This window comes from Acidobacteriota bacterium (genome assembly GCA_026707545.1).
Lineage (GTDB): Bacteria > Acidobacteriota > Thermoanaerobaculia > Multivoradales > Multivoraceae > Multivorans.
Genome location: JAPOWR010000001.1, coordinates 1,325,348 through 1,556,033 on the forward strand (window position 1 = coordinate 1,325,348; position 230,686 = coordinate 1,556,033).

201 protein-coding genes and 2 pseudogenes (1 of these 203 only partly in view) are annotated in these 230,686 nt (G+C 68.1%); 82 read left to right on the forward strand and 121 right to left on the reverse strand.

Annotated features, from left to right (window positions below; translation table 11 throughout):
• Positions 1-29 precede the first annotated feature (29 nt).
• Positions 30-470: a single-stranded DNA-binding protein gene (locus tag OXG83_05210; GenBank protein ID MCY3964411.1), complete on the forward strand. Its 441-nt coding sequence runs from the start codon at positions 30-32 to the stop codon at positions 468-470.
• A gap of 3 nt (positions 471-473) precedes the next feature.
• Here the strand turns inward: OXG83_05210 and mutS are convergent, their stop codons facing one another.
• A complete protein-coding gene (mutS, locus tag OXG83_05215) occupies positions 474-3,152 on the reverse strand; it encodes a DNA mismatch repair protein MutS (GenBank protein MCY3964412.1) in 2,679 nt (892 codons plus the stop codon).
• 110 nt (positions 3,153-3,262) lie between these two features.
• Here mutS and tsaB point away from each other — a divergent pair, with 110 nt between their 5' ends.
• The 6 genes from tsaB to OXG83_05245 all read left to right on the forward strand — a co-directional run bounded on the left by tsaB (position 3,263) and on the right by OXG83_05245 (position 7,924).
• Positions 3,263-3,952, forward strand: coding sequence for a tRNA (adenosine(37)-N6)-threonylcarbamoyltransferase complex dimerization subunit type 1 TsaB (gene tsaB, locus OXG83_05220; protein ID MCY3964413.1), 690 nt, complete (start codon positions 3,263-3,265; stop codon positions 3,950-3,952).
• Positions 3,953-4,085: 133 nt separating this feature from the next.
• Positions 4,086-4,313: a YdcH family protein gene (locus OXG83_05225; GenBank protein ID MCY3964414.1), complete on the forward strand. Its 228-nt coding sequence runs from the start codon at positions 4,086-4,088 to the stop codon at positions 4,311-4,313.
• A gap of 51 nt (positions 4,314-4,364) precedes the next feature.
• Positions 4,365-5,063, forward strand: coding sequence for a phosphatidylserine decarboxylase (locus tag OXG83_05230; GenBank protein MCY3964415.1), 699 nt, complete (start codon positions 4,365-4,367; stop codon positions 5,061-5,063).
• Positions 5,060-5,827: a CDP-diacylglycerol--serine O-phosphatidyltransferase gene (gene pssA / locus OXG83_05235; GenBank protein MCY3964416.1), complete on the forward strand. Its 768-nt coding sequence runs from the start codon at positions 5,060-5,062 to the stop codon at positions 5,825-5,827. Before OXG83_05230 ends, pssA begins: the two co-directional genes overlap by 4 nt.
• Entirely contained in the window at positions 5,824-6,771 is a 948-nt protein-coding gene (trxB, locus tag OXG83_05240; GenBank protein ID MCY3964417.1) for a thioredoxin-disulfide reductase, read from the forward strand. The genes pssA and trxB overlap by 4 nt, the downstream gene beginning before the upstream one ends.
• 34 nt (positions 6,772-6,805) lie before the next feature.
• A complete protein-coding gene (locus OXG83_05245) occupies positions 6,806-7,924 on the forward strand; it encodes a TRAP transporter substrate-binding protein (protein ID MCY3964418.1) in 1,119 nt (372 codons plus the stop codon).
• Between the two features lie 6 nt (positions 7,925-7,930).
• Here OXG83_05245 and OXG83_05250 read toward each other — a convergent pair whose 3' ends face one another.
• A complete protein-coding gene (locus OXG83_05250; protein ID MCY3964419.1) occupies positions 7,931-9,235 on the reverse strand; it encodes an aminomethyl transferase family protein in 1,305 nt (434 codons plus the stop codon).
• Between the two features lie 50 nt (positions 9,236-9,285).
• Here OXG83_05250 and OXG83_05255 point away from each other — a divergent pair, with 50 nt between their 5' ends.
• Positions 9,286-11,841, forward strand: coding sequence for an FAD-dependent oxidoreductase (locus tag OXG83_05255; GenBank protein MCY3964420.1), 2,556 nt, complete (start codon positions 9,286-9,288; stop codon positions 11,839-11,841).
• 11 nt (positions 11,842-11,852) lie between these two features.
• Here the strand turns inward: OXG83_05255 and OXG83_05260 are convergent, their stop codons facing one another.
• Complete coding sequence (locus tag OXG83_05260; GenBank protein MCY3964421.1) at positions 11,853-13,172, reverse strand: TRAP transporter large permease subunit; 1,320 nt, start codon at positions 13,170-13,172, stop codon at positions 11,853-11,855.
• Complete coding sequence (locus OXG83_05265) at positions 13,169-13,753, reverse strand: TRAP transporter small permease subunit (protein ID MCY3964422.1); 585 nt, start codon at positions 13,751-13,753, stop codon at positions 13,169-13,171. Before OXG83_05265 ends, OXG83_05260 begins: the two co-directional genes overlap by 4 nt.
• Before the next feature lie 111 nt (positions 13,754-13,864).
• Here OXG83_05265 and OXG83_05270 point away from each other — a divergent pair, with 111 nt between their 5' ends.
• The 3 genes from OXG83_05270 to OXG83_05280 all read left to right on the forward strand — a co-directional run bounded on the left by OXG83_05270 (position 13,865) and on the right by OXG83_05280 (position 16,486).
• Positions 13,865-15,109, forward strand: coding sequence for an MATE family efflux transporter (locus OXG83_05270; protein MCY3964423.1), 1,245 nt, complete (start codon positions 13,865-13,867; stop codon positions 15,107-15,109).
• 81 nt (positions 15,110-15,190) lie between these two features.
• Positions 15,191-15,976: an SDR family NAD(P)-dependent oxidoreductase gene (locus tag OXG83_05275; protein MCY3964424.1), complete on the forward strand. Its 786-nt coding sequence runs from the start codon at positions 15,191-15,193 to the stop codon at positions 15,974-15,976.
• A gap of 6 nt (positions 15,977-15,982) precedes the next feature.
• On the forward strand, positions 15,983-16,486 hold the full coding sequence (locus tag OXG83_05280) for a pyridoxamine 5'-phosphate oxidase family protein (protein ID MCY3964425.1): 504 nt from the start codon (positions 15,983-15,985) through the stop codon (positions 16,484-16,486).
• Positions 16,487-16,502: 16 nt separating this feature from the next.
• Here the strand turns inward: OXG83_05280 and OXG83_05285 are convergent, their stop codons facing one another.
• From OXG83_05285 to OXG83_05295, 3 genes are read right to left on the reverse strand one after another with little or no spacing between them, the layout of a single operon-like run.
• Entirely contained in the window at positions 16,503-16,961 is a 459-nt protein-coding gene (locus OXG83_05285) for a hypothetical protein (GenBank protein ID MCY3964426.1), read from the reverse strand.
• A gap of 11 nt (positions 16,962-16,972) precedes the next feature.
• Positions 16,973-17,461 carry a hypothetical protein gene (locus tag OXG83_05290; protein ID MCY3964427.1) on the reverse strand — a complete coding sequence of 163 codons (489 nt, stop codon included), beginning with the start codon at positions 17,459-17,461 and terminating at the stop codon, positions 16,973-16,975.
• 48 nt (positions 17,462-17,509) lie between these two features.
• Complete coding sequence (locus OXG83_05295) at positions 17,510-17,983, reverse strand: DUF2085 domain-containing protein (GenBank protein ID MCY3964428.1); 474 nt, start codon at positions 17,981-17,983, stop codon at positions 17,510-17,512.
• 179 nt (positions 17,984-18,162) lie between these two features.
• Here OXG83_05295 and asnS point away from each other — a divergent pair, with 179 nt between their 5' ends.
• Together asnS and rnc are read left to right on the forward strand one after the other, a co-directional pair.
• Positions 18,163-19,461 carry an asparagine--tRNA ligase gene (gene asnS, locus OXG83_05300; GenBank protein MCY3964429.1) on the forward strand — a complete coding sequence of 433 codons (1,299 nt, stop codon included), beginning with the start codon at positions 18,163-18,165 and terminating at the stop codon, positions 19,459-19,461.
• Between the two features lie 71 nt (positions 19,462-19,532).
• A complete protein-coding gene (gene rnc, locus OXG83_05305) occupies positions 19,533-20,147 on the forward strand; it encodes a ribonuclease III (protein ID MCY3964430.1) in 615 nt (204 codons plus the stop codon).
• On the opposite strand, the gene mutL is transcribed toward rnc, so the two are convergent.
• From mutL to OXG83_05340, 7 genes and pseudogenes are all read right to left on the reverse strand, one after another.
• Positions 20,134-22,029, reverse strand: coding sequence for a DNA mismatch repair endonuclease MutL (mutL, locus tag OXG83_05310; protein ID MCY3964431.1), 1,896 nt, complete (start codon positions 22,027-22,029; stop codon positions 20,134-20,136). The genes rnc and mutL overlap by 14 nt on opposite strands.
• A complete protein-coding gene (gene recO / locus OXG83_05315; protein ID MCY3964432.1) occupies positions 22,029-22,793 on the reverse strand; it encodes a DNA repair protein RecO in 765 nt (254 codons plus the stop codon). Before recO ends, mutL begins: the two co-directional genes overlap by 1 nt.
• 15 nt (positions 22,794-22,808) lie before the next feature.
• A complete protein-coding gene (gene mgtE, locus OXG83_05320; GenBank protein ID MCY3964433.1) occupies positions 22,809-24,179 on the reverse strand; it encodes a magnesium transporter in 1,371 nt (456 codons plus the stop codon).
• A 123-nt stretch (positions 24,180-24,302) separates the two neighbouring features.
• Entirely contained in the window at positions 24,303-24,767 is a 465-nt protein-coding gene (locus OXG83_05325) for a RidA family protein (protein MCY3964434.1), read from the reverse strand.
• A gap of 11 nt (positions 24,768-24,778) precedes the next feature.
• Positions 24,779-25,702 carry an LLM class flavin-dependent oxidoreductase gene (locus OXG83_05330; protein MCY3964435.1) on the reverse strand — a complete coding sequence of 308 codons (924 nt, stop codon included), beginning with the start codon at positions 25,700-25,702 and terminating at the stop codon, positions 24,779-24,781.
• Positions 25,703-25,807: 105 nt separating this feature from the next.
• Positions 25,808-26,020, reverse strand: coding sequence for a type II toxin-antitoxin system HicB family antitoxin (locus OXG83_05335; protein ID MCY3964436.1), 213 nt, complete (start codon positions 26,018-26,020; stop codon positions 25,808-25,810).
• 4 nt (positions 26,021-26,024) lie between these two features.
• Positions 26,025-26,213, reverse strand: a pseudogene (locus OXG83_05340) (type II toxin-antitoxin system HicA family toxin).
• Positions 26,214-26,307: 94 nt separating this feature from the next.
• Between OXG83_05340 and OXG83_05345 the strand changes: the two are divergent.
• Entirely contained in the window at positions 26,308-27,567 is a 1,260-nt protein-coding gene (locus tag OXG83_05345; GenBank protein MCY3964437.1) for a 4-hydroxybutyrate CoA-transferase, read from the forward strand.
• 100 nt (positions 27,568-27,667) lie between these two features.
• Here OXG83_05345 and OXG83_05350 read toward each other — a convergent pair whose 3' ends face one another.
• Positions 27,668-28,279, reverse strand: a complete 612-nt coding sequence (locus OXG83_05350; protein MCY3964438.1) for a glutathione S-transferase family protein — start codon at positions 28,277-28,279, stop codon at positions 27,668-27,670.
• Between the two features lie 77 nt (positions 28,280-28,356).
• On the opposite strand from OXG83_05350, the gene OXG83_05355 reads away from it, so the two are divergent.
• The 6 genes from OXG83_05355 (at position 28,357) to cofH (ending at position 35,113) form a co-directional block, all read left to right on the forward strand.
• Positions 28,357-29,154, forward strand: coding sequence for a TerC family protein (locus tag OXG83_05355; GenBank protein ID MCY3964439.1), 798 nt, complete (start codon positions 28,357-28,359; stop codon positions 29,152-29,154).
• A 98-nt stretch (positions 29,155-29,252) separates the two neighbouring features.
• Positions 29,253-29,957, forward strand: coding sequence for an NADPH-dependent F420 reductase (npdG, locus tag OXG83_05360; protein ID MCY3964440.1), 705 nt, complete (start codon positions 29,253-29,255; stop codon positions 29,955-29,957).
• A 91-nt stretch (positions 29,958-30,048) separates the two neighbouring features.
• Positions 30,049-30,810, forward strand: coding sequence for a coenzyme F420-0:L-glutamate ligase (gene cofE / locus OXG83_05365; protein MCY3964441.1), 762 nt, complete (start codon positions 30,049-30,051; stop codon positions 30,808-30,810).
• 13 nt (positions 30,811-30,823) lie between these two features.
• Positions 30,824-31,837, forward strand: coding sequence for a 2-phospho-L-lactate transferase (cofD, locus tag OXG83_05370; protein ID MCY3964442.1), 1,014 nt, complete (start codon positions 30,824-30,826; stop codon positions 31,835-31,837).
• A complete protein-coding gene (gene cofC, locus OXG83_05375; GenBank protein ID MCY3964443.1) occupies positions 31,834-32,532 on the forward strand; it encodes a 2-phospho-L-lactate guanylyltransferase in 699 nt (232 codons plus the stop codon). The genes cofD and cofC overlap by 4 nt, the downstream gene beginning before the upstream one ends.
• 61 nt (positions 32,533-32,593) lie before the next feature.
• Entirely contained in the window at positions 32,594-35,113 is a 2,520-nt protein-coding gene (gene cofH, locus OXG83_05380) for a 5-amino-6-(D-ribitylamino)uracil--L-tyrosine 4-hydroxyphenyl transferase CofH (protein MCY3964444.1), read from the forward strand.
• Here the strand turns inward: cofH and OXG83_05385 are convergent.
• A complete protein-coding gene (locus OXG83_05385) occupies positions 35,110-36,150 on the reverse strand; it encodes an LLM class F420-dependent oxidoreductase (protein ID MCY3964445.1) in 1,041 nt (346 codons plus the stop codon). The two genes, cofH and OXG83_05385, sit on opposite strands and share 4 nt — an antisense overlap.
• A gap of 93 nt (positions 36,151-36,243) precedes the next feature.
• Between OXG83_05385 and OXG83_05390 the strand changes: the two genes are divergently transcribed.
• Positions 36,244-37,059, forward strand: coding sequence for a hypothetical protein (locus OXG83_05390; protein ID MCY3964446.1), 816 nt, complete (start codon positions 36,244-36,246; stop codon positions 37,057-37,059).
• The gene (locus OXG83_05395) at positions 37,056-38,363 is read left to right on the forward strand and encodes a phenylacetate--CoA ligase family protein (protein ID MCY3964447.1); all 1,308 of its coding nucleotides are present in this window, start codon (positions 37,056-37,058) and stop codon (positions 38,361-38,363) included. Before OXG83_05390 ends, OXG83_05395 begins: the two co-directional genes overlap by 4 nt.
• On the opposite strand, the gene OXG83_05400 is transcribed toward OXG83_05395, so the two are convergent.
• From OXG83_05400 to OXG83_05425, 6 genes are all read right to left on the reverse strand, one after another.
• Positions 38,350-40,548, reverse strand: coding sequence for a TRAP transporter fused permease subunit (locus OXG83_05400; protein ID MCY3964448.1), 2,199 nt, complete (start codon positions 40,546-40,548; stop codon positions 38,350-38,352). The two genes, OXG83_05395 and OXG83_05400, sit on opposite strands and share 14 nt — an antisense overlap.
• On the reverse strand, positions 40,545-41,525 hold the full coding sequence (locus OXG83_05405; protein MCY3964449.1) for a TAXI family TRAP transporter solute-binding subunit: 981 nt from the start codon (positions 41,523-41,525) through the stop codon (positions 40,545-40,547). The genes OXG83_05400 and OXG83_05405 overlap by 4 nt, the downstream gene beginning before the upstream one ends.
• Before the next feature lie 79 nt (positions 41,526-41,604).
• Positions 41,605-42,906, reverse strand: coding sequence for a PQQ-binding-like beta-propeller repeat protein (locus OXG83_05410; GenBank protein ID MCY3964450.1), 1,302 nt, complete (start codon positions 42,904-42,906; stop codon positions 41,605-41,607).
• Entirely contained in the window at positions 42,903-45,848 is a 2,946-nt protein-coding gene (locus OXG83_05415; protein ID MCY3964451.1) for an insulinase family protein, read from the reverse strand. The genes OXG83_05410 and OXG83_05415 overlap by 4 nt, the downstream gene beginning before the upstream one ends.
• Before the next feature lie 19 nt (positions 45,849-45,867).
• On the reverse strand, positions 45,868-46,620 hold the full coding sequence (locus OXG83_05420) for a molybdopterin-binding protein (GenBank protein MCY3964452.1): 753 nt from the start codon (positions 46,618-46,620) through the stop codon (positions 45,868-45,870).
• Between the two features lie 12 nt (positions 46,621-46,632).
• Positions 46,633-47,424, reverse strand: coding sequence for an enoyl-CoA hydratase/isomerase family protein (locus OXG83_05425; protein MCY3964453.1), 792 nt, complete (start codon positions 47,422-47,424; stop codon positions 46,633-46,635).
• 32 nt (positions 47,425-47,456) lie between these two features.
• Here OXG83_05425 and OXG83_05430 point away from each other — a divergent pair, with 32 nt between their 5' ends.
• From OXG83_05430 to OXG83_05475, 10 genes are all read left to right on the forward strand, one after another.
• Entirely contained in the window at positions 47,457-48,023 is a 567-nt protein-coding gene (locus OXG83_05430; GenBank protein ID MCY3964454.1) for an iron-sulfur cluster assembly accessory protein, read from the forward strand.
• A 129-nt stretch (positions 48,024-48,152) separates the two neighbouring features.
• Positions 48,153-49,559 carry a Na(+)-translocating NADH-quinone reductase subunit A gene (locus tag OXG83_05435; GenBank protein MCY3964455.1) on the forward strand — a complete coding sequence of 469 codons (1,407 nt, stop codon included), beginning with the start codon at positions 48,153-48,155 and terminating at the stop codon, positions 49,557-49,559.
• Between the two features lie 6 nt (positions 49,560-49,565).
• Complete coding sequence (locus OXG83_05440) at positions 49,566-50,825, forward strand: NADH:ubiquinone reductase (Na(+)-transporting) subunit B (protein ID MCY3964456.1); 1,260 nt, start codon at positions 49,566-49,568, stop codon at positions 50,823-50,825.
• Between the two features lie 26 nt (positions 50,826-50,851).
• Positions 50,852-51,631, forward strand: coding sequence for a Na(+)-translocating NADH-quinone reductase subunit C (locus OXG83_05445; GenBank protein ID MCY3964457.1), 780 nt, complete (start codon positions 50,852-50,854; stop codon positions 51,629-51,631).
• Positions 51,631-52,257, forward strand: a complete 627-nt coding sequence (locus OXG83_05450) for an NADH:ubiquinone reductase (Na(+)-transporting) subunit D (protein ID MCY3964458.1) — start codon at positions 51,631-51,633, stop codon at positions 52,255-52,257. The genes OXG83_05445 and OXG83_05450 overlap by 1 nt, the downstream gene beginning before the upstream one ends.
• 101 nt (positions 52,258-52,358) lie before the next feature.
• The gene (nqrE, locus tag OXG83_05455) at positions 52,359-52,976 is read left to right on the forward strand and encodes an NADH:ubiquinone reductase (Na(+)-transporting) subunit E (protein MCY3964459.1); all 618 of its coding nucleotides are present in this window, start codon (positions 52,359-52,361) and stop codon (positions 52,974-52,976) included.
• Complete coding sequence (nqrF, locus tag OXG83_05460) at positions 52,976-54,190, forward strand: NADH:ubiquinone reductase (Na(+)-transporting) subunit F (protein MCY3964460.1); 1,215 nt, start codon at positions 52,976-52,978, stop codon at positions 54,188-54,190. The genes nqrE and nqrF overlap by 1 nt, the downstream gene beginning before the upstream one ends.
• Before the next feature lie 302 nt (positions 54,191-54,492).
• The gene (locus OXG83_05465; protein MCY3964461.1) at positions 54,493-55,539 is read left to right on the forward strand and encodes an FAD:protein FMN transferase; all 1,047 of its coding nucleotides are present in this window, start codon (positions 54,493-54,495) and stop codon (positions 55,537-55,539) included.
• 388 nt (positions 55,540-55,927) lie between these two features.
• Positions 55,928-58,159 (forward strand): 2,3-bisphosphoglycerate-independent phosphoglycerate mutase, encoded by a 2,232-nt coding sequence (apgM, locus tag OXG83_05470; GenBank protein ID MCY3964462.1) that lies wholly within the window; start codon positions 55,928-55,930, stop codon positions 58,157-58,159.
• Positions 58,160-58,678 (forward strand): TrmH family RNA methyltransferase, encoded by a 519-nt coding sequence (locus OXG83_05475; GenBank protein ID MCY3964463.1) that lies wholly within the window; start codon positions 58,160-58,162, stop codon positions 58,676-58,678. It begins immediately after the preceding gene.
• Between the two features lies 1 nt (position 58,679).
• On the opposite strand, the gene OXG83_05480 is transcribed toward OXG83_05475, so the two are convergent.
• From OXG83_05480 to OXG83_05505, 6 genes are read right to left on the reverse strand one after another with little or no spacing between them, the layout of a single operon-like run.
• Entirely contained in the window at positions 58,680-59,372 is a 693-nt protein-coding gene (locus OXG83_05480) for a hypothetical protein (protein MCY3964464.1), read from the reverse strand.
• On the reverse strand, positions 59,369-60,187 hold the full coding sequence (locus OXG83_05485) for a biotin--[acetyl-CoA-carboxylase] ligase (protein MCY3964465.1): 819 nt from the start codon (positions 60,185-60,187) through the stop codon (positions 59,369-59,371). The genes OXG83_05480 and OXG83_05485 overlap by 4 nt, the downstream gene beginning before the upstream one ends.
• Positions 60,188-60,215: 28 nt before the next feature.
• Positions 60,216-62,885 (reverse strand): valine--tRNA ligase, encoded by a 2,670-nt coding sequence (locus tag OXG83_05490; protein MCY3964466.1) that lies wholly within the window; start codon positions 62,883-62,885, stop codon positions 60,216-60,218.
• Complete coding sequence (locus tag OXG83_05495; GenBank protein ID MCY3964467.1) at positions 62,882-63,277, reverse strand: cobalamin B12-binding domain-containing protein; 396 nt, start codon at positions 63,275-63,277, stop codon at positions 62,882-62,884. The genes OXG83_05490 and OXG83_05495 overlap by 4 nt, the downstream gene beginning before the upstream one ends.
• A 20-nt stretch (positions 63,278-63,297) precedes the next feature.
• On the reverse strand, positions 63,298-64,653 hold the full coding sequence (locus tag OXG83_05500) for a sigma-54 dependent transcriptional regulator (GenBank protein MCY3964468.1): 1,356 nt from the start codon (positions 64,651-64,653) through the stop codon (positions 63,298-63,300).
• Between the two features lie 5 nt (positions 64,654-64,658).
• Positions 64,659-66,179, reverse strand: coding sequence for a trypsin-like peptidase domain-containing protein (locus OXG83_05505; protein MCY3964469.1), 1,521 nt, complete (start codon positions 66,177-66,179; stop codon positions 64,659-64,661).
• 254 nt (positions 66,180-66,433) lie between these two features.
• On the opposite strand from OXG83_05505, the gene OXG83_05510 reads away from it, so the two are divergent.
• From OXG83_05510 to pnp, 8 genes are all read left to right on the forward strand, one after another.
• Positions 66,434-66,901, forward strand: coding sequence for a ribosome maturation factor RimP (locus tag OXG83_05510; protein MCY3964470.1), 468 nt, complete (start codon positions 66,434-66,436; stop codon positions 66,899-66,901).
• A gap of 17 nt (positions 66,902-66,918) precedes the next feature.
• Positions 66,919-68,358 carry a transcription termination factor NusA gene (gene nusA, locus OXG83_05515; GenBank protein ID MCY3964471.1) on the forward strand — a complete coding sequence of 480 codons (1,440 nt, stop codon included), beginning with the start codon at positions 66,919-66,921 and terminating at the stop codon, positions 68,356-68,358.
• Between the two features lie 41 nt (positions 68,359-68,399).
• Positions 68,400-70,814: a translation initiation factor IF-2 gene (gene infB, locus OXG83_05520; GenBank protein ID MCY3964472.1), complete on the forward strand. Its 2,415-nt coding sequence runs from the start codon at positions 68,400-68,402 to the stop codon at positions 70,812-70,814.
• 4 nt (positions 70,815-70,818) lie between these two features.
• Positions 70,819-71,154: a 30S ribosome-binding factor RbfA gene (gene rbfA / locus OXG83_05525; GenBank protein MCY3964473.1), complete on the forward strand. Its 336-nt coding sequence runs from the start codon at positions 70,819-70,821 to the stop codon at positions 71,152-71,154.
• A complete protein-coding gene (locus tag OXG83_05530; protein ID MCY3964474.1) occupies positions 71,151-72,185 on the forward strand; it encodes a bifunctional oligoribonuclease/PAP phosphatase NrnA in 1,035 nt (344 codons plus the stop codon). The genes rbfA and OXG83_05530 overlap by 4 nt, the downstream gene beginning before the upstream one ends.
• Positions 72,182-73,129, forward strand: coding sequence for a tRNA pseudouridine(55) synthase TruB (gene truB / locus OXG83_05535; GenBank protein MCY3964475.1), 948 nt, complete (start codon positions 72,182-72,184; stop codon positions 73,127-73,129). The genes OXG83_05530 and truB overlap by 4 nt, the downstream gene beginning before the upstream one ends.
• Positions 73,130-73,310: 181 nt before the next feature.
• A complete protein-coding gene (gene rpsO / locus OXG83_05540) occupies positions 73,311-73,580 on the forward strand; it encodes a 30S ribosomal protein S15 (protein MCY3964476.1) in 270 nt (89 codons plus the stop codon).
• A gap of 170 nt (positions 73,581-73,750) precedes the next feature.
• Positions 73,751-76,048, forward strand: a complete 2,298-nt coding sequence (gene pnp / locus OXG83_05545) for a polyribonucleotide nucleotidyltransferase (protein MCY3964477.1) — start codon at positions 73,751-73,753, stop codon at positions 76,046-76,048.
• A gap of 43 nt (positions 76,049-76,091) precedes the next feature.
• Here the strand turns inward: pnp and larC are convergent, their stop codons facing one another.
• Together larC and radC are read right to left on the reverse strand one after the other, a co-directional pair.
• On the reverse strand, positions 76,092-77,306 hold the full coding sequence (gene larC / locus OXG83_05550) for a nickel pincer cofactor biosynthesis protein LarC (GenBank protein MCY3964478.1): 1,215 nt from the start codon (positions 77,304-77,306) through the stop codon (positions 76,092-76,094).
• A 42-nt stretch (positions 77,307-77,348) separates the two neighbouring features.
• Positions 77,349-78,029: a DNA repair protein RadC gene (gene radC / locus OXG83_05555; GenBank protein ID MCY3964479.1), complete on the reverse strand. Its 681-nt coding sequence runs from the start codon at positions 78,027-78,029 to the stop codon at positions 77,349-77,351.
• A 143-nt stretch (positions 78,030-78,172) separates the two neighbouring features.
• On the opposite strand from radC, the gene speB reads away from it, so the two are divergent.
• Complete coding sequence (speB, locus tag OXG83_05560) at positions 78,173-79,111, forward strand: agmatinase (protein MCY3964480.1); 939 nt, start codon at positions 78,173-78,175, stop codon at positions 79,109-79,111.
• On the opposite strand, the gene OXG83_05565 is transcribed toward speB, so the two are convergent.
• From OXG83_05565 to OXG83_05575, 3 genes are read right to left on the reverse strand one after another with little or no spacing between them, the layout of a single operon-like run.
• Positions 79,081-80,607, reverse strand: a complete 1,527-nt coding sequence (locus OXG83_05565; GenBank protein ID MCY3964481.1) for an SLC13 family permease — start codon at positions 80,605-80,607, stop codon at positions 79,081-79,083. The genes speB and OXG83_05565 overlap by 31 nt on opposite strands.
• The gene (locus OXG83_05570) at positions 80,600-82,309 is read right to left on the reverse strand and encodes a sodium:alanine symporter family protein (protein ID MCY3964482.1); all 1,710 of its coding nucleotides are present in this window, start codon (positions 82,307-82,309) and stop codon (positions 80,600-80,602) included. The genes OXG83_05565 and OXG83_05570 overlap by 8 nt, the downstream gene beginning before the upstream one ends.
• An 18-nt stretch (positions 82,310-82,327) precedes the next feature.
• Positions 82,328-83,482: a threonine synthase gene (locus OXG83_05575; GenBank protein ID MCY3964483.1), complete on the reverse strand. Its 1,155-nt coding sequence runs from the start codon at positions 83,480-83,482 to the stop codon at positions 82,328-82,330.
• A gap of 141 nt (positions 83,483-83,623) precedes the next feature.
• Here OXG83_05575 and OXG83_05580 point away from each other — a divergent pair, with 141 nt between their 5' ends.
• The 4 genes from OXG83_05580 to OXG83_05595 all read left to right on the forward strand — a co-directional run bounded on the left by OXG83_05580 (position 83,624) and on the right by OXG83_05595 (position 88,265).
• The gene (locus OXG83_05580) at positions 83,624-85,300 is read left to right on the forward strand and encodes a serine/threonine-protein kinase (protein ID MCY3964484.1); all 1,677 of its coding nucleotides are present in this window, start codon (positions 83,624-83,626) and stop codon (positions 85,298-85,300) included.
• The gene (locus OXG83_05585; protein ID MCY3964485.1) at positions 85,281-86,258 is read left to right on the forward strand and encodes a glycosyltransferase family 2 protein; all 978 of its coding nucleotides are present in this window, start codon (positions 85,281-85,283) and stop codon (positions 86,256-86,258) included. The genes OXG83_05580 and OXG83_05585 overlap by 20 nt, the downstream gene beginning before the upstream one ends.
• A gap of 7 nt (positions 86,259-86,265) precedes the next feature.
• Positions 86,266-87,528: a glycosyltransferase gene (locus tag OXG83_05590; GenBank protein MCY3964486.1), complete on the forward strand. Its 1,263-nt coding sequence runs from the start codon at positions 86,266-86,268 to the stop codon at positions 87,526-87,528.
• A gap of 71 nt (positions 87,529-87,599) precedes the next feature.
• Complete coding sequence (locus OXG83_05595) at positions 87,600-88,265, forward strand: CPBP family intramembrane metalloprotease (GenBank protein MCY3964487.1); 666 nt, start codon at positions 87,600-87,602, stop codon at positions 88,263-88,265.
• Between the two features lie 15 nt (positions 88,266-88,280).
• On the opposite strand, the gene OXG83_05600 is transcribed toward OXG83_05595, so the two are convergent.
• The 22 genes from OXG83_05600 to OXG83_05705 form a co-directional block, all read right to left on the reverse strand.
• Positions 88,281-89,288 carry a cysteine synthase family protein gene (locus OXG83_05600; protein ID MCY3964488.1) on the reverse strand — a complete coding sequence of 336 codons (1,008 nt, stop codon included), beginning with the start codon at positions 89,286-89,288 and terminating at the stop codon, positions 88,281-88,283.
• Positions 89,281-89,961 carry a uracil-DNA glycosylase gene (locus tag OXG83_05605; protein ID MCY3964489.1) on the reverse strand — a complete coding sequence of 227 codons (681 nt, stop codon included), beginning with the start codon at positions 89,959-89,961 and terminating at the stop codon, positions 89,281-89,283. Before OXG83_05605 ends, OXG83_05600 begins: the two co-directional genes overlap by 8 nt.
• On the reverse strand, positions 89,958-91,259 hold the full coding sequence (coaBC, locus tag OXG83_05610) for a bifunctional phosphopantothenoylcysteine decarboxylase/phosphopantothenate--cysteine ligase CoaBC (GenBank protein MCY3964490.1): 1,302 nt from the start codon (positions 91,257-91,259) through the stop codon (positions 89,958-89,960). Before coaBC ends, OXG83_05605 begins: the two co-directional genes overlap by 4 nt.
• The gene (gene rpoZ / locus OXG83_05615; GenBank protein ID MCY3964491.1) at positions 91,228-91,494 is read right to left on the reverse strand and encodes a DNA-directed RNA polymerase subunit omega; all 267 of its coding nucleotides are present in this window, start codon (positions 91,492-91,494) and stop codon (positions 91,228-91,230) included. Before rpoZ ends, coaBC begins: the two co-directional genes overlap by 32 nt.
• Positions 91,478-92,140 carry a guanylate kinase gene (gmk, locus tag OXG83_05620; protein ID MCY3964492.1) on the reverse strand — a complete coding sequence of 221 codons (663 nt, stop codon included), beginning with the start codon at positions 92,138-92,140 and terminating at the stop codon, positions 91,478-91,480. The genes rpoZ and gmk overlap by 17 nt, the downstream gene beginning before the upstream one ends.
• Positions 92,137-93,027: a YicC family protein gene (locus OXG83_05625; protein MCY3964493.1), complete on the reverse strand. Its 891-nt coding sequence runs from the start codon at positions 93,025-93,027 to the stop codon at positions 92,137-92,139. The genes gmk and OXG83_05625 overlap by 4 nt, the downstream gene beginning before the upstream one ends.
• 5 nt (positions 93,028-93,032) lie before the next feature.
• Positions 93,033-94,283 (reverse strand): lipid-A-disaccharide synthase, encoded by a 1,251-nt coding sequence (gene lpxB / locus OXG83_05630; protein MCY3964494.1) that lies wholly within the window; start codon positions 94,281-94,283, stop codon positions 93,033-93,035.
• Positions 94,256-94,453 carry a hypothetical protein gene (locus tag OXG83_05635; protein ID MCY3964495.1) on the reverse strand — a complete coding sequence of 66 codons (198 nt, stop codon included), beginning with the start codon at positions 94,451-94,453 and terminating at the stop codon, positions 94,256-94,258. Before OXG83_05635 ends, lpxB begins: the two co-directional genes overlap by 28 nt.
• 5 nt (positions 94,454-94,458) lie before the next feature.
• Positions 94,459-94,812, reverse strand: coding sequence for a hypothetical protein (locus OXG83_05640; protein MCY3964496.1), 354 nt, complete (start codon positions 94,810-94,812; stop codon positions 94,459-94,461).
• Between the two features lie 104 nt (positions 94,813-94,916).
• Positions 94,917-95,198, reverse strand: coding sequence for an integration host factor subunit beta (locus OXG83_05645; protein MCY3964497.1), 282 nt, complete (start codon positions 95,196-95,198; stop codon positions 94,917-94,919).
• Between the two features lie 68 nt (positions 95,199-95,266).
• Positions 95,267-97,318 (reverse strand): 30S ribosomal protein S1, encoded by a 2,052-nt coding sequence (locus OXG83_05650; GenBank protein MCY3964498.1) that lies wholly within the window; start codon positions 97,316-97,318, stop codon positions 95,267-95,269.
• Positions 97,319-97,544: 226 nt separating this feature from the next.
• On the reverse strand, positions 97,545-98,627 hold the full coding sequence (gene queG, locus OXG83_05655) for a tRNA epoxyqueuosine(34) reductase QueG (protein ID MCY3964499.1): 1,083 nt from the start codon (positions 98,625-98,627) through the stop codon (positions 97,545-97,547).
• The gene (locus OXG83_05660; protein ID MCY3964500.1) at positions 98,624-99,130 is read right to left on the reverse strand and encodes a dihydrofolate reductase; all 507 of its coding nucleotides are present in this window, start codon (positions 99,128-99,130) and stop codon (positions 98,624-98,626) included. The genes queG and OXG83_05660 overlap by 4 nt, the downstream gene beginning before the upstream one ends.
• A 3-nt stretch (positions 99,131-99,133) precedes the next feature.
• The gene (locus OXG83_05665) at positions 99,134-99,928 is read right to left on the reverse strand and encodes a thymidylate synthase (protein ID MCY3964501.1); all 795 of its coding nucleotides are present in this window, start codon (positions 99,926-99,928) and stop codon (positions 99,134-99,136) included.
• Between the two features lie 64 nt (positions 99,929-99,992).
• Positions 99,993-100,772 carry a DUF1080 domain-containing protein gene (locus tag OXG83_05670; protein ID MCY3964502.1) on the reverse strand — a complete coding sequence of 260 codons (780 nt, stop codon included), beginning with the start codon at positions 100,770-100,772 and terminating at the stop codon, positions 99,993-99,995.
• Between the two features lie 38 nt (positions 100,773-100,810).
• Positions 100,811-101,764 carry a glycosyltransferase family 2 protein gene (locus tag OXG83_05675; protein ID MCY3964503.1) on the reverse strand — a complete coding sequence of 318 codons (954 nt, stop codon included), beginning with the start codon at positions 101,762-101,764 and terminating at the stop codon, positions 100,811-100,813.
• Positions 101,761-103,002: a glycosyltransferase family 1 protein gene (locus OXG83_05680; GenBank protein ID MCY3964504.1), complete on the reverse strand. Its 1,242-nt coding sequence runs from the start codon at positions 103,000-103,002 to the stop codon at positions 101,761-101,763. Before OXG83_05680 ends, OXG83_05675 begins: the two co-directional genes overlap by 4 nt.
• A complete protein-coding gene (locus tag OXG83_05685) occupies positions 103,002-104,105 on the reverse strand; it encodes a glycosyltransferase family 1 protein (protein MCY3964505.1) in 1,104 nt (367 codons plus the stop codon). The genes OXG83_05680 and OXG83_05685 overlap by 1 nt, the downstream gene beginning before the upstream one ends.
• A gap of 5 nt (positions 104,106-104,110) precedes the next feature.
• Positions 104,111-104,440 carry a hypothetical protein gene (locus OXG83_05690; GenBank protein MCY3964506.1) on the reverse strand — a complete coding sequence of 110 codons (330 nt, stop codon included), beginning with the start codon at positions 104,438-104,440 and terminating at the stop codon, positions 104,111-104,113.
• A gap of 16 nt (positions 104,441-104,456) precedes the next feature.
• The gene (locus OXG83_05695; protein ID MCY3964507.1) at positions 104,457-105,578 is read right to left on the reverse strand and encodes a glycosyltransferase family 1 protein; all 1,122 of its coding nucleotides are present in this window, start codon (positions 105,576-105,578) and stop codon (positions 104,457-104,459) included.
• Between the two features lie 4 nt (positions 105,579-105,582).
• A complete protein-coding gene (locus OXG83_05700; protein MCY3964508.1) occupies positions 105,583-105,927 on the reverse strand; it encodes a hypothetical protein in 345 nt (114 codons plus the stop codon).
• 36 nt (positions 105,928-105,963) lie between these two features.
• Positions 105,964-107,427 (reverse strand): 1-acyl-sn-glycerol-3-phosphate acyltransferase, encoded by a 1,464-nt coding sequence (locus tag OXG83_05705; GenBank protein ID MCY3964509.1) that lies wholly within the window; start codon positions 107,425-107,427, stop codon positions 105,964-105,966.
• A 524-nt stretch (positions 107,428-107,951) separates the two neighbouring features.
• On the opposite strand from OXG83_05705, the gene OXG83_05710 reads away from it, so the two are divergent.
• The 5 genes and pseudogenes from OXG83_05710 (at position 107,952) to guaB (ending at position 115,069) form a co-directional block, all read left to right on the forward strand.
• Complete coding sequence (locus tag OXG83_05710) at positions 107,952-109,469, forward strand: YifB family Mg chelatase-like AAA ATPase (protein ID MCY3964510.1); 1,518 nt, start codon at positions 107,952-107,954, stop codon at positions 109,467-109,469.
• Positions 109,470-109,708: 239 nt separating this feature from the next.
• Positions 109,709-110,596 carry a M23 family metallopeptidase gene (locus tag OXG83_05715; protein MCY3964511.1) on the forward strand — a complete coding sequence of 296 codons (888 nt, stop codon included), beginning with the start codon at positions 109,709-109,711 and terminating at the stop codon, positions 110,594-110,596.
• Between the two features lie 102 nt (positions 110,597-110,698).
• Positions 110,699-113,173 (forward strand): annotated as a pseudogene (gene secA / locus OXG83_05720) (preprotein translocase subunit SecA).
• Positions 113,174-113,410: 237 nt separating this feature from the next.
• Positions 113,411-113,533 carry an SEC-C metal-binding domain-containing protein gene (locus tag OXG83_05725; protein MCY3964512.1) on the forward strand — a complete coding sequence of 41 codons (123 nt, stop codon included), beginning with the start codon at positions 113,411-113,413 and terminating at the stop codon, positions 113,531-113,533.
• A gap of 54 nt (positions 113,534-113,587) precedes the next feature.
• Complete coding sequence (gene guaB / locus OXG83_05730; GenBank protein ID MCY3964513.1) at positions 113,588-115,069, forward strand: IMP dehydrogenase; 1,482 nt, start codon at positions 113,588-113,590, stop codon at positions 115,067-115,069.
• Here guaB and OXG83_05735 read toward each other — a convergent pair.
• From OXG83_05735 to OXG83_05760, 6 genes are all read right to left on the reverse strand, one after another.
• Positions 115,066-116,298, reverse strand: coding sequence for a M24 family metallopeptidase (locus OXG83_05735; GenBank protein ID MCY3964514.1), 1,233 nt, complete (start codon positions 116,296-116,298; stop codon positions 115,066-115,068). The two genes, guaB and OXG83_05735, sit on opposite strands and share 4 nt — an antisense overlap.
• A gap of 22 nt (positions 116,299-116,320) precedes the next feature.
• Complete coding sequence (trxA, locus tag OXG83_05740; GenBank protein MCY3964515.1) at positions 116,321-116,650, reverse strand: thioredoxin; 330 nt, start codon at positions 116,648-116,650, stop codon at positions 116,321-116,323.
• A 17-nt stretch (positions 116,651-116,667) separates the two neighbouring features.
• Positions 116,668-117,606: a bifunctional riboflavin kinase/FAD synthetase gene (locus tag OXG83_05745; protein ID MCY3964516.1), complete on the reverse strand. Its 939-nt coding sequence runs from the start codon at positions 117,604-117,606 to the stop codon at positions 116,668-116,670.
• A gap of 20 nt (positions 117,607-117,626) precedes the next feature.
• The gene (gene rimO / locus OXG83_05750) at positions 117,627-119,090 is read right to left on the reverse strand and encodes a 30S ribosomal protein S12 methylthiotransferase RimO (protein MCY3964517.1); all 1,464 of its coding nucleotides are present in this window, start codon (positions 119,088-119,090) and stop codon (positions 117,627-117,629) included.
• Positions 119,091-119,108: 18 nt separating this feature from the next.
• On the reverse strand, positions 119,109-120,980 hold the full coding sequence (locus tag OXG83_05755; GenBank protein MCY3964518.1) for an acyl-CoA dehydrogenase family protein: 1,872 nt from the start codon (positions 120,978-120,980) through the stop codon (positions 119,109-119,111).
• A gap of 93 nt (positions 120,981-121,073) precedes the next feature.
• Positions 121,074-122,624, reverse strand: a complete 1,551-nt coding sequence (locus OXG83_05760) for a hydantoinase B/oxoprolinase family protein (GenBank protein ID MCY3964519.1) — start codon at positions 122,622-122,624, stop codon at positions 121,074-121,076.
• Positions 122,625-122,700: 76 nt separating this feature from the next.
• Between OXG83_05760 and OXG83_05765 the strand changes: the two genes are divergently transcribed.
• Complete coding sequence (locus OXG83_05765; GenBank protein ID MCY3964520.1) at positions 122,701-124,323, forward strand: long-chain fatty acid--CoA ligase; 1,623 nt, start codon at positions 122,701-122,703, stop codon at positions 124,321-124,323.
• A 45-nt stretch (positions 124,324-124,368) separates the two neighbouring features.
• Here OXG83_05765 and OXG83_05770 read toward each other — a convergent pair whose 3' ends face one another.
• The 5 genes from OXG83_05770 to OXG83_05790 all read right to left on the reverse strand — a co-directional run bounded on the left by OXG83_05770 (position 124,369) and on the right by OXG83_05790 (position 133,848).
• Positions 124,369-130,068 carry an Ig-like domain-containing protein gene (locus OXG83_05770; protein ID MCY3964521.1) on the reverse strand — a complete coding sequence of 1,900 codons (5,700 nt, stop codon included), beginning with the start codon at positions 130,066-130,068 and terminating at the stop codon, positions 124,369-124,371.
• 96 nt (positions 130,069-130,164) lie between these two features.
• The gene (locus OXG83_05775) at positions 130,165-131,028 is read right to left on the reverse strand and encodes an alpha/beta hydrolase (protein ID MCY3964522.1); all 864 of its coding nucleotides are present in this window, start codon (positions 131,026-131,028) and stop codon (positions 130,165-130,167) included.
• An 11-nt stretch (positions 131,029-131,039) separates the two neighbouring features.
• On the reverse strand, positions 131,040-132,734 hold the full coding sequence (locus OXG83_05780) for an amidohydrolase family protein (protein MCY3964523.1): 1,695 nt from the start codon (positions 132,732-132,734) through the stop codon (positions 131,040-131,042).
• Positions 132,735-132,818: 84 nt separating this feature from the next.
• A complete protein-coding gene (locus OXG83_05785) occupies positions 132,819-133,067 on the reverse strand; it encodes a CBS domain-containing protein (GenBank protein MCY3964524.1) in 249 nt (82 codons plus the stop codon).
• Between the two features lie 85 nt (positions 133,068-133,152).
• Complete coding sequence (locus tag OXG83_05790; protein ID MCY3964525.1) at positions 133,153-133,848, reverse strand: CBS domain-containing protein; 696 nt, start codon at positions 133,846-133,848, stop codon at positions 133,153-133,155.
• A 111-nt stretch (positions 133,849-133,959) separates the two neighbouring features.
• Here OXG83_05790 and OXG83_05795 point away from each other — a divergent pair, with 111 nt between their 5' ends.
• Entirely contained in the window at positions 133,960-135,276 is a 1,317-nt protein-coding gene (locus OXG83_05795; protein ID MCY3964526.1) for a serine hydrolase, read from the forward strand.
• 9 nt (positions 135,277-135,285) lie between these two features.
• On the opposite strand, the gene OXG83_05800 is transcribed toward OXG83_05795, so the two are convergent.
• Positions 135,286-136,533, reverse strand: a complete 1,248-nt coding sequence (locus tag OXG83_05800; protein MCY3964527.1) for an acyl-CoA dehydrogenase family protein — start codon at positions 136,531-136,533, stop codon at positions 135,286-135,288.
• A 10-nt stretch (positions 136,534-136,543) separates the two neighbouring features.
• Entirely contained in the window at positions 136,544-137,458 is a 915-nt protein-coding gene (locus OXG83_05805; GenBank protein ID MCY3964528.1) for an alpha/beta hydrolase, read from the reverse strand.
• 98 nt (positions 137,459-137,556) lie between these two features.
• Here OXG83_05805 and OXG83_05810 point away from each other — a divergent pair, with 98 nt between their 5' ends.
• The 4 genes from OXG83_05810 to OXG83_05825 are packed head-to-tail and all read left to right on the forward strand — an operon-like array spanning position 137,557 to position 142,571.
• Positions 137,557-138,093 (forward strand): hypothetical protein, encoded by a 537-nt coding sequence (locus OXG83_05810; protein ID MCY3964529.1) that lies wholly within the window; start codon positions 137,557-137,559, stop codon positions 138,091-138,093.
• A 25-nt stretch (positions 138,094-138,118) separates the two neighbouring features.
• Positions 138,119-140,170, forward strand: a complete 2,052-nt coding sequence (locus OXG83_05815; GenBank protein MCY3964530.1) for a hypothetical protein — start codon at positions 138,119-138,121, stop codon at positions 140,168-140,170.
• Positions 140,171-140,192: 22 nt separating this feature from the next.
• Positions 140,193-141,941 (forward strand): phosphotransferase, encoded by a 1,749-nt coding sequence (locus tag OXG83_05820; GenBank protein MCY3964531.1) that lies wholly within the window; start codon positions 140,193-140,195, stop codon positions 141,939-141,941.
• Positions 141,942-141,968: 27 nt separating this feature from the next.
• Complete coding sequence (locus OXG83_05825; protein MCY3964532.1) at positions 141,969-142,571, forward strand: carboxymuconolactone decarboxylase family protein; 603 nt, start codon at positions 141,969-141,971, stop codon at positions 142,569-142,571.
• A gap of 23 nt (positions 142,572-142,594) precedes the next feature.
• Here OXG83_05825 and OXG83_05830 read toward each other — a convergent pair whose 3' ends face one another.
• Complete coding sequence (locus tag OXG83_05830; GenBank protein ID MCY3964533.1) at positions 142,595-143,512, reverse strand: LLM class flavin-dependent oxidoreductase; 918 nt, start codon at positions 143,510-143,512, stop codon at positions 142,595-142,597.
• 69 nt (positions 143,513-143,581) lie between these two features.
• On the opposite strand from OXG83_05830, the gene OXG83_05835 reads away from it, so the two are divergent.
• A complete protein-coding gene (locus OXG83_05835; GenBank protein MCY3964534.1) occupies positions 143,582-143,863 on the forward strand; it encodes a hypothetical protein in 282 nt (93 codons plus the stop codon).
• Entirely contained in the window at positions 143,853-144,659 is an 807-nt protein-coding gene (locus OXG83_05840; protein ID MCY3964535.1) for an alpha/beta hydrolase, read from the forward strand. Before OXG83_05835 ends, OXG83_05840 begins: the two co-directional genes overlap by 11 nt.
• An 18-nt stretch (positions 144,660-144,677) precedes the next feature.
• On the opposite strand, the gene OXG83_05845 is transcribed toward OXG83_05840, so the two are convergent.
• Complete coding sequence (locus OXG83_05845; GenBank protein ID MCY3964536.1) at positions 144,678-145,682, reverse strand: alpha/beta fold hydrolase; 1,005 nt, start codon at positions 145,680-145,682, stop codon at positions 144,678-144,680.
• A 120-nt stretch (positions 145,683-145,802) separates the two neighbouring features.
• Between OXG83_05845 and OXG83_05850 the strand changes: the two genes are divergently transcribed.
• From OXG83_05850 to OXG83_05875, 6 genes are read left to right on the forward strand one after another with little or no spacing between them, the layout of a single operon-like run.
• Positions 145,803-148,043 carry a DUF5916 domain-containing protein gene (locus OXG83_05850; protein ID MCY3964537.1) on the forward strand — a complete coding sequence of 747 codons (2,241 nt, stop codon included), beginning with the start codon at positions 145,803-145,805 and terminating at the stop codon, positions 148,041-148,043.
• Between the two features lie 34 nt (positions 148,044-148,077).
• Entirely contained in the window at positions 148,078-148,716 is a 639-nt protein-coding gene (locus OXG83_05855; protein ID MCY3964538.1) for a DsbA family protein, read from the forward strand.
• A 37-nt stretch (positions 148,717-148,753) separates the two neighbouring features.
• Positions 148,754-149,293 carry a TRAP transporter small permease subunit gene (locus tag OXG83_05860; protein ID MCY3964539.1) on the forward strand — a complete coding sequence of 180 codons (540 nt, stop codon included), beginning with the start codon at positions 148,754-148,756 and terminating at the stop codon, positions 149,291-149,293.
• Positions 149,290-150,597: a TRAP transporter large permease gene (locus OXG83_05865; GenBank protein ID MCY3964540.1), complete on the forward strand. Its 1,308-nt coding sequence runs from the start codon at positions 149,290-149,292 to the stop codon at positions 150,595-150,597. The genes OXG83_05860 and OXG83_05865 overlap by 4 nt, the downstream gene beginning before the upstream one ends.
• On the forward strand, positions 150,594-152,381 hold the full coding sequence (locus OXG83_05870; GenBank protein MCY3964541.1) for a hypothetical protein: 1,788 nt from the start codon (positions 150,594-150,596) through the stop codon (positions 152,379-152,381). Before OXG83_05865 ends, OXG83_05870 begins: the two co-directional genes overlap by 4 nt.
• Position 152,382: 1 nt before the next feature.
• Entirely contained in the window at positions 152,383-153,402 is a 1,020-nt protein-coding gene (locus OXG83_05875) for a TRAP transporter substrate-binding protein (GenBank protein MCY3964542.1), read from the forward strand.
• Here the strand turns inward: OXG83_05875 and cobA are convergent.
• Genes cobA through OXG83_05925 form a run of 10 tightly spaced genes read right to left on the reverse strand, consistent with a single transcriptional unit; the run spans position 153,347 to position 162,517 of the window.
• Positions 153,347-154,090 carry a uroporphyrinogen-III C-methyltransferase gene (cobA, locus tag OXG83_05880; protein MCY3964543.1) on the reverse strand — a complete coding sequence of 248 codons (744 nt, stop codon included), beginning with the start codon at positions 154,088-154,090 and terminating at the stop codon, positions 153,347-153,349. The two genes, OXG83_05875 and cobA, sit on opposite strands and share 56 nt — an antisense overlap.
• Positions 154,087-154,782 carry a bifunctional precorrin-2 dehydrogenase/sirohydrochlorin ferrochelatase gene (locus OXG83_05885; protein ID MCY3964544.1) on the reverse strand — a complete coding sequence of 232 codons (696 nt, stop codon included), beginning with the start codon at positions 154,780-154,782 and terminating at the stop codon, positions 154,087-154,089. Before OXG83_05885 ends, cobA begins: the two co-directional genes overlap by 4 nt.
• A complete protein-coding gene (locus OXG83_05890; GenBank protein ID MCY3964545.1) occupies positions 154,752-155,543 on the reverse strand; it encodes a phosphoadenylyl-sulfate reductase in 792 nt (263 codons plus the stop codon). The genes OXG83_05885 and OXG83_05890 overlap by 31 nt, the downstream gene beginning before the upstream one ends.
• 59 nt (positions 155,544-155,602) lie before the next feature.
• Positions 155,603-156,760, reverse strand: coding sequence for an aminotransferase class V-fold PLP-dependent enzyme (locus OXG83_05895; GenBank protein ID MCY3964546.1), 1,158 nt, complete (start codon positions 156,758-156,760; stop codon positions 155,603-155,605).
• Positions 156,761-156,812: 52 nt separating this feature from the next.
• Positions 156,813-158,063, reverse strand: a complete 1,251-nt coding sequence (locus tag OXG83_05900; GenBank protein MCY3964547.1) for an aminotransferase class I/II-fold pyridoxal phosphate-dependent enzyme — start codon at positions 158,061-158,063, stop codon at positions 156,813-156,815.
• A gap of 44 nt (positions 158,064-158,107) precedes the next feature.
• Complete coding sequence (locus tag OXG83_05905; GenBank protein MCY3964548.1) at positions 158,108-158,638, reverse strand: CoA-binding protein; 531 nt, start codon at positions 158,636-158,638, stop codon at positions 158,108-158,110.
• 34 nt (positions 158,639-158,672) lie between these two features.
• Positions 158,673-159,839, reverse strand: a complete 1,167-nt coding sequence (locus tag OXG83_05910; protein ID MCY3964549.1) for a mandelate racemase/muconate lactonizing enzyme family protein — start codon at positions 159,837-159,839, stop codon at positions 158,673-158,675.
• Positions 159,836-161,011, reverse strand: a complete 1,176-nt coding sequence (locus tag OXG83_05915) for a CoA transferase (protein ID MCY3964550.1) — start codon at positions 161,009-161,011, stop codon at positions 159,836-159,838. The genes OXG83_05910 and OXG83_05915 overlap by 4 nt, the downstream gene beginning before the upstream one ends.
• Positions 161,008-162,174 carry an acyl-CoA dehydrogenase family protein gene (locus OXG83_05920; GenBank protein MCY3964551.1) on the reverse strand — a complete coding sequence of 389 codons (1,167 nt, stop codon included), beginning with the start codon at positions 162,172-162,174 and terminating at the stop codon, positions 161,008-161,010. Before OXG83_05920 ends, OXG83_05915 begins: the two co-directional genes overlap by 4 nt.
• A 4-nt stretch (positions 162,175-162,178) precedes the next feature.
• The gene (locus OXG83_05925; protein ID MCY3964552.1) at positions 162,179-162,517 is read right to left on the reverse strand and encodes a hypothetical protein; all 339 of its coding nucleotides are present in this window, start codon (positions 162,515-162,517) and stop codon (positions 162,179-162,181) included.
• Here OXG83_05925 and OXG83_05930 point away from each other — a divergent pair.
• Complete coding sequence (locus tag OXG83_05930; protein ID MCY3964553.1) at positions 162,507-163,868, forward strand: CaiB/BaiF CoA-transferase family protein; 1,362 nt, start codon at positions 162,507-162,509, stop codon at positions 163,866-163,868. The two genes, OXG83_05925 and OXG83_05930, sit on opposite strands and share 11 nt — an antisense overlap.
• 75 nt (positions 163,869-163,943) lie before the next feature.
• On the forward strand, positions 163,944-165,173 hold the full coding sequence (locus OXG83_05935; protein ID MCY3964554.1) for an acyl-CoA dehydrogenase family protein: 1,230 nt from the start codon (positions 163,944-163,946) through the stop codon (positions 165,171-165,173).
• A 37-nt stretch (positions 165,174-165,210) separates the two neighbouring features.
• On the opposite strand, the gene OXG83_05940 is transcribed toward OXG83_05935, so the two are convergent.
• From OXG83_05940 to trkA, 3 genes are all read right to left on the reverse strand, one after another.
• Positions 165,211-165,525, reverse strand: coding sequence for a hypothetical protein (locus OXG83_05940; protein MCY3964555.1), 315 nt, complete (start codon positions 165,523-165,525; stop codon positions 165,211-165,213).
• Positions 165,522-165,764, reverse strand: a complete 243-nt coding sequence (locus OXG83_05945; protein MCY3964556.1) for a hypothetical protein — start codon at positions 165,762-165,764, stop codon at positions 165,522-165,524. The genes OXG83_05940 and OXG83_05945 overlap by 4 nt, the downstream gene beginning before the upstream one ends.
• Before the next feature lie 454 nt (positions 165,765-166,218).
• Complete coding sequence (trkA, locus tag OXG83_05950) at positions 166,219-167,601, reverse strand: Trk system potassium transporter TrkA (GenBank protein ID MCY3964557.1); 1,383 nt, start codon at positions 167,599-167,601, stop codon at positions 166,219-166,221.
• Positions 167,602-167,731: 130 nt separating this feature from the next.
• Here trkA and OXG83_05955 point away from each other — a divergent pair, with 130 nt between their 5' ends.
• Genes OXG83_05955 through OXG83_05965 form a run of 3 tightly spaced genes read left to right on the forward strand, consistent with a single transcriptional unit; the run spans position 167,732 to position 170,921 of the window.
• Positions 167,732-168,151 (forward strand): DUF1801 domain-containing protein, encoded by a 420-nt coding sequence (locus OXG83_05955; protein ID MCY3964558.1) that lies wholly within the window; start codon positions 167,732-167,734, stop codon positions 168,149-168,151.
• Positions 168,152-168,162: 11 nt separating this feature from the next.
• Positions 168,163-168,960: an enoyl-CoA hydratase/isomerase gene (locus OXG83_05960; GenBank protein MCY3964559.1), complete on the forward strand. Its 798-nt coding sequence runs from the start codon at positions 168,163-168,165 to the stop codon at positions 168,958-168,960.
• A complete protein-coding gene (locus OXG83_05965) occupies positions 168,957-170,921 on the forward strand; it encodes a PQQ-binding-like beta-propeller repeat protein (GenBank protein ID MCY3964560.1) in 1,965 nt (654 codons plus the stop codon). The genes OXG83_05960 and OXG83_05965 overlap by 4 nt, the downstream gene beginning before the upstream one ends.
• Positions 170,922-170,924: 3 nt before the next feature.
• Here the strand turns inward: OXG83_05965 and OXG83_05970 are convergent, their stop codons facing one another.
• The gene (locus OXG83_05970) at positions 170,925-171,605 is read right to left on the reverse strand and encodes a nitroreductase family protein (GenBank protein MCY3964561.1); all 681 of its coding nucleotides are present in this window, start codon (positions 171,603-171,605) and stop codon (positions 170,925-170,927) included.
• Between the two features lie 120 nt (positions 171,606-171,725).
• On the opposite strand from OXG83_05970, the gene OXG83_05975 reads away from it, so the two are divergent.
• Positions 171,726-173,048: a tetratricopeptide repeat protein gene (locus tag OXG83_05975; protein MCY3964562.1), complete on the forward strand. Its 1,323-nt coding sequence runs from the start codon at positions 171,726-171,728 to the stop codon at positions 173,046-173,048.
• A gap of 6 nt (positions 173,049-173,054) precedes the next feature.
• On the opposite strand, the gene OXG83_05980 is transcribed toward OXG83_05975, so the two are convergent.
• From OXG83_05980 to OXG83_05990, 3 genes are read right to left on the reverse strand one after another with little or no spacing between them, the layout of a single operon-like run.
• Positions 173,055-173,813 (reverse strand): succinate dehydrogenase/fumarate reductase iron-sulfur subunit, encoded by a 759-nt coding sequence (locus OXG83_05980; GenBank protein ID MCY3964563.1) that lies wholly within the window; start codon positions 173,811-173,813, stop codon positions 173,055-173,057.
• Between the two features lies 1 nt (position 173,814).
• Entirely contained in the window at positions 173,815-175,623 is a 1,809-nt protein-coding gene (locus tag OXG83_05985) for a fumarate reductase/succinate dehydrogenase flavoprotein subunit (protein ID MCY3964564.1), read from the reverse strand.
• Positions 175,623-176,423 carry a succinate dehydrogenase gene (locus OXG83_05990; GenBank protein ID MCY3964565.1) on the reverse strand — a complete coding sequence of 267 codons (801 nt, stop codon included), beginning with the start codon at positions 176,421-176,423 and terminating at the stop codon, positions 175,623-175,625. The genes OXG83_05985 and OXG83_05990 overlap by 1 nt, the downstream gene beginning before the upstream one ends.
• 154 nt (positions 176,424-176,577) lie before the next feature.
• On the opposite strand from OXG83_05990, the gene OXG83_05995 reads away from it, so the two are divergent.
• Positions 176,578-178,605, forward strand: coding sequence for a M14 family zinc carboxypeptidase (locus OXG83_05995; protein ID MCY3964566.1), 2,028 nt, complete (start codon positions 176,578-176,580; stop codon positions 178,603-178,605).
• Between the two features lie 37 nt (positions 178,606-178,642).
• Here the strand turns inward: OXG83_05995 and OXG83_06000 are convergent, their stop codons facing one another.
• The 5 genes from OXG83_06000 to OXG83_06020 form a co-directional block, all read right to left on the reverse strand.
• Positions 178,643-180,064: an MATE family efflux transporter gene (locus tag OXG83_06000; GenBank protein ID MCY3964567.1), complete on the reverse strand. Its 1,422-nt coding sequence runs from the start codon at positions 180,062-180,064 to the stop codon at positions 178,643-178,645.
• A 23-nt stretch (positions 180,065-180,087) separates the two neighbouring features.
• Entirely contained in the window at positions 180,088-180,792 is a 705-nt protein-coding gene (locus OXG83_06005; protein ID MCY3964568.1) for a DUF72 domain-containing protein, read from the reverse strand.
• Between the two features lie 36 nt (positions 180,793-180,828).
• A complete protein-coding gene (rpoD, locus tag OXG83_06010; GenBank protein ID MCY3964569.1) occupies positions 180,829-182,553 on the reverse strand; it encodes an RNA polymerase sigma factor RpoD in 1,725 nt (574 codons plus the stop codon).
• Between the two features lie 158 nt (positions 182,554-182,711).
• Complete coding sequence (locus OXG83_06015) at positions 182,712-182,936, reverse strand: Arc family DNA-binding protein (protein ID MCY3964570.1); 225 nt, start codon at positions 182,934-182,936, stop codon at positions 182,712-182,714.
• Between the two features lie 18 nt (positions 182,937-182,954).
• A complete protein-coding gene (locus tag OXG83_06020) occupies positions 182,955-183,842 on the reverse strand; it encodes an SPFH domain-containing protein (GenBank protein ID MCY3964571.1) in 888 nt (295 codons plus the stop codon).
• Positions 183,843-183,955: 113 nt separating this feature from the next.
• Here OXG83_06020 and OXG83_06025 point away from each other — a divergent pair, with 113 nt between their 5' ends.
• Positions 183,956-185,107, forward strand: a complete 1,152-nt coding sequence (locus OXG83_06025; GenBank protein MCY3964572.1) for a phosphotransferase — start codon at positions 183,956-183,958, stop codon at positions 185,105-185,107.
• Between the two features lie 18 nt (positions 185,108-185,125).
• On the opposite strand, the gene OXG83_06030 is transcribed toward OXG83_06025, so the two are convergent.
• Positions 185,126-186,901, reverse strand: a complete 1,776-nt coding sequence (locus OXG83_06030; protein ID MCY3964573.1) for a spondin domain-containing protein — start codon at positions 186,899-186,901, stop codon at positions 185,126-185,128.
• Between the two features lie 55 nt (positions 186,902-186,956).
• Positions 186,957-187,679, reverse strand: coding sequence for a hypothetical protein (locus OXG83_06035; GenBank protein ID MCY3964574.1), 723 nt, complete (start codon positions 187,677-187,679; stop codon positions 186,957-186,959).
• A gap of 142 nt (positions 187,680-187,821) precedes the next feature.
• Between OXG83_06035 and OXG83_06040 the strand changes: the two genes are divergently transcribed.
• Entirely contained in the window at positions 187,822-188,133 is a 312-nt protein-coding gene (locus OXG83_06040; protein ID MCY3964575.1) for a BolA family transcriptional regulator, read from the forward strand.
• Here the strand turns inward: OXG83_06040 and OXG83_06045 are convergent, their stop codons facing one another.
• A complete protein-coding gene (locus OXG83_06045) occupies positions 188,134-188,790 on the reverse strand; it encodes a peroxiredoxin (GenBank protein ID MCY3964576.1) in 657 nt (218 codons plus the stop codon).
• 105 nt (positions 188,791-188,895) lie between these two features.
• Between OXG83_06045 and OXG83_06050 the strand changes: the two genes are divergently transcribed.
• Entirely contained in the window at positions 188,896-190,671 is a 1,776-nt protein-coding gene (locus tag OXG83_06050; protein ID MCY3964577.1) for an arylsulfatase, read from the forward strand.
• On the opposite strand, the gene aroH is transcribed toward OXG83_06050, so the two are convergent.
• Entirely contained in the window at positions 190,636-191,082 is a 447-nt protein-coding gene (gene aroH / locus OXG83_06055; protein ID MCY3964578.1) for a chorismate mutase, read from the reverse strand. The genes OXG83_06050 and aroH overlap by 36 nt on opposite strands.
• A gap of 119 nt (positions 191,083-191,201) precedes the next feature.
• On the opposite strand from aroH, the gene OXG83_06060 reads away from it, so the two are divergent.
• The gene (locus OXG83_06060) at positions 191,202-192,713 is read left to right on the forward strand and encodes an arylsulfatase (GenBank protein ID MCY3964579.1); all 1,512 of its coding nucleotides are present in this window, start codon (positions 191,202-191,204) and stop codon (positions 192,711-192,713) included.
• Here OXG83_06060 and OXG83_06065 read toward each other — a convergent pair.
• Entirely contained in the window at positions 192,710-195,640 is a 2,931-nt protein-coding gene (locus OXG83_06065; GenBank protein MCY3964580.1) for a HEAT repeat domain-containing protein, read from the reverse strand. The genes OXG83_06060 and OXG83_06065 overlap by 4 nt on opposite strands.
• 86 nt (positions 195,641-195,726) lie before the next feature.
• On the opposite strand from OXG83_06065, the gene OXG83_06070 reads away from it, so the two are divergent.
• Entirely contained in the window at positions 195,727-196,965 is a 1,239-nt protein-coding gene (locus OXG83_06070) for a Tm-1-like ATP-binding domain-containing protein (protein ID MCY3964581.1), read from the forward strand.
• A gap of 13 nt (positions 196,966-196,978) precedes the next feature.
• On the opposite strand, the gene OXG83_06075 is transcribed toward OXG83_06070, so the two are convergent.
• The gene (locus OXG83_06075; GenBank protein ID MCY3964582.1) at positions 196,979-197,668 is read right to left on the reverse strand and encodes a carbonic anhydrase family protein; all 690 of its coding nucleotides are present in this window, start codon (positions 197,666-197,668) and stop codon (positions 196,979-196,981) included.
• 38 nt (positions 197,669-197,706) lie between these two features.
• Here OXG83_06075 and OXG83_06080 point away from each other — a divergent pair, with 38 nt between their 5' ends.
• Positions 197,707-199,119 (forward strand): alkaline phosphatase D family protein, encoded by a 1,413-nt coding sequence (locus OXG83_06080; protein MCY3964583.1) that lies wholly within the window; start codon positions 197,707-197,709, stop codon positions 199,117-199,119.
• Between the two features lie 18 nt (positions 199,120-199,137).
• Here OXG83_06080 and OXG83_06085 read toward each other — a convergent pair whose 3' ends face one another.
• From OXG83_06085 to OXG83_06110, 6 genes are all read right to left on the reverse strand, one after another.
• On the reverse strand, positions 199,138-200,400 hold the full coding sequence (locus OXG83_06085) for a CmcJ/NvfI family oxidoreductase (GenBank protein MCY3964584.1): 1,263 nt from the start codon (positions 200,398-200,400) through the stop codon (positions 199,138-199,140).
• A gap of 33 nt (positions 200,401-200,433) precedes the next feature.
• Entirely contained in the window at positions 200,434-201,504 is a 1,071-nt protein-coding gene (locus tag OXG83_06090) for an amidohydrolase family protein (GenBank protein ID MCY3964585.1), read from the reverse strand.
• A 35-nt stretch (positions 201,505-201,539) separates the two neighbouring features.
• Entirely contained in the window at positions 201,540-202,946 is a 1,407-nt protein-coding gene (locus OXG83_06095) for an ammonium transporter (GenBank protein ID MCY3964586.1), read from the reverse strand.
• Between the two features lie 157 nt (positions 202,947-203,103).
• A complete protein-coding gene (locus OXG83_06100) occupies positions 203,104-203,520 on the reverse strand; it encodes a hypothetical protein (protein MCY3964587.1) in 417 nt (138 codons plus the stop codon).
• Between the two features lie 61 nt (positions 203,521-203,581).
• A complete protein-coding gene (locus OXG83_06105) occupies positions 203,582-205,099 on the reverse strand; it encodes a DUF1501 domain-containing protein (GenBank protein MCY3964588.1) in 1,518 nt (505 codons plus the stop codon).
• The gene (locus OXG83_06110; protein MCY3964589.1) at positions 205,096-208,644 is read right to left on the reverse strand and encodes a PSD1 and planctomycete cytochrome C domain-containing protein; all 3,549 of its coding nucleotides are present in this window, start codon (positions 208,642-208,644) and stop codon (positions 205,096-205,098) included. Before OXG83_06110 ends, OXG83_06105 begins: the two co-directional genes overlap by 4 nt.
• 137 nt (positions 208,645-208,781) lie before the next feature.
• Between OXG83_06110 and OXG83_06115 the strand changes: the two genes are divergently transcribed.
• Positions 208,782-209,852, forward strand: coding sequence for an LLM class flavin-dependent oxidoreductase (locus OXG83_06115; protein ID MCY3964590.1), 1,071 nt, complete (start codon positions 208,782-208,784; stop codon positions 209,850-209,852).
• Between the two features lie 23 nt (positions 209,853-209,875).
• Positions 209,876-210,985, forward strand: a complete 1,110-nt coding sequence (locus OXG83_06120) for a class I SAM-dependent methyltransferase (GenBank protein ID MCY3964591.1) — start codon at positions 209,876-209,878, stop codon at positions 210,983-210,985.
• Here OXG83_06120 and OXG83_06125 read toward each other — a convergent pair.
• The 11 genes from OXG83_06125 to nrfD all read right to left on the reverse strand — a co-directional run bounded on the left by OXG83_06125 (position 210,982) and on the right by nrfD (position 221,786).
• Complete coding sequence (locus OXG83_06125; GenBank protein ID MCY3964592.1) at positions 210,982-211,968, reverse strand: glycosyltransferase family 4 protein; 987 nt, start codon at positions 211,966-211,968, stop codon at positions 210,982-210,984. The genes OXG83_06120 and OXG83_06125 overlap by 4 nt on opposite strands.
• Before the next feature lie 14 nt (positions 211,969-211,982).
• Positions 211,983-213,365, reverse strand: a complete 1,383-nt coding sequence (locus OXG83_06130; GenBank protein ID MCY3964593.1) for a Gfo/Idh/MocA family oxidoreductase — start codon at positions 213,363-213,365, stop codon at positions 211,983-211,985.
• Positions 213,366-213,475: 110 nt separating this feature from the next.
• Complete coding sequence (locus OXG83_06135; GenBank protein ID MCY3964594.1) at positions 213,476-214,282, reverse strand: cytochrome c oxidase subunit II; 807 nt, start codon at positions 214,280-214,282, stop codon at positions 213,476-213,478.
• Complete coding sequence (locus tag OXG83_06140) at positions 214,279-214,806, reverse strand: hypothetical protein (protein ID MCY3964595.1); 528 nt, start codon at positions 214,804-214,806, stop codon at positions 214,279-214,281. Before OXG83_06140 ends, OXG83_06135 begins: the two co-directional genes overlap by 4 nt.
• A gap of 7 nt (positions 214,807-214,813) precedes the next feature.
• Complete coding sequence (locus tag OXG83_06145) at positions 214,814-215,143, reverse strand: cytochrome C oxidase subunit IV family protein (protein MCY3964596.1); 330 nt, start codon at positions 215,141-215,143, stop codon at positions 214,814-214,816.
• Between the two features lie 52 nt (positions 215,144-215,195).
• Entirely contained in the window at positions 215,196-215,795 is a 600-nt protein-coding gene (locus OXG83_06150) for a cytochrome c oxidase subunit 3 (GenBank protein ID MCY3964597.1), read from the reverse strand.
• Between the two features lie 21 nt (positions 215,796-215,816).
• Positions 215,817-217,574 (reverse strand): cbb3-type cytochrome c oxidase subunit I, encoded by a 1,758-nt coding sequence (locus OXG83_06155; GenBank protein ID MCY3964598.1) that lies wholly within the window; start codon positions 217,572-217,574, stop codon positions 215,817-215,819.
• A 57-nt stretch (positions 217,575-217,631) separates the two neighbouring features.
• The gene (locus OXG83_06160; GenBank protein ID MCY3964599.1) at positions 217,632-218,360 is read right to left on the reverse strand and encodes a carboxypeptidase regulatory-like domain-containing protein; all 729 of its coding nucleotides are present in this window, start codon (positions 218,358-218,360) and stop codon (positions 217,632-217,634) included.
• Between the two features lie 120 nt (positions 218,361-218,480).
• Complete coding sequence (locus tag OXG83_06165) at positions 218,481-219,716, reverse strand: quinol:cytochrome C oxidoreductase (protein ID MCY3964600.1); 1,236 nt, start codon at positions 219,714-219,716, stop codon at positions 218,481-218,483.
• Positions 219,716-220,324 carry a DUF3341 domain-containing protein gene (locus OXG83_06170; GenBank protein ID MCY3964601.1) on the reverse strand — a complete coding sequence of 203 codons (609 nt, stop codon included), beginning with the start codon at positions 220,322-220,324 and terminating at the stop codon, positions 219,716-219,718. The genes OXG83_06165 and OXG83_06170 overlap by 1 nt, the downstream gene beginning before the upstream one ends.
• Before the next feature lies 1 nt (position 220,325).
• On the reverse strand, positions 220,326-221,786 hold the full coding sequence (gene nrfD / locus OXG83_06175; protein ID MCY3964602.1) for a polysulfide reductase NrfD: 1,461 nt from the start codon (positions 221,784-221,786) through the stop codon (positions 220,326-220,328).
• Positions 221,787-221,941: 155 nt separating this feature from the next.
• Here nrfD and OXG83_06180 point away from each other — a divergent pair, with 155 nt between their 5' ends.
• Entirely contained in the window at positions 221,942-222,742 is an 801-nt protein-coding gene (locus OXG83_06180) for a carboxypeptidase regulatory-like domain-containing protein (GenBank protein ID MCY3964603.1), read from the forward strand.
• 21 nt (positions 222,743-222,763) lie between these two features.
• Here the strand turns inward: OXG83_06180 and OXG83_06185 are convergent, their stop codons facing one another.
• The 3 genes from OXG83_06185 to tcuA form a co-directional block, all read right to left on the reverse strand.
• On the reverse strand, positions 222,764-223,420 hold the full coding sequence (locus tag OXG83_06185; GenBank protein ID MCY3964604.1) for an HAD family phosphatase: 657 nt from the start codon (positions 223,418-223,420) through the stop codon (positions 222,764-222,766).
• 121 nt (positions 223,421-223,541) lie between these two features.
• Complete coding sequence (locus tag OXG83_06190; protein ID MCY3964605.1) at positions 223,542-224,588, reverse strand: M23 family metallopeptidase; 1,047 nt, start codon at positions 224,586-224,588, stop codon at positions 223,542-223,544.
• Positions 224,581-226,074 (reverse strand): FAD-dependent tricarballylate dehydrogenase TcuA, encoded by a 1,494-nt coding sequence (tcuA, locus tag OXG83_06195; protein ID MCY3964606.1) that lies wholly within the window; start codon positions 226,072-226,074, stop codon positions 224,581-224,583. The genes OXG83_06190 and tcuA overlap by 8 nt, the downstream gene beginning before the upstream one ends.
• A 61-nt stretch (positions 226,075-226,135) precedes the next feature.
• Here tcuA and OXG83_06200 point away from each other — a divergent pair, with 61 nt between their 5' ends.
• Positions 226,136-226,942: an SDR family oxidoreductase gene (locus OXG83_06200; protein MCY3964607.1), complete on the forward strand. Its 807-nt coding sequence runs from the start codon at positions 226,136-226,138 to the stop codon at positions 226,940-226,942.
• 23 nt (positions 226,943-226,965) lie between these two features.
• Here OXG83_06200 and OXG83_06205 read toward each other — a convergent pair whose 3' ends face one another.
• From OXG83_06205 to pyrR, 3 genes are read right to left on the reverse strand one after another with little or no spacing between them, the layout of a single operon-like run.
• Positions 226,966-228,255 carry a dihydroorotase gene (locus tag OXG83_06205; protein MCY3964608.1) on the reverse strand — a complete coding sequence of 430 codons (1,290 nt, stop codon included), beginning with the start codon at positions 228,253-228,255 and terminating at the stop codon, positions 226,966-226,968.
• Complete coding sequence (locus tag OXG83_06210) at positions 228,252-229,205, reverse strand: aspartate carbamoyltransferase catalytic subunit (protein ID MCY3964609.1); 954 nt, start codon at positions 229,203-229,205, stop codon at positions 228,252-228,254. Before OXG83_06210 ends, OXG83_06205 begins: the two co-directional genes overlap by 4 nt.
• Positions 229,202-229,747 (reverse strand): bifunctional pyr operon transcriptional regulator/uracil phosphoribosyltransferase PyrR, encoded by a 546-nt coding sequence (gene pyrR / locus OXG83_06215; GenBank protein MCY3964610.1) that lies wholly within the window; start codon positions 229,745-229,747, stop codon positions 229,202-229,204. The genes OXG83_06210 and pyrR overlap by 4 nt, the downstream gene beginning before the upstream one ends.
• 152 nt (positions 229,748-229,899) lie before the next feature.
• Here pyrR and smc point away from each other — a divergent pair, with 152 nt between their 5' ends.
• Positions 229,900-230,686, forward strand: the start of a protein-coding gene (gene smc / locus OXG83_06220; GenBank protein ID MCY3964611.1) for a chromosome segregation protein SMC. 2,756 nt of this gene lie beyond the right edge of the window; the window shows 787 of its 3,543 coding nt (coding positions 1-787); the start codon lies at positions 229,900-229,902; the stop codon falls past the right edge of the window.

Sequence of the window (230,686 nt, forward strand, 5' to 3'; positions counted from 1 at the left end):
GATCCATCAGAAAGGACGACTCACCCCAAATGTTGAACCATGTGATCCTGATCGGCCATCTCGGCCGCGACCCGGAACTCCGCACGACCCAATCCGGCCAGACGGTCGCCAACTTCAGCGTCGCCACGAATCGGCGCTGGACGGACCGTGACGGCAACCGGCAAGAGGAGACGGAGTGGCACTACATCGTCTGCTGGGGCCGCCAGGCCGAGGTCGCCGGTCAGTACCTGACGAGGGGCAAGCTGGTATCGGTCGAGGGCCGGCTCCAGACCCGCTCCTGGGACGATCAGCAGAGCGGCCAGAAACGCTACCGCACCGAGATCGTGTGCCGGAACTTCCAAATGCTCGGCGGCCGCGGCGACAGCGGCGGCCAACCCGGCTACGGCCGCAGCCAGGGGGCTCCGGCCCAGCCCGCTCCCAACGATCCCGGCTTCGACCCCGCCGGTGCCGACGACGACATCCCCTTCTAGGAGCTAGGAGTCTTCGCGCCGGCCGGACTCCGAGGTCTCCGGCGCTTTCGGTCCCGATCTGAGCCTGTCCTGGAGGGTTTGCACCAGATTCAGCGCGGCCAAGGGCGTCAACTGTTCGACGTCGACGCCGCGAAGCGCTTCGACCACCGCCTCGTCCTCGCCGGCCCACAGGGAGAGCTGATCGGGTGCCTGGTCCGGCGGGCCGCCGGCCGCTCCCTCGGCGACCCTCGGCTTGCCTGAGAAGCTGTACTGCTGGGACTCGATGTTCTCCAGCACCGCAGCCGCACGTTCGATCACCTCTGGCGGTACCCCGGCCAGCCGGGCGACATGCAAGCCATAGGACTTGTCCGCGCGGCCCGCGGCGACCCGGTGCAGGAACAGGATCTGTTCCTGCCACTCCTTGACCGCCATGCGCCGGTTCGCCACGCGGGAAAGCGTCGCAGGCAGACCGGTCAGTTCGTGGTAGTGGGTCGCAAAGAGCGCCAGACAGCCGTTCCGCTCGTGCAGGCGTTCGACGATCGCCCAGGCCAGCGACAGGCCGTCGTATGTCGCAGTACCGCGGCCAACCTCGTCGAGTACGACCAGGCTGTCGGGCGTCGCGTGACGGAGGATGTTCGCGGTCTCGACCATCTCCACCATGAAGGTGGACTCACCCCGGGCCAGGTCGTCGCTGGCGCCGACACGGGTGAAGATGCGATCGACCAGCCCGATCTCGGCGCTCTGAGCGGGCACGAAGCTCCCGGCGTGGGCCATCAGCACGATCAGCGCCACCTGCCGCAGATAGGTCGACTTGCCGCCCATGTTGGGACCCGTGAGCAGGACGATCTGATCCGTCTCGCGGTCCAGCGCAACGTCGTTCGGTACGAAGCCCGAGGCGCCTCGCACCGCCGCCGCCGACCGCTCGACGACTGGATGCCGCCCGTCGCGGATCTCGATTCGGCCCGCTGACGGCAGCATGCTCGGTCGCACGTAGTCGTAGCGGCCGGCAGCCTCCGCCAGAGCGGCCAGACAATCGATCTCCGCCAACGCACCGGCAAGTTCCAGGAGCCGCGAGGCCTGGTCCGCGATCTCGAGGCGCAGTCCCTCGAACAGCTCCTGTTCCAGCGCGAGCTGACCGCTCTCGGCTCCCAGAATCTGCTGCTCCAGCGTCTTCAGCTCGTCCGTCACATAGCGCTCGGCATGGGTCAGCGTCTGCCGCCGCACGTAGTGGTCGGGAACCCGGTCCTGCTGGGTCTTCCGCACCTCGAAGTAGTAGCCGAAGACCCGGTTGTAGCCGACCTTCAGGGTCGCGATACCGGTCGCTTCGCGCTCGCGGGCCTCGAGGGCGGCCACATGCCCCTTGCCGTCCCAAGCCAGTGAACGGAGCCGGTCGAGTTCGGCGTCGACCCCCCCGGCGATCACGCCGCCTTCAGTCAGGGATCCGGGCGTCTCCGCCAGCACGGAGTCCAGTCTCGACCGGAGACCGGTCAGCGGCTCCACCACAACCAGACGGGCAAGAAGCTCCCCCCGCAGGCCCTCGAGAACCCCCTGCACGGACGGCGCCTCGCGCAGGGTGTCCCGTAGCGCCCCGACCTCCCGCGGCGTGATCCGTCCGAGCACGGCCCGGGAAGTCAACCGCTCCAGATCGGCAATGCGCATCAACCGCGACCGAAGTGTCTCGCGCCGGACGATCTCGGAGAGCAGCACCGCCACCCCGTCGTGGCGGTCACCGAGCGCCGTCAGGTCGCGCAGGGGGCGGCTCAACCAGCGTCGCAGCATGCGCTTCCCGGGTCCGGTGAGCGTCAGGTCGAGTACCTCCACCAGGGTTTTTCCCGCCTCGTGCTGGAGGTGGCGAAAGACCTCCAGGTTGCGCAGCGTCGTCTCGTCCAGCACGACGCAGCGATCGTCGTGCTGAACCTCCAGCGCGGCGACGTGGTCGATGTCGGAGCGCGCCGCCCCACGTGCATAGTCCAGCACCAGGGCGGCCGCGGTAACCGCCGCCTCCCCGTCGGCGAGACCGAATCCGCGCAGGTTCTCGACTCCGAACTGCCGCCGCAGGACCCGGCCGGCCGGCGACGGTCGCGGAGCCTGGGCCTCGTCGATCTCCGTGTGCGGTGTGCCAGCGCGGCCAATCCAGGCCGCCAGAAGTCCATCGGGGTCAACGCCGGCGGCCGCGAGATCGGCCGTACAGGTGAGGACTTCCCGCGGCGCCAGTCGCTCCAGGTCCTCGACCGCCTCCTCCACACTCGGCCACCGCCTCACGAAGAACTCGCCGGTCGAGAGATCGAGAAACGCCCCAGCCCCGGACGCCCTGTCGAAACGAATCCCGGCCAGGTAGTTCGGACGGGCCTGGTCCAGCATTTCGAGGTCGCTGATCGTTCCCGGCGTCACGACCCGCGTGACCTCCCGGCGCACAAGACCCCTGGCCTGTGCCGGATCCTCCACCTGGTCGCACACCGCGACCTTGAAGCCGGCGTCCAGCAGCCTGCCGATGTAGGCGTCGACCGCGTGGTGGGGCACGCCGCACATCGGCGCTTCGCTGGCCGTGCCCTTCTGGCGGGCTGTCAGCGCGACATCGAGTACCGGCGCCGCGGTCACGGCGTCCTCGAAGAACATCTCGAAGAAGTCGCCCATCCGGTACAGAAGGATGGCGTCGGGATGCTCCGACTTCACCGTCAGGTAGTGCCGGAGCATCGGCGTCATCGCCGAGAGCTTCCGGGCCGTCCCGCTCGATGCGGCGGTTGCCCGCGAATCCTCCGCGTCTTCGGCGGTGCTCGATCTAACCACGGGCAGCCGCCAGTATATTGAGCCGAATGGGACCCCTGCTCGCGCTAGACACCGGTTCGGCCATCGTCAGCTTGGCGGTCGGCGACCAGGACGGGTGTAGCGTGCTCTCCGCGCCCCAGGGCCGTTCGTCGAGGGAACTGATCGCGATGATCGATGAACTGCTGAGCCGCGCCGACATGGGGCCGGGGGATCTGGCAGGCATCGGCGCTGCGAGCGGGCCGGGCAGCTTCACCGGCCTGCGCGTGGGGCTGGCGACCGCGCTCGGGCTTCATCAGGCCTCCGGAATCAGGGCCGGCGCCGTTTCCACGTTCGAGATCCTGGCAGCCCACTACTTCGAGCGAACCGGCGACGGCGACACCGAAGTGCTGGCCGTCATCGACGGCCTTCGTGAACGCTGGTACACGCAACCGATGCGACTGCAAGAAGACGGCCGCGTCGGCGCCGCCGGTCCGCCGGACACCAGGACGCGCGACGACCTCTCGCGCGGTCGGTTGCCGCTCGTCGGCCACGGAGTCTCCCGGATTACCGCACCGGCTGGCGCGATCGAGGCCACCGAACTCGCTCCGACCCTGCTCTGTCTCATGGCAAACGGAACCTTCACGTGGGATGGCGAAGCGCTGACCGAACCGCTCTACATCCGCCCGCCGGCGACGTCCGCGGCCACTCGCCTGCCCGGCAGTCCGAGACCGGGTCGCCGGGGCCGACGTGCGACCTGATCGAAGGCTCCAAGCTTGCATGGAACCGTCGTTCCTGTGCGTCAGCGCGGCGCGGACGCCGCGACTCTACTGCTAGGCTGTCGACAAGAATCGCCACACCCGGGAACAACGGAGGAAGGGAGGCGCGTACCGAATGAGCGATGACGCAGTCAAGGAAGAACTACTGGCGCAGGAGGGCGAATTCCGCAAGCTCTACGACGAGCACCAGGCATGTGAGAGCCAGCTCGAGGAGCTGGTCGGCCGGCCGGTCCTGTCGCCGATCGACCACTCCGAGGCCAAGCGCATCAAGCTCCACAAACTCGCCCTCAAGGACCGCATGGAGTCGATCATCCGGTCCCACACTCTTCAAGCCGCCAAGTAGCCCGGCAGGGCTGCGTCCCTCCGACCGATAGGTCGGGTCGGAGCTGAACCGATGAAGTTCGCGCGGGAAGCCTGGCCCTTCGTTCTGCCGTTCCTTGTCGCGGCCGGCGTCTTCTGGCTGGTCGGGATTCTCCTGGCTGCGGTTTCGATGACCGTGCTCGGCCTGCTCGTGCTTCTCTTCTTCCGCGATCCGACGCGGGAGTACGACGGACCGCCCGACGTCGTTCTCGCGCCCGCCGAAGGCACGGTCACGGCGGTCGAAGTCATCACGGACAGCGCTCTCGGAGACCAGACCTGGCGCCGCATCTCGATCTTCCTGTCGGTGTTCAACGTGCACACTCAGAAGACGCCGGTCGAGGGCGTGGTGATCGGCAGCATCGCGACACCGGGCAGGAAACTGCCGGCGTACCGCAAGGAGGCGGGCGATCTGAACGAGAACCACCTGACCCTGCTCCGGCGCACTGACGGCGATCTGATCGCTGTGCGGCAGATCGCCGGTTTGGTCGCGCGGCGGGTCGTTTCGCGACTGCAGGCCGGTCAACGGGTGATCCAGGGCGAGCCCCTGGGCCTGATCAAGTTCGGCTCCAGGGTGGATGTATTCGTGCCGATGTCTTACGACCCGCTGGTCGAGAAGGGACAGCGGGTGATCTCCGGTGAGACACCACTCGCCATGCCCACCGATCCGTCGACACCGCCGCCCGGCGACTTCCCGGTGAAGAGACCGCCGGCCCGTTCCTCCGACGCGCGATGACCTGGAAACGCCCCCGAAAGACAGCCAGGCCCCTGCGTGCCGGGGCCTATCTCATCCCCAGCCTGTTCACGACGGCGAATATGCTGCTCGGCTTCTACGCCCTCCTCGCCGGGCTGGAGGGGCAGTTCCGGACCGCCATCCTGATGATCTTCGCCGCCGCCGTTCTCGACACGCTGGACGGACGGATCGCCCGGCTGACCCGTACCGCGAGTCCGTTCGGCCGGGAGTACGACTCCCTCGCCGATCTGGTTTCCTTCGGCCTCGCACCCGCACTGCTCTGCTACCTGTGGGGTCTGCACGAACTCGGTCGCGTCGGCTTCGCGGCCCCGGCCGTCTACCTGCTCTGCAGCGCTGCCCGGCTCGCGCGCTTCAACGTCAGCCGCCGGACCAGCGATCCCGCGTACTTCGTGGGTCTCCCGGCGCCGGCGGCGGCGGGCGCGATTGGTTCGATTCTGTTCTTCGTCGACACGAGGGGCGACTCCTTCGTGCTTCAGCTCGCGGTCCTCGGAGCCCTGATCGTGGTCGGCCTGCTCTCCGTCTCCACGTTCCGCTACCTCAGCTTCAAGGAACTCGATTTCCGGCGTCGGAGAGGCTTCCGGGTCGTTGTGGTAATCGCCGCCATCGCGATTCTCGCCCTGATCCATATCGGCCTGTTCTTCCTGGTCGTCGCCTTGAGCTACGCGCTCTCGGGACCGACCGCCTGGCTCGGAAGGAGGCTACGGCGGCGTCCGTGGCGCGGCGCTGCTACGCTCCGCCGCCCATGACGACTGCCTCGCCCGGCAAGCACCATCGCCTCACCATCCTCGGCTCGGGGCCGGCCGGCCTGACCGCGGCGCTCTACGCCGCCCGAGCCGATCTCGCCCCCCTGGTCCTCGAAGGCAGCCAGCCCGGAGGCCAGTTGACGATCACCACCGACGTGGAGAACTACCCGGGTTTCCCCAAGGGCATCCTGGGGCCGGAGTTGATCGACCAGATGCGGGCCCAGGCCCGGCGTTTCGGCGCCGACACCCGGTTCGAGACCGGTACGCGCGTGGATCTGGACGCGCGGCCCTTCCGGATCGAGACGGACGGCGGCGAGTACCTCAGCGATGCCCTGATCATCGCCACCGGCGCCTCGGCCCGCCAGCTGGGCCTGCCTTCCGAGGCCGAACTGATGGGCTACGGCGTCTCGGCCTGTGCCACCTGCGACGGCTTCTTCTTCCGCGACAAGGAACTCGTCGTGGTGGGCGGCGGCGATACGGCGATGGAAGAGGCCACGTTCCTGACCAAGTTCGCCAGCAAGGTGACCATCGTTCACCGTCGGGGCGAGTTGCGCGCTTCGGTGATCATGCAGGAGCGCGCCGCCGCCAACGAGAAGATCGAGTGGCGCTTCCACGCCACCGTGGAGGAGATCTACGGCACCCAGGCCGAGGGCGTTCGCGGCGTCCGACTGCGCGATCCCCGCTCCGGCGAGGAATCGGACTTCCCCTGTCAGGGCGTCTTCATGGCGATTGGGCACAATCCGAACACCGAGCTGTTCCAAGGCCAACTGGCGATGGACGACGTGGGCTATCTGGAGGTCCGTCATCCCGGCACCGTGACCCAGATCGAGGGAGTGTTCGCCTGCGGCGACGTGATGGACCCGATTTACCGGCAGGCAGTCACCGCAGCCGGCACGGGCTGCCAGGCCGCGATCGACGCCGAGCGCTGGCTGAGCGAACTAGACTGACCCACCACCGGATTCGACAAGGACGGGAGCGCGCATGGCCAAACTGAGACGTAGGGACTTCCTGGGCAAGGCCGCGATCGCCACCGCCGGAGCGGGCGCCGTCGCCGCCTGCGGCGGGCCGGCGGCGGGACCGGAGGGAGGACCCGCGGTGGTCACGAAGCCGCGGCTCAACTGGCGCCTGGCGTCGAGCTTCCCGCGCGGCCTCGACACGATCTTCGGCGGTGCGGAAGTGTTCGCGGAGCGGGTCGAAAGCCTGTCAGAGGGCCGGTTCCGGATCCGCGCCTACCCGGCCGGCGAACTGGTGCCCGGCCTCGGCGTCCTGGACGCCGTCCAGCAGGGCACGGTCGAGCTCGGCCACACCGCGAGCTACTACTACACGGGCAAGAACCCGGCCGTGGCCTTCGACACCGCCATGCCGTTCGGCCTGAACACGCGCCAGCAGAACGCCTGGCTCTACCACGGCGGCGGCCTGGAACTGATGCGCGAAGTGTTCGCGGACTTCAACATCGTGAACTTCCCGGCAGGCAACACGGGCGGCCAGATGGGCGGCTGGTTCCGGCGCGAGGTCAACACGGTGGACGAACTGCGGGGCCTGAAGATGCGCATCCCCGGGCTCGGCGCCGAGGTTCTTAGCCGCCTCGGCGTCACGGTCCAGACCATTCCGGGGGGCGAGATCTACCCGGCACTGGAGCGCGGCGTGGTGGACGCCGCGGAGTGGGTCGGCCCCTACGACGACGAGAAGCTCGGCTTCCAGCGGGTGGCGAAGAACTACTACTACCCCGGCTGGTGGGAGCCGGGTCCGACGCTCTCCGTGTACGTCAACCGGACCGCATGGGACTCCCTGCCGGCCGAGTACCAGTCCATCGTCCAGTCCGCCGCCGCGGAGGCGAACATCGACATGATCTCCCGCTACGACGCCGTGAACCCGGGTGCGCTCATGCGCCTGGTCGACGACGGCGTCGCGCTGCGTCCGTTCTCCGAGGAGATCCTGGAGGCGGCCCGGAACGCCGCCTTCGAGCTGATGAACGAGAACGCGGCCGCGGATGCCGGCTACCGGAAGATCTTCGATTCCTGGGATGAAGTCCGGCGTTCGTCCTTCCGCTGGTTCAGCACTGCCGAGCAGGCGTACGCGCGCTTCTCCTTCGGCGGCTAGGCGGCCCTAGTCGATCGCGTCGTCGCCGCGGGCGTGCGCCAGCTCCCGCGCACTCGGATGCGCGGACGGACGGAAGGGCACCTCGCACACGCGCGCCTCGTCGGGTCGGCCCGGTACGGTGGCGTACTCGTCGGGCAGATGGACTTGCAGGCGCGTCCCCACCGCCGATCGATTCACCGGCACGTAGCCCAGGGCGATGTTGCCACCCAGCTCCGGAGCGTGCCAGGGAGAGGTCAGGTAGCCGATCGGCTCGCCGCCGTTCGCGTCCGACACGAGCCAGAAGTCCGGCGCGTAGTCGTCGATCGGCCGGCCGCCCAGCGTCATGCCGACGAGAACCATGGAGAACGGGGGCCGGCCTGCAGCGATCTCGTCACGCATCCATTCGAGCGCCTTCCGGCCGACGTAGTCGCCCCTCTTCTTGCGCGGCACCTGGTAGGCCAGGTTGCACTGGAAGGGGGTCGTCTCGTGGTCCATGTCCTGTCCCCAGGAGAGGATGCCGGCCTGAATGCGACGCTGATGGCCTGGCGCGGTCACCATGAGCCCGTGCCGCTCGCCCGCGCTCAGCACCGCGCTCCAGAGCTTCTCGGCGTGAAGCGTCGCATCCCGGAGGTAGATCTCGTAGCCCTTCTCGCCCGAGAAGCCAGTCTGGGAGATGACGACCGGGCAGTCCCCGATCCGTGCTTCGAGAAGACCGTAGTAGGGGATCCTCCGAATCCGCTCACCGACCAGGTCGACCATCAGCGCGCGAGACTTCGGTCCCTGAATCTGCAGCGGACAGACATCGATCTCGTCGATCTCCACGTCCATCCGCATCCCGACGTTGACGCCCTGCAGCCAGAACAGGATGTCGGAATCCGCCAGCGAGAGCCAGAACTCGTCCTCAGACAGGCGCAGCAGGACCGGGTCGTTCAGGATCCCGCCTTTCTCGTTGCAGAGAATGACGTACTTGCCCCGCATTGGCTGGATGCGGGTGGCATCCCGCGTGATCACGTAGTCGATGAACCGCTCCGCCTCCGGTCCCTTGACCCGGATCTGCCGCTCGACCGCGACGTTCCACATCGTGACGTGCTTCGTCAGGGCCTCGTGCTCTACCGCTGCGCCGCCATCCTCCATCCGCACGTAGCCGCGCGGATGATAGATGCGGTTGTAGATCGTGGCCCGCCAGCAGCCTGCCTGGTGCGACAGGTGCCAGTAGGGCGACTTTCGCACCCGGGTGGAAATCAGCAGCTCCACGGGCGTCGGGCCGCTCTGGCGCAGGTTGATCGGGACGATGCGGTCCGACTGGTCGACGCTGCGCGGCTGACCGCTCATGGCTCCTCCTCTTCCGCCGAGCGTCTCGGCTACCATGACCTGCGGGATCGATGACGGAAGTTACCACCGGAGAGGCCCCGCACAGCACGATTCCGGAACAGCCCGCACGCGCCAGGATCGCCGTCATCGGCGCCGGAATCGTCGGCAACAGCGTCGTCGGTCATCTGGCGAAACTCGGCTGGACGGACCTGGTGCTGATCGACAAGGGTCCACTGCCGAATCCGGGCGGATCGACCGGCCACGCGTCGAACTTCATCTTCCCCACGGATCACAACCGCGAGATCGCGCTGTTGACCCTGGAGAGCCAGCGCCAGTACGCGGCCCTCGGCGTGAACATCTCCTGCGGCGGGATCGAGGTTGCCCGCAGCCGCGAGCGCATGGAAGAGCTGCGCCGCCGGATGACCTCGGCGCGAACCTGGGGCATCGAGGCCGAACTGCTGACTCCGGCCCAGGTCGTCGCCAAGGCGCCGTTCGTTAACGGCGAGGCCATTCTGGGCGGCTTCTACACTCCGGGGGCGTCGGTCGTGGATCCGGTCCGGGCCGCGACCCTCCTGCGCGAGCGGGCGAAGGCGCAAGGCGCCCTGACCGTGCTGGAGAACACGGAAGTGCTCGGCCTGGAGGTGGAGCCGCGGCCATTCCGCCGCCCCGCCATCGGCGCCGTCGTCACGTCGCGTGGCACGATCGAGGTCGAGCACGTGGTCATCGCCTGCGGCGTCTGGAGTCCGCGCCTCGCCGCGATGGCCGGAGCGACGATTCCCCTGACGCCGGCCGTACACCAGATGGTCGACCTGGGACCGATCGACCTCCTCCGAGAGACGGGCAAAGAGATCGCCTTCCCGATCGTGCGCGACATGGACACCTTCATGTACGAGAGGCAGAGACACGACGCGATGGAGATCGGCTCCTACGCCCACGAGCCGATTCTGGTGCCGCCCGACGACATTCCCTCGATCGCCGAAGCGGAGCGCACGCCAACCGAAATGCCCTTCACCGCGAAGCACTTCGCCCCACAACTCGGGCACGCCCGAGACCTGATGGGCGAACTGCTCGCCGGCGCCCGGATGCGGTACGCGGTGAACGGCCTACTGTCCCTGACTCCCGACGCACAGCAGGTGCTGGGCGAGACCGCCGAAGTGGAGCGCCTCTGGTCGGCCGCATCGGTGTGGATCAAGGAGGGACCCGGCAGCGGACGCCTGATCGCCGAGTGGATCACCTACGGATACCCGCGCCTGTGCGACCCGCACGGATCGGATGTCACCCGCTTCCAGCCGCACGAACGGACACAGCGGCATATCCGGGAACGCTGCCGGGAGCACTTCAACAAGACCTACGGCATCGTCCACCCACGCGAGCAGTGGGAGTCGGCGCGCGGGGTCCACCGGGCGCCGTTCCACGATCGGACGGCCGCCCTCGGCGCCGAGTTCCACGAGGCTCGCGGATGGGAGCGTCCCCAGTGGTACGCGTCGAACGAGGACCTCGTCGCGCGCTACGGCGTGTCGGACCGACCTTGTGAGTGGGATCGTCGCTGGTGGTCGCCGATCATCGACGCGGAGCACCTTCACCTGCGCGAGAAGGCGGGCATCGTCGACCTGAGCGCCTTTCAGATCTTCGACGTGTCGGGACCCGGCGTCGTTCCCTACCTGGAACGCCTGACGGTAAACCGCTGCGACCGTCCCGTGGGCCGATCGATCTACACACCTCTCCTGACGCCCGAGGGCGGAATACGCGCCGACCTGACGATCCTGCGACTGGCCCACGATCGGTTTCGCATCGTCACCGGCGCACTGGACGGCGCCCGCGACAGGGTCTGGTTCCAGCGCCACCTTCCCGAGGACGGCTCCGTCCGGTTCGAGGACCGTTCCACCACCATGTGCACGATCGGCGTCTGGGGGCCGCGCGCCGAATCGCTTGTCGCCAGGATTGCCGATGTCCCCTGCTCGCAGGAGGCGTTCCCATACGGTACCGGACGGGAGGTGGTGATCGGCGGGAACCGGGCGACGATGCTCCGCATCTCCTACGTCGGCGAGAACGGCTGGGAGATCTACGCACCGATGTCCGACGGTGCCCACTTATGGGATGCGATCCGGGAGGCCGGCGACGACCTGGACGCCCGGCCGGTCGGAATCGGCGTCTACGGCACGACCGGCCGCCTGGAGAAGGGGTACGCCATGATGGGCGCCGACCTGACCTCGGAGTACTCCCCGGTGGAGGCCGGTCTGGCCCGGCCAGGCGTCAAGAAAGCGGACTTCATCGGCAAGGCGGCATACCTGGAAGCGCGCGCCGAGGGGCCAGCGGCCAAGCTGTGCACGCTGACGATCGACGATCCGGCCGACGGCTCCGGCAAACCTCGCTTCCCCACCGGCGGCAGCGAACCGATCCTCACGACAGGCGGAGACCGCATCGTCGACGCCCGGGGGCGGGAGTCCCGCGTCACCTCCGCCGGCATGGGACCGTCCGTTGGCAGATACCTGCTGATGGCCTACCTGCCCATCGAGCATGCAACGCCCGGTGACCGGCTGCAGTTGCTCTACATGAACGAACGCTTCCCCGTGACGGTGGCCAGACGAACCATGTTCGATCCCGGGAACGCCCGGATGAAGGCATAGCCGGCGGGCTGCTACAGCAGCGCAGTTACCAGCTCCGGATACAGGCAGATCAGCGCCAGCCCGATGAGCTGGATGACGATGAACGGGATCACCCCGCGGTACATCTCGACCGTCGTGATCCGCCGCGGAGCCACCCCGCGCAGGTAGAAGATCGCGAAGCCGAAGGGCGGGGTCAGGAAGGACGTCTGCAGGTTCATGCCGATCATCACCCCGAACCACACCATGTCGACGTCGAGGATCCGCGCCGCAGGGGCGATCAGCGGAATGACGATGAAGGCGATCTCGAAGAAGTCGATGAAGAACCCGAGGATAAAGATCGCCAGGTTGGCGACGATCAGCAGGCCGATCTTCCCGCCCGGCAGGCCGGTCAGCAGATCCTCGATCCAGATGTCGCCGTAGACGCCCCGGAACACGAGCGCGAAGGCGGTCGAACCGATGAGCAGGAAGATGACCATCGTGGTCAGCTTCGCCGTCGCGTCCATCGTCTCCTTGATTGCCTTCATCGTCAGTCGCCCGCGCGACAGGGCCAGCCCGATGGCTCCGACCGCCCCGAGGGCTCCCGCCTCGGTGGGGGTCGCGATGCCTGCGAAGATGCTGCCGAGAACGACCAGGATCAGGACCAGGGGCGGCAGCATGACCACAGCCACCTGCCGGGCCAGCGCCGCGCCGCCGAGCGTCCGCTCCTCGGCGGGCAGCGCGGGCGCAGCCGCCGGTTTAGCGATCGCGACACCGGTGACGTACACGGCATAGAAGCCCGCCAGCATCAGGCCGGGAATCAGCGAACCGATGAACAGGTCGCCGACCGAGATGCCGAGCTGATCGGCGAGCACGACGAGCACGACGCTGGGCGGGATGATCTGGCCGAGCGTGCCGGCGGCGCTGATCACGCCCGTGGCGAGCATTGGCGAGTAGTCGTAGCGGAGCATGACGGGCAGCGAGATCAGGCCCATCGCGACCACCGAGGCGCCGACCACGCCGGTGGCGGCGGCAAGCATGGCGCCGACCACGACGACCGCCAGCGCCAGCCCGCCGCGCAGGCGGCCGAACAGCATGCCGATCGTGCGCAGCAGGTCCTCAGCCAGTTGCGACTTCTCCAGCATCGTGCCCATGAAGATGAAGAAGGGCACCGCCAGGAGGACGCCGTTCGACATGACGCCGAAGACCCGTTCGGGGAACGCGTAGAGGAGGTTCCAGGAGAAGAGCCCGAGCTCGATGCCGATGAAGGCGAAGATCAACGCCGTCCCACCGAGCGAGAACGCGACCGGGTAGCCCGCGAAGATGAACAGGAACACGACCACGAACATCAGCGGGCCCAGGAAGTCGCCGCTCACAACAGCCCCTCCTGCTGCAGATCCTCCTCTTCGGCCCCGGCCTTGAGCGCGCGCAGGCGCTGCCAGTTGCGCGCCGCCTCGGCCAGCCCCTGCAGGGCCAGGAGCGTGAATGCCACCAGCAGGACGCTCTTGATCGGATACCGCGGCAGACCGCCCGGATCCGAGGACACCTCCAGCACCGCCCACGAGTTCCGTACCGCCGGCCAGGACATGATGAGCCCGAAGACCGCGAACGGGATCAGGAACAGCAACGAACCCCACAGGTCGATCCGCCGGCGCCAACGCTCCGGCAGCCGGCTGAAGATCACGTCGACGCGCACGTGGGCGTTGGTCTGGAGGGCGTACGCCGCGCCGAGCAGGAAGACCAGGCTGAACATGTACCACTGCAGCTCGAGATACGCGTTCGAGCTCAGGTTCCAGCCGGTGAAGCGCCCCAGGTAGCGTACGACTGCGTTGTACGCTCCGACCGCGACCATGGCCAGTGTCAGCCAGGAGACCGCGACCCCGAGCCGCGAGTTGAAGCGGTCGACCCGGGCCACGAAGCGGGCCAGGAAGCCGCCCGGGGTTGGTGCTGACGCCATGAGCGCGGGCAGGCTACCACCAGCGCTCCGGCCGTGATGGGCACTCCGGGGACTGACCTTCCCCGCCGGTTCGCGCGTCTGACGGCGCTCAATACAGCGTCCAATCTCACCGTGCCGCTGGCCGGTCTCGCCGACACCGTGATGCTCGGCCGGCTCGACGATGTCCGCTTCCTGGCCGGCGTCGTCCTCGCGGCCCTCATCTTCGACTACCTCTACTTCGGCTGCGCCTTCCTGCGCATGAGCACGACCGGCCTCACGGCCCAGGCCTGGGGGCGCGAAGACGCCGGGGAAGTCTCGGCGCATCTGTACCGCGCCCTGCTGCTGGCGGCGGCGCTCGGCCTCGCGGCCATAGCGCTCCGGGACCCGCTTGGCGACGCCGGCTTCGGACTCCTGTCCGGCACGGCCGGCGTGGAGGAGGCCGGCCGTCGCTACTACGACGCGCGCATCTGGGGCGCGCCGGCGGCCTTCGCCAACCTGGCGCTGGTGGGCTGGTTCCTGGGCCGCGGCGAGGCCGCGAGAGCGCTGCTCCTGGTCGTTCTGGCCAACCTCGGCAACATCGTGCTCAACTGGTGGTTCATCGTTCACCTCGGCTGGGCCGCGTTCGGAGCCGGGGTCGCCACCGCCGGGGCTCAGTGGCTGAGTGCCGCCGCCGGCTTGGTCCTGGCGCTGGCGGCCGCAGGGTCGCTTCCAGCCTGGCCCACCCTCTTCGACCGCGCCGCGCTGCGTCAGATCCTCGCGCTGAGTGGACACCTGGTGATCCGCACGCTGCTCCTGGTCACCGCCTTCGCCGTGTTCACCAACGCGAGCGCACTCTTCGGCGCCACCCGGCTGGCCGCCAACGGCGTCATTCTTCGCGTATTGAGCCTCGCCTCCTACTTCGTCGACGGGGCGGCCTTCGCCGGCGAAACGCTCGCCGGCATGGCCTTCGGCGCCGGCGACCGCCGCGAGTTACGGCGTGTCCTGCTCCTGACGCTGGCGGCGGCCGTGGGCTGTGCGGTCGTGTTCCTCGTCCCGGCGCTGGCGTTCCCCGATACCGTCTACGGCCTGCTCGTCGATCACGAAGACGTCGCGGCGCTGGCGGCGGAAAGCAACGTCTGGCTGCTGCCGGTGCTCCTCTTCGCCGCCCTCGCCTACGCCTTCGACGGCTTCTTCCTCGGGCTGACGCGGGGCAGGCTGCTCAGCCGCGCGATGGCGGTCAGCCTCGGGGTCGGCTTCGCTCCTCTCGCCTGGGCGGCGGTCCACTTCCGGGATCCGGACCTTCTCTGGCTCAGCATGGCCGGCCTGATGGCCGCGAGGGCGGGAACGCTCGGCTACGCAGCGCGCCCGTACCTGGTACCGGATCGCGGCGGCGCCTGAGACTTCGCCGGCAGCGAGGGCGGGGGCTACACTCCGGGCCGCCAGCACAACGTCCACCAGCCTCGGGGAGGCCGAAAGCAGATGGGAAAGCTCGAAGGAAAGACCGCCCTGGTTACCGGCGGCGGCACCGGCATCGGCCGGGCCACCGCGCTGCTCTTTGCCCGCGAGGGCGCGTCGATCATCGTTTCGGGACGACGGCTCGAGCCGCTCGAGGCGGCCGTTTCCGAGATCGAGGCCGGCGGCGGCAACGCCTGGGCACACTCGGCCGACATGGAGAATCCGGAGGCCGTCCGGGGCCTCGCGGCCGCCGTCCTGGAGCGTCACGCCACGGTCGACGTCCTGGTCCACAACGCGGGGCACAGCTCGAAGGTGCGAAGCACCCGCTACATCTCGCAGGAGGAATGGGACAGCGTGATGGCGGTCAACGCGACCGGTCCGGCGATGCTGACGAAGGCCCTGCTGCCAGCCATGCTCGACCACGGCGGCGCCACGGTGATCATGGTGTCGTCGATGGCGGCGATCCGGCCGGGCGTCATGGCCGGCACCGCCTACGGCGCCGCCAAGGCGGCTTCCCGCAACTACATCATGGGGCTCGGCGCCGAACTCCGGCAGCTCGGCATCCGCGCCACCAGCGTACTCCCCGGAGAAGTCGACACGCCGATCCTCGACAACCGGCCCCGGCCGCCGTCGGAGGAAGAACGGGCCGGGATGATGATGGCCGAGGACATCGCCGAGGCGATCCTGACCGCGGCGGCGCTGCCTGAACGGACCGTGATCGAGGAGATGACCCTGATGCCGACGAAGCTCCGCGACTACTCCGCCGACATCGCCGCGGCCCGGACCCTGGGCGCGCCGGAGGAGGACTAGCGAAACATGCCGACGATGACCGAGACCGAACGCGACGCCTTCCTCGTCGAGCCCGGCTTCCTGATGCGGATCGGCACCGTCTGCGACGACGGCAGACCTCTCGTGACCCCGATCTGGTTCATCTTCGAGGAGGGAGCGATCTGGTTCACCCCACGCGAGAACTCCGTCTGGTTCGCCAACCTCCGCCGGGATCCCCGCACCTGCCTCGCGATCGACGAGCAGAACCTCCCCTACCGCAAGGTCCTCGTCGAAGGCGAGGCGGAACTCGTCCACGACACCGGCGTCGACGACGTCTGGCGCGACCGCTACCGCCGGATCGCCTGCCGCTACGTCCCGGAGGACGCTGCCGAGGACTACATCCAGGCCACGATCGACCAGCCGCGCGGGCTCTACCGGCTTCCGCTCGCCCAGGCCACCGTCCGCACGTGGCGCATGCCGGTCGACGACGAGGACCAGGCCGGCATCTGGCACCAGCGGTACTACCGCCCGGGCACCATTCTCAGCCGCTGACGCGGGCCGGTGACGGCTACTCGGCGGGCGCCTTCCGGTGCACGATCGCCGCCCCGATCACGCCGCCGATCGTCGAGAACGCGACGTTGATGATCAGGGAGAACACGACGATCGCGATGACGCCCAAGCCGGCGATCGCACTGAACAGGCTGAAGACCTCGATGTCCTCGACCGATTCGGCCGTGAGGGCCCCGATTCCCATCGCGCCCGTGATGCCTCCGAGGATCAGCAATCCGATCAGGATGCCCAGAACGGATCCGAAGACGCCGGCCAGTGCGCCGATCTTCGCTCCCTCGCCGTAGGGCGCGGCCGCGGAGGGAGGACCGTCCTTGAGCGCCAGGTAGACCGCCAGGATGCCGCCGCCCACCACGAGCGCGCAGCACGCCAGGTTGAGTAGTTGAAGGCCGGGGATCTGCGAGGCAACGGCTCCCGCGCACCCGCCGATCGCCGCCGCGCCGACTTTCTTTCCCGTCACGATGACACCTCCTAGGCTTCGGTCTGGAGCATGGGCTTCTTGTGGAACACCGCGGCGCCGATCACACCGCCGATGGCGGAGAAGACGACGTCGACGACCAGGCTGATCAGGAATCCGACCAATCCGACTGCCGCCATGGCGCCGGCGGCCTCTTCGCCCCCGAAGGCCTCGAGCACCTCGGGCGGTACTCCCTCGATCCCCTCCATGATCGACCGGGCCATCTCCATCGGATCACCGACGATCGCCGCCATCGGGATCGCCACGATGGCGCCGACCACGGCGGCCGCGACGCCGGCCAGGACGCCGATCATCGCGCCATCCCCGAGAGGCGCCTTCTCGGTGGCCGGCTCGCCCCGCATCGCCAGGTAGACCGCCAGCATGCCGCCGCCAACGACGAGCGCGCAGCAGATGCAGTTGGCCAGGTTGACGATCGGAATACTGGAGGCGATCCCTGCCGCCCCGCCGCCGATGGCGGCCGCTTTCAGTTTCTTCGGTGTCATGAAGTCTCCTCGGACTGTCGAACTCGAGAGCACGCCGATCAAGACGCTCTACGGGTTCTCGGGTGGCAAGTTTCGGGGCATCTGTTGCACGATCTGGCCGACCGCCGCCCAGACCAGGATGGCGATCGGCGCTGCCGCCAGTACGGCGGTCACAAACCGGCTCGCCGGTGTGTTTATCGGCAGTAGCCAGTCGATCGCCGTCGGCGTGAGGAACAGGAGAATGCGCCTGGGCTTCTCGAGTAGCCAGTCGCGCGTGGGACGAAACAGCGGCAGCACGATCAGCCCCAGAGTGAAGCCGGCGTAGAAACCGAAGCAGCGGTGGCACACGGCCAGGGGGTGGCCTGCCAGATGGAAGCTGCGTTCGGCGATCTGGTGGCAGACCGGCGCGAACGCTTCGTAGAGCAGCGCCGCCGCCTGTCCTCCCGAAGCGGCCAGGAACGGCGTGGCGACCACCAATCCGATCACCAGGCAGCACAGCACGGCCAGCGTTGCGGTCACCGCCAACGTAGCGGGGCTCGCCACGAACGGTGCGGTCCCCCCGATGTCAGAAGCCGCCGCCCCGAGCCGTCCCACAGGCCCGGCGGCAGATTGGGGTGAAACCCCGAGCCGACGGCGTAGCATCGCGGGCTAGTGTAGCGACTGGACTCCGGCGACGGAGGCCGTCCCACCCGCCGGTATGATCGCGCCGTGAGGAGCGATCGTTGAGCGGCTGGAACACGATTCCCGAACTCGGCGACCTGATCGGCCAGGAAGTAAGGCTGCGCGGCTGGGTTGACGCCCGGCGGTCCAGCGGCAGGATCGGCTTCATTCGCCTGCGGGAATCGGGCGCCACGGTGCAGCTCGTGATCAGCCGAAAGGAGGTGGACGACGCCTCCTGGGAGGTGCTCCAGCACGCCGCCCAGGAGTCGACCGTCGCCGCCACCGGCACCGCCGCCGCCGACCCGCGCTCCCCCGGCGGAGTCGAGGTTCACGTCTCCTCCCTGGCGCTGGTCCACGGCGCCGATGGCTACCCGATCACGCCGAAGGAACACGGCACCGCGTTCCTGATGGATCATCGCCATCTCTGGCTGCGCTCCAGCCGCCAGCGGGCGGTGCTGCGGATCCGCAGCGAGGTATGCCAGGCGATCCACGACTTCCACCGTGAACGCGGCTACTACCTCGTCGATTCGCCGATCCTGACGCCAGCCGCCTGCGAGGGCACGTCGACGCTGTTCGAGACGCCGTACTTCGACCACGGCAATGCCTACCTGAGCCAGTCGGGGCAGCTCTATCTCGAACCGGCGGCGGCCGCCCTGGGCAAGGTCTACTGCTTCGGCCCCACCTTCCGGGCCGAGAAGTCGAAGACCCGGCGCCACCTGATGGAGTTCTGGATGGTCGAGCCGGAAGCCGCCTTTCTCGACTTCGACGGCCTGTGCGAGCTGGCCGAGGACTTCCTCGTCTACCTGGCCGGCCGCGTGCTCGAGAACTGCGGCGACCCGTTGGCCCTCCTGGAGCGCGACGTTTCGAAGCTCGAAGCCATCCAGAAGCCCTTTCCGCGTCTCCGTTACACGGAAGCGATCGATCTTCTGCGCCGCCAGGGCTCGGAGATCGAGTTCGGGGAAGACTTCGGCGCTCCCGAGGAAACGTCGATCACCCGGGAGTTCGATCGGCCAGTGATGATCACCCACTACCCGACGTCGCTCAAGGCCTTCTACATGGAACCCGATCCGGACGATCCGTCGCTGGCCCTCGCCCTCGACGTGATCGCTCCCGAGGGCTACGGCGAGATCATCGGCGGCAGTCAGCGAATCCACGACCACGACCTGCTCCTCGCCCGGCTCAAGGAACACGACCTGCCGCTCGAGGCCTTCCAGTGGTATCTCGACATCCGCCGCTACGGGACGTTCGAACACAGCGGCTTCGGCATGGGCGTCGAGCGCTTCGTCGCCTGGATGGCGGGCGTCCCCCACCTGCGCGAGACGATTCCCTACCCGCGCACGATGGACCGGATCTACCCCTGACGACGCTTCGCGATCGACTCGAAGAGCGCCTCGGCTACCGGTTCGAGAACCGCGGCCTGCTCGACCAGGCCCTGACCCACACCTCCTTCGCCAACGAGCACGGTCTCGGGGAACACAACGAGCGGCTCGAGTTCCTGGGTGACTCTGTGCTCGGCCTGATCGCGGCCGACTGCCTCTTCAGGAACCTCCCGGTCGCCCCCGAAGGCGACCTGTCGCGGGTGAAGTCCCACGTCGTGAGCGCCGAAGCCCTGGCGCAGCGGGCGCGGCTCCTGGAGCTCGGTTCGGCGCTGCGCCTCGGCCGCGGCGAGGAGCGCTCCGGCGGCCGGGACAAGCAATCGCTCCTAGCGTGCGCGCTAGAGGCCGTGATCGGGGCCGTCTTCCTCGATGGGGGTCTTGAAGCGGTCCGGGACGTGGTCGAGCCGTGGATCGAGGCCGAGGCCATCGAGTCCGCCGACGCCTCCGATGCAAAGTCCATGCTGCAGGAGCTGCTCCAGGGCCAGGGCCTCGATCCCCCCGTGTACCGGCACGTGGGCCGGGAGGGGCCGGATCACGACCCGGTCTTTCACGTCGAGTGCTGGATCGACGGCCGGACCGCCGCCAGCGCCCGCGGCCACTCGAAGAAGGCGGCCGAGCGCAACGCCGCCCGAGAGGCGCTGGCCGCGCTCCACGACGTCAGCGGCGCTTGAACCGTCGCTCCAGGTCACGGTCCGTCAGCTCCAGCACCACCGGCCTGCCATGCGGGCAGGTGTACGGGTGGTCGCAGGCGAAGAGTTCCGCGATCAGGCCCTCCATCTTCTCCGCGGACAGCGCCTGGTGCATCTTGACCGCTGCCCGGCAGGCGCGGCTGGCCGCCAACTGGGTCAGGAGGTACTCGGCCAGGGCCTCCTCCTCGCTCGGAAGCTCGTCCCCGGCGGCGACCCGGGTGGCGATCCGCAGCACCAGACTCTCCGCTTCGACGTCGGGCAGCACTGCCGGAATCGCCGTGATCGCGGCGCTGCCGCCGGAGAGGCTGCTGACCGAGAAGCCACACCGCTCCAGCCCCGCGGAGCACTCCGCGAGCGCCGCGTGTTCGGCCGCCGAGAGTTCCAGAACCCGTGGCACGAGGAGGGTCTGGCTGGCGGACTGCTGCTCGCCAAGACTGCGGCGAAACCGCTCGTACAGGATGCGCTCGTGGGCCACGTGCTGGTCCACGACCAGCAGCGATTCCGGCCCCTCGAGCAGGACCATCGTGCCCTTGTACTGCCCGATCAGCCGGAGCGAGTCCCGGCCGCGGCCCGACAGCGGCACCGGAGTGGAGGGCTGAGGGCTGTAGGCGACCTCGGCCAGCTTCCCCGCCGGGGCGGCCTGCGCACCGCCATACCGGCTGGCGAGTTTCTCGGCCCAGTCGGGAGCTTCCGGTGCCGGATCGCTCTCCTCCCGATCACCTCCGCGGTCCCAGGCCATCGCGACTTCCGTTTCCCGGACCTCGCCGGCGCCGGTCCAGCCCGGAGGCGCCATCGGGCCATCGGGCTCGCGCAGTGGCGCCGGCTCTACGCCCTTCGCCGCCTCGAGTCCGGCCCGTAGCGCGTTGCCGACACGTCCGAGCACCGCCGCGTCGCGGAAGCGGACTTCCGCCTTCTGGGGATGGACGTTGACGTCGACCGACTCGGGCGGTAAATCGAGGAACAGGAACATCGCCGGCGCCGGGCCGCCCTTCAGCAAGTCCTTCACGGCCTTGTAGTAGATCCCGAGCACCGCCCGATCGCGCAGCAGGCGCCCGTTGACGAAGACGAACTGGCGCCTACCTCTTGCGGTTTCGCTGTCGCCGATGAAGCCATCGATTCCCTGCCGCCTCCTCGGCTCCGGCAGCGGTGTGAGGTGGTGCACAAGGTCCGCACCGAAGAGTTGACCGATCCGCTCCAGGCGACCGGCCGAGTCGGTCTCGGTGGCCTGGACCCGCAGCACTTCCCGTCGCGGAGCACCGCTGATCAGGCTGTGCCCCATGACGAACGTCACATCTGGCCGAGCCAGGGCATAACCCTGCACTACCATCGTCGCCTGCCTCAACTCGGTCGGCGCCCGCTTCAGGAACTGTTTGCGCGCCGGCACGTTATAGAAGAGCGACTCCACCGTCACCGTCGTGCCGCGGGGATGAGCCACCGGTTCGTTGATCGTGACCTCGCCCCCCTCGATGCGGATCCGATGGCCGTCGCCGGCGTTGCGGGCAGTCTGCAGTTCGCATCTCGAAACAGCGGCGATCGAAGACAGCGCCTCGCCCCGGAAACCCAGAGTCCCGACGTGGAGAAGATCCTCGAAGGAGGCGATCTTGCTCGTCGCATGGCGTTCGAGTGCCAGAAGCACGTCCCCTGCGGCGATTCCGGCGCCGTCGTCCCCGACCGCGATCCGGTCGTTGCCGCCATTCACCAGGTCGATCTCGATCCGGGTCGCTCCGGCGTCGAGCGCGTTCTCGACCAGTTCCTTGACCACCGACGACGGACGCTCGACGACCTCGCCGGCCGCGATCTTGGAGATCAGGGTGTCGGCAAGCCGCCGCAGCGGACGGTCCGCCGGCGTGCGGTCCGGCCCCATCAGGAGGCCACGTCCCGCAGGGTCCGCTGCATCACGCCGTAGCTTCGCAGCTCCCGGCCCAGGAAGGCGCGCCGGACCTCGCGCGCCACGGCCTCGACCGCCTTGAGCGTCGACTCCTCGAACCCCCCGTTCTCCTGCAGCCGCACGAGGTCGGCGCCGCCGATGCGGCGCAGGAAGGACAGCGCCGGCTCACCGATCCGGCGGTTCGCGCCCGCACCGGCGCCGCAGGAGGCGCACAGCAGACCGGCGGCGTCGACGGCCAGAACCGCCTCGTCACCGAGCGCGTCGCCGCAGGAGGGGCAGTGCCGGGGCGTCGGGAACACACCGGAGAGCCGGAGCGTCCAGCATTCCAGGTAGCGGGCCGCCAGCGAGCGATCGCAGCCGGTGGTCAGTGCCTGCACGGTCGTATCCAGCAGCCGATAGAGATGATTGTCCGGCTCGTTCTCCTGCGCGAACACCTGCATGTGCTCGGCGAGGTACGAGGAAACGAGGATCCCCTCCAGGTCGGCGTGGAGCGCGCCGGGGCTCCGGATCATCTCCGCGTCGCCCAGCCGCACCAGATCCCTGTCGGGCTTCTCGAACCACGACAGATGCACCTTCGCGAGCTGCTGCAGCTCGCCGCCGAAGCGGCTGAAGCGGGCTCGGGCGCTGCGCGCGGCTCCTCGTTTCAACCCCCAGTCGCGGCTGAGAAAGACGACGATCCGGTCCCGCTCGTGAAGATCGATCGTCTGAAGCAGCAGTGCCTCCCCGCTTCGCCGCTTCATGCTTCCACCCGCCGTTCAGCGAACCAGCCAGTCGATCATCAGGGTGGCGAGGCCGAAGTACACCAGGATGCCCGTGATGTCGCTGGACGTCGTGACCATGGGGCCGCTGGCCACAGCCGGGTCGATCCCCATCCGCTCGAAGGCCATCGGTAGGAGCGAGCCGATCAGCGACGCGAGCATGATGGCGAGGAACAGAGAACTCGCGACCACGGCGCTGTAGGCCGGGTTCTGTTCGAGGAACGCCGCGACTCCGGCGGCGACTCCCGAACACACCAGCCCGACGACGAGGCCGATCCGGATCTGCTGCATCAGGAAGCGGCGCATGCGGCCGCCGCCCTCGCCGATCCTGCCGGTGGCCAGACCGCGCACGGTAAGGGTCATCGTCTGACTGCCGATGTTGCCGCCCATGCCCATGACAACGGGCGCGAAGGCCAGCAGGAACGCTTCGTTCAGGCGCAACTGGAACTGCTTCATCAGGACGCCGGTCAAGGTCAGCCCGATCAGGTTGACGAGCAACCACGGCAGGCGGATGCCGGCCACGCGCCAGGACCGCTCGCGGTACAGCAGTTCGTCGTCCGACGTGCCCACCATCTTGTAGAAATCTTCCTCCGCCTCCTCCTGCACGATGTCGATCACGTCGTCGACGGTCACGAGACCCAGCAGGCGGCGGCGGTCGTCCACCACGGGAACCGCGAGGAAGTCGTAGCGCGAAGCGAGCCGCGCGACTTCTTCCTGGTCCGTATCCGTGTGCGCCGTGACCAGACCGCGGTTCATGATCTCGCCCAGGGTGCGGCTCGGAACGGAGAGCAGGAGCTCCCGCAGCGACAGGACACCGGCCAGACGGCCCTCCGGATCGACGACGTACAGGTAGAAGATCATCTCGACCTCGCCGTGCTCGCGGATCTTGGCGATCGCGTCACCGACCGCGGTGTCCTCCGGAAGGGAGAAGAACTCCGTGTTCATGATCCGGCCGGCGGTGTCCTCCTCGTACGCGAACTGCGTCTGCAGTTCGTCCCGGTCGGGCCGGTCGAGCAGCGCCATCACGGCCTCGCGCAGCTCGTCCTCCAGGCCGTCGACGATCTCGACGCTGTCGTCGACCGCGAGCGGAGCGAGCAACCCGGCGATCTCGGACGGAGTCAGTTCCTCCAGCAACGGGCGCCGTTCCCCGGGCTCCAGCTCGAGCAGCACCTCGCCGGCCGAATCCGGGTAGTCCTCGAGCGCGAGGCGGACCACGAACAACTGCTCCGTGGGCACCAGTTTCCTGAGCGCGGCGGAGACGTCTCCGGGCCGCACCTTGCTCAGCACGCGGGAAAGGTTCCGCCTGGCTCCGCGGCGCGCGAGCCGGCGCATCGTATCGCCGAGAATCTCGACCCTCTGGGTGGACATGGCGGGCCGCATCGTACCAGCCGGACACCCGCGCCAGCCCCCGCTGCGGCGAGTCCGGCGCCTCCTCGCCGAAGCTCCTGAGGGCTTCGGACGGACCTCTGGAGAGGCCCGCCGATCAGTCGTTCAGTCGGTCTCGAAGACGGCGTCGATCTCGACCGGAACGTTGAACGGCAGCTTGTTCGTTCCGACCGCGAAGCGGGCGTGCCGTCCCTTGTCGCCGAAGACTTCGACCATCAGGTCCGAGGCGCCGTTGATCACTGCCGGGTGGTTCTCGAAGTCGTCGCTGCAGTTCACGAAACCGCCCAGCTTCACGCAGCGGCGCACACGCTCCAGGTCGCCGTCGCACGCGGCCGCGACCACGGCGACGATGTTCACGCCGACCAGACGGGCCGCCTCCTGTGCCTCCTCGAGCGAGTAGTCCACTCCGACCCTGCCGCGGTACGCCAGCCGGCCGTCGCGCACCGGCACCTGGCCGGAGACGAAGACGAGCGATCCCGTGCGCACGTAGGGAACGTAGTTCGCCGCCGGCGGGGCGGGGGCGGGAAGCTCCAGGCCAAGCGCCTCGAGACGCTCCTTCACGGTCGTCATACGGAGCACTCCTAAGAGTAGGCGGCGAAGAGCTCTTCGAACGCCTTGATCTGGTTGCCCGCCGCCGACGACGGCACCAGGATCGGGGTACGGATGCCGGCATCCAACCACCGTTCGACGCCGTCTCGGACCTCCGCCGCGCTGCCGAACAGCGTGCAGTCGGCAAGCCAGCGATCGGTAAGCAGGCCCGGGATGCGGTCCATCTCGCCCCGCTCCACGGCGCGCTCCACGGCTTCCATCTCCTCGACGTAGCCGGCCGCCTTCCAGTAGTTGCGGTAGTTCGGCAGCAGGGCGTAGCGGGACAGCGTCTTCCGGTTGCGCGCCGCCGCCAGTCCCCGGTCGTCCGAGATCACGGTCGGGATCATGTTGCCTACGAAGAAGTCCGGATCGGTCGCCTTCTCCCCCGCCGCCGCCAGGGAATGGCTCATGCGGGAACGGGCGCCGTTCGCGAACACCATGCCGTCACCGATCTCGGCTGCGGTGGCGATCATCCGGTCGCGCAGCGTGGCGAGGACGATCGGCGGAAGCTCGCCGGCGCCCCGCACGGCTTTGAGCTCGTCGACGAAGGCCCGGATGTCGCCCAGCGGCTTGCCAACGGTGACGCCCAGCCGCTTGTGAGCCGGCGCGTGGCTGACGCCCACGCCGAACCAGAAGCGGCCCCGGGACACCTCGTGGATGAACGACGCCGTGTACGCGAACTCCGTCACGTGACGGGTGTAGATGTTGACGATCGACGTGCCGAACGGAATCCGTTCCGTACGGAGCGCGAGCGCCTCGCACAACGCCAGCCCGTCCCCCATGCTCGGGCAGTAGATGCCGCTGAACCCGCGGCGCTCGATCTCCGCCGCCAGGTCGAGGGTCAGCCGGCGACGCCCGGGAACAGCGGCGAGCGAGATCGCCGGGAGGCCGTTCCGCGCTTCGGAGGTCGTCGTCATGGCGGGGGCAGGGTATCAGCGCCCGGTCTGCACCGAATCCGATCTGCGTTACTCCGCCGGCCGGTCGCCGCAGTGATGGACCGCCGAGCAGCGGCGTGGCGGTTCCTACGCCGCCACGTCGATCTGGGCCGCCGTCGTCTGGGGCGGGGGCACCGGGTCGCCGTCGCGCCGCAGGCCTTCGAGATGGAACTCGATGGCTTCGCGCATCAGCTCGATGACTTCGTCTCGCGTGTCCGCCGCCGCAACGCAGCCCGGGAGATCGGGAGCGTAGGCCGCATAGTTGTTGGGCGCCTTCTCGATGACGATCGTGTACTTCACAGGGTTCCTTGAGGCCCGCCTGTTTGAGGATGCTGTTCCAGGTACCCGGCGGCAAGTCCTTGCTCAGTTTACCAGCGATGGTCACCTTGCCAGGCTTCGTCGGATGTCGGTACTGCCGGTGGCTGCCCTTCGTTGCGACGAGACGCCAGCCATCGCGCTGAACGGTCCGAATCGCTTCGCGCACGTCGGGCATCGGACGGGGAGCCTAGCCGGCAAAGGCCATGACTGAAGGGCGTGCAACGGGGCCTCCGAAGGTACTTGACGTTCGGGCTACGCTACGGGCCGCAATGGAGAAACTCGCTCCGGAGCAAGTCGGCGCACTGCTCCGCCCCGGCATGAGGGTCGCCGTCCTGGGCGGCTGCAACGAACCCCGCGGCATCGCGTCGGCGCTACATGCTCAACCCGAGGCGACCGCGGGCGTGGAGTTCACGGTCACCCGCATCCCCGGCATTGCCTCGCCGACGCTCGCACCCTGGGCCGGATCGACGGTGCGGAGCTTCTTCGTCACCCCGGAGATGCGGGCCGGCTTCGAGGCCGGCTCCGTTCGCTTCGTGCCGATGCAGTACCGGCATGTCTGGGACGATCTGATGGCCGCGCCCTTCGACCTGGCGATCGCCCAGTTCACGCCGCCGGACGGGAACGGCGACTGCTCGCTCGGGATCGGCGCCGGCTTCCTGCCGGCGCTGCTGCAACGCCCGGAGATTCCATTCGTCGCGGAGTGGAACCGCTCCCTGCCCCGGCTGTCGGGCGCCCCGACTGTGCCGGCAAACCGCTTCGACTACGTCGTCGACACCGACGTCGAACCGCCCACGCTTGCCAGCCGGAGCGGCCCCGCCGCCGAGCGCATCGGCGCCTTGGTCGCGGAACTGATCCGCGACGGCGACTGCATCGAGACCGGCGTGGGCGCGATCCCGGGCGCGGTCCTGGCCGCCTTGCACGGGCACCGCGATCTCGGCTTTCACTCCGGCCTGCTGTCCGATGGCGTGATGGATCTCGTGGAAGCGGGGGCCGTCACGGGCGCCCGCAAGACGATCGACCGCGGGCGCCTGGTCGCGGCCATGGTCCTGGGCTCACCGCGCCTCTACGACTGGGCGACCCGTTGCGACCTGATCGACCTGCGCACCGTCGACTACACCCACGACGTGCGGGTGATCGCCAGGCTGGACAACTTCGTCGCGCTGAACTCCGCGGTCGAGGTGGACCTCTTCGGCCAGGTCAACTCGGAGATGGTCCGCGGCCGTCAGATCAGCGGCACGGGCGGCGCCGTCGACTTCATGCGCGGCGCCCGGATGTCGGCCGGCGGACGCTCGATCGTCGCCCTCGAGGCGACCGCCGGCGGAGGCCGCTTCTCCAGGATCGTCCCGGAACTGCCGCCGGCGCACGCCGCCACCGCGCTGCGGACCGACGCTGACATCTTCGTCACCGAGTACGGCGTCGCCGAGGTCCGCGGACTGAACCTCGTCGAACGGGCCCGCCGGCTTGCGCGGATTGCGGCGCCCGAGTTCCGGGAGGAGTTGGACACCCAGGCTGCGCAGCTCTGTCGCTAGCCGTCGACGCGCGCCTGGCACAGCCGACCGAGGCTGACGCCTCGCCCGCCTCTCTCAAGGCCGGCGGGGACGCCGGCGCACCCGGTGACGACCTGACGCCCTAGGCTTTCGCGCTCGGCCGCGCCGAGACCGCCTGATGCCAGCGTAGGAGGTTCGGCGTCTCCTCCGTCACTCGGAACTTCGTCACGCGACCGAAGTCGATCCCGATCTGGGCCGTGATGTCGGCGATCGAGTACTGGTCGCCGGCGACGAACTCGCGGTCGGCGAGTTCCTGATCGAGCCAGGCCAGGCGCTTCGTCGCGTGGCGGCGCTGACTCTCGCCGTAGTCCGGGTACTGGTCGATGCGATCGGCGAAGTACGGGTGGGTGTTGCGGAAGACCTGCATGATCGGCACGGTGATCTCGAGCTCCATCCGGCGCTGCCACATCTCGATGCGGGCGACTTGCTCGGGGTCGCCACCGCCCATCAGCGCCGGCTCGGGCTGCAACTGCTCGAAGTAGCGGCAGATGGCGACCGACTCGGCGATGAACGTGCCGTCGTCGAGCTCGAGCACCGGGACGCGGCCCATCGGGTTCTTCTTCCGGAAGGCGTCCTGGCGGTTCTCGGCCTTGCCCACGTCGACCGGCACGACGGGAATCTCGATGCCCTTCTCGGCCAGAAAGATGCGTACGCGGCGGCAGTTGGGGGTGGTGGCGGCTTCGTGTAGCTTCATGGCGTGAGAGGTCTCCTGACGGTGGTGGGCGCGCAGTCTAACCGGATCCAAACCCTGAAAGGCGAGGCGCATCACCAATGATCGAACTCCTGTCCCAGCCGGCCTTTTGGGCGGCCCTGTTCTCGGTGACGCTGATCCAGATCGCGCTCGGCGCGGACAACCTGATCATCATCACGATCATCGCCAACAAGCTGCCGGAAGAGCGGCGCCAGCAGGCGATCCGGTTGGGACTGCTGCTGGCGATGGCGCTGCGCATCGTGCTGCTGCTGATCCTGAGCCTGGTGCTAGGAGCGGCGACCACAGAGCTCTGGCACTTCGATGGCGGGCTGCTCGGCGTCCAGATGGCCGGGACCGTGGACGGCAAGTCCCTGGTGCTCGTGATCGGCGGGCTCTTCCTGATCTGGAAGGGTGTCAAGGAGCTCCGCGTCAAGCTGAAGGCGGTCGAGCACGAAGTCGCGAAGGCGAACAGGTTCGCCGAGGTCGTCGCGTTGATCGTCGGCATGAACCTCATCTTCTCGGTCGATTCGATCCTCACCGTCGTCGGCATGACGGACATCTTCGCGGTCATGGTCGGCTCCGTGCTGATCTCGGTGGCGTTGATGCTGGTCTTCGCCGGCCCGATCTCGCGCTTCCTCAGTTCGAACCCCGAGTTCGAGATCCTCGGCCTGTTCGTGCTCCTGCTGATCGGCTTCGTCCTGATCCTCGAGGCGGGCCACAGCGCGCACATGGTGGTCAACGGATCCCCCACGCCCTACATCCCGCAGTGGATCGTCATCTTCATCCTGCTCCTGATGTTCGCGCTCGACCTCTACCAGAACTGGTGGGAGCGCAAGCGTGACGTCGACACGGTGACGCTGCACCGGCGGCGGAAGTAGGGGGAAGCCGACCGGCGCTTGCCCGGTGTACGATCGCCGGCCTCACGCCAGGTCCTGGCCGGCGAGGCCGACGCGCTCTTCTACCCTCTGGAACCACAATGCCAGACAACGAGTCGACCAGCTCCTCCCTTCCCACGCTCGCCATGCTCGGCGCCACCGGCGACCTCGGCGGCGGTCTGGCCCGACGATGGGCGGCCGCCGGCTACACGATCGTCATCGGCTCCCGGTCGCGCGAAAAGGGCGCCGGTTCGGCTGAGGACGTGAACGAACAGCTTCGCGGGCTGGGCCTTCCAGCGACGGTCCGCGGCACGGACAACCTGACTGCGGCCCGAGAGGGTGACATCGTCGTGCTGACCGTGCCCTACGCCTTCCAGCGGGCGACGCTGGAGGGAGTGCGCGAAACGATCCAGGGGAAGATCCTCGTCGACTGCACGGTGCCGCTCGTACCGCCGAAGGTTGCCCGCGTGCAGCTCCCCGACGAAGGCTGCGCCGCGAACATCGCGCAACAGGCCGTCGGCCCCGGCGTGCGCGTGGTCTCCGCGTTGCAGAACGTCGGCGCTGCCCATCTGCGCGAGGAGGGCGCGGTCCATTGTGACGTGCTCGTTGCGGGCGACGATCCCTCGGCCCGCGCCGAGGTCATCGAACTGATCGAGGCGCTCGGCATGCGAGGCTGGCATGCCGGACCGCTCGACAACGCGGCCGCCGCCGAGGCGCTGACCTCCGTCCTGATCCAGTTGAACCGCAAGTACGGCATCGCCGGCGCGGGCATCCGGATCACGGGCGAACCGACCCGGACGCCCTGAAGACGCTCGGCAAGCGCTCGGCGAAGGCGCGACACTCGCCTGACGGAGGCGGATAGCCTTCGACCTTAGAGCGCCGGCGCCTTCACACACCATGCTGAACATCAAGTCCGTCCCGGGCCTGCCCGAAGTCCAACCAGGGGACGACCTGGCGGTACTGATCGCCGAGGCCATGCGGCAGGCCCGGATGAAGCTGCGAGCCGGCGACGTCCTCGTCCTCGCGCAGAAGATCGTGTCCAAGGCGGAGGGACGGACCGTCGACCTCGCGAGGGTGGAACCACGTCCCGAGGCCGTCCGGCTGGCGGCGAAGTGCGACAAGGACCCACGCCTGGTCGAACTGGTGCTCCGGGATTCGACGGCGGTGCTGCGCACCGCGCCCGGAGTCATCATCGTCGAGCACCGGCTCGGTCTCGTGCTGGCGAACGCCGGAATCGACCAGTCGAACCTGCGTCCCGGCGACGACCACGGGCACGCCCTGCTCCTGCCGGAAGATCCGGACGCCTCGGCGGCGGCCCTGCGCGAAACCCTGGCGGCGCACTTCGGAGTCGAGCGCCTCGGCGTGATCGTCAACGACAGCGTCGGTCGCGCCTGGCGGCTGGGCACCGTCGGGCTCGCCATCGGTGTCGCCGGAATGACCGCGCTCTGGGACCTGCGGGGTGATCGCGACCTGTTCGGCCGTGAACTCCTGGTCTCGGAAACCGGGATCGCCGACCAGGTCGCGAGCGCCGCCCAGATCGTCCAGGGCGAGGGTGACGAGGGCACTCCGGTCGTGCGCGTTCGCGGCCTCGGGCGGCTTGGACCTGCTCAGACCGCCCGCGACCTGCTGAGACCGCGCGAGCAGGACCTGTTCCGGTGAAGGCGGGTCTCTGATGACGGAAGGCTCCCCAAGGCACTGCGTGGCGCTTTCCGGCGGTGTCGGCGGCGCCAAGCTGGCGCTCGGGCTGTCGCGTGTCCTGCCCGGGGACGCGCTGACCGTCGTCTGCAACACCGCGGACGACTTCGACCACCTGGGGCTCCGGATCTGCCCGGATCTGGACACGGTGATCTACACGCTGGCCGGCATCTCGAACCGCGTCACCGGCTGGGGTCAGGCCCACGAGACCTGGTCCTTCCTGGAGGCGCTCTCCCACCTCGGCGGCGAGACCTGGTTCCGGCTCGGCGACCGCGATCTAGCGACCCATGTGGAGCGAACCCGACGCCTCCGCGCCGGCGAGACCCTGACCGGGGTGACGGCAGCCCTCTGCCGGGCGCTCGGTATCGCCGCCCGCGTGCTGCCCATGAGCGACGACCCGGTGCGCACGGTCGTGCTGACGGAGACCGGCGAACTCAGCTTCCAGCACTACTTCGTTCGCGATGCCTGCACCCCGACCGTCTCCGGCTTTCGCTTCGACGGGATCGACGCGGCCCGGCCGTCCCCCGCCTTTCTGGCGGCGCTGGAGGACGACGCGACCGCGACGATCCTCGTCTGTCCCTCGAACCCCTTCGTCAGCGTCGATCCCGTGCTGGCGCTAGACGGGGTCGAGGCGGCCCTGCGGCGGACGGGAGTTCCTGTCGTTGCGGTCTCCCCCATTGTCGGCGGCACGGCGATCAAGGGGCCCGCAGCCAAGATGATGGCGGAACTCGGGATGCCGGTCACCGCGGTCGGGGTCGCCCGGCACTACCGGGAACGCGACCTGCTCGACGGCTTCGTGATCGACGACGCCGATGCCGGCCAGACCACCGAGATCGAGGATCTCGGCCTTCCCACCCTGGTGACCGGCACGGTGATGGAGACGCTGGCCGACCGGGAACGCCTGGCCCGGGAGACGATCGACTTCGCCCGCGGCCTCGACCACGGGCGGGGCGACGTCGCGGAAGCCGTGTCGCCGGAACGGTCCGCGTGACTGCCGGCGGCCTCTGGGCGGTCCTGCCGGTCAAGGCCTGGTCCGAGGCCAAGCGGCGGCTGTCGCCGGTCCTGAGCGCGCCGGAGCGGGAGGAGTTGGCGAGATCGATGCTCGACGACGTGCTCGACGCCATCGAGGGCGCGCCCGCCGTCACCGGCGCGCTCGGGGTAACCGCGGACGACGTCGCCGCAACGTACCTGGAAGAGGCGGGCTGCGAGGTTCTGGCAGAGCCCAGGCGCGGCCTGAACCGGGCGCTCGGCACGGCCGCGGACGAGCTCGCGCGCCGTGGCGCGTCGACGATGCTCGTATTGCCGATCGACCTGCCCCTGGTCGTTTCGGCCGACCTGGAACAGCTCTGCGCCCGACACCTCGGGGCACGAGCGGGCACCGGCGGCGAGCCGGCGCCGCCTGCCGCGGTGACCGTCGCGCCGGACCGGTTCCGCTCCGGCACGAACGCGCTCGTCTGTTCGCCGCCGGGATGTATCCCGTTTCGCTTCGGCGACGGCAGCTTCCATGCCCATCTGCGCGAAGCGGAACGGGTGAAGGCCGCTCGTTCGAGCGTCGCGCTGCCGAATCTCGGCCTGGATGTCGACCATCCGGACGACCTGGCGGAGCTGTTGCGACTCGACCGCTCCAGTCGAAGCGTCCGTTTCCTGCGTCGTACCGGCGTGCCGGAGCGGCTGGGTGCCCTCTGAACCGGGACTGATACCGTTCGCTATCCGCCGCGAGCTGGTTCCCTCCCCCGCCGTCTCCGCCATGTCCCCTGCGCTCAGCACGTTTCTCGAACGCCGCCCGACACCGGTGGAAGCCCGCGCGCTCGCCGCTGTGGACGCGGGCAGCGGCCTCGATGAACTGATCGAGGTCGCCGGGGAACTTCGCGACCGCGGTCACGGCGACCTCGTCTCGTACTCACGCAAGGTCTTCCTGCCGCTCACCCACCTCTGCCGCGACATCTGCCACTACTGTGTCTTCGCCCGACCACCGAAGAAGGGCGAGGCGGCGTACATGCCGCTGGACAACGTCCTGAGCCAGGCGCGCCTGGCCGCGGCGGCGGGCTGCAAGGAGGCGCTGTTCACCCTTGGCGACAAGCCGGAGTTGCGGTACAAGGCCGCCCGCGAGGGTCTCGCCGAACTCGGACACGACACGACGCTTTCCTACTTGCGCGAGGCGGCGGAACGGGTGCTGATCGAGACCGGACTCCTGCCCCACCTGAACCCGGGCCTGATGACCGCCGCGGACATCGAGCACCTTCGACCCGTGGCGCCCTCCATGGGCATCATGCTGGAGAGCGTCTCGACGCGGCTGCACGAGAAGGGTCAGGCCCACTACGGCTGTCCGGACAAGGTACCCGAACGGCGGCTCGAAACGCTGCGCCTCGCCGGCGAAGCGCGGGTGCCCTTCACCTCCGGCATCCTGATCGGAATCGGCGAGACCCGGGAAGAGCGAATCGACGCCCTGCTCGCGCTGCGCGAGCTGCACGGGGAGTATGGGCACATCCAGGAAGTCATCATCCAGAACTTCCGCGCCAAGCCCGAGACGCGGATGGCGGACGCGCCCGAACCCACGCTAGAGGATCTACTGTGGACGATCGCCTCGGCGCGCCTCGTGCTCGGCCCGCGGATGCACATTCAGGCGCCGCCCAACCTGAGTCCTGGCGTCCTGCCGCGGCTCGTCGCCGCCGGCATCGACGACTGGGGCGGCGTGTCGCCCGTCACGCCCGACTTCGTCAATCCGGAAGCCCCCTGGCCGCACCTGGAGCGGCTCGCCGAAGAGACGGCCGCCGCCGGCAAGACGCTGATCGAGCGGCTCACCGTCTACCCCGAGTGGGCGCTCGACGGGGGAACCTGGCTCGACGACGGTCGCGGCCGGAGCCGCGAGATCCGCCGCCTGGGCGGCGTACGCACCGCGGTGCTCCAGCGGATCGACGCCACCGGGTTGCCGCGCACCGACGACTGGTCGCCGGGTGAGCAGACGCCGCCGCCCCAGGACGTCCTCGACACCGTCACCGCGGCGCCTTCCCGCAACGGCAACGGCCACGCCCTCGCCTCGCCGCTGGTCCGGACGATTCTCGACCGGGCCCAGGCCGGCGAGGAGCTCAACGAGGACCAGATCACCACCCTGTTCGAGGCCCGCGGCGCCGATTTTTCCGCCGTCTGTGCAGCCGCCGACGCGGTCCGCCGCGAAGTCAACGGCGACACGGTCACCTACGTCGTCAACCGGAACATCAACTACACGAACGTCTGCTACTTCAAGTGCCAGTTCTGCGCTTTCTCCAAGGGCAAGCTGAGCGAGAACCTGCGAGGCAAGCCGTACGACCTGGAACTCGAAGAGGTCATGCGCCGCACCGTGGAGGCCTGGCAGCGGGGTGCCACGGAAGTTTGCATGCAGGGCGGCATCCATCCCGACTACACGGGTGAGACCTATCTCGGAATCTGCCGCGCGGTGAAGGAAGCCGTGCCCGAGATCCACGTCCACGCCTTCTCGCCGCTCGAGGTCTGGCAGGGCGCCGCCACCCTCGACATCCCGCTCAAGGACTACCTGTTGCTGCTCAAGGAGGCTGGCCTGGGCACGCTGCCCGGCACCGCGGCCGAGATCCTCGACGACGAGGTCCGCGCGGTCATCTGCCCTGACAAGCTGAACACCGACCAGTGGCTCGAGGTCATGGAAACGGCGCACGGCGTCGGCTACCGGACGACGGCCACGATCATGTACGGCCACGTCGACGGTCCCCGCAACTGGGCCCGCCACCTGCTCCGTCTGCGTGACCTCCAGAAGCGCACACGCGGCTTCACCGAGTTCGTGCCGCTGCCCTTCGTCCACATGGAGGCGCCGCTCTACCTCAAGGGCCGCGCCCGCAAGGGGCCAACCTTCCGCGAGGCGGTACTCACGCATGCGGTCGCACGGCTCGCCCTCCATCCCTGGTTCGAGAACGTCCAGGCCTCCTGGGTCAAGATGGGCCCGGAAGGCGTGGCGGCCTGCCTCAACGCCGGAGTGAACGACCTCGGCGGCACGCTGATGAACGAGAGCATCACTCGCGCCGCCGGCGCCGAGCACGGCCAGGAACTCCCGCCGTCCGAAATGGAGTCGCTCATCCGCGAGCTTGGCCGCGTCCCGAAGCAGCGGACGACCGCCTACGGCACGCCGCCGCACGAACGCGTCGAGGCGTCATTCCAGGCCGCGGAGCTGGCCGCCGTGCTGAACACGCCGGCCCACCGCTACGAGCGCACCGGTCCCTTGCAGCTGGTGCGCCCGGGGCTGGAAGCGGACGGCAGCTAGAGCACGGCCTCCGCGATCGCGTCCAACGCCTCCGGCTGCTGACAGCCGAGCAGCAACGAGGCGACCTGACCCCTGCCGCCGGCTTCCTTCCAGGCCGCCAGCCGGTCAATGATCCGCTCCTTCGGCCCGACGAGCGCGACGTCGTCGACCAGGGCGTCCGGAACGGCGCCGATCGCCTCGCTCCGCTTGCCGCCGAGGAAGTTGTCCTGGATCGCGCGCGCCTCGTCCGGATAGCCGAGACGCTTCGCGTAGTCGTTGTAGAAGTTCTTGTCGCGCGCGCCCATGCCGCCGATGTAGAGGGCCATGCTCATCTTCACCGGGGTGCGGCACTGCTCGACGTCGTCGCCCATGACGACGGTGACGAAGGGCATGACCTTGAAGTCGTCGAGGCTCTTGCCGTTGCCGGCCCTGGCGAAGCCGCGGTCGAGAGCGCCCTCGAGCAGGTCGAAGCGCTCCGGGTTCATCCAGATCGGGAACACGCCGTCCGCGACCTCCGCGCTGCAGGCGAGGCCGTTCGGGCTGATCGAGGCGGTGTAGATGGGGATCGAGTCGTCCGCCGCCAGGATGCTCTTCAGGGGCTTGCCAAGGCCCGTGCCGTCCTCGCCGCGATAGGGCAACTGGTAGTGGAAGCCCTCGTGGGTGACCGGCTCCTCCCGGGCGAAGACCTTGCGCATGATCTCGATGTACTCCTTCGTGCGGGTCAGCGGCCGGCCATAGGCCACGCCGTGCCAGCCCTCGATCACCTGCGGACCCGACGGCCCCAGACCCACCAGGAAACGGCCGCCCGAGAGCTGGTTCAGCGTCATCGCGGTCATCGCGGTCATCGCCGGACTCCGCGCCGGCATCTGCATGATCGCCGTGCCGACCTTGATCTTCTCGGTCTGGGCCAGGGTCCAGGCCGCTGTCGACACCGCGTCCGAGCCGTAGGCCTCTGCCGTCCACACCGACGTGAAGCCGGCGCTCTCGGCCCGTCGGATGCGATCGATGTCGATGTTGATCTGGCTTCCGAAGGCGCCGGCAAGCAGTCCGAGTTCCATGGACAGGTCTCCTTCTACGCTGGTTCTCTGGCGGTTCCGGGATCGAAACGCGCGCGAGCGTAGCAGCCCACGCTCGGCGCATAGACTGCGGCCATGACGGAGGCCAACGAGCGCCCCGACCCGGGCAGTCCACGACGTCCACCCAGAACGCGCAGCCAGGTGCTCTGGCCGCTCGCCTTCGTCACCCTGATCCTGGGCATGGTCGTGGTCATCGTGGTCGGATACGTGATCATCCGGCTGACCCAGGTGCCCGGCGACATGGTCGAAAGCGGCCGGGAACTTGGCCGCGCCGCGGTGGAGAGCGTGGAGCGCATCGCGCGGGCGTTCCGGACCGGCAGCGTCCAGACGTCGTTCGTGAGCTACGCCACAGAGGTTTCAGGCAGCGCCTTTCTTCAGTTCGCAACCCTCGATCAGACCGAAGTGCTGGAGCGCACGGACTCGGCCAGCCTCCTCTGGGGCCGGCTCAGGCTCCCTGACGTGGTCGTCGAGGCGCGCGTCCCGGTCCGCTACACGTACTACCTAGACCTCGAGGACAACTGGCAACTGACCCTCGACGGCAAGACGGTCACCGTCCTGGCACCTGGCGTTCGTGCGAACCGGCCTGCCGTCGACGCCTCGGCGATCGAGTACCGTGTCCAGGGGGACTCCATCCTGCGCGACGAGGAAGCGGTGCTCGAGCAGCTCCGACTCCGCATTACGGACCAGTTGGCCGCTCGCGCGGGCGAGAACATCGCCCTGGTGCGTGAACTGGGACGGCGCAGGACGGCCGATTTCGTACGCACATTCCTGCTCGCCCAGTTCGGCGAGGACGTCGAGGACTACCGGATCGAGGTCCACTTTCGGGACGAGGTCGACCTGGAATCGGCCGTCGATCCGGGGCCTCCGGTCACCGAGGAACCGCGGCTTTGACCGACCGGCTGGCGCGGAGGCGCCAGCGACTCCGGGCACGCCAGGCGGACCGCTTCGCGCGCATGGCGGACCAGGTCTACGTCCACAATCCCTTCTACCGCGCGAAGTGGCGGGCCGCGGGCTTCGACTCGCCGCCGACTCTGGACGATCTCGCCGATCTCCCCTTCACCACGAAGGACGAGCTCGCGGCCGACCAGGAAGCGAACGCACCCTGGGGCAGCAATCTGACGTTTCCCCTGGACGCTTACGTCCGCGTTCACCGCACGTCGGGCACCACCGGCCGTCCGCTGCGCTGGCTCGATACGCCGGCGAGCTGGCAGTGGTTCCTGGACTGCTGGCTCGCGGTCTATGAAGGCGCCGGCGTCACCCCTGCGGACAGGGTCTTCGCCGCCTTCGGTTTCGGCCCCTTCATCGGTTTCTGGACCGCCTTCGAGGCCGCGCAGCAGCTCGGTTGTCTGGTGCAACCGGGCGGCCACCTCTCCACCGAGCAGCGGCTTCAGATGATGCAGGACGACAGCAGCACAGTGCTGCTGTCGACCCCCACCTATGCGCTCCGGATGCTCGAGTCCGCCCGGCGGCTCGGCATCGACCTCGCCCGCGGCGCCGTCGAGCGAACGATCCACGCGGGGGAACCCGGCGCCGGCGTGCCGGCGGTCAAGCAGCAACTCGCGGCCGGGTTCGGCGCCGACGTCTTCGATCACGCCGGCGCGACGGAGGTGGGCGCCTGGGGCATCCCCTGCGGCGTCGGCGAGCGTCTTCACGTCCTGGAGGACGAGTTCATCGTCGAGTGGATCGACCGGGAAACCGGGCGTGTGCGGCAACCGATCGAGGCGGCCGCGGCCGAAGCCGGCGGCGATGACCTGGGTGAACTCGTGCTGACGAACCTGGGGCGGATCGGCAGTCCGGTCATTCGCTACCGAACCGGCGACGTTGCGCGGCTGTGCGCCGCCGGTTGCTCCTCCGGCAGGCCGACGGTCTACCTGGATGGCGGCGTGGTCGCCCGCGCGGACGACATGTTCATCGTCCGCGGCGTGAACGTCTATCCGAGCGCCGTCGACGCGCTCATCCGGGAGGCGGGCGGCGTCGCGGAGTACCGCGCGACGGTGCGCCGTCGCTCCCGGATGGCCGAGATCGAGGTGGAGATCGAGCCCGAGTCCGGCCGGGACGTCGCCACCCTCCGGAACCGCGTCCAGGACCTGTTCGAGGAACGCCTCAGCCTGCGTGTGCCGGTCCGGATCGCCGGCTCCGGCGCCCTGCCGCGCTTCGAACTGAAGGCCGACCGGTTCAGGTTCAAGGAACCGTAGTCACCGGTCGATTGGCGACCATCAGACCCGCGAACAGGAGAGCGCCCAGACCGTTCACCGCGAGGCCTACCGTCGGGCCGCCCAGGTCGGGCACGAGCAGCAGCGCCGCCGAGACCAGCAACAGCACCCGGAGCGGCATGCTGAGTTCGGCACGAAGATAGCCGCCGATGCCCGCGGCCAGGGCGATGATGCCGACGACCGCCGCGCCCAGGGCCAGCAGCAGGGGCGGCAGACCCGCCGCGCCGCCGGCGAACAGGCTCGCTCCGTTCTCGTCCATCAGCAGCAACGACGGTCGGTAGACGAACATGAACGGGAGCGTGAAGCCCACCAGCGAGAACCGGAAGGCAGCCAACGCGGTGGACATGACCGGGGCCTGAGCCAGGCTGGACGCCGCATAGGCGGCGAGCGCGACCGGCGGCGTAACCATGGACATCATGCCGAAGTAGAAGATGAAGAGATGCGCGGCGAGGGGAATGACGCCCAATTCCGAGAGCAGCGAACCCATCAGTGTCGCCATCAGCAGGTAGCACACCACCGACGGCACGCCCATGCCCAGCACGAGCGAGGTGACCATGATCCCGAGCAGCGCAAGGAACAGGTTTGTTGCCACGACGGACTTGATCGAGGCCGAGAAGTCGGCGGCGATGCCGGTCTGCTGGACGATGCCGATGATCACGCCGACGCAGGCACTCGCCGCGACCAGGGGAATCCCGTTGCGGGCAGCCCGGGTCAGGGCGCCCAGGATGTGCGGCCGCCAAGCCCTGTGGATCAGGCCGAACACCATGAGTCCCAGCATCGCCACGATGCCCGAGGACAGCCAGGACTCGAAGACCTGCCGGAAGGACGGGTCCGCCCGCGTGTCCGCCCAAACGAGCTGGTGCAGGATCGCCACCGCCGCGAAGCAGGCGAGGGTCAGGTACCGCAGCCTCCGCGGCAGTTCGAACTCCTTGCGCAGCACGGCCAGAACCAGGATCACGATCAGGGAGCCGGTGACCGCGCGAAACGGCGAGAAGCGGAGCAGCAGGAGCAGGATCAGGGCCCCGAGAGCCGAGACGAACACCAGCGCGTCGAACCGCCTCACCGGCGGCGGCTCGCCCTCCCGCTTGGGCGTACCGACCCGCCGCGAGTAGAAGTGGACGATCAGGAAGATGGACAGGTAGAAGAGCACCGCCGGCAGCAGGGCTGCCTGCACGATCTGCAGGAAGGTGACCTGGGGCTCGACGATCTCGAGCATCATGTAGGCGCCCGCTCCCATGACGGGCGGCACCAGCGCACCTCCCGAAGCCGCCGCAGCCTCGACCGCGGCGGCGATATGGCGCCTGAAGCCATTGCTGCGCATCATCGGAATCGTGAAGGCGCCGGTGGTCACCGCGTTCGCCACCGCGCTGCCGGACAGGGAGCCCAGGAGGCCGCTGCTCAGTACGGCGACCTTCGCCGGCCCACCCGGCTTGGTTCCGAACACCCGTTCCGCGAAGCGCATGATGAACTGGGTCGCTCCGGACATCTCGAGGAATGCTCCGAAGACGACGAACAGGAAGACGTACCGGAACATGACCGAGGCCGCCGGACCGAACACCCCCAGGCTCTGCAGGAAGGTCGTGCCGACGACATCCCGGGGGTTCTGGCCGGCGTGCGGGAAGAGCCAGTCCGGCAGGACGGGCAACCCGCTCCGCAGGCTGTAGTAGCAGTACAGCGTGTGAGCAACAAAGGCCAGGGCCAGCGCGGGCACAATCCAGCCGATGCTGCGCCGCGCCGCCTCGAGCACCAGGACCAGGCCGACCAGGCCGAGAGCGATGTCGGCTCCTGTTTCGATTCCGGCTCGGTTTCCGAGCGACCTGCCCTCCGACCAGAGATGCTCGAAGGCCGGCTCTGTCTGGACGACGACGTAGGCGCACGCCGCGACGGCGGCCAGTCCGAGGACCATGTCGAGACCGCGCAGCCAGGGGTTTGCCGCCAACTTCGCGTGGAGCGGGAAGGCGAGGAAGCAAAGCAGGAGCCCGGCGCCGACGAACACCGCCAGCGACGACTGGGGCAGCAGCACCCCGTAGTTCACTTCGAACAGGACGAAAAAGCACAGGCCGACGCCCAGCGCGCCGATCAGGGCGCGTCTTGTGTGCTCAAGCCGCGAACCCGGCCGAGACGCCGCCTCGCCGCCTGCCGTCTGGGACTGGTCGGCCGAACTCAACCCGCGTCTTCGGGCCAGACGCCGATCTCGCGGTAGTACCGCTCAGAGCCCGGATGGAAGGGCGTGCCCGTGTTGCGGGCTGCGTTGGCCTCGTTGATGGCGCGGCCGGCGGGATGTCTGTCGGCGATCGCCTGACGATTCTCCCAGATCGTCCTGGTGATCTCGTAGATCAGTTCCTCATCCGCATCAGCGGACGTGATCAGGTGCATCGAGCCGACGTTGAGACCCGGATAGTCCTCCGTGAGGTCAGAGTACGCGTCGGCCGGGATCGTGGCAAGCTGGAAGAACGGATAGTCCCGGGCGAGCTGCTGGCGCTTCTCCTCGTCGAAGGGCAGGAAGAGGATGTCGTGTGTGCTGCAGGCCTGGGTTACCGCTCCTGTGGGCACCGCGCCGCCGAGAAACGCAGCGTCGATCGAACCGTCGCCGAGCATGTCGACCGCTCCGCTCTGGGTGCCGTACACCTGGGTGAAGTCGTCGTAGGTCACGCCATGGGCGGCCAGAAGGGGCTGTACGAACATCTCGAATCCGGCCCCGGCGACGCCGACCATCGCGCGCCGCCCCGCCAGGTCGCTCATCTTCGTCAGGCCCGAGTCGGCCTTGGTGATGAAGGTGGCGATGTTCGGGGCCAGCGTGACGACCGCGCGAATGTCATAGCTCTGCTCCCAGCCCGAGTCGCCAAGGACCGCGAAGTAGCTGATCGCCGAGTTCGACATGGCGAGCTCCAGTTCCCCTCGCACCAGCCGGCGGATGTTCTCCTGCGATCCCTTCGTGCCGCGGGGCTGCACCCGCCACTCGTTCTCGCCCCGATTCTCGTTCAGCACCTCGGCGATCGCGCCGCCGACGACCGGAAAGGCACCGCCCACCGGGGCCGTGCCCATGCTCAGGAACTGGGGACCGCCGGACGCGCCATCGCCCGGATCGCCGCAGGCGAAGAGCGGGAGGAGCGCCGCCAGCAGGACGAGGCAGCGAGTTTTCATCGTGGTGACTCCGGGAGTGCTGGACGGTTTGCGGGCCCGCGGGCGGAGCCCGTGATCATACTCTGCCGCTGGTCCGCTCTCAGCGGGCCGGTTCGGCGATGCAGTACAGGAAGCTGGCGGTGCGCAGATAGAGCCGACCCTCGGCCACGCCTAGCGACGAGAGCGTAAAGCCCTGGACCTGGTTCTTCGCCAGGATCTCGAACTCGGGGCCGTCCCGGACCACCGTGGTCACGCCGTCCTCGCTGGTCGCGTAGACCTTGCCGTCGGCGACCAGCAGCGAGGCGCTGTAGGTGCCCGGCTCGAGCCGCTGGTTCTCCCACTCCGGCTCGCCGGTTCTGGCGTCGAGCCGTGACAGGAGACCGTTGTCGCGAAGCAGGTAGAGCGTCTCTCCGTCCGTCGCGGGGGTCGGCACGTCGGGACCTCGATCGGTCTGCCACAGGAGTTCCGGCTCGCCGCCGGCCCGGAGCCGCAACGCCTTCATCGGATTGACGCGGGTGGGGACGAAGACCAGATCCCCCGACGAAACCGGCGACGCGACGACCCGGTACATCGGGCTGTCCCTGGGGTTGAAACCTTCCACGCGCCATAGCTCGCGGCCGCTCTCCGGGTCGTGCCCGGTCGCGACGTCGCCGCCGTTCAACACCAGGACATGCCCGTCGCCAACCTCCACTAGAGCCGGCGTGATGTAAGCGTCGGGCGACTCCATGCGGGCCTCCGTCGGCCGTTCCTGCCTCCAGATCGTCTCCCCGGAAGAAGACTCGATTGCCAGCAGGTAGGACGGATCGTCCGTCTTCATGCCGTGAAGGACCGGCACGTAGAGCACCTCCCGCCAGAGCAGCGCGGATGAGCCGTAGCCGTGGTTCAGACCGAAGGCGCCGTAGTCCTGTTCGAGTTCCCGCGCCCAGAGCTGGTTGCCGTCGAAGTCGTAGGCCTGCAGGGCGCCCGTTCCCGTCAGCACCCAGACCCGCTCACCGTCGGTGATCGGGGACGGCGACGACATATTGTGCTTGCGCTGGAATCGGTTGCCGCCTCCGATCGTCCGCTGCCATGTGACCTCCCCCGAACCGGCGTCGACGCGCCACAGCGACAGGTCGTCGCCCTCGGCGACGTTCAGGAACACGATGTCGCCGACCACGATCGGGGTCGATCCGGAACGATCCGGTAGCTCCAGCTTCCAGAGGATGTTCCGCTCGACGTTGCCGTCGTGCGACCATTCGAGCGGCAGGCCAGTGTGTGCGCTGTAGCCGTTTCGCTCTGGCCCGCGCCAGTTCGGCCAGTCCGCCCCGCTCGCCGCCTCTGCCGCGAACAGCGCCGGCAGGATGCAGCAGACGGCGAGGCGGCCTCGGCCTCGACGTCGCGATTCCACTTTCGTTCGGTTCATGCTGCCTCCCTTGCCGCGGCCGGCTCACCGGCGCCGCCGGTTTCGTCGGTCTCTTCCGCCGCTTCCGGCATCAGCAGCACCTGGACCCGATTCTCGCCTCCCAGGTAGTCCACGGCCGCGCCGCGGATCATCTCGGCGTCGAGTCCATCGAACAGATCCTCGTAGGCCAGGATGCTGAGCGGATCGTCGCCGTACTGGTACACGCTCTGCAGGACGCCGAGCCAGAAGCCGTTCGTCTCCTTCGCCGTCTCCCGGCCGCGACGCTGCTGCTCACTGATCTGGGCGATCTCATCGTCCGCGGCCAGGTCATTGCGGAGAAGGGCAATCTCCTCCTCGACCGCTTCGAGCATCTCCTCGACGCGGTCCGGAGCGCAACTGAACGAAACCTGGATGGCGAAGGTGGATAGCGGAATCCGATCCGAACCCCCGGCGACGTTGGCGCTATAGGTGCCGCCGAGATCCTCCCGCAGGCGTTCCCGGAGGCGGTCCCGGAGCAGCGAGACCATCGAGTTCAGCCGGTAGCGGTTCAACTGGCTCTGCTCGAAGGGACCGCTGTAGACCACAGCGACCTGGCTCTGGTCCTCCAGACCCTTGTAGACGGTCCGCTCGATCCTCCCCTCCGGCGTGCGCACACCGACGTCCCGCCAGCTCTCCTGGCGGGTAGCTGTCGGCAGGCCGCCAAGCCAGGTCGTAACCAGCGGTTCGATCGAGTCCAGTTCGAAGTTGCCGGCAAAGAAGAAGATGAAGTCCGAGAAGTCCGCAAAACGGTCCTCGTAGACGGCGAAGATGCGGTCAAGATCGAGATCCTCCAGCATCTCCTCGGTCAGGATGCGCCGCCGCGGATGCTCCTGGGTCAGGATCTCCCGAAGCGTCTTGACCCAGGCGTACATCGGCATCGCGCTCTGGTTGCGCAGCAGAGCGCCCTGGCGGGTCAGGAAGGACTCGAACGCCTCCTGATCTCGCCGCGGAGCGGTCGCGCCGAGGTAGATCAACTCGAACAGCGTTTCCAGGTCCTTGGGCGAGCCCCGGCCGTTGATGCCCTCGAACAGCGGGCCGATGACCGGGCCGACCCGCGCCACCTTGCCGGCCAGCGCCTTGTTCAACTGGGTCAGACTGAAGTTGCCGAATCCGGACAGTTGGGCCACCGAGGTCGCCAGGTTCGCCTCCAGCCAGTCCTCATCCGAGACCAGGGAGGTGCCGCCGGGGCTGAAGGAGGCGAACAGAACCTCGTCGTTCTTGAAGTCGCTGGGGCGCAGCACGACGCGGACGCCGTTCGACAGGCGCCACTCGGTCACACCGAGTTCCTCGATCGCCTTGCGCTCGACGATCTGGCTCGGCGAGGGCCGGCTCGGCACGAGGGCGCCTTCGCCGACATCATCCTCGTAGGCCGCGATCTCGACCTCGCCGACCCGGCCGAAGACGGCCAGCAGTTCCTCCTCGGTGGGCGGTTCGAGGCCGTCCTTCTCGGGTCCGCTGGTGAGGATGACGCGATCCTCGTCGTGAATCCAGCCGCTGGCGGCCGCGTTGACTTCCGCCAGGGCGATCTCCGGCACGTACCGCCGCGCGATCTCGCGCTCGTAGGCGATGCCAGGGAAGGCTTCGCCGGTCAGGAAGTTGCGCTGGTACTCGCTCGTGAAGGCGGCGGAGTGCGTCTTGTCCCGCTCGTCGTAGGCGCGGTCCATCGCCCGCAGGGTGTTCACCTTGGCCCGTTCCAGTTCGCTCTCTTCGAAGCCATGGCGACGGGCGCGCTCGGACTCGGTAAGCAGCGCTTCCAGCGCCTCGACCGCGGCGCCCTCGCGTGCCCCCGCCGCAAGCAGGTAGAGGCTGCGCGTACGGGCCAGAGTCCCCCTGGTGCTCGTCGCGCCGATGAACGGCGGATCGGCCTCCTCGGCCCGCTCGGCCAGTCGGTTGTTCAACATCCCGTTGTAGAGGCCGCGGACCAGGCGCGCGCGGTAGTCGGCAACGGTCGTGTACGGATCCACCTCGCCCTTGTAGGCGACCGAGATCGAAGAGCGCGGCAGCTCCGGATCGGTGAACACGGAAACCAGCGTCTCCTCGTGCGGGGGAATCTCTGCCTCGAACCGCTCGCGCGGCTGGGCCGGCCCCACGAGATCGCCGAATCGGCGGCTGATCTCCCCCTCGATCGCGGCAGCGTCGAAGTCGCCGACCGCGATCACCGCCATCAGGTCCGGCCGGTACCAGTCGCGGTAGAAGTCCCGCAGCCGCTCCGGCGGCGCCTCGCGCAGGATCTCCGGGTCGCCGATCGGCAGCCTTTCGGCATACCGGGAGCCGTGGAACCGGTACGGGATCTCGGCGTCGCGCAGCCGCGCGCCCGCGCCCCGGTCGCCACGCCACTCCTCGACCACGACTCCGCGCTCGCGCTCGATCTCTTCGTCCTCGAAGCTGACTCCGGACGCCCAGTCCTCGAGCACGAGAAGCGCCGTGTCGAGAATCTCCGGGTCGTCGGTCGGCACCTCGAGCATGTAGACCGTCTCGTCGAAACTCGTGTACGCGTTGACGTCGGGACCGAAGCGCATGCCGATGCCCTGCAGGTAGTCGAGCAGCTCCGTCTTCTCGAAGTTCCGGGTGCCGTTGAAGGCCATGTGTTCCACGAAGTGGGCGAGGCCGAGCTGGTCGTCGTCCTCGAGCACCGAGCCGGCCCGCACGACGAGGCGCAGGAAGGCGCGGTTCTCCGGCCGCCCGTTGGCTCGCACGTAGTACCGGAGCCCGTTGTCGAGGCGCCCCGTCAGCACCGCCGGATCCTCCGGCAGAACCTCTGCCAGCTCGTAGGTCCAGCCGGCATCGCCTTCCGTCACTTCGCCGTCGGCTCCCTGCTGCGCGGCAGCCATAGCGACCACGCCGAGGAACACCGCAAGCGAAGCGATCCCCGCCCGGACACCGTAACTCGCGCCAGCCTCCCAAAGGCGATTCCACTCGTTCATGGTTCCTCCCTAGTTCTCATCAGCGGCTTCCGGCGGTTGCCGCCCCGCCTTCCACTCGCACCACCGCACCGACGGGCAGCGCCTGGACCAGTGCCTCGAGCGCGCGGTCCGCGGCTCCACGGCTGCGGCTGTCCACCGTCAGCTTGACCCGGTAGTCGCCGTCCATCACCGGATAACTGCCGATCTCGACCTCCGCATGAGCGGCGACGACCAGATCGAGCATCTCGGCGATGTCGGTCTCGCGGCACATCGTGTAGACGGCACGGCTGTAGAACCGCCGACCGGCAGCCAACCGGTCCCGCAGCAGGGGCAGCTTCATGCGGAAGATCCGCGGTACCCCCGGCAGTACGTAGACGTTCTCCATCACGACGGACGGCCAGGGCACGTCCGGCGTGCTGACCAGTTCCGCACCCTCCGGTACATCGGCCATCCGAAGGTGTCCCTCCGTGCAGCGCTCCCCCACCATCTCGCGGATCTTCGCCACCAGCTCCGAAGAGCGCACCAGAGGCCGCCCGAATGCGTGAGCCACCGCCTTGAGCGTGACGTCGTCATGGGTCGGCCCCACGCCGCCGCTCGTGATCACGTAGTCGAAGCGGTGCCGCAGGCGACGAATGTCGGCCGCGATGCCGACGGCGTCGTCCGGGCAGATGACGACCCGCTCGAGTTCGATGCCGAGACCGAACAGCTCCCGCGCCAGCAGGGTCAGATTCGCCTCCTCCACCTTGCCGGTGAGAATCTCGTTCCCGATGATCAGGGCCGCTGCCGTCGGCATCGGCGTAGCTTATTACCGGCCCTCGAATCGCGGCGGCCGGCGCTCCGTCAAGGCCTGCACCCCCTCGCGCGCGTCGGCGGTGCGGAAGGTGACCTCCTGCTCCGCGCTCTCCAGATCGAGGGCCTCGCCGAGGGTGCGTTCGAAGGTCCCACGTACCGTGCGCTTGGTTGCCTTGACGGCGATCGGCCCGGCGGCGGCGATCTCGAGCGCCAGATCCTCGACGACCTGGTCGAAGTCCCCGTCGGCTTCGCGGCTGGCGATCCCCCACTCGACCGCCGTCGCCGCGTCGATCAGGCGGCCACTGTAGAGGAGCTCGGCGGCCCGGGCAGGACCGATCAGCCGGGGCAGTGTCCAGGTGGCGGCCATCCCGGGGTGAATCCCGAGCTTCACGAAGGTCATGCCGACCCGCGCGCCGGTCTTGATCACCCGCATGTCGCAGCCGAGGGCAAAGCAGAGCCCGGCACCGATCGCGTGGCCGTTGATCGCGGCGATGGACGGCGCCTCGAGGTCACGAACGGAGAGGTACAGACGGTAGAAGTTCGCGCCGCCGCCGAGGCCGGGGCCCGCGCCAGGATCCTCGCTGACCTCCTCCTGGATGCTCTTCAGGCTGCCGCCGGCGCTGAAGGCGCGTCCGGACCCGCTCACGATGACCACCCGGGTCTCGTCCCGCTCGTTGATCAGGGGAACGGCGTCCCGGATCTCCCCGCCCATCGCCGGCGTCATCGCGTTCAACTGTGACGGCACGTTCAGGGTCAACCGCGTGACCGGACCCTGGTGTGACACCTGGATGTGCTCGAAACTCATGGCACCGGACCTCCTTCGGTAAGATGCGGCGCATGCTAACGATCACCGAGCTGGCACAGAAGAAGGTGGCTGAAGCGATGAAGGACGAGGAGCGCGACGACCTCGCTCTCCGCATCGCGATCGCCGGCCGGACAGGCGGCGGCTTCCGCTACCAGATGGACCTGGTCGGCCTCGACGAGGCCCGCCCTGGCGACGAGATCCTGGACACCGAGGCGTTCAAGGTCTACGTCGACTCCGAGAGCGCCCCGGATCTCGATGGCGCCACGATCGACTTCGTCACCCGGCTCTCCGAGAGCGGTTTCAAGTTCGACAACCCGAACTCGGTCTGGGGCGACGGAGTGGCCGCCGACGTCCAGCGCGTCCTCGATGAACAGATCAACCCGCAGATCGCCGCGCACGGCGGCTTCGTCACCCTGCTCAAGGTCAAGGACGAAACCGCCTACATCACGATGGGCGGCGGTTGCCAGGGCTGCGGCATGGCCGACTACACGCTCAAGCAGGGCGTCGAGCAGGCCATCGTGGAGGCGGTGCCGGCCGTGCAGCGCGTCCTCGACACGACGGATCACGCCGCCGGCACGAACCCCTACTACGCGCCGTAGCAGGGGGCCCAGGAGGCGGCGCGGTCCTCCCGTATTGCCCAACCCCCACCGTTGTGGAATAGTCCCTCACTGGTCGAGCGACGCGCTCCGATTCGCCTTCGCTCGCCGGAATAGAGCACGTCACGATCGATGGGCACGCACCGTTTCAGGCGGGGATTGAGCCTGCCCATCTCGGGCGCTCCGGAGCAGACGGTGGAGGACGCCGCGGCTCCCGGTACCGTGGCGATCAGCGCCGCCGACTACCCGGGTATGAAGCCGGCGATGCACGTGGCACCGGGCGATGCGGTGAGGCGCGGGCAGCTCCTGTTCGAGGATCGCAAGCAGCCCGGCGTGCGCTTCACCTCCCCCGCCGCGGGCACGGTGACCGCCGTGAACCGGGGCGCGAAGCGGGCCCTGATCTCGGTCGTCGTGCGGGTGGACGCCTCCGACCGGGCCAGCGCCGGCGCCCAGGCCGACTTCGCGGGCTACACGGGCCGCCACCCCAGCGCGCTCAGCCGCGAGGAGGTCGTGGCACTGCTGGTCGAGTCCGGCGACTGGACCGCCCTGCGGGCCCGTCCCTTCGGACGCACCGCGGCTCCCGGATCGACGCCGAAGTCGATCTTCGTGACCGCGATGAGCAGCGAGCCCTTCGCTCCTGCCACCGACATGATCGCCGGCGGACGGGCCGGCGACCTGGAACGGGGCCTCGCCGCGCTGGCGCGGCTGACGGACGGACCGGTGTACCTCTGCCGCGCACCCGGCACGCTCGCCGGCATCGAGACCAGCGGTTCGTTACGCGTCGAGGAGTTCAGGGGACCCCACCCGGCCGGCGCCGCGGGGCTGCACATTCACACCCTGGACCCGGTGGACCGCAACAAGCTGGTGTGGCAGATCGGGCTGCAGGACACGCTGGCGATCGGCCGCCTGTTCGCCACGGGTGAACCCGACGTCCAGCGCATCATTGCTCTGGGCGGTCCACCGGTGCAGAGGCCCAGGCTGCTGCGCACCCGGCTCGGCGCCGCGCTCGCCGACGTGACGAGGGGCGAGATCGGTACCGGTGCGGAAGCCGTCCCCGACGGTACCGTGCGGGTGATCACCGGCTCGCCGCTCAGCGGTCGCACGGCGATGGGCAAGGAGATGCCGGCCGATCTCCACGGCTACCTCGGCCGCTTTCACGACACCGTATCGGTGCTCGAGGACGACCACGGCCGCCACTTCCTGGGCTGGCTCAACCCCGGTTTCGGCGCCTTCTCCCGCGCCCGCGCCTTCGCTTCCTCGCTGCTGCCGCGCCGGTCGTTCGCGATGACCACGACCACGCACGGCTCGCCGCGCGCCATCGTGCCCATCGGCCTCTACGAGAGCGTCTTTCCCTGGGACCTGCAGCCGACCTTCCTGCTCAAGTCCCTGGTCGCCGGGGACATTGAGCGGGCCGAGGAACTCGGCTGCCTGGAACTGCTGGAGGAGGACCTGGCGCTCTGCACGTTCGTCTGCCCGGGCAAGACGGAGTATGGGCCGTACCTCCGCGACGCGCTCGAACTGATCGAGAAGGAAGGCTAGGGGCGAATGAGATTCCTGCGCCGGATTCTCGACAAGCAGGCCCGCCACTTCGAGCCGGGGGGAAGGTTCGAGCGCTTCTACCCGCTGTACGAGGCGCCGGACACCTTCCTGTACACCCCGGGCAAGACGACGGCCGGCGCCGCCCACGTACGCGATGCGCTCGACCTGAAGCGCCTGATGATGACCGTCGTCGTGGCGCTGGTGCCCTGCGTGCTGATGGCGATGTGGAACACGGGCCGTCAGGCCCACCTGGCGATCGCGGGCGGTGCCACCGCGCTGCCCAACTGGCGGACCGACGCGATGGAGATGCTCGGGCTGTCGTTCGACGCTTCCAGCCTGCTCGCCAACACGGTCCACGGCGCGCTGTACTACGTGCCGGTCCTGGTCGTGACCTTCGCCGTCGGCGGCGCCTGGGAGGGACTGTTCGCCGTTGTCCGGCGGCACGACGTGAACGAGGGCTTCCTGGTCACCGGCATGCTCTTCCCCCTGGTGCTGCCGCCGACGATCCCGCTGTGGCAGGTCGCCGTCGGCATCAGCTTCGGCGTGGTCGTCGGCAAGGAGATCTTCGGTGGAACGGGCTACAACGTCCTGAACCCGGCTCTGACGGCGCGGGTCTTCCTGTTCTTCGCCTATCCGGCCCAGATCTCGGGCGACGCCGTGTGGATCGCTGCGGGCACGTCGTCGGCACCAGATGGCTACAGCGGCGCCACCGCGCTCGGCGAGATCGCGGTGCTTGAGCCCGTCGAGGGCTCCGACGCGCCGCTGGACGGACTGAGCGCCATCGAGGGCAAGGTCTCCTGGATGCAGGCCTTTCTCGGCGACATTCCGGGATCGATGGGCGAGACCTCCGCGCTGGCCTGCCTGATCGGCGCGGCGATTCTGATCGCGACCGGCATCGGTTCCTGGCGGATCATGGTCGCGGCGACGGCCGGCACGGCGGCGATCTCCCTGCTGCTCAACCTCATCGCATCGCCGACCAACGCGATGCTCTCTGTCCCCTTCCACTGGCACCTCGTGCTCGGCGGCTGGGCCTTCGGCATCGTCTTCATGGCTACGGACCCGGTGAGCGCCGCGCAGACGAACCGGGGACGCTACATCTACGGCTTCCTGGTCGGCGTGCTGGCCGTCCTGATCCGCACGATCAACCCCGCCTTCCCGGAAGGCGTGATGCTCGGCATCCTGTTCATGAACCTGTTCGCGCCCCTGATCGACCACTACGTGCTGAAGGCGAACATCAAGCGCCGCCAGGCACGCTACGCGCAGTAAGCTCCACTCGACCGGCGGAGTTCACCATGGCAAACCGACAGGCCACCGGCTACACCCTCCTGTTCGCGACCGCGATCTGCATCGTGTGCGGGATCCTCGTGTCCTCCTTCGCGGTCAGCCTGGAGGAGCTCCAGGACGAGAACATCGCCCTCGACAAGCAGAAGCGGGTGCTGGAGGCCGTGGGCCTGCTCCAGCCCGGTGAGCCGATCGAAGAGGCCGAGGTCGCGGAGCGCTTCGCGCCGATCGAACCGGTGCTCATCGAGCTCACCTCGGGCGAGGCGGTGGACGGCGACACGGCGACCTTCGACCAGCAGCGCCGCGCCCGGGATCCCGCCACCAGCATCGAAGCCCCCGACAACCTGGCCAAGGTCAAGCGCATTCCCGATCAGTCCCTGCTGTACGAGGTGCGCGGCGACGGCGGCGAACTCGAAATGGTCGTGCTGCCGATCGAGGGTCTGGGACTCTGGGGAACCCTGTACGGCTTTCTGGCGCTCGACGCGGACACGACGACCGTGCGCGGCATCACCTACTACCAGCACAAGGAGACGCCGGGCCTGGGCGGCGAGGTGGACAATCCGAGCTGGAAGGACAAGTGGCCCGGACGCAAGGCCTTCGATGACGACGGCGAGGTTCGCCTGGCCGTGATCAAGGGCTTTGCCGGGAACGCCGAGGAGGACCCCTACGAGGTCGACGGTCTCGCCGGCGCGACGATCACCAGCAACGGGGTAACGAACATGCTCGATTTCTGGCTCGGGGAGAACGGCTTCGAGCCCTACCTCAACCGGATCCGCGCGGAGGCCAACTGATGGCTGTCAAGAAGAGCGAAGCGGCGCTCGATCCCCTCTTCAACAATAATCCGATCGCGCTCCAGGTCCTAGGCATCTGCTCGGCGCTGGCGGTGACGACGAAGATGGAGACCTCGGTCGTCATGTGCGCGGCCGTCATCGCCGTGCTCACCCTGTCGAACCTGACGATCAGCCTGCTCCGGCATCAGATCCCGAACAGCATCCGGATCATCGTCCAGTTGACCGTCATCGCATCGCTGGTCATCGTCACCGACCAGATCCTCAAGGCCTACGTGTTCGAGATCAGCAAGCAGCTCTCGGTGTTCGTCGGGCTGATCATCACGAACTGCATCATCATGGGGCGGGCGGAAGCCTTCGCGATGCAGAACCCGCCGTCCCTGGCCATCCTCGACGGCATCGGCAACGGCATCGGCTACAGCGCGATCCTGATGGTCACGGCGTTCCTGCGCGAGCTGTTCGGTTCCGGGAAGCTCTACGGCTACAGCGTTCTGCCCACGGTCTCGGAAGGAGGCTGGTACCTGCCGAACGGCCTGATGCTGCTGTCTCCCGCCGCCTTCTTCATCATCGGCGGATTGATCTGGGCGCTACGCGTGTACAAACCCGCTCAAGTCGAGATGGACGGGTAAGGAGGGACGCCATGCACAAGCGACGAAGCACTCCCCACGCGGCGCGTGTAGCCCTGCTCCTTGTTCAAGTCGAGATGGACGGCTAGGGAGGACGCCGGACGATGTTCGAGGACTACCTGAACCTGGCCGTGAAGGCCATCTTCATCGAGAACATGGCCCTGACCTTCTTCCTGGGCATGTGCTCCTTCCTGGCCGTGTCGAAGAAGGTCGAGACCGCGGTCGGCCTCGGCCTGGCGGTCATCTTCGTGCTCACCGTGACCGTGCCCGCGAACAACCTGATCCAGACTTACCTCCTGAACGAGGGCGCTCTCGCCTGGATCAGCCCCGAGTTCGCCGGCGTCGACCTGACCTTCCTGAACCTGCTCTGCTTCATCGGCACGATCGCGGCGATGGTCCAGCTCGTGGAAATGACGACCGACCGCTTCTTCCCCGCGCTGCACGCCACACTGGGCATCTTCCTGCCCCTGATCGCGGTGAACTGCGCCATCCTGGGGGGCTCCCTGTTCATGGTCGAACGGGACTACGACTTCGGGGAAAGCGTCGTCTTCGGCCTGGGCAACGGTATCGGCTGGTTCCTGGCCGTCGTCGCCCTGGCGTCCATCCGTGAGCGCCTGCGCTACAGCAACGTGCCCCACGGTCTGCGCGGCCTGGGCATGACCTTCGTCATCACCGGACTGATGGCGTTCGGCTTCATGGCTTTCGGGGGCATCCAGTTGTGATCACCGTCGTCCTCGGGGTGACGATGTTCACCGTCGTCATCCTCGCCCTGGTCACGGCCCTGATGCAGGCCAAGGCCCGGCTCGTCGCCGGCGGCGAGGTGTCGATCCTGATCAACGAGGAGAAGACGCTGGCCGCCGCGACCGGCGGCACCCTGCTCGGCACCCTGGCCGAGCACCAGATCTTCATCCCTTCCGCCTGCGGAGGCCAGGGCACGTGCGGCGTCTGCACGGTCGACGTGTTCGAGGGCGGTGGCGCCATGCTGCCGACCGAGAAGACGCACATCAGCCGCCGCGAGGCGCGCGAGGGCTGCCGCCTGAGCTGCCAGGTCAAGATCAAGGAGGACATGAAGATCGGCATCCCCGCCGAGGTCTTCGGGGTCAAGAAGTGGCAGTGCAAGGTGCGCTCGAACGAGAACGTCGCCACCTTCATCAAGGAACTCGTGCTGGAGCTGCCCGAAGGCGAGGAGGTGCCCTTCCGCGCCGGCGGCTACATCCAGATCGAGTGCCCGCCGCACGTGGTGAACTACAGCAACTTCGCCATCGAGGACGAGTACCACGACGACTGGGACCGCTTCAAGATCTGGGACCTGGTGTCCAAAGTCGACGAGACCGTGATCCGGGCCTACTCGATGGCGAACTACCCCGACGAGAAGGGCGTCATCATGCTGAACGTGCGCGTGGCGACGCCGCCTCCCCGCCAGATGGACCTGCCGCCCGGTCAGATGTCCTCCTACATCTTCGACTTGAAGCCAGGCGACGAGGTGACGATCGCCGGCCCCTTCGGCGAGTTCTTCGCCAAGGACACGGACGCCGAGATGGTCTTCGTCGGCGGAGGCGCCGGCATGGCGCCCATGCGCTCCCACATCTTCGACCAGTTCCGACGCATCCACACGAACCGCAAGGTGTCCTTCTGGTACGGCGCCCGCTCCTACCGAGAGGCCTTCTACATCGACCACTTCGACCGGATCGCCGAAGAGAACCCGAACTTCACCTGGCACCTCGCCCTCTCCGACCCACTCGAGGAAGACAACTGGGACGGCTACACCGGCTTCATCCACCAGGTCCTATACGACAACTACCTGAAGGACCACCCCGCCCCGGAAGACGTCGAGTACTACCTCTGCGGCCCCCCCCTGATGCTCCAGGCCTGCATGAAGATGCTCGACGACCTCGGCGTCGAACCCGAGAACATCGCCTTCGACGACTTCGGCTAGGCCTGGCGATGCGCTGCGGGCGCGGGGCGTTGGTGGCACCCGCCAGGCGCGGGTCCGGGGGGAGGGGTCCCAGGTGCCGTTCGCGCTTGGTCGGAAGATGTAAGGGGGTGCGCTCACTGCACTCCGCTCGCTTCGGTCAGGCACCGGTTGCCGTGATGGCGCCGGCCGTCGCTCGCTCCGAGCCACCTGGGACCCCTCCCCCCGGACCCGCACCTGGCTGGACGTCGTCGAGCTGTCGCATCGCACCGTCGGCACCGAAGTCGTCTCGGTCGAAGCGGGGATGGCGACCAGGCTGGCCGGTGTTGGCAGTCCTCGCTGGCCTCACGATCGGCTGTGGGCAGGCATCTGAGGAGCTCGTGCTGCAGGGGCCGACGATGGGCACCTACTATCGGGTGCGCGCCATTGCGGACTCGGGTGATCGCGAGACGATTCGGGCTCTGGTCCAGCAACGGTTGGATGCGGTTGACCGCAGGATGTCGACCTACCGGGACGACTCGGAGATCTCTCGCTTCAATCGGCTCGCGGCCGGCGAGTCCTTCGTGTTCGCAGAGGAAACCTGGGCAGTCCTGGAACTCGCCTGGCGGGTGCGCGAGGAGAGCAACGGTGCGTTCGACCCAACAGTGGGGCCCCTCGTCGACGCCTGGGGCTTCGGTGCGCCCGGACGCGGTGCGGAGCCGACACCTCCTCTCGATGATCGCCTAGTGGAGCTACGTCGGGCGGTGGGCTCGATCGAGCTGGCATCTGAGGGCCACCGAGTTCTCAAGCTCGAAGACGGAGCAGCTCTCGACTTATCCGCTATCGCCAAGGGTTGGGCAGTCGATAGCGTTTCCGAGGCTCTGCTCAAAGCCGGTTACACCAATCACCTCGTAGAGGTCGGCGGCGAGGTGCGCACCACCGGAAGTAGCCCAGCGGGCGACCCGTGGCGCATCGCGATTGAACGGCCACCCGTTCGAGTGACCGATCCCGCGCCAACAAGCGCCCCGGCAACCACAACGGCGGAGGCCCCAAAAGCCGGGCTCCAGAGGGTTCTCCTCTTCACCGACGGATCCCTGGCGACCTCGGGCGACTACCGAAACTACTGGGAGCGTGATGGCGTCCGCTACTCCCACACGATCGACCCCCGCACGGGACGGCCCGTTGAACACGCCCTTGCCTCGACCAGCGTGTTCCACACCAGCTGCGCCGTGGCCGACGCCTACGCCACCGCCCTGATGGTCCTCGGCCCCGAGGACGGCCTGGAGTGGGCGGACGAGAACGACATCGCCGCCCTGCTCCTTGTCTACCGCGAGGACTCACTCGAAGAACTCCCGAGCCGCGCTTTTCGCAACCGGTTCGGACCCGCCGAGTAGCGGGCAGCCCGACGCCGTCCAGCCGGTCCGGGGCTCCGTGGGGGGAGGGGTCCCAGCGGACTCGAAGCGAGCGACGCCCGGCGACCCTCTGCCGACTGACAACGAACCGGAGCGAGCGTAGTGGAGTGCGCGCAGTCCTCCCATCCTCTCAGAGAGCGCGCACGGCCGCTGGGACCCTTCCCCCCACGGAACCCCGGACCAGGCGGGTGCTCTCCTCCGCCCCGCGCCGGTAGACTCGCCTGTGAGTCATGGCGGTCCTGTTTCTCACGATTACTGTCATCGCCGCTTCGGTGATTCTCATGGCGGTCGGCGTGCTGTTGAGCGGGCGCTGCCTGCGAGGGTCCTGCGGGGGTCCCGATGTGCTCGGGCCCGATGGTGAGCCGCTGAGTTGCTCCAACTGCCCGCTGCGCCGTGCGCGGGAGGAGACCTGATCGTCACCGAGGGCGCCACCGAGCGCCCGATCCAGATCACTCACCACGGCGAGACGCAGCCGTTCTCCCGCGGGTTGCTCGCCCGCAGCCTCTACGCTGCCGGACTCGACTTCGACCGGGCCTACCGTCGGGTGGAGCAACTGCAGCGACAGTTGCAGCACGAAGGCACGACCAGCCTCGAGAAGCGGCGTCTCGTACGGCGGATCGCCGACTTTCTGGACACGGAAGAGGGCTCAGACACCGCCGGTCGCTACCGGCTGATCCGGCGCCTGCGGCGGCTGCCCAAACCCCTGATCCTCTACATCGGCGGCGCCGGCGGCACAGGGAAATCGACGCTGGCCCTCGACCTGGCGCCGCAACTCCGCATCTACCGGATCAACGCCACCGACACCGTGCGTCAGGTGATGCGGATGGTGTTCGCGCCGGCGATTCTGCCGGCGCTTCACGTCTCGAGCTATGAGGCGGCAACGGACCCTTCCGCCGAACTTGCCGCGGGAGCCGCGAATCCACAACTCGCCACGCTCGAAGAGCAGGCGACCAGGGTATGCGTCGGCGTGCGGGCCGTGGTCGAAAGGGCGATCGCCGAGAACATCAGCCTCGTGGTCGAGGGAGTCCACCTCTCGCCCGGACTGGTTCCCTTCACCGACCTGGAGGGAGAGGCGTATCAGTTCTTCGTCGTTCTCTCCACCCCGGACGAGGAGGTTCATCGGAGTCACTTTCTGGCGCGCGAGACCTTCGACGGCCGGAAGTCGAGCCGGCACCTGGATCACTTCACGGTGATTCGCGAACAGCAGGACCGCCTCCTGCACCTGGCCGGAGAGGCCGACATCCCCATCCTGGACACGACGGACCGCGAACAATCGCTCTCGGCGGCCATCGCCCTGCTCGGACAGAGCCTCTCCCAGCGACTTCCCTGGCTGACCCAGGCATCGGTCGAGTCGCTCGGCGAACGACGCACGCCGGCTCTGCTCCTGGTGATCGACGGATTACCCGACCGGCCCCTGCGCTCGCTCGGTGCACGGACGCCCCTGGAGGCCGCCCGCACCCCGACTCTCGACCGGCTAGCCAGGGAAGGCGTCTGCGGTCTGGCCGACCCGGTGGCACCGGGCGTCGTTCCGGATACGGCCTCGGGCAACCTCGCCCTGTTCGCGCAGTCACCGCGGGTGATGACGCGTGGACCGATCGAGGCGCTCGGCGCCGGCCTCAAGCTGAAGGCGGGCACGATCGCCATTCGGGGCAACTTCGCCACCCTCGATGAACGCGGCAGCGTCGTCGACCGCCGCGCCGGCCGCATCCGCGAGGACGCGAAGAAGCTGGCGAAGGCGATCGACAAGCTGGACCTTCCCGCTTCCGATCGGGTCAAGGTGCGCGTGCGGGCAACGACCGAGCATCGGCTCGCGATCACGCTGCGCGGAGGCGGGCTGACTTCGGCCATCCAGGGCTCCGACCCGGGCGAGGGGGCTCCGTCCGGGCCGCCCCTGGCGCCGCGACCCCTCGATCCCAACGACGACAGCGCCGAGCGAACCGCCCGTGTCCTCGCCCTGTTCGAACAGGAGGCCCGCCGGGTCCTGGCCCGGCACCCGGTCAATGAGAAACGCCTGGAGAACGGAAAGCTGGCGGCCAACGCCGTCCTCACCCGGGGCGTGGGCCGGGTCCACCGCCTGCTTCCCCTGGAACCCGGCGGGTTGCCGCTCGAAGCTGCCTGCGTCGGCGGCGACCGCACCGTGATGGGGATCGCCTCGGCGCTCGGCGCTTCCGTGATCCGCCGCCGCGGCATGACCGCGAACGTGGATACGGACCTCTCGCTCAAGTTCGACTGCGCCCTGGAGGCGCTCGAGGAGCACGACCTGGTGATGGTCCACGTCAAGGGCGCCGACATCGCCGCCCACGACCGCCGCCCCGATCTGAAGGTCGCCTTCCTGGAACGGCTCGACCGCGAACTGGGGACCCTGCTCGACCGGCTGGAGCAACCCGTCCGGGTCGCCGTGACGGCCGATCACGCCACCCTGTCTGAACTGGGCGCGCATGGCGCCGATCCCGTGCCGGTGCTGATCTGGGGTGAGGGGATCGCACCGGACGGCGTGACAAGTTACGGCGAGCGCGCCGCGGGAACCGGCAGGTTGAATCGGTTCCCGCTCCAGCTCCTGATCGAGCGTCTCTTCGAGCAGCACGGCAGCGAGACGATCTGAGTGGCGAAGAAAGTCGAACGCCCTGTCCAGCGCCGTGCGGATCTTGCAGGCGGTCGCGGCTTCGCCTGCGTCGCCCTCGACCGACCTGCCGATCCCGTCAACGTCGGCCACGTCCTGCGGGCAGCGCTCTGCTTCCAGGCCCGGATGATCATCCTCGGCCAGCCATCGGAACACATCGACGTCCGGCGGCTGCCGACCGATCCGACCCGCGCCTACCGGCACGTTCCGGTGATCGAGGTGGAGGATCTGCTCGAGGCAACTCCTCGCGACACGGCCCTCGTCGCGGTGGAGATCGTTCCGGATGCGATCGCACTTCCCGATTTCGTTCACCCCGAGCGGGCCTGCTACGTGTTCGGGCCCGAGAGCGGTTCGGTTTCGGAGCGCATCCTGAAGCACAGCGACCATCGCCTTCGCGTTCCCACCGCGGTATCGCTGAACCTCGGCATGACGGTTGGCGTCGTGCTCTACGACCGCTGCGCCGACCGCTGGCGCCGCAACCGACAGGAAGGGTCCGACTGAGTCAGTTTTCGCCGGGCGATGTCGCCGTCTCGGCAAAGAGCGACAGCAGGGGAAGCCCGAGCCGCTCGCGCACCAGGCGGCGCACCAGACGCTGACGGAGATCCGGCAGCCTCTGCTCCTCCACTCGTCCCGCCGTCCGGCGCAGCGCTTCGTCGGCGCCCGCCACTACGGCCTCGCGGTCCGGGGCTGCCAGCGAGTCGAACGCCCGCGCGACCAGTTCGAGATCCAACTCCGCCAGTCTCGCCTCGATCTCCGGCGCCGGTCCGTCGAGCGCCAGGAGCCTGCGTCTTGTGGCGTCGACTCCCTGAAGCGAGGAGGGCAGGGCTGCCGCGAGTGCGACCAGCTTCCGAGGCACATCGATAGCCGGCGGCGGCCTTTGAACCGACGGTATCGGTCCCAGCTCCCGATGGACGGCCCATGCCTTCTCCACCGCCGGCCGGCAGTAGCGCAGACTGCTCACCCGCCGCTTGGGCGCATCCGGCGAGGCGGCCGCCCGTTCGGCCCGCCGCGCGAACACTTCGCGGATGCTCTCGAGAACCAGGGTTAGCGGTACGCCATCCCGCCGCCACTGCCGCGCAAGACGCCAGTCCGCCGGACTCAGCAGCAGGGGTGCTCCCCGCAGCCTGATGAACTCCTCCTCGATGACCTCGAAGTAGTCGCGGTCCCCGCTCCCGGGATCCGCTCCCGGCGTCACGCCTCGATGACCTCGCCCGACGCGATCGTGCGCAGGCCGGCCGGCGTCTCGAGGCGGAAGCGTCCGCCGTCGTCGAAGCCGGCGAACCGGCCCGAAACCGTCTCGCCGCCGATCCGGCAGCTCACTTCGTCGCCCTCGCGATGGATCGTGCAGCGGCGGTAGGAATCCAGGGTGTACTCCAAATCACCCGCACGACCCAGCTCGCATTCCATCGAACTGGCGAGCCGTGCGACGGCGGCCGCCCGCGAAGGCGGCCTTCCGGTTTCGAGCGCGATCGATGTTGACACGGGCGTCGGCAGCTCGCCTGCTGTGCCGAAGTCGTAGTTCACGCCGAAACCGATCACGGCCACGGTCTCTCCCCCGCCGCCGACTACCGTCTCGATCAGGACGCCCGCGATCTTGCGGCCCTCCACGAGCACGTCGTTGGGCCACTTGAGGCCCGCTCGCCCGTCGACGAAGTCCGTCACCGCACGGCACACGCCGATGCCGGCGAGAAGGGGCAGCGACCCGAGCTGATCCTCCAGGGGGCCAGCTCCCGCGATCGGCAACGGCTGCAGCCAGGTGCAGTAGAGACCCCGTTCCGCGGTGCTGACCCAGGAGCGGCCCTGTCGACCCCGACCCGCCGTCTGCTCGAAGGCCACGACCAGGGCAGGCTGCGGCATCGACTCTTCCTCGAAAAACCGCTCCGCGAGTGTCTTGACGAAGCGGTTCGTCGAATCGACGGTATCCATCAACACGAAGTTTCCCGCCAGGCGCGGCGACCAGGCCAGCAGTTCCCCGGTGAACTGGTCGAATGCCTCGGAGCGGTCCGCCATCGGGGCGCGAAGGCTAGCAGCACTCACACTAGTGGCCGAGCGCCTCGGACACCCGTTGGCGACGTTCCTCGAGTTCGGCGAGGCGCGCGCGGTTGCCCTCGACCACGTGGACCGGAGCCTTCTCGAGGAACCCGGTGTTCGAGAGTCGGCCCCGGGCCCCGGCAATCTCGGCATCGATCTTCTGCAGGTCCCTGGCGAGTTTCGCGCGCTCGGACTCGCTCATCGCAGGAACCTCGACCTCGAACGCGAGATTCACTCCCCCGACCCGGTCCCGGACCGACCCGGCCGGCCCCCTGCCGGCTGTGACCTGACCGACACCGGCCACCGCGTCCAGCAGGGATGCCTGGTCGACGACGAAGGCGATCAGGTCCCGGTCGCCGTCCTCGACGAAGACGGACATCTTCGCCGCCGCGGCGAGGTTCCGCTCGCGGCGCAGACTCCGGGCCGCCTGGACGGCGGCGATCACGACGTCCATGCCGCGCTCCACGTCGTCCGAAACTAGGTCGTCGTCGCCCAGCGGGTAGGCCTGAAGCGCGATGCTCTCCGGCTCCCCGGAGCCCGGAGCCGTGGCTCGCGGCAGGCGCTGCCAGAGCTCCTCCGTCAAGTGCGGCATCACCGGATGGAGCAGCCGCAGGCTCGATTCGATCGCGAACAGAACCGTCTCGGCGACCCGCGGCCTGGGCGCCCTTCCCGAGAGGGCCGGCTTCGCGAACTCGATGTACCAGTCGCAGAGCTCGTGCCAGAAGAAGTAGTAGAGCGCGTTGCAGGCACGGTCGAAACGAAACTCCTCCAGGGCCTCGTTGACCGCGGCCGCGGTCGCTGACAGGCGCGAGAGGATCCACCTTTCGGGCGCCGCCAGGTCGTCACCGAGCAACTCGGCGGCCGACCCTGGAACGCTGGCCCCTTCGGTCCGTGCCAGCGCGAACCGGACCGCGTTCCAGATCTTGTTGCCGAAGGCGCGATAGCCCGCCATCCGCTCGAGGTCGAGCGGAATGTCGCGTCCCGGAACGTCGAGCACCGCCAGCGTGAAGCGCATTGCATCGGCCCCGTACTCCTCGACCAGGTCCATCGGGTCGACCGTGTTGCCCTTCATCTTCGACATCTTCTCGCCCCGCGCGTCCCGCACCAGACCGGTCAGATGGACGGCGCGGAACGGCACGTCGCCGCAGAAGTGCTGCGAGAGCATGACCATGCGGGCGACCCAGAAGAACAGGATGTCGAATCCCGTGATCAGCACGTCCGTCGGGTACCAGGTCTGCAGGTCCGGGGCATCCCGGTCGGGCCAGCCGAGGGTCGACAGCGGCCAGAGCCCCGACGAGAACCAGGTGTCCAGCACGTCGGGGTCGCGGGTCAGTTCGTCCGTGCCGGCCAGTTCCTCGGCCTCCCGGCGGTCCATCGCGACGTAACAGGCCCCGTCGCGGTCGTACCAGGCCGGAATGCGGTGTCCCCACCAGAGCTGCCGCGAGATGACCCACGGCCGGATGTTGCGCAGCCAGTGTTCCCAGGTCTTGTCCCAGGTGTCGGGGATCAGCTCCAACCGCCCGTCCTCGACGGCGGCGAGCGCCTCCTTCGCCATGCCCGAAACATCGGCGAACCACTGCGGCGACAGCATCGGCTCGATCGGTTCCCCGCTCCGCTGCGAGTGGCCCACGCTGTGGACGTGCCGCTCGGTCCCGACCAGGCGCCCCTCCGCTTCGAGCCGTTCGACCACCCGCCGCCGGGCTTCCAGGCGGTCCAGGCCTTCGAAGTCGGCACCGGCCTCGGCCGTCATCCGCCCGTCCAGGCCGATCACGCGCACGCCCGGGAGATCGTGCCTGCGCGCGATCTCGTAGTCGTTCGGGTCATGAAACGGCGTGACCTTGACCAGTCCGGTGCCGAACTCCGGGTCGACGTATTCATCGGCGACCAGCCGCAGACGCCGCCCCAGGATCGGCAGCCGTGCGAAGCGGCCTCCGAGGCGTCGGTAGCGATCGTCGTCTGGATGGAAGGCAACCGCGGTATCGCCCAGCATCGTCTCCGGCCGTGTCGTCGCGACGATCAACGGTTCTTCGGGGACGCTACCGCTGCCTTCCTCCGGCTCCAGCGGATACGCCAGGTGGTAGAGCTTGCCCTCGACCTCCCGGTTCTCCACTTCCAGGTCCGACACCGCCGTCTGCAGGACCGGCGACCAGTTGACCATGTGCTCGCCGCGGTAGATCAGGTCCTCGCGGTACAGCTCGACGAAGGCGGTCCGCACGGCGTGCGCGAGGCGTTCGTCCAGGGTGAACCGCTCTCGAGACCAGTCGCAGGAAGCCCCCAGCCGCTGCAGCTGGCCCCGGATGTTCGAGTGGTACTCATCCTTCCAGCGCCATACGCGCTCAACGAACTTCTCGCGGCCGAGTTCGACCCGGCTCGATCCCTGTAGCTCCAGGTGCCGCTCGACCATCAGTTGGGTCGCGATGCCGGCGTGGTCCGTGCCGGGAAGCCAGAGGGCGTTGTCGCCCCGCATCCGCCGCCAGCGGGTCACCAGGTCCTGGAGCGTGCTCTGCAGCGCGTGCCCGATGTGCAGCCTGCCGGTCACGTTCGGCGGCGGAATCAGGATGCAGTAGGGAGCCGGTCCCCTCCGTTCGGGATCCTCCGGGCAACGGAACAGATCCCGCTCCGCCCACCACGCCTGCCACTTGCCCTCGTAGGACGCCGGGTCGAAGCGCTTCTTCACGGCGGCCCGAGTCGGTGGTTCAGGTACTCGATGATCTCGGCAGTGCTCGAGCCCGGGGGAAAGACCTCGTCCACACCGGCCGCTCTGAGTCCCCCGATGTCCCGTTCCGGAACGATGCCGCCCGCGAACACCAGGACGTCGTCCGCATCCGCCGCTCTGAGCCCGTCGACGACTTCGGGGAGCAGGGTGTTGTGGGCCCCGGACAGGATGGACAGACCGACGGCGCGGACATCCTCCTGCACGGCCGCGGCGACGATCTGCTCCGGTGTCTTGCGCAAACCGGTGTAGATCACCTCGAAGCCGGCATCCCGCAACGCCCGGGCGACGACCTTCGCGCCCCGATCGTGGCCGTCGAGCCCGGGCTTGGCGACCAGAATCCGGTGCGGGGTCATAGCGCCTGGGCGCTCCGCGCTCACGCGGGTTCCTCCCGCCGCAGACCGTGCAGATCCATCTTCTTGTACAGGTTGCTTCGCGGCGTTCCGATCGCCTTGGCGGTCCGGGTCACGTTCCAGCCATATTCCTCGAGTTTCTTCGCCAGGTAGAGACGTTCAGCGCTCTCCCTGAACTCCCGCAGCGTCGAAACCGCGAGAATAGCCTCCGACAACTCCCCACGCTCCGGGCCGGCGAGCCGGAGCACGTCTCCGCGGTCTATCTCGTCGCCGGGCGTCAGGATCAGCAGACGCTCCACCAGGTTCTTCAGTTCGCGCACGTTGCCACGCCACGGCATTGCCTGCAGTTGCCGGGTCGCCTCGCCTGTCAGGGTCTTGGGCCGGTAGTTGTTCTCCGCCGCGAAGCGCTCGATGAAGTGATCGACCAAGAGCGGCAGGTCGTCCAGACGCTCCCGTAGCGGCGGCGCATGAACCGGGACGACGTTGAGCCGGTAGAAGAGGTCCTCGCGGAAGCGGCCCTCCTCGATTTCGGCCAGCAGATCCCGGTGGGTCGCCGCCACCACCCGGACATCGACGGTGACCGTAGTACGGGCGCCGACCGGCTCGATCTCGCCGCTCTGCAGCGCCCGCAGCACCTTCGCCTGGGTCCGGGCGGACATGTCCCCCACCTCGTCCAGGAAGATCGTGCCACCGTCCGCGGCCGTGAACTTGCCGATCTGGCGGCGCACGGCGCCGGTGAAAGCGCCCCTCTCGTGGCCGAACAGCTCGGACTCGATCAGTTCGTCCGGAATCGCGGCGCAGTTCACCTGCACCAGCGGCATGTCGCTGCGCGGGCTGCCGGCATGGATGGCTCGCGCCACGAGTTCCTTGCCGACGCCACTCTCGCCGGTGATCAGAACCGTGGCCGGAGTCGGCGCGGCCCGCTCGATCACGGCCCGCAGCTCCCGCATCGCGGCGGACTCGCCCACCAACTCGAACGGCGCCCCACGCAGCAGCCGGTTCTCGTCCTCGAGCCGCTGGCGCTCGACGGCGTTTCGCAGCGCCAGGAGCACCCGGTCCCGTTCGAGCGGTTTCTCCAGGAAGTCGTATGCTCCAAGCCGGGTCGCCTCGACCGCGGCCGCGATGTCGCCGTGACCGCTGATCATCACGACCGGCATGTCGTGACCGCGTTCCCTGAGGCGCGAAAGCGTGGCCAGGCCGTCCATCTCGGGCATCTTGATGTCCAGCAGGACGGCCGCTGGAGGCCGCATCATCACCCGGCGCAGTGCCTCCCTGCCGGTCGACGCCTCCTCGACCCGGTAGCGCTCGAACTCGAGGATCATCCGCAGCGAGCTTCGGATCGACTCCTCGTCGTCGACCACGAGCACCCGAGGGGCCATGGGCGTCAGGGGACTTCGATGACCGAGAAGAACCGCTGTGGGCCGGAAGTCCCGGGAATCACTGCCTCCACACGGATCAGGTCTCCGGTCTCGAGATCGGCCGTCGCCGCCTTCAGGTCGTCCAGATCGCGAATCTCGGCGTCTTCGATCCCGGTGATCACGACGCCGGGCTGGAAGCCCCTCTCGGCGAAGACGCTACGGGCCGAGACGTCCGAGACGTAGACGCCCCGCTGGCGCCGGTCCAGCCCCACGCGCTCGCGGAGATTCGCGGTCAGCGGCTGCAACTCGAGACCCAGCCACTCCATGCCTTCGCCCCGCGTCGGGGCCGGTCTCGCGGGGCTGCTCTCGGCAACCTGCGGTGGACGTTCCTCCAGCAGGACATCCAGTGTGATCCGCCGGTTCTCACGGAGGACCTCCAGCTCGACGCTCTCGCCGGGCGGCAGCGCCGCGACGTAGTCGATCAGGTCGCGGGTGCCGACGACATCGTGGTCGTCGACGCGCAGGATCACGTCTCCGGACTCGACACCGGCCTTCTTCGCGGGAGTGTCCTCCACCACCTGCTGCACGAAGGCGCCATGCGGTTCGTCCAGTTCGTAGTAGCGGGCTTCGATGTGCTCCAGGTCGCGGATCTGCACGCCGAGATAGCCGCGCCTCACCCTGCCCTCGTCGCGTAACTGCGGAAGGACTCCCTCCAGCACGTCGACCGGTACCGCGAAGCCGATGTTCTCGGCCCACGCCATCGCTGTGGCGATGCCGACGACCTCGCCCGCGGTGTTGACCAGCGGCCCCCCGGAGTTGCCCCGGTTGATCGCCGCGTCGGTCTGGATGTAGTTCGCGAAGCTCGTGGGTCCGCCCTCGATCGGGAAGGAGCGACCCTTGGCGCTGACGACGCCCACGGTCACGGACGCCTCGAAGCTCAGGGGGCTGCCGATCGCCATGATCCAGTCTCCGACCCTCAGTTCGTCCGAGTCTCCGAGCGGCAGGAACGGCAGCTCCTCGTCCACATCGATCTTGATCAGGGCAAGATCGGTCTCCCGGTCGCGGCCCCGGACCTCGGCCTCGTACTCGCGGCCGTCGAGACGGACCGTGATGTCGTCCGCTTCGTCGATCACGTGGTTGTTCGTCACGATCCAGCCGTCGGCGGAGATCAGGAAACCGCTGCCGGCGCCCTGGAGCCGCTGTTCGTCGGGCTCAGGCTCGCCTTGTGGCTGCCGCTGGAACGGGTTGCGCCGGAAGAAAAAACCGGGGCCGGAGCTCTCTTCGATCCTCGCGACTTCGACCGTGACCACCGCCGGCAGCACCGCTTCCGCCAGATCGGCGAAGCTCTCGATCGACGTCCTGGCATGACGTTCGACCCGTCTCGCCTGTTCGCGGCGGGAGTCTTCTTCCGCGGCCTCAGCACTCCGGCCGGCCTCTTCCGCCCGCGTCGGTTCCGTGAGATTCAGGCCACCCGCGATGATCATGCCGAACACCAGGGCGCCGAACACCATCAGGGCGGTCAGGAGGAGCTGTTTCTTCGTATTCATCGTCAGGAGTACCTCGCTCAATAGGGAAAGCATACAACCGTACCGGCCACCCGTTGCCAAGCGCACCGGCCGGCCATCTCACTCGGGTGCAATCCACTTGCCAACGTTGCTGTTGCCCCGCCCCAACCATCGGTTGTATAGTCGACACCCGACTGCCGGCGCTCTCCCTTCCGGGACGCGAATCCGCCGAAAACCGGCAGCCGGTTGCTGAGAGTGGGTGCTTCGGCCCGCTCTCTTTTGTTTAGGGACGTTGTATGGGTACCGCCATCGATTCCGACTTCCTCCGACGCCTCGAGCGTCTCGTGGCGAGCCACTCGTGCGAGTTGCTCGACGCCGCGTTTCGGGGCAGCAGTCTGCGTCTAGTGATCGATCACGCCGACGGCGTCACCCACGAACACTGCGCCGGCGTCTCCAGGGAGGCGTCCGTCCTCCTCGACGCCGAGGACTTCGGCCCCGCCTCCGGATACGTGCTGGAAGTCAGCTCGCCGGGACTCGACCGCGAACTCTACGGCGCCCGCGACTACGAGCGCTTCCGCGGACGGCGGGCTCAGGTCACCTTCACCGATGCCGCGAGCGGAAACCGCCGCACGGTACGTGGTCTCCTGGAAGGGCTGAGTGCCGAGGCTTCCGGTGTCGCACTCATCCTGGAGGACGACAGCGGCACGACCATGCCCTTGACCATCGACCGCATTCACAAGGCCAGACTCCTGGTCGAACTCTGACTCCGGGGAATCCGACAATGGCTCAGCCACACACTCCCGAAGTGAACATCAACGAGGTCCTCAGGCAGGTCGCCCACGAGAAGGACATCGATCTCGACCGGTGGATCGTCGCCCTCGAGGATGCGGTGGCCTCCGCGGCCAAGAAGCAGCACCACATCAAGGAGCCGGTGCGCTCCTACATGGACCGCGAAACCGGTCAGTTCAGCGCATTCAGCTACCGCCTGGTCGTGGACGAGGTCGAAGACCCGTTCGCCGAATGGACTCTCGAAGAGGCGCGCGAGCACAAGGAGGACGCCGAGGTCGGCGAGGAGATCGAGTTCCCGATCTCCACCCAGGGGCTAGGCCGGATCGCCGCCCAGTCGGCGAAGCAGGTGCTCTATCAGCGGGTTCGGGAAGCCGAGCGAGAGAAGATCTACGGCGAGTTCGAGAACCGTGTCGGCGAGGTGGTCAACGGCACCGTGAGACGCTTCGAGCGCGGCGACATCATCGTCGACCTCGGTCGCACCGAGGCGATCGTGCCCCGCAGCGAACAGTCCCGCCACGAGCGCTACAGCCAGGGCGAGCGGATCCGGGGCGTGATCGTCGAGGTGCACAAGCAGCCCAAGGGACCTCAGATCGTGATGTCCCGCACCGATCCGCGCCTGCTGGTCAAGCTGTTCGAGATGGAAGTGCCGGAGATCTACGACGGCACCGTGGTCATCAAGACGGCGGTGCGCGCTCCCGGGGAACGCGCCAAAGTGGCCGTCCTGAGCCGGGAACGCGACGTCGACCCGGTCGGCGCCTGCGTCGGCATGAAGGGGTCGCGCGTGCAGTCGATCATCCGTGAACTCCGGGGCGAGAAAATCGACATCATCGAGTACTCGGAAGATCAGGTCACCTTCGCGCAGAGCGCGCTGGCGCCGGCACGGATTACCCGCGTCTCGGTGACCCACGAAGGCGCGACGCCGCACCTCGACGTGATCGTCGAGGACGAGCAGCTGTCGCTGGCGATCGGCAAGCGGGGCCAGAACGTGCGCCTCGCCAGCGAACTCATCGGTGCCCGGATCGACATCAAGAGCGAAACGGACGTCAAGGACGAGGTCGCCGACGCGCTGGCGAAAATGCTGAACGTCGACCGCGGTGCGGACGAACTCGACCTCACCGAGATCCCGGGAGTCGACGAGGGACTGGCGATCGCCCTCTCGGAAGCAGGCTTCGATGGGCTCGAAACCCTCGAGAGCGCAGGCCTGGAAGCTCTGACCATGGTTCCAGGTGTCGACGAGGCGCTGGCCGCGTCGATCCTCGAATGGACCGCCGAACGCTCCGGGTCGGCCGAGGTCAGCGAAGCGGCGGTGGAAGGCGACGGCCCCGCGATGGATGAAGATGACTTCATGGCCGCGCTCAACCGCGTCTTCGAGGAGGAGGCCGGAACCGCGGACGAGGGCGACGAGAAGGACACGGGGGACGGCGCAACCTAGGGCGCCTGAGCCGACACGACGCAAGGGGAACCGAGGACTCCATGGCAAAAATCCGGCTCCAGGACCTGGCCAAGCGGATGAACGTGGCCGAACGGGACCTGCTGTTCAAGTTCCGATCGATCGGTGTTCGCGTAGAGGGCGAAGACGCGATGATCGACACGGACATCATCAAGGCCCTGCTGGAAGGCAAGAAGATCGCCGGTCCCCAACGCGAAGTCATCCTGCGCGACCGCGCGGCGCCCCCGGCCGCGCCCCGTCGCCGTCCGATTTCGAGCCTCAGGCCTCCCACCGGGCCGATGCGCCCGAACCGGCGGCGGCAGGTCGTCCACAAGCACACGATCCGCACCCTGACGCCGACCGAGTCGAAGCCGAAGCCTCCAACTCCCGAGGAGATCGCGGCCAAGGAAATCGCGGCCGAGGAGGCGGCCAGGGCCGCGCGCACGCCGGCGCCCGAAAGCCGGGACACGCCGGCGGCCACGCCCCAGGCCCCACCGACCGATGCCCCGGCAGCCCCGCCCGCACAGGGGCCGGCGACCTCGCCGGCCGCTGCGACCGCGCCGCCCGCACAGCCCGAACCGCCGCTGGAAGCTCCACCGTCGGCTCCACCCTCCGTCGACCTCCGAACCCGCCGTGAGCGGCAACAGGAACGCGAGGCCGAGAAGCCGGCCGAAGACGGCCCGCGCCGCACGCTGACCATCTCCGACGGTCTGCAGGTCCGGGATCTCGCCGAGAAGATGGGGGTCAAGGCGAAGGATCTGCTCAAGGCGCTGTTCGAGCGTGGCGTGATGGCGACCGTGAACCACGTCCTGGAACCGGATCTGGCGGTTGAACTCGCGGAACAGATGGGCTTCGATGCGGTGATCGTCTCCTTCGAGGAGGAGATCCAGCTCGAGCAGGAAGAGGAACTGGGGGCCAGCGGAGACAGCGCGGAGGGTCTGTCACAGGTCGAACGACCGCCGATCGTGACGATCATGGGTCACGTCGATCACGGCAAGACCTCCCTGCTCGACGCCATTCGCAAGTCCAGGCTCACCGAGGGCGAGTTCGGCGGCATCACGCAGCACATCGCGGCCTACCAGGTCGAAAACAACGGCGGCCGCATCACCTTCCTGGACACGCCGGGCCACGAGGCCTTCACCCAGCTCCGGGCCCGGGGCGCCAAGGTGACCGACATCGTGGTCCTGGTCGTCGCGGCGGACGACGGCGTCATGCCGCAGACCGTCGAGGCCCTCGACCATGCGCAGTCCGCGTCGGTGCCGATCCTGGTCGCGATCAACAAGATCGACCGGCCGAACGCCAACGTGGACCGTGTCAAGCAGCAGTTGGCAGATCGTGATCTGGTGACCGAGGACTGGGGCGGCGACGTGATCGCGGTGCCGATCTCGGCCCTCAAGGGCGAAGGGATCGACGATCTGCTCGAAATGCTCGCCCTGACCGCCGAGGTGGCGGAACTCCGGGCAAATCCGGAACTGCAGGCCCAGGGCGTCGTGATCGAGGCGAGCAAGGAAACCGGCCGCGGCTCGGTGGCAACGGTTCTCGTTCAGAACGGCACCCTTCGCGTGGGCGACGTCTTCGTTTGCGGTTCCACCTGGGGCCGCGTCCGCTCCCTGATGAACGACATGGGCAAGCGGGTCAAGGAGGCCCCACCGTCCATGCCGGTGGAGGTGGCGGGCTTCAACGACCTTCCGGACGCGGGCGATCCGTTCCAGGTGGCGGCCAAGGAGGCAAAGGCGCGCTCGATCGCCGAGTTCCGTCGTGAGGAGAAGCGCCGCAGCGAACTCGCCCCCAGCACGGGAGGCGTCTCCCTGGAGAGCCTCTTCGCGAGCCTCAAGGAGGGCGAGGTCAAGGAACTGCCCGTCGTCCTCAAGGCCGACGTCCAGGGCTCGGTCGAAGTGCTGCGGGACACGCTGCAGAAGGTCTCGACGGAAAAGGTCAAGGTGCGCGTGATCCGTGCCGCCGTCGGTGCCGTCACCACCCACGATGTGCTACTGGCATCGGCCGCGGGAGCGATCATCTACGGCTTCAACGTCCGGCCCGAGCGCAGCGCCGCCGACCTCGCCGCCAAGGAGGACGTCGAGGTGCGGCTGCACACGGTGATCTACGAGCTGACGGAGGAACTGCTCGCGGCGATGACCGGACTGCTGGAACCGACCTACCGGGAGGTCTCCATGGGCCGGGCCGAGGTGCGCGAGATCTTCAAGGTGCCGAAGGTCGGCATGGTCGCCGGTTGCCACGTGGTCGCGGGAGTCATCCCGCGCAGCGCGCAGATTCGACTGGTACGCGACAACGTGGTCGTTCACGAGGGCCGCATCGGCTCCCTGCGCCGGTTCAAGGACGATACGGCCGAAGTGCGGAGCGGTTTCGACTGCGGTATCGGCATCGACCGCTTCCAGGACGTGAAACCCGGCGATCTGATCGAGGCCTTCGACCACGAGGCCGTCGCGCCTACCCTCTGATCCGGTGAAATCGGTTTCCCAGGCCCGCGCACGCGATCTGCTGCGCCGGGAGTTGACCGACATTCTGAGGCGCGAAGTCCAGGATCCCCGGGCGTCCCTCGCCAGCATCGCCGATCTCACGTTGAACGCGGATCGCAGTCACGCACGCATCCAGCTCTCGGTGCTAGGCGACGAGGACGAACGCAAGACGGCGATCCGGGCGGTACGCCGGGCGGCCGGTTTCATTCGCGGCCGCCTCGGCCGGCGCCTGCGCCTGAGGCGGACGCCGGAACTCCACTTCGAGCTCTACCGCGGCGCCGAGCACGCCGAGCGGATCGACCAGCTTCTGAGCGAACTGTGAACGCTCTCAGGACCTCCCCCACCGTCCCCGAGGAGTTCCTCGGCGCCCTCCTGGGCGGCAGGCACTTCCTGCTCTCGAGCCACGCCCACCCGGACGGCGACGCCATCGGCTCGGAGGTCGCCCTGGCGCGGATCCTTCGGGCGACCGGACGCTCCGCAACGATCTGGAACGTCGATCCGGCGCCGGCAACCTACGACGGCGCCATCGGGGACACTCCGATCCACGTCGGCCGAACGCCGCCGCCCGGCTTTCCCGAGGCGTTCGACTTCGCGGTAGCTCTCGAGTGCCCGGGGCTCGACCGCACAGGCCTGGAGGATGCTCTGCGCCGGCTCGAGGTCCTGAACATGGACCATCACCTGGGCAACCGTCTCTACGGAGTCGCCAACTGGGTCGACACGGAAGCACCCGCCGTGGCCGAGATGGTGCTCCGTCTGGCGCACGCCCTCGACGCTCCGGTCGACCCGGCAACGGCCAACGCGCTCTACCTCGGGCTCTCGACCGATACCGGCAGTTTCCGGTTCTCGAACGCCACCCCGCGGGCCTTCGAAGCGGCTGCCGAACTCGTCCGGCGCGGCGCACGCCCCGAGCAGATCGCCGGGTGGCTCTACGAGTCCCAGCCACCAGGCGCCGTGCGCCTGCTCGGCGAGGTGCTGGGAACGCTCCAGCTCCACTGCGACGAACGAGTTGCCAGCGTCCGTCTGGAGCTGCGGATGTTCGAACGCGCGGGGGCTTCGCCGACCGACTCCGAGGGCTTGATCGACTACCCGCGGTCGATTCGCGGCGTCGAGGCGGTGGCGCTGTTTCGGGAGCGTCCCGAGGGAGACGTCAAGGTTTCTTTGCGCAGCCGCGGCGGGATCGATGTCGGCGCGATCGCCAGCCGGCGCGGTGGAGGCGGCCACAGGAACGCCGCCGGCTGCCTGATCGACACCGCGACGGACGAGACCGACGTGATCGCCGAACTGGGGGCCGCGGTGGAGGCGAAGGGGGAAGACGTCGCGCGTGCTGCCACGGCTTCTGAGGATGCGACATGACCGCGGGGCCCGGGCGCCACGGACTGCTCCTGGTCGACAAGCAGCCGGGAGGCACTTCGCACGACGTCGTGCGGGCGGCGCGGCGCGCCCTCGCCGAACGAAAGGTCGGTCACTGCGGCACGCTCGACCCGAACGCGACCGGTCTCCTGCTACTGACCGTGGGGCGCAGTACCCGTCTGACGCGGTTCCTGATCGGCGCACCCAAGGTCTACGAAGGCGAGATCCGGTTCGGCATCGCGACCGACACCTACGATGCGGCCGGCGAGGTAACCCTCGAGGGCAGCACCGCCGATCTGACCCACGAGCAGGTCGTCGGAGCGATGCGCCGTTTCGAAGGCCTCCAGCATCAGTTGCCGCCGCCCTACTCGGCGAAGAAGATCGGCGGCCGCAAGTACTACGAACTCGCGCGACGCGGGCAGGAGTTCGAACGAGAGGGCAAGGACGTCGAGATCTTCCAGTTCGAGGCGACTGGCCAGCTCGGAGCCCCCGGGCCGGACCGGATCCCGTTCCGGTTGAGTTGTGCGGCCGGCGCCTATGCGCGATCCCTCGCCCACGACGTGGGTGAGCAACTCGGCTGCGGCGGGCATCTTGCGACGCTGCGCCGCCTTCGCATCGGCTCGTTCGAAGTCGAAGGGGCGCTCGATTCCGGGCGGCTCGAAGCGGTCCAGCGGGGCGACGAACCGCTTTCCGCCACCGACCTGGGAGTCGCCTGGGTGCCGTTCGACGACATTCCCCTGCCCTTCCCCCGCGTCACGATGGACGCGACCCAGGAGCGCCGCATCGCGCACGGGCAGTCCGTGCTGGCGCCCGGCTGCGACGCCGAAGAGGGGGATTGGGTTCAGATCACGAACAACCGCGGCCGGTTCCTCGCCGTGGGCGCGGTAGCGGAGCGGATCGGCGACCGCGGCCTCGCCGTCGTGCAGCCGAAGATCGTCTTCCACTGAGGCCGCCCAAACCCCTCGCAGCCTTGGAGTTCGGCGCCAGAGCCGACCTCGCGGACAACAGGGCCGGCCGTGCTACACTCCGCGCCGCGAAAGGACAGAGGAACGACGAAGGAACCGAAAGAAGGCAACACAGGAAACCAGCCCAGAACGAAACCAGCAAGAGTCAGCGAGGAATCAGAGAGTGCCACAGACAGCCGAAGTGAAGGACCAGATCATTCGTGACTTCCGTCTCCACGAGACGGACACGGGTTCCCCTGAAGTCCAGGTCGCGCTCCTGACGAACCGCATCAACGAACTCACCGAGCACTTCAAGGTCCACAAGCAGGACCATCATGGCCGGCGCGGCCTGCTGAAGTTGGTCGGGCGCCGCCGTCGGCTGCTCGGCTACCTCCGCAACCAGAGCTTCGAGCGCTACCGGACGACGATCGAGCGTCTCGGGATTCGCAGGTAGCCCTTAGAGCCCGGAGCCGCCAGGCGGTTCCGCCTCTCCCGAACCGGCCGCTTCGCCGACGAGGTGAGTTCGGATCCATCGACGGATCCGTTCGGCCGACGTGAGGCACCTGCCCGCCGCTTCGAATTGCGGGCGCAACCACAGAGCAAGGAAAGACAAGAGAACAAGCAATGAAGTTCACCAAGGACATCCCCATCGGGAACTCCACCATGACCCTGGAATCCGGGCGCCTGGCCAAGCAGGCGAACGGTTCCTGCACCGTACAGCTCGGCGAGACGATCGTGCTGACCACCGCCTGCATGGCGCCGGACAGCAACCCGCGGGGCTTTCTGCCCCTGACCGTCGACTATCGCGAATACACGTCGGCGGCGGGCCGCATCCCGGGCGGCTTCTTCAAGCGCGAGGGACGCCCCTCCGAGAAGGAGATCATCACCTGCCGCCTGACCGATCGGCCGCTCCGGCCGCTCTTCCCGCCGGGGTACTTCCACGAGACACAGATCATCTCCTTCGTCCTCTCGGCCGACCAGGAGAACGACCCCGACATCCTCGCGATCAACGGCGCGTCGACGGCACTCGTGCTCTCCGACATTCCCTTCTACCACCCGGTGGGCGCGGTGCGCGTCGGGCTGATCGACGATGAGATCGTGTTCAACCCCACGGGCGCCGAGCGGGACGTCTCGGATCTCGACCTGATCGTCGTCGGCACCGCGGATGCGGTGACCATGGTCGAGGCCGGAGCCAACCAGCTCGATGAGAGCGTGATCCTCGACTGCATCTTCGCCGGCCACCAGGAACTGCAGAAGATCGTTCGCGCGCAGCGGGAGCTGTTCCGCGAGATGAACCTCGAGAAGCCCGACTGGAAGGCCCCGGAGGCCTACACGGCCGAGTTCCAGCAGGAGGTCGAACGCGCCATCTGGAACGACTTCACCGCCGCGCTCAACACGCCCGCGAAGTTCGAGCGCCGCGACGCGGTGAAGGCCGTCGTCGACGGCTTCATCGAGCAGCTTCCCGAGGAGGACGACCGGCGCGCGCAGGTCGGCAAGATCGTCAGCGAACTCGAGGACAAGGCGCTCCGCGAGATCGTGATGAAGCAGGGCAAACGCTTCGACAACCGCGCGCTCGACGAGATCCGGGCGCTCGACTGCGACACGGGGCTCCTGCCCCGGGTCCACGGATCGGCGCTCTTCACCCGTGGCGAGACCCAGGCTCTCGCCTCGGTCACGCTCGGCACGCGCCGGGACGCGCAGATCATCGAGGAGTACGAGGGTGAAACCCACCAGAAGTTCCTCCTCCACTACAACTTCCCGCCGTTCTCGGTGGGCGAGGTCCGGTTCCTGCGCGGGTCCAGCCGGCGCGAGATCGGCCACGGCGTTCTGGCCCGCCGCGCCCTGGTCCCCGTGCTGCCGACCGAGGACGACTTTCCCTACACGGTTCGCGTGGTCTCGGAGATCCTGGAATCGAACGGTTCCTCGTCGATGGCGACCGTCTGCGCCGGTTCGCTGGCATTGTTCGACGCCGGCGTGCCCATGCTGGCCCCGGTGGCGGGGGTGGCCATGGGCCTGGTCAAGGACGGCGAGGACTTCGCCGTCCTCAGCGACATCGCCGGCCAGGAGGACCACCACGGCGACATGGACTTCAAGGTCGCCGGCACCCGCGGCGGGATCACCGCCCTGCAGATGGACATCAAGATCACCGGAGTGACCCGCGAGATCATGGGCCAGGCGCTGACCCAGGCCAAGACGGGCCGACTGCACATCCTCGACCACATGGCCGCCGAGATCGGCGAGCCGCGGGAGGAGATGTCAGAGTACGCCCCACGCCTGCACGTGATGATGGTCGCCCGCGACCGGATTCGCGACGTGATCGGACCGGGCGGCAAGACGATCCGCGGCATCACCGAGGAGACCGGCTGCCAGATCGACATCGAGGACGACGGCCGTGTCGTCGTCGCCTCGCCGAACTCCACCGCCGCAGACCGGGCGATCGCGATGATCGAACGCCTGACTGAGGTACCGGAGGTCGACAAGGTCTATACCGGCCAGGTACGGCGGGTCGAGCCGTTCGGCGCGTTCGTCGAGATCCTCCCCGGTACGGACGGTCTGGTCCACATCAGTGAACTCGCCCCCTACCGGGTCGGCGAGATCGGCGACCTGGTCACCGAGGGCGACGAGATGACGGTCAAGGTGATCGACATCGATCCTTCGGGCAAGGTGCGACTGTCGCGGAAGGCCGTGATCATGGATGCTCCCGACTTCGATCCCAAGGACTATGAAGGCATGGGCGTCCCGGCGCCCGCCGGCGGCGACCGCAGGGGCGGTCCCGGCGGACGCGGGGGCCGTGGCGGTCCCGGCGGACGCGGTGGAAGAGGCGGCCCGCGCGGACGCGGCGGCCGTGGCGGTCCCGGCGGACGCGGTGGAAGAGGCCGCGGCCCACGGTCGGGCGGCGGTCGCGGTCCGCGCCGCGACTAGGAGGCTGCGCCGCCAGGTCGGCCGGCCGACACCGGCCAGCCGCTCAGTCGGCGGCGATGAGGGCGGCACGATAGACCGCCCGGAAAGGGACTTCCCTCTCCCGGGCGATCCGTCGTACGTCCTCGTACTCCGGCGCCGTTCCCAGGGAGCGACCGCCGACCGCCGCCGTCTTGACCCGGACCTCGCCGAAGGGCGTCGTCACCGAGACGACTCTTCGTTCGGCTTCCAGCCGGTCGACGACCGTCCGCCGGCAGCCCAGGGACCCGGTCTCGAGGAGTAGCCGCTCGGCGAGATCCGAAGCCCGTTCGGGGCGGCAGATCACGGTGACGGCCACCCCGGGACGCGACTTCTTCATCTGCACCGGGGTGGCGAACACATCCAGCGCGCCGGCTCCAAGCAGTGTCTCCGCCGCGTAGCCGATCGCCTCGCCGGTGGCATCGTCGACCTGACATTCCAGCACCGCGACGCGGCTCCAGGGCGAAGCGGCCGTGACCCGGGTCGCCAGTTGGACACGGAGCGCGTTCGGCCGATCGGCGAGCTCCCTGCTGCCCAGGCCGACACCCGTGTCCTCGATGCGGCGGGGGCAGTCGACTGCCGAAGGCCCGGAGGAATCCACGAACTCGCGCAGGATCACGGCGCCCGTAGGCGTCGTCATCTCGCCCTCCACCCCGCCGGCGGTGATCGGTATGCCTCGAAGCAGCAAAGCCGTCGCCGGCGCCGGTACGGGCATCACGCCGTGGCGGGTCTTCACCGTGCCGCTACCCACCACCACGGTGGAACAGGACACCCTGGCCGGGGCAAAGTGCTCGAGCGCGAGCGCGGCGCCGACCAGATCGACAATCGAGTCGTCGGCGCCGACTTCGTGGAAGTGCACCTCGTCCAGACCGACCCCGTGCACGCTCGCTTCCGCCTCCCCGAGGCGGCTGAAGAGCGCCGACGCACGTTCTCTCGTGCCCGCCCCGAGACCGCTCCGCTCGATCATGCGGAGGATCGTGGACAGGCTCCGATGCGAGGCGCCCGCGCCACCGCGTCCTTCCACCGGTCGGCCACCGCGCAGCACGCTGAAGCGCATTCCCGCCAGCGACCCGCGTTTCGCCCGCCGCACCTGGAGCTCGACGCCGGAAAGACCCAGTCGCTCGACCATTTCCTCGAGCCGGGCCAACGGCAACCCCAAGTCCAGGCAGGCGCCCAGAAACATGTCGCCCGAGATGCCGCTGGCACAGTCCAAGTGGAGCAGGTCGGGGCCTCCAGCAGCCATCGGAAGCACCCTAGCAGTCCCTGCCCGCGCAACCGCCCGCCGCTACAGGAATCCCCTTTCCCGCATCGAGACCCAGCGGCCGCCGCCGCCGAGAATCAGGTGATCGACGAGTTCGACTCCCACCGAAGCCCCGGCCCGCGCTAGTCTGCGGGTGAAGGCGATGTCCTCCCGGCTCGGATCCGGATCACCGCTGGGATGGTTGTGGAAGACTGCCGCCGCCGTCGCACCCAGTCGCAGGGCCTCCTTCAGGATCACGCGCGGCTCGACCGAGGTGCGGTCGAGAGCGCCGACGAAATGCTCCCGCTCGCTGATCACGCGGCCCCGGACGTCGACGTAGATCGCGCCCATCACCTCCTGGTCGCGGCGCGCGTAGCGCAGGTTCAGGTAGCGCGCTACACCCACCACGTCGCCAAGGGGTCTTCTCTGCGGGAGCTGGGCCTTGGCCAGACGCCGGGCCAACTCCACGGCCGCGAGGACCGTCGCCGCCTTGGCGTCTCCGAGCCCCTTTCGGCGCAACGACGGCAGGTCGTGTTCAACCAGCAGGGCGAGCGCCGGCAGGCCGCCGAGCCCGCGTCCCTCGTCGTAGAGCAGATCGTAGGCGAGATCAAGCACTGAGCAGCCCCGGTGCCCGGTCCGCAGAAGAATCGCGATCAGTTCGCAATCGGTCAAGACTCCCGCTCCGTGCGCCAGCAACCGCTCGCGCGGACGCTGCCCCGAAGGCATCTCCCGCAGTGTGCTGCGGAGCGGTCGGTCCTGTCTTGCCATCGCGCCTCCTCTGTGGACATCGACGAATTGACGGCCGTCCAGTTCTCGTCACCACGGGAGGCCAGTTCTCCGCCTGTCCCTCCGGCTACAGTGTCCGTTCCGTGCCGCTACCCGACGCCGAACTTCCGCCGTTCCTTACCTCCGAGGGCCTACCGGCCGAAGCGTCCGTCGCCATCCTGCCCGTGCCCTACGAACGCACGACATCGTGGGGTCGGGGTGCGGAACATGGACCGGCCGCCCTGCTCCGCGCCTCCCGTTACGTCGAGCTGTACGACGAGGAGCTCCGGCTGGAACCCTTCCGCATCGGCATCGAGACCCTGCCGCCGGTCGATGTCGAGACGTCGGAGGACGCCGCGCTCCAGCGCATCAGCGCTTCGGCCCGGGCCGTGATCGAACGCGGCCGTTTCCTCGCCGCGATCGGCGGCGAGCACACGGTCACCCCCGCCCTGGTGCGTGGCGTGATGGAAGCAGCCGGCGCCGACCTGGGCACCGACCTGGGCCTCGTGCAGTTCGACGCCCACGCCGACCTGAGGCCGAGCTACCAGGGAACCCGCTGGAACCACGCCTGCGCGATGAGCCGGGTGCTCGACCTCGGCGTCCACACACTCGCGGTCGGCATCCGGTCGCTGAGCCGGCCGGAGGCCGTGCGGATCGAGACAGAGAGGCTCCCGATCATCTGGGGCCACCAGATGCAGGCCCTGGACCCGGAGGATCTGCAGGCGCTGTTCGCGGGGCTACTCGCGTCACTGCCCGACACCGTCTATCTCACCTTCGACCTCGACTTCTTCGACCCGTCGCTGCTGCCGGCCACCGGAACGCCCGAACCCGGCGGCGGCAACTGGTTCCAGGCTCTGACGCTGCTCCGCCTGTTGTTCGAGCAAAAGCGCGTCATCGCGATGGACATCGTCGAACTGGCCCCGATCCCCGACAACGCGGCCAGCGAATTCACGGCGGCGCGCCTGCTCTACAAGTGCATCGGCTACCGCTACCGCCAGACCCTGGCCGCCGCTCAGAGGCCGATCAGGCCGCCCGCGACGTAGACCCAGAACACGATCAGCGCAAGGCCGATCAGATTCAGCCACAAACCGGCACGGACCATCTGGGGAATCGTGATCTCCCCGGAGCCGAAGACGATCGCGTTCGGTGGCGTGGCCACGGGCATCATGAACGCGCAACTCGCCGCCAGCGTCGCCGGCACGATCAGGAGCAGCGGATCCACCTGGATGGCCGCGGCGGTGGCGCCCAGGATCGGCAGAAAGGTCGCCGTGGTCGCCGTGTTGCTGGTCACCTCGGTGAGGAGGATCAGCAGCGTGGCGGCGCCGATGACCAGCACCAGCACCGGCATGCCCTCGAGCACGAGCAGCAGGCCGCCGATGAAACGGTCCACGCCGGTGCTGACGACCGCGGCGGCGAGGCTGAGTCCGCCTCCAAACAGCAACAGAATTCCCCAAGGCGCCTCGAGCGCCTTCTTCCAGCTCAGCAGGAAGACGCCGCGCCGGAAATCGACCGGAATCGCGAACAGCAGCAGGCTCGCGCCGATCGCGATTCCCGGGTCGGTCAGCCCCGACAACGGCCTGGAGCCGCCGATCTCGATCCCGGTGAGCCACGTGCGGGTCGTCCACAGCAGAGCGGCCGACACGAAGATCGCGAGCACCGTCTTCTCGGGGCCGCTGATCCGCCCGAGCTTCAGGAGCTCGCCGCGGATGAGCTCCCTGCCGCCCGGAACCTCGGTGATCCGCAGCCGGTAGACGAACCGGGTCAGCACCAGCCACGCCAGGGGCAGGAAGGAAAGGGTGATCAGGAGACCGAAGGGCATCCACTGGGCGAAACTGATCTCCCTGCCGTAGGTGTCTTCCACGAACGACATCATCTGGAGGTTCGGAGGGGTGCCGATCTTCGTCGCGACACCGCCGATCGAAGCGCCGTAGGCTGTCCCGAGCAGCAGATTCAGGGCGAAGGGAAACGGCCTTCCCACCGGCGCTACATCCGGGCCCAGGCGTTGACGGACCAGGTCGATCACGGACAGGGCGATCGGCAACATCATGACCGTCGTGGCGGTGTTCGAGATCCACATGCTGAGGAAGGCGCTGGCGGCCATGAACCCGAGCACGAGCCGATCCGGCCGGCTGCCGACCAGAAGGATGATGTGGAGCGCCAGGCGACGGTGCAGACCCCAGCTCTGCATCGAGAGAGCGATCATGAAACCGCCCAGGAACAGGAAGATGTTCGGATTCGCGTAGGGCGCCGCGACGCTCGAGATCGCGATGTCGCCACCGGTCAGAAGCGGAATCGCGACCAGGGGCAGGAGCGACGTGACGGCCACGGGCAGGGCCTCGGTCAGCCACAAAACGCCCATGAGCACGCCGGTGGCCGCCACCGCACGGCCTCCGGCCGAAAGCCCCGAAACGATCTGGCCGTCGGCGTCGAGCACCGCCGAGGGGATCAGGAAGTAGGCCAGCGCCGCGAGGAGGGGAGCTCCAACCAGGCCCGTCGCAACGGAGGCCCAGGGGCCCCGGTCGCGACTTGCCTCAGCCATTCCCGCCGTCGCCGTTCCTGCGGAGGTGGCGGCGGAAGTAGGACCTCGTCATGCCGGTGACCGCTCCCGAGAGCAGCAGCAACGAAATGAGGTTCGGGAACGACATCAGGCCGAGGGCCACGTCGCCGAAGGTCCACACCGTGGAGAGCGGCAGCAGGCAGCCCAGGAAGAAGAAGCCGACGTAGATCCAGCGGTAGACGGGAATCGCCCGCGCCCCGAACAGGTACTCGGTCGACCGGTCGCCGTAGTACGACCACGAGATCGCGGTCGAAACCGCGAACAGCAGCACCGAAAGGGTCACGATCAGATCGCCGCGGTTCCCGGGCAGGCCCAGGCTGAAGGCTCGGGCCGTCAGCGGCGCTCCGGTCAGAAGGGCTCCGCCCTCGATCCGCGGCGTCCCGCCCCCGGCACGGAGCGTTCCGTCTCCAGCGACCTCCAGCGTACCGCTCCAGGCATCGCCCGCCCCGTCGACCAGGCGCGGATCGGCGATCATCGAGTGCAGCACGACGAAGGAACCGTCCGCCGCGCCGCCCTCGACCGCCACCGTGCCGCCGCCGCGCGTCGAACGCTCGTCGCGCGCCGCAAGCAGCTCGGAGTCGTCGTCGAGGACGCGGTGGATACCCTCCACCTCATCCAGCGCGAAGCTCTGCGGGGCATGGTCGCGCCACGCGTCCGTGGTGACGATGACCAGGCCGGTCATCGTGCAGATGACCAGGGTGTCGATGAATGGCTCGAGCGAGGCGACGAGCCCCTCGCGCACCGGCTCATCGGTCTTCGCGGTGGCGTGGGCGATCGGCGCGCTGCCCTGGCCCGCCTCGTTGCTGAACAGACCGCGCCGGATGCCCCACATCATCGTCATCAGGAAGGAACCGGCGGCGCCGCCGACCATCGAGGTCGGCCGGAACGCCTGTTCGACGATCAGGGCGAAGCTCGCCGGAACGCTGTCGATGTTCGCGAGCAGGATGAACAGGGCGCCGCCGACGTAGATGACCGCCATACCCGGCGCGAGAATCGAGGTCACCCGGCCGATGCGCCGGATGCCGCCGATGATGACCAAGGCCACCAGCGACGCGAAGATCAGGCCGCTCCACACCGGAGAGAAGCCGAACTGGGACTCGAGCTGATCGGCCATCGTGTTCGCCTGGTTCATGTTGCCGGTGCCGAAGGAGCACAGGACGGCGAGGCCGGCGAACAGCATCGCCATCCACTTCCAGTTCGCGCCCAGGCCCTTCTCGATGTAGTACATCGGACCTCCGGAGACCGAGCCGTCGCGGTGGACGCGGCGGTAGGCCACGGCCAGCGTGCACTCGGCGAACTTGAGCGCCATGCCGAAGAACGCGGTTACCCACATCCAGAACAGGGCCCCCGGGCCGCCCATGCGGATCGCGATCGCCACGCCGGCGATGTTGCCGATCCCGACCGTCGCCGAAAGCGCGGTCGTCAGCGCCTGGAAGTGGACGAGGTCGCCCTCGTCGTCCGGATCGTTGTACTTGCCTCCGAGGATCGCCCAAGCGTGCCGAAAGCCGCGCAACTGGATCAGGCCGAGTCGGACGGTGACGAAGAGTCCCGTCCCCAGGAGCACCAGCGCCAGGATCGGAGCCTGGGGCGGCGTGTTCCAGACCAGCCCCTCGAGCCAGCCGGCTACCGGTCCGAGAAAGCCGTTGATCCCGTCTGCAACCTTCCCGAACAGCTCCTCGGGCATCGCGCGTCAGCCTCCCCTCTAGCGATAGTTGGCCGGATGGCCGGTAGCGAAGACCAGCACGGACTCGCCGCGACGGATGGTACCGGAGTCGCTCAGGAGCGAGAGCCCGGCCAGGGCCGCCGCCGTCTCGGGGCCCACCAGAACTCCTTCCTCCGCCGCCACCCGGGCCGCCGTCTCCGCGACCTCAGCCTCTTCCACCGCTACGGCCGCGCCGCCACTGTCGCGCAGCGCCCGCAGAATGAGGAAGTCGCCGATCGCACTCGGCACTCGCAGCCCCCACACCGCCGTGGCCGGCTCCGGCCAGGGATCGGCGAGTTTGCCGCCCGCATCATGCGCGCGCACGATCGGCGCGCATCCAGCCATCTGCACGACCGCGAACTTCGCCGGGGCACCGCTCAGGAGGCCGAGCCTACGGAGTTCGGCGAACGCCTTCGCCATGCCCACGATGCCGGTGCCGCCGCCGGTCGGGTAGACGATCCAGTCCGGCAGCCGCCAACCGAACTGCTCGGCGACCTCGAAGCCCATCGTCTTCTTGCCTTCGGCACGGTACGGCTCACGGAGGGTCGAAAGGTCCCAGAAGTCGCCGCCCCGCTCCCGGAGCGCGGCGCCGGCCTCAACGAGCGTCCCACCTGCCTCGATGACCTCGGCGCCGAATCGCCGGCAGCGTCGGCGAACCGTTTTCGGCGTGTCCTCGGGTAGAGCCACGCGACAGGGCAGTCCGGCGGCGGCGGCGTAGGCCGCGGCAGCGACGGCAGCGTTGCCCGCGCTCGGAAGCTGGATGCCGGGGGCGCCGAGTTCCCGCGCCCGGTTTACCGCCATCGAGAGCCCTCGATCCTTGAAGGAACCGGTCGGATTGCCGGCCTCGTTCTTCAGGAAGACACGCACGCCGTCGGGCGCCAGTCGACGGAGCCGAAGTACCGGTGTTCCACCCTCACCGAGATCGACGCGGCCGTGGAAATCGACAACCGGCAACAGCTCGCGGTAGCGCCACAGCGTCCACGGCCGGCCATGGAGTTCACCGGCGATCGTTCTTCCCCGGTTCGTGTCCAGTTCGTAGTCGACCAGCCAGGGCTTGCCCGCCGGCGACAGAAAGGCCGGTTCGTCAAGCGGCGCCCGGACTCCGGTGGCCGAGCAGACGAGCCCTCTTGCCCACGTGTTCCCGTTCGCCCGCATCAACCGATCCCGGCTCGGGAGATTACAGCAGTCACCGGACGCGACGCCTGAGTGAGACACAACATACTGAGAAACAACAACTTACGTCCAAAACGTGCTATCATCGGCTTCTGCTAACGATCAACTTCTTCGCATGAAGCCATGAGCAAACAGATCGGCAGCTTCGAGATCGTTCGCCGCCTTGAAGCCCACGCCGGAGCCGCTTCGTACGTCGGCCGCGACTCGACGGACGGTTCCCCGGCGACGATCGACGTCTGGGCGGCGGAGATGCCGGAGGCACAGGCCCGCTTTCTCGACCGGGCCACCGCCGCGGCGGTGCTCGAGCACGACCATGTCGCCCGGATTCTCGATTTCGGCATCGACAAAACCACCTCGTGCCGCATCGAGGAAGCCTGCGACGGCGAGACGCTCGAAACGAGGCTCAGACAGGGCGACGAATTGCCGAGGGAGACCGCCCTCGCCTGGCTGGCACAGATCGCACGCGCACTGGAGTACGCCCATGGGATGGGCGTCATCCATGGCGACCTGCACCCCGGCATGGTCACGATCCGCTCCGACGGCACGGCGGCGCTACGCGGCTTTGCAAATCCGCGCACCACGGGCAAACTCCGGTACCGCGCCCCGGAACTCCTTCGCGGCGACCCCGCGGACGCACGCACCGACCTCTACGCCTTCGGCGTCCTGCTCCACCGCCTGCTGACCTACGAGCCCGGAAGACACCAGACCGTTCCCCGCCGGCTCAAGTCCGCGGCTTCCCTGCCGCTCAAGGACTTGCCCTCCGACTTTCCACGTCGGCTGCTCCCCGTCCTCGAGGGTTGCCTTGATGAAGATCCGGCGGGCCGTCTCGACAGCTTCACATCCGTTCTCGGCGCCCTCGAGGCCACGGCCCACGACGTGACCGCCACCGAGGCTTCCCTGGCAGATGTCGAACTCCAGGGCCGCGTTCCCGGGAAGGACGGCGATCCACCGCCGAGTCTCGAGAAGGTGGCGGCGGCCATCAAGCGGCCATCGCGTTCCCGTTTCCGACGCCGCTGGTTGACGTTCGCGACCGTAGCCGGAACCGCGCTCTGGGTCGGCGGCACGCTTTGGTGGTCCAAGGGGAGTCCAGCCGTCGCCGGTTCCGACGCTCCGGTGGCCGAGGAAGCCGTAGTCGCGGAGGCTGAACGGCCGGGCACGGCGGATGCTGCGCCCAACCCTCTCCCCTCCGGCGACGTACCTCTCCCAACGGACGGCACCGCGCCGGCTGGCACAGCCGCGAACAGGCCGTTGCCTGTCCGCCCGGCGAGCCTGGGCACCGGCCGCCTCGCTCTGGCCCCAGCCTGGCACCCTGAGATCACGGTGTCGGTGGCAGGCGGCGAGCCGGTCGTTCTGGACCGCCGGAGAGTGTTCGAAGTCGAAGCCGGCGTCGACCACGTGCTCACCTTCGAACTCGCCACACGCGACTACCAGATCAGGGAGCAGTTGGTGACCCAGGTTCCATCGGGCCGCCTGCTCGAAACGCCGGTGCCCCTCGTACGACCCGGATTCCTCAGCGTGGCTCCAGCGGACGAGTCGGCACGTCCCGTCTTCGTGCGGATCGGCGACGAAGCGATCGGCTGGACACCGATCAATGGGCTGCAGATACCGGTCGGCACCCATGTCCTGAGCGTCTTCAAGAACCCGACCTGGCGGCCCGAGGAGCGGGTCGACCAGCAGATTCGGGTGCGTTCCAGGCAGGAGACCACGGTGCACTTCGACCTCGAATCCGAGCCGCCGGCGTTGATCGTGGACGGCCAGAGGATCGAGTACGCTCCGGTTGATGAGGAGCCCGCGCCGTAACAGCGACGCTGGCGCTGAACCCACGCCGCTCGAAGTCAGCGTGCTGGTACCGGTGCTCAACGAGGAGGCTACCGTCGCCGCTCTGGCGGAGCGCGTCCTGGCGAACCTGGACGCGATCGACACCCGCTGCGAGCTCCTGTTCATCGACGACGGCTCGACCGACGGCACGTCCGATGCGGTGCGGCGGGAACACGAACGCGACCCAAGGGTCCGCCTCGTCCGCCTGCGCCGGAACTTCGGCAAGGCGGCCGCGCTCTCGGCTGGGGTGGACCACGCCAACGGCCGTGTTCTGGTGACGATGGACGGTGACCTGCAGGACGACCCGGACGAGATTCCGAGACTCTTGCAAGCCCTCGAAGACGGCCCGCTCGACCTGGTCAGCGGCTGGAAGCGGACCCGCCGCGACCCCCTGCGGCGCCGCATGGCGTCGAAGGTCTTCAACTGGGTCACGCGGACCCTTTCCAACGTGAAGCTGCACGACTTCAACTCCGGCTTCAAGGCGTATCGCCGGGAGGTCCTGGAGCAGGTGGCCGTCTACGGTGAACTCCACCGGTACATTCCGGTCCTCGCCAGCCGTCGCGGCTTCGCCGTCGGCGAGATCCCGGTCGCTCACCACCCGCGTCGCGTCGGCCGAAGCCGCTACGGTTGGGATCGGTCCTACAAGGGCCCGGTCGACCTGATCACGGTGCTCTTCATCAGCCGCTTCACCCGCCGGCCATTGCATCTCTTCGGACCGATCGGCCTGATCAGCGTTGCCCTGGGCTTCGGCATCTGCGCCTACCTGGCCGCGCTCTGGTTCGCGGGCGAGTCCCTCTCCAACCGGCCACTCCTGCTCCTTGGCGTCCTGCTCATGGTGCTCGGCATACAGATCGTCACCACCGGACTGATCGGCGAACTGATCACCTTCAAGAACTTCCGCCGCCACGACAGCTACTCGGTTCGCGAACTGGTCGGTTGAGGGCGACTTGGCTCTGCGGATCCTCTTCCTCACGCAGACCTACCCACGCTGGCCGGGCGACGGCGCCGGACCCTTCATCCGGGAACTGGCCCGCGGCCTGGTCCGCCACGGCGACCTGGTCACGGTGCTCGCGCCTCGCGCGGAGGGCGTCCGTCCGTCCTGGATCGACGACGGCGTCGAGGTCCGGACATTCCCCTACGCCCCTCGAAGGCTGGAGGTACTTGGCTACGGCCGCAGCCTGGCCGCGGACGAGCGCGTCCGGCCCGGAGCCGGACTGGCGGCGCCGCTCTATCTGCGCGCAGCCGCCTCGGCCGTCGCCCGCCTTCTCGCCCGCGAAGCGTACGACCTGCTGCACGCGCACTGGCTGGTGCCGAACGGACTGGCGGCGCTGTGGCCGGGCGTCCGCAAGCGAGGCGCCCTGATCGCCGCGGGCCTGCACGGCAGCGATGTCTTTCTGGCCGAAAAGGCCCTGGTGCGTCCGGCGATCCGGCGCGCCCTGAGGCGCTGCGAACTCCTGACCGGCTGCTCGCCGGAACTCGTCGAGCGCGTCGTGAAGCTGGGTTACCGGGACAAGCCCTGCCACGTCATCCCCTACGGCGTCGACGTCGACGTCTTTTGTCCCGCCGCCGAGGCCGCTGACCCGGCGAGCACCGGCGACTGGCGTCAGCGGCTCGAAATCCCCGGCCGCGCCAAGGTCCTGCTCGGTGTTGGCAGGCTGGCGACGAAGAAGGGCTTCCACGTTCTGGTCGACGTCCTGCCCCGGCTTCTGGCCGAGTTCGACGACCTGTACGCCGTCATCGCGGGCGGCGGCGACCAGGTGGCCGCGCTGCGGTCCGCCGTATCGGCATGGGAACCGCGAAACGCCGCGCGCCTTCGTTTCCCCGGTCCCGTCGCCCACGACGACCTGCCTGGCCTGTACCGCAGCGCCGACCTCTTCGTGCTACCCGCGGTCCACGACCCGCAGGGCAACGTCGACGGCCTGCCCAACGTGATCCTCGAAGCCCTGGCCAGCGGTCTGCCCGTAGTCTCCAGCGCGATTTCGGGTATCCCCCTCGCGATCGAGTCCGGAGTCGAGGGACTGCTCGTACCGGAACAGGACCGCAACGCCCTCAGCGACGCGATCGCCGAACTCCTGCGCTCTCCGGAGCGCCGCCTCCGGATGGGCGCCAGAGCCCGCGCCCGGGCCGTTTCGCACCTGACCTGGGACCAGGTCGCCGCCGCGTATCGCGACGCCTACCTGGAGGCCCTGTCCAAGCGCCAACGACCATGAAGCCGGACGGCCAGGAAGTTGCGATCGGCCCACGAGGCCGAAGGGTCTGGTGGACGGTTCTGATCGCCGCCATGACCCTGCCGACAGTCGCCTCGCTCGCCTACTTCGTCTGGTTGGAGGGTACGGCCTGGGTCGCGCCCGTCTACCTCGGCGCCAAGGTACTGCAATTCGCCGGGCCCGTAGCGGCCTTGGGGATCCTGCTGGCGGCCGCGACAGGGCCCTCGCGACCCGGACATTCCGTGGCCCTCGGGCTGGGCACCGGGATCGCCGGAGCAGCCTTCACCTGGCTCTGCTACGTCGTCTTTTTTCGTGGCGGCGAGATGGCCGCCACCGCGGCCGAGGCGATCACCGTCAAGCTGGCGGACTTCCACCTCGACACCCTGAGCCGCTACGTCGTCGCGGCGCTTCTCATCAGCTTCCTCCACTCCTGGCTGGAGGAGGTGTACTGGCGGGCGTTCGTCTATGGGCGGCTATGCCGCCTGACCTCAGCCAGATGGTCCTTGCTGATCGGCGCCGCGGGCTTCGCGGCCCACCATGTCGTGGTCATCGCGGTGTACCTGGGCGACGCATCGGTCATCGTTCTGGCCCTCATGTCCCTACCTGTCTTCCTGGGCGGCGCCCTGTGGTGCCAGCTCTACCGCACCACGGGAAACCGCCTTTTGGCTCCCTGGATCAGCCACATCTGCCTCGATCTCGCCATCATGGCGGTGGGCTACGACCTGGTCTTCGCCGGTTGAGCCCCCGCGGGCAAGCTACTCGCGCGCCGTCGGCAAGCCCTGCTCGCGGAGCCAGTCATCGTTGTAGATCGTGCTCAGGTAGCGGGTGCCCGAATCCGGGAAGAGGGTGACAACCCGGGCGCCGGGCTGTAGCCCGGGCAGAATCTCGCGCACTCCCCAGAGCGCGGCGCCGCTCGAGCCGCCCACGAGCATCGCCTCATCCCGCGCGAGTTCGCGGGCGGTCAGGAACGCCTCCGAGTCACTCACCTGGAGCATCCGGTCGAACACCTCGAACTCCGGGCAGTCGATGATCTCCTCGTCGCCAAGGCCTTCGAGAAGGTACCGGCCGGGAGGCGCCGAGTCGTCGTCCGACCCCGAGAGAGCCGCGAAGTGGCGGCTGAACACGGAACCTTCGACATCGACCGCGACCACCTCGATCTTCGGGTCCCGCTCCTTGAGGTACCGGCCCACGCCGGAGACCGTTCCGCCAGTGCCGATGCCGCCGACGAAGACGTCGATGCGTCCGTCCATCTGACGCCAGATCTCGGGAGCGGTCATCTCGTAGTGGCACTGGTTGTTCTCCCGGTTGTTGTGCTGATCGGGAAAGAAGGCGTCGGGGCACGCAGCCACCAGGCTCCGCGCCTTGCGGTTGTACGACTCAGGGTGTTCCGGAGGCAGATCGCCGTCCACGAGGACCAGTTCGACGCCGAGGGCTCGAAGGCAATCCAGCTTTTCCCGGCTGGTCTGACGGCGAACAACCGCCCGGCAGCGAAGCCCCCTGTTCGTCGCCATCATCGCCAATCCCATCGCCGTGTTGCCCGACGACGCCTCGATCACCAAGCCACCCGGCGAGAGGGTCCCCGAGGCCAGGGCCCGGTCCACGAGGTACCGTGCCACGCGGTCCTTCACGCTGCCCATCGGGTTGAGGTACTCGAGCTTCGCGAAGACCTCGATCCCGCGCCCAGTGGTCTTCACCGAGCGGCGCAGACGCACCATGGGGGTGCCGCCGATCGCCTCGCTCACATCCTCGTAGACGTCAGCCATCTTCAGCTCTGTCCAGCAGGCGATCCCGGACGAGCTGCATGTCCTCCCAGGCGGCCCGCTTGAACGACGGATCCCGCAGCAGAAACGCCGGATGGTAGGTCACACGCACCGGAACCCCCGCCACCTCGTGCCAGCGCCCGCGAAGGCGGCCCAGGGAGTCCCGGGTCTGCAGCAGTTGCTGCGCCGCGACACGGCCCAGAGCGACGACCACCCGGGGCGCGATGAGTTCCACCTGCCGGTCCAGGAACGAGCGGCAGGCCGCGGTCTCGTCGGGCTGCGGATCCCGATTGTTCGGAGGCCGGCACTTGACCACGTTGGTGATGTAGACGTCCTCGCGCCGCAGATCGATCGCACGGATGATCCGGTTCAGGAGCTGGCCGGCACGACCCACGAAGGGCAGGCCCTGCCGATCCTCGTTGTAACCGGGTCCCTCGCCGACGAACATCAGGTCCGCATTCGCGTCACCGTCGCCGAACACGACCGTGTTGCGCTGCTCGCACAGCCGGCAAGCGGTACAGGCCTGGGCCTCGGCCGCTACCGCCTTCAGGCATTCCGAGCGGTCCTCCACAACTTCCGGGACTCCCCCCGTCCGCCGGGGCGGATAGGCATCCTCGAAACCGAGCTCTCGCAGCAGGCCGAGTTCCTGGCCCACGGAGAGCGGAAGTCGCGTCACGAACTCTCGCCCGTGCCGACTTCGCCGGCCAGATCGCCCGCAAACAGCTCCAGCAGGCGGCCGGCCAGTTCGTCCTTCGGCTGCTTCGCGAAGCGAACCGGAGCGTCCCGCCGGCCGAAGACGACCACTTCGTTGTCCGGCGACTCGAAGCCGATGTCCGGCCGCGATACGTCGTTGGCGACGATCCAGTGTGCCTGCTTCGCTTTCAGCTTGCCCTGCGCCGAACTCTCGAGGCACTCGGTCTCAGCCGCAAAGCCGACCCGCACGGCCTGGGGCGCCACCGTCGCCAGACCGGCGAGTAGATCGGGGTTCTGCTCGAGCTTGAGAACCAGACCGTCGGCGCCGGACTTCTTGAGCTTCTGGTCCGCGCACCCGAGGGGCCGGTAGTCGGCGACCGCAGCAGCCATCACGATGAGGTCCGCGGCCGGCGCCGTCTCCGCGAGCGCCGCCTCCATCTCCACCGCTGACACGACATCGATCCGCCGCACGCCGTCGGGGGTTCCCCGGCTCACGGGTCCGGCCACGAGAACGACCTCCGCGCCACGAAGCGCTGCCTGACGCGCCAGGGCGAAGCCCATGCGGCCGCTCGACCGATTGCCGAGGAAGCGCACCGGATCGATCGCCTCGAAGGTCGGACCGGCTGTGACGACCACCCGCTTGCCACCCAGAGGACCCACCGGCGAGGTCGCTCCGTCGTCCGGGAGCGCCAACGCTCGGCAAACGGCGTCCACAATCGCCTCCGGCTCCGCCATGCGCCCCCAGCCCCGTTCGCCCGAAGCCAGCGCGCCCTCGACCGGCCCCACGATCTCGGCTCCGCGGTTCCTCAGCGCCTCGACCTGAGCGCCGACCTGCGGTTTGCGCCACATCGCGTCGTGCATCGCGGGTGCGACGACCACGGGTCCCTCGAACATGAGAGCCGTCGTGCTCAGGAAGTCATCCGCCAAACCGAGAGCCAGACGGGCCAGCGTGTTGGCGGTCGCCGGCGCAACGCAGAGCAGATCGGCCCACCGCGCCGCCTCGACATGAAGTTCGGCGCCGTCCACACCGCCGTCACGCGAAAGGTAGCTCTGGCCGTAGACCCGTTCGCCGCTCAGCACCTCGAGAGTCAGCGGCGACACGAAGCTCTCCGCCGCCAAAGTCGGCGCGCAACGTACGGCGATCCCCCGCTCCCGAAGCCTCCGGACGAGGTAGGCGCCCTTGTAGGCGGCGATCCCGCCGCTTATGCCAAGAAGGACCCTGCCCTGGGCAGCCCGTGCAGGCGCGGCTCTAGTTGACTGTACTTCGCTGCCCGAAGGCATCGTCCCCAGGCTGCGGGTTGCCGTCCCCGGCGCTATCCGGTTCCGAAGACTCGGGCGCCTCGCCGAAGTCCCACTCGACGAGGTCGCGCTCCATCTCGCTCATCGCATGACGGGCGAACTTCGGGCTCTCCCTGGGCATGCGTTCCTGGGCGCCCCGGATCAACTGCTCGGCTCGGCGCGCGGCCAGAAGGACGAAACGGAACTTGCTGTCTACTTTCTCAGGAAAACGGGCCATGTGCATGAAAGTCCGCGAGAACGCGGCGTACGCGCTCCCGCATCCGCTCCCTTCGCTGTCGTTTCTCGAGAATGATGGCCGCCAGGGTCTCGCTGGCCACCTCGGCGCGGTCGTTGACAATAACATAGTCATAGTCGCGCACCCGCCCCAGTTCATCGAGCGCACCCTGAAGTCGCTGCCGGATGGCCGGGGCCTCGTCCAGGTCGCGTCCACGCAGCCGCGCCACCAGCGCCTCCGGGCTCGGGGGCATGACGAAGACACTATGGACCGCCGTACCCAACCGGCCCTCGACGCCGCCGGTGGCCATGACCTGCGCCGCTCCCTGCACGTCGATGTCCAGCAGGACGTCCATTCCCCTCTCGATTCGCGGCAAGACCTCGTCGACCGATGTTCCGTAGCGGTTGCCGTGAACCTCCGCCCACTCCAAGAACCGATCTTCCGCCACCATGGCCTCGAACGTCTCCAGAGCCACGAAGTGGTAGTCGACGCCGTCTTCCTCGTTCTCGCGCGGGGGGCGCGTCGCGTGGCTGATCGAGAATTCGACCCCGGCGACGAGCTCCATCGCCCGATGCACGAGCGTCGTCTTGCCGGCGCCGGACGGCGCCGAGAGTATGAACAACTCTCCTCTCGCCGTGCCCCCAGTCATTCGATGTTCTGCACCTGCTCCCGCAACTGCTCGCAGAGCACCTTACCCTCGACGACAGCCCGCTGCATCGTCAGATCACGGCACTTCGACCCGACCGTGTTCAGCTCGCGCAGGATCTCCTGGGTGAGGAAGTCCAGGCGCCGTCCCACCGCCCCCTCTTCGGCCATCGCCGTCTCGAAGCCGTCCAGGTGGCCGCCGAGTCGTTCCAGTTCCTCCGCCGTGTCGCCCCGTTCGATCAGCAGGGCCACCTCCTGAACCAGGCGCGCAGGGTCCAGTCCGGCGCCTGACGTGTCCCCCGCCCCGTGTCCTCCGAGCAGTTCGCGCACCCGCCTCTCCAGTTCGTCCGGGGCTCGATCAACAACCTCTCTACGGCGCGCGGCAAGTGCCTCCACGTTGCGGCGCAGCTCGGAGAGATGGCCGCGAAGCGCGTCTTCCAGGACTTGTCCCTCGCGTTCGCGTTCGGCCACCAGGGCAGCCACGGCACGCCGGCTGACCCGCACCGCGAGTTCCCGTTCCTCCATTCCCATGACCGGCGGCACCACCTCCGGCCGCGAACCGCGCACGGCCGACAGCAGTTCACCAGCACTGAGGTCCGAGGCAACGAGACCCCGGCGCCGCCAGCGACGGGCGGTCCGCTGCAGGGCATCCGCCGTCTCGTCGCACAGCTCGGCGGTCGGGGCGTCGGGGACGGTCTCGATCTCGACTCCCAGCTCGACCCGGCCGCGCCGGATCCTTGCAGCGACCACCGCGCGCAGTTCCGGCTCCAGGAGCCGGAACTGCGCCCGCAGTCGAATCGCGAAGTCGAGGTAACGGTGGTTTACGGACCGCGCCGTGACGGTCACGCGGCAGGGGCCTCTCTGCTCCGTCGCCTCCCCGATCCCGGTCATGCTCCTCAGGGTCGACCCCCTTCCCGCGATTCCCTGACCGCACCGAGCTCCCGAAGGAGGCTGCGGGCCGCCCGCTCGCTGGCTCCGGACGCTCCGAGCGCCGGCCGGAGTTCGGCCAGGTCGGCCCGCATGCTGTCCACGCGGGACCGTTCCGAAAGGAGATCCCGCGCTGTCGCCGCCATCTGGATCGCACCGGCCTCGCCCTGCAGCAGCTCCGGAACGACCCGGCGACCGAGAACCAGGTTGACGAGGCTGATGAACGGCAGGTCGACCAACCACCGGCCGATGAGACCCGTCAGCGGCGACACACGGTAGACCACGACCATCGGAGTGCCCAGGAGGCCCACCTCCAGGGTCGCGGTACCGGAAGCACAGAGAGCGAGATGGGAGCCGGCCAATGCCGCAAACCGCCCTGAGCGCACGATCTCCAGGTTCTGGCGCGCAAGCGGACTCGCTGCAACCAGTCGATCGACGAGGCCGGCATCCACCGTGGGGGCAAGGATCAGGCGAACCCGCGCGCCGTCGCGGCCCAAACCGTCGTCCGCATCGCGCCCCTCCGACGCCAGCGTGGCCGCGGCCCGCAGCATCGGCGGCAGGATCCGCCGAACCTCGCTGTTCCGCGACCCCGGCAACAGGGCCACCCTTGCCCGAGCCGGCAGATCCGCCTCCTGCTCCCAGACGGACGCGAACTCGGGCACTTCGTCGACCAGGGGATGGCCGACATGCTCCACCTCGAGTTCGAGACCCCGGTACACGTCGACTTCGAAGGGAAAGAGGACCAGCATGCGCTTCACGAGGCGCGCGATCGCTGCCACCCGGCGGCGGCGCCAGGCCCAGACCTGCGGCGAGACGTAGTAGAGCACCGGTACGCCCTGCCGGCGGAGGCGCCGCGCCAGACGCAGGTTGAAGTCCGGGAAGTCGACCAGCACCGCCAACTCGGGTCGACGTTCCTCGACCGCCCGCAGCAGCCGCCGGAAGACCCGCCGAATCCGCGGCAGCTCCCGCAGAACCTCGAAGATGCCCACAACCGCTACCTCGTCGCTATGCGCGACCGGCTCCAGGCCCGCGGTGGCCATCGCGTCGCCGCCGAGTCCGAAGAACCTGATCCGGCCCCCGTCCCCGGTCAGGCGACGTGCGGCCTCCATCATTCGCGCCGCGTGATGGTCGCCGGAGGCCTCACCGGCGGAGATCAGAACGGCCGGGCTGCCCTCGATCAGCGAGCCCGGGCTCAGGGAATCGGCGCGGCCGGCGACCATGGGAACGGGAACATCAACCAGGCCAGCACCAGGCCCCCGCCGACCATGCCGACCATCATCTGCAGAAACAGCCGCACCCGGTCCCTGAGCCGCCGTCGCCACAGCACGGCAAAGAACAGGCTGACCTGGAGGGCGTAAATCACCATCAGGGTGAAGTGACTCGTCAACACGTCCGTCAGTCCTTCGATCCGCTGGCGATGTCCCAGGCGTCCAGAACCGCCAGGAGGTTGAGAAGACCGGCGGTCAGCATGAACGCCTTGCCGTACTCGAACGTCGAGGACAGGATGTCCCCGCTGTACTCGACCAGGTAGCGGGCCACGAAGTACGGTGCGCCAGCGCCCATCGAGCTCAGGGTCGCGAGCCGGCTGAGCGGTTGCTCCGGCACGACGACGTAGAGGTGCCCGCGGAGCCAGCAGCCAAACAGGAACGAGAAGAGGACCACGCCGAACACGACCGCGGCGCGCCGCGGCTTGCGCAGAATCAGGTGACCGGAGCCCGGCACCACCCAGGCCGCTACCGCAACGAGCACGGGCCGGAGGACGCCCCGGGGCTCGGCAGGAGGCCCGGCTGGAGGCGAAGTCGTCGTCATCTGTGCGCGGCGGGCGGCGGGGCCCGGGCCTTGCGGAGCCCGGTCTACTCGTCGGAGTTCAGGAGTTCCTTGAGTTCCTTGCCAGGCTTGAAGTAGGGGATCTTCTTGGAAGGAACGTCAACCCGGGCGCCGGTCTTCGGGTTGCGCCCAATCCTGGAACCGCGCTCGCGGATACGAAAACTCCCGAAGCCCCGGAGTTCGATCTTGTCTCCGTCCTTCAAGGAGTCGACGATGCTCTCCAGCACCGTGCTCACGATGACCTCGGCGTCTTTCTTCGTCAAGTCGGTGCTACGCGCCACTTCCTCGACCAGGTGAGCCTTGGTCATCCCGCGGCGGATGGCTTCAGAGATCTGGATCGCATCTTTCATTTTCGGCTCTCCCCTTAGCCGGCCTTCTAGTCCTTTTCCGACGAACCCTCCGCGGCGGGCGCCTCCTCCCCGCCCCCGGCCTCTTCGGTCTCCGCGGGCGGCTCCACCTCTGCTCCGGCGGCCTCCACTTCCGGAGCCTCCTCAGCTTCTTCGGGCTCGGCAACGACTTCCTCAGCTTCCTCGGCCTCGGCGGCGACCTCCTCAGCTTCCTCGGCCTCGGCAACGGCCTCCGCGGCTTCCTCGGCTTCCACGTCCTCCGCGACGGTCTCCACAGCCTCCTCGGCCTCCTCGACACCCTCTTCAGCCTGCGCAGGCTCCTCGGCCGCGGCCCCCTCGACGGTCTCTTCCGGCTCCTCGGGCTCTTCGGCCGCCATGGCCGCCGCCGTAGCCGCCGCGAGCTTCTGTTCCCGCTCCGCCGCCAACTCGTCCGCCTCTTCGTCGGTCAACTCGACCACGCCGCGCAGGCTGAGACCGACCTTCTTGTCCTCGTCCTCGATGCGGAGAATGCGGGCGCGGAGGAACTCGCCGATCTTGTAGTGGTCCTCGAGCTTGCCGCCCGGGATGTCGACCTCGCTGACGTGCGCCAGTCCCTCCAGCCCGTCGTAAACGTCGATGAACAGCCCGAAGTCGGTCACGTTGACCACCCGGCCCACGATGTCGTCGCCGACGCGGTTGCCGTCCACGAAATCCTGCCACTCGTTGGGAAGGAAGTCCTTGATCGACAGGGACACCCGCTGTCCGGTGACATCGATGTTCGTGATCCGGGCGCGAACGGCATCGCCCTTCGCGAGCACCTCGCTGGGGTGCTTCACGCGCTTCGTCCAGCTCATGTCCGAGACATGGACGAGGCCGTCGATCTCCTCCGTGATCTCGACGAAGGCGCCGAACTCGGTCAGGTTCCGCACCCGGCCCTCGACGATCGTGCCGACCGGGAAGCGCGCCGCGAGATCCTCCCACGGGTTCGACTCCACCTGGCGGAGGGACAGGCTGATTCGACGCTGCTGCATGTCGAGCTCCGACACGATCGCCTCGACCTCCTGGCCGACGCTGACGATCTTGGACGGCGGCACGACCTTCTTCGTCCACGACATCTCGCTGACGTGCACCAGGCCCTCGACACCCTCCTCCAACTCCACGAAGGCGCCGTAGTCGACGAGGCTGACGACCCGGCCGCGGACCCGCGAACCGAGCGGGTACTTCTTGTCGACCAGGGTCCACGGATCCTCGGTGGTCTGCTTGAAGCCGAGCGAGACACGCTCGGTTTCCGGGTCGAAACGAAGCACGACGACCTCCACTTCGTCGCCGACCCCGAAGTGCTCCGACGGATGGTTCACCCGGCCCCAGGAGATGTCCGTGATGTGGAGCAGGCCGTCGATGCCACCCAGGTCGACGAACACGCCGTAGTCCGTGATGTTCTTGACCACGCCCGGCAGCCGAGCCCCCTCCTTCAGCTTGGTCAGGGTTTCGGCCTTCTTCTTCGCGTACTCCTTCTCGAGCACGGCGCGCCGCGACAGCACGATGTTGTTGCGCCGGCGGTCCAGGCTGATCACCTTGAACTCGAGTTCCTCGCCCTTGAACGACTCCAGGTACTTGACCGGCTTGATGTCCACCAGCGAACCCGGCAGGAACGCCCGCAGACCGACATCGACCGTAAGGCCCCCCTTGATCCGGTCGATCACCCGGCCCGTGATCACCTTGCCCTCCTTGAAGCTGTTCTCGACCTGCGCCCAGATCCGCATGCGCTCGGCCTTGACCTTGGAGAGCATCACATGGCCGTCGGCGCCCTCTGTCTGTTCGAGCAGCACTTCCACGTCGTCGCCGACGCTGACCTGGAGTTCGTCGTTCCGGGAGGTGAATTCGTGGATCGGCACCAGGCCTTCGGACTTGTAGCCGACATCCACGACGACATCGTTCGATGTGATCGCGATCACCTTGCCGGGGACGATCTCTCCCTCGTTGAGATGACGCATGCTGTCGTCGTACATCTCGACGAGTTGCTCATAGGAGAGGTTGTCTGTATCGGGCGCCTGCGCTTCGCCGGGAAGCGCGTCGGACGTGTGTTCTTCGGTGGGTTCCATGAGTTCCTGTGTTCTCGCTTCGGCTCTGAACCGTGCGGTGGGCGTTTCTAGGTAGACGGCGCACCGACAATCGGGCCGCAACGCGCTGCCGAAAGCAGGCGTCGAGGCCCGAACGGACGCCAAGGGTCAGACCGACAAGTATAGGGACGCGGCCGCAAGCGGTCAACCGGTCGGGGCTCCACCAACGGCAGCCGCGCCAGTGGCCTAAACACTCATTTCACAACACTTAGGCACCACGTTCCGGCCGCTCCACGACGCGAGCTTCCAGCCGTTCCAGGGCCCAGACTGCGTGGCTCCGGACGACGGGGTCACAACTTCCCCGTGCCCGTTCGAGCGCCGGGATGTAGACGGCTTCGCCGCGGTTCCCCATCGCCAGCGCGGCGTTACGCCGCAGTCCCGAACGACCGGGCCGCTTCATCGGACTGCCGCGAAAGCGCGTCCGGTACTCGTCTTCCGAGATCGTGAGCAGCGTCACGAGATCCAGTTCCGCGCGATGCGCCGGCAAGGAGAACTCCCCACTCCGCTCGTGCGCCGCCGGCCTCGCGCGATGCTCGTTCCAGGGGCACACCTCCTGGCAGACGTCGCATCCGAACACCCAGTCTCCGACCAGGGGTCGCGCCTGCTCCGGCACCTCTCCGCGGTGCTCGATCGTCCAGTAGCTGATGCACTTGCCGGAGTCCAGAACATAGGGCGCCGGCAGCGCTCCAGTCGGGCAGGCGTCGAGACAGCGCCGGCAGTCGCCACACAGATCCTCGGCCATCGGCTCGGACGGTTCGAGCTCCAGGGTCAGGAACAACTCTCCGAGCAGAAACCACGATCCCGTGCGGTCGAGCAACTGTGTGTTCTTGGCGATCGCGCCAAGGCCCGCCCGCGCCGCCAGTTCCCTCTCAAGCACCGGCCCGGTGTCCACGTAGAGTCGCGCGCCTGAGCCCGGAAACGCCTCCCGGATACGGGCGGCAAGCGCCCGCAGTCGCCCCTCCATCAACAGGTGGTAGTCATCCCCGCGGGCGTAACGGGCCACTCGCGGCCACAGGTCGCCCTGCGGCTCGGGCTCGCCCTCGAGGGGGTGGTAGTGAAGCGCCACGCACAACACGGATCGCGCGCCGTCCAGCACCGAGGCCGGCACCAGACGCCTCCGTGTCCGCCTGCCGAGCCAGGCCATCGAGGCGAACAGGCCCCGCTCCAGCCGACGCAGGAAGGCCGACCCGGCGCCGGCTCGCGGTTCGACGGACGCGACCCCCGCGCGGTCGAAGCCGGACGCTAGCGCCCAGCCGATCAACAGCTCGGCGCGGTTCTTCGCCGCGTTCATCCGGAGTCTTCGGGCGGCGAGAGGATCTCGAAGCGGGTGGCATGCTCGTCGTCCGGGCCGGCGGGAACGTCCTCGAAGTTCTCGACCCGCCAGCTCTCAAGGGGCGAAAGATCGACCGCCGTATCGCCCTCGACCTCGGCCAGCACGCGGGTGAGGTAGACGCGGTCGGCGAAACGGAAGGCCGCCTCGAACAGCCCGGCGCCGCCGATCACGAAGGTCTCCTCCTCTCCCACGCCGCGGGCCGCCGCAAGCGCCTCGTCGAGCGAACGGCAGGTCGCCGCGCCCGGCGCTTGGAAGTCCGTTCGGGTGCTCAGCACGATGCACTCCCGTCCCGGCAGCGGCCGGCAGCCGATCTCCTCCCATGTGCGCCGTCCCATCACCACGTGATGGCCCACGGTCAGCCGCTTGAAGCGCCGCACGTCCGTCCGGAGCCTCCAGGGAAGCTGGCCGTCCAGGCCGATGACGCCGTTCGTCGCCGCTGCCAGGATCACCGAGAGCCGCATCGCTCAGACCGCGACCGCGGCGCGGATCGGGGGATGCGGGTCGTAGTCCACGAGTTCGAAGTCGTCGAGCGCGAAATCGAAGACGGAGCGGACATCCGGGTTGAGCCGCATCCTGGGCAACGGACGCGGCTGCCTGGACAACTGCTCGCGCGCCTGCTCCACATGGTTGCTGTACAGGTGGGCGTCACCGAACGTGTGGACGAACTCGCCGGGCGCGAGATCGCAGACCTGGGCGATCATCATCAGCAACAGGGCGTAGGAGGCGATGTTGAAAGGAACTCCGAGAAAGAGGTCGCCGCTGCGCTGGTAGAGCTGGCAGGAGAGACGACCGTTCGCGACGTAGAACTGGAACAGGGTGTGGCAGGGCGGAAGGGCCATCGAGTCGACCTCGGCGACGTTCCAGGCGCTGACGATCAGCCGCCGCGAGTCGGGCTCGCCCTGGATCTGTTCGATGACCGCGGTAATCTGATCGATCGACCGTCCGTCCGGCGTCGCCCAGGACCGCCACTGCGAACCGTAGACGGGCCCCAGGTCGCCGTTGTCGTCGGCCCACTCGTCCCAGATCGTCACCCCGTGACGATGCAGAAAGTCGACGTTCGTGTCCCCGCGCAGGAACCACAGCAACTCGACGATGATCGACCGCAGGTGGAGCCGCTTCGTCGTCAGTGCCGGGAAACCGTCGGCCAGGTCGTAGCGCAACTGCCGGCCGAACACGCTGCGGGTGCCGGTGCCGGTGCGGTCGTCGCGCACCACGCCGTCGTCGAGCACCTCTTGCAGCAGGTCGAGGTACTGGCGCATTCCCGCTTTCGGCTCAGAGCACGGTCCGCAGGATGCGGCCCTGCCGCGGACGGACCACGCGGCCCTACCCCGCCGGCGAAACGCGCAGGTTGCGGAAATGGGCCACCGTTGACCCTTCGATCCAGAGAGCGACCCTTCCCCTGGCCTCCGCACCGGACTTCAGATCGTTGACGATCAGGGTCGGCTGCGCCGCGCCGTTCACGTACAGCCTCGCCGTCTCGCCGGCCACGACGATCTTCACCGCGATCCACTCCGCCGGGCCGATGTCCACGTACGTCTCGTACTTACCCGGGGTCTGCTCACGGAGCCGGAACCACGTCCACTCCGGGTGGGAGATGTACTGGGCGCTGTGGTTGCGCCGGACCTGGTCGTCGGCGCGACCGTTCGTCGGCCGCAGGTAGAAGCAGTCGTAGGTCTCGTCGTCCTCCTGGACCCGGAAGGCGACGCCGACGAACCCTCGTGCTCCTCCCTGCGCCCCCGCCGCGGGCTGGCCGGCGAGGTCCACCTCGATCGTGCCGTCGCCGAAGTCGGTGTCCTGGACCACCGCGAGGAAGTTCTTCCTCACGGCCTCGAAGGCCTCAGGTCCGGGCCGCTCGCCCCGGGCGCGCAGTTCCTGCATCACCTCCCGCCTCTTCGCCGCGACCGAGGCCAGCACCGCCTCGTCGCCCGCCATCCGCAGCGCGGCGCTGCCATCGAGAGTGTCGGCGCGGACCTCCGCGTTCACCAGCCGGAAGTCCTCGGCCGCTGGCAGTTCCCGTTGGAATCCGTCCTCCTGACCCTGGACCGGCGCGGCGGCCGGAACGAGGAGAAGAGCGAGAATGCACCCGGCACGAACATGGGACATCAGTGTTTCCTCCTCATTGGGCACAGCCGGTTCGCACCTTAGCAGCCGTCGCCTCCCTCCAGGAGGCGCAGCAGAGCTCGCCTCTGCTCTTCGTCCTCGACCCGACGGAACTTCCGGCGCAGTCGCCTGCGCAGGTACGCGCGCTCCCAGCGCGGTCGATGGAGTCCGTAGTAGCGCAACTGGGAGGCGCGGTAGAAGCGCTCCGCCGCGGGCGTGAGGCGCCGTTCGCGATCCGTTCCGGTCACCGCGCCCCGCACATGCCACGCCCGCGCCCCGGGCACCTCGCGCAGCCTGAAGCCGGCCCGGCGGAGTCGAAGACACAGGTCCGCGTCCTCGAAGTAGAGAAAGAACCGCTCGTCGAATCCGCCGATGTCGTCGAAGGCCGCGCGGCGCACAAGCAGGCAGGCTGCCGTGTACCAACCCGCGCCGACACAGGGTTTCAGCAGGCGCGGCAGCCGGCCGTGGTTCCACGCCGCTTCCTCGAACCGGTTGCGGAACCTCTGGCACGCCTCGCCGAGAACGCCCACAGGCGGCGCCCAGACGAACTGCGGCGACCCGTCCGGGTAAGAAAGACAGGGGGCGGCCACAGCGAGCCGGTCCTCGGACTCCTGCGCCTCGACCAGGCGCCGCAACGATTCTTCGTCGATCCAGGCGTCCGGGTTCATGAACAGCAGATGACGGCCGGCCGACTTCGCAGCGGCCAGATTGCAGGCAGCGCCGAAGCCGAGGTTTCGGCCCGCCTCGACGAGTCGGACCGGCAGGACCGGGGCACCGGCCGTCTCGAACTCGCGGACCGTCGTCAGCGAACCGTCGCTCGACGCGTTGTCGACCACGACCGCCTCCAGGGCGGCCGGAGAACCGGGCCTCGCCGGATCGTCCCGCCGCCAGGCCTCGGCGATCGCCTGGAGGCTCTCCAGGCAAAGCCGGAGCCAGTCCCCGGAGTTGTAGTTGACCACCAGGGCGCTGACCGCCGGGCGATCCGAGTCGCTCACGGCCCCTTCTCCCGCGCCATGCGCCAGACGGCCTCCACCTGATCGGCGAAGCGCTCAGCGGCACGGTCCCAGGTCAGCGACCGCACACGCTCGGGTCCTTCCCCCCTCGCCAACCGGCGGGCTTCCTCATCCAGCACTAGCCGCCTTAGACCCTCCGTCAACACGTCGATCTCGAGCTTTGCGCATCGCAGCGGATACTCGGGCCACAACTCCGCCAGGGCCGGCGCATCCGAGACGAGCACGGGAGTCCCGGCCGCGAGCGACTCGAGAGGAGGCAGACCGTATCCCTCGTAGTCCGACACGTAGACCGTCCCCAGGGCCCGCGCGTACAGCGGCGGCAGCAGATCGTCGTCTACGTAGCCGAGACGGACCACCCGCTCCTTCCAGTCGCCGGCCCGGATCAACCGGTCGAGCTCTCCACGACGAGGCAGTTGGTTTCGGCCCGCGATGACCAGACGGAGTTGATCCAGGTTCACGGGCCCGGCATCCCATCCCGAGCCGCCCGGACCCGGCTCGCGCAGAAGGCGACCCAGGGCACGCAGCACCAGATCGAGCCGCCGGCGCGGGAGGATCGAACCCAGAACCAGCAGATACGGCCGCCGAACCCCCAGCTCCGCCAGCATCCGGTCCTGTTTCCGCTCTCCCGTTCCGCTCGACTCGCGGGCTGCAGCGAAGTGGGGCGACACGCCCAGCGGAACAACGGCTACACGATCCGCCGGCAGGCCGTACCGTTGCCGCAGATCGGCTGCCGTGCGCCTGGTGTCGGTCAGCACCCTGGTCGCCGCGCGCGCGGCGCTGCGGGCAAGGTAGCGCCGCCGCCGCAACTCACGGAAGCCGAAGTCCCCAGGCAGGTGCTCGAACGAGAGATCGTGAATCGTCACCAGGGATGGCCGCTCCGGCGTGCGCGGCAGGCTGTAGCCCGGCGAGAACACGACGTCCGGCTGCTCGCGCCGCAGCAACCTGGGCAACCGGAACTGCTCCCAGAGAATCGGATGCGCGCCGGGCCGGCGGTCGAACACCGCCTCGCAACGGCTAGCGCCCCCGGCCTTGCCCGTCCACAGCGGGTGGTCGAACGGATCGCCCTTGAAGTACAGCCGCAGACTCCAGTCCTCCGCCCGCGGCGTGCGCCGGAGAGCGGCCAGGAGTTCCTCCGTGTAGCGCCCGACACCCGTCGGCTCCCCCTCCATCTCATAGGCGACGACGCCGATCGACCGCGGCCCTACCGCCGTCTCGTTCATCAACCCGCGTCCACCATTCCGCCGTAGATCCCGATCACTTCCTTCGCCGCCGTCCGCCAGGAGAACCCGGCTGCGCGAACGAAACCCGCCCGTCGATAGTGGCGTCGCAGGTCCGCGTCGCCGAGCAGCGCCGCCAGGCCGCCGCGAATGGCCGCCACGTCAGTCGGATCGACGCACAGCGCGGCGTCTCCGCCAACCTCGGCAAGCGAGGACGTGTTCGACGTCAACACCGGTGTGCCGCAGGCCATCGCCTCCACCACGGGCAGGCCGAACCCCTCGACCAGGGACGGATAGGCCACCACGACGGCAACGTTGTAGAGGGCGATCAGGTCCTCCTCCTCGACAGCACCCAAGCGGCGCACGAAACCCGGCCAGGGACCGCCGAACGCGGCATCCTCCTTCCAACTGCTGCCGCCCACGAGCACCAGAGGCGTGTTCTCCTGCAGGTTCTGGTCGAGCCCGGCGTAGGCCTCGACCAGACGAGCGATGTTCTTTCGCGGCTCGAGCGAGCCGACCGAGAGCACGAACTGTCCCTCAAGCCCGAAGCGCGCCGCAAGACGCTCCCGGGCGGCCGTCAACTGCGCGCCGTCGAAGGCAACGAAGACCGGCGACGCCGCTTCGTAGACCACCCGCAGCCGATCCTCAGGCAGCACGAACCACTTCCGCACTTCCTTCGCGGTCGCTTCCGAGACAGCCAGAATCGTGGCCTGCCGCGAGACCGCCCGCAGAGTGCCGAGCAGGCACTGATTCCGGTTGTCCGGTACGTGGAACTCAGGGTGCGTCAGGAACGTCAGGTCGTGAATCGTGAACACCGCCGGACCGTCGAAGCAGGCAGGATCGGAGAACGACGGGATGTGGAACAGGTCGAGGTCGCGACGGCGCGGCCAGCGACCAGGTCCCTTCCGTACGTTTCGCGGCAGTTCATCCAGAAGGGCCTTCCAGGCCGCGGAGTCCGCCTCCGCACCCAGGGAGTAGAGATGGAGCGCGGGCGTACCGCCCCGTTCCTCCGCCTCCTCGGCAAGTGCCTGCAGGAGACTGACCGAGTAGCGGGCCACGCCATCCGGCGGCCCGAAGATCTTGCTCACGTCGAAACCGACGCGCATACCCGTCAGCCCGGCCTCGAAGCCCGCGCTTCCCCTCTCGCCTCGGCCCGAATGCCCAAGGCGACGGACCGCAGCCTCGAGGCAGCGCCGGCCATCAGCTGGCCCTCGCCCTCGAGGTGCTCGATCAGCGGCAGGATGTCGGCGTGCAGCGGATCGATCCTCACTGCCTGCTTCGTTCGGACCCAGACGGCAAGGCGTAGCCGTTCATAGCGCTCACTGCCGATTGCCCGGCGCAGGACTGCCCGCAACGGCCGGGCCGCGGCTGATCGGGTACCGCGTCCGAGCAGGACGACCAGGGGCCGAAGCAACTCCAGGAGCCGGGTCACCCGCCGCATGCCCCGCCAGCGTACATCACCCTCCCCCGGTCCCCTCCGGCGCGGCAGCCGCGCGCTCGCGGTAGATTTGGATCACCTGGTCCGCCGTCTTCTCCCACGAGAACCCGGCGGCCCGCCGGAAGCCCGCTTCGCGGAACCGGCCCCGCAGCGACGGATCACCGAGCAAGGCCTCCAGACCGCCGCGAATCGCATTGACGTCCAGCGGGTCGACGCACACCGCGGCGTCGTCCGCCACCTCAGCCAGGGAGGAGACGTTCGACGTCAACACCGGCGTACCGCACGCCATCGCCTCCACGACGGGCAGGCCGAATCCCTCGACCAGGGACGGATAGGCAACGACCGACGCCGCGTTGTACAGAGCCACGAGATCCGGCTCGTCTACCCGGCCGAGACGGCGCACGAAGTCGGGCCACTCCCCGGTGAAGACGGCCTCCGGCTTCCAGCCCCCGTCGCCCACCAGCACCAGAGGCGTGCTGCGCCGCCGATCCGGGTCGAGGCCGGCGTAGGCCTCGATCAGCCGGGCAACATTCTTCCGCGGTTCGAGCGTGCCGACCGTCAGCACGAAGGGACCGTTCAGCCCGAAGCGACAGGCGAGTCGCTGCTCCGCGCTAGCCAGCTCTGCGCCCTCCAGTGCGACGAACACCGGCGATGCCGCCGGATACACCACCCGCATCCGCTCGGGCGGCACGTGGAACCAGCGAAGCACCTCGTCCGCCGTCGCCCGGGAATCGACGGCCAGCGTCGCGTCCTGCCAGACGGCGCGCAGGGTCGATCGCAGGCAATGGGCGCGATTGACCGAGCGATGGTGCTCGGGGTGAGTAAGGAATGTCAGATCGTGGACCGTGAACAGGACCGGACCGTCGAAGAAACCGGTGTCGGTGAACGACGTCGTGTGGAACAGGTCGAGCTCGTCCTGATCGGGGTGACGACCGGGATGAGGGATCGCGCTCGCCGGCAGATGGCCCAGAGCCCGATCCCAGTCGCGCGGTCCGGTCTCGACGTCGCCGGCGTAGAGATGCAGCGAGAACTCGCCGCCCTGCTCCGCCCGAACCGCCAGCACCTCCAGCAGGCTCACCGTGTAGCTGGCTATGCCGTCGCGCGGCCCGAAAACCTTGGCGACATCGAAGCCGATGCGCATCGCTCTACGTCGCTCGTGGAACCGTGAAACCGCTATCGGCCGCCTCGTCGGACCAGCCCTCGGCGCGTATCTCGAGCGTCAGACGGCGCAGCCGGTCCGCCGTCCCCTCGGTCAACCGGCCGCTCCGGTCCAGCTTGTCGATGAGCGGCAGCACCTCCGCCGGATACAGCTCGAAGAACAGCGCCTCTTCGACCTCCGCGGCCCGATCCGACATCTCGTCGATCCGGTCCTGCAGCGCGCCGCACAGCGTCGCAACGCGGGTCACTTCGAGACGCAGGGCATGGATCCGCTGCCGTACCCGCAGCAACACGAACGCCGCGCCGGCCACCGCACCGGCAGCGAGCAGCACAGGAAGAGCGCCGGACGGCCACACAGCGGCGGCAGACTACCAGTCGAGAGCAGCCTCCAGAGCGACCACCTCGTCGTACAGCTCGGCGCGCCGCCGGCGCAACCGCTTCACCGCGCCAGTCCGCAGACCCACGGTCCACAGCGCTTTCAGACCGTGACCGAGCTCGGCAACAAGGCGGTGGTAGCGCAGGCCGAGCAGGGCCGACAGGGCGCAGAGCCCGAGCATCCCGGCAACGCGCACCCACAGGGCCTCGGGGATCCAGTCGAATCCCGGCAACGGCTCGGTCCAGGCGATACCGACCGCGACGCTCGCCACGATCCACGCCGCCGGCAGAATGACGAGACCCAACGCCATCTTGAGTCCCGCCTGCTCCTTCCTGGTCTTCGAGAACTTCTTCGCCCCGAACACGACGAGCAGCGCGGCCGGCAGGTTGATCAGGTTGCCGACCAGGACCAGCGTCGGCAGGAGCAGCAGCATGACCAGCGCCTCGGCGCCGACAAGGAGCAGGCGTAGCGCCGTCCGCATGACGGGCACACCGTCCAGTTCCCGGTCGTTCAGACCGAGCAGTCGCAGCGTTTCGTCATAGCGGGTCACCCTGGCCATAAGCCGTTTCGTCCCCTCCGGATCCCTCGTCCTCTGGCTGCGGTAGCCGGCCCAGACGCGCGCGAACCCCTGATCCCGTTCCTGCATCGGGGCCCGCCGCAGGCGCTCTCCCTCCCGAGCCGCGCTTTCCGCGCGCACCAGCGAACGCACCCGCTCCATCGCCCGGTGAATGCCCCAGCTCTCCGTCGGGTGGGTGACCTCGATCAGTTGCTGTTCGATCACCCGCGTCAGTCGGGAAACGAACGTGTCCCCTCCCGCTCCGCCGGCCTTCGACTCCTGCGTGTCGCTGCCGTCGCCGCTGAGATCCGCGCCCACCTCAACGGGCGGGTGGAACGCCACCAGCGCCCGGGACCGAAAGGCGTGCTTGCGCTCGTAGTGCAAACCAACCGGCACCAGCGCGGGCTCGCCGCCGCCTTCCCGCGCCAGTTGGAACAGGCGCGCCGCTCCGGCCCGCAACTCGAGCAGGTTCGGCTCGTCGTGGGTCGCCCCCTCCGGGAAGATCGCGACGTAGGACTCCCGGGTCGCGGCCGCCAGAGCAACGAGACTCCGGTGGTTCGCGACCCGACGTTCCCGGTCGCTCGCGGGGGCGCCGGCCTCACCGCGGTCCCGGGCCCGGTAGAGCGGAACCGCCCCGAACGCGCGCAGCAGCCAGCCGATCAGCGGCATGCGGAACAGGCCGTGACGAGCCCCGAACGTGACCGGCCGCGGACAGAAACCGAGGATCAGGATGCCGTCGGCGAGGCCATTCGGATGCCACGCGACCAGGAGGCCGCCTCCCTCGCGCGGCACGTTCTCGCGGCCCACCACCTCGACGCTGCGAAAGAACAGCCTCGCCAGCGCCCGCAGAAAGAGAGTCAGGCAGCGCTTCCTGATCCCGGCCCCGACCGTGCGAACCACCTCCACCTCGGACCTGTGAACACCGGCCAGTGTAGCGCCGCGGGGCTCGCATGCGCCCCACCGTCCGACCGGTCGGACGCTTGACAGAGTCGAGCTCCGCTCCTACGGTGTACCCAGCGTTCAGTGAAAGGAGGCACCATGACTCCGCCGGGCCATCTCCTGCCCCCGGCCGTCCCGAGGCTGACCGCCCGGGAACACAAGCCGGGGGCCGCCAAGTCCGCAGCCTGAGTGGACGAACGACATCCGGCCGCTCGACCGCCGCCTGAAGAGCCCGAGCGTCCGCCGGATCCCTGATCCGGACCGACCGCGCCGAGGCCAAGGAGAGCGAGTCGAGGCCCAGCGGGCGCCGAACGCCCACCGCGAAAACGCATCCATTCAGGCCGGGGACAATCCGAGAGCGCAGGCTCCATGCCTGCGCTCTCTTGCGTCTGAATGAAGCGGAACCGGGGCCAAAAGGACCCCGACCACGGGCGCCCCCGGACACTCCGATCCAGGTTCTGGCGCGGTTCTGCGTCTTAGTCCATGTGATCGCCTACATCAGTTCCGCGACGCCCTGGGGCATCGAAGCACGAGAGGTCCAGGTCGAGGTCGGGGCCGACTTCGGTCTTCCCGCGATGCAGTTGATCGGGCTCCCGGACACGGCAGTCCGCGAGAGTCGCGACCGGGTCCGGTCGGCAATCCGCAACAGCGGCTACGACCTGAAGAACCGCAATGTGGTCATCAATCTCGCGCCCGCGGACCTGAAGAAGGAGGGCAACCAGCTCGATCTGCCCATCGCCCTCGGTCTGCTCACCGCGCATCGCGAGCTGACGCCCGACTCGCTGGAGAGGCGAATGGCCTGCGGCGAACTCGGCCTCGACGGCGAAGTGCGCCCGATCCGGGGAGCCCTCCAAGTCGCCGAGCTGGCCGGCCGGCTCGGCATCCGTGAACTCCTGCTCCCGGCGGCGAACAGCCGGCAGGCCGCCGCGCTGTCCGGACCGCCGGTGGTGCCGATCACCCATCTGCGCGAGGCGATCCAGCATCTGAACGGAGACCTGGCCATCGGTCCGGCGACTCCCCTCCCCCGAAACGAGACCGACTCCGCGGTCCCGGACTTCTCCGACGTCCGCGGCCAGGAGACCGCCAAGCGGGCACTCGAGATCGCGGCGGCGGGCGGGCACAACGTGCTCTTCGTCGGGCCGCCCGGAACCGGCAAGACGATGCTCGCCCGCCGGCTACCCGGCATTCTGCCGCCGCTGAGCGAGACCGAAGCGATCACGGTGACCAAGATTCACTCTCTGGCCCGCGCCGCCCGCATGAACGGTCTGCTGTGGACACGCCCATTCCGCAGCCCCCACGCTGGAGTGTCCTCGTCCGGGCTGATCGGAGGCGGTTCGATGCCGAGACCCGGCGAGATCAGCCTCGCCCACGGCGGCGTGTTGTTCCTCGACGAATTGCCCGAGTTCCGCCGCGACGCGCTCGAGGCGCTGCGCCAGCCGCTCGAAGATGGCACCGTAACGGTCGTCAGGGCGCAGGCTCGGCTCACCTTCCCGGCCCGCTTCACCCTGGTCGCCGCCTCCAACCCCTGCCGCTGCGGCCATCTCGGGGATCCGCGCGCCGAATGCGTGTGCACGGCCGCCGATGTCGACCGATACCGCCGAAAGATCTCCGGACCCCTGCTCGATCGCATCGATCTCCACGTCGAAATGCCGGTACCCAGTCTCGACGAGTTGAAGGGGCCAGCATCCGAGACCTCGGCCTCGATCGCAGAAAGGGTGTCGGCCGCGCGCCGCACGCAGTCCTCGCGTTTTTCCGCAGGCCATCCGACGCCCTTCAACAGCGCGATGGCGAGACGGCACCTGGATCGGTACTGCCGACCCACGAGCGCGGCGCAGGGCCTCATCGACGCCGCGTTCGAGCGCCTCGCGATGTCCGCCCGGGCTCTGGCCCGCGCGCTCAAGGTGGCTCGCACCATCGCCGACCTGGACAGATCCCCCAAGGTCGACGTCACGCACGTCGCGGAAGCGATCCAGTATCGGCCACTCGATCGCAGCGGACCGTGATGTCGAAGCGGAAGGCGGCCGGACGGGGATTCCCCTCAGCCCCGTCCGGCCGCCCCCTGACGAATCGCTCGGGTTTGCTGCTAGAGTGCCTTCGTCGATCCGGTTCGCCCCGTCTCCCACCGGCCTTCCGGGTTCTTGACACCGGCCCGTCCGGGACGGATAATATTCGCGCTGATCTATACGTACCGCTTCGGCGTCCGACGCTCGCTGCCACCCCGCCCCGGACAGGCTCTCCCAGCATGCGATCAAGGTTCCACACAATCGTCTTCGTTCCGCACTCCCAGAAGCGGACGCGGCAGTTCCGCATCAGCAGCCGCTGGTTGACCGCGGTCGCGACCGCTGCCGCCCTCGTGCTGGGCTTCGTTGGCTGGGCCACCGTCGCCCAGGTGCGCTCGGCGGCAGAACTACGCGACCTCGCCAGGATGGAGAACGAGAACGAGGAACTGCGCCGGGCCAACGACTCGTTCGAGGCCAGCATCTCCCGCCTGCAGCAGGCGCTGACGGACGCCGAGGATCGCACGCGCGAACTCTCGATCGTCGCCGGCCTCGAGCAGATGGTCGGTGCCGAGCCAGAGAACCGTCCGTCCGAGACCGGCGCCGGCGGCAGCTACCCGAGCCCCACCGCCCCCAACAGCTACGACCTGTCTCTCCTCGAAGCCCGGGCCTCTCGGCTCGACGGTCAACTCGACGAAGTGAACGGGGCTGTCGAGAATCGCCTGCTCCTGCTCCGGTCGACGCCCATGATCTCGCCCGTCCGGGGTGTGATCAACAGCGGTTTCGGCTTCCGTCGGGATCCGATCACGGGGCAGCGGGCCCATCACGACGGCATCGACATCTCGGCCGACCGCGGTCAGACGGTCGTCGCCACGGCCGACGGCATCGTCGTTCGTGCCGAACGAGCGGGCAACCTGGGTCGCGCCGTCTACGTGGTTCACCGTTTCGGCTACGAGACCCGTTTCGGCCACCTGTCGAAGATCCTGGTCGAAGAAGGCCAGGAGGTCCGCCGCGGCGACACGTTGGGCCGGGTCGGCAACTCCGGACGCGCGACCGGCTACCACCTGCACTACGAAGTCCGGCTCGGCGGCGACACGCGCGACCCGTTCGAGTTCATGCGAGACCAGAGTTAGCGGTAGCGCCGCGACGCCGGACGTACCGCGGCCTGGCACCCAGGAAACCGTCGATCGGCGATCCAGCCGGCCGCGGCGTCGCCCCCTCCCCGGAACGAGTCGATGATCTCCAAAACGATCACCAGGATCTTCGGCAGCAAGCATGACCGCGATCTGAAGCGGCTCCAGCCGCTCGCCGAGGCGATCAACGCGCTCGAACCGGAGCTCCAGTCACTCACGGACGATCAGTTGCGGGCCCGCACCGGCGAGGCCCGAGCCCGACTCGACCAGGGAGCCGAATTGGACGACCTGCTGGTTCCGGCTTTCGCCACGGTGCGCGAGGCTTCACGGCGCACCCTGGGGATGCGGCACTACGACGTCCAGTTGCTGGGCGGCGTCGTCCTCCACCAGGGGAAGATCGCCGAGATGAAGACCGGCGAGGGCAAGACCCTCGTCGCCACCTTGCCCGTTTACCTCAACGCCCTCGCCGGCAACGGCGTCCATGTCGTCACGGTGAACGACTACCTGGCGCGGCGCGACGCCGAGTGGATGGGCCAGATCTATCGGTTCCTCGGTCTCGAGGTGGGCGTCATCCAGCACGGCCTGACCGACCAGGAACGCCAGCACGCCTACGGCCGGGACATCACCTACGGCACGAACAACGAACTCGGCTTCGACTACCTGCGCGACAACATGAAGTTCACGCTGGAGTCCATGGTCCAGCGGGGCCACCACTACGCCATCGTCGACGAGGTCGATTCGATCCTCATCGACGAGGCGAGAACACCCCTGATCATCTCGGGCCCGTCCGAGCAGTCGACCGAGAAGTACACGCTGGTCAACCGGATCATCCCCAAGCTCGAGCGCGGCGAGGAGATTCGCGACGGCGACCGGAAGTACACGACCGGCGATTTCATCTGCGACGAGAAGGCGCACACGGCGGCCCTCACCGACGAGGGCGGCGCCAAGGTGGAGAAACTCCTCGGTATCGGCAACCTGTTCGAGATGGAGAACATGGATGTGCTGCACGCGGTCAACCAGGGACTGCGCGCGCACCACCTCTACCGACGGGATGTCGAGTACCTGATCGAGAACGGTCAGGTCGTCATCGTCGACGAGTTCACCGGCCGCAAGATGCCCGGCCGCCGGTGGTCGGACGGTCTGCATCAGGCGGTCGAGGCGAAGGAAGGCGTTCGGATCGAACGCGAGAACCAGACCCTGGCGACGATCACGTTCCAGAACTACTTCCGCATGTACGAGAAGCTGGCCGGCATGACCGGAACGGCCGACACCGAAGCCGGCGAGTTCAGTCAGATCTACGACCTCGACGTGGTCGTCGTGCCGACCAACGAACCGATGATCCGCGACGATCGCTCGGATCTCGTCTACCGCACGGCGCCCGAGAAGTGGAACGCCGTGGTCGAGGAGATCCAGGAGTGCCAGGAGAACGGCCAGCCGGTCCTGGTGGGCACCGTCTCGATCGAGAACAGCGAGATGCTGTCCCGCCTGCTCAAGAAGAACCGGGTGCAGCACGTCGTCCTGAACGCGAAGTACCACGAACGCGAGGCGGCGATCGTGGCCCAGGCCGGCCGTCGCGGCTCGGTGACGATCGCCACGAACATGGCCGGCCGCGGCACGGACATCGTCCTCGGCGGCAATCCCGAGCAACTGGCCCTGGCCGAGGTCGATGAGAGTAAAGACCCGGACGGCTTCGCCGAGGCACTCGCCCGCTACCGGGAGTTGTGCGCGGCGGAACGGGAGGAAGTCGTCGCCGCCGGCGGCGTGCACATCCTCGGCACCGAACGGCACGAATCCCGTCGTATCGACAACCAGCTTCGCGGCCGCTCGGGCCGCCAGGGCGATCCCGGCTCCTCCCGCTTCTACCTGTCGTTGCAGGACGACCTGATGCGGATCTTCGCGTCCGATCGGGTCCAGGCGTTGATGAAGCGGCTCGGCATGGAGGAGGGGGTACCGATCGAGGCACCGATGGTGAACCGGGCGATCGAGCGGGCCCAGACGCAGGTCGAGGGCAGGAACTTCGAGATCCGCAAGAACCTCCTCGAGTACGACGACGTGATGAACAAGCAGCGCGAAGCGATCTACGAGTTGCGCCGCGACATCCTCCTCGGCCGCGAGGGGCGCGACTACGTGATGAAGATCGCCCGCGACGTCGTCGACTACGTGATCGAGCGGCACTGCCCCGCGAACCTGGACCCGCGCGACTGGAAGATCGACGAGATGCGCTCCGAGATCCGGGCGTACTTCAATCTCGACGAGGCGGATCTGGGAGAACCGCTCGAGGAGATGGGTACCGAGGAGCTCCAGGACGCGATCACGAGCGCCGCCGAGCGGAGCTACAACGAGAAGGAGGAAGCGCACGGCGCCGATGCGGTTCGGGCCGCCGAACGCCACCACATGCTGCGCGTGGTCGACGCGGCCTGGAAGGACCACCTGCTCGCCCTGGACCACCTGAAGGAGGGAATCGGCCTGCGCAGCTACGGCCAGCGCGATCCGAAGAACGAGTACAAGCGCGAGAGCTACGAGCTGTTCACCGAGATGAAGGAGCGGACCGAGGACACGATCATCAAGGATCTGTTCCGGCTGCGCCCGGTCTCCGCCGAGGAGATCGCGGAACTCGAACGCCGCCGCCGGGCGCTCGGCCCGCAGAGCATGAGCTTTCGCCACCCCAGCGCCCTCGGCCTGCCCGCTGCCGGCGCCGGACCGCAGCCTGGCCCCGGCCCCGGCATGCCGGGCATTCCCGGAATGCCCTCCGGCGGCCCCCCAAGTCCTGCGCCTGGCGGCTTCCCGCCGCCGCAAGGCCCCACCGGACCACCCATGCGGCCCCAGAAGCCGCGCACCGTCGTCCGCGGGCAGGCCAAGGTCGGCCGCAACGCTCCCTGTCCATGCGGCTCCGGCAAGAAGTACAAGAAGTGCTGCGGCGCGCCGGTCGCCGTCTAGGAGTCAGCGCGACCGAAACGCGAACATCGCGAGTCGTGGCTGATAGCGTTCGGCATGGAAACGTCGGATTCCGGGGGTGACACCCCCGCACTTGCCCTCACCTTCGACGATGTCCTCCTGGCCCCGGGCCTGTCGGAGGTGCATCCGAACGACGTTCGCCTCGGCACCCGCGTCACGCGCGGCATCGAGCTGAACATCCCGTTGATCTCGGCCGCGATGGACACCGTGACCGAGGCCGAGCTGGCGATCGCCCTGGCCCAGGAGGGGGGCATCGGCGTGATCCACAAGAACCTCTCCATCGAAGCCCAGGCCACCGAAGTCGATCGCGTCAAGCGCTCCGAGGCGGGCATGATCGTCAACCCGATCACGATCCGGCCCGAGCAGCGCATTCACGAAGCGCTCGACCTGATGGCCCGCTACAAGATCTCCGGCGTCCCGGTCACCGACCGCGAGGGGCACCTGGTGGGTATTCTGACCAACCGCGACCTGCGGTTCGAGACGAACACGAGCCTTCCCGTGTCCGAGCTGATGACGCACGAGAACCTGGTCACGGTTCCCGAGGGAACGACCCTGGACCAGGCCAAGGCCGAACTCCACCGCCACCGGATCGAGAAGCTGCTGGTCGTGGACGACGACGGCAACCTGAAGGGGTTGATCACCGTCAAGGACATCCAGAAGATGATGGAGTACCCGATCGCCTGCAAGGACGACCTCGGCCGCCTGCGGGTGGCGGCTGCGGTCGGCACGGCCGGCAACTACCTGGAACGGGCGCAGGCCCTGGCCTCGGCCCAGGCCGATGTGCTCGTCGTGGACTCCTCGCACGCCCACAGCCGCGGCGTGCTCAGTGCTTTGGTCCGAATCCGCGAAGCGCTCCCGGAAGCCCAGCTTCTCGTCGGCAACGTGGCGACCGCCGAGGGTGCGCGGGCCCTCGCCGAACGCGGCGCGGACGGGATCAAGGTCGGCATCGGACCGGGCAGCATATGTACCACGCGCGTCGTTACCGGTGCCGGCATGCCCCAGGTCACGGCGATCCGCGACGCCGCTTCCGAAGCAGGAGAAGTGCCCATCGTGGCCGACGGCGGCATCCGCTTCTCCGGCGATCTGACCAAGGCGCTGGCCTGCGGCGCCCACAGCGTCATGGTCGGCTCGCTGCTCGCCGGCACCGAGGAAAGCCCCGGCGAAACGATCCTCTACCAGGGGCGAAGCTACAAGGCTTACCGCGGCATGGGTTCCCTGTCCGCGATGGCCGAGGGCAGCGCCGACCGGTACTTCCAGTCCGACGACGAGCCGCTCTCGAAGCTGGTGCCCGAGGGCATCGAAGGCATGGTCCCCCACAAGGGCAGCGTCCACCAGGTGATCGCCCAACTGACCGGCGGCCTGCGGTCCGGCATGGGCCTCTCCGGGTGCGCCAGCATCGGCGAACTGCGAACCCGGGCCCGCATGGTCCGGGTCACCGCCGCGGGCCAGAAGGAAGGCCACGCGCATGACGTGGTGATCACGAAGGAGTCGCCCAACTACTGGGTCGACCGGAGCTAGGGCGACCAGGCGCGGGGATCGAGATCGTAGGGCAAGGGCGTGAGATTCGTCATGCCGTCCCCGGTCACAACCACCAGGTCCTCGAGCCGCACGCCCCATCCGGCTTCCGGGTCGTAGAGCCCGGGTTCGATCGTCACCACGTCGCCGGTCCGAAACTCCTCCGTGCCCGGTCCGGTCTTTCGGAAGCTGGGGAGTTCGTGCAGCTCGTAGCCGACACCGTGGCCCAGCAGGTGGAAGTAGCCGGTCTGTGTGCCCGGGTTCTTGTCGGGCACCGCGAAGCCCTCGTTCTCGAACAGGCGGCAAACGCATTCGTGCAGGGTCCAGCCCCGCACGCCGGGTCGAACCTCGTCGAGGCTCTTGCCAAGCGCTTTCAGCACCAGGCCGTGCGCCCGCGCCAGGTCCCCCGGCGGCTGGCCGACGCAGAATGTCCTCGTGCAGTCGGCGAACAGCAGGCCACGCGGGAAAAGGTCGACAACCACGGATTCGCCAGCCCGCAGCACCCGATCTGGCGTACCAGTGCTGTGACCCGTGGCCCCCTCTTCCGCCGGGGCCACGATGGAGCTCTCCGGCTGTTCGAGACCGTAGCCGGCGAACACGGCGGCGGCTCCCGCCTTGACCCGAGCTACAGTCAAACGCTCTTCCTCCAACCAAAGTTCGCCGTCCTCGCGAACCGAGCTAGCGGCCAGCATTTCCGCCAGCGACCTGAAGGCAGCCACCGTGGCACGGGCGGCGGCGGCGATTCCGTCGATCTCCCTCCGTGTCTTGCTCCGGCGCAGCGCCAGCATCAGGCCCCGGCCAGAGACTGGCTGCCGACCCCCTTTCTCAAGCATTCGAGCCAAGGCCAGAGCGGATCCGGCAGGTGGTCGCCCGGCGAGGACTACCCTGCCAGCCCCGATTCCGGCACGCTCGAAGGCCGAGTTCACCGCGGCAGAGAGGATCTCCTCGCGGCTCTTGCCGTCGCGACGAAGCGCCTCCATCCCGAAATCGGCCGGGTGAAGTAGGTCGACGCCCTGCGCCTCCGCCCGAGCGGCCTCCTCTCGCTCCATCGACGTGAAGTACACGAGATGAGCGCCACCTCCATGCGCCACAACACAGGCATCTCCCAGGCGCGCGCCTCCGACGAAGGGCGCCAAGTCCGGGTCACGGCTCGACCCAGCCAAGACGACGAGTGCCTCAGCCTTCTCCTCGGAAAGAAGCGCCCCCAGAAGCTCGCTGCGCGGCCAGGTCATCCCACCGGCGCCAGGTCCAAGGTCAGACGTGATCGTTCAGGAAGGCCTCGAACCGCATCTTCGGCGCGGCGCCGGTCATGCGGCCCAGGATCTCGCCATCCTTGAACAGGATGAAGTGCGGAATGCCTTGTACGCCGTAGCGAGCGGCCACGTCCTGGGCGTGGTCGACGTCCAGCTTGGCGATCCGTACCCGGCCGTCATACTCGTCCGCGAGTTCGTCCAGGATCGGCGCCACCATGCGGCATGGCCCGCACCAGGTGGCCCAGAAGTCGACCAGGACCGGACTGTCCGCACCCAGTACCTGCTCCTCGAAGCTCTGACTGTCCACGTTGAAGATCTGTTCGCTTGTCATGGGGTTGGGTCCCTCGTTCAGTTGGGTCTGTTGGTGGAACTCTCGAGACGGCGAAAGTACTCCCGCGCGGCGTCGGCGTCACGTCCGATCTGCGCGGAAAGGTCCATCATCGACGAGAACAGCTTCTCCTCGCGCAGATGCCGGCAGAAGGACAGGTCCACGCGCTCGCCGTACACATCGCTCGAGAAGTCGAGGATGTGGCTCTCGATGACCCGCCGGTAGTTCTCATAGACGGTGGGCCTGGTGCCGATGTTCGTCACCGACCGGAACGTCGCCTCGAAGCTGGGAAAGTACACCTTGGTCACGTACACGCCGTTGTGCGGGTAGAGCTCGTTGTCCGGGGCCAGGTTGATCGTCGGCCAGCCGAGCCGCTGGCCCATGCGGTCACCGCGCGCGATCGTGCCCGTCATCGTGTACGGACGTCCGAGCAGATCGTTCGCTTCGGCGATCCTGCCTTCCAGCACGAGGCTGCGGATCCGGCTGCTCGAAACCCGCTCGCCCCCGGAACGCACCTCGTCGATCTCCACCGCCACGAAGCCGCAGGACGTTCCCATCTCCCTGAGCAGCGCCATGTTGCCCTCGCGCCGGCGGCCGAAGGTGAAGTTCGAGCCGACATAGAGCTCCAGGGCGGCGAGCTGGCCGTGCAGGAAGTCGCGCACGAAGGTCCGCGCCCGGGTGTTGGAGAACTCGTGCGAGAAACGGATCGTCAGCACGTAGTCCACGCCCGCCGACGCCAGCAGAGCCTCCTTCTGGTCCTGGGTCACCAGCCTCGGCGGCGCCTCCTCCGGACGAACGACGCTGAGCGGATGGGGGTCGAAGGTGATCACCGCGGACGGCGCGCCGACCTCCCGGGCGCGGCCGGTGACCATGTCGAGCACGCTCTGCTGGCCGATGTGAATGCCGTCGTAGTTGCCGATCGTGGCGATCACCCCGCGCGGCAGCTCGGTCGACGTCATGGCATCCCGGATCGCCTGCATCAGGCATTCGCCCAGGCTGTGACAGGCCGAGCGGCGACCACGCGGCCCACCAGATCGTCGGCGAACGCATCGGTCACCTCGACCTCCGCCATCCGGCCGGCCGCGACGTCGGCCAGCGACGCTTCGCCGTCTCCGCTCCCCGAACCGGCCGTGACGATGTCGTTGATCAGCACCCGACCGTCGACGTCCGGCGCCATCCCCTGGTGCCGGGCACAGAGCAGGTGCTCGGTCTCCTCGCACGGCCCTTCGACCAGCATCGGCACCGTCCTGCCGACGAAACGCCGGCGGCGCGCCAGAGAGACCTCGCGCTGCAGCTCGAGCAACCGTTCCCGGCGCTCCTCGGCCAGGCCGCGCGGCACCTGGTCGGGCAACGCCGCCGACGGCGTATCGGTCTCGCGGCTGTAGACGAAAGCCCCCAGGTGATCGAACCGGACCTCGGAAACGAACTCGAGCAGGTCCTCGAAGGCCGCGTCGTCCTCGCCGGGGAACCCCACGATGAAGGTCGTGCGCAGACTGACCTCGGGATCGAGTTCCCGCGCCCGCGCGAAGATCCGCCGGTAGCGCTCCGCCGTGCCGCCCCGGCGCATGGCGCGCAGCATCCGGCGGTCGCTGTGCTGCAGGGGCATGTCGAGGTAGGACGCCACCCGCCGCTCACTCGCCATCAGCCGCAACAGGTCGTCGTCCAGTGTGGTCGGGTAGGCGTAGAGGCACCGGATCCAGTCCGCGTCCGTGCCGGCGAGGAGCGCCTCGACCAGCCGCACGAGGCCGTGCCTCCCGTAGCCGAGGTCCTCGCCGTAGCGCGTGGTGTCCTGGGCCACCAGCACCAGCTCGCGGGCGCCGCGCCCGGTAAGGTTTCTCGCCTCCGCCACCAGGCTGTCGATCTCGCGGCTGCGCAGCCGGCCCCGCCAGACCGGAATGGCGCAGAAGGTGCACGGGTTGTTGCACCCCTCCGCGACCTTGAGGTAGGCGTAGCCGGAGGTCGTCAGCAGCCGGCTGTCGCGGTGATCGAACACCAGGTGCGAGGCGGAGGGCCGGGCCGGCGGCGCGCCGCCGAGCTTCACCAGATCGCCTGCCTGCCGCAGGGAATCGAGATCGATGAAACCGTCGATCTCCGGGATCTCGGCCTGAAGTTCGTGGCCGTACCGGTTGGCCATGCACCCCGCCACGAGAAGCTGCCTGACGGGCGCGGCACCGTCGGTCTTGCGGGCCGCTGCGTTCAGAATCGCGTCGATCGATTCCTCCCTGGCTTCGTCGATGAACCCGCAGGTGTTGACGATCACCGTGTCGGCCTCGTCGAGATCCGCGACCAGCCGGTAGCCCTGGCGGTCCAGTGCCCCGAGCATGATCTCGCTGTCGACGTGGTTCTTGGCGCAGCCGAGGCTGACCAGGCCGACGCTTGAACGCCCGGGCCCGGCCGCGCCGGACGAGGCGCCGGGCTCCACCCTCCTTCGGGGGCTCGTCACGTTCCCTACGACGCGTCGCTACGAAGCGGCGGCCGCCGCCTGGCGCGGAGCGCGTCCCGCCGGATCGATGTCGGCGAGAAGCTCCTCGCGTCCGACGTGCCGCCCCTTCATCACTTCCTGCGCTGTCTTGTACTTCAGCGCGTCGTCGTTGTGCCACAGCTCGCGGAAGAGCTGCTTCACCCGTCGCCGCGCCATGCGGCAGAAGAGGTCGGACAGCGCGGCGGACCGCTCGGCCGACTCGACGCCTCCCTGCGCCTCGGTATGGGCCCGCGAGATCGAAGCGGCCATGGCGAACAGCTCGTTGACCACGTCCACGAGCCGGAACAGGAACATCTGGCGACGCTCCATCTTCTCCCGGTAGACCAACATGCCGTGGAAACTCTCGCGCGCCAGCTTGCGCGCCGCCCGGTCGATGAAGCGGAGGTGCCGGGCGTGACGGCCGTAGCCCGCGTATCGGGGCCAGCGCCCCCATGCAAGCCACCGGGTCGGATACCACCAGGCGTAGAACAGGCCGATCTTCGGCAGCGCCGCCAGCTTCGTGCCGAAGCCCGCGCGCCTGTCGATCAGCGCGCCCGCCACCTGCAGGTGCCTGTCCACCGCCTCGCGGGCCATGATCAGGTGCATGATCTCGCTCGAACCCTCGAAGATGCGGTTGATCCGGAAGTCGCGCATCATCCGCTCGATGCCTACCGGGTCCTCGCCGCGATCGCGCAGGGAGGACTCCGTCTCGTAGCCGCGGCCACCGCGGACCTGCATCGTCTCGTCGATGATCTGCCATCCGCGCCAGGTGTTCCACTCCTTGCAGGCCGCGCTCTCGAGCCGCAGGTCGAGCCGCTTGTCGTTCGACATGTGGCTTGCCAGCTTGACGATTGCCTCCATCGCGAAGCCGTAGGCCGCGATATCCGAGATCTTCTGCGCGATCGCCTCGTGCTTGCCGATCGGCACGCCCCACTGGATCCGGCTGCTGCCGAACTCCCGCACCGCCTTGAGGCAGTACTTGGCGGCGCCCACCGAACTGTTCGGGATCGAGAGGCGACCGTCGTTCAGCGTCGTCAGGGCGATCTTCAGGCCGCGCCCCTCCTTGCCGATCAAGTTCTCCTTCGGCACCTTCACGTTGTCGAACGTGATGATCCCGTTGGCGAGCGCCCGGAGCCCCATGAAGTGGCAGCGGCGCTCCACCGTGACCCCTTCCCACTCCGTTTCGACGACGAAGGAGCTGATCTTCTCGGTCGCCGGATCCATCGCCATGACCACCAGGAGGCCGGCCTTCGTGCCGTTCGTGCACCACAGCTTAGTGCCGTTCAGCACGTAGAAATCGCCGTCGAGAACGGCGGTGGTCGACAGCCGGGCCGGATCCGAACCGACCTCCGGCTCGGTCAGCGCGAAGGCCGAGATCTCGCCCGAAGCGCACCGCGGGAGGTACTTCCGCTTGAGTTCCTCGGTGCCGAACAGGTTGAGCGGCTGCGGCACCCCGATCGACTGGTGAGCCGACAGCAGCGCGGTCAGGTTGCCGTCGAAGGCGCCAACCAGTTCCATCACCTGGGCGTACTCGACCTGGTCGAACCCGAGCCCACCGTACTCGGTGGGGATCTTCATGCCGAACGCGCCGAGCCGGGCAAGACCGTCGATCACGTGATCGGGATAGTCCTCCGACGCGTCGATCTCGACCGGATCGACCTCGTCACGCAGGAAGTCCGTCAGCGCCGAGTAGAAGGACTCGAATTCGGGGCGCCATTCCTCGCGCGTGGGATAGGGACTGATCAGGTCGAAGCGGAAGTTGCCCAGGAACAGTTCCTTCATGAAGGAGGGGTTCTTCCACTCCTTCTGGCGCGACGCCTCGGCGACCGCGCGGGCCTTCTCTTCGCTCACCTGAACCTTCTGCTGGCTCATCGACTCGGCTCCTGTTTGGTGCTTGCTGGCTAAGGGTCGCCCGACTCGTCGGGACGCGCGCATTGTAACCGGCGGCGGCAGCTGCCCCGCCGGTCAGCCTTCGCCCCGACCCCAGCCGCCGCCGCCCGGCGTCATGAGGACCAGGCGGTCGCCCGGCTCGACGTCGGCCTGATCGACCGAGGTCAGTTCCCGCACGCCGCCCGCGGCACGCAGAATACGTGCTCGGCCGGTGGTGCCGGGCTCACCGCCGTCCATGCCGTACGGCTGTTCCACCCGGTGCTGACCGAGCACCGAGACCTGCTGCGGCGACAGGAACCGCAGTTCGCGTACCAGGCCGTCGCCACCCGGATAGCGACCCGCGCCGCCCGAACCCGGGCGCAGGGAGAACCGCTCGAGGCGGACCGGATACCGGTGTTCCAACACTTCGGGATCGGTGATGCGCGTGTTCGTCATGTGGGTGTGCACGCCGCTGGCGCCCGCGAATCCCGGCCCGGCCCCGGCTCCCCCGCCGACCGTCTCGTAGTAGCCGAACGTGTCGTCGCCGAACAGGGTGTTGTTCATCGTTCCCTGCCCGCAGGCGCACAGACCCAGTGCCCGGATCAGCGTGTCCACGACCCGCTGGCTCGTCTCGACGTTGCCCCCGACCACGGCCGGACACTGCCTCGGATCGGCCGGGAACTCCGGGTTCAGCATGCCCCGTGGGATCTCGATCTCCACCGGCTCCAGCAGCCCCTCGTTGAGTTGCAGCGGCACGCCGATCAGCAGACGGAGGACGTAGATGGTGGCACTCCTCACGATCGCCGGAGTGGCGTTCAGATTGCCCGGGTGCGTCGCGGCGCTGCCCGTGAAGTCGATGCGCGCCGAGCCGCGGTCGACCGTCACCTCGACCTCGATCGGCGAACCGTCGTCAAGCCGTTCGCGGGCGCTGAAGACCTGGCGGCCGGTGCTCTCCGCATGCTCGTCGAGCGCCACCCGCATGCGATCGGCCGCGCGCGAGTAGAGCGCCGTCATGTAGCGGCGCACCTCGTCCTCGCCGTGGCCTTTCGCGAGCTGCCGCAGAGCCGCCACTCCGCGGCGGTTCGCGGCCACCGCCGCGCCAAGGTCGGCGAGGTTCTCCTCTACCGAACGGGACGGTGCCGGGCCCCGGCTCAGCAGCAACTCGATCCGATCCCACTGCGGCTCTCCCCTCCTCACCAAGTACTGCGGCGCGATGACGACGCCCTCGTCCGCAAGGTTCGCCGCCGTCGGCGGCATCGAGCCGGGCCTGATACCGCCCAGTTCGGCGTGGTGGGCCCGGTTCGCGACGTAGCCGATGAGCCGTCCCTCGACATGCACCGGAGCGATGACCGTGATGTCCGGCAGGTGGGAGCCACCGTAGCCCGGATGGTTCGTCACCGCGACATCGCCCGGCGCCAGATCGAGTTCGGCCGCGACTCCGCGCACGCACTCGCCAAGGGCGCCCAGATGCACCGGGATGTGGGGCGCGTTGACCAGCAGCCGGCCGTCCGCGTCGAGCATCCCGCAGGAGAAGTCGAGCCGCTCCTTGACGTTGACCGACATCGCGGTCCGCTGCAGCATGACGCCCATCTCGGACGCGATCGCGGCGAACCGATTGGAGAACAGCTCCAGCCGAACCGGGTCCATCGGCGCAGTCTACGCGGGGCTACCCAAAGTCGCTAAGGTACCGCTTCCCGTCCTTCCCGACCGCAGGAGCGCCGCGATGACCCTCAGCACGATGATGGACTACCCGCTGACGATCAGGATGATCTTCGATCACGGCCGCCGGGTGTACGCGGACAGCCGCGTGATCACCTGCACCGCGGACGGCGCGCGGATCGGCACCTACGCCGAAGTGGCGGCCCATGCGGCCCAACTCGCCCACGCGTTGAGGGATCTCGGGATCGAGCCGGGCGACCGGGTCGGCACCTTCGCCTGGAACAACCAGGAGCACATGGAGGCCTACTTCGCCATCCCCTGCATGGGGGCCGTCCTGCACACCCTGAACATCCGCCTGTTCCCGGAACAGTTGACCTACGTCACGAACCATGCCGAGGACCGCGTCGTGATCGTCGACGACTCCCTGGTGCCGCTCCTGGGACAGGTGGCGGCCGACCTGACCACGGTCGAGCACTTCATCGTGGTCGGCGACGGCGATGCCTCTCCACTCGAGGCCGGTGGGGCTGCCATTCACCGCTACGACGACCTGATTGCCGGCCAACCCACCGCGTTCGACTGGCCCGAGATCGACGAGCGGGCGGCGTGCGCCATGTGCTACACGAGCGGCACGACCGGCAACCCGAAGGGCGTCGCCTACAGCCACCGATCCTCCTTCCTGCACGCCCTGGGCGTCGCCTCCGGCGGCGCGCTGGGAATCAACCAGAAGGACAGCATTCTGGCCATCGTGCCGATGTTCCACGCGAACGCCTGGGGCCTTCCCCACGTCGGCTGGTTCACCGGCGCCGACTTCGTGATGCCCGGTCCCTTCCTCCAGGCCGAACCGCTCTGCCGGATCATCGCCGAGCACCGCCCCACGCTCTCGGGCGCCGTACCGACGATCTGGAACGACGTCCTGCGCTACTCCGAGAACCACGAGGTGGACTTCTCCTCGTTCCGCGCGGTGCTGTGCGGCGGTTCCGCCGTCCCGCGCTCCCTGATCGAGGGCTTCCGGGACCGCTTCGGCGTCGACATCATCCAGGGCTGGGGAATGACCGAGACCTCGCCCCTCGCGGCGATGGCGATTCCCCCGCGCGGTACCCCGCGCGACGAGGAGGTCGACTGGCGGGTCAAGACCGGCCGCATCATCTCCGGCGTCGAAGTCCGGATCACGAACGACGCCGGCGAGGTCCTGCCCTGGGACGGCGAGGCGGTCGGCGAAATCGAGATCCGCGGCCCGTGGATCACCGGCTCGTACTACCTCGACGACGATCCCGAGAAGTTCCACGACGGCTGGCTCCGGACCGGCGACGTCGCCTCGATCGACGAGTTCGGTTTCATGCAGATCACCGACCGGGCCAAGGACGTCATCAAGTCCGGCGGCGAGTGGATCTCCTCCGTCGATCTCGAGAACGAGCTGATGGGCCATCCGGCGGTCGCCGAAGCCGCCGTGGTCGGCGTCCCCGACGACCGCTGGGACGAGCGGCCCCTCGCCTGCGTCGTCCTCAGCGACGGCGCGGAGGCCGATCCGGGCGAACTCAGGAGCTACCTGGCTGACCGGGTCGCCCGCTGGTGGGTGCCCGAGCGGTGGACCTTCATTGACGAGGTGCCGAAGACGAGCGTCGGCAAGTTCGACAAGAAGGTGCTGCGGGCGCGGTATGGGGACGGGGAACTCGAAGTCGTCGGCTGATCGTTCACCCGCCAGCGAGCGCCGCTGAAACGCTGGCGTGGCGCCTCACTCCGGGATCGTCCCCACGATGCGCCCGTTGCGGCCCACCACGATGATCGGCACTCTCGGCGTGTCGTCGCCGTACTCGATCTTGTCCACCGATTCGGCGGCGTCCTCAGCGACTGTTCCGGGGAGCGCGTAGGGTTCCGCCAGAGCGACGTCAACCACGTAGCCGAGGTCGGCCAGCGACTGGATGGTCACCGCGCTCAGCGGGCTAGCTACACCGAGGTTCAGGGTCGGCGTCATGAGTTCGTGGTCGAATACCCGGTCTCGCCAGTGCGAGTCTCCCGAACCGAAGCTCGCCCTGTTCTCCACGGGCACCTTCTCCCCGTGCGTGTACGCCGTGCCGCCCACCTGGTCGAACGCCCCGATGGCAAGTGGACCGGCAAAGTGAGTGTCTGGAATCCCGTCTACCTCCAGAGAAGGATTGCGGAGCAGGCCGAAACGGGACCAGAGCGTCCCGATTCCCAGCACGTGTCCGATCTCGTGGAGAATCACCTCATACAGATCGCGGCTCGTCATCCACTCCGCGTCGTCCGCGTCGAACTCGACGGCACCCACGAAGGGCAGGCCGCCCTCACCCTGCCGCACGCCGCACACGGCGGCTCGGGCGATGACCCCGCGCTCGCCATCGATGCTGCCGGCCCTCGCCACGATCAAGAGGTCATCCACGCTGCCCTGGAAGCCACGCGCGGTGATGCCAAGACACCCGAGCACCAGGTCGCCGGAAACAGGTACATCCGGCAACTCGGTGGCCGCCAGAATCGCCGACCAGTACTCGACCGCCCGGTCGAACGCCGCCCGCACGGACGTGGGGACCTCGCCCTTCAGGATCAGGTCGATGTCGAAGTCCCCGGGACTGGCACCGCTGACCGACACCGGGAGGAACAGCCGTGCGCCCAGGCCGCTCCGGTCGGTCGCTGTCACCACGACCGCCGCCTGCCCGGGACCAACCGGCTCAGCCGTCACGCTACTGCCCGAAGTCCCGACCGACACGACGCCGGGCCTGTCCACCGCCGCGGCGTAGGTCAGACTGTCCCCGTCCGGATCCCGGAAGTAGGACGAAACGTCGACCGACGCGCCTGCGCTTCCCGCCCTGAGCCGCAGCAGGGGCAGGGCGCGCTCCGGAACCGGCGCCCGGTTCGACGCGGTCCCGAACAGAACCAGTGGATCGGCCAACCGGACCTCGACGCCTCGAACGTACCTGGAGAGCTCGGGAGCGGGTCCCGCGACCACCTGCATAGCGGACCGGCCGGTGCCGGCCGGGACGGCGGCGAGTTCCTCGCTGCTGTCGCTCCCGGCCTCGAGCGTCACGACCTCCGCCGAGACACTGCCTCCGTGGGCAGCCAGGGGAACCCTGATGTTGACCGGCGCGCCCTGCTCCAGGGCGAGGGCCAGCCTGGCCGGACCCGGCGCCCCGACATTCGCGGTATCCGTGCGACGTAGTTCGAGGGTGAGCGGAAACGGAGTGCCCGGATTGCGGTCGAGCCGCAGGTTCTGCAGGCGGCTCAAGCCCGCAAACACGCCAGGCGGAAGTTCCTCCAGTTGATTGCGATCGAGCCGCAGGGTCTGCAGGCGGCTCAAGCCCGCAAACACGCCGGGCGGAAGTTCCTCCAGTTGATTGGGAGCCAGGAGAAGCGTCTCGAGGCGCTCCAGACCCGCGAAGGTTCGCGGGGAGATTTCGGCAAGCTCGGCCTCGCCGATGGACAGCCGCTCGAGCCTGGCAAGTCCCGAGAAGGCCGATGCTTCCAGTTTGCCGAGAGGGTTGCCCCATATGAAGAGCCACTTCAGACCGGACAGGTCATCGAGCGCCCGGGTGGGCACGGCCGTCAACCTATTCTGCTGAAGGGCCAGCAACTCGAGGCCTGAGAGGTCCCCAAACACCTCTGACGGCAGATCCGTCAGTTGGTTGGAATGCATACTCAACCAACTGAGGCCGGAGAGGCCCGAGAAGATCCGGGGCGGGAGATGAGTCAACCCGTTTTCGCTGATGTCCAGCAAGTCGAGACCAGACAGGTCCGAGAATACGTCCGGCGGCAGATCCGTCAGACGGTTCCGCTCCAAGTCCAGCTGGTTGAGGCGAAACAGGCCCGAGAAGACACCGGTCGGCAGATCGGTCAACTGGTTCCCGTCGAGGTGCAGAAACCAGACCTCGGGAACATCCGAGAACACCGCCGAGGGCAAACTCGTGAGGCGGTTCCGACTAAGGCCCAGACGGAGCCGGAGGTTATGGAGTCCGCGGAAGATCCCGGGAGGCAGGGAAGCGAGCTCATTCTCCTGGACAATGAGCTCATAGAGCCTGGTCAGCCCAGCGAAGACGTCCTCAGGCAGCTCCGTCAACCCCAGTCCACTGAGCCACAGGACGCGCAGGTTCGAGAGGCCCGCAAAGTCGTCCTCGCGCAGGCTTGTGGCCGTGGTGCCGCCTTCGACGCTCGTGAGGTCACTCCGCAACCGCACTGCCTCGGTCCGGTCTCCCGCCTCCACGCACGTCGCCCGCTGGCCAGCTTCCGGCCCGTCAGCGAACAGACTCTGGATGCCGCATTCGCCCGCCCGTACCCGCGCCACAAGTTCCGGAGTCCAGCGACTACCGCCCTCGCTCCGGCTCGTCGCGGCCGCGCCGAAGATCTGCAAGGCGGGTATGTCGGCAAGGCGATACTCGTCCAGCTCAGCGCAGTTGGCGCTGCCAACCTCCGCAGGGTCCGACAGAGTCACGAAAGGGCTCCAGTTCCGAAGGAACTCGTCTTCACTCAGAATCGCGGCCCGGACCGCCGGCGTGCGGTCGCAGACGCCCTCCTCGACGATCACCTTAGCCGCGTGCGGGTGGCCGCGCCGGTAGCCGGTTCCCTCACCGGGCGGGTCCAGGATAACCGTGAGGACCTCGCGCGGCGGCTCGAGCTCGTCGTCGTCGACGATCGGAATCTCGATGTAGGCGCCACTGGCGCCCGCTGCAATCCGGACCGAGCCCCCGCGATCGTGGGCATGATCCGATGCGTCGGCGTCGGCGGTCGACGGGTCAGCGTCGACGCCAAGGCTGTAGGTGAACGTGACCGCGGACGCCGCCGGTTCACTCAACGTGAGCCTGAGCAGGGCCGTATCCCCCTCCGGCGCGGCCGCGGATCTCGTGCTGAGCGAGACCGTCGGCGCCGTGGGCCGAAACAGGACGACTGGTTCCACACGAACCTCGATGCCATGGAAGCCCTCCGGCAGGGGCGGCACGGCCGTCGACGCCAGATCCGTGCCGCCGGCCGCCCCGGTGTTCCGGGTCACTCGCACTTCCGGACTCCGCTCACCGCCGGCGCCGATCGTCACCCGGGCCGCGGACAGGTCACCTCCGGCGGCCGCGAGGGGAAGTGCCATCCTGAACGGCGCGCCCTCCGTCACTGCAAACCGGATGCGGGCAGGCCCCGGGGCCAGCAGATCCTCGCTGTCCAAGCGCTCGGGCCTGAGAGTGAGCCTGAACGGAGCGCCCGGGTTCTTGCTCAGGTCCAGGTAGGTGAGGTTCGCCATGCCAGCGAAAACAGCCGGTTCCAGCTCGGTGAACGCGTTGTACGAAAGGTCCAGCTCACGCAGACTGGCGAGGCGGCCGAGAAAGCCTGGAACCGGACCGCTCAGCGTGTTCACCGACAGGTCCAGCGACCTGAGCCGGGCAAGCCTGCCAAGTTCGGACGGGATCCCAACAAAGTGATTGTCCGAGAGATTCAGGACCCTGAGGTTTGCGAGGGCACCGAGCTCGGGAGGGATCGTAAGGCGCAGGTCGCCCCCAAAGCCGCTCTCGAGATCCAGGACTCTCAGGTTCGCGAGATCCCCGAGTTCGGGAGGAACGGGACCTGTCAGGTGGTTGAACGCAAGGTTCAGCGACTCCAGACGGGCGAGGCGACCGAGTTCGCGGGGGATCGAGCCGGTCAAACGGTTGGCCGAGAGGTCCAGCGATTCCACGCCGGCAAGGCGGCTGAGTTCGGGGGGAATCGAACCGGTCAAACGGTTGTCCGAGAGATCCAGCGATTTCAGGCCGGCAAGGCGGCCTAGCTCTGGGGGAATCGAACCCATCAGGCCGGGCCCCTTGCGGAGACTGACAGTCTGCCAGTCGCGGAAAGTCTCTCCACCCAGGTCGAGCCCCACCACGCGCCCCGACCGGTCCGTCTCCACTCCGTACCAGTCCCCCAACGGCGCACCGGTCAGCCAGCCGTCGCTGCGGCTCCAGCCCGAGCCGCCGGTGGCCTCGTAGAAGGCAACGAGGACAGCCCTGTCATGCGCCTCTGCCGTGACCACCCGGAGTTCGGACGTTCCCTTGACCCCTTCGAGACTGCTTTCGGCGCCACCTGAGCGGACGGTCGCGGTGATCGTGGCCTCGCCCAGGCCGACGCCGCTGACGAGGCCCGACCCATCCACCGTTGCCACCGAGCGTCTGCTCGACGACCAGGCAAACGCGGCGTCTTTCACGGCGTTGCCGTACTCGTCGTACGCTGCGGCCACGAGGCGCAGGCTGTCACCGCGCGCGATCGTGGTGCTCGCGGGCGATACGGCGACCGTCGGCACCCCCTTCACCCTGACCGTCGCGGTGGCGGACAGCGAGCCCCACCGCGCCCTGACCGTGGTGGTCCCGACGCCGACCGCCGTCACCAGGCCCGCGGCATCCACCGTGGCGATCGCCCGGTTGTCGCTCCACCAGGACACCTCCGCTCCGCTGACTACGCGGCCAGACTCATCCAGCGCCGTCGCCGCAAGCTGCGCGGTCTGGCCGGCGGCTGTGAACGTCAGCTCCTCGGGCGCGACCCGCAAGGCCGCCATGCCGTCATCCGTGGCGCAGTCGAAGGCGGAGGTGTCGCTCCTCGTAGCCGCCGTCGTGCCCAGCCGGTTTCGGTGCGTCCACCGCCGTCCGTTGTGGCTCGTCACATGGAGATTGAAGGCGAGGTCGGTAACCGGCGCCACGAACACCCAACGGTGGCCGTTGTACGCGCAGCCGTCGAGTACCTTGACCAGCGCCTCAGCGTTGTCCCGGTCGAAGAACCACAGCAGGCCGGACTGGCTCGAAGCCCAGATCCCCGCGCGCCCTTCGCCAACAAGGCCTTCAGCCGTCTCGTAACACAGGCTCACCTCGTAGCCGCCGTCGAAGACCAGCGGCGTCGAGGTGGGGCGGCAGTCCGTGTACTCCCCGGCCGCTATCGGGCTCCTGGCGACGGTCTGCGCTCCGGAAGCCGGCACGCCAGCCACCTCGTCGTCCGTATCGCAGACGAACGCGGACGTATCGCTCCGGGCAACCGCCGTCGCGCCCAGCCTGTTTCGATGAGTCCACCGGCGGCCGTTGTGGCTCGTCACATGGAGATTGAAGGCCACGTCGGTCACCGGCGCCACGTAGACCCAGCGACGGCCGTTGTAGGAGCAACCGTCGAGGACCTTGACCAGGACCTCGGCATTGCCACGGTCGAAGAACCAGAGCAGGCCCGCCTGGCCCGAAGCCCAGATTCCGCCACGGCCCTCGCCAACCACCCCCGCGGCCGTCTCGTAGCACAGGCTCACTTCGTAGCCGCCGTCGAAGACCAGCGGCGTCGATGTGGGGCGGCAGTCCGTGTACTCCCCCGCCGCGATCGGACTCTTGCCGACGGCCGGCGGGCCGGGGGCTGGTGGGATCGGCTGAACGGCTGCTACGAGAGCAACGAACAGCGACGCTGCCAGCGCCCAGCGGACACAACGTGTGATCCTCTCCACGCCCCTGGAGGCTCGCACACCAGTGTCACATCAGGGAGATCATCGGAGGCCTGATGGCGATGATTTGGAGATTGCGGGCTGACCTTCTTCGCGCCGCTACTCCGACGAAACCCCCAGGTGCTCGTCGAACCAGGCCACCAGCGCGCTCTCGGCGCGCTCACCGTCATCGCCACGGAAGCCGTGGGCGGCGCCCTCGATGACGATCAGCTTCGAGGTCACGTTCGCCTCGTCGAAGGCGGCCTTGATCCGCTCGCTGTTGCTGAGCGGCACGAGCTGGTCCTGGTCGCCGTGGATCAGCAGGGTCGGCGGATCGTCCGCGCTGACGAACAGCACTGGCGAAATGTCGGCGGCCTTGGCCGGATCGAAGTCGAGGGCCGGGAAGCGGTCGTTCGGCCCGGTAATCCCCTGCAGATCGACCGGCGGGAAGTAGGCGACCACCGCCGCGACCCGGTTGCCGGTCTGTTCGATCGGGTCGTTGCTCTCGGAGTCTCCTTCGTCCGAGGCGTTGCCGAGCATCAGCGACAGGTGGCCGCCGGCGCTGCCACCGAACACGCCCATGCGATCCGGGTCGATCCCGAAGTCGTCCCCGTTCAGGCGGATGTAGCGCACCGCGCGGCGCACGTCGGCGACCGCCTCCGGCACCTTGAACAGCGGGGCCGAGCCGTGCCGCACCATGAACACGGCGTAACCCCGGTCCAGAAGATCGCCGACCGCGCCGAAGGCGCGTCCCTCGCCGGACGCGATGCGGTGCGGGTCGGACCAGCGCGAGAACCACCCGCCGCCGACCATCACCAGGACCGCCGCGCCGTTCTGCTCGGACGGCACGAGCGCATCGAAGGTCAGCGCCATGCCCATCTTGTGGCCGTAGACGACGTCGGCGTGCACCTTGGCGTCCGAGCCTGCCGAGAGCGGCGCGGCGAGGAGGAGGGTGACGGTCAGGACTGCGAACACGTTCTTCATCTGGGGTTCTCCTAGGGCTGGACGCCTCCCGTCGTCTCCTGAGGCGGCGCTGTGAGCTTCATCCGTTCGGCGGCAACCATATCCGCCACGTCGGCGAGTAGCTTCTTCGCGTCATAGACGATGCCGTCCTTGATCGTGTAGCGGACACCGCCGACCCGTTCGGGCCGGCCGGTGTCGTCGTTCAGCCGGACCGCGCCGGTTCCGTACAGCACCTTCAGATTGGCGATCGGGTTCTCGTCCACGACGAGGAGGTCGGCGAGCATCCCCTCGCGCACGATCCCAAACTCGATGTCGGCGCCGCTCGCCTTCGCCAATTCCTCGGCGCCGTTCATCGTCGCCGAGCGGATCACCTCGAGCGGATGGAAGCCCGCCTCCTGCAGCATCTCCAGTTCGAGGATCGTGCCGAAACCGTAGGTCTGGTAGATGAACCCCGAGTCCGAACCGACGGTGACCCGGCCGCCGCGGTTCTTGTACTCGTTCAGGAACTGCATCCAGACGCGGTAGAAGTTCTTCCAGGCCACCTCGTCCCAGGTCGTCCAGTAGAACCAGTACGAACCGTGGTCCAGGCGGCTGGGGGTGTAGAACTCGGCCAGGCTGGGCAGCGTGTAGTCCGCGTGCCAGTCGGCGTTGCGCGCCCGCATCACGTCGCGGCCGGCCGAGTAGATCGACATCGTCGGGTTGATGAAGAAGTCGAGTTCCAGAAACTCCTCCAGCAGGGCGTTCCAGCGCTTGCCGCCGGGCTCGACCATGCTCCACTGCCGAGCGACCTGGCCGAACCGGAACTGCTCGTCCATGTAGTTCATCTCTGCCGGCCAGGGCTGCACGTCGTGGCCTTCATACATCGATTCGAACAGCCCGTAGAAGTGGGTCATCCCGACCAGCCCGAGCCGCGCGGAGTCGATCGCGTTCATGTGGGCGACCCCCATCTGGTCGAGGTGGGCGGTCGATCCCATTCCCAGGCTCCTCGACTCGTCCAGCAGCGCCGCCATGATCTTCGGCGGAAATGCGCCGAGCTTGAGACCGTCCACGCCTTTTTCATGGGCGTAGCGCACCCACTCGCGGGCGTCGGCGGGAGTGCGGATGTCCCGGTCCTTCCACTCCTTGCCCCCGCCCGGACGCTGATAGGAAACGAAGCGCGGCGCGGTGATTTCGTTCCTGCGGCTACGTTCCTTCTCGCTCAGGTCCCACTCGAGCGGGCCGGTGGGCACACCGCGCGCCGTCGTGATGCCGTGCGCCAGCCACAGCTTGTAGACGTACTCGGCACGCGGCGCCTTGGGCACGCCGCCGGTGTGGACGTGGAGGTCGACCAGACCCGGCAGCACGTACGACCCGGTCAGATCGAGCTCATGGTCAGCGTCCTTCGGACGCTTGCTCTCGTCGATCTCGGTATTGGCCATACCGAGACTCTTGATCTCCTCGATCCGGTTACCCTCGATCACGATGTCGACCGGCCCCATCGGCGGCGCGCCGGTGCCGTCGACCACCATCACGCCGCGCAGGATCAGGCGGTCGAAAGGGCCCTGGCCTTCGCCGTCCGGCCGCGGCGGCGCCGGTTCCACCAGCTTCGGTTCTTCCTCCTCCGCCGCGAAGGCAGGTGCAACCGCCAGCCAGGCCAGAGACAGCCAGGCCAGAGACAGGCAGACCAGACTCAGTACAGGGACGTGCCGTCGCGCACGTGGCCGGAGAACGACGAGTGATGGTCGCATCAATTCTGCTCCTTGCAGCCGGAATCCGGTCGAGAGGCTAGCAGTCAACCGGGGTGCGCCGCCGTAAGCCTGTGGGCGCGCGACTCACACGCGCGACAGCGACGGACGTTCGTCCGAACCCACGACCGCGCTCAGGTAGAGCAGCGCCTGGCCCGGCTGGGGCGCCCGCACGAGCAGGCCGTGCGTTGCGGCGAGCACGTCCCGGCGACTGATCTGCCCCACCAGCCGGCGACCCCGGAGCACCGGCAGCCGGCGATACGGCGTGCTCTTGAAGATCCGCGCGATCGTCAGGATGTCCGTGTCCTCCGAGATCGTGCGGGCCTTGCGGTCCATGAAGGCAGAGGCGTCGGTGGAGTCGAGCTCGAAGTCTCCCGGTTCGCCCTCCTCGTCCGGCTCCGCGAGGTCCTCCAGCCCCAGTTCACTGCTGCGCTCGCGCAGAATCGACCGGCGACCGGCGACCGTCGAGCGCCGACGTCAGATGATGCTCGGCCGCGAGCACGTCGCGGCGGCTGACCTGGCCCACCAGGCTGCCGCCCTCGACCACCGGAAGGCGCCGGTACTCCGTGTCCAGAAAGCGCTGAGCGATCTCCAGTAGCGGCTCGGTGCCGTCGATCACGCGGCCGAAGTCCGTGTTCATGAAGGCGTCGACAGGGGCCGCCGGCAACTGGTCGTAGGCGAGGCCGAGCAGCACGTCCATCGAGAACTTCTCGGAGAAGACGCCGAGCAGCCGACCGCCGCTGTCCACCACCGGCGCTCCCGAGATCCGGTTCTTGAGCAGCAGTCCGATCGCATCGAGAGCCGACATGCCGGCCTGCAGCTTGACCAGGCGCCTGGCCATGAAGTCGCGCGCCCGGGTTCGCCGGCTCCGGGCCAGCCCCTGCTCGTCCGCGGCGCGGGCGGTCACGGTGAGCACCGTGAGACAGCTCTTCTCCGACAACATGCCCAGGTAGCGGTGGCGTTCGCCGATCACCGGCGCACCCGTAATGCGGTGCCGCAGGAGGGCGCTGATGCCGTCGTAGACGTGGGTGCGGGGATGCACCGTGATCAGCTTCGTCACCATGATGTCCCGTGCAAGCTGCGGCTTGTCGATCGTCTTGTCCATGACCCGTTTCATCGTACCAGCGGCCGCGCCGACCGGGAGCCCCGCGGCGCACCGCCGGCTGGTAGGGTTGCCGCTTCGCCAGATTCCGAAACCAGATCATCTGCCCGTGGATAGGAGACGCACATGACCCGTGCCGCGAGCCTGACCCGCCTTCTGACCGCCATCCTCGCGGTCGCCTTTCTGAGCATCGGTCTCACTGCCTGTGACCAGACCAGAGCCGACGTCCCGATCGAGGGCCCCCGCGACCTCGCGCGCGTGGCGCCGGAAACCGTCGGCATGTCGAGCGACCGCCTCGCACGGCTCGACGACGCGATGCAGGGCCTCGTCGACGACGGTCTCCTGGCCGGCATCACGACGATGATCTCCCGCCACGGCAAGGTCGCCCACTTCGGCACCTTCGGCCACCGCGACATCGAGGCGGGCTCCGAGATGACCGAGGACGTCATCTTCCGGATCTACTCGATGACCAAGCCGATCACCGGCGTCGCCCTGATGATCCTCTACGAGGAAGGCAAGTTCCGGCTCTCCGACCCCGTCCACCGCTACATCCCCGAGTTCGAAGGCCTGGTCGTCGCCAAGGAAGACGGGCCGAACGGCCAGCCGATCACCGAGCCGGCCGACCACCCGATGACCATCCGCGAGCTGATGGCGCACACCGCCGGCCTCAGCTACGGCATCTTCTCGCAGTCCCAGGTCGACACGCTGTACAACGAGGCGAACGTCCTCGACAACGACTCGACGCTCAAGGACATGATCGACAAGCTGTCGAAGATCCCGCTCCGGCAGCAGCCGGGCTCGATGTGGCACTACAGCGTCGCCGTCGACGTCCAGGGCTACCTCGTCGAGGTGCTCTCGGGACAGCGCTTCGACGAGTTCCTCAACGAGCGTCTGTTCGGTCCGCTCGGGATGAACGACACCGCGTTTCACGTGGCCGCGGACAAGGCGGAACGCTTCGCCCAGGTCTACACCCACGACGAGGACGGCAACCTGGCTCCCCAGGAAGGCTTCGGCGGCCGCCGTAACTACCTCGAGCCGCCGAACTTCCTCTCCGGCGGCGGCGGCCTGGTCTCGACCACGATGGACTACATGCGCTTCTCCCAGATGCTGCTCAACGGCGGCGAGCTGGACGGCGTGCGCATCCTCGCGCCCTCGACGGTCAGGCTGATGCACATGAACCACCTGCCGCGCGATGTCAAGGAGATGTCGCCGGGCGCCGGCTTCGGCCTCGACTTCGGCGTCGTCCTCGACCCGGTGGCCCACGACGGCATCTCGAAGGGCGAGTACTGGTGGGGCGGCGCCGCCGGCACCTGGTTCTGGATCGACCCCAAGGAAGACCTCGTCTTCGTCGGCATGATCCAGCACTTCGGACCGCGGCGGCCGGACGTCCGGTCCCTGAGCCGCCGTCTCACCTACCAGGCGATCCTCGAACCGGGCTCGTAGCCCTCTTCGCTAACGCTTCGCCCGCTTGCCGAACATGATCCCCGCGACGCGGCGGATCTGGATCTCCTCGGAGCCTTCCGTGATCCGGTACCGCCGGTGGTGGCGGTAGATGTGCTCGAACGGCATGTGCCGGGTGTAGCCGATGCCGCCGTGGGTCTGGATGGCCCGGTCGGCGGCGTTGCAGACGAGACGGTTCGCGCGGTAGTTGCACATGGAGACCTTGTCGGTGACCTCCATGTGATGCTGCTGGTCGAGTTCCCAGGCGGTCTTGTAGACGAGGTTGCGGACCATCTCGCATTCGGTCTGGAGTTCGGCGAGCGGGAACTGGATCGCCTGGTTGAGCCATAGGGGCTTGCCGAAGACGATCCGCTCGCGGGCGTACCTGACGCTCTCGCTGATGCAGAACTGCGCCGCGCCGACGCCCGACGCGGCCTGACGGATCCGGTTCTCGTGGACGAAGGTCTGCGCCAGGGCAAGGCCACGGCCCTCCTCGCCCAGAATCGCCTCGTTCGGCACACGCACGTCGGTCAGGGAAACTTCGGCGTGGTCCGTCGGCATGTTGAAGGTCCACCACATGAAGGGGACCTCGAATCCCGGCGAGTCGGTGGGCACGATGAAGCAGGTGACGCCGTCCGCCTTCCCCGGATCACCCGAGGTGCGGGCGAAGATCAGGTCGTGGGTGGCCGCGTGCAGGCCCGAGTTGAACCGCTTGGCGCCGTTGATCACCCAGTCGTCGCCGTCCCGGACCCCCGAGGTCTCGAGCCAGGTCGCGTCCGAGCCGTGGTCCGGCTCGGTCAGGCCGAAGCCCATCCGCACCGCGCCGGTCATCATGCCCTCCATGAACTGCGCCTTCTGGGCCGCCGTCCCGAAGCGGTGCATCATGATGACCGTCGGGAAGTTGCCGACGATCGAGGACTCGTTCTGCAGGTCGTTGTGGAGCCCCAGGCCCTTGGCCGCCAGGTGCTCCCGGATCACCGCCATCGCCAGGTTCGAGCCGTCCTGGCCGCCGAGTTCCTTCGGCAGGCCGAACCGGAGATGGCCGACGGCGTCGGCGCGGCGCTTCATCTCGCGCAGCAGTGCCTCCCACTCGGGCCGCGGCTTGCCGTCGTTCTCGAAGTCCGTCCGCGCCCACTCGCGGCGCTGGTCGAAGAATCGGATGTTGTCGTCCTGCCGCTCCAGCGGCTTGATCTCGCGCTCGATGAAGTCGTCGAGCTCGGCCAGCTTGTCGCGGATGTCCTGGGGAATCTCGAAGTCCATGGTTCTCCCGTTACCCGGCTTCCAGGTACGCGTCGATGATCTCACCGAGCCGCTCCGGTGCGTCGAAGTGGACCATGTGGCCCGCCTCCGGGATCTCGACGTGGTGCACGTTGCGGAACAGGCGCACCCGGCGCTCGATCTCGTCCGGTGCGGCGGGCGTGTCGTGGTCGATCCCGCCGCGGCCACGGTAGAACTCGGCGGAACGGCCCCCGGTGACGACGAGCACCGGACAGGAAACCCAGGGCCAGCGCTCTTCTGACAGGCGGCTTGACATTGTCAGCCCCGTCGTCTCGACCTGCGGGTCCCACTTCCACTGCAGGCCGCCGTACGGGTGCTCGGTCGTGCCAATCTCCACCAGGTGCCGCGCCAGCTCATGATCGAGCCCGGGATGGAACCTGCAGTACAGCCGCCAGGCGTCGTCCAGGTCCATCATCGGCCGCTTGTGGCCTCCGGCCCTCAGCAGGCTGGTGTGGCCGTTCTGCAGGCGAAGCTGGCGATTCTCGACCGGCATGTCGCTCTCGCGGAACGGTGCGCCGACGCCGTCGATGTTCACGATCACGCTTGGCACGTCGTTGAACACCGCCGCGTAGTGGCTGACGATCTGGCCGCCCAGGCTGTGACCCACCAGCACCGGCCGCTCCAGTTGGAGCTGGAAGATGACCGCGTGCAGATCGGCGACGAAGTGCGGCAAGGCGTAGACGCCGGGCTTGCCGCTGTCGCCGTGGCCGCGCAGGTCGAAGGAAACGACCCGGTAGCGGTCGCGGAACCGGCTCGCCAGCGGCTCGAACGCCAAGGCCAGATCCTGCATACCGTGCAGCAGGACGAGAGATGGCGCACCTTCGTTGCCGTAGTCGTAGACCTGCAGTTCGATGCTGCCGGCACCAGGGAGGCGGACACTCCGGGGCTTGGCCGAGTCTGTCGTCATGGTGCGCGGGAGGATACGCCAAGCACGGCGGACGTACCGGCTCTGGCCGGTTATCCTTGCCGTTTCACCACCACCCCGCCCCCCAACGGAGATACGAGATGAAGAGAGTCCAGTGGATCGCGATCGTGGCAGCCGTCCTGCTGCTTCCCGCCACAGCGGCGGCGTCAGACGAGTTGACCGCCGAGAAGGCGTTCGAACGCCTCAAGGCGCTGGCCGGCACCTGGGAAGGATCGGCGACCGGCGAGGGCGAGGAGGCCGCTGCCGAGGCGGACGCCACCGGCAAGGTCGTCCACGAATTCGAGGTCACCGCCAGCGGCCACGTGCTGATGGAGCGCATGGGGCCGGACACCGCCTACGAGATGGTCAACATGTACCACCTCGACGGCTCCGACCTCGTCCTCACCCACTACTGCTCGAGCGGCAACCAGCCGCGGATGAAGTTCAATGCCGCCGCCAGCGTTCCCAACCGCCTGGTCTTCGACTTCGACGGCGGCACGAACCTGGACACCACGCCCAGCCACATCCACTCGGCGGAGATCCGGCTCGACGGCAGGGACCGGCTCGACAGCGCCTGGAAGGCCCATGAGGGCAACAGCGAGGCCGGCACGATGACCTTCCATCTCAAGCGGCAGTAGCAGCCCACCCGGAGGTACGCAGCGGATGAACGACTCCCGGAACGGCAACAGCGGCAACGGCCTCTACGGCGCCCACGGCCGCGCCCTCGTCGTCGACCTCTCGACCGGCGAACACCGCGTCGAGACGATCCCGGGAGACGTCTTCCGGCAATACCTCGGCGGTTACGGCCTGGGTGCCTGGCTGATGTGGAAGCACTTCCCCGCCGGCGCCGAGGCAACCGCTCCCGAGGCCTGCTTCGCGCTCGTCTCGGGCCTGCTCACGGGGCTCCGCACGCCGTTCTCGGGGCGCATCCAGATCGTCGGCAAGTCGCCGCTCACCGGCACCTGGGCCGACTCGAACTCGGGCGGCAGCACCGCAATCCACCTCCGCCACGCCGGCTATGACGCGCTGGTGGTCCGCGGACGCGCCGCCGAGCCCTCGGTCCTCGTCGTGCGGGCCGACGGCATCCAGGTAGAACCGGCCGGCGACCTCTGGGGCACCCAGATTCCGGAAGCCTTCGACGCGCTCCAGGAGCGCTACGGCACGAAGTTCCGGGTCGGCGTCTCGGCGATCGGCCCGGCCGGAGAAGGCGGAGCGCTCATCTCCTCCGTGATGAACGACCGCTACCACGCCTTCGGCCGCCAGGGCTTCGGCGCCGTCTTCGGCTCGAAGAACCTGAAGGCCGTGGTCGTCGACGGCGGTGAGAACACCGGTAACACCGTGCCGGTCCGCGACGAGAGACGTTTCCGGGCGCTCTGCGAGGACGTGAACCGGGAGTATCGGAGCGACATCAGCCTGCCGATGCGGCTCGTCGTCAAGATGGCGGCGCCCAGGAGGCGCCTTGGTTTCCTGTACCAGGCCTTCGCGAAGTTCGGGATCAAGATCGAGTCGCCGCAGCCGGCGATGCGGCAGATGTGGGCGGACCGGGGAACGACGGCCGCCGTCGCGCTGTCCGTCGAGAACGGCGACGCGCCGCTCAAGAACTGGACCGGCGTCGGCGCCCGCGACTTCCCGCTCGCGAAGAAGGGCTGGAAGCTGGACGGCGCGGAAGTCGACAAGCTGATCACGAAGAAGCTGAGCTGCGGCGACTGCCCGGCCCCGTGCAAGGGGATCGTAGGCGTCAAGAAACGTGGCCTGTCGGACGTGCGCCGCCCGGACTACGAGACGATCGTCGGCTTCGGCGCCAACATCCTGAACGACGACCTGGAGCTCGTGACCGCCTGCCACGACGCCTGCAATCGGTACGGCATGGACGCGGTCAGCTCAAGCGCCACGATCGCCTGGGTGTGCGAGGCCGTCGAACGCGGCGACCTGACCGCTGACGACCTCAACGGGGTCGACATGCGCTGGGGGAACGGAGAAGGCGCGCTCACCCTCACCGTCAAGATGGGTGAAGGCGAGGGCTGTGGCGAGTGGCTCCGCCACGGCCTCGCCTCCGCGTCCCGCCACGTCGGGCGCGGCACGGACGCCTACGCGGTCCATGTCGGCGGCCAGGAACCCGCGTACCACGACCCACGCTTCACTTCGCTCATGGGCGTCACCTACATCGCCGATCCGACTCCGGGCCGCCACACCGCCGGTTCCGCGTCCTGGAACGAGACCTTCGGCGCCGCCTTCCCGCTGCCCGAGGCGGTCGACAAGGACGAGGTGGCGATCGCCTGGAAGGGCACGAAGAACAAGGGCGTCGCCCAGGCGCACTTCAGCAACGCCCACCAGACGCTGAACGGACTGGGGCTGTGCATGTTCACCGGCCTCACCGGCGGCTTGCCCTGGGTCGACATGGTCAACGCACTGACCGGATGGGAGGTGGACCAGAAGGAGCTGCTGCTCTGCGGCGAGCGGATCCAGAACCTCAGGAACGCCTTCAACGTCCGCGAGGGCGTCGTGCCTGCGGACTTCACGCCCCACGCGCGGATGATGGGCCAGGGCGACGGTCTACTCGATTCCGGGCCGCTGGCCGGCGTTCAGGCACCCCTCGAGCAGTTGAAACGGGACTACTACCAGGCGATGTCCTGGGATCCCGAAACCGGCCGGCTCAGCCGGACCCGCGCCGAGCAACTCGGCATGGACGACCTGCTGGAGGCGCACCTGGCCTGATCGAGGCCGGTACACCAAATCGATGGGCCTGCTGCGCCGTCTGACTCGAACCCCCACGCCGCCGAAGGTCCAGGTCCGGGTGCTGATCCGGGGCCGAATCGGCGCGGGCTGGCACGATGTCGACCGCACGTTCCGACTTGCTCCCGGAGCCACGCTGGCGGAGTTGCTACCGCTCGCTGATGTCGCCGGCGTCCCCCTGACCTCGGCGATCGAAGAGTCTCCCCACCTGCGCGACACGCTGATGATCAACGGCGAGCGCTGCCCGCTCGAGAGCAACCGCGACCGGCCGCTCGAGGATGGTGACGAGATCTACCTCCTCGCTCCCGTTGCCGGCGGCAGCGGCACCGCCTGGGCGCCGGACAGCTTCGAGGCCCGGCTGGAACGGGTGCTGCGGCGGGAGATCGACAGCTGCAGGCGCCTGACCGCCATCGAGCGGCTCTCGGGCGGCGCCAGCCAGGAGACCTACCGGCTCGAGGTCAAGGTGCCCGGAGGCCCTCGCGTGCTCGCGCTCAGGCGATCGCCGGGCGGCAAGGCGGAAGAAGCCAAGGCAGTCGAGCGCAGCGCGCCGGGCCTGCGCATCGAAGCGAAGCTGATGCAGGTCGCCCGCGAGAACGGCATCCCCGGGCCCGAGGTGTTCTACGTGCTGGAGCCCGCCGACCAGCTCGGGGCGGGCTTCGTCATGGAGTGGCTCGACGGCATCGCGCTGGGCGCGCGGATCGTGCGCTCCTCCGACCTCGCCGAGACGCGACCGAAACTGGCCCGGCAATGCGGCGAGATCCTTGGGCGGCTGCACACGATCGACCTGGAAGGCCACGGCCTCGACCGGGATCTGGCGAGCCTCAGCGCGGTCGACTTCATCGGGCAGACCCGCGGCCGCTACGAGGCCCTCGGCACACCGCAACCGATGATCGACTTCACCGCGCGCTGGCTGATGAAGAACCTGCCGGATTCGCCGGATCGGGCCCTGGTCCACAACGACTTCCGGAACGGCAACCTGATGGTCGACAAGACGGGTGTCATTGCGGTGCTCGACTGGGAGATCGCCCACATCGGCGACCCGATGCGGGACCTGGGCTGGATCTGCACGAACTCCTGGCGCTACGGCGCCGGCCCCGAGCTTCCGGTCGGCGGCTTCGGGACATACGGGGACCTGTTCGCCGGCTACGAGGCGACCAGCGGCAAGGCGGTCGACCTGAAGCGCGTGCAGTACTGGGAGGTGTTCGGCTCCTTCTGGTGGGCCGTCTCCACCCTCGGCATCACGCAGCACTACCGCACGGGACTGGACCCCTCGGTCGAGCGCGTGACGATCGGACGCCGCACCACGGAGTGTCAGGTCGACTGCGTGAATCTCCTGATCCCCGGTCCGGTCGAACTCGTCGGGGCGCCCGACCAGCTCCCGGACCCCGACATGCCCCGGCTCGAGGAGCTCGTCGGCGCGACCCGGGACTTCCTGCACGGCCAGGTGCGCGAGGAGACGACCGGACGGACCCGCTTCCACGCTCTCGTCGCCAGCAACGCCCTCGACATCGTCCATCGCGATCTGCACCTCGGAGCCGAGCATCGCCGCCGGGAGCACGAACGCCTCCGCGGCCTGCTCCGTACCGACGGCTCGCTCCTGGAACTGCGCTGGAAGCTCGTCCACGCGATCCGCGAGGACGGGATCGCCCTCGACGACCGGAAGCTGCACGAACACCTGCGCGCCACCGTCGTCAATCAGATCGCCATCGACCAGCCGAAGTACTCGGGCTTCAAGACCGCCGCGGGGCTATAGAGTGACGCGCGACAAGGAGGATCGACAATGAAGACACAGACCTTTCGCAGGACGGCAGCGGTGGCGCTCGGCCTGGCCTTCGTCGCCAGTTCCCTCTCGGCTCAGTGGACGCGACGCGAAACCGGGCCCAGGATTCCACCCGCTGAAGGTGTCGAGAGCATCAACCTGATCAGCACTCTTTCCCACCACCCGCCGCTGATGGAGGCCTGGGGCCCGTTCGGAGGCTACATCCTGCGCGGCAGCACCCTCCCCGACCGGGACCGCGAGATGGTCATCCTGCGCACCGCGTGGCTTAACGAGGCCGAGTACGAATGGGGGTACCACGCGCGGGCGGCCAGGGCGGCCGGCATGACGGACGAGGAGATCCGCAACGTCGCCGTCGGCGAGAACGCCGGTCCGTGGAGCAGCTTCGAGCGCTACCTTCTGCGCGCGGCGACCGAACTGCACCGGCGGTCGGCCATCTCCGAACGGACCTGGGCTTTCCTGAAGGCCCGCTATACCGACCAGCAGATGATCGACCTGATCTTCACGGTCGGGCAGTACCGGATGGTGTCGATGGCGCTCAGGAGTATCCGCGTCGAGCCCGACGATGGCCTGGAGCCCTTCCCCGAGGACGTGCCGCGAAGGTAGCGTCGCAGGCGCCCGCGAGCCCGTCAGCCGGCCAGTCGTTCCCGGACTTCGGCCAGTCGGCCGATCGACTGCAGCACGCGCGCCGGATCCTGCACCAGGTGGCGCACGACGACCTCGTCGTACCCCGTTTCACCCAGTTCCGCGAACGCGGCCGCGGCTCGACGCGCATCTCCGACGATCAGCGCTTCGCGGGGAAAACCCCGGTAGCCGCGCGCAATGACTCCTGCCGCCGCCTGCTCCGCTTCCACCGGCGTCTCGCCGACGTAGACGTCGCGCCGGATCGCGGACACGCCGACCGGGCGGCCGTGTCGTTCACAAGCCTCGCGGTAGAGGCCTAGCTGTCCCGCGGCCTCCGCCGGCGTCAACCCGGGGGCCGCCAGCCAGCCGTCACCCAGCCGGGCCGCGCGGTCGATCGCGGGCGGCGCCGAGGCGCCGATCCAGACCTCGACCGGTTCCGGCGGGCAGGGCGAGATACGGGCCTCGCGAAGCCCGAAGCGATCGTTCTCGCCTCCAGTGGTCACCGTCTCCCCGCACCACAGTCGGCGCAGGATGGAGAGCGACTGCTCGAACCGCGACGGCCGCTGCCGGACCGGAACGCCCATCGCCTCGAACTGGTTGTCGGCCGGACCGATCGCGCACTGGAGGATGAACCGCCCCTGGATCAGGCTGGCCAGCGTGCCGACCTGCTCCGCGACGATCACGGGGTGCCAAAGCGGCAGAAGGTAGAGGGCGCCGGCCGGCCGATCTCCCCACTCCGCCAGCATCCGCCCAAGGATTGCCGTGTTCTGGTAGTACGGCAGCGCCGTCGCATGGTGGTCGCCGACGAACAGGGCGTCGAGTCCGGCCTCCCGGGCGGCGCGCGCCCGATCCACCATGCGGCGCGCTCCTTCCCGTGGATCGTCGACGTTGTAGGCGCTCTGGACCGAGATGCTGATTCGCATGGTTCCCTCTCCGCCGGCAATGTATAGGATTCGCGTTCATCAACAACAGTAGGAGCATTCGTCCGTCCTATGACTGAACTGATCCTCGCCACGTACGCCTACCCGGCCGGCGGCCTGATCGCCGGTGTCGTCGGAGCCGGTTTCGGCATCCTGGTCGTCATCATCATCGCGGAGGGAGCCAGCACCGAACCCGTCCCGCGCAGGATGATCCCGATCTGGATGTGGCTGGTCTTCTGGATCCCGCTCACCCTGATCCTCCTCATCACGGACATGCCGGGCTGGCTGCGCACACTGCTGTTCCTGATTCCGCTGATGCTGACGATCGGGCTGTTCAACCGGCGTGCAGCCTGACAGGCGGGCGAGCGCGGCTGACGGCGCGCAAATCCGCTATCGGCTCGCGGGCAACGGCCCGGTCGTCGCACTCACGCACGGCCTCGGCGGTCATCTGGACTACTGGGAGCCCACGGTAGAAACGCTCCAGGACCGCTGCACCGTTCTGACCTGGGACGTCCGGGGCTTCGGCGGCTCGGAACGACGTCCCGGCACGATGGCGCCGGAAACCTGGGCCGCCGATCTTGCCACCGTGCTCGACGAAATCGGCGCCGACGCCGCCGTGATCGCCGGTTTCTCCATGGGTGGCGTGATCTCGCAACGGTTCGCGCTCGACTTCCCTGCTCGCACGCGGGCGCTGATTCTGATCAGTACGTCGAGCGAAGTGAACGAACGCGCCGAAGCCGGTTGGAACGCCCGCGCCGACGTGGTCGAGCGGGACGGTCTGGCCAAGGCCCTCGCGCCCGCCGACCCCGCCATCTCCTATGGCAAGGAATACGGGGAACGGCACGCCGAGGAAATCGCGGAGGCCGCGCGTCTCTCCATCGAACGCAACGACGCCGCCTCCTATGCAGCCGCCTGCCGCGCGGTCTCGAACATCGACTACACGGTCGATCTGCAGACGATCACCTGCCCGACCCTGATCCTCCAGGGCCTCGAGGACGCACTCACCCCACCCGGCGGCAGCGTCATCATGTCCCGCCGGATCCAGGGCTCCCGCCTCATCATGCTCGAGAACTGCGGCCACTGGATCCCCACTGAACGCCCCGCCGAGTTCCACGCCGAAGTCGAGGCGTTCCTGGCCGAAGTCGCCTGACGGCGCCGTAGCCGGCAGCTACTTCAGGTGGCGGTCGAAGAAGTCGATCTCGGCGGCCATCGCCTTGTCGAGCCAGTCACCGCCGTAGATGTCGTAGTGGCTCATCTCCCAGGCGTGGTACTCGACCGGCACCCGGCCCGAGAGGATCTTGAAGACCCGCTGGCCGTGTTCCCGGATGTCGAAGTAGTGCTCCTGCTGCGCGTCGATGATGATCGTGGGCGCCGTGATGAGGTGCGCGTCCTCGACCGGTGAGAACTTCGCGAAGCGCTCGTAGTACGGGCTGCCGGTCAGGCCCTCCGGCTGGGCGGCGCCGACCGGAACCGGCTCGACCTCGCCGCGGGCGCGCTGGATGGCGGTCCGGTGGAATCCCTTCAGACCGCCCGGCGCGGTGACGAGGCCCGCCCGCTGATCCATCGCGCCGACCTGGGCCGCAACCGCCTTCACGCGCCGGTCATGGGCCGCGCGCCAGATGACGTGGCCGCCGCCGAAGCTGGAGCCCCAGATGCCGATCCGCGAGGCGTCCGCGTGCGGCTCACCCTCGACGAAGCTGATCGCGGCGTCGATGTCCTCCTGCTGGTCCAGCGGGTCGACGAGCTGCCGGATCGCCTGCGCCCGGACCGTCACGTAGCCGTCCTCATCGGGCTTCGGCATCTCGCCGTGAACGACGAGACGGGAATCGCTCTCGCCCCAGCCCCGGTAGTCGAACGCGAGCACCAGGTAGCCGGCGGTGGCGAAACGCGGCGCGATGCCCCGGTTCAGGTGCGCCTTCGTGCCGCCCCAGCCATGGCAGAGCACGATCGCCGGCAGCTTCTCGCCTTCGGCCGTCGCCTTCGGGTAGAACACGTCGCCGGCCAGCCGCGTGCCGTCGCTCCAGATCTCGACCGGCTTGCGCACGAGGGACGGGTAGCCCTCGACATCCATCAACTCGCCGGCGGCCAGGGCTGGCACGGAAGTCAGCGCCGCGACGGCAATTCCGACCAGCGCCATCCCGAATCCGACCTTCGCCATGGAGTCCCTTCTCATTGCCGCTCCCTCCTCCGATTGTTCCTGTCGTATGCGCCGATGCTACAGGAGCCGTGAACGCCGCCAGCGTGAGTGGGAGACACGAAAACTGAGTCGCCATTCAGAGTAGAGTCAGCCCCCGTGAAGAGAGTTGTCGCGGCGTGGCTCGTCGCAATCCCGTCGCTATGGGCCGCTGCGTCCGAAGGCCAGACCGACCGCCCCGCGGCAACAGCCCTGGCGATCGGCGAGGCGCCCCTGCTCGACGGCCGGGTTCTGGACGATCCGGTCTGGCAAAGCGTCGCGCCGGCTTCCGGCACGACCCAGACCCGGCCCTTCGCCGGTGAGCCGGGTACCGAACGCACCGACGTCCGCTTCGCGTTCACGGAAGACACCCTCTTCGTCGCCGTCGTCTGCCACGACCGCCAACCGGACGGCATCGTCATCTCGGACAGCCGCCGCGACGCGGCGCTCGACGAGACTGACAGCTTCCAGGTCATCTTCGACACGTTCCAGGACGGGCGCAACGGCTTCGTGTTCGGCACGAACCCCGCCGGCATCGAGTACGACGGCCAGGTCGTGCAAGGCGGCTCCGGCGTGTTCAGCGGCATGGGCGGAGGCGGCAGCCGCTTCCGGGGCTCCTTGTCCACCGGATTCAACCTGAACTGGGACGGCGCCTGGAACGTCGCGACGCAAGTCGGCGAGTTCGGCTGGAGCGCCGAGTTCGCGATTCCGTTCCGTACCCTCCGCTATCCCCCGACCGACGTGCAGACCTGGGGCCTGAACTTCCAGCGCAACATCGCCCGCCACCGGGAGGTCGCCTTCTGGTCCGAACTTGACCGGAACCACGACCTGGACCGGCTGACCGACGCGGGCTCGCTCCAGGGCGTCGAGCCGCCGCCCCAGCGCAACCTGAAGCTGATCCCCTACGCGATCGGATCGAGCCGGGAGCCGCCCACGGCCGGCAGCGACAACGAGTCGGACTCCGACCTCGGCGTCGACCTCAAGTACAGCGTGACCCCGAGCCTGACCCTCGACCTGACCTACAACACGGACTTCGCCCAGGTCGAGGTCGACGAGCAGCAGGTGAACCTCGACCGGTTCAACCTGTTCTTCCCCGAGAAGCGACCGTTCTTTCTGGAGAACGCCGGGCTGTTCACGGTCGGAGCCCGTTCGGGAGGAAGCCGTGCATCGGCCCGCGTCGACCTGTTCTTCAGCCGACGCATCGGCATCGGACCCCGCGGCGAGTTGATCCCGATCGACTACGGCGGCCGGCTCTCCGGCAAGGCCGGCCGCTTCAACGTCGGGCTGCTCCACATGCAGACCGCCACGGTGGGAGGGCTTCACGGCAACAACTACGCCGTCGCCCGCGTCAACCGGGAACTGGGCGAGCGCTCCAGTATCGGCGGCATCTTCGTCAGCCGAGAGGGCGTGGGCAGCCTCGCACCGGAGGACGACACGAACCGCGCCTACGCCATCGACGGCAAGTGGGGAATCGGCGAGCACCACACGATCGAGACCTACGTCGCCCAGACCGACACGCCCGGACTCGACGGCGACGACAGCTCGATGCTCGTCAGCTACAACCTCGGCAAGCCCCAGTGGCGCGGCAGCCTCAGCGTCGCGGAAGCTCGCGAGAACTTCAACCCGGAAGTCGGCTTCATGTCGCGACGGGACTTCCGAAACTTCTCCGCGTTCGGCATGCGCACGATCCGACCGAAGAACCTCCTCGGTTTTCACGAACTCCGGCCTCACGCCTCGTACAGCGGCATCTGGGACTTCGACGGCTACCTGGAGACCGAGTACATCCACGTCGACAACCACTGGGAGTGGCGCAACGGCTTCCAGGTCCACACCGGCGTGAACTTCACCAAGGAGGGCGTCAAGGAGACCTTCGAGATCGTCGAGGGCATCCCGGTCCAGGCGGGCAGGTACAGCCACGACGAGCTGCAGACCGTGTTCTCTACGAACCAGGCGAAGCCGTTCTCGGTCTACATCCGCAACATCACCGGCGGCTTCTTCGGCGGCGACCGGAGCTCCACTTCGTTCACTCTGCTCGCCCGGCGCGGCGAGCGACTGACCTCGGAACTCACCTGGGACCACAACGACGTGGACATCGACGCGGGCAGCTTCCAGGTCAATCTGGGCCGCCTCCGGCTCTCCTACTCGATCACACCGCGGATGCTGGTCCAGGCGCTCGCCCAGTACAACGATCAGTCCGACAACGTCTCCGCGAACCTCCGCTTCTCCTGGCTGCAGGACGCGAACACGGGATTGTTCGTGGTGTACAACGAAGTGGACGAACTCGGCGCCCGCATCCTCTACGAGCGGCCGGATCGCACCGTCATCGTGAAGTACAGCCGGCTGGTCGACGTCTTCCGTTGAGTTCAACCCGCCCGCCAACAGGAGCCCCGCCGCCATGAACCCGAAGGATCTGCGCGTCTACTTCTCCTTCCGCTCCCCCTTCTCGTGGTTCGCCTTTCACCGGATCACGACGACCGGTGTGCTCGACTGGAACGGGATCGACGCGGTGCCGATCTTCCCCTTCGGCAAGGGGGCCAACCTCTCCGCCGGGCGCGCGAAGTCGAGCTACGTCCGCCAGGATGCGGAGCGGATCGCGAAGGCCTACGGACTACCGATGAACTGGCCGAAGGGCGGCGACGATCCGGACTGGTTCCCGCCGCACCAGATCTACGTCTGGGCACGGGGGCAGGGCAAGGCGATCGACTACGCACGCGAGGCGTTCATGGCCCGGTTCGGACGCGGCCTCGACCTCGCCAGCGACGAGGTCATGCGTGCCGCCGCGGCCGCCGCGGGCCTCGACGGCGACGAGGCCCTGGCCGTCGCCCACGATCCCAAGTGGAAGGACGCCGTCATGGCCGGCTTCGCCCACACGCGGGAAGACGGCGCCTTCGGCGTACCGCTCTTCATCTACCGCGGCGAGCGCTTCTGGGGCAACGACCGCCTGGACTGGCTCCTGCGGGAAGTGGCGCGCTCGGAGGGCCGGGAAGTAACCGACCTCGCGGCGAGCCCGCTGGCGCCGGTCTACTCCGCGTAGCTGCCACCACCCGGCCTGTGTGCTTCAATAGGGAGCCTTGCCCCTGTTCGAACAGCACCGCGCGCGCCTGGCGCGGGCCGAGTCGACCTGCCGCCGTCTGCCGGCCGCCTTCGCCGTCGTGGGCGGCATCGCGCTCGCGATGCTGCTCGGAATCACGGTGGCCGAAGTCCTGTGGCGCTATGTCCTGAACGACTCGCTGCCCTGGACCGAGGATGTCTCGACCATGTCGCTCGCCGTGGTGGTGGCCGCCGCGGTCGCCTACGGCGCCGGCGAGGGCTCCCACGTCTGCCTGAACCTGATCGCGCGTTTCGCGGCCAGACGGGTCACGAGGGTCACGGACGCGATCGCCCGGCTTCTGGGCCTGGGCGTGACGGCGCTGGCCGCCTACGCCCTGTTCGTCCACGGCAGTTGCGGGCCACCCTGCGGCGACGTGACCGGCAACGTCTCGATCCCGCATACGCCCTTCTACTACGTACTCGGCGCGTCGCTGGCTGTCTATGGATCCCTGCTCGCGTCCCAGATGCTCCTGGGTCTGGCCGTCTGGAACGCCGAAGACCCGAACGAGCCGGTCGAATGACGGCCGGAACCGGCATCGCGCTGCTGGGCTTTATCGCCCTCTTCGCCCTGCTCCTGATCCGCGTGCCCGCGGGGCTGGCGATGCTGATCGTGGGCGCGGCCGGGATCGCCATGATTCGCCCCGGCGCCGTCGTCCCGGTCGTGGCCGGGGAGATCTTCGCGGTCTCCTCCCGCTACTCCCTCACCATCCTGCCCCTGTTCATGCTGATGGGCAATCTGGCCCTGGTCTCCAGGATGAGCCAGGACCTGTACCGAGCCGCCCATAGCTGGCTCGGCCGCTTCCGGGGCAGCCTCGCTTCCGCGTCGATCGTCGCGTGCGCAGGATTCTCTGCTCTTTCGGGCTCGTCGCTGGCCGCCGCGCTGACGATGGGCCGCGTGTCGCTGCCCGAGATGCGGCGGTTCAGGTACGACGATTCGCTCGCTACCGGCGCCATCGCCGCCGGCGGAACGCTCGGCATCCTGATCCCGCCGTCGGCAGGGCTCGTGATCTACGGGATCATCACCGAGGAGAGCATCGGGCGCCTGTTCATGGCCGGAGTCATCCCCGGGATTCTGCTCACCCTCCTCTTCGTTCTTGCCATCTGGATCGTCGTCAGGCGAGACCCGGACAAGGCGCCGCACGCCACGGCGTCCGTTCCGTGGCGGGAACGGCTCAGGGCCACCGCGAGGGCGGCGTGGATTCTGGGCATCGTCGTCGTGACGATCGGCGGCATCTACGCCGGCATCTTCTCCGCGATCGAAGCGGCCGGAATGGGAGCGTTGCTGGCGCTGGTCGCGGCCTGTGTGCGGCGTACGCTGAACCGAAAGACCGTGATCGAAGTGGCGAACTCCACGCTGAAGGCGAGCGGCACCGCCTTCCTGGTGCTGTTCGGCGCGTTCGTGTTCAAGATCTTCCTTGGATTCACCGGCATCGCCTTCGTCGCCTCCGAGTGGGTCGGCGAACAGGGGTTCTCGGGTGCTCAGGTCGTCCTGCTGGTGCTGATCATGTTCATCGTCCTCGGCACCTTTCTGGACGGATTCGCGATGCTGGTGCTCACCGTTCCGCTGGTCCAGCCGATCCTCGAGTCGCTGGGCGTCGACATGATCTGGTTCGGTGTGATGATCGTCATCGCACTCGAGATGGGCTTGATCTCGCCTCCGGTCGGGCTGAACATCTTCGTCGTGAAGGGCGTGGCGCCAGACGTGCCGGTCCGCACGATGTTTCGCGGCATCGTTCCGTTCTGGCTTGCCCTCCTCGCGGCGATGGTTCTGATCGCGCTCCTTCCCCGCATCGCCACGTTGCTGCCGGACGCCATGTACGGATGAACACGAAGCGTACGAAGGGCTCGCGGCTCAAGGCGGATGACGAACTGCTCTACGAAGTCGACGACCGGATTCCCCGGCCGCTCGCGGTTGGGCTCGGCCTGCAGCTCGCCGCCCTAGGCCTCAACGGGATGGTCCTCCTGCCGACGATCGCCTTCCGTGCCGGCGGCGCCGAAGGTCTCGTGCTCTGGGCGGTGTTCGCCTCCGTCCTGGCCTGCGGTGCCGCCACGATCATGCAGGCCCTGCGGGTGCGACGGTTCGGGGCGGGTTACGTCCTGCCTCACGTCAGCTCGGCGATCTTCGTCGCCGTCTGCGCGGAGGCCCTGATCCAGGGCGGACCGGGGCTGCTCGCAACCCTGGTCGTCGTCTCGGCCCTCGCCCAGGTCGCGCTCTCGGCCCGGCTCGCCCTGCTCCACAGGGTTCTCACCCCCGTCGTCACGGGAACGGTCGTCATGCTCCTTCCCGTCAGCGTGATGCCGATTCTCTTCCGCATGCTGAACGAGCTGCCGCCGGGAGCCCCCGCGTACGCCGGTCCGCTGAGCGCCGGCGTCATGATCTGCACCTTCCTGGGGATCGCTCTCAAGGGCAAGGGGACCGCGCGCCTCTGGGCCCCCGCGGTCGGTATCGTCACCGGCGCCCTGACCGGCGCATTCCTCGGAATCTACGACGCCGGACGCGTAGCCGACGCGGCCTGGATCGGCATTCCCCAGGGCCGGCCGCCCGGACTCGACCTCGAGTTCGGTGCCGCGTTCTGGGCCCTCCTGCCCGCATTCCTGTTCGTGACGCTGGTCGGCTCGACGAAGTCGGTCGCGGTCGCGGTCGCCGCCCAGCGCGTGGCGTGGCGCCGGGCCCGCGCGGTCGACTTTCGGGCCGTGCAGCGGGCCGTGGCCGCGGAAGGCGCCGGGAGCTTGCTGGCGGGGCTGGCGGGAACGATGCCCAACACACTGAACGCGGGCGCCGTGTCCGCGGTGGAGATCACCGGCGTCGCGGCGCGCAGGGTCGCGGTCGTGTGCGGGTTGACCTTCGTCGCCCTGGCCTTCCTGCCGAAGGCGCTCGCTCTCATTCTCGCGATCCCTGCCGGGGTCGTGGCCGCTTCGGTTGCCGTGGTCATGGCGACGCTGTTCACGGTCGGCGTGCGTGAGGTCGCGAGCAGCATGGGGTCGAATCCCCGCAACGGCCTGATCGCGGCCGTCTCGTTCTGGACCGGTGTCGCCTTCGAGTTCGACATGATCTTCCCCGCCTTCTTCGCCGAGTTCGCGGGTGGTCTGTTGAGCAGCGGGTTGACCACGGGGGGCCTGCTGGCCCTCCTGCTCGCGGCGCTGACCGTACGGCGCAAGAGCCAGCTCAAGGGCAAGCTCGACACGGCCGAACTGCCGCGGATCAGGAAGTTCATTCAGGCGTTCGCCGCGCGCCACGGCCTGGAGTCCGTGGTGGACCGGCTCGAAGCCGCGACCGAGGAAACCCTGCTCACGCTTCTGCAGTCGCGCACGGAAAGCAAGGGGGAGGACGGCGCCCACGACGACGAGAGACCGGAGCTGCTTCTCCAGGCACGCGAAGAGGACGGAGAGGCCGTGCTGGAGTTCAAGGTCGGCGCGGCAAGCGCCGACGAACTCAATCTCCAGGACCGGCTGACGTCCCTCGACACGGAGACCCGGGCGGCCCGGGTCGAGCAGGAGGTCTCCCTTCGGCTGCTCAGACACCTCGCGTCCTCGGTTCGACACCAGCAGTTTCACGACACGGACATCCTGACTCTCCGCGTTTCCGCCGGCCCCCGGCGTGGATCCTGAGATGGCGAAGCCCAGCCGGATCCTCGTCCTCGGCCTGCTGCTCGCCTGCGGCTGCCGGCCCGCCTCCGACACCCGGGAACTGTCGCTCGCGCACTTTCTGCCAGCCGATCACCCTCTGGACGAGGCGGTGTTCACGCCGTTCTCGCAGGAACTCGCGGAGCTCTCAGGCGGCAGGCTGACCGTCAGACAGTTCCCCGCCGGCGCCCTCAACTCGTCGGCGCCGGCCCAGTACTCGATTCTGCGTAGCGGCGTGGCCGACATCGCCCTCGCCATTCCCGCCTACACCGCCGACCTCTTTCCCAGGACCGACCTGATCGCCTACCCCGGCATCTGCAAGACGACGAGGGACTGCACCGAGGCCATGCTGCGCGCCCGGTCGGTACTGGAGCCGGAGTACCAGGCACGGGTGCTGGCGCTCTGGTCCAACGCCGCCCCTGTGCTGCTCACCCGCAACGCGCCGGTACGCACGCTCGAAGACATGCGCGGGCTCAAGATCCGGGTTTCGACCCGGAGCGCCATCCCGTTCATCGAAGCGCTAGGCGCGAGCGCCGTCATGCAGCCCGGGACGGTCGTCCACCAGAGCCTGGCGACAGGAGTCATCGACGGCGTCGCGATCTCCCCCTCGGGGATCGTCACCTTCCAGCTCCACGAGCCGGCCGACTACCTGACCTCCTGGCTTCCCGCGTCCGGGCTGCCGTTTGTCCTGCTGATGAATCAGGAGGTGTACGACGGCCTTTCTCCCGAGGCGCGGGGCTGGGTCGACCAAGCCGCGGATGTCTCCCTGTCGATGGCCGGGGCCGTCGCCTACGAACGCGCCGGCGCCGAGGGGATAAGCCTGGCGGAGGAGGCCGGCGTCGAGACCATCGATCTTCCGGAAAGCGAGAAGCGCCGGTTCGAACGGGCCATCGCCTCCGTGCGTGAAGCAGGCCTTGCACGCCAGGTGGGCGAGTCGACGGCTGGCGAGGTCATCCGTCTGTTCGGGGGAGCGGGAACTGCCGAGACGCCACGTCGCCGACGATGACGACGCACGGCGGCTTGATCCGGCCTGAGTGGTCTCCAGCCGCCAACGTCTGAAGGGTGCAGTGCACCGTCCTCTGTTCGGTAGTGGTCGCCCGCTCGACGACTGCCACCGGCGTGGCGGGTCGGCGTCCGGCGGCGATCAGGCCGCGGCCGATGCGCTCCAGTCGACGCGCCGGCATCAGGACGACGACCGTGTCCGCGCCGGACAGACCGGCCCAATCCGGTTCGCCGCCTTCGGCGTTCCGCGCCGACACGACGGCGAAGCCCAGGGACACGCCGCGATGCGTCAGCGGGATGCCGGCGACCGCGGCCGCGGCCACGATGCTGCTCACGCCGGGAATGACCTCGCAGGGCACGCCCGCGGCGGCACAGGCTTCGATCTCCTCGCCGCCGCGACCGAAGACGGACGGGTCGCCACCCTTGAGCCGGACCACATGGGCACCGGCCCGGGCACGCTCGATCATCAGCTTCTCGATCCGGCGCTGCCGGGCCTGCACCTCGTCGCCGGGACGCTTGCCGACGTCGACGATCTCGGCGTCCGCCTTCGCCTCAGCCAGAAGCTCCGGGGCCGCGAGCCGGTCGTGCAGCACCACGTCCGCCGCCCGCAGCCGCTTCCGTCCGAGGACGGTGATCAGGTCCGGATCGCCCGGTCCGGCCCCGATCAGCGTGACCCGCCCCGGAGCGCTCATCCGCCCACCTCCTCCGCGGACACACCGAGAATCCGCTCCGCACGTTCGCGGGCTTCCGCCGCCCGGCCGTCGCGGAACAGCTCGAGCACGTCCGAATCCACGAGCTTGTACCAGCGCCGGCGGCGTTCCTCGAACTCGGGCACGGCCCGCGCCAGGGGCGCCCGCAAACGGCCCGCCAGCTCCAGCAGATCGCCGTACTCCGGCCCCAGTTCCCGCTCCAGCCGCTCGCGCAGCCGGACGGCCAGCGCCGGCGCCCGGCCGGAGGTTGAAATCGCGACGACGAGGTCGCCGCGCCGGACGATCGACGGGGCGATGAAACTGCAGTGATCCAGGTCGTCCTCCACGTTTGCGAAGATGCCGCGTCGCTCCGCCTCCTCGAAGAACGCGGCATCGCTCGACCCGTCCCCCGGCTCGCCGAGCGCCAGGAACGCACCTTCGAGGTCGCCGGGCCGGAAGGCGCGCGCAAGGTGCTCGATCTCGCCGCGTTCGGCCAGTCGGGCAAGGCGCGCCGTCACTTCCGGCGCGACAAGGCGCACGCGCGCACCACACGGCAGCAGGCCAGCCACTTTTCGCTCCGCCACGGGACCGCCTCCCACGACGACAACCAACCGCTCGGCGAGCGAGAGGAAAACCGGGTAGTACGACGGAGGATGAGTGCCGCTCAACGCGGCTGCAGCACGTGGAGCCCGCATTCCTTGCCGGTGTGCGACTCCCACCACCAGCGACCTCCGCGGGCCCCCTCTCCGGGCCGTGAAGGACGGGTGCAGGGCGCGCAGCCGATCGTCCGGTAGCCACGGTCGTACAGCGGGTGGTAGGGCACTCCCTGCTCGTGAATGTAGGCCCAGACCTGGTCCTCGGTCCAGTCGAGCAGCGGGCAGACCTTGACCAGACGCCCCTTCGTCCTCGTCACCCGGTCGACCTCGACCTTGTTCAGGACATCGCGCGTTGGCGTCTGATCCCGGCGCAGGCCGCTCAGCCAGGCGGGGGTGCGCGCCAGGGCCCGGCGCATCGGCTCCACCTTGCGCACACTGCAGCAACGTTGCCGCCCCGCGACCGAAGCGTAAAAGAGGTTCGGTCCCTCCCGCTTGACCAGGCGCGCAACGTCCGAGGCGCGCGGCGCGACGATCTCGACATCGACGCCGTAGTGCAGGCGCACATGCTCGATGTGCCGGAAGGTCTCTTCCGGCAGCCGACCGGTGTCGAGCGTCACGATACGAACCGGCAGGCCGAGCTGGTGGCACATGTGCAGGAGGACCATGCCCTCTGCCTGGAAGGACGTCGCCAGGGTCAGCCCACTCCCCCAACGGCCATGAGCCCAGCGCAGCACCTGCTCCGGGGTCGCGAGTTCCAACTCCATCGCCCAGCCGAGCACGCAGAGATCGCCGTCGGCGGCCGGGCCGGGGAACTCGAGAACGGCGCCGCCGAGGTCGCCTGGATTCACGTCGGTCGACATTTGTGACAAATACGATCACAAATGTCTTTTGGTTGCAACGGAGCCGATGTAGGGGCCTTCTACAGCGCCCGGAGCGTCGCCGCGAGGGCCTCGAGGTCGGAGCGGTCGTTGTAGACGTGGGGCGCAACGCGGATCGCCGTACCGCGAACGGAAACGAACACCCGGGCGGCGCGAAGAGCCGCCGCGGTGGCATCGGCGTCCAGTCCGCGGCGGGAACGCAACCCGAACAGGTGCGCGCCGCGCCACGCCGCGTCCTCCAGATCGAAACCCGCTTCGCGAAAGGCGTCCTCGAACGGCTCGAGCAGTTTCGCGCAGTAGCCCTGAACCCGCTCGGGGCGCCACTCGAGCACCATGTCCAGAGCGGCGTTCAGCATCGGAAGCTGGATCTGGTTGGCCCGCTCGCCCACGTCGTAGCGGGCGGCGGCGGGCCGATAGGCCTGCACGTAGTCGAGACGGCCGGCGACGAACAGCTCGCTGCTTTCCCGGGCGGCCCAGGGCTCTTCCAGAGGAACGCCGTCGTCGAAGCGCTCGCCAAACCACGCCAGACCGCTCTGGTATGGACCGAACAGCGTCTTGTAGGCGGCGACGACCAGTGCGTCGGGCGCTACCTCCTCGACGTCGAAGGGCATCGCACCGATCGACTGGGTGCCGTCGATGACGAACAGGGCACCGACCTCGTGCGCCCGCCGTCCGACCGCCGCAACGTCGAAACGCGTGCCGTCCGCCCAGTGGACGACCGGCAGGGCGACTACCGCCGTGTCCGCGTCGATGGCGTCCAGCAGCCGCTCGTTCCAGACCGCGCCCGGGCTCGGTTTCCCCATCGCCGGACGCTCGACCGTCCTCAACTCCCCACCGGCCTCGGCGGCCTTGCGCATCCACGCGTACACGTTGCTCGGGAACTGCTCGCCAAGGATGACGATGTTCTGCCCGCGGCCCACCGGCGTGTTCCGCGCCGCGGTCGCGATGCCGTAGGAGACTGCAGGGATGATCGCAACCCGCCGCGGATCCGAACCCCCGATCAGCCGCGCGAAACGTTCGCGCAGCGCGTCGGACTGGGCGAAGAAGTCACTCGTGAAGATCGTCGACGGATCGCGCCGCCGCGCCATTCCCCTGAGCCCCGCTTCCTCCACGTCCCGCGCCAGAGGCGCCATGTAGGCGCAGTTCAGGTAGTGCAGATCGTCCGGAAGCTGGAACCGTTGCCGCTGGCATTCGAGCATGGCCGGCGATCTTACGCGCGCGGCGCACGCTCATCCGAACAAGCCGGGGCGTCTATGCAGCCGCCAGGGCGCGGTCGAGGTCGCGGATCAGGTCGTCGACCGTCTCCAGACCGATCGAGAGCCGGACGACTTCCGGCCCGGCGCCGGCCGCGGCGCGCTGCTCGTCGCTCAGTTGACGGTGGGTGGTCGAGGCGGGATGGAGGATCAGGGAGCGGGCGTCGCCGACGTTCGCCAGGTGCGAGAAGAGATCGCAACCCTCCACGACGCGGATGCCAGCGTCGTAGCCGCCGCGAACGCCAAAGGTGAACACCGAGCCGGCGCCGTTCGGCATGTACTTCGCGGCCAGGTCACGGTACGGGCTCGCCGGCAGCCCCGCGTAGGAAACCCACTCGACCTTCGGATGTCCCTCCAACCACTCGGCCACCCGCAGCGCGTTTCCGCAGTGACGCTCCATCCGCAGAGACAGCGTTTCGAGGCCCAGCAGGATCAGGAAGGCGTTCATCGGCGCCATCGTGGCGCCCAGATCGCGCAGACCGACGGCGTGAGCGTGGGTCGTGAAGGCCAGGTCGCCGAAGGTCTCGCTGAACTTCAGCCCGTGGTAGGCCGGCTCCGGCTCGGAGAGGCCGGGAAAGCGTCCGGAAGCGCCCCAGTCGAAGCGGCCGCTGTCGATCACCGCGCCCCCGATCACCGTGCCGTTGCCGGAAAGGAACTTGGTCGCCGAGTGGACGACCACGTCGGCACCCCACTCCATCGGCCGGCAGAGCCACGGGGTCGCCAGGGTGCTGTCGACGATCAGCACGGCCCCGGACGCCTTCGTCAGTCCGGCGAGAGCCTCCAGATCCGAGACGACGCCGCCGGGGTTGGCCAGGCTTTCGATGAACAGTGCCTTGGCGCCCGCGTCCAGCGCCGCCTCGACAGCGGTCAGGTCCTCCGTGTCGACGAAGTCGCAGTGCCAGTCGAACTTCGCGAACGTTCTGCTGAACTGCGTGATGGAACCGCCATAGAGCCGGTTCGAGGCAACGAACCGCGAGCCAGGCTCCATCAAGGGGAAGAACGCGAGGACCTGGGCGGCGTGGCCCGACGCACAGCAGGCGGCCCCGCGTCCTCCTTCCAGGCTCGCCAGCCGCTGCTCCAGGGCGGCCACGGTCGGATTCCCCAGGCGGGAGTAGATGAACCCGAACGTCTGCAGATTGAACAGCGACGCGGCGTGATCCGCGTCGTGGAACGCATACGCCGTGTTCTGGAAGATCGGCGTCTGCCTGGCGCCGGAGATTGGTTCCGGGACGGCCCCGGCGTGGATCATCCGGGTCTCGAACCCCCAGTCCGGCTCCCGCGGACCCTTCAAGCTCACCCCGACCTTCCGCGTCCGGGGGCAGGCACCAGCCGCGGGCGCCGGCTGGAAATCACGCCGCTGTCGACGCCGCCCCAACCCAGCTCGCCCCACAGGCGGCCGTACTCGATCTTCGGGCAGCGATTCATGATCACGGTCAGCCCAGCCGCCTCGGCCTCGGCAGCGGCCTCGTCGTTGCGCACGCCAAGCTGCATCCAGACCACCTCGATTCCCTTCTCCTCGCGCAGCCGGATCGCATCCCTGGTGATCTCCAGAGCCGCGTCCGAGCCGCGGAAGACATCGACCATGTCGACCGGCGCCGGAACGTCCGCCAGGGACGCACGAGCCGGCTCACCGAGGATGGACGCCCCTCCCGCCGCCGCCCGGGGATTCACCGGGATCACGCGGTATCCCTTCTCCTGCAGGTACTTCATGGCGAAGTTCGAGGGACGCTTCCAGTTCGGCGAGGCGCCGACCATGGCGATGGTTCGCACCCGGCGCAGGATGCCGGCGAGCAGCGCGTCGCTGTAGGTGAGGGCGGAAGTCACCGCGCGGATGTTAGCGCCGGTCGCCCGTCGGCGGTCAGCGCGGCGGATGGGCCGCAAGACCCTCCTCGTCCGGCTCCGTGCCCCAACCGGGAGTGTCCGGCACGATCAGGCAGCCGTCCTCGAACTCCGGCTCACAGGTGAAGACCTCTCCGTCCCAGGGCAGCCGGTCGATGTCCGTCTCCATGATCCGCAGGTTCGGCACCGCGGCGCTCATGTGCGCGTTCATCATCGTCGCCAGGTGGCCGTAGTAGTTGTGCGGCGCCACGTTCACCTCGTGGGCTCCCGCCAGGGCGGCGATCTTCATCGACTGCCAGACGCCGTTCCAGACGGCGTCGATGATCGCCACGTCGACCGCCTCCGCGCGCAGGAATGGCAGAAAGGCGGCGGGCGTGATCAAGGTCTCGCAGGAGCTGATCGGGTGCCCGCTCTCCTGACGAACGGTCGCCAGACCTTCCGCCGACGGCGTGTCGATCTCGATCCAGAAGAGGTCGAGGTCCGAGAGCGCCCGCACGATCTGGCGGTAGCCCGAGATCTTCGCGTTGAAGTTCAGGTCGAGCAGGATGTCCATGTCCGGTCCGGCCCCCTCGCGCAGCGCCTCGAGGTGCCGCCTTAGGTTCGAGATGACCTTGCGGTCGACGTTCTGGCCGGGCTCGAAGGGCCGGCCGAAGCCAGGCGCCCAGCCCCGGGGCGCGCCGCTCGCGTAGTCGAAGATGTTCGTCTTGAGCGCTGTGAAGCCGCTTTCGCGGACCTCCTCTCCCAGGGCGACGACTCCTTCGATGTCGGTGATCGCGTTCCCGTAGACCTGAGGCAACCCGATCCGCCACGTCGCGCAGTGCGACCAGTACACACGCACCCGCTCCCGTACGCGCCCGCCCAAGAGATCGCAGCACGGGACGCCAAGTTCCTTCGCCCGGGCATCCAGCAGCGCGTTCTCGATCGCCCCGATCGCCATCGCCATGACGCCGGACATCGACTGCCGCGCCCGCGTCAGCAGACGCTGGTAGATCCGCTCCAGGTCGGCAACGCGCATGCCGACGATCACTTCGCCGAGCTGCTCGATCACCGTGGTCACGCCGAGCGCGCCCTGGTGCTGGTCGTACTCGCTCCAGCCGACCAGCCCCTCGTCGGTGATCAGCTTGACGAAGTGGTAGTTCCGCCAACCGGCGTCGCAGTGGCGAGTTTCGATGCGAGCGACGTTCATGCGGTGCTCCTCTCCGTGGCCACTGGACCACCCAGCCAGTCCCGAACCACGTCCTCGGTGTCCCGTCCCAGGGAGGGATTCGGCTCGAGCGGTCCGGACGGTTGCCCCTCGAACCGAATCGGACTGGTAGGCAGCCCGATGCTGCCCAGGGCCGAATGATCGACTGTCTCGAAGAAACCGCGCTCCCAGAGGTGCGGATCCGAGTTGACCTCGGCCAGGTCGCGGACCGGCGCGCACGGTACGCGGCGGAAGCGCGCTGCCTCGTTGATCTCGGCACGGGTCAGGGCGGCGGTCCACTCCGCGACCAGGCCGTCCGTCTCGTCCCGATGGGCGACGCGGGCCTCGTTGGTCCGGAACCGCCGGTCGGCGGTCAGATCCTCCCGCTCCATCGCTCCCAGCAGGTTGCGCCAGTGCCTTTCCGTGATGCAGATAAGTGCCACGTGACCGTCACGGCACGGGTACACGTTGTAGGGCGACACGCGCCCGTGCCGGTTGCCGGAGCGTCCCGGGAGCGTCCCCTCGTGGTGCATCACCCCAAGCTGGGAAAGCAGCGTCGGATAGACCGCCTCCTGCATCGCCACTTCGACCAGTCGACCCGTTCCCGTGCGCTCCCGTTCGTAGAGGGCACTGACGACGCCTGCGTAGAGGTGCGTTCCGCCAAGGAAGTCGATGAACGCCGGACCGGCCTTGAGCGGATCGCCGCCGACCACGCCGTTGACGCTCATCACCCCCGACCAGGCCTGGACTGTAATGTCCATGCCAAGCGACTCATGGTCGGGACCGCTCAGGCCGTAGGCGGTGCCCGAGGCGTAGATCAAACGCGGGTTCAGCTTGCGGAGCATCTTCCAGCCCACGCCGAGCCGGTCCAGCACGCCTGGTGCGAAGTTCTCGATCAGCACGTCCGCGACCCCGGCCAGCCGTCGCAACAGTTCCCTACCCTCCTCCTGCTTCAGATCGCAGGTCACGGAGCGCTTGTTCGTGTTCAGGAAGGCGAGCGGAAAGGAGGGCGGCCCGCCGTGGGCTTCGCGCCGCCGTAGCGGCTCGCCGCGCGGCGGCTCCACCTTGACCACGTCCGCGCCGGCCTGGGCGAGCAGGAAGCCGGCATACGGCCCCTGGTAGACCTGACCCAGGTCCAGGACGCGGATCCCGGCGAGAGGTCTGGGCGCCTTCAATGGAACGAACCGCCGATCACGTCGCGGGCCACGATGAGGCGCTGGATCTCGTTCGGCCCCTCGCCCACGCGGCGGATGCGCAGCTCCCGGTACCAGCGCTCGAGCGGCAGGTCCTTCGTCATGCCGTAGCCGCCGTGGATCTGCATCGCGCGGTCGACGACGCGGCTCGCACCCTCGCTCGCCACCAGCTTGCAGATCGCCGCCTCCGTCCGGAACGGCTTGCCTGCATCCGCGCGCGCCGCGGCCTCCAGGGTCAACGCCCTGGCGGTCCGCAAGTCGATCTCGTTGTCGACGATCATCCACTGCACCGCCTGCCGCGTCGCCAGGTAGTCGCCGAACGTCTTGCGCGTCTTGGCGTAGGCGATCGCCATCTCCTGCGCCTTGAGCGCCACGCCGACGCAGCCCGCGGCGTAGGGGATGCGGTTGCGGCTCAGCCGGTCGTTGGCGATCGCGAAGCCCTGGTTCACCTCGCCGAGCACGTTCCGGCCGGGCACCCGCACCCGGTTGAACTCGAGTTCCGCCGCGTAGTGGGTGGAGCGCAGGGTGTGGACGATACGCCGTACCCGGAAGCCGGGCATGTCCGTATCGACCAGGAAGCAGGTGATCCCCTTGCGGCCGAGTTCCGGGTCGGTCCGCGCGAAGACGATGCCGAAGTCCGCCTTGTCGGCGCCGGAAATGAACGTCTTCTCTCCGTCGAGGATCCAGTCGTCGCCGTCGCGCACCGCGGTCGTGCGGATGGCGCGGGCCGGATCGCTGCCTCCGGAGGGCTCGGTCAGGGCGAAGAAACCACGCTTCTCCCCTCGAAGCACCGGATAGAGGTAACGCTCCTTCTGGCCGTCGTCCGCCTCGTACAACTGCGCCAGCCCGGCGCCGCCGAACACCCCGTAGCAGGGCGCGTACAGACCGGCCCGGTGCTGCGCCATCTCGAAGGCCATCAGCGTCCTGGTGACCAGGTCGATCCCGGGACCGCCGTACTCCTCCGGGATGTCCAGCCCGTAGAAGCCGAGTTCCTTCGTCATCGCCACCAGCCGGTCACGGTGGCGTGGCGGCAGTTCGCTCGCGTCCGGGTCCAGGTCGGTCTCGAGCGGAACGATCTCCTCGCGTACGAAGCGGCGCACGGTCTCGAGGATCAGTCTCTGCTCGGTGCTGAGTTCGAAGTCCATCCGTTCAGCCCCCGGGGGCGCCGATCCGGCCCACCCGCCGGTCGCCCCGGCTCTCCGCATTGCCGGCCGGCAGTTCGCCGTGGTCGGCCAGGTAAACCGCCAGCAGTTCCTCGAAGCGGCTCCAGTACTGCATCGTGACCTCGTAACGGAAGCACGTCGCGTCTTCGTGCTTCGCCGCGACCTCGGCGATCTCGCTGCGCAGACCGAAGCGGGACCGGCCGCCGGCAAACCCCAGTTCCAGGGTCGAGCCGTCCTCGTCGCCGATCTCGAACACGCCCAACTGTCCCGGCAACGCGGCGACCGCCGCATCGTCCAGGTCCAGCCAGGGCTTGGTGAGCCGCACTCCGCTCATCCTGCTGCCCCGATCATCGGCGGATCGTATCTCGCGCTGTGTCACAATCCGCGCCGCCCTGTCTGATCAGCATCTTCCTCCCGACATCGCCGCTCCCGACACCACGCCTCCCGGCGCCGATGCGGATGCGGCCCTCCTGGATGGGATCCGCGTCGTCGAATTGGCCACGATCGTGATGGCGCCTTCCGCCTGTGCGATCCTCTCCGACTTCGGCGCCGAGGTCATCAAGATCGAGGCGCCGGGAAGAGGCGATATCTACCGCTACTTCCAGGATCTTCCGGGGATGCCGGATTCGGAGATCCCCTACTGCTTCCTGCTCGACGGCCGCAACAAGAAGAGCGTCGTAATCGATCTCAAGCAGGAAAGCGGTCAGGCCATCGGGCACCGGCTGGTCGAAACCGCCGACGTCTTCCTGACCAACTGCCACAACTCGGTGCTCGAGGCTCTCGGCATGACCTGGAACCGTCTTCGGCAGGTCAACCCGCGGCTCATCTTCGCGCACGGCACCGGCTACGGCCACACTGGCCCGGAAGCCGAGAAGCCGGGCTACGACCAGGTCTGTTACTGGACACGCTCGGGGCTCGTCGCGACATTCACACCGGTCGACGGCTACCTCGGACCGCTCGGCTGCGGCACCGGCGACCACCCGACCGGCGTCACGCTGTTCTCAGCGGTGCTGGCAGGCCTGCTGAAGCGCGAGCGCACCGGCGTCGGCACGTACGTCACGACATCGCTCCTCGCGGCCGGGGCCTGGGCCAACGCGTGCGCCATTCAGGCCAAGCTGGTCGGTGCGGAGTTCCATCAAAAACGGCCGCGCGAGCACACCATGAACTTCGGCCAGCTCTACTACCGCACCCGCGACGACCGCCTGATCAAGTTGAGCATCGTCGAACAGGACCGGGAGTGGGTGCGCTTCTGCCATGCCCTCGACCGCCCCGATCTGATCGACGACGAGCGCTTCTGCACGACACCGGAGCGGATCGAGAACATGCCCGAGTTCGTGGCCCTGCTCGACATCGATTTCGCCCAGCGGGACTTCGCCGAGTGGAGCGAACGCTTCACGCGCTACGAGATCGCCTACAGCCTCGTCTCGAATCTGGACGACATCGTCGCCGACGAGCAGTTGGAAGCGATCGGCGTGTTCCGCGACCTGGACCATCCCCGGTATGGCCGCCTGCGAACCGTCGACAGTCCCGTGTTCATCGAGGGCGAGAACAAGGTGGAGCCACAGCCGGCTCCCGAACTCGGCGAACACACCGGTGACCTGCTACGGGAGCTTGGTCTCGACGCCACCGAGATCGCGAGCCTCGCCGACGAGGGAGTGATCTCCGGACGGCTCTGAATCGGCCGCCAATCCCGCATACAATCGCCCGCTCAGCATTACCCACACACCACCGAGCAGCCCAGGAGACGATCCATGGACTTTCAGGACTCACCTCAGGAGGCCGCCTTCCGCGCCGAAGCGCGCGCCTGGCTCGAAGCGAACGCCGAACTTCTGCCCCCCGGCGGCACCTCGCGGTTCGACGGCCTGCCCGAGCAGGAGGGCCTGGCCGCGGCCAAGGAGTGGCAACAGAAGAAGTACGACGACGACTGGGCCTGCATCACCTGGCCCAGGGAGCACGGAGGCCGCGGCGCCACGTTCATGGAGGGGGTGATCTGGGCGCAGGAAGAGGCGAAGTTCGACGTCCCCGACGGCTACCTGGGCATCGGCCACGGCACCTGCGCGCCGGCGATCATGGCCCATGGCACCGACGAGCAGAAGAGCCGCTACCTGCCCAAACTGGCCAGCGGCGAGGAGGTCTGGTGCCAGCTCTTCTCCGAACCGGGAGCAGGTTCCGATCTGGCGGGGCTACGGACGCGCGCCGAGCGCGACGGCGACGAGTGGGTGGTCAACGGCCAGAAGGTCTGGAACTCTGGCGCCCACTACGCCGACTGGGGCATTCTGGTTACGCGGCACGATCCCAGCGTGCCCAAGCACAAGGGACTGACCTTCTTCGTGGTCGACATGAAATCGCCGGGCATCGACCCACGTCCGATCCGGCAGATCCCGGGCACGTCGGAGTTCAACGAGGTCTTCCTGCAGAACGTCCGGATCCCCGATCACAACCGCCTCGGCGAGGTTGGCGCCGGCTGGCAGGTGGCGATCACCACGCTGATGAACGAGCGCCACGGCCGCTACAACATGACGCCCGACTGGAGCGATGCTCTTCGCCTCGCCTCGGAACTCGAGATCGATGGCGAACCCGCGGCGAACCAGAGTTCGGTGCGCGAGCAGATCGCCGACTGGTACGTCCAGTGCCGCGGCGTCGAGCTGACCTTCATGCGCACCCTGACCGCCATCTCCCAGGGCAAGCAACCCGGGCCCGAGAACTCGATCTGCAAGGTGATCACCGCCAGCGCCCGGCAGGACATCGCCTCGTTCGCCGCCGACCTGCTCGATTCCGCGGGCGCCGTCAGCGGACGCGAGGACGCCCCCTCGGCCGGCATGTTCCACTACGCCTACCTTGCGGCTCCCGGCATGCGGATCGCGGCCGGCACCGACGAGATCCTCCGCAACATCATCGCCGAGCGCGTCCTCACCCTGCCCGGCGAGATCCGTGTCGACCGCGACCGGCCGTTCAACGACATCCCGACCGGCGCGAACTGACCCGGTCACGACCGCCGTTCGCGGTCCTGCTTCGTACCTAGCCGCTGTCCTGGCGGTCGTAGATCCGCTTGTAGGAAGCGGTGCCCCCGTCGCCGCCGAACTGGAGCTGGGTCAGGACGACCAACTGGTCCTTCTTGTTGACGCTGTACTCCTGGATCTGGAGGGCCTCCCCGCGTCCACGGTTCCTGGTCACCAGCTTCTTCTTCTTCCAGAAGGCCTGAATCTCACGCCCCTGACCAACCTCGTACCACTCACGATCCGTCCGCAGGACGAGGGCCAGCCCCCGCGAGTCCGTGATCCGAAGTCCGCCCTCCAGCATGTCGATGGCCAGAACCTCCGCGCCGGCGCTCATGCCACGGGCCATCTGAGGCCCGCCGCCACCGGGGCCACCTCCGGCTCCTCCGGCACCAGCAGCGCCGCCGCCACCACCGGCGGCACCGCCGGCACCGCCACGGCCACCGCCGGCACCGCCACGGCCACCACCGGCTCCGCCACGACCGACAGTAGCTTCGCCGCCAGAACCACCCCGGCCACCGCCGCCAAGGCTGGTCCCGCCGCCGCGGCCGCGGAAGCCGCCATCGACGGCCGCACCCCGCGACCTCGCGAACCGCTGCATCATCTGCTGCGGATTGTCACTCGCCTCCTCGTTGAGGACCCACTCCCCACTCAAGTCCGCCCCCGGCTGCACCGCCTCCACCGGCTCTCCGACCCCAAGGGACACCACAGCGGCGAGGGCGACAACAGCCCCCCACCACCCGATAGCCCCTAGAGACGAACGAAACGATCGCAACTTGTTCATCGTTGTGTCTCCCTACGTCTTCAGTTCCCTCACAAGCCTACAGCCTACCCAAGACCATTTAGGAGCGCCGCCAACGCCCTGCCGACGCCGTCCAGTCCGCATCCAGACAGAGGTCGCTGCGAGGCTCTGGGCGTCAGCTCTCCTCAGCACCGACTTCCAGCCCTCCGGCCCCAGGACGGGCGGGTGCGTCCGCAAAGACCCTCCCCTCCGGCCGCAGGAGCGGACGGGTGAGCCCGAAGAATCCAGCTAGCTGGCGACCTCGCTTTCGCTGCCCGGAAACAGCAGCCGGGCCATCTGGGTCTGGGAGCGGTGCACGAACAGAATGACCTGGTCGTCGGCCCGCAGCATGTTGCTGCGCTCGGGCATGAACACGCGGTCACCTCGCACGACCGCTCCGACGATCAGGCCCCGTGGAGCCTGAAGGTCGGCGAGCGTGGCGCCGGCCGCCGGGCTGGCCTCGTGGATCACGCGCTGCACGACCTGCAGGGCGCCGTCCGCCAGGTTGACCAGGTTCGCCTTGTAGCCGTTGGCGACGAAGTTGCGGACATGGTCGATCGCCAGGGAGTGAGGCGACACGAGCTCGACTTCGCCGACCCGCTGCCACAGCCGGCTGGTCGTGTGGTGGATCAGGGCCACGACCTGCCCCACGCCCAGCTCCTGGGCGATCAACCCCGCGACCACGTTGCTGTCGTCGTGGCTTGTGGCCGCGATGAGCACATCGGCCCGGCCCAGCCCCTCGCTCTCCATCGTCGCGGCGTCGATCGGATCCGCGTGGAGCACCTCGACATCGGGAAACGACTGCGCCAGGTACTCCGCCCGCCGGCGGTCGCGCTCGATCCAGCGCAGCCGCTTCACCTGGTTGCGCAGCGCCCTGACGACCGCCACGGCGGCCGGACTGCCGCCGGCGATGGCGACGGTACGGGGCTCCTGCAGTTGGGAGGCGAACAGCTCCTCCACCTCGTGGGTCGTCTGGGTACGGCACAGGACCATCGCCAGTCCACCCGGGGCGGCACGCAGGTTCGGACCCGGGATCGAGAGTTCGTGCTCCGCGTCGAAGTAGCCGACGATCCGGGCGCCCTCCGGCAGCGGTACCTTGCTCATCGGCACGCGGGCGACCGTGCTGTCCTCCTGGACCTGGATCGTGCGCAGTTCGAAGCGTCCCTTGGCCAGGTAGTCGACTTCGTGGGTGTGATGGCCAAGCACCACATTCAGGATGGCGTTCGTCGCCAGACTCTGCGGGGAGAGCAGGAGGTCGGCGCCGAACAGGCGTTCGTATGAGCGCCGGTAGGTCGTCAGATCCTCGGACGTGTCGATCCTCACGACGCAACGCTTCGCGCCCAGGTTGCGGGCGATCACCGACGCGACCAGGTTCGCTTCCTCGGACGAGGAAGCCGCGATGAAGAGGTCCGCCTCGCCTACCCGAGCCCGCTCCAGGACGGCCTGGTGGGCGCCGTTGCCGACAACGAAGGCGGCGTCGAGTTCCTCCTCGATCCGGTGTCCCTTGTTCGGGTCGGTGTCGATGAGCGTCAGGCTCCGACCGTCCCGGCCGAAGGCCTCGGCGATGTGGAAACCCATGTCGCCGATCCCCATGACGCAGTAGTGGCCTTCCGCGCTCACCACGTCGAGCATAAGACACCATTACGTTCGCGAGTCTTCGAGCGCACGGATGGCGGAGCACGGATCTTCCGCGAAAAGCGGTCTGCTACGGTTCCCGCTTCCGCCCGCACGGACACCCGCCCCGCCAAGATCGAGTGACGGTATGAGCGCATTGAAGACGCAGTTGAACGACGCCAACGTGGAGGAGTTCCTGGCGGCCGTCGAGAACGATCGCCGGCGCGAGGACAGCTTCACTGTCCTTGAGCTGATGAAGCGGGTCACCGGCGAGAAGCCCCGGATGTGGGGCACGTCGATCGTCGGTTTCGGCAGCTACCACTACCGGTACGCGAGCGGCAGGGAAGGCGACTGGCCACGCATCGGCTTCTCGCCCCGAAAACAGAGCCTGACGATCTACGTCATGCCCGGGTTCTCGAACTACGACGACCTGCTGTCACGACTCGGCAAGCACAGGACCGGCAAGTCCTGCCTCTACGTCAACAAGCTCGCCGACGTCGACATGGACGTGCTGGAGCAACTGATGCGCAGTTCCCTCGACGCGATGCGCGAGATGTATCCGGACTGAGAGAGGAGAACATGAGCTACGAACGGATCCTGTTCGAACAGGACGGCAGTCTCGCCACGATCACGCTGAACCACCCGGAAGTGCTGAACGCCACCGACGCCCGGATGGTCGGCGAACTCAGCGACGCCGTCCTGCGCATCCGCGATCCGGAGAGCGGCGTGCGCGCCCTGCTGCTCACCGGCGCGGGCCGCGCTTTCTGTTCAGGCGCCAACCTCTCGGGCCGCGGCGGGCCGGCCGAAGGTGCCGTCAACCCCACTGCCCGCGAGAACCTGCGCAACAACTACCACCCGCTTCTGCTTTCTCTCCGCGACCTGAACATGCCGATCGTCACTGCGGTGCATGGCGCGGCCGCCGGCGTCGGCATGAGCTTCGCGCTGATCGGCGACCTGGTCTGCGCCTCGAAGCAGGCCTTCTTCCTGCAGGCGTTCGCCCGGATCGGACTGGTCCCGGACGGCGGCGCCACGTTCATGCTGCCGCGCTTGATCGGCTGGGGGCGCGCGGTCGAACTGTCCATGCTCGCCGAGCGTCTGCCGGCCGACAAGGCGTTCGAGTGGGGTCTCGTCAACCGGCTGTACGACGACCAGGAGTCGCTGATGGAGGGGGCCACGGAACTCGCCCAACGACTGGCGAACGGACCGCGCTCACTGGCGATGATCCGCAAGGCGTACTGGGCGACCTGGCAGAACGTCTACGAGCAGCAACTCGACCTGGAGGCGCGCCTCCAGGCTGAAGCGGGCGCGACGGAAGATTCTCGCGAAGGAGTTCTCGCGTTCCTCGAGAAGCGACCCGCGCAGTTCAAGGGCCGATGACCGCAACGCACGCACGCACGGCCCTCGTCGCAATCCTCGTGAGCGGAGCGGCCGTGGCGGCCCAGGAGACGATCGAGTGGCGCCACTACGCCGCTGACCGCGCCAGCACGAAGTACTCGCCGGCGGACCGGATCGACGCCTCGAACGTCTCGGAGCTCGACGTCGCCTGGCGCTGGGTCACTCCTGACGGCCGCGTCGAAACGAGGACCCTGACCGGTGACCTCAAGGGCACGCCGCTGATGGTGAACGACACGCTCTACGCCGTGTCGGCCATGAACCTCGTGAGCGCGGTCGACCCGACGACCGGCGAAGAACTCTGGACCTACGATCCGAAGGCCTATGAGCGCGGGATTCCGACTCACGGCGGCTTCACCCAGCGCGGCATCGAGTACTGGGAGCACCGGGGCATGCAGCGAATCGTGCTGGTCACCGGCACCCATCAACTCGTGTCCCTGGACGCGAAGACGGGCAAGCCCGACCTGGAGTTCGGCGAAGCCGGAATGGTCGACATGCGCGGCGACATCGGGCGACCGGACCAGATGCGCGAGACCGGCGCGAACTCGCCCGGCATCGTCTGCGGCGACACGGTCCTCATGGGCATGACGATCATGGACTTCTCCCTGACCCAGGAGATGCCGGCCGGCCACATCCGCGGCTACGACATCCGCACCGGCCGGAAGAAGTGGGTCTTCCACACCGTGCCCCAGGGCGAGGAGCCCGGCGCCGAGACCTGGCACGACGAATCCTGGCGCTACTCGGGCAACACCAACGTCTGGTCGTGGATGAGTTGCGACGACGAGACCGGATGGGTCTACTTCGGCACCGGCACGCCGACCAGCGACTACTACGGCGGCCACCGCCACGGCGACAACCTCTACGCCGAGAGCCTGGTCGCCATCGACACCGCGACCGGCGAGAAGAAGTGGCACTTCCAGGCAGTCCGGCACGGTCTCTGGGACTACGACTTCCCGTGCGCTCCGATCCTGCTCGACATCGAGGTCGACGGCAAGCGGATCGAAGCGGTAGCCCAGGTCAGCAAGCAGGCCTTCACGTACGTCTTCGACCGCAAGACCGGCGAACCGGTGTGGCCGATCGAGGAGCGCAAGGTCCCCGAGAGCCTCGTTCCCGGGGAATGGACCGCGGGTACGCAGCCCTTCCCAACCAGGCCGCCGCCGTTCGACCGCCAGGGCCTGCGCGAAAGCGACCTGATCGACTTCACACTGGAGCTGAACGCCAAGGCGCTCGAGATCTACCGGAAGACCCTCCTGGGAGGCCCAATGTTCACGCCGCCGACCCTGGCCGGCGAGAACCGGAGGGTGATGGCGCAACTCCCCGGCCAGGCCGGTGGCGCGAACTGGGGCGGTGCCGCCGTCGATCCGGACAGCGGCGTCCTGTTCGTGCCGTCGCAGACGCGCCTGGGCACGATGGCCCTCATTCCTCCGTCCGAGCGGCAGCCTTCCGACCGCGACTACCTGCCGGCGTTCACGTTCCCCGCCGGCCCGGAAGGTCTGCCCCTCGTCAAACCGCCCTGGAGCCGGCTCACCGCGATCGACCTGAACCGTGGCGAGATCGTCTGGCAGACGCCACTGGGCGACGGCCCCCGCGACCATCCGGCTCTTGCCGATCTCGACCTGGGACGGCTCGGCGCCTGGCCGCTCGCCGGTCTCACGCCAGGCTGGCCGATGGTGACCGCCACTCTTGTGTTCGTCGTCACCAGCGAACAGGTTCCCGGCACGTATCAGGAGGGGCCCGGCGGTTTCGCGTCCCGCGGCCCGTCGACCGGTTTCCTCTATGCGTTCGACAAGGCGACCGGCGAAGAGGTCTGGCGAACCGAGTTGCCCGACACGCCGGGGGGCAGCCCGATGACCTATGTCGTCTCCGGCCGTCAGTTCATCGTCGTCCCCGTCGGCAACCGCGGCCAGGAGCACTCGCTGGTCGCGTACGCGCTGCCGACCGGATAGGAGTCAACGCCTCTTCGAGAGCCGGGCGTCCGGCGGGTCGCTGATCCACTCCGCCCCCTGTTCCCAGCAATCGTCGAAGACCGTGTCGCGAATCGGCCGCCGGCGGAGCGGGCCGTGACGCCCCAGCGGCCGACCGATCGTGATCGTCAGCGACAGCTCCACCCCGTCCGGAATCCCGAGGATCTCACGCAGTTCGTCCGCCACCGCGTGGTGCCAGCCGCTGTAGCAGACGCCGTAGCCCAGCGCCCGCGCCATGAGGAACAGGTTCTGGCACGCCGGGAAGACGGACGCGCCCTCCGAGTGCGTCAGCGCCCGGTAGCGGACGTAGCAGGCGATGACGACGGCCGGGATCTGCTCGAAGTGATCGACGTAGTGCTGAATCGCCCGGTTGACCCTCGACTTCGGCGAGTTCGGATCGGCGGCCGAACCGCGATTCCAGCCCTCCTGCTCCGTCTTGCGGGCCCAGCCGCGGCGGAAGGACTCGCCCAGCAACCGGCGAGCCCGCCGCGCCCGGGGTCCGTCCCGGAGGACGATGAAGCGGAAGGGCTGGCGGTTCGTACCGGACGGCGCCCGGCTCGCGGCATAGAGAATCCGCGCCAGATCCTCGTCCGGGATCGGCTCGGGACTGTAGCGCCGCACGGAGCGCGCGGTGGAGAGCAGTTCGAAGAAGTCGTCGGCGTGCATGGGCCGTACGATCCCCCACGCGCGAAGTCCGCGTCAAGCGATAGGATCGCCACACTGCTCCAGTCTCCCAAGTGAAACGCCGGCCCAAGGGTACGGCGGCCGACCCCGAGGTACCAGACGATGCAGAGAACCGTCCTTCGACTCCTTCCCCTGGCGATGCTCTTCGTCGCCTCGGCAGCGACCGCTCAGAGTGAACTGGACCTGCGGGTTCAGGACATGCAGGGGCAGGAACTCGGCCCCGTGAACATCACGATCACGTCGCCCGACGGCGAGGTCATCAAGGAAACCACCCGGAAGAACGGTCGCATCAAGGTCCGCCTCAAACCGGCTGACGAACCCTACAAGCTCCTGCTTCAGAAGGAAGGCCATCCCGACCGGGAGGTCGAGTTCACGATGACCAAGGGCCGTGACACGTCGTTCGCGCCGCAGCTCTGGGACGAGGAAACGATGAAGAAGCAGAAGGCGGTCGACGCCTTCAATGAGGGGATTCGGACAATTCAGAGCGGCGATGCCACGGCCTCCCTGCCTCACTTCGAGGAGGCGGTGGAGTTCGATCCGACGATTGCCGCCGCCTATCGCCTGATCGCCGCGATCCGGTACGACCTCGGACAGAACGAAGAAGCCTTCGAACCGCTGAACAAGTACCTCGAGTTGGAGCCGCTGCCTCTCGAGTTCGCGCCAATGGCGTTCAGCGTGTTCCTTGCCGTCGGCGACGCTCGGGCGGAGGAGTACAAGACGGCCTCGGTCGATGCGGGAATGGGAGCGCAGATTGCTCCGGACGTGTTTTCCCAGGGTGTTGCGGCAGTCCGGGCAGGCGACGATGAAGGCGCCGTCACCCTCTTCACCGAGGCGGCCTCACTCGATCCCAACCTCTTCCAGGCATACCGGAACATCGGCACGATCCACTTCAACAACCAGAACTGGGAACCGGCGCTGGAAGCGTTGGGCCGCACGCTGGAACTGGATCCGGGGAACAACGAGGCGCTGCGGATGACGTTCTTCAGCTACGCGCTGCAGGGCAACCTGGAAGATTCGATCGAGGCCGGTAAGGCCTGGATCGAGGCGAACCCGACCGCGGGCCGTCAGGTGCAGCACCAGGCCGAGCAGCTCTTCAACGACGAGGTCTACGGTAATGCGAAGCTCTACGACCAGTCCCTGATCGCGTGGGACGACAACCACCCGCGCGCCCACTTCCGGCTCGGTGTGATCTACCGTCGCAGCGCCGATTCCGGCCCGGCCAGGGAACACCTGACGAAGTACCTGGCATCGGCGCCGGAAGACGAGGACGTCAAGGACCTGGCGAGAGCGCACTACGAACTCGGGATCCTCGCGGTGAACGCGAGCGACGCGGCCACGGCCCGCGAGCACCTGAGCAAGTCGCTCGAGCTCGATCCGGAGGGCGAGTACGCGGACGTGGCCCGCGCTGCCCTCGAGCAGTTGTAGACGGTCTTACGCCCGCGAACCGCCCGAGAACACCCGGAACAGCTTCTTCAGCGGGTCGTAGAACTCCGACACGACCCGCTCCTTGAGCGGAATGATCGCATTGTCGGTGATCGTGATGTGCTCGGGGCAGACCTTCGTGCAGCACTTCGTGATGTTGCAGTAGCCGATCCCCTCGTCCTGCTTCAGTGACGCGAGTCGGTCCCGCGTGTCGAGGGGATGCATCTCGAGCGCCGCGTTGTAGACGAAGAAACGGGGGCCGACGAACTCGTCGTGGAGGTGGTGGTCCCGCAGCACGTGGCAGACGTCCTGGCACAGGAAGCACTCGATGCACTTGCGGAACTCCTGGACCCGCTCCACGTCCTCCTGGTCGATCCGCCAGGTACCGTCCTCGGCATCGGGCGGCCTGGGCTCGAAGGGCTCGATCTTCTTCTTGACCTCGTAGTTCCAGGACACGTCGCAGACGAGATCCCGGATCACCGGGAACGCGCGCATCGGTTCGACCGTCACCGGCCGGTCCGTCGGCAGGTCGCTCATCCGCGTCATGCACATGAGACGGGGGTTGCCATTGACCTCCGCCGAGCAGGACCCGCACTTGCCTGCCTTGCAGTTCCAGCGCACGGCGAGGTCGTTCGCGGATTCGGCCTGGATCTGGTGAACCGCGTCCAGGACGACCATGCCCTCGGTGACTTCCGTCGTGTAGTCGCGGTAGCCGCCCTCGCCTTCGGCGCCGTCCTGGCGCCAGATCCTGAACTGCGTCGCGGCCATCTCAGCCCATCTCCTCGACCAGCCTGGTCAGTTCGTCGCTCATCGGCTCCACCGGTACCTCCTCCACGACCATCTCCCCGTCGGCGCCCTTGGCGACCCGGACGATCACCTTGCCGAAGTGTTCGTCCTTCTGCGGATAGTCGTCCCGGAACTGCGCGCCGCGGCTTTCGCGCCGCATCAGACCGGCACGGGCGACCGCTTCGGATACGACCAGCAGAGGGTGCAGGTCGAGCGCCGTGTGCCAGCCCGGGTTGTACTCGCGGTTGCCGGGTGCGGACACAGCCCTGGCCCGTTCGGAGAGCCGGCCAATCTCTTCGATCGCCTCCTCGAGTTCCGACTCGATTCGGACGATGCCGACCTTCTCCTGCATCAGGTCCTGGAGTTCGTGCTGGATCTGGTACGGCCCTTCGCCGCCTTCCCGTTCGAGCGGCTCAAGAGCTTCCATCATCCCCGTATCGACCGCTCCCTCGTCGAGCCGGACGTCGCCCTGTTCGCTGGCGAATGCCGCCGCGTACTCACCCGCCCGCTTGCCGAAGACGAGCAGGTCGGAGAGTGAGTTGCCGCCCAACCGGTTGGCGCCGTGGAGCCCCGCGGCGCATTCGCCCGCGGCGTAGAGGCCGGGGACGGACGACATCTGGCTCTCGGCATCGACCCGAACACCGCCCATCACGTAGTGCGTCGTCGGCCCAACTTCCATCCTCTCCTTCGTGATGTCGAGACCCGCCAGTTCCTTGAACTGGTGGTACATCGACGGCAGCTTCTTCCTGATGTGCTCCTCGGAGTTGCTGATCTTCTCCTTGATCCAGGCGATGTCCAGGTACACGCCGCCGTGCGGCGACCCCTTGCCGGCCTTGATCTGGTTCACGATGCAGCGGGCGACGTGGTCCCGCGTCAGCAGCTCCGGCGGACGGCGTGCGTCGCGGTCGCCGACGACGTAGCGCCAGCCCTCCTCGGCGCTGTCCGCGGTCTGATCCTTGTAGAGAGCCGGGATCTCGTCGAACAGGAACCGTTCACCGTCCGAGTTCAGGAGGATCCCGCCCTCGCCGCGCACGCCCTCGGTGACCAGGATGCCGCGCACGCTCGGAGGCCAGACCATGCCCGTCGGGTGGAACTGGACGAACTCCATGTCGATCAGATCGGCGCCGGCGTCGTAGGCCAGCGTGTGGCCGTCGCCGGTGTACTCCCAACTGTTGCTCGTGATCTTGAAGGCACGGCCGATGCCGCCGGTGGCCAGCACGACCGACTTCGCCCGGTACACCCGGAACCGGCCGCGCTCCCGGTCGTAGGCGAGGGCCCCGGACACCCGGCCGTCGTCCAGCAGCAGCCGGAAGACCGTGTACTCCATGTGGAAGTCGATGCCGCGGTGGATGCCGTGATCCTGCAGGGTCCGGATCATCTCGAGCCCCGTCCTGTCGCCGACGTGAGCCAGGCGCGGATAGCGGTGACCGCCGAAGTTCCGCTGCAGGATGCGCCCGTCCTTCGTCCGGTCGAACAGGGCACCCCAGGCCTCGAGTTCCAGCGCCCGCGCCGGCGCTTCCTTCGCGTGGATCTCCGCCATCTTCGGGTTGCTCAGGTACTGGCCGCCGCGAAGGGTGTCCGTGACGTGGACCTTCCAATCGTCGCGTTCGTCCACGTTGCCGATCGCGGCCGCCATGCCGCCTTCGGCCATCACCGTGTGGGCCTTGCCGAGCAGGGACTTGCAGATCACGCCGCAGGACGCGCCCTTGGCCGACGCTTCGATCGCGGCGCGCAGCCCGGCGCCGCCCGCGCCGACCACCAGCACGTCGTAATCGTAGGGTGTCTGCTCCATCAGACGAGCCTGAAGTCCGTCCAGACGCCCATCGAACAGAGCCGGACATAGATGTCGGAGAAGGTGACCCAGATCAGGCTGAACCAGGCCCAGGCCATGTGCCGGCGGTTCAGGCAGGAGACGCAGCGGTAGCAGGCGCTCTGGAACGGCTTCCCCGCCATCACGTTGCGGAAGCCGCCGATCACGTGGCGCGTCGAGTGGCAGCCCAGGGCGTAGCCGCTCAGCAGCAGCCAGTTGATCAGGAGGACGAAGCTGCCGACGCCGATGCCGAAGGCATGGCCGCCGGACGCGGTCTCGAACACGAACCCCCGGTACACGTCGATCGGGAAGAACACGAAGATCCAGGCCATCATCGCGAACAGGAAGTAGCGGTGGATGTTCTGGACGATCAGCGGGAAGGAGTTCTCCCCCCGGTAGGCGTTCCGCGGCTCGCCGACCGCGCAGGCCGGCGGATCGGCCCAGAATGCCTTGTAGTACGCGCCCCGGTAGTAGTAGCAGGTGGCGCGGAATCCCAGCGGCAGGATCAGAATGAACAGCGCCGGCGACTGGGGAACGAAACTCGGCCACCAGTTCGGGAAGCCCTCGAACCAGGCATGGTGCGAGAGGCCGAAGACCTCGGGCGAGTACAGCGGCGACAGGTAGCCGCCCAAGTGGTAGTGATCGGCCTGAAGCGCCGCCCAGGTCGCGTAGACGCTTGCGAGACCGAGACCCACGACAACGGCGCCTGGCTGCAGCCACCAGGCGTCCTGACGCTGCGTCTCACCGAACGATCGCCGCTTCAGCACGGCGGAGAAAGCCATCTCGGATTCTGTCCTCTCTGGGTCGCTGGATGGAAGTGCGTGGGCGAGGGGCGCGGTCGGCCCGGCGGTGATCATAGCCACAAGTCGCGTCCTGATCGACCCTGGGATCCACGCGTGGGCGGGGCCTGCCGCCTGTGATCGAATTGCGGTTCAAATGACCCGCATCCTCGCCCTGTCCGCCGTTCTCGCGGCCACCGGCGCGCTGCCGGCGCAGGAGCTCGAGCAGCCCGATGGCGCCCGGGTCGTGCGCGCCTACTTCGACGATCGGCTGGTCGCCGCCAGAGCGGTCATGTCGCTCGATGCTCTCGAGTCGGAGTACGAGAAGGGCTACATCGTCCTGCGAGCCACCGACGAGGACATCGAAACCGCCCGCCAAGCCGGAATGCGGATCGTCGAAGACGACGAGTACGTTTCCGTCGCGCTCCCCTCCGAGCCGCCAGCGGACGTCGTAGAAGGAACGATCGCGGGGTTCCCGTGCTATCGCACCGTGGAGCAAACCTACGAGAGTGCGCGGGCGATCACCCGTGCACACCCGAAACTCGCCTCCTGGAGATGGGCCGGAAGATCGTGGAAGAAAACGCGGAGGCACCCCGATGGCCACACCTTGTATGTGCTGCGCCTGACGAACTCGGAAACCCCGGGTCCGAAGCCGGCCCTCTTCATCACCGCAGCGCTCCACGCCCGGGAGTACACGACCGCCGAACTCGCCCTGCGCTTCGCCGAGCACCTTGTGGACTCCTACGAGACGGACGCCGACGTGCGCTGGCTACTGGACTACCAGGAAGTCCACATCATGATGCAGGCGAATCCGGACGGGAGGAAACGCGCCGAGGAGGGTCTGCTCTGGCGCAAGAACCACAACACGCGCCACTGTCCCCATTCATGGGCAGGAGTCGACCTGAACCGCAACTTCGACTTCAAGTGGGGGGAGTCGGGCTCCAGCACCAACGAGTGCAGCACCGTGTACCGGGGCCTGTCGGCAGCCTCCGAGCCGGAGACGCAGGCGATCCAGACCTACATGGCGAGGCTGTTCCCCGACGCTCGCGGACCCGGCGACTACGCTGCGACGTCAAGCCGCACATCGGGCGTCGTCCTCGACATTCACAGCCATGGGCGTCTCATCCTCTGGCCCTGGGGTCACGTACACGACCCGGCGCCCAACGGCACGGCGCTCCAGACCCTCGGCCGGAAGCTCGCGTACTTCAACGGCTATACGCCGCTTCAAGCCGTCGGGTTCTACCCGACGAGCGGCACGACCGATGACTACGGGTACGGCGTGCTCGGCCGTGCCTCCTTTACTTACGAACTGGGCACGACGTTCTTCCAGGGCTGCAGCCGATTCGAGAACTCGATTCTGGACGACAACCTGGAGTCCCTTATCTACGCCTTCAAGGTGGCACGGACGCCGTACCGAACCCCCGCCGGTCCAGATGTTCGCAACCTGAGTCTGAGCGGTGGCGCGTCGACGACCGGCGTCGCGGCCGGAACGGCCGTCACGCTGTCAGCGACCTTCGACGACACCCGCTACGAGAACAGCAACGGCTTCGAACCGACGCAGAACATCGCGGCCGGCGAGTACTACGTCGACGCGCCGCCCTGGGCGCGGGGTAGCACTGCGAGGGCCATGTACGCGGCCGATCGCGACTTCGACAGCCGCACGGAGAACGCGGGTGCCACCATCGACACGACCGGTCTGAGCGCCGGTCAACATAGTGTCTTCGTGCGGGCAAGAGACAGCGACAGCAACTGGGGCGCCGTCAGCGCGATCTTCCTGCAGGTTGCCGCCGCCCAGCCGCCGCCGACGGAAGACGAAGGGTCATGTGAGCCGGACCGGGAAACGCTCTGCCTTCAGGATTCACGTTACGCCGTGACCGTGGAGTGGAGAAAGCCGGACGGCGAAACCGGCGTGGCCGGTGTGGTGGCCGCCGCAAGAACGAACGACTCGGGGCTGCTCACCTTCTTCAGCCGGAACAACTGGGAGATCCTGGTCAAGGTGCTGGACGGCTGTGCCCTGAACGGTCACGTCTGGGTGTACGCCGCCTCGACGACGGACCTCGGCTACACGATCCGCGTCACGGACACGTTGACGGAGACGGTGAAGGAGTACGAGAACGAACCGGGCGTGCCAGCGCCGACGATCACCGACGCGACCGCTTTCCCGGACGGCTGCCGCCCACCATAGACGCGGTCCGCTCGCGCCGCCCGACAGCCGAACCGGCTCAGAGCGCCGGCGAGGAGCGGAGGTCGTCGATCTCGGACACGCTCGACGTTGCAACGCCTCCAGCCCGCTCCGCATCGAGCAGGGAGGCGCCGCGTTCAATCCAGGTCCGTCCTCGCACCCGGACGGCGAGCAGGCCCGCCAGCAACGCTACGTGGACGATGAAACAGCTCCAGGCACCGACCAGGCCCCAGTTCCGCGTGGCGAAGAAGACGAGCGGCACAAAGACGAGCCAGGCAACGCCGATGTTCACGACCATCGGGTAGGTCGTGTCGCCGGCGCCTCGAAGCGCGCCGGAGTAGATGTTGAACGGCAGTTCGAAGATCAGGCACAGCGTGGCGATCAGAAACAGCGGCCTGGCGTATGGCAGAAGCGCTGCGAGATCTCCCGCCTCCCGCGCGAACAACTGCATGAGCCACCCGGGGAACCCGACGTAGACGATGGCCATGATTGCCATCGCCCCGTAGCCCAACCACATCACGCGACGGACGACGACGCGCACGTCGTCGAGCTGTCTGGCGCCCAGGCACTGCCCGACCAGCGTCGTGCAACCGACGGCCAGCGCGACGGCGAGCATGAAGGAAACGGACCACGCGTGGATCACGGCGTTCGTCGCCGCCATCTCCGCGTCGCCCAGGTTCGCGACGAGGGCCGTGAAGACGCTGATTCCGCCCATCTCCATGAACACCTGGACGCCGATCGGCAGGCTGACGCGGAGCATCTGGCCGAGCAGGGCCGCCTCTGGCGGCCTGGGACGGGTCGCACCGTAGTCGCGCCCCATCTTCGTCGCGAGCACCCCGGCCAGCAGGCCGAGCGCGACTAGAAACTGGGCGATTACCGTACCGACCGCGGTGCCTGCGGCACCAAGCTCCGGGAATCCCCACACGCCGAAGATGAGCAGGTAGTTCAGCCCGCAGTTCAGGGCTAGCTGAATCAGCCCCGCGAACATGGGAACCTCGGTGCGACCGAGTCCACGATAGTAGTTCTCCGCGACGAGGAAGATCATCAGACCCACCGCGGCGCCCAGGCGCACCTCGGTGTAGTCCGTTGCGATCGCCTGGACTTCCGCCGACGCCCCCATCACGCGAAACGCCCAGCCGGACAGCGGCGCCGCGAGCAGAACGACGACGCCCGCGCCGGCGGCCAGGTAGAGACCCTGCCAGAAGGCGACGCCGACCCGGTCCTTCCTGCCGGCGCCGAAGAACTGGGCGACGAACGTGTTCACGCCCTGCAGCAGGCCAACGAAGAAGCCGAGCAACCACCAGGAGATGATGGCGCCCAGGCCGACCCCGGCCAGGGCGACGACGCCCAGCCGACCGACCATCATCGCATCGATCAAGCCCATGGCCGTGTGGGTCATCTGCGTGATGACCACCGGTCCCGCCAGCGCCAAGATGCGCCGATAGGAGATGTCGATGTTCATGGCTCGTGTCTGTGTGAAATGGGTCAGGATTCAAGAAGGAGGGTTTCGAACTGCGCCGCCATGCGCGGTCCCGCCCCCTCGTCTTCGTGCTTGAAGAAGACGTAAGTCTCGCGCCAGGGTTGCCGCCGGATCCTGTCGGCCCAGGCGCGAAGCGCCGCTTCGTCGTAGTCCTCGCGGCGAAGCCGAAGATAGCCGAAGTCCGCGGTCGCCACCAGCGGCGCGTCATGGTCGCCTCCGGCGTCGGCGATGCAGAGCGAAGCGCCGGCGTCGGCAAGCAGTGCGAACACCTCGTCGTCGAACCAACTGGCATGGCGGAACTCGAACGCGGCGCGCATTCCGTCTGGTAACAGGCCGAGAAAACTCGCCAGCCGATCGATATCGCGACGGAGGTACGGCGGCAACTGGAACAGGAAGGGGCCGAGGCGTTCGCTGAGCACCTCCGCGGTGCGAAACAGGTAGTCGACCGAGTCCCCGGCATCCTTGAGTCGTTGCTGGTGCGTGATCCGCCGGGATGCCTTCAGCGCGAAGCGGAAGCCTTCGGGCACCGCGTCGCGCCAACGCTCCAGCAGATCCGTCTTCGGCATGCGGTAGAAGGTGTTGTTGATCTCCACCGAGCCGAGCCTGGAGGCATAGAACGAGAGCATGTCCGGCCGCTTCGTGCCGGCCGGATAGAACGGTCCCGCCCACGCCGGGTAGGAGAACCCACTGGTACCGGTGCGTACCCGCACTGCCTGAACGCGGTATCGACCCGGTAAACCGGGGAATCAGGCGCCGTCGTCGAGGAACGGACGGAGCTTCTGCGCCCAGTCGGGGTGCCGGAGCTTCCTTAGCGCCTTCGATTCGATTTGCCGGATGCGTTCCCGGGTCACATTGAACGACTTGCCGACCTCCTCGAGGGTGTGCTCCGATCCCTCGCCGACGCCGAAGCGCATCCGCAGCACGAGTTCCTCGCGGGGCGACAGCGACCGCAGCACGTTGCCGGTCTGCTCGCGAAGGTTGGCCGAAATGACCTCGTCCACCGGCGACGGCGAGTTCTTGTCCTCGATGAAGTCCCCCAGGTGGGAGTCCTCTTCCTCGCCGACCGGGGTCTCCAGCGACACCGGCGCCTGAGCGATCTTCATGATCTTGCGCACCTTGGAGGCGGGCAGGTCCATGTGCTCGCCGATCTCCTCGGCGGTGGGTTCGCGGCCCAGTTCCTGCACCAGTGAACGCGACGTACGCGTCAGCTTGTTGATGTTCTCGATCATGTGAACCGGGATCCGGATCGTCCGTGACTGATCGGCGATCGCGCGCGCAACAGCCTGACGGATCCACCAGGTCGCGTAGGTCGAGAACTTGTAACCGCGGCGGTACTCGAACTTCTCCACCGCCTTCATCAGACCGATGTTGCCCTCTTGGATCAGGTCCAGGAACTGAAGGCCGCGGTTCGTGTACTTCTTGGCGATCGACACGACCAGGCGCAGGTTCGACATGATGAGCTGCTCCTTGGCGCGCTCACTCAACGCCTCGCCGCGCTTGACCTTCGCCACCAGCGCCCGCAACTCACCCTGGGTGATCGAGTACCGCGCCTCGAGCGCCCGCACCGCCTCGCGGTACTTCTGGATACGCCGGCGGTGCAACGCCTTGAGTTCCTCGTTGCTCTCGCGCTCGAGCGCCACCTGGGCGCGGCTGATGTCGCGCTCACTGCGCCGGAAGCGGTTGTCGATCAGCTTGACCAGGTCGACCACCCGGTTGCGGTCCGGGCCGGTGAAGGCCAGCTCGACGATCAGCGAAGAGACCTTCTCCTCGAGCCGGTCGATCTCCCGCTCGATCTCCTGGTAGCGGTCGCCACGGGGGCTGTACCGCTTCTGGCGGCGCCGCGTGCGCTCCAGCTGCCCTTCCAGCTCCTTCATCTTCTCGAACACGCCCACCCGCTTGGCGATCCGCTTCAGACCGTTCTCGTCGAGCAGCGACAGCGGGTGGTCGATCTCGACCAACTGGGACAGCGGCTTTGCGTTCTTGCGGTCCGCGAGTTCGGTCAGCGCCAAGAGACGCGTCATCAGATCCGGGTTGCCGGCCATGGCCTGGAAGATCAGCCACTCGCCGTCCTCCAGCGCCCGCGCGATCTCGACTTCGCCGTCCCGGTCCAGCAGCGGCACGGTGCTCATCTCGCGCAGATACATCCGCACCGGATCGCTGGTGTTCACCGGCTCGCTCACGGTCGGCGTCGCCGGATCATCGTCCGCCTTGTCGATCTCGAGCGTTACCGCTTCGTCGAGATTCGCCACATACCAGTCCGGGCGGCGGATGACGCCCACCCGAAGCTCCCGGAGGCGGTCGTGGAGTTCACGGATCTCCCCCTCGACCCCGACCATGTCGGCGGGCATCATGTCCTGAATCTCGTCACCCAAGAGGTACGTCTTCGCCTTCCCCAGTTCCAGCAACTGACGGATCGAGGCGTACCTCGCCTCAAGCGGTTTGCCTGTGTCCTTTACGGGGGCAACTGCCATGCTTCGTTCTCCGGAAAGTGTGTTTTCTCGCCCGAGCTTGCGCGTGTCTTTCTGGCGGGCCTCAACCTACAGACCACCCCATCCGCTGGAGGAGCGTCTCAGCGGCTTGCGGACCGTAGGACAACCGACGACGCGCAAGTGTACCAGTATGAAGACGATCAGCCACCCTGTGGTGTTTCGTTCCGCTCTCGCTCAGGGGCTGCGTTTCCGGTCGTCTCAACATCGGAGGGGCCCGTACTTCTTCCCCTTTTCCGGAGTGCCTGCCGAATCATGTACTCGATCTGCCCGTTGACGCTCCGGAGTTCCGACGCCGCGAGGCTCCGGATCTCCTCGTAGACCCGGACGTCCAGGCGCAGCAGGAATGCCTTGCGGGGAGCGGCCACCGAACCACGTCTCCCCGTTTACGGATAGAGCGTGCCGGTGTTCACGACCGGCTGGGTATGGCGGTCGCTGCACAGAACGGCGAGCAGGTTGCTGACCATTGCCGCCTTGCGTTCGTCGTCGAGGTGGACCACGTTCTTCTCGCTCAGCATGTGAAGCGCCTGCTCCACCATTCCGACCGCGCCGTCGACGATCTGGGCCCGCGCAGCCACAACCGCCGCGGCCTGCTGGCGCTGCAGCATCGCTGCCGCGATTTCCGCGGCATAGGCGAGATGGCTGATCCGGGCTTCGATCACGTCGACGCCGGCGGTGGCGAGCCGCTCCTGCACTTCGCCCCGCAGACGCTCCGAAATCTCGGCCGTGTGGTGCGACAGGGAGATCTCCCCCTCCTGGTGCGCGTCGTAGGGGTAACCGGTGGCCATGTTCCGTAGCGCCGCCTCGCTCTGCACCTGAACGTAGTCTTCGTAGTCGTCGACATTGAAGAGAGCCTCGGCGCTGTCCACCACCCGCCAGACGACGACGGCTCCGATCTCGATCGGGTTGCCCGCGTTGTCGTTCACCTTCAGCTTGCCGGTCTCGAAGTTCCGGGTTCGCACCGACACGCGGCGCTTGGTCAGAAACGGGTTCGCCCAGCGAAGGCCGGTGTCGTAGACACTGCCCCGGTAGTCGCCGAACAGTTGCAGCACCTTCGCCTCGTTGGGGTGGACCATGAACAGCCCGAACATGAGGAAGACGAGAACGGGAATGGACACGGCGCAGAAGATGACGACTGGGATGACCTGCCAGATCCCGAAGACGGCGGTCCCCGCAATCGCTAGAAGGATGAGGAGGATGAGCAGGCACAGCATGGTCAGGCCCGACCTGACCGAGAGGCGCTCCTCCCGGTGCTCTACCATCTTGGTCTTCATGAATGGTGACTCCTTAGGTCAAACACGGCCCGAACGGCCGTGAGGATGGTTGATATAAGGATGATATCACTTACATATCATACTGCAAGCTCCTACTCCGGAAGCTTCCCTGCATGACGGAGCAGCGACCAACCCTCTCCATGGACGCCGTCCTGGAGACCGCCACCCGCTTTGAACTCGGCGGCACGCCCACCGCCGCCCACGAGTTGCGGAGCGGCCACATCAACGACTCCTATGTCATCTCGGGGCCCGGCGGGCGGCGGGGACTCCTGCAACGGATCAACGAACACGTCTTCACCGATCCGCGTCGATTGATGGAGAACGTCGAGCGGATCACCCGGCACCTCGCCGGGAAGCTCAGCACCGGGAGGAGGAGGCGCCGGCTGACGCTGATTCCGGCGGACAGCGGTCGAACGTGGATCGAGATCAGGAGCGCTTCCGAAGGAAGTGGCAGGAGAAGGGACGGAAGCGGCGCGGAGGGCTACTGGCGGATGTACGAGCTGATCGAAGACGTGACGACTCAGGTCACCGCGTCGTCAGCCGATCAGGTCTTTCGGGCAGCGCAGGCGTTCGGGCAGTTCCAGGGCATGCTCGCGGACCTTCCCCCGCCACCCCTGTTCGAGACGATCGCTGGCTTCCACGACACCTTGAGCCGCTTCGACGCTCTGGACAGAGTGCTGAGGGACGAGCCGGAAGGCAGACAGGCCGCGACCCGCCACACGCGAGCCGAGGCGGAGATCCGGGCCGCTGCCGCGCATCGGCACCTGGCCGGACGGCTGATCGAGGCCGCGGCCCGTGGCGTCCCCCAGCGAACGGTTCACAACGACTGCAAGATCAGCAACGTCCTCTTCGACCGGCGAAGCGCCGAAGCGCTGTGCGTTGTCGACCTGGATACCGCGATGCCAGGTCTCGCGGCCTTCGATTTCGGGGACATGGCGCGGTCCATGGCTCACCGGGCCGACGAGGATGCCCGCGACCCGAGAGGAATCGAGGTCGACCTCGAGTTGTTCGGAGCGCTGACCGCCGGCTACCTGGACGGGGCCGGCTTCCTGACCGCCGAAGAACGGCGCAGCCTGGTCGATGGCGCTCTGGTGCTGACGCTCGAACAGGCGGTCCGCTTCCTGACCGACCACCTCCAGGACGACATCTACTTCCGCGTCGAGCGGCCAGGCCAGAATCTGGACCGATGCCGGGTCCAGTTCGCCCTGCTCGAGTCGCTCCTCGCGCGCGCAGGAGACCTGCGGAAGATCGTGGGCGGCGGTTAGGAGGTCTGGCGGCTCTCGCTATGGTGAAAAGGCGTCCGTGTCGACGCCTCCGCAGATGCTTCCCTGCTCATTGTGGTAGCTCTCCGAAAGGCCGGTGACCGTGTCCGTGACCGTCAGCGTGTACTCGACGTCTGAGACCCCCCCGTAGAGCAGCCAGAAGCGTCCGTTGAGGGCCCGGCCGTCGAGCACCTTGGCCGCCAACTCGATGTTGGCCTCGTTGAAGAACCAGAAGAAGCCGGTCGCTCCGGTGGTGAGCGACGGCAGAACCGTCGCCGCCTTCCCCGGATCCCCTTCCGGATTCGAAGCGTTGGGATCGACGAAGCGAACCTCCAGTTCGAAGCGATTGTCGAGGACGCAGAGACGGTGGGGGCCCGGTTCGCAGTGGCCGCCACCATGAGCCGGCCGCGTGAGCCGGGCCTCCCCGAAGGACTGCGCCGCGAGCCGAAGGAGGTCGATGCCGGGACGTCCCACCGCGCGGTTCGCGCCCGACGCGACGACAGCGGCGGCCTCACTCTGTGGGAATGCCGCCGTATCGTTCTGTCCGCAGATTCGCTCCTGCGGGTTGTGGTAGGTGCGCCTTCCGTCGCCGGCCACGTCCCGCACCGTGATCCAGTATTCGACATCGGAGAGCGCGCCGAAGAACACCCAGTAGTTGCCGTTCAACGCCCCTCCGTCAAGAACCTTGACGACGAGTTCGATGTTGGCGGGATCGAAGAACCAGAACAGTCCGGACTCGTCCAACGCCTCGACCGGCACGGTGCGGCCCGATCCGTAGTCGCCCACCACGGTGTTGTTCTTCCAGTGCACCTGGACCTCAAAAAGACCTTCACGCAGGCAGAGGAAGCTCTCGTCCGTGCGACAGGCGCCGCGGACGTCGCCGGTCGTCGCGCTGACCTCCTCCGAGTACGCAGCTCCCCCTCCGACCGTGTCCGCGCGCAGCCGAAAGGTGTATGGCGCCCCGACGTCGAGTCCATCGATCTTCGCCATCCCGTCCGACGCATTGGCCGTGCGGAGCAGAGTCCAACCCATCTTCTGGCCGCGCGCCTCGATGTCGAGCGCTCCTCTTTCCGGTTCGGCCCACTCCCCCATCCAGGACACGATGACGGCGTCATCGCCCACCGGTTCCGCCGCTACGGCTCCCTCGAACTCCGCCGCGTCGTCGGCTTCCAGAAGTTCGAAGGTCAGCTTCGCCATCGGCGCATCGGTGAACGGCCCCATGCCCCGGATCCTCGTGATCGTTCCCCGCGGCACGGTCGCCGGATTATCGAGGGAGAAATCCTCGCCCTCCTCGGTACCCGCGTCGTAGGGAAACAGGTCGACGTTGCGGCTCGTCAACCACCTTCCCTGACCGTCGAGCAGCGACAGACCCGAAACGCCCACGAACCAGTCCGGGCTGGGCGCGATCATCGTGACCAGAGTGACCAGGGGATCGTCCCTGGTGGCTTCGAACTCGATCGTCGTCCGCGCCGTGCCGCCTCGGGCCGGCTCCTTTTCGAACACGGCAAGCACATGGGGACTGCGGCCCATCAACGCCGCTAGCCGGTCCTGAATTCCGAGTTCCGCAACCCGTTCGAGTTCGGGGGTAGCTGTGCCGCCCGGGCGCCAGAAGCTCACCTGGTCGCTGTGGACGGCGCCGACCAGCGGAGAGAAGTGCGCGTTGCGGTGCACGCCTCCCGGCGTTGCGGCGAGGGTCCAGGTGCCCTCGAACGTCAGGCGATACCTGGCGGAGTCGCCCTCGGACGACTGTGCCGCCAGAGGCAGCGTGAACCAGCAGCACCAGAGACTCGCGGCCACGGCAAGACGAAGACGCCGCAGGCGAACCGGCTTTCGGAATGGGCCAGCCTCTCCCTCAAGCGCCATCGGCAGCCGTGGAGCCGCAGGGATGGATCGGCTCGAGGAAGGCCGCGATCGCGTCGCTCCCAGAAACCGAGGCGGCCGCGTCTCGTCCCTGCGTCTCATCCGTTCCCCCGGTCTCCACTGCGGGACCGAACCAGATACCCATCCGCATCCGCTCGTCCTGCGGGCAGTCGAACTCAATCAACGTCACGAGTTCCCCGATCTGTTCCCCCGGACCGAACATCGTGCTTCCCCGAAACGTCGCCCACCGCGCAGCGACATCCTCGCGGTCCAGATCGCCGCGCCCGAGATGCTCCCCGAGATCGAGTTCCAGCCCCATGTCCCGCAGCGTCTCGGCCTCGGACGTCTCCCCGTCGAAGAATGCCCTGAGGTCGTCGCCCCCCCACAGGGCCTGGACGTAGTAGAAACCCCGCTCGCCAAACTCACCGGCCCAGGGTTCAGCGCCGGGAGCGACGTCGGAGAGAATCGCCATGTCGATCACGAAGGGAACGGAGACCACGGCCACGGCGTGGAACCCTCCCGGCGCTTCGTCGGCGCCCAGGATCTCGAGCGCCCGTTGCCCTCGCCGTTCCGGATCTTCGTTGTCCGCCGCGATGTTCCGGGCGGTGCGAACCCCGACGAACGTGAGCGCGCCGATCACCACGACGATCACCGCGACGAGCCCCAGACAACCGAAGAGCGCGTAGAGCCAGGGTGAACGGCGCTCGGCAGCCATCGCCGGGCACCGTAGCACGCCGTCGGCCGCCCCGGGCCGTTGCCGGCGCTATGCTTCGCTCATGACCGGTATCGGCCGTCCCCTGGCCACCAACAACGCCTCCGGGAAGGCAGTCGTGCGGGGCACGCCGCTCGAGCGGACGATGCGTGCCAAGATCGAAGCGGCGACCCGCCCCGAAGTGCTGGAGGTTCTCAACGAGAGCCGCATGCACAACGTCCCGCCGAAGGCGGAAACCCACTTCCGGGTCGTGGTCGTCAGCAGCCGGTTCGAAGGCGAAACCCGACTTCGCCGGCACCGGATGGTCCACGGTGCCCTGGCCGACGAGTTGGCGGGCCCGGTGCACGCGTTGGCGATCGACGCGCTGACGCCAGCCGAATGGCAGGCCCGGGACGAACAGCGGAGCCTGTCGCCCGACTGCCGCGGCGGCTCCCGGTTCGACTCGCCCGCTGACTGACTACGGCTGCGGGACGACCCGGATGTACGGCAGGGGCTGCTGCCAGCCTTGCGGGTACTTGGCCCGCGCCGCCTCGTCCGACACCGCCGGCAGGATGATCACGTCGTCGCCGTGCTCCCAGTTCGCCGGTGTAGCGACCTGCTCCTGCGCCGTCAACTGCACGGAGTCCACCAGGCGCAGAATCTCGGCGAAGTTGCGGCCCGTGCTCATCGGATAGGTCAGGGTCGCCTTGATCCGCTTGTCCGGTCCGATGACGAAGACCGATCGGGCGGTCGCGTTGTCCATCGGCGTGCGGCCCTCGGACGTGTCGCCGGCGTCGGCGGGCAGCATGTCGTAACGCTTCACGATGTCGAGCGTTGGGTCGCCGATCAGCGGGTAGTTCACCGCGTGGCCTTGCGACGTCTCGATGTCCTTCGACCAGGCCGCGTGATCCGAGACGCCGTCGACGCTGATGCCGATCACCTTGCAGTTGCGCCGGTCGAACTCGCCCTTGAGACCGGCCACGGTCCCCAGCTCGGTCGTGCACACTGGCGTGAAGTCCTTGGGATGGGAGAACAGAACGCACCAGCTGTCGCCGATCCACTCGTGGAAGTCGATCTCTCCCTCCGTCGTCTGGGCGGTGAAGTTAGGAGCTTCGTCGTTGATTCGCAGTGACATGGTTCCTCCGGTCAAATCGGGGTCTAGGCGGAGCGCGTAGCCTGGAGCGCCGAGAAAGGTGATCATTCTAGTCACGTTTAGCGCCGGCTGGGATAGAACGAGAGAGTGCGGAAAGCGGCCATCCTGCTAACGGCCATCGTCGCGGCCGCGTGCGCGGCGCCGGAGCCGGCCCCCCGCCCGAATGTCGTCCTCTTCCTCGCCGACGACCAGGGCTGGGGCGACCTCAGCATCCACGGCAACACGAACGTCCGAACGCCGAGTATCGATGCGCTGGCTCAGGACGGCGCGGCCTTCCATCACTTCTTCGTCAGCCCGGTCTGCTCGCCGACGCGCGCCGAGCTGCTGACCGGCCGCTACCACGTCCGGTCCGGCGTCCACGCGACCTCCAGAGGCGGCGAACGGATGGACCTCGACGAGACGACGGTCGCAGAGGTCTTCCGCGACGCGGGCTACGCTACCGCCGCCTTCGGCAAGTGGCACAACGGAACGCAGCCGCCCTATCACCCCAACGCGCGCGGATTCGACGAGTTCTACGGCTTCACGTCGGGCCATTGGGGGCACTACTTCGACCCACCCCTGGACCACAACGGCCGCGTCGTCAGGGGCAACGGCTATGTCACCGACGACTTCACGGACCACGCCATCCGGTTCATCGAGGACCATCAAACCGAGCCCTTCTTCGTCTGGATCGCCTACAACACGCCCCACAGCCCGATGCAGGTTCCCGACCGCTGGTGGACCCGGCTGGCGGCCGACCCGATCGTCCAGCGCCACCGCGATCCCGAGAGGGAGCAGCCGGATCACACCCGGGCCGCCCTGGCAATGGTCGAGAACATCGACTGGAACGTCGGGCGGATGACAGCGCGGCTCGCTGAACTCGACTTGGAGAACGACACGATCGTCATCTACCTGACCGACAACGGACCCAACGGTTGGCGCTGGAACGGCGGCATGAAGGGGCGCAAGGGTTCAACCGATGAAGGCGGCGTCCGGTCCCCCTTCTTCGTCCGCTGGCCAGGTGCCATCAAAACCGGCACGACCGTCGACCGGATCGCCGGAGCGATCGACCTGCTGCCGACTCTGGCCGAACTCGCCGGCATCCCGTACACCACCGCCCACACCATCGACGGCCTCAGCCTGAAACCGCTGCTCGAGCCCGGATCTACGGCGGCCGGCGGATGGCCCGACCGCCATCTGGTGAACCACTGGCGCGGCCGCACCAGCATCCGTAGCCAGCGGTACCGACTCGATCATCAAGGGCAGTTGTTCGACATGGCGGCCGACCCGGGGCAACGAAACGACATCGCCGTCGAACAACCGGACGTGGCAGCAAGGCTCACCGCTACCCGCGACACCTGGATCGAGCGGGTAACTCCCGAACTCCCCGAAACCGACACACGGCCGTTTCCGATCGGCCAACCCGCACACGAGTACACGCATCTGCCAGCACGCGACGGCGTCGCCCGAGGCGGTATCGAACGGTCCAGCCGCCACCCGAACGACTCCTACTTCACCAACTGGACAAGCCCTGAGGACGCGATCACGTGGGACGTTGAGGTCCTCTCCGGTGGCCGCTTCGAGGCCGTCCTCTACTACACCTGCGCCGAAGCCGACACGGGTGCCGTCATTGAACTCGGGCTCGGCGAGCACGCACTGACCGGCCGGATCAACGAAGCGCACGCCCCGCCGCTCGTCGGCATGGACGACGACCGGGTGCTGCGCATCGAGTCCTATGTGAAGGACTTCCGGCCGAAGGTTCTGGGCGAGATTGAACTCGAACCCGGTCGCGGCACGCTCACTCTCCGCGCCCTGGAGATCCCCGGTCGCCAGGTCATGGAGTTCCGGCTACTTACGCTCCGCCGCCTCAAGCTGCCGGCGTAGCTCTTCGAGCTCGCTACGATCCGGCCGCAGATTCGCCGCACCGTGGATGTAGACATGCTCGATCTCGGAAGCGGACCGCATCGTGTTCCAGTGCAGCAGGATGCGCACACAGCGATCCAGGCCGCCCGGCACCGCCATTTCGTGACCGCACAGCAGCGCCACGTCGCGCCAGCCCATCAAGCGCGCGGCGAGCGCCGGGTACTCGGCTGTCAGGTCGGGCGTCGTCGTGAAAACCGCGCTCGCGACATCCTCCTGTTCGATTCCATTCGCCTGGACCATCCGCTCCAGCAGTTCCGCGGTGGAGGTGAGGATCTGCTCGCGGCTGGAGTCCGGAACCGTGGTCGCGCCGCGGACGCCGCGGCACAGGAGGTGCTTGCGGCGCCAGGAACTGGACTGCGGCTTGCGAGGCATGAAAGCGACGTCAGCGGTTACGATCCCGTCGGAAGGGAAGCGGCGAACTGTACCAACGATCCTGCTGCCACGAGCCGGCGCCTCGGCCCGCGAACCCGCGCGGCGGCGCCGTCTGCTTCGTGGTCGCGGCGACGCTTCTCGCCGCCTGCTCGCCGCCCGAGTCGAGCGAACCGACGCCGCGAGCGGGTCCGAACATCCTTCTCATCCTCGCCGACGACCTAGGCTACGGCGACCTCGGCGCCTACAACCCGGACTCCCGCATACCGACCCTAAACCTGGACCGCCTGGCCTCCGAGGGCATGCGGCTGACCGACGCCCACAGTCCATCCGCGGTCTGCACACCGACCCGGTACGCGCTTCTTACCGGCCGCTATGCGTGGCGTTCCCGACTCAAGAGCAGTGTTCTGGGCGGCCGCTCGACGGCACTGATCGAACCGGGACGGCAAACGCTTCCTGCCTTCCTGCAGACGAACGGGTACGCGACGGCCGGTATCGGCAAGTGGCACCTGGGCCTCGGCGCCGACGCGGACCCCGACGACGACGAACCCGGACGCACCGACTACGGCGCACCGCTTCGGCCGGGTCCGCTGACGGTCGGCTTCGATCACTACTTCGGCATTCCGGCATCCCTTGACATGGAGCCCTATCTGTACATCGAGGACGACGGCGTCGTCGAGGCCGCCACCGGAACGGTCGAGGCCAGCGACATGAGGCGTCGCGGTGGAGGCGGTTTCTGGCGCGCCGGCCAGATCGCCCCGGGCTTCGAATTCCTGCAGGTGACGCCGACGCTCTTCGAGCGAGCGAGCAGCTACATCAGGCAACGAGCGGCCGGCGACGATGGACGCCCGTTCTTCCTGTACCTGCCCCTGCCCTCGCCTCATACTCCGTGGATGCCGCTCCCCGAGTTCGAGGGCTCAAGCGGAGCCGGTGTCTACGGCGACTTCGTGGCCCAGGTCGACGCCGGCGTCGGCCGGCTGCTCGCCGATCTCGACGCTGTGAACCTCGCCGAAGACACCCTGGTTCTGTTCACGAGCGACAACGGCGCCCACTGGCTCTCAGGCGACATCGAAGAAACCGGGCACCGCGCCAACGGTGCGCTGCGCGGCCAGAAGGCCGACATCCACGAGGGCGGTCATCGTGTTCCCTTCGTCGCGCGCTGGCCCGGCCACATCCCCGCCGGTTCGGTCCGCTCGGAACTCGCTGGTCTGCTCGACATCTTCCGTACCGTGGCCTCTCTCCTGGGCCGCGAACTGCCCGCGGGCAGCGCCGAGGACAGTGTCGACCTGTGGCCTGTGCTCCGGGGCGACGCGGACGCACGAGCGCCCCGCGATTCCCTGATCCACCACAGCGCTCGCGGCATGTTCGCCCTCCGCTTCGACGAGGTCGACGACGACGGCACGCCGCGGAGGTGGAAGCTGATCGAGGGACTCGGCTCCGGAGGCTTCACCGAACCCCGCCAGCTCGCCCCGGACCCCGGGGGCGCCGCCGGCCAGCTCTACGAACTGACCGCCGACCCGGCCGAAACCGAGGACCTCTACCTGGAGCGTCCCGACCTCGTCGGCCGGCTGACAAACGAACTCGACGCGATCCGCGGCGACGACGCCGGGCCCCTGGCGACGCCCTCTCGCTAGGGCTCGCCCTCCGCCGGCTGGTCCAGGAACCGCATCAGGCTCGCCAGGTCGCTGAGGGTCATCGCGTCGAGCAGGCCCTCCGGCATGATCGACAGGGCCGACGGCTCCCGGCTGCGAATGCTTGAACGGTCCAGATCGAGCCGGTTGCCCCCTGCGTCGATCAGGGTCAACCCCGTCTCGCCGTCTTCGACGACCATGCCGCTGTGGAAACTGCCGTCATCGAGCTCGACATCGACCGCCTGGTACTGGTCCGAGATCACCCGGGAGGGGTACATGATCGACTCCAGGATCTCGCGGCGACGGAATCGCCTGACCACCGTCGACAGATCCGGTCCACCCCCTCGGCCAATGTCGCCGAACACATGGCAGGCCGAGCACCGGGCGCGGTGGAAGACCCGCTCGCCCTGCTCCGGGCTGTACCGTTCGTAGGCCATCACGTCGTACTCCAGATACTCGGCGAGTTCCTCGAAGCTCATCTGAGCGAGGTCGCTCCGGCCCGGCCGGTCACCGTCGACATCGGTGATCAGTTCGGCTGCGCGGCGCGCCCGCTCGGACCGCTGCCGGTCCAGCCGCTCCTCGGCGGCGGTCCGCTCTTCGGCCGGAAAGTGCGCCAGGACGCCCTGCCAGATCGCATCGATGTACCCCGCCATGCTGGCGGCGCCCCGGAAGCCGCGGGCGTCGTCGAACCACGACACGACCCGGTCGCGCAGTTCCGGGGTCCAGCCCCGATCCATCGCACGGATGCAGTAGGCGGTGTGAATCTGCTCTTCTGGTGGTCGCTCCTCATCCAGACGCCCAGCCATCTTCGCCAGCGCGCCGTCCGGCTGCAGGAAGGCCAGCAGCCGCTCGAGCTGACGGTTCACGCGGTCATCCGCATGCGGGTAACGCGCGAGCAGCGCCGGTCCCAGGCCTGATCTGGCGTCGGCGCGCCCGGGCGCGTCCGGATCCTCATCGCGAATGAAGAAGAGCTCCAGCATGCGCAGGAAGTCGAGCTCTCCCTCCGCGTCCAGATCAGCCCGGACCGCCTGAGTCAGCTTGCCCGTAAGGAAGTTGTACTCCAGCTTGTGCTCCTGGCGGTAGATCGTCGCCAGCAACGCCTCGAAGAAACCGCGCGGACGTTGCTGGGGAGAAGCCATGAACGCCTGGTCGAACCAGTAGCCGTGCGGGACCCGCAGGATCGCCTCGCGCGCGGCATAGCGAAGGAACCGGTCCTCGTGATCCAGCAGGTCGTAGAGAGCCTCCGAGGTTGCGGCCTCGAGTCCCCTGACGCGCGGATGCAGCCCGGACCGGGCCAGCGACTCGGCCGCGCGGCGCGCCACAAGTGGATCCGGGTCCGCGAGCGCGCCGCGAAGCGGTTCCTGCACCTGCGGCAAGGTGTAGGAACCCAGAAGCGACGCCGCCGCCGCACGCACCATGGGCTCATCACTCGAAAGCAGGGCAGACGTCTGGTCGAGGGTCGGCTTCGGACCGTGGACCTGGAGCAGTTCCAGCGCCCGCTGGCGGTCGAGCGCTTCGCTGGCCGGATCGCGGACGATCCGCCACAGCTCCGAGGTCCATGCATCGCCGACCTCGGCGCGGGCGCGCAGGATCGCCTCCCTGCCCCACCCGGACCGCGGCATCGGCTGCCGCACGGCGCGCAGCGCGCCCGTCGCCTCCGGAGGCTGGCCCGGCTGGTCGTAGGTCACGCGGTACAACCCGCCCGACGTGCCGCGGCCACCGGTGGCGAAGTAGAGCCAGCCGTCGGGGCCGACATCCAGGTCGGTCACGTTGAGCGGCTCGCCGAGCACGAAGTCGTGGGCCTCGCCGGTCCAGGTGGCGCCGGATCGCTCGGGGAACAGAACCCGGATACGGCCCCGCGACCAGTCGCCCATGAAGTAGCCGCCCCGATACCGCTCGGGGTAGGCATCGTGGTAGTAGAAGACGACGCCCACCGGCGATCCGCGGCCGATGTCGACCACCCCGGGCAGGGTGTCGATCTCGTAGAACGCAAACTTCCCGGAACCCGTGCGCCAGCCATAGTCTCCGGCCGGGATCAGGTGAACGACGCGGGTCGGGCGGAACCACGGCAGGCCGCGGTCCCACTCCATGTCCGCCTCGTAGGCGAACACCTCGCCGGCCGCCCCGATCGCCAGATCGAACGGGTTGCGCAGACCGCCGGAAAGTCGCTCCCAGACGTTCGCCGCCAGATCGAGGCGGTAGAGCGTGCCGCCCGGCGCTCGCAGACTGTTCGCGTGGCCCCGGGGATCGAGGATGCGCGGCAGGAGCTGATCCTCCTCGAGGTCGCGCAGGGCCGACGACGGGGCCAGCCGAACGTCGGGTTCGGAGTAGTTGCCGTACAGCAGGTAGAGCGCGCCGTCCGGGCCCCGGGCGATCGTGTGCGGGCCGTGTTCCTGGATCCGACCCGTCGCGCGGGCGATCCGTTCCACCGCGTCGACCCTGTCGTCGCCGTCGGTGTCCCGGAGCCGGTACAGCCCGGTGTCCTCGACCGACCCGTTGGACCGCACCTCACCCTCGACGCCGGCGGCCTCGGCGAGGCGGCCGTCACCGTTCGCATGGACGAGCAGATCGCCGGGCCCCATGACGTACAGGCCGTGGGCTGTCTCGACCTGGGGCGCGATGTCAATCCTGCGGTCGAAGACGCCGTCGCCGTCGGCGTCTTCGAGCACGGCCAGTCCGTCGCCTTCGAGCGCCAGGAGGGCTCGGCCCTCGGCGTCGAAGGTCATGTTGACGACGGAACCGAACAGCCCCGGCTCGGCTGCCGCCTCGACCCGGAAACCATCACCGGTACGGAAACGCCCGCCGTTGTAGTCGAGCCGCTCCCGGCGCGAGGCATCGTGATCCGGCATCAACTCCTGGGCGTTCGCCCCGGCGCCGAGCCCGAGAGCAAGAGCCAGGCCGAGAATCTGGGAGAAGGCGTCCTTTATCAAGAGAGTCCTCGCGGCCCGACCGGTCGCCGATCCTATACGGCCGGATCTTGTCTTCGGACGCCTCCCCTCCGTAGGATCAGGCTGCTGTGCCCCAGACGCCCTGCACGATCGCGGTGCTGGCCACCCTCGACACGAAGGGAGGCGAAGCCTCCTATCTGGTGGATCGCATCGTGCGCGACTGGGGCTGCCGCGCGTTCGTCATCGACCTCGGCGTGCTCGGCGAGCCCGCCCTCGACGGAAGCCGGCTGCCCGACGTGAGCCGCCGTGAAGTCGCCTGCGCCGGCGGCGAGAAGGTCGAGCAACTGGCCCGGGCGGCCGACCGCAGGCGCGCGATCGCCACGATGTCCGCCGGTGCCGAGGAGGTTGTCCGCCGCAGCTACCGGCGCGGGAGCTTCGACGCAATCGTCGGCCTGGGCGGCCGGGCCGGCACCGCGATGGCGACAACGGCGATGCGTGCCCTGCCTCTCGGCGTACCCAAGGTCATGGTGTCGACGATGGCCGGCGGAGACGCCTCGGGTTACGTCGGCTTCAAGGACATCGTCATGGTGCCCTCGATCGTCGATCTTGACGGTATCAACCGGATCAGCCGGCAGATTCTGAGTCGCACCGCCGCCGCGGTCTGCGCCATGGCCCGCGTCGAGATCGAGGGCGGGGACGATCGTCCTCTGATTGCCGCTTCCACGTTCAGGAGCGCAACCCCCTGCGTGGATGCCTGCCGGCGCCAACTCGAGACCGAGGGTCTCGAGGTCCTCGTCTTCCAGGCCACGGGCGCCGGCGGCCGCACCATGGAGAGCCTGATTGAAGCCGGCTTCGTGCGCGGCGTACTCGACCTGACGACCACGGAGTGCGCGGACGAGTTGGTTGGCGGCGTACGCACCGCGGGTCCCTCCCGGCTGGAGGCCGCGGCCACGAGCGGTACACCCGCCATCGTCGTACCCGGCTGCCTCGACATGGTCAGCTTCTTCGCCCGGGACACCGTTCCCAGCGAGTTCGAGGGTCGCACCTTTCACCACCTGAGTGACAACATGACCCTGATGCGCACGTCCCGGGAGGAGTGCGCGGAGCTCGGTCAGGTCCTCGCCTCCAAGCTGAATGCCTCCACCGGCCCGGTCGAGGTCTACTTGCCGCTTGGCGGCGTCTCCACGCTCTCCGCGCCCGGCGGACCGTTCCATGATCCGGCGGCCGACGACGCGCTGTTCCATGCCCTGCGCGAGAACCTGCGGCGGGCAGTGCCGGTCACCGAGGTCGACGCGAACATCAACGACCCGCGCTTCTCCTACGCCGTCAGCGACGCCATGCTGCGGCTGGTGCGGGACGCGAACTGACGGACCTCATCCCTCATCCGCGCATGAGAACGCGCTCGCCGAGCGGCTGCACCGGCCGGTAGTTGTTCGGGAAGATCGCCGCGAAGGCATCGATCTGCCCGGCCGACAACGTGAGCGGTTCCGTCAGGACGATCCAGGCCACGCCTTCCGTACAAGGCGGGGTGGTCAGCGACCCACGGTACCGCCAGGAGGTCCGGTGCTTCGGCAGCAGGGCCCGCAGATCGACCGCGTCCGGAACGGGACGCGGCGCCCCGGCAGAGACCGGAAGGCATGACCACACCGGCACCAGCGGCCGGTTCGCGGGCCCCTCACGGAACAGGACTCCGACGACCACCAGGGAACCGCCTGCGCTCCGGTGCACGAAGTGCAGCTCGAGCGGCAGACGGACGCCCTCGATCGTGTGCTCGGCGCCGTGGTGGAAATGGAACTGCTCCAACTCGAACCGCACGCCCCCGACAACCACGCCGCTACCGGGTTCCGGGTTCACCTGGATCGAATGCCCCGTGTTTTCGACCGTCGACCGGGAAGACCGGTACTCGAACTCGACCGGATCGACCCGCGCGTTACGAGCACCGTTCAGATCGATCGGAGACTGCTCACCGCCCAGCGAACACGTTTCGTACGCAGGGTCGAGACGGCCCCAGACAGCGGGGCCGTTGTGCGGCTCGTAGCCCCACTCAGATCCGTCGGCATGTTCACACATCGGCGCGGAACGATACACCCGTGCGGTACATTCCGCGCATGCCGACCGTCCGGTTCAGCGTGCGCCGCCGCCGGCGATGGGCTCTTCATCTCGGGGTCGTCTCGGTCGTCCTCGCTCCAGTGGCGGCGCCTGCCGGCGGGGCCGCCGCCGACCCGGAGGCGGTTGAACGGGGCGCGGTGATCTACCGTGGCGGCACCTGCCCGGTGTGTCACCACTGGGAAGGCCAGGGGAACCGTCGGGGGCCGGACCTGACCGACGACGAGTGGCTTCACGGCGACGGCTCGCTGACTGCCGTTCGCAGGGCGATCGAGACCGGCTTTCGCCACGGCGCCGGCCGCCGCTTCGGCGGCAAGTACGAGATGTGGCCCCTGGGCGGAATGGACCTCGACGAGGTCGATGTCGACGCCCTGGCGGCCTACGTCTGGTCGCTCCATCGCCGACGCCGTGCCGCGGACACCCGGACCCGGGAAGTCGTGAGCCGCATCGCCTTCGGTGCCGGCGCCGATCAGGACCGGGCGCAACCGGTCTGGGACACCGTGCTGGCGCTGCGCCCCCAACTCATGCTGATGCTGGGCAACAGCGTTCTCGCCGAGACGGAAGACATGGTCCAACTCCGGCGGCAGTACGACAAGCTGACCGTTAAGCCGGGGTTCGCCGAACTGCGCCGGCAGAGCCGCTTCATGGCTACATGGAACGATCTGGACTTCGGCCGCGAGGACGGCGGCGCCGAGTTCGACAAGCGGGCCGAGTCGCAGCAGGTGTTCCTGGACTTCTGGAACGAACCGTCCGGATCGCCGCGACGGATACAGCAGGGGGTCTACACGTCCCAGCGTTTCGGACCGCCGGGACGGCGTCTCCAGGTCATCCTGCTGGATACCCGATACGGGCGCGGACCGCTCTGGCAGGTATCTTCTGAGGAGGCGCGGAGGCGGGAACTGCTGGGCATGGGCCCCTACCTGCCGAACGATCACGAGCGCGCCCGGATGCTGAGCGAGGAGCAGTGGCGTTGGCTCGACGAACAGCTTCGCCAGTCGGCCGACCTGCGTCTGATCGTCACCAGCATCCCCTTCGTCATGGAGTTCACCGGCCGGGAGAGTTGGGCGAACATGCCGACCGAGCGCCAGCGGCTGATCGACCTGATCCGGGACACCGGCGCGACCGGCGTTCTGCTGCTGAGCGGCGACACCCCCTGGGCCGACATCTCGCGCCTCGACGGAGAGGCGCCCTATCCGCTGTGGGACTTCACCGCCGGTCCGCTGAACCGGCGGAGCACGGCCGGGATCGGTCCGAACCGGCACCGTGTCGGCCAGGCCACGCGCGAGCCGAGCTTCGGCTACATCGAGGTCGACTGGACCGCCGCCGACCCCGAGGTCCACGTCGAGGTCCGGAACGTGGCGAACCGGGGCCTGCTGCGCCGGACACTGCGGCTGTCCGAGTTGCAGCCGAAGTAGACGCCGCCTCCGGGAGGACTAGAAGAACACGAAGGAGCGGACGACGACGTTCCTACGGCAGGGAGCATCCTTGGGCGCGGTCGGGTCGATGCAGGCGGTGTGGAAGGACCAGCGCGAGACGGAGCCGTCGGTGACCGAGTCGTAGCACTTGAGCATCGAGACCTCGGTGGACGTCTGCTGGGGAAACCAGTACCACTCGTGGTGCGGGCGGTAGGTGAAGCGGGTGGTCTCACCCACGCGGTCATCGTAGATGCGGTAGTTCGTGATGTACGGCTGGTCGGCGAAGGACGGCCAGGCACAGAGCACGAACGGATTCTGGCGCACGGTCTCCATCGGTTTGGCGAGATTGATCGACATGAAGCGCCGCGACATCTTCGCGTCCGCCTGCTCTTCGGTGTAGTGCTGCTCGCGGCCGAAGTTCCGGAGGTTCCTGGTGAGCAGCTCGCGGCAGCGGACCCGGCCGCTGTTGTCGTTCAGGTCGTTGTGCACGAGGTTGGCGTAGTTGGCGTTCACACCGGGGTTCTTGTTGTCCTGGTCCTCGGTCCGGTCTCCCTGGTAGTCCTTGTCGAACACGTCGTGGTTGTACACGAACGCATCCGTCGCATCCGGGAAGAACTCCAGGAGGAGCCTCTCCATCTCCGGGTAGAACACGCGTTCCACTTCCGCAGCGTCGTAGAAGTTCTCGCACTCGGACTCGCAGTGCCCCAGCGAGAGCCCAAGCCTGTCCATGCACTCGGCGCTGTCGGGCCTGAGACCCGGGTAGATTTCCTCGATTCGACGCGCGTCGCGCATCACGTGCGGAAAGTAGAGGCATCCGCGCGCGATGTCCCGTTCGTACCGGCGCAGCGCTTCCGCGTCGGCCCGTCGCGCCGGGTCCCGCCAGAGGGCGTTCGACGAGACGATGGAGTAGGAAGGCTCCTCGCGGACCGAGTAGCGCAGCGGCAGCGCCAGGCCGCCTTCCGGGGCTTCGATGTTGTTCGCCCGAATGTACTCGAGGCACTCCGCGTAGCGACGGAATCCCGGGCCCCACTTCGTCTCGATCGGTCCGGCAGGAGCGTTGTCGAGCATGTCAGCAAACACCTTCTCGTGCCCCTCGGCGACCTGCCTGAAGGTGGCCTCCGTCGCCGCGGCGGTTCCCGCATCCCCGTCCCGGTCAAACGACATGTAGGACAGGCCTCCGTTCGCGGCAACGGGCGGCGGCTGCCCCTTCGTGAGTTGCAAGGGAGGCACGTAGGCCGGCGTGGCTGTCTCCGTAGCCGTCGAAACCTGATTCACGCTCATCGTGGTCTGCTCCGTGGAAGTTCGCCGGGCAGTCTACTGGCCGGCCTCCCACGCCCGGACCTTGCGGTTCGCCTCGTCGAAGATGCGCTCGTAGTTGCCGATCGTGATCGCGTGCAGTGTCGGTTCGCTGAGCCGGTCCCAGAGCGGCGCGTAGTCGCGCCATGTCTTGAGGTACCCATCTCGGCCGCTAGGCGCAACGGAATCCGTCCCGAACAGGAAGCGGTCCGGATGGCGTTCGAGCAGCGCGGTCCAGGCATCAAGCGAGGTTTCGTCGCGCACGATGTACTTGGCCACCTCGTCCCAGGACAGGTCGCAGTGCACATGGGAGAACGCCTCGTCGGAGAGCAGGGCGTCGAGTAGTTCCACATGGTCCGCGGCGGGCGCCACGAACCGTCCCAGCCCGGTATGGGCCCAGATGATCGTGGCGTCGGAGTGGGCCCGGAAGAACTCCCGCACGGGCTCCAGGTGAACGGGCTCCTGCGCCTCCGTGGGCAGCACGACGTCGATGTCGTTGTGGAAGATGACCACGAGGCCTACCTCGGCGGCGAAGTCGAGAACGCGGTCCAGCGCCGGATTCCGCAGGCTGGCCGTGTGGCCGAGGATCTTCGAGGTCACGAACTCCTTGTGGATCGAGAACTCCCCGATTCCCGAGAAGACGCCGGGGTAGTGCTCGAGCACACGGCGGATGTGATCCGCGGCGTACATGTCCGTCGGGTTGAAGCCCGTGATCATCGGGTCGAAGCGCGCCTGGTCCTCGGGCGGTAGCAACTGGTACTCCTCGGCGATGATCGCGTCGACGAAGGAGTAGTAGTAGAGAGCCGAATCCGAGTGCAGGTAGTAGTCCGGCGCCCGGTCGCCCGACTCGAAGTAGTCCCACTTCTGCTGCAACGGGATGCCGAAGACCGCAGTGCGCCCCACGTCCTTCGCCGCGATCTCCAGGAACTCGCTGAGCGTGATGCCCCGCTGGACGTAGTTCGTGAGGTGGAAGTGGACGTCGTGGAACTTCGGTTCGTTCGCCGCCGCCCAGGCCGCTGTCGCCGTGCCCAGCCACGCCGCGACGAGCAGCGGCGCCGCCATCATCGGCCTGACCGCACTGGTGAACACGCGACGAAGCTACACCATCGGCCTTCGCGGCTGACTCAGCTCCTCGCGCCCTCCTGCGCCGCCTTGGCCGCCTGCATGTCGTCCTCGTCCGGCATCAGGATGAACTCGGGATAGGACTCGATGCCGAGTTCGGTCATGTCCTGACCGAGTTCCTCGACTTCCGGCGAAACCCGGACACCGATCGTCTTCTCGAGCACCCACCAGAGGAGCAGGGAAACGCCGAAGACAAAGACGCCGATCACGACGATGCCGATGACCTGCGGCACGAAGCTGCCGCCGGCCGCGATGCACACGGCGAGGGTGCCCCAGATGCCGGCAAACAGGTGGACCGGAACGGCGCCGACGACATCGTCGAGCTTCATCCGCTCGAGCATCTTCATGCCGGCGACCGTGACCACGCCGCCGATGGCGCCGATCAGCAGCGCCCAGTGGTGACCGACCAGGTCCGGACCGGCGGTCACGCCGACCAGTCCGCCGAGTGCGCCGTTGAGCACGGCCAGGAGGTCGACCCGGCCCAGCAACGGCCGTGACAGAGCGAGGGCCGCGATGACGCCGGCAGCCGCGCCGAGGTTCGTGTTGATCAGCAGGTTACCCATCGCCGTGGCGTCGCTGGCGCCGCCGAGCGCGAGCTGCGAGCCACCGTTGAATCCGAACCACCCCATCCAGAGGATGAAGACGCCGAGCGTCACGATCGGGACGTTGGATGGCGGCGTTGCCTTGACGCTGCCGTCGGCGCGGAACTTGCCACGCCGGGCTCCGACGATGATGATTCCCGCAAGGGCGGCCCATCCGCCGGTCGAGTGGACGATCGTCGAGCCGGCGAAGTCCTGGAAGCCGCGCTCGGCCAGCCAGCCGCCGCCCCAGGTCCAGGCGCCGACGATCGGGTAGAGAACCGCGGTCAGCACGGCGGTGAAGATTAGGAAGGACCAGAGCTTGACGCGCTCGGCGAGGGCTCCCGACACGATCGAGGCCGTGGTCGCCACGAACGTCATCTGGAAGAACCAGCTCGACATCTCCGAGTAGCCGCTTCCGATGACGGCAGCCGCCTTGTCGGCATCTCCGGCAAGGAAGGCCATCTCGTCCGCGGACGCCTCGAACAGCGGCGTGATCGAACCGATCCAGCCGCTGACATCGACGTACATCAGGTTGTAGCCGATGAAGTAGTAGGCAATGCCGGCGATCGAGTAGAGGCCGATGTTCTTCAGGCAGATGACGGACGCGTTCTTCGTCCGGACCGAGCCCGCCTCGAGCATCGTGAAGCCGGCGCACATCCACATGATGAACGCGCCCCAAACCAGAAACGCGTAGGTGTTGAAGACGTACGTGGCTTCACCGGACACCTGGGCACCCGCCGCGGTCGCGACGAGCAGCAGCACGGCGCCGGCGAGGAGCACCTTGAGAACGGTCCGTCGTGACGAAGGTGGCTTCAACTGGGGCTGCATGTCTTCCCCTCCGGCTGTTGGTTATGGCCCGCCCCCTCTCTCGAGGACCTGGACAGCGCGGCCGGATCTAGCTCACACGCGGAACATGAGCATTGTAGCGCCTGGCACGAGCCGTCCGCGGCGGCTCGGATCCGCAACCGGTCAGCCGGATGCGGGCTCAGTCGGCGCGCTTCACCATGGCGCCCAGCACCATGCCGCCGACGCCGAAGGAGATGATCTCGACGGCGAGCCAGATCCACGCGACGTGGTACGGGAACCCGTCGATCACCAGCGTCAGGTAGAACTGCTGGAAACCGACGACCGCGCCAAGCAGGATGCCGAAGTGGAGACCGCCCCTGGCCCCGGCCTGCCAGGACTGGCGGCTCGACGCGAAGAACAGGGCGGCGACGACGCCGATGACCAGGGCGATCGCCGTGAACCAGACGAAGACCGTGGGATCATCCTCCTGCGCGAACGCAGCATGACCTTCGTACGTCCCCGCGCTGTCCAGGATCAGGCCGTGCATCACGAAGTTGACGATGTTCTGGGCGATTCCGGCAACCAGACCGGCAACGACCGCTTTACCCCAATTCATGGCTTCCCTCCGTAGTGATTAGGCGCCGCCGGCACGACGTACTGTCAGACAACCTCGACTTCTAGCGGAGCACCTCCTCCACCACCCGTCCGTGGACGTCGGTGAGACGGAAGTCCCGACCACTGTAGCGGTACACGAGGCGTTCGTGGTCGATCCCGAGCTGGTGCAGGATCGTCGCATTCAGGTCGTGGATGTGCACGCCGCCCGAGACGATGTTGTAGCAGTGGTCGTCCGTTTCGCCGTACGTCGTGCCAGGCTCGATACCCGCCCCGGCCATCCACACCGTGTAGCAGCGGCCGTGGTGGTCCCGGCCGTAGTTGTCCTCCGAGAGCGCGCCCTGGCAATACACGGTGCGTCCGAACTCACCGCCCCAGACGACCAAGGTGTCCTCCAGCAGGCCCCGCTGTTCCAGGTCGGTGACCAGCGCCGCCGACGCCCGGTCCACGTCGCCGCACTGCAGGCGAATGTCGCTCGGCAGATCGCCGTGCTGGTCCCAGCCGCGGTGGTAGAGCTGAATGAAGCGTACGTCGCGCTCCGCGAGCCGCCGCGCCAGCAGGCAGTTCGCGGCGTAGGTGCCCGGGGTGCGCGCATCCTCGCCGTAGAGGTCGAACGTGCTCCGCGGTTCGTCCGACGTATCGACGAGCTCGGGCACCGAGGCCTGCATCCGGTAGGCCATCTCGTACTGCGCGATCCGGGCGGTGATCTCCGGATCGCCGAACTCCTCGTGGTGCTGTTCGTTCAACCTCGCCACGACGTCCAGCATCCGGCGCCGGACGCCGCGGTCGATCCCCGGCGGATCGGACAGGTAGAGAACCGGATCCTCCGCCGCCCGCAGGTTGACTCCCTGGTGCTCCGAGGGCAGGAAGCCGGCGCCCCAGAGACGCTGGAAAAGCGCCTGCGACTCGCGCTTGGCGCTGCCCTGGGAGATCAGCACGATGAAGGCCGGCAGGTCGCTGTTCTCCGAGCCGATGCCGTAGCTCAGCCAGGCTCCGAGGCTTGGACGGCCCGGCTGCTGGTGTCCTGTCTGCAGATAGGTGATGCCCGGATCGTGGTTGATCGCCTCGGTGTGCACCGCCTTGAGGAAGCAGAGCTTGTCGACGATCCCCGCGGTATGGGGCATCAGCTCGCTGACCCAGGCGCCGCTCTCGCCGTGCTGGGCGAACCCGAACATCGACGCCGTGATCGGGAACGAGTCCTGGTTGGCCGTCATGCCGGTTACGCGCTGGTCGCCGCGCACGGAAGCGGGCAGTTCCTCGCCGTGCCACTCGGTCAAACGCGGCTTGTAGTCGAAGAGATCGATCTGGGACGGCGCACCGGACTGGAACAGGTAGATCACCCGCTTCGCCCTGGACGGGAAGTGGGTCCCACCGAGAGCGCCCAACGCCTTCGCCGCCTCGCCTCGGGCGGCCCACGAGGGCCCCGGGTCGAGCAGCGAGGAGAGCGCCGCGACGCCGATCCCCGTGCTCGCCAGGCCGAAGAACTGTCGCCGGCTGACGCCGAGCGCATAGTCGGCCTGGGGATCCGTGCCCCTTTTCGGGCCGCAGTCACTGCAGTAGGAGTCGGTCTTCTTTCCGTTCATCGTCTGGTCACCGCCTCGTCCAGGTTGAGCACCGCGCTCGCGGCCACGCTCCAGGCCGCGAGTTCGGCGCCAGGCAAACTCTCGTCAACGGGCCACTCGCCGACGTTCAGCAACGCTTCGGCCGCCGCCGGATCCCGTTCGTAGCGCGGCCGCAGATCGGCGACGAGATCGAACATCGCCTCTTGCTCCACGGCCGTCGGCGGACGCGCCAGCACCCGGCGGAAGAGCCCGTCGATCAGACTCGCATCGCCGGCGTCGGCCGGCGCCGCGGCGGCGTTCTCCGCAAGCAGGTCTTCCGCCAGAACGCGCGCCGCCTCGACGAACTGGGGATCGTTCATCAGCACCAGGGCCTGCAGCGGCGTGTTGGAGCGGGACCTCTCCACTACGCACGTCTCCCGGTTCGGCGCGTCGAACACGAGCATGTTCGGCGGTGGCACGGTCCGCTTCCAGAAGGTGTACAGGCTGCGCCGGTAGAGCGCCTCGCCGTGGTCCTGCTCGAAGACGCTGGCGCTGCTCTCGTAGCCGATCTCCCGCCACAGACCGGGCGGCTGATAGGGCTTGACGCTCGGGCCGCCGAGCCTCTCGACCAGAAGGCCGGAAGCGGCCAGCGCCCCGTCCCGGATCACCTCCGCGTCGAGGCGGAAGCGGGACGCGCGCGCCAGCAGCCGGTTCTCCGGGTCGAGTGCGATGAGTTCCGGGCTCGCCCTGGAACTCTGGCGATAAGTCGAGGACAGCACGATCATCTTCTGGAGCGCCTTCAGATCCCAGTCCTGCCGGACCAGTTCGGTCGCCAGCCAGTCGAGCAGCTCCGGGTGGGACGGCCACGCGCCCTGGGCGCCGAAGTCGCCGGCCGTCGCCACCAGGCCGCGAGCGAAGAACTTCCGCCAGATGCGATTCGCCGTCACACGCGCAGTGAGCGGATGATCTCCGCTGACCAGCCAGCGCGCCAGGCCGAGCCGGTTCTTCGGGAGGTCTTCCGGGATCGGCGGCAGCACCGCCGGAACGGCCGCGTCGACTTCGTCCAACTGCTGGTCGTACTCGCCGCGACGCAACACGAAGGTTGGCCGCGGGTCGTCCATCTCGCGCATGACCATCGTCGTCGGCACGGCGGCCTCGATCACACGGAGACGCTCCGAGAGCGCGGCGTAGCGGGTCTCATGCACCAGCCACGGAGACCAGTAGCCCCGCCGGAAGCGATGGCGGATCGTCGTCGCCTGCTCCCCGGTCCGTTGATCCTCGGGCAGCCCGACCAGGTACTCGACATCCCGGTACGCCGTCACGAGACCGCCGTACGGTGGCGGCAGCTGCTTCGGCTCCAGCACCTGAAACGCCACCTCGGGCGCGTCGGATACCGACAGCCGGAAACGGCGCATCGTCTTGTACTGATAGGTCGACTCCTGCCGCAGCACGATCCGCAGCCGGACGCCAAAGGCCGGGCCCGGCGCCGCCTCGGCCGCCTCGGGCGTCCGAGCCCGAGCCGCCCGGAACACGGCCGTCCGGGCGGTGGCCCGGGTCATGTAGCCGGCGCCCCAGCCGGTCTCAGGATCGCCGTCCACCGCCAGTTCGAGGCCCATGGACGGCGTCGCGTAGTCGGCGTAGCCAGCAGCCAGGTCCAGGGCGCCGGACGGTCCCCCATCGAGCGGCGTCACCTCGACCTCGACCTCGGTCAGCACGAAACTCCCGTCCTCGGCCCGGCCAATCCCGAGCGACGGATCGGACCGATCCCGAAGCGCCTCCAGCCGCAACGCGCCGACGTGGTCAAGGTCGGTCTCGGCCTCGATCACATAGACGTCGGTCACGGGATTCTCACCGGACACTTCGATCGAGCCGTCATCGAGAACGGTCATACGGGCTCCAGCGGTGGACTCGAGCGAAACCGGCACCAGCGGCCGCCACCTCTCGCCCAGCCGGCGGTCCCACTCCTGCTGCCACGCGGCCTGCGCCGTGACGGCTTCTCCGTTCGCATCGTCGAGGAGCGCATCGAGCGGCGCAAGTTCCTCCCGAATCTCCCGAAGCAACGCACGCTGGCCCGGGTCGGGCGCCTGGATCTTCGGCTCCGCATTGCCCTGGTTGCCATCGAGACCGGCCTCGTCGACCGTGTTGAAGAAGGCGGCGAGCTGGTAGTACTCACGCTGGCTGATCGGATCGAACTTGTGGTCGTGGCACTTGGCGCAGCCGGCGGTCAGCCCCATCCAGACCGTGGCCGTCGTGTCCGTGCGGTCGAAGACGTACTGGACGCGGTACTCCTCCGGAATCGCGCCGCCCTCGTTGTTGATCATGTGGTTGCGGTGGAAGCCGGTAGCAAGCAACTGCTCCGGACTCGGATCCGCCAGCAGATCGCCGGCGAGCTGATCGACCGTGAATTCGTCGAAGGGCTGGTTGCGGTTGAACGCGTCGATCACCCAGTCGCGCCAGCGCCACATCGACCGCTCGAGGTCCCGGTGGTAGCCGTTCGTGTCGGCGTAGCGGGCGGCGTCCAGCCAGAAACGCGCCATGTGCTCCCCGTAGCGCTCGGAGGCGAGCAGCCGGTCCACCAGACGCTCGTAGGCGTCCGGCGAGGTGTCGGCCAGGAAGGCCTCCACCTCGCCCGGCGTCGGCGGCAGCCCGGTCAGATCGAGTGACAGACGCCGCGCCAGTGTGCGGCGGGCCGCCTCAGGCGCGGGCGTAAGCCCCTCGCTCTCCAGCCGGGCCAGAACGAAGCGATCGAGATCGCCGCGGACCCAATCAGGGTCCGCCACCGGCGGCGGATCGGGACGCCGCGGCGGCAGGTACGCCCAGTGATCCTCGAACTCCGCTCCTTGCAGAATGAACCGGCCCAGGGTCTCGATCTCACGGTCGGACAACGTCGAGTCCGCGTGAGGCGGCGGCATGCGATCGAGAGGATCGACTGCCGCGATCCTCTGGAACAACTGACTCTCGTCCAGGCTGCCGGGCACCAAGGCACGACGCCCCGAGGAAAGAACACCCAGCGCCGACTTGCCCTGGTCGAGCCGCAGGCCCACCTGACGCACGGCCGCGTCCGGGCCGTGACACTCGTAGCAGTGGTCCGAGAGGATCGGCCGGACGTCTCGATTGAAGGAGAGGGGCTCGCCCGGACCCGCGATGTCGTGCTCCACGGGCGGAACTTCACGCGCCGCGACGCCAACTCCCCCAACCTCTTCCTCATACGCCAGAGGCCACTCCGCACCGGCATCGATCCACGCCTCGAGCAGCGCCCGCTCCGCCTCCTCGAGCGCCCGCGGCGGCGGCATCTCCAGTTCGTCCTCGCGCCGAATCGCAGCCACGAGCAGGCTCGACTCGGCATCCCCAGGCACGATCGCCGCTCCCCGGCCACCCCCGATCAACATCGCCGGCCGCGAGTCCAGCCGCAGATTTCCCCGCTGCCTCAGAGGCCCGTGACAGGCGAAACAGCGGCTCTTCAACACCGGCAGGACTTCCGACTCGAAGTCCGGAAGCGTCGCGGCTTTGGCGAGTCCCCCACCGCCTGCAAGCAAACCCAAGCCCATCAGCATCGCACCCGCGACCCTGCTGACTCTTGTGTCCATACGTCTCAACCGCTCCGGAACCCAATCCTCTTTCTGGATTCCGAGGATGTTACCGCGCCGCCGGTCCGCTGGGACCCTCTCCTCCGGCCCAGACCGGGCGGGTGCAGCGACGCTTCCGGCGGTACACTGCCGGCCCCATGGACTTCGGCGTCTGCGTCGCCAGCAAGATCGACGACATCGGCTACATCGAGAGGGCGGAAGCGCTCGGGTACAGCCATGCGTGGATCGCCGACAGCCAGATGATCTGGTCGGACTGCTATGCGGTGCTGGCGCTGGCCGCGGAGCGGACGAGCCGCATCAAGTTGGGGACCGGCGTCGCGATCACCGGAACGCGGATCGCGCCGGTCACGGCGCACAGCATCGCGACGATCAACAGGATCGCTCCGGGACGCACCTTCCTCGGCATCGGCGCCGGCAACACGGCGCTCCGACTGATGGGACACCGTCCGGTCGGCGTCAAGGAGTTCGGCGAGTACCTGCGCGTAGTGCGGGCGCTGCTCGACGGCCAGGAGGTCGACTTCACGTTCCGCGACCGCACGGAGCCGCTGCGCTTCCTGATGGAGGAACAGGGCTTCATCGCCACCGAGCCGCGCATCCCGATGTACGTCTCCGGCTTCGGTCCCAAGAGCCAGGGTCTGGCGGGCGAAGTCGGCGATGGCCTCGTCATGTCGATTCCGCCGAACGCCTCACTGTTCGACCGGGCGATCGAGAACTGCCGCCGCGGCGCCGAGGCGGCCGGCCACGACTTCGACCAGGACAGCTTCTACACGTGCTCGCTGACCACCGCCGTGATTCTGGAGCCCGGTGAGGATCTGGCCTCGCCGCGGGTGATCGAGGAGTGCGGTCCCTTCGTGCTCTCCGGCCTGCACTACCTCTACGACCAGCAGCACCAGTTCGACCGCGAGCCGCCGCCCCATGTGCGGCCGGTGTGGGACGAGTACTGCACACTCGTCGAGGAAACTCCTGCACGCGGACGACACCTGCGCGTCCACGCCGGCCACTGCACGTACTCCCTGCCGGAGGAGGAGCGGTTCGTCACGCCCGATCTCATCCGTGCGTCCTGTCTTACGGGAACCGCGGAGGAAGTGCGGGTCCAGGTCCGCACGCTCGCCGACGCCGGACTGGACCAGCTCATGCTGCTGCCCTCCCTTGCCACCCAGGAGCGGGTCATCCAGCAGTTCCACGACGAGGTCATGGCCCACCTGTAGCGAACGGTCGCTACGATCGCCCGATGTTGCTGCTGGTCCTTCCCTGGGACGCCGAGGCCGACGCGTCCGCCGAGTGGTGGTACCTCCGCCGCTGGCTCGCCTCTGAGGCTCGCGCCGTGTTCGGCGAAGTCGACGTCGTCTCCGAGCTGCCGGCCAAGCCGCCCGATGATGCAGAAGCAATCCTCGTCCTGAGGTCCTGTCGCGTCCTGGTTGGCCGCAAGTCTCTGCGCAGAATGCGAGAAGAACTCGCGGCGCACAGCCGTGACGGCGGCGACGGCGCCGTCTACGCCACCGACCTGACGACGACCGGGCCGGAGGCGGGCGCCGACCTGTTCACACTCGCGGACTTCGAACAGGCGGAGGCGGCCTGGCTGGCAGGTGACGGACCCGACGCGGCCACGGCTCCGTCCGGGGAAGGTACCTTCCCGGCAGCCCTGCTGTCCCCAGCGGCCACCGCCAGGTGTGTCTCGGGCGAGCGGATACCCGGTCCGCGAGCCGGCCTCTGCTACGAGTTCATCGACTACTACGGCGGCGAACGTGCCGATGTCCTGCCGCTCCTGCCACCAGACCTCGGGCCCGAATCCTCCGTCCTGGAGGTCGGTTGCGGCCGCGGCGCGACCGCGGCCCTGATCAGGGAGCGTCTGGGTTGCCGCACCGTCGGAATCGAACTGAATCCCGAAGCGGCACTGGCAGCCGAGAGCCGGCTCGACCGGGTGATTCGGGGTGACGTCCAGACCGTGGAACCCGGAGAGACCTTCGACGCGATCGTCGCCTTCGAGCTGTTCGAGCACCTGACCGACGGTCAGGCGTTCCTCGAACGCGCCGCCGGCTGGCTCCGTCCCGGCGGACGAATGGTCTTCTCCGTGCCGAATGTCGGGCACTACTCGGTCGTCGAGGACCTGATCGCCGGGCGCTGGGACTACATCCCCATGGGACTTCTCTGCGCGACCCACGTCCGCTTCTTCACCCGCCGCACGCTCGAGGACTGGTTGCATGCGGCCGGCTTCGACCGCTACCGGATCGACGCCCAGACCACTCCCCTGCCGGCCCGGATGGACGCGCTGCCGGAGTCGTTTGCGCCGGACCGCGAGAGCCTGACCACAGCCGGCTTCTACGTCTCGATCTTCACCTAGGGGCGGAACGCCCTCACCAGCGCTTCACCGGTGCGGCGTTCCGTGTAGGTCTCGGCAATCGCGCGTCCGGCCCGGCCGAGCCGCCGGCGCAGTTCCCGGTCACGCCACAGGCGCTCCACCGCGTCGCGAAGCGCCACCCCGTTACCGAACGGCACCTTGATCGAGGCCCGGTCTTCCGCATCGAGGTCGCGGTGGGAGGGAATGTCCGTCAGAACGCAGGGACGGGTACAGCCCATCGCCTCCAGAGCGAGCAGGCCGAAGCCCTCGAGAGGTGACGACGGCCCGACGCACAGATCGACGTCCTGGATCAATGCCGGAACCTCGGCGGGCGCAACGTGACGGTGCCGCTCCGCTTCAGGCCAGAAGGCGACTTCTTCCGCGTCCGCGTCGAGAGACAGCCGCACCAGCTCGAGACGGCCGCCGCTCCGTTCGAAGAGCGGACGCAGCGCCCGCAGGCACCAGGCCACCCCCTTGACCTCGAGATTCCAGTGCCCGCTGACCAGCACCCGTAGCCGTCCGTCCTCGATTCGCTCCCTCGCCGGCGGCCGGAACAGGTCCGGCTCGAAGGGCTGCGGAATCCACCGGGCCACTACGCCGTGACGATCGTGGATGGTACGGGCGAGGTGCGGCGACACGACCAGCTTCCGAGCCGGCAACTCGTACGCGGCTCGCATCACCTCGCGTTCGGCCACCGTCAAGGTCTCGTGACCCGGCTCGTACCCCTGGGAGAGGTGACACGCCAGGCGCTCGGCGATCTCGATCGCCGGAGCGACCGTCGGCGCCAACGTCCCCACCGCTACCTCGACCCGCGGCAACGATCGACCATCGAGGGTCCGAACCTGCCGGTAGAAGGTGTCCGCGCCATCGAACCAGTTCGGGCACGGATCCGGCGAGTGGACGGTTGCGTCGACTCCGAGGCCCCGAAGCGCCCGGACGTGCTGCAACACGACCTTGACGCCTCCATAGAGGGCGGCGCCGGGCAACAGGTAGGCGACTCTCAGGCCACGATTCCCAGGGGTGCCCGTGTCCTGTACGCGCCACGGGTGAAGTCCGGGAACTCGACCGGCTCGCTGCCCCGCGCGACCGAAAGCTCGCTCAGTTCGACCGGCGCCGACAGAGCCGCCGCATCGTAGACGTCCATGTCCATCGGTGTGCCCTCAAGGAGGCAGCGGATCAACCGGTAGTCCTCGAGATAGTCCATGCCCCCGTGACCGGCACCCTCGGCGTCGCCGGCCCGCTCCGTCCAGAGGGGATGCTCGAACCGCTCCCGGTAGGGTCCGACATCGCTCCAGTCGTGTCCCTCGGCCTCGCCTTCGATGAAGATGCGGTCAGGGAATCCGGCGAACACACCGCGCGTGCCCTGCACCAGGTTCAACCGACTGTAGGGCCTCGGGGTCGTCGTATCGTGTTGAAGCAGGATGCTGCGGCCGCGCCGCGTCCGGATCAGGCTCGAGTTCATGTCGCCGAGGGCATAGCGGACCCTGGCGCGCGGATCGTCGGCGCCGAAGCGCTCCGCCGCGTAGAGCGCCAGCCCCTTGGCGGGGCTCGACAGCGAGACCAGGTACTCGAAGCAGTCACCCCGGTTGATGTCCATGCACTGGGCTACGGGCCCAAGGCCGTGCGTCGGGTAGAGGTTCGCGTTGCGTTCGACCGAGTGCTGAAGCCGCCACAGCCCCTCGTTCGCGTCGGAGAACTTGAGCGACCGCAGGTCGTGAATGTAGGCAGCTTCGCCGTGCAGAAGTTCGCCGAACAGACCCTGCCGCACCATGTTCAGGACCATCATCTCGCTGCGGCCGTAGTTGCAGTTCTCCATCATCACGCAGTGGCGGGCGGTTCGTTCGGCAGTCTCGACGAGCCGCCAGCAGCCTTCGATCGTGATCGCGGCCGGCACCTCGACCGCCGTGTGCTTGCCGGTCTCCATCGCCTCGACGCACACTGGCACGTGCCACCGCCACGGCGTCGCGTTGAACACCAGGTCGACGTCGTCCCGCTCGCAGAGCCGCTTGAAGTCCGTCTCGTCCCGCGTGTAGAGCTCCGGCGGCTCATTGTCCGCGTCGACGACCCACGAGGCCACCTCCTCGGCACGGGGCTCGTCGATGTCGCAGACCGCCACGACGTCAACTCCCTCGATGCGCAGGAAGTTGCGCACGTGGCTGCCACCCTGCAGGCCGACGCCAACGAAGCCGATCCGAACCCGCTCGAGTGGAGGCGAGGCGAAACCCGCGCGGTACCCCTCGGCCGCCGCTTCGTTTTGCTGCGCGGGGCTCTGTCCCCCAGCCGGATCCTGCCCCGCCGCGGCGCGGGCGCGAAGAGCGGCAGCGGTCGCCGCCGGCCCCACCCAGGCCGCCTTCAGCAGATCCCGGCGCCCCCAATCGGGCATCCGCCTAGCGCCGCCAAACCCGTCGCAGGCTCCGTGTTTGGCCCCAGCCCCCACCTCCCTAGCACCTTGCGCCGTGGAACTCGCTTCGCTGCGTTCCACGGCGCAAGCTCCTAGAAGTTAAAGAAGTCGTCTTCGCCGGTGTCGCCGAGGTAGGACGCCTCTTCATCGAGCCACGCCTGGAACTCTTCCTCGGTGTGGACGGTCAGGAAGCCGCGCATCGAGTAATGGCTGTTGCCGCAGAGCTGGGCGCAGGCGATCTCGTAGACGTAGTCGGGATTGCCCGTCTCTTCCCGGATCTGGGCGGTCGTCTTCGTGGGTACGAACCACACCGGAATCGACAGCCCGGGAATGGCGTCCTGCTTGATCCGCATGTTCGGCAGGTTGAAGCTGTGGATCACGTCCTTGGACGACAGGTGGATGATCGCAGCTTGGTCGACCGGCAGGTGTAACTGGTTGACCGTCCAGATGTCGTCGGCGCCGTGCTCGTCGCTGCGGTCCAGGCCGATCGGGTTCGTCGCCTCGTCGACCAGGTTCACGTCCGCCGCACCGAACTCGCCGTCCGCGCCCGGATACCAGACGTTCCACGCGAACTGCTGGGCCACGACGCGGACGACGGTCGCTTCGGACTCGTCGGGCACTTCATCGACCCGTTCCGCCCACATCGGGATCGAGAAGCCGAGCAGGAGGATGCCCTCCGCGATCGCCACGGCGACCTCTCCCCACGTGCTCGCCTTGCTCTTGACGCCGACGTAGTCCGCCTTCGGATTCCGGCCGGCGCGAAAACGCATCAGCGTGTAGATGAAGAACACGCCCCAGACGACGAAGAGCGCGAGCATCAGGTAGTGCACAACGTCGATCATGTTGTCGATATCGCCGGCGTGCTCCGAAGCAGCCACCGGGAACATGGCATCCATCATGATTTGAGAGGCTCCTCAACTGTGCTCCACCAGGGCGGCACGGGGTCTTTCTGAGAGTACTCGCGGAACCGGCGCGCGCGGCGCCGGAGATAGAGGAAGAAGAGAACGAAGGCGATCTGCATCGCGAACACCGAACCGAGCAGGAACCAGGCGCCCGCGCGCGCGGCATCGAGCATTCCGCCACCCCCGCCGCCGCCGAAGATGCCCCCGCCGACGCCCTCGTCGCCCAGGCCGCCGTAGCAGGCCCTGCAGGCCCAGGCAGCGGGTTCGGAAGCGAACAGCCAGGCCGCGGCGACGACCGGGATCGTGCGGAACAGCTTGCGGCGCCGCGCCCACTCCTCTTCGGGCGTCGTGATCTTGCGCCAGAACCAGACGCCGTACCAGACCAGAGCGGCCGCGACCGCGAAGGACAGGAAGGCGCCTACCGCGTAGCCGCCGCCTTGGGCGAGGCACCAGCCGCCGAAGAACAGCGCCAGCAGGACGGCGCTGCCCACGAAGACGATGTGAATGACCTTCAGGTTCATGGTTCGATCAGTGCGGCTCGGCGCCTCCGCCGGAGGTGAAGTGTCCGAGCTGGTCGATCACCGAGGTCAGAAGTGGCAGGGCCACCAGGGCAACGAGGAACGCTCCCGTCAGCGCCAGAGCCCAGTAGATGACCCTCTTCTCGTCGATCAGGTGCATGAAGAAGCAGGCGACCAGGGACGCCTTCACGGTGGCGATGAACAGACCGATCGTCAGGGCCACCGGTACGGAAACGTCAAGGTAGTACGCGCCGACCGTGGCCAGGGTGCCTACCATCAGGGCGACGAACACCAGGATGTACGTACGGACGGTCTTGTCGAGATCGGCGTGGTCACTCATGGGCTGCAAGTCGCTCCAGGGTAGCTATCGGATGAGGCAATCAGGCCGTCGCCTACAGGAGGTAGAAGACGGGGAAGAGGAAGATCCAGACGAGGTCGACGAAGTGCCAGAACAGCCCCGAGTGCTCGACCCGGTCGGTCAACCACTGGCGGTTGGTGTGGAACAGCTTCGACCCCGGCCCGGTGAAGTAGGCGTTCCACGCCATGCCGCCGATCACGTGGAGGGCGTGCAGCCCCGTCATCGTGAAGTAGATCGCGAGGTAGGTGTTCGACGACGGAAAGTGGTCGTGCGCGAACTTCGCCGTGTACTCGAAGTACTTGATGACGAGGAAGATGCCGCCACAGCCGACGGTGGCCCACCCGAACAGCTTGAACCGGCCCAACTGCCCGCGCATCAGGGAAGCCCAGGCCATCACCATCGTCAGACTGGAAGCGATCAGCACGATCGTGTTGATCGTGGCCAGCGGAATGTTCAGCTCCGCCTCTTCCTGCATGTGAGCCCACTGCCCGTCCGACCCGAGGCGCAGCATGATGAAGGTGGCGAACAGCGCACCGAACAGCATGACCTCCGAGGTCAGGAACAGCCAGATCCCGATCTTGCCGTTGTTGAGGCCCGTTTCGGGGTGGGCTTCTACCGTGTACGGAATTTCCATCTCTTGTGCGCCCTCGAACGGTCAGGTGGAGGCCGGTTCGGCCTGTGGGACGTAGTCCTGGTCGCTACCCGGGACGCTGTACTCGTACGGCCCGCGCACAACCTCGATCGGCTGATCGAAGTTGCCGTGCGGAGCCGGCGACGGCGCCAACCACTCGACCGTGGTCGAGTTCCAGGGGTTGCGGCCGGCCTTCTTGCCGTTCCGGATGCTCATGAAGAAGTTGATGATGAACGGAATCTGGGCCACCGCCAGGCACCAGGCCGAAACGGACATCATCCGGTTCAGGCCCGCGACCTCACCGGCGAAGTCGTAGGTGATGCCGCCGTCGGCCAGACGCCGGGAGACGCCGTTCAGGCCCTGGACCATCATCGGGAAGAAGACGCCGTTCATGAAGACGAGCGAGGGCCAGAAGTGCAGCTTGCCGAGGGTCTCGTTCATCATGCGGCCGGTGACCTTCGGGAACCAGTAGTAGACGCCGGCGAACAGCGCGAACAACGTTCCCGGCGCGACCACGTAGTGGAAGTGGCCGATCACGTAGTAGGTGTCGTGGAGCGGAATGTCCGCCGCTGACAGCCCGAGCGGCAAGCCCGTCAGTCCTCCGATGCCGAACATCGGCAGGAAGCCGAGCGCGAAGAGCATCGCCGTGTTGAAGCGGATGGAACCGCCCCATAACGAGATGAACAGGGCGCTCAGGATGATCACCGACGGGATCGAGATGATCATCGTCGTCGTCTGGAAGAAGGTGGACATCACCGAACCCATGCCGGTGATGAACATGTGGTGCGCCCAGACGATGAAGCTCATGAAGCCGAGGAAGATCAGCGAATACACCATCGAGCGGTAGCCCCAGAGCGGCTTGCGCGAGTTGTTCGCGATGACCTCGGCGACGATGCCCATCGCCGGCAGGATCAGGACGTAGACCTCGGGGTGAGCAAGGAACCAGAACAGGTGCTGCCAGAGCAGCGGGCTGCCGCCGCCGCTGAACTCCGCGACCTCACCGCCGATCACCAGGCCATCGGGGATGAAGAAGCTCGTGGACGCCACCCGGTCCATCAACTGCAGCACGCCCGCGGCCTCGAGCGGCGGGAAGGCGAGCAGCAGCAGGAACGCGGTGACGATCTGCGCCCAGCAGAAGAACGGCAGGCGCATCCAGGTCATACCGGGGGCGCGCAACTGGATGGCGGTGGTGATGAAGTTGATCGCACCCAGCAGCGACGAGGTGATCAGGAAGATCATCCCGATCAGCCAGGCCGTCTGGCCGTTGAGCGCGGTGTCGGCGAGCGGCGAGTAGGAGGTCCAGCCGTTGCCCGCGGCCCCGTTCGGCAGGAAGAAGCTGCCGAACATCGTCACGCCGCCCATGAACAGGCACCAATAGCTGATCATGTTGATCCGCGGGAACGCCATGTCCGGCGCCCCTAGCTGCAGCGGCATGACGAAGTTGCCGAATCCGCCGACCGCCAGCGGCACGACGCCGAGGAACACCATGATCGTGCCGTGCATGGCGCCGAGTTCATTGTAGAAGTCCGGCAGCATGATGCCGCCGGGCGCCCGGTTCTCGCCGAAGAGCGAGCCGACGAACGGAATCGGCTCGCCCGGGTAGGCGAGCTGCCAGCGCATCAGCATCATCAGGACGAACCCGAAGAGCAGGAACGCCAGACCGGTGACGGAGTACTGGACGCCGATCACCTTGTGGTCGGTCGAGAAGATGAACTTCCGCCAGAAGCTCTGCTCGTGGTGATGCTCTTCGTGTGCGGGTGAAGCGTGAACGGGCTCCGCCATGGACGCCGCTCCTTTCCTGGTCCTCTTATCTCGATCCGGTCAAGACGACGTGCCGGACTACTTGGGGCCCTCGAACACGAAGTTCAGGGTCTGCGTGTCGCTGGCGCCGACGGTGACGGTCTGGGTCAGCGCCCCGTCGTTCCCGAAGTTCGGGACTTCGTGCCGGGCCTCGATCGTGTACGTGCCGGCCGGCAGATTCTCGATCCTGAACGAGCCGTCCATGCCGGTCACGGCGTAGAACGGGTGATCGACCACCGTGACCCACGAACCCATCCAGGGATGGACGTCGCACTTGATCCGAAAACGTTCCGTCTTGCCGAACTCGTAGTCGGCCTCGGTCACGTTGGCCGGCATCGCTCGGTTGAACGGCGGGTTGTCCTTGGACAGCGAGTGGACGTTGTGCAGCAGGCCGTCGGAGTTCTTCACCTTGAACTGCTGTCCGACCTGCACGCCCATCACGTGGGGCGTGTAGATGCAGCCCTTCTGGTCCATGACGACCGGCTCGGAGGGCGCGTCGAAACTCTTGCCCTCGAGTCCCTTCGTCACCATGACGAAGACGTTGGCGAGGGCATTGTCGGCACCGAGGACGAGCGTCTCCGGCTTGACGGCGCCGCTGTGCTTCGCCTCGCACTTGGGATCGGCTCCCATCTTCAGTGCCGGGAAGTTCGGCACGCGGCCGTCGTAGGTGATCTTGCCGACAATCGTGCCGCCGAGAGCCACCGAGGAAGTGGCCAGGGCGAGAGCGAGAAGAACGGCACAGACGCGGATCGTCTGCTTCGGAATCATGTCGATGCTCCTTGACAGGGAGTGGTGTTTGGGTTGACGAGGCGGGACCGGCAGCGTAACAAGGACGGGGGCGCGGAACAAGAACGGATCGCAGGCGCGGCGGCGCGGGTCTGCCGTTCCTCAGATGTTCTCGAAGGCCAACGACTCGACCAGGCGGGGGTCGCGGGTCGGGAGCAGGGCACCGCGGCCCATGAGCCAGCTCACCACCGCGATGAACAAGCCCCCGACGCCGAGAAGCGAAGTCAGGTCGAGCAGGCTGAAGGTCATTTCCCGGTGCAGGTTCGGCATGACCAGCCAGAACACGTCCCAGAGATGCATGGCCAGCATCCACAGGGCGCCGATCAGCAGCAGGACGCGGTTTCGCTTGATCGTCCGCGGCATCAGGAAGAAGAACGGGACGGCAAAGTGCCCGATCGCCAGCAGCAAGGTCGCCGACCGCCAGTTCGCCGGGTTGAGGTCCGTGCCGTGCAGGCGGCTCAGGAACCAGTTCGTCTCCTCCGGGATGTTCGCGTACCAGATGAGGAAAAACTGGCTGAAGGCGATGTAGGCCCAGAACACGGTGAAGGCGAACAGCAGCTTGCCGAGGTCGTGCAGGTGCTCGCCGGTGATCACGCCCCGGAAATGGCCCGTGAAGTCCAGCGACAGCGTCAGAACGGTCAGGGCCGCGAAGGCCGCGATGACCGTGCCGGCGAAGAAGTAGACGCCGAACATCGTCGAGTACCAGTGCGGTTCGAGTGACATCAGCCAGTCGAAGCCGGCGAAGCTGAGGGTGACCGCGAACAGGAACACGCCGACCGGACTGAAGCGCGCCATCCGCCGGGACAGCGCCTCGTCACCGCTCTCGTCCTGGCGCCGAGACGCGCTCCGGTAGTAGAGCGCCAGGCCGCTCCAGACGGCGAAGTAGATCGCCGTGCGAAGCCAGAAGCCGGTTTCGTTGAGCCACGGTTCCTTGACCTGGAGCAGCCGGTCATGCGCGACCGCGTCGGCATGGGTCCAGTGAAAGAGGTCGTACATGCCGAAGGCCACGACGGGAACGAACAGCACCGCCATCAACGGCACGGCGCAGGCCAGGTTCTCGGCCAGACGCCGAACGACGACGCCCCAGCCGGCCTTCGTCGCGTGGTGGATCAGCACGAAGAAGAGGGAGCCGAGGCCGATGCAGAGGAAGAAGACGACCGCCACGAGCCAGGAGTGAAAGAACTGCTTCGCGCTCTCCTTGGAGCCCGCCGCCAGCACGATCGACACGATCGTGAAAAGCGCTCCGACCCCTCCGGCGACGAGCGGCAACCGCGCCCAGCCGCTGCCCGGCCGGATCACGAGGCGGTCGAGATCGACGATGCGGGGTCCGTGTGCCATCAGGCGCGCTCTCCCCCGTCGCCGTCATCCGCGGGATCCTCGATCGGCACGTGCTCGACCTCGGCCGCTCCGAGCCCGCTCAGGAACTCGGCCGTGTCCTCGTCGTCGTACTTCGGATCCCAGGCCTCGATCGCGATGAAGAGGCCGTCGTCGGTCACCCGGGCGAAGTTCGGCGAGCGGAACAGCGGATGGTGGTAGGTCGGCAGCTTGTTGAACGCGAACATGCCGAGCACCGCGCCCAGCGCCGCGCCGAGCACGCCGAGCTCGAAGGTCACCGGCACGAACGCCGGCCAGGTGAAGAGCGGCTTGCCGCTGATGACCAGCGGATAGGCCATGATGTGAACCCAGCTCTGCAGGCCGAAGCCGAGCCCGGCGCCGCCAAGACCCGTCGCCAGCACGACGAACGGCAGCTTGGACGGCTTGAGCCCCATCGCCTTCTCCAGGCCGTGGACCGGGAACGGCGTGAGCGCGTCCCACTTCGAGTACCCAGCGTCCCGGACCGCCTCGCAGGCGCGGTAGAGCTCCTTCGCGGTCCTGAAGCGGGCCAGCACGCCGTAGTGGCTGTAGCCGCCGGACGCTTCGGGTACGTCCAGTCGCATCAGGCCCATGTCAGGCCCCTCCCCCACCGGCCGGCGCGGCCTGCGGCACGGCCTCCCCATCGGCACCGCCCCGCACCACGCGCACGAGCTCCTCGCCCTGGTGGGGGTCGGCTTCCGGCAGGACGGTCTTGACCTCCGCCGTCGCCACCAGGGGCAGGAAGCGGGCGAACAGACAGAACATCGTGAAGAACAGGCCGAAGCTGCCGATCAGCGAGGCGAAGTCCCAGAACGTGGCCTGGTAGTAGTCCCAGTTCGCGGGCAGGAAGTCGCGGTGCAGCGACGAAGTGACGATCACGAACCGCTCGAACCACATGCCGATGTTGATCAGGATCGAGGAGATGAACAGCCAGCCGATGTGGTTGCGCATCTTCTTGATCCAGAACAGCTGCGGCGTGATCACGTTGCAGCTCACCATGATCCAGTAGGCCCAGGCGTACGGACCCAGGGCCCGGTTGGCGAAGGCGAACTGCTCGTAGGGGTTGCCGCTGTACCAGGCGATGAACATCTCGATGCCGTACGCGTAGCCGACCATGCAGCCTGTGAGCAGCATGATCTTGGCCATGTTCTCGAGGTGGCGCATCGTGATGATGTCCTCCATCTTGAACACGACCCGGCAGATCAGCATCAGGGTCATGACCATCGCGAAGCCGGAGAAGATCGCGCCGGCGACGAAGTACGGCGGGAAGATCGTCGTGTGCCAGCCCGGCAACTGGGCGGTGGCGAAGTCCATCGACACGACCGAGTGGACCGAAAGCACCAGCGGCGTCGCCAGTCCGGCGAGCATCAGGTAGGCCCGCTCGTAGTGGAGCCAGTTGCGGTGCGAACCGCGCCAGCCGAGCGCGAAGATGCCGTAGGCGATCTGTTTGATCCGCGTCTTCGCGCGGTCGCGGATCGTCGCCAGGTCGGGGATCAGGCCCACGTACCAGAACATCAGGGACACCGTGCCGTAGATCGACACGGCGAACACGTCCCAGATCAGCGGACTGCGGAAGTTCGGCCACATGTCCATCTGGTTCGGCAGCGGGAACATCCAGTACGCGACCCATACTCGGCCGACGTGGATGCCGGGGAAGACCAGGGCGCACATGACGGCGAAGATCGTCATCGCCTCCGCGGCGCGGTTGATCGACGTCCGCCACTTCTGACGGAACAGGAACAGGATCGCCGAGATCAGCGTGCCAGCGTGGCCGATGCCGACCCAGAAGACGAAGTTGACGATCGCGAAGCCCCAGTTGACCGGGTTGTTCAGGCCCCAGATGCCGGTGCCCTCCCAGAACAGCCAGCCGATCGAAACCCCGAACAGGCCCAGCATCGCCAGCGACGGCAGGAAGAAGAGCCACCAGCCGATCGGCGTCTTCCGCTCGACCGGCTCTGCGACCGCTTCCGTCAGCGAACGGAAGTCGTAGCCGCCAACGATCAGCGGCGCACGTCCGGCGACGGGCTCGTGAGTGTTGTCCTGACTCTGTGCCATCGAGGGCGTAGAAGTAGGGCGGCGGTACCCTCAAGGGCGGCCGGGCCACGGATCGCGCGGAAGCTAACATCGGCCCCCATTCGGGTCAAGGAAACCAGCCGGCCGAAGCCGAATCCCGAGGTCGGGAGCGAGAGACGCGCGTAGAATCGCGTGTCATGACCGATCTCAAGCATTCTCTCCGCGGATTCCTGTTTCCTGTCCTTGGGTTGCTCGTCGTCGCGTCGGCCGGCTGCGGCGGTGACGCGGGCAGCGATCCGCCGCCGGAACCGGCCGCCGAGGCCCCGCCGACAGAGCCGCTCGGCAGCAGCACGATCGCCGGCGCCGTCCGCTACGACGGCGACCTGCCCCGGTTGCAACCCCTGAACATGGACGCCGACCCGGCCTGCGCCGCCAAGCACACCGAACCCGTCTTCCCCGAGACTCTCGACGTCGACGAACAGGCCGGGCTGGCCAACGTCCTGGTCTACGTCGCCGACAACCTTCCCCCGGGGCCGTACCCCCTGGCGGAGCCTCCGGTGATCGACCAGGTGGGCTGCCGCTACACACCCCACGTCGCCGGCATCATGGTCGGCCAGGAACTCCTGGTCCTGAACTCCGATGAACTGCTGCACAACGTCCATTCGCTGTCCGAGGTCAACGCGCCCTTCAACCGCGCGATGCCGGGGGCCATCAAGCGCGCCACCTTCTCCTTCACCGACGAGGAGCCGGCGTTCCGCATCAAGTGCGACGTTCACCCGTGGATGTCGACCTACCTGGCGGTGTTCGACCATCCCTACTTCGCCGTCACCGGAACGGACGGCTCGTTCGAGATTCCCGGGCTCCCGGCCGGCACCTACACGATCGAGGCCTGGCACGAACGTCTAGGCACGATGCGGTCCGGCGTCACCCTGCTCGACGGCCTCACCGCCACGGTCGATCTCACGTTCGCGCAGCCGGAGTCGCCGGCGGCTCAGTGACGGGCTGACTGCGGCGCCCGGTCAGGACTCGAGCGTCCGCCACAGCTCGGCGAGGGCCTCGTCCGGATCGTCGACCTTGATCGTCGTCATGCCGAGAGCCCGCGCCGTCTTCAGGTTCGATCCGATGTCGTCGAGGAACACCGCTTCCCGCGGCTCGACGCCGAGCCGGGAGCACGCCAGTTCGTAGATCGCCGGGTCCGGCTTGCGCAGGCCGACCACGCTCGATTCGACGTAGTCGTGGAACAAGGCGCGGACCTCGGCCCGCATCGCTGCGTCCTCCGCATTCTTCGGTTCGCGTTCCTCCTCGCTGACCCAGTTGTTGGTCAGCGCCGCCACCGTGTAGCCCTCCGCCCGCAGCCGCCGTATCGCCTCGACCATCCGCGGCCGCGCCATCGATTCCTCGGCGATCGCCGCCATCATGTCCTCGGCCGAGAAGCGCCCGGCGACCGCCGGATCGGCCGCCTCGACGTCGCGGTCAAAGGCGGCGAAGAACTCCGGCCCCATGACGAGTTCGCCGCGCTCCATCCGCTGCCAGGAACCTGCCGGCCCGGCCGACACGACCAGGCGGTTGACGAAGTTCTCCTCGATCCCATTCTCCAGCTCATAACGGCGGATCGCATGCAGGGGCGAGCCGAAGACGACGCCGCCGAGGTCGAAGATGACTGCTCGGTATTCCACTAGCCAATCCTCCAACGGCTCGCCCCGGGGCGAGCCGCGGCAACCCGGCAGATGACGCCGCCGAGGTCGAAGATGACCGCTCGGTACTTCATTCGCGTCTCATTTCGGTGAAGCGATTCCCCTAGCGCAGCAGCGTCCGCGGCAACGGCGGGAAGCCGTCCGGCGCCGGCGCGACTCCGGAGACCAGGGCCTGCTCATCGCGCCAGCGGTAGTCGAGGATGTGGATCCTCGGGTCGACGGGTTCGTAGCTTCCATCGTTCCGGCGGCGGAGGATGCCATAGTGCAGGTTCGGTTCGACGCTCCAGCCGGTCATCCCCACCGTCCCGATCCTCTGGCCGCGCTCGACTCGCTGTCCGGCGCGAACCTCGGTCTCTTCCAGGTGCCCGTAGACCGTGATGAAACCGTCGCCGTGGCGGATTCCCAGCATGCGGCCGTAGCGTCTCCACGCGGGTCCCAGGGCGGTACCGCGACCCGCGAAGGTCACCCGCCCGGCGGCGGTTGCCCGGACCGGCGCGCCGGCCGGGGCCGCCAGATCGATCCCGTGGTGGAACTCGGCGACCGAAGTCACGCGGTTCGTGGTCTCGCCGAAGGGGGCCACCAGAACGAAGTCGTCGCCGCGCAGCGGGGACGCCGACGGGGTGAACTGGACCAGGTCAGGCCGCTCTGTCTCGACGCCGACCGCGGCTTCCAGGCGACCGGCGAGGCGCCCGATGACACCCTCGACATCCTCTTCGATCGCCTCTCGCACCTCCCGGGTCTCCTCTGCGGAGATCGTCGCTCCCGGCGCGATTCCAAGATCGACCGGCAGTCCGCAGGCAGCAGCAGCCCCCTCGACGCCGTAGGCGAGAACCACCTTGCAGAGACGGTCGTCGAGATCGGAAGCCACGGCGCGCATCTCCTCGTAGCGTCCGGTGAGCGCCTCGAATCTCTCGCCGACACGCAGGCGCGCCTCGACCAGTTCGACCTCATCGGCGCGGAACAACTCGAGCCCCACCAACGTCGGCGCCGCGGCGACGGCGTTGACGAAGTAGGCGAGGAACACGACGGTCAGGGAGACGACGAGCTGCAGCCGCAGCTTCGTGACCCTCATGTAGCGCACATTGCCGCGCGGGCCGTGAACCTGGATCTCCCAGAGGCTGTAGTTGCCGCCAGGGCGCCGGTCAGCCATCACGTCCCGCCGCTCCGGCGCCGGCCATCCGGCCGAAGACCGCGCCGGCCGTCAGGCCGGAACCGCCGGGGTAGTTGTCATAGAACAGGCCTCCAACCAGTTCGCCGGCCGCGAACAGGCCCGGTAGCGCTCCGCCCGCCTCGTCCAGGACCCGCGCCCTGGCGTCCACCGACAGACCGCCGAAGGTGAACGTGATGCCGCAGGTGACGGCGTACGCCTCGAAGGGCGGCTGCTCGAGCGGATTGGCCCAGTTCGACTTCTCCGGGTCGAGACCGCGGGTCGATCTTCCGTCCCGGACGCTGGGATCGAAGGGCACGTCCCGCCGCACGGCGTCGTTGAACTCCCGCACCGTGCGGAGGAAACCCGGTTCGTCGACGCCCTCGAGGTGGCCCGCGAGCTCCTCCACCGAGCCGGCCCTGACCGCGGTCGCATGCGACTGCCGGTACTCGTCCCTGAGCAAACCGGCGACCCGGGCGTCGAAGACCTGCCATGCGAACCGGCCTGGCTGCTCCAGTACCTCGCGGCCGTAGCGCGCGTAGGTGTAGTTCCGGAAGTCCGCGCCCTCGTCGAGGAATCGCTCGCCGCGGGCGTTGACGACGATGCCCAGCGGATAGCTGTGCTTCTGGTAGCGATGCCGGACCTCCAGATTGCCGACTTCGGGCGCGTTCAGGTCCCAGGCGACCGCGTGACAGCCGGTCCACTGTCCGGCGCGCGCCGCGCCGGCTTCGAGCGCCATCCGTATGCCGTCGCCCGTGTTGTAGCGGCTGCCGCGCACCCTGGCCGCTTCCCAACCCTCGCCCAGGTGCTGCCGCCGCCACTCGCGGTTGGCCTCGAACCCGCCGCTGGCCAGCACCACGGCGTCCGCCGGCATGGAACGGACGCCCGACGGTTCGTCGACTTCGACGCCGCGAACCGCCCCACCGTCCATCAGCAGACCGACCGCGCGGTGCTCGTGGAGGATCCCGATGCCGGTCCGCTCCGCCGCCCGCCGCAGCGACGCCACCAGGCCGGGGCCGCCGCCCCGCGCCTGCAGGGTCAGGCCACCCCAGAACCGGCGCTTGCCGTTGACCTCGAACGCCTGACCGGAGTAGAGCGGAACGAACTCCACGCCGAGCCCACGCATCCAGCGCAGCGTGGGACGGCTTCGAGCGACGAGTGCCGCGATCAGAGCCGGGTCGGCCCGCCCGCCGCTCATCCGCTCCAGGTCCCGGAGGAACCGACCCTCCGGGTAGGACCCGAAGTCGCTTGCCCCGACTTCTTCGGCGCTCAGGGGACCGGCCACTTCCTGCAGCTCGTCGAGACCCGAATACGCGAACCGCATCGACGCCATCGTGAACCGGCTGTTGCCGCCGTGCTCCGGCCGGGGCGCACGTTCGAGCACCGTCACCGACGCACCGCTCTCACGCGCCGAAAGCGCGGCGCACAGTGCCGCATTGCCCGCGCCGACGACGACGACATGCCGCTTGACTGCTGCCCGTTCCTCCATGATCTCCCCGCGTCCGGCGCGGAAAGGTAGCGTAGCCCGCCTACTCAGGGAGACTCTCGGCATGGACGATTCGAAGAGCAGCTACGACGTCGCGCACACGAACGGCCGCTTCGCCGGCAAGGTCGCCGTCGTGACCGGCGCCGCAGGCGGCTTTGGCCGGGCGATCGCTCGACGACTCGCCCGCGAGGGCGCCGCCGTGGCGCTCGCGGACATCGACTCATCCAACGGGAAACGGACGACGGCACAACTCGCGAAGCGCGGCGCAAGAGTCCTCTTCGAAACCGTCGACGTCTCGCAGGATGACGACCTGCGCCGACTGATGGAGCGGACCTGCGGCGCGTTCGGCGGCATCGACATCCTGGTGAACAACGCGGGCTACTGCCACCGGGCGAAGCCGCTCTGGGAACTACCCGAGGCGGACTACGACCGCATCTTCGAGGTCAACGTCAAGAGCGTCTATCTGGGCGCCGTGCATGGCGTGCCGCGACTGCTCGAACGCGGCGGTGGCGTGATCGTGAACACCGCCTCGATCGGCGCGGTTCGCCCGCGCCCGCGCCTGACCGCTTACAACGCGACGAAGGGGGCCGTCGTCACGTTGACGCGGGGCCTGGCCTCGGAACTCGCTCCGCACGGCATTCGGGTCAACGCGGTCAACCCGGTCGCCGCCGACACGGACTTCATGAAGGGGCCGTCCGGTGGCCGGCCGCTGGGCGAAAAGGGACGCGAGATCCTCGAGGCGACGATCCCGCTCGGCCGCCTCGCCGAACCGGAGGACGTCGCCGCCGCCGTCGCCTATCTCGCCTCCGACGACGCCGCCTTCCTCACCGGCGTCTGCCTCGACGTCGACGGAGGCCGCAGCATCGGCTGACGACGGTTGCCGGGGCCGCCAGGCTACGGCAACTCGATCGGCCGGCCGCCGACGATCGTGCCGGCCGGAGCGCCGCGCAGCTTCCAGCCCGCGAAGGGCGTGTTGCGCGACTTGCTCTGAAAGGCGGCCGGTTCGACCGCGACTTCGCGGTCCAGGTCGATCAAGGTCACGTCGCCGGGCGAGCCCGGAGCCAGGCTGCCGCCCGGAACGCTCAGAATCCGCGCCGGCGCCACTGAGAGTAATTCGACCAACCGCGGCAGATCGATCACGCCCTGTCCTACCAGCCGGTCCAGGCACAGGCTGAGCGTCGTCTCGAGCCCCACCACGCCGTTCGGCGCGGCCACGAAGTCGAGTTCCTTCTCGTCCGGGTGATGGGGCGCGTGATCGCTCGCGATCGCGTCGATCGAACCGTCGGCGATGCCGACAACCAGGGCGTCGCGGTCGGAGGCGCTACGGAGCGGCGGGTGCATCTTGAAGTCCGGGTCGAGACCGGATTCGAAGACATCCTCGTCACAGAGCAGCAGGTGATGGGCCGAGACCTCGCTCGTGACCCGGCAACCGTCCGCCTTCGCGTCGCGGACCAGCGCCACGCTGCGCGCGGTCGACATGTGGGCCAGGTGGTAACGGCCGCCCGTGTCCGCGGAGAGCATCAGGTCCCGACCGACCATCACGTCGTCGGCTGCACCGGGAATCCCCTCGACCCCCAGCCGGGTCGAGCACGCGCCCTCGTGCATCACCCCGTCGCCCGAGAGTTCGAGCTCCTCCGCATGCTGGATCACCGGCAGATCGAAGTGGCGGGCGTAGCGCAGCGCCTGTCGCATGAGCGCCGCGTTCCAGACCGGCCGGCCGTCGTCCGACACCGCCACCGCTCCGGCCCGGCGCTGCGCGCCGAACTCGGTCAGTTCCCGCCCCTCGAGGCCTCTGCTCACCGCCGAGATCGGGTACACACGGGCGTAGCCCGCGCGTTCCGCCTGGCGGAGGATGAACTCGGTGACGGAGGGATCGTCGTTCACCGGCTCGGTGTTCGGCATGCAGGCGACCGCGACGAAGCCCCCCGCGGCGGACGCGCGCGTGCCGCTCTCGATCGTCTCCTTGTACTCCTGCCCCGGCTCCCGCAGGTGGACGTGCATGTCGATGAGCCCCGGCGCGACGACCAGGCCGGAGGCGTCCACCTCGCGTGCGCCGTCCGGCGTCCGGAGCTCCGGACCGCAAGCCGTGACCGCACCGTCCTCGATCAACACGTCGGCCGATCCGTCGAGTTCCTGGCTCGGGTCGACGACCCGGCCGCCCCGGATCACCAAGGCCGCGGTCACGTCACAAGGTCTCCGCGCCGCTCCTTGGCGCCTGCCAGGAGATAGAGAACCGCCATCCGCACCGCGACGCCGTTGGCCACCTGCTCGAGGATCACCGACCAGGGGCCGTCCGCCACTTCGCTGGCGATCTCGATGCCGCGGTTCATCGGTCCCGGGTGCATGATGATCACGTCGTCCGAAGCGCCCTTCAGGCGCTCCGCAGTGAGACCGAAGAAGTCGAAGTACTCGCGCTCCGATGGGAAGGTGGCGCGCGCCTGCCGCTCCAACTGCACCCGCAGCATCATGATCACATCCGCGCCGCGGGTCGCTTCGTCGAGCGAGTAGGCGACCGTCGCGCCGAGCGCCTCGGGCTCCTCGGGCATCATCGTGCGCGGGCCGGCCACGGTGACGTTCGCGCCCAGCCTGGAGAGGCAAAGGACATTCGAGCGCACCACCCGGCTGTGCGCCACGTCACCGACGATCGCCACCTTGAGGCCCTCCACTTCGCCCTTGTGGCGGCGGATCGTGAAGGCATCGAGCAGGGCCTGGGTCGGGTGCTCGTGGGCGCCGTCACCGGCGTTGATGACCCCGGCCGCGAGGCGCGCCGCCAGCGCGTGCGGCACCCGGGGGTGGGCATGACGGATCACCACGAGGTCGGGGGCCATGGCCTCCAGGTTGCGCGCGGTGTCGAGAAGCGTCTCGCCCTTGGACAGCGACGAACCCGAGGTGGAGAAATTGATGTTGTCCGCCGAGAGCCGCTTCTCCGCGATCTCGAAACTGGAACTCGTGCGCGTCGACGGCTCGAAGAAGAGGTTGATCACCGTCTTGCCGCGCAGGGTCGGCACCTTCTTGATCGGCCGCGCCGCGACCTCGACGAAGGACTCGGCCGTGTCGAGAATGTGGATGATCTCGGCCGTGGACAACTCGGCGACCCCCAGCAGGTCGCCGCGCTGCCACACGAGATCGCTCACCCTTCGCGCTCGAGGAGCTCGACCATCTCCTTGCCGTCGTCGGTGGCGGCGTAGGAGACCTTGATCACTTCGGTGTCCGTCGTCTGCACGTACTCGCCGATGCAGTCCGCGTGGATCGGCAGCTCGCGGTGGCCGCGGTCGATCAGCACCGCGAGCCGGATCGCCTTCGGCCGGCCGTAGTCCATCAGCGCGTCCATCGCGGCGCGGATCGTGCGGCCGCTGTAGAGCACGTCGTCGCAGAGCACGACGATCTTGTCCTCGATCGGCGCCGGCAGCACGCTTTCCTTGACCACGGGTTGCGGCGCGATCGTCGAAAGGTCGTCGCGGTAGAGCGTGATGTCGAGGATGCCAACCGGCAATTCGACGCCCTCGGTGCGCACGATCTCCGCGGCTACGAAGTCGGCCAGCGGAACTCCGCGGGTGCGCACGCCGACCAGCATCAACGTGTCCGTGCCGCCGGCCCGCTCGACGAGTTCCGCGGCCATCCGGCGCATCATTCGCGCCATCTGGCGGGCATCGAACAGAGTCCTCTTGACGGTCAGTTCGGCCACTGGCGCGGGAGCGTATCAGCCGTCAGCCGCTCGCGCTATATGTTGTGGAAAGCCGGCGAACGCGACACAACCAGTTGTGACTTATGCATGAAAGCTGCTAAGTTCCCGCATGGCAGTCGGCCGCTCCGCTGCCCGAAGCACCCATGCTCAAACTGGAACGTCTCGAGGTCAACGGCTTCAAGACGTTCGTTGAGCCGATCACGAGCCGCTTCGCGCCGGGCATCACCGCGATCGTCGGGCCGAACGGCTGCGGCAAGAGCAACCTGGCCGAGGCGGTCACCTGGGTGCTGGGCGAGCAGAGCCCCAAGTCCCTCCGCGGATCCTCCATGGAGGAAGTCATATTCAACGGCAGCCACCAGCGCAAGCCCTTGGGGATGGCGGAGGTCAGCCTGACCTTCCTCACCGACGGCACCACGCCGCAAGCGGAGGATGGCCGGATCACAATCGGTCGCCGTATCTTCCGCGGCGGTGACGCCCAGTACCGGTTGAACGATCGCGTCGTCCGACTCAAGGACGTCCGCGACATCCTGATGGACACGGGTCTGGGCATCCGCGCCTACTCCGTGATCGAGCAGGGGCGAATCGGCATGATCCTGTCGGGCAAACCCCAGGACCGGCGCAAGCTCCTCGAAGAAGCCGCCGGCATCACCCGCTACAAGAACCGCAAGCGTCTGGCGTCGCTCAAGCTCGAGGATGCGACCGCCGCCCTGCTGCGTCTCGACGACATCATCGCCGAGGTCGAGCGCCGGCTCCGCTCGCTGAAACGGCAGGCAAACGCGGCCCGTCGTTTCGGGGAACGCCGGCAGGCCTACCGGGACCTGCTCGACGCCGTGTTGCGGGAGCGCTGGGTTTTGCTTCGGGCCGATCTGGACGATCTGGCCGAGACCCTGAAGCAGGAGACAGACCGGGAGGCCGACCTGCTGGCCGAAC

Excerpts from the sequence above, each read along its gene's own strand:
- OXG83_05210 (MCY3964411.1), top strand. The coding sequence starts at position 30 with ATGTTGAACCATGTGATCCTGATCGGCCATCTCGGCCGCGACCCGGAA.
- mutS (MCY3964412.1), bottom strand. The coding sequence starts at position 3,152 with ATGACGCCGATGCTCCGGCACTACCTGACGGTGAAGTCGGAGCATCCC.
- tsaB (MCY3964413.1), top strand. The coding sequence starts at position 3,263 with ATGGGACCCCTGCTCGCGCTAGACACCGGTTCGGCCATCGTCAGCTTG.
- OXG83_05225 (MCY3964414.1), top strand. The coding sequence starts at position 4,086 with ATGAGCGATGACGCAGTCAAGGAAGAACTACTGGCGCAGGAGGGCGAA.
- OXG83_05230 (MCY3964415.1), top strand. The coding sequence starts at position 4,365 with ATGAAGTTCGCGCGGGAAGCCTGGCCCTTCGTTCTGCCGTTCCTTGTC.
- pssA (MCY3964416.1), top strand. The coding sequence starts at position 5,060 with ATGACCTGGAAACGCCCCCGAAAGACAGCCAGGCCCCTGCGTGCCGGG.
- trxB (MCY3964417.1), top strand. The coding sequence starts at position 5,824 with ATGACGACTGCCTCGCCCGGCAAGCACCATCGCCTCACCATCCTCGGC.
- OXG83_05245 (MCY3964418.1), top strand. The coding sequence starts at position 6,806 with ATGGCCAAACTGAGACGTAGGGACTTCCTGGGCAAGGCCGCGATCGCC.
- OXG83_05250 (MCY3964419.1), bottom strand. The coding sequence starts at position 9,235 with ATGAGCGGTCAGCCGCGCAGCGTCGACCAGTCGGACCGCATCGTCCCG.
- OXG83_05255 (MCY3964420.1), top strand. The coding sequence starts at position 9,286 with ATGACGGAAGTTACCACCGGAGAGGCCCCGCACAGCACGATTCCGGAA.
- OXG83_05265 (MCY3964422.1), bottom strand. The coding sequence starts at position 13,753 with ATGGCGTCAGCACCAACCCCGGGCGGCTTCCTGGCCCGCTTCGTGGCC.
- OXG83_05275 (MCY3964424.1), top strand. The coding sequence starts at position 15,191 with ATGGGAAAGCTCGAAGGAAAGACCGCCCTGGTTACCGGCGGCGGCACC.
- OXG83_05280 (MCY3964425.1), top strand. The coding sequence starts at position 15,983 with ATGCCGACGATGACCGAGACCGAACGCGACGCCTTCCTCGTCGAGCCC.
- OXG83_05290 (MCY3964427.1), bottom strand. The coding sequence starts at position 17,461 with ATGACACCGAAGAAACTGAAAGCGGCCGCCATCGGCGGCGGGGCGGCA.
- mutL (MCY3964431.1), bottom strand. The coding sequence starts at position 22,029 with ATGGGGCCGGACCGCACGCCGGCGGACCGTCCGCTGCGGCGGCTTGCC.
- recO (MCY3964432.1), bottom strand. The coding sequence starts at position 22,793 with ATGAAGCGGCGAAGCGGGGAGGCACTGCTGCTTCAGACGATCGATCTT.
- mgtE (MCY3964433.1), bottom strand. The coding sequence starts at position 24,179 with ATGTCCACCCAGAGGGTCGAGATTCTCGGCGATACGATGCGCCGGCTC.
- OXG83_05325 (MCY3964434.1), bottom strand. The coding sequence starts at position 24,767 with ATGACGACCGTGAAGGAGCGTCTCGAGGCGCTTGGCCTGGAGCTTCCC.
- OXG83_05330 (MCY3964435.1), bottom strand. The coding sequence starts at position 25,702 with ATGACGACGACCTCCGAAGCGCGGAACGGCCTCCCGGCGATCTCGCTC.
- OXG83_05345 (MCY3964437.1), top strand. The coding sequence starts at position 26,308 with ATGGAGAAACTCGCTCCGGAGCAAGTCGGCGCACTGCTCCGCCCCGGC.
- OXG83_05350 (MCY3964438.1), bottom strand. The coding sequence starts at position 28,279 with ATGAAGCTACACGAAGCCGCCACCACCCCCAACTGCCGCCGCGTACGC.
- OXG83_05355 (MCY3964439.1), top strand. The coding sequence starts at position 28,357 with ATGATCGAACTCCTGTCCCAGCCGGCCTTTTGGGCGGCCCTGTTCTCG.
- npdG (MCY3964440.1), top strand. The coding sequence starts at position 29,253 with ATGCCAGACAACGAGTCGACCAGCTCCTCCCTTCCCACGCTCGCCATG.
- cofE (MCY3964441.1), top strand. The coding sequence starts at position 30,049 with ATGCTGAACATCAAGTCCGTCCCGGGCCTGCCCGAAGTCCAACCAGGG.
- cofD (MCY3964442.1), top strand. The coding sequence starts at position 30,824 with ATGACGGAAGGCTCCCCAAGGCACTGCGTGGCGCTTTCCGGCGGTGTC.
- cofH (MCY3964444.1), top strand. The coding sequence starts at position 32,594 with ATGTCCCCTGCGCTCAGCACGTTTCTCGAACGCCGCCCGACACCGGTG.
- OXG83_05385 (MCY3964445.1), bottom strand. The coding sequence starts at position 36,150 with ATGGAACTCGGACTGCTTGCCGGCGCCTTCGGAAGCCAGATCAACATC.
- OXG83_05390 (MCY3964446.1), top strand. The coding sequence starts at position 36,244 with ATGACGGAGGCCAACGAGCGCCCCGACCCGGGCAGTCCACGACGTCCA.
- OXG83_05405 (MCY3964449.1), bottom strand. The coding sequence starts at position 41,525 with ATGAAAACTCGCTGCCTCGTCCTGCTGGCGGCGCTCCTCCCGCTCTTC.
- OXG83_05410 (MCY3964450.1), bottom strand. The coding sequence starts at position 42,906 with ATGAACCGAACGAAAGTGGAATCGCGACGTCGAGGCCGAGGCCGCCTC.
- OXG83_05415 (MCY3964451.1), bottom strand. The coding sequence starts at position 45,848 with ATGAACGAGTGGAATCGCCTTTGGGAGGCTGGCGCGAGTTACGGTGTC.
- OXG83_05420 (MCY3964452.1), bottom strand. The coding sequence starts at position 46,620 with ATGCCGACGGCAGCGGCCCTGATCATCGGGAACGAGATTCTCACCGGC.
- OXG83_05425 (MCY3964453.1), bottom strand. The coding sequence starts at position 47,424 with ATGAGTTTCGAGCACATCCAGGTGTCACACCAGGGTCCGGTCACGCGG.
- OXG83_05430 (MCY3964454.1), top strand. The coding sequence starts at position 47,457 with ATGCTAACGATCACCGAGCTGGCACAGAAGAAGGTGGCTGAAGCGATG.
- OXG83_05435 (MCY3964455.1), top strand. The coding sequence starts at position 48,153 with ATGGGCACGCACCGTTTCAGGCGGGGATTGAGCCTGCCCATCTCGGGC.
- OXG83_05440 (MCY3964456.1), top strand. The coding sequence starts at position 49,566 with ATGAGATTCCTGCGCCGGATTCTCGACAAGCAGGCCCGCCACTTCGAG.
- OXG83_05445 (MCY3964457.1), top strand. The coding sequence starts at position 50,852 with ATGGCAAACCGACAGGCCACCGGCTACACCCTCCTGTTCGCGACCGCG.
- OXG83_05450 (MCY3964458.1), top strand. The coding sequence starts at position 51,631 with ATGGCTGTCAAGAAGAGCGAAGCGGCGCTCGATCCCCTCTTCAACAAT.
- nqrE (MCY3964459.1), top strand. The coding sequence starts at position 52,359 with ATGTTCGAGGACTACCTGAACCTGGCCGTGAAGGCCATCTTCATCGAG.
- OXG83_05485 (MCY3964465.1), bottom strand. The coding sequence starts at position 60,187 with ATGGCGGACCGCTCCGAGGCATTCGACCAGTTCACCGGGGAACTGCTG.
- OXG83_05495 (MCY3964467.1), bottom strand. The coding sequence starts at position 63,277 with ATGACCCCGCACCGGATTCTGGTCGCCAAGCCCGGGCTCGACGGCCAC.
- OXG83_05500 (MCY3964468.1), bottom strand. The coding sequence starts at position 64,653 with ATGGCCCCTCGGGTGCTCGTGGTCGACGACGAGGAGTCGATCCGAAGC.
- OXG83_05505 (MCY3964469.1), bottom strand. The coding sequence starts at position 66,179 with ATGAATACGAAGAAACAGCTCCTCCTGACCGCCCTGATGGTGTTCGGC.
- OXG83_05510 (MCY3964470.1), top strand. The coding sequence starts at position 66,434 with ATGGGTACCGCCATCGATTCCGACTTCCTCCGACGCCTCGAGCGTCTC.
- nusA (MCY3964471.1), top strand. The coding sequence starts at position 66,919 with ATGGCTCAGCCACACACTCCCGAAGTGAACATCAACGAGGTCCTCAGG.
- infB (MCY3964472.1), top strand. The coding sequence starts at position 68,400 with ATGGCAAAAATCCGGCTCCAGGACCTGGCCAAGCGGATGAACGTGGCC.
- truB (MCY3964475.1), top strand. The coding sequence starts at position 72,182 with ATGACCGCGGGGCCCGGGCGCCACGGACTGCTCCTGGTCGACAAGCAG.
- pnp (MCY3964477.1), top strand. The coding sequence starts at position 73,751 with ATGAAGTTCACCAAGGACATCCCCATCGGGAACTCCACCATGACCCTG.
- larC (MCY3964478.1), bottom strand. The coding sequence starts at position 77,306 with ATGGCTGCTGGAGGCCCCGACCTGCTCCACTTGGACTGTGCCAGCGGC.
- radC (MCY3964479.1), bottom strand. The coding sequence starts at position 78,029 with ATGCCTTCGGGGCAGCGTCCGCGCGAGCGGTTGCTGGCGCACGGAGCG.
- OXG83_05565 (MCY3964481.1), bottom strand. The coding sequence starts at position 80,607 with ATGGCTGAGGCAAGTCGCGACCGGGGCCCCTGGGCCTCCGTTGCGACG.
- OXG83_05570 (MCY3964482.1), bottom strand. The coding sequence starts at position 82,309 with ATGCCCGAGGAGCTGTTCGGGAAGGTTGCAGACGGGATCAACGGCTTT.
- OXG83_05575 (MCY3964483.1), bottom strand. The coding sequence starts at position 83,482 with ATGCGGGCGAACGGGAACACGTGGGCAAGAGGGCTCGTCTGCTCGGCC.
- OXG83_05580 (MCY3964484.1), top strand. The coding sequence starts at position 83,624 with ATGAGCAAACAGATCGGCAGCTTCGAGATCGTTCGCCGCCTTGAAGCC.
- OXG83_05585 (MCY3964485.1), top strand. The coding sequence starts at position 85,281 with ATGAGGAGCCCGCGCCGTAACAGCGACGCTGGCGCTGAACCCACGCCG.
- OXG83_05595 (MCY3964487.1), top strand. The coding sequence starts at position 87,600 with ATGACCCTGCCGACAGTCGCCTCGCTCGCCTACTTCGTCTGGTTGGAG.
- OXG83_05600 (MCY3964488.1), bottom strand. The coding sequence starts at position 89,288 with ATGGCTGACGTCTACGAGGATGTGAGCGAGGCGATCGGCGGCACCCCC.
- coaBC (MCY3964490.1), bottom strand. The coding sequence starts at position 91,259 with ATGCCTTCGGGCAGCGAAGTACAGTCAACTAGAGCCGCGCCTGCACGG.
- rpoZ (MCY3964491.1), bottom strand. The coding sequence starts at position 91,494 with ATGGCCCGTTTTCCTGAGAAAGTAGACAGCAAGTTCCGTTTCGTCCTT.
- gmk (MCY3964492.1), bottom strand. The coding sequence starts at position 92,140 with ATGACTGGGGGCACGGCGAGAGGAGAGTTGTTCATACTCTCGGCGCCG.
- OXG83_05625 (MCY3964493.1), bottom strand. The coding sequence starts at position 93,027 with ATGACCGGGATCGGGGAGGCGACGGAGCAGAGAGGCCCCTGCCGCGTG.
- lpxB (MCY3964494.1), bottom strand. The coding sequence starts at position 94,283 with ATGGTCGCCGGCCGCGCCGATTCCCTGAGCCCGGGCTCGCTGATCGAG.
- OXG83_05645 (MCY3964497.1), bottom strand. The coding sequence starts at position 95,198 with ATGACCAAGGCTCACCTGGTCGAGGAAGTGGCGCGTAGCACCGACTTG.
- OXG83_05650 (MCY3964498.1), bottom strand. The coding sequence starts at position 97,318 with ATGGAACCCACCGAAGAACACACGTCCGACGCGCTTCCCGGCGAAGCG.
- queG (MCY3964499.1), bottom strand. The coding sequence starts at position 98,627 with ATGAACGCGGCGAAGAACCGCGCCGAGCTGTTGATCGGCTGGGCGCTA.
- OXG83_05660 (MCY3964500.1), bottom strand. The coding sequence starts at position 99,130 with ATGCGGCTCTCGGTGATCCTGGCAGCGGCGACGAACGGCGTCATCGGC.
- OXG83_05665 (MCY3964501.1), bottom strand. The coding sequence starts at position 99,928 with ATGCGCCAGTACCTCGACCTGCTGCAAGAGGTGCTCGACGACGGCGTG.
- OXG83_05670 (MCY3964502.1), bottom strand. The coding sequence starts at position 100,772 with ATGTCCCATGTTCGTGCCGGGTGCATTCTCGCTCTTCTCCTCGTTCCG.
- OXG83_05680 (MCY3964504.1), bottom strand. The coding sequence starts at position 103,002 with ATGAACGAGACGGCGGTAGGGCCGCGGTCGATCGGCGTCGTCGCCTAT.
- OXG83_05685 (MCY3964505.1), bottom strand. The coding sequence starts at position 104,105 with ATGCGCGTCGGTTTCGACGTGAGCAAGATCTTCGGGCCGCCGGATGGC.
- OXG83_05690 (MCY3964506.1), bottom strand. The coding sequence starts at position 104,440 with ATGCGGCGGGTGACCCGGCTCCTGGAGTTGCTTCGGCCCCTGGTCGTC.
- OXG83_05695 (MCY3964507.1), bottom strand. The coding sequence starts at position 105,578 with ATGCGCATCGGCTTCGATGTCGCCAAGGTTTTCGGGCCGCGCGACGGC.
- OXG83_05715 (MCY3964511.1), top strand. The coding sequence starts at position 109,709 with ATGCGATCAAGGTTCCACACAATCGTCTTCGTTCCGCACTCCCAGAAG.
- OXG83_05725 (MCY3964512.1), top strand. The coding sequence starts at position 113,411 with ATGCGGCCCCAGAAGCCGCGCACCGTCGTCCGCGGGCAGGCCAAGGTC.
- guaB (MCY3964513.1), top strand. The coding sequence starts at position 113,588 with ATGGAAACGTCGGATTCCGGGGGTGACACCCCCGCACTTGCCCTCACC.
- OXG83_05735 (MCY3964514.1), bottom strand. The coding sequence starts at position 116,298 with ATGACCTGGCCGCGCAGCGAGCTTCTGGGGGCGCTTCTTTCCGAGGAG.
- trxA (MCY3964515.1), bottom strand. The coding sequence starts at position 116,650 with ATGACAAGCGAACAGATCTTCAACGTGGACAGTCAGAGCTTCGAGGAG.
- OXG83_05745 (MCY3964516.1), bottom strand. The coding sequence starts at position 117,606 with ATGACGTCGACCGAGCTGCCGCGCGGGGTGATCGCCACGATCGGCAAC.
- OXG83_05755 (MCY3964518.1), bottom strand. The coding sequence starts at position 120,980 with ATGAGCCAGCAGAAGGTTCAGGTGAGCGAAGAGAAGGCCCGCGCGGTC.
- OXG83_05760 (MCY3964519.1), bottom strand. The coding sequence starts at position 122,624 with ATGGACCCGGTTCGGCTGGAGCTGTTCTCCAATCGGTTCGCCGCGATC.
- OXG83_05765 (MCY3964520.1), top strand. The coding sequence starts at position 122,701 with ATGACCCTCAGCACGATGATGGACTACCCGCTGACGATCAGGATGATC.
- OXG83_05775 (MCY3964522.1), bottom strand. The coding sequence starts at position 131,028 with ATGAAGAACGTGTTCGCAGTCCTGACCGTCACCCTCCTCCTCGCCGCG.
- OXG83_05780 (MCY3964523.1), bottom strand. The coding sequence starts at position 132,734 with ATGCGACCATCACTCGTCGTTCTCCGGCCACGTGCGCGACGGCACGTC.
- OXG83_05785 (MCY3964524.1), bottom strand. The coding sequence starts at position 133,067 with ATGGACCGCAAGGCCCGCACGATCTCGGAGGACACGGACATCCTGACG.
- OXG83_05790 (MCY3964525.1), bottom strand. The coding sequence starts at position 133,848 with ATGAAACGGGTCATGGACAAGACGATCGACAAGCCGCAGCTTGCACGG.
- OXG83_05795 (MCY3964526.1), top strand. The coding sequence starts at position 133,960 with ATGACCCGTGCCGCGAGCCTGACCCGCCTTCTGACCGCCATCCTCGCG.
- OXG83_05800 (MCY3964527.1), bottom strand. The coding sequence starts at position 136,533 with ATGGACTTCGAGATTCCCCAGGACATCCGCGACAAGCTGGCCGAGCTC.
- OXG83_05805 (MCY3964528.1), bottom strand. The coding sequence starts at position 137,458 with ATGACGACAGACTCGGCCAAGCCCCGGAGTGTCCGCCTCCCTGGTGCC.
- OXG83_05810 (MCY3964529.1), top strand. The coding sequence starts at position 137,557 with ATGAAGAGAGTCCAGTGGATCGCGATCGTGGCAGCCGTCCTGCTGCTT.
- OXG83_05815 (MCY3964530.1), top strand. The coding sequence starts at position 138,119 with ATGAACGACTCCCGGAACGGCAACAGCGGCAACGGCCTCTACGGCGCC.
- OXG83_05820 (MCY3964531.1), top strand. The coding sequence starts at position 140,193 with ATGGGCCTGCTGCGCCGTCTGACTCGAACCCCCACGCCGCCGAAGGTC.
- OXG83_05825 (MCY3964532.1), top strand. The coding sequence starts at position 141,969 with ATGAAGACACAGACCTTTCGCAGGACGGCAGCGGTGGCGCTCGGCCTG.
- OXG83_05830 (MCY3964533.1), bottom strand. The coding sequence starts at position 143,512 with ATGCGAATCAGCATCTCGGTCCAGAGCGCCTACAACGTCGACGATCCA.
- OXG83_05835 (MCY3964534.1), top strand. The coding sequence starts at position 143,582 with ATGACTGAACTGATCCTCGCCACGTACGCCTACCCGGCCGGCGGCCTG.
- OXG83_05845 (MCY3964536.1), bottom strand. The coding sequence starts at position 145,682 with ATGAGAAGGGACTCCATGGCGAAGGTCGGATTCGGGATGGCGCTGGTC.
- OXG83_05855 (MCY3964538.1), top strand. The coding sequence starts at position 148,078 with ATGAACCCGAAGGATCTGCGCGTCTACTTCTCCTTCCGCTCCCCCTTC.
- OXG83_05865 (MCY3964540.1), top strand. The coding sequence starts at position 149,290 with ATGACGGCCGGAACCGGCATCGCGCTGCTGGGCTTTATCGCCCTCTTC.
- OXG83_05870 (MCY3964541.1), top strand. The coding sequence starts at position 150,594 with ATGAACACGAAGCGTACGAAGGGCTCGCGGCTCAAGGCGGATGACGAA.
- OXG83_05875 (MCY3964542.1), top strand. The coding sequence starts at position 152,383 with ATGGCGAAGCCCAGCCGGATCCTCGTCCTCGGCCTGCTGCTCGCCTGC.
- cobA (MCY3964543.1), bottom strand. The coding sequence starts at position 154,090 with ATGAGCGCTCCGGGGCGGGTCACGCTGATCGGGGCCGGACCGGGCGAT.
- OXG83_05885 (MCY3964544.1), bottom strand. The coding sequence starts at position 154,782 with ATGCGGGCTCCACGTGCTGCAGCCGCGTTGAGCGGCACTCATCCTCCG.
- OXG83_05890 (MCY3964545.1), bottom strand. The coding sequence starts at position 155,543 with ATGTCGACCGACGTGAATCCAGGCGACCTCGGCGGCGCCGTTCTCGAG.
- OXG83_05895 (MCY3964546.1), bottom strand. The coding sequence starts at position 156,760 with ATGCTCGAATGCCAGCGGCAACGGTTCCAGCTTCCGGACGATCTGCAC.
- OXG83_05900 (MCY3964547.1), bottom strand. The coding sequence starts at position 158,063 with ATGATCCACGCCGGGGCCGTCCCGGAACCAATCTCCGGCGCCAGGCAG.
- OXG83_05910 (MCY3964549.1), bottom strand. The coding sequence starts at position 159,839 with ATGAACGTCGCTCGCATCGAAACTCGCCACTGCGACGCCGGTTGGCGG.
- OXG83_05920 (MCY3964551.1), bottom strand. The coding sequence starts at position 162,174 with ATGGACTTCGAACTCAGCACCGAGCAGAGACTGATCCTCGAGACCGTG.
- OXG83_05935 (MCY3964554.1), top strand. The coding sequence starts at position 163,944 with ATGGACTTTCAGGACTCACCTCAGGAGGCCGCCTTCCGCGCCGAAGCG.
- OXG83_05940 (MCY3964555.1), bottom strand. The coding sequence starts at position 165,525 with ATGAGCGCCGGCGCGGAGGTTCTGGCCATCGACATGCTGGAGGGCGGA.
- trkA (MCY3964557.1), bottom strand. The coding sequence starts at position 167,601 with ATGCTCGACGTGGTGAGCGCGGAAGGCCACTACTGCGTCATGGGGATC.
- OXG83_05955 (MCY3964558.1), top strand. The coding sequence starts at position 167,732 with ATGAGCGCATTGAAGACGCAGTTGAACGACGCCAACGTGGAGGAGTTC.
- OXG83_05960 (MCY3964559.1), top strand. The coding sequence starts at position 168,163 with ATGAGCTACGAACGGATCCTGTTCGAACAGGACGGCAGTCTCGCCACG.
- OXG83_05965 (MCY3964560.1), top strand. The coding sequence starts at position 168,957 with ATGACCGCAACGCACGCACGCACGGCCCTCGTCGCAATCCTCGTGAGC.
- OXG83_05970 (MCY3964561.1), bottom strand. The coding sequence starts at position 171,605 with ATGCACGCCGACGACTTCTTCGAACTGCTCTCCACCGCGCGCTCCGTG.
- OXG83_05975 (MCY3964562.1), top strand. The coding sequence starts at position 171,726 with ATGCAGAGAACCGTCCTTCGACTCCTTCCCCTGGCGATGCTCTTCGTC.
- OXG83_05980 (MCY3964563.1), bottom strand. The coding sequence starts at position 173,813 with ATGGCCGCGACGCAGTTCAGGATCTGGCGCCAGGACGGCGCCGAAGGC.
- OXG83_05985 (MCY3964564.1), bottom strand. The coding sequence starts at position 175,623 with ATGGAGCAGACACCCTACGATTACGACGTGCTGGTGGTCGGCGCGGGC.
- OXG83_05990 (MCY3964565.1), bottom strand. The coding sequence starts at position 176,423 with ATGGCTTTCTCCGCCGTGCTGAAGCGGCGATCGTTCGGTGAGACGCAG.
- OXG83_05995 (MCY3964566.1), top strand. The coding sequence starts at position 176,578 with ATGACCCGCATCCTCGCCCTGTCCGCCGTTCTCGCGGCCACCGGCGCG.
- OXG83_06000 (MCY3964567.1), bottom strand. The coding sequence starts at position 180,064 with ATGAACATCGACATCTCCTATCGGCGCATCTTGGCGCTGGCGGGACCG.
- rpoD (MCY3964569.1), bottom strand. The coding sequence starts at position 182,553 with ATGGCAGTTGCCCCCGTAAAGGACACAGGCAAACCGCTTGAGGCGAGG.
- OXG83_06020 (MCY3964571.1), bottom strand. The coding sequence starts at position 183,842 with ATGAAGACCAAGATGGTAGAGCACCGGGAGGAGCGCCTCTCGGTCAGG.
- OXG83_06025 (MCY3964572.1), top strand. The coding sequence starts at position 183,956 with ATGACGGAGCAGCGACCAACCCTCTCCATGGACGCCGTCCTGGAGACC.
- OXG83_06035 (MCY3964574.1), bottom strand. The coding sequence starts at position 187,679 with ATGGCTGCCGAGCGCCGTTCACCCTGGCTCTACGCGCTCTTCGGTTGT.
- OXG83_06040 (MCY3964575.1), top strand. The coding sequence starts at position 187,822 with ATGCGTGCCAAGATCGAAGCGGCGACCCGCCCCGAAGTGCTGGAGGTT.
- OXG83_06045 (MCY3964576.1), bottom strand. The coding sequence starts at position 188,790 with ATGTCACTGCGAATCAACGACGAAGCTCCTAACTTCACCGCCCAGACG.
- aroH (MCY3964578.1), bottom strand. The coding sequence starts at position 191,082 with ATGCCTCGCAAGCCGCAGTCCAGTTCCTGGCGCCGCAAGCACCTCCTG.
- OXG83_06075 (MCY3964582.1), bottom strand. The coding sequence starts at position 197,668 with ATGTGTGAACATGCCGACGGATCTGAGTGGGGCTACGAGCCGCACAAC.
- OXG83_06080 (MCY3964583.1), top strand. The coding sequence starts at position 197,707 with ATGCCGACCGTCCGGTTCAGCGTGCGCCGCCGCCGGCGATGGGCTCTT.
- OXG83_06085 (MCY3964584.1), bottom strand. The coding sequence starts at position 200,400 with ATGAGCGTGAATCAGGTTTCGACGGCTACGGAGACAGCCACGCCGGCC.
- OXG83_06095 (MCY3964586.1), bottom strand. The coding sequence starts at position 202,946 with ATGCAGCCCCAGTTGAAGCCACCTTCGTCACGACGGACCGTTCTCAAG.
- OXG83_06100 (MCY3964587.1), bottom strand. The coding sequence starts at position 203,520 with ATGAATTGGGGTAAAGCGGTCGTTGCCGGTCTGGTTGCCGGAATCGCC.
- OXG83_06105 (MCY3964588.1), bottom strand. The coding sequence starts at position 205,099 with ATGAACGGAAAGAAGACCGACTCCTACTGCAGTGACTGCGGCCCGAAA.
- OXG83_06110 (MCY3964589.1), bottom strand. The coding sequence starts at position 208,644 with ATGGACACAAGAGTCAGCAGGGTCGCGGGTGCGATGCTGATGGGCTTG.
- OXG83_06115 (MCY3964590.1), top strand. The coding sequence starts at position 208,782 with ATGGACTTCGGCGTCTGCGTCGCCAGCAAGATCGACGACATCGGCTAC.
- OXG83_06120 (MCY3964591.1), top strand. The coding sequence starts at position 209,876 with ATGTTGCTGCTGGTCCTTCCCTGGGACGCCGAGGCCGACGCGTCCGCC.
- OXG83_06130 (MCY3964593.1), bottom strand. The coding sequence starts at position 213,365 with ATGCCCGATTGGGGGCGCCGGGATCTGCTGAAGGCGGCCTGGGTGGGG.
- OXG83_06135 (MCY3964594.1), bottom strand. The coding sequence starts at position 214,282 with ATGATGGATGCCATGTTCCCGGTGGCTGCTTCGGAGCACGCCGGCGAT.
- OXG83_06140 (MCY3964595.1), bottom strand. The coding sequence starts at position 214,806 with ATGAACCTGAAGGTCATTCACATCGTCTTCGTGGGCAGCGCCGTCCTG.
- OXG83_06145 (MCY3964596.1), bottom strand. The coding sequence starts at position 215,143 with ATGAGTGACCACGCCGATCTCGACAAGACCGTCCGTACGTACATCCTG.
- OXG83_06150 (MCY3964597.1), bottom strand. The coding sequence starts at position 215,795 with ATGGAAATTCCGTACACGGTAGAAGCCCACCCCGAAACGGGCCTCAAC.
- OXG83_06155 (MCY3964598.1), bottom strand. The coding sequence starts at position 217,574 with ATGGCGGAGCCCGTTCACGCTTCACCCGCACACGAAGAGCATCACCAC.
- OXG83_06160 (MCY3964599.1), bottom strand. The coding sequence starts at position 218,360 with ATGATTCCGAAGCAGACGATCCGCGTCTGTGCCGTTCTTCTCGCTCTC.
- OXG83_06165 (MCY3964600.1), bottom strand. The coding sequence starts at position 219,716 with ATGGCACACGGACCCCGCATCGTCGATCTCGACCGCCTCGTGATCCGG.
- OXG83_06170 (MCY3964601.1), bottom strand. The coding sequence starts at position 220,324 with ATGGGCCTGATGCGACTGGACGTACCCGAAGCGTCCGGCGGCTACAGC.
- nrfD (MCY3964602.1), bottom strand. The coding sequence starts at position 221,786 with ATGGCACAGAGTCAGGACAACACTCACGAGCCCGTCGCCGGACGTGCG.
- OXG83_06180 (MCY3964603.1), top strand. The coding sequence starts at position 221,942 with ATGACCGATCTCAAGCATTCTCTCCGCGGATTCCTGTTTCCTGTCCTT.
- OXG83_06190 (MCY3964605.1), bottom strand. The coding sequence starts at position 224,588 with ATGGCTGACCGGCGCCCTGGCGGCAACTACAGCCTCTGGGAGATCCAG.
- tcuA (MCY3964606.1), bottom strand. The coding sequence starts at position 226,074 with ATGGAGGAACGGGCAGCAGTCAAGCGGCATGTCGTCGTCGTCGGCGCG.
- OXG83_06200 (MCY3964607.1), top strand. The coding sequence starts at position 226,136 with ATGGACGATTCGAAGAGCAGCTACGACGTCGCGCACACGAACGGCCGC.